This window comes from Nocardioides sp. AE5, assembly GCF_031844485.1.
Lineage (GTDB): Bacteria > Actinomycetota > Actinomycetes > Propionibacteriales > Nocardioidaceae > Nocardioides.
The window spans coordinates 1-225,816 of sequence record NZ_JAUZVI010000006.1; the positions used below are offsets into that span (position 1 = coordinate 1).

The 225,816-nt window shown below is 68.0% G+C and carries 211 protein-coding genes, 6 tRNA genes and 3 pseudogenes; 124 read left to right on the plus strand and 96 right to left on the minus strand.

Translation table 11 applies throughout. The features are described 5' to 3' along the window. Window positions 1–153: 153 nt before the first annotated feature. Complete coding sequence (locus Q9R27_RS10180; RefSeq protein WP_311252269.1) at window positions 154–1,368, minus strand: ATP-binding protein; 1,215 nt, start codon at window positions 1,366–1,368, stop codon at window positions 154–156. Window positions 1,369–1,448: 80 nt separating this feature from the next. Between Q9R27_RS10180 and Q9R27_RS10185 the strand changes: the two genes are divergently transcribed. From Q9R27_RS10185 to Q9R27_RS10200, 4 genes are all read left to right on the plus strand, one after another. Continuing rightward, a complete protein-coding gene (locus tag Q9R27_RS10185) occupies window positions 1,449–2,330 on the plus strand; it encodes a DNA-formamidopyrimidine glycosylase family protein (protein ID WP_311252270.1) in 882 nt (293 codons plus the stop codon). A 10-nt stretch (window positions 2,331–2,340) separates the two neighbouring features. Further along, window positions 2,341–2,673, plus strand: coding sequence for a rhodanese-like domain-containing protein (locus Q9R27_RS10190; protein ID WP_311252271.1), 333 nt, complete (start codon window positions 2,341–2,343; stop codon window positions 2,671–2,673). Between the two features lie 66 nt (window positions 2,674–2,739). Next, entirely contained in the window at window positions 2,740–3,516 is a 777-nt protein-coding gene (locus tag Q9R27_RS10195) for a helix-turn-helix transcriptional regulator (protein ID WP_311252272.1), read from the plus strand. A gap of 148 nt (window positions 3,517–3,664) precedes the next feature. Beyond that, entirely contained in the window at window positions 3,665–4,489 is an 825-nt protein-coding gene (locus Q9R27_RS10200) for a hypothetical protein (protein ID WP_311252273.1), read from the plus strand. Window positions 4,490–4,588: 99 nt separating this feature from the next. Here the strand turns inward: Q9R27_RS10200 and Q9R27_RS10205 are convergent, their stop codons facing one another. The 4 genes from Q9R27_RS10205 to aat form a co-directional block, all read right to left on the minus strand. Then, the gene (locus tag Q9R27_RS10205) at window positions 4,589–5,095 is read right to left on the minus strand and encodes a PT domain-containing protein (RefSeq protein ID WP_311252274.1); all 507 of its coding nucleotides are present in this window, start codon (window positions 5,093–5,095) and stop codon (window positions 4,589–4,591) included. A gap of 231 nt (window positions 5,096–5,326) precedes the next feature. Then, window positions 5,327–5,692, minus strand: a complete 366-nt coding sequence (locus Q9R27_RS10210; RefSeq protein ID WP_311252275.1) for a hypothetical protein — start codon at window positions 5,690–5,692, stop codon at window positions 5,327–5,329. A gap of 217 nt (window positions 5,693–5,909) precedes the next feature. Next, complete coding sequence (locus tag Q9R27_RS10215; RefSeq protein ID WP_311252276.1) at window positions 5,910–6,296, minus strand: hypothetical protein; 387 nt, start codon at window positions 6,294–6,296, stop codon at window positions 5,910–5,912. A gap of 96 nt (window positions 6,297–6,392) precedes the next feature. After that, window positions 6,393–7,058 carry a leucyl/phenylalanyl-tRNA--protein transferase gene (gene aat / locus Q9R27_RS10220; RefSeq protein WP_311252277.1) on the minus strand — a complete coding sequence of 222 codons (666 nt, stop codon included), beginning with the start codon at window positions 7,056–7,058 and terminating at the stop codon, window positions 6,393–6,395. Between the two features lie 69 nt (window positions 7,059–7,127). Between aat and Q9R27_RS10225 the strand changes: the two genes are divergently transcribed. After that, the gene (locus Q9R27_RS10225) at window positions 7,128–7,811 is read left to right on the plus strand and encodes an EcsC family protein (RefSeq protein ID WP_311252278.1); all 684 of its coding nucleotides are present in this window, start codon (window positions 7,128–7,130) and stop codon (window positions 7,809–7,811) included. 48 nt (window positions 7,812–7,859) lie between these two features. On the opposite strand, the gene Q9R27_RS10230 is transcribed toward Q9R27_RS10225, so the two are convergent. From Q9R27_RS10230 to Q9R27_RS10240, 3 genes are read right to left on the minus strand one after another with little or no spacing between them, the layout of a single operon-like run. Beyond that, complete coding sequence (locus tag Q9R27_RS10230) at window positions 7,860–8,780, minus strand: hydroxymethylglutaryl-CoA lyase (protein ID WP_311252279.1); 921 nt, start codon at window positions 8,778–8,780, stop codon at window positions 7,860–7,862. Next, on the minus strand, window positions 8,777–10,723 hold the full coding sequence (locus Q9R27_RS10235) for a biotin carboxylase N-terminal domain-containing protein (RefSeq protein WP_311252280.1): 1,947 nt from the start codon (window positions 10,721–10,723) through the stop codon (window positions 8,777–8,779). Before Q9R27_RS10235 ends, Q9R27_RS10230 begins: the two co-directional genes overlap by 4 nt. A 5-nt stretch (window positions 10,724–10,728) precedes the next feature. Next, the gene (locus Q9R27_RS10240) at window positions 10,729–12,327 is read right to left on the minus strand and encodes a carboxyl transferase domain-containing protein (protein WP_311252281.1); all 1,599 of its coding nucleotides are present in this window, start codon (window positions 12,325–12,327) and stop codon (window positions 10,729–10,731) included. A gap of 78 nt (window positions 12,328–12,405) precedes the next feature. Here Q9R27_RS10240 and Q9R27_RS10245 point away from each other — a divergent pair, with 78 nt between their 5' ends. From Q9R27_RS10245 to Q9R27_RS10275, 7 genes are all read left to right on the plus strand, one after another. Further along, window positions 12,406–12,954: a TetR/AcrR family transcriptional regulator gene (locus Q9R27_RS10245; protein ID WP_311252282.1), complete on the plus strand. Its 549-nt coding sequence runs from the start codon at window positions 12,406–12,408 to the stop codon at window positions 12,952–12,954. A 71-nt stretch (window positions 12,955–13,025) separates the two neighbouring features. Next, complete coding sequence (locus Q9R27_RS10250) at window positions 13,026–13,634, plus strand: class I SAM-dependent methyltransferase (protein ID WP_311252283.1); 609 nt, start codon at window positions 13,026–13,028, stop codon at window positions 13,632–13,634. Window positions 13,635–13,704: 70 nt separating this feature from the next. Further along, the gene (locus Q9R27_RS10255; RefSeq protein WP_311252284.1) at window positions 13,705–15,255 is read left to right on the plus strand and encodes an adenylate/guanylate cyclase domain-containing protein; all 1,551 of its coding nucleotides are present in this window, start codon (window positions 13,705–13,707) and stop codon (window positions 15,253–15,255) included. A gap of 170 nt (window positions 15,256–15,425) precedes the next feature. Continuing rightward, complete coding sequence (locus Q9R27_RS10260; protein ID WP_311252285.1) at window positions 15,426–16,685, plus strand: betaine/proline/choline family ABC transporter ATP-binding protein; 1,260 nt, start codon at window positions 15,426–15,428, stop codon at window positions 16,683–16,685. A 5-nt stretch (window positions 16,686–16,690) separates the two neighbouring features. Next, on the plus strand, window positions 16,691–17,761 hold the full coding sequence (locus Q9R27_RS10265) for a proline/glycine betaine ABC transporter permease (RefSeq protein ID WP_311252474.1): 1,071 nt from the start codon (window positions 16,691–16,693) through the stop codon (window positions 17,759–17,761). 52 nt (window positions 17,762–17,813) lie between these two features. Beyond that, window positions 17,814–18,803 (plus strand): glycine betaine ABC transporter substrate-binding protein, encoded by a 990-nt coding sequence (locus tag Q9R27_RS10270; protein WP_311252286.1) that lies wholly within the window; start codon window positions 17,814–17,816, stop codon window positions 18,801–18,803. 85 nt (window positions 18,804–18,888) lie between these two features. Then, complete coding sequence (locus Q9R27_RS10275; protein ID WP_311252287.1) at window positions 18,889–19,809, plus strand: MBL fold metallo-hydrolase; 921 nt, start codon at window positions 18,889–18,891, stop codon at window positions 19,807–19,809. 16 nt (window positions 19,810–19,825) lie between these two features. On the opposite strand, the gene Q9R27_RS10280 is transcribed toward Q9R27_RS10275, so the two are convergent. From Q9R27_RS10280 to Q9R27_RS10290, 3 genes are all read right to left on the minus strand, one after another. Further along, window positions 19,826–20,509, minus strand: a complete 684-nt coding sequence (locus tag Q9R27_RS10280; RefSeq protein ID WP_311252288.1) for a hypothetical protein — start codon at window positions 20,507–20,509, stop codon at window positions 19,826–19,828. Beyond that, complete coding sequence (locus Q9R27_RS10285) at window positions 20,506–23,304, minus strand: DEAD/DEAH box helicase (protein ID WP_311252289.1); 2,799 nt, start codon at window positions 23,302–23,304, stop codon at window positions 20,506–20,508. Before Q9R27_RS10285 ends, Q9R27_RS10280 begins: the two co-directional genes overlap by 4 nt. A 195-nt stretch (window positions 23,305–23,499) precedes the next feature. Then, window positions 23,500–24,855, minus strand: coding sequence for a thioester domain-containing protein (locus Q9R27_RS10290; RefSeq protein ID WP_311252290.1), 1,356 nt, complete (start codon window positions 24,853–24,855; stop codon window positions 23,500–23,502). A 120-nt stretch (window positions 24,856–24,975) separates the two neighbouring features. Here Q9R27_RS10290 and Q9R27_RS10295 point away from each other — a divergent pair, with 120 nt between their 5' ends. Then, the gene (locus Q9R27_RS10295; protein WP_311252291.1) at window positions 24,976–25,467 is read left to right on the plus strand and encodes a glutathione peroxidase; all 492 of its coding nucleotides are present in this window, start codon (window positions 24,976–24,978) and stop codon (window positions 25,465–25,467) included. Between the two features lie 229 nt (window positions 25,468–25,696). Then, window positions 25,697–27,262 carry a DHA2 family efflux MFS transporter permease subunit gene (locus Q9R27_RS10300; RefSeq protein WP_311252292.1) on the plus strand — a complete coding sequence of 522 codons (1,566 nt, stop codon included), beginning with the start codon at window positions 25,697–25,699 and terminating at the stop codon, window positions 27,260–27,262. 113 nt (window positions 27,263–27,375) lie between these two features. On the opposite strand, the gene Q9R27_RS10305 is transcribed toward Q9R27_RS10300, so the two are convergent. The 8 genes from Q9R27_RS10305 to Q9R27_RS10340 all read right to left on the minus strand — a co-directional run bounded on the left by Q9R27_RS10305 (window position 27,376) and on the right by Q9R27_RS10340 (window position 37,158). Continuing rightward, entirely contained in the window at window positions 27,376–29,466 is a 2,091-nt protein-coding gene (locus Q9R27_RS10305; RefSeq protein WP_311252293.1) for a DEAD/DEAH box helicase, read from the minus strand. A 124-nt stretch (window positions 29,467–29,590) separates the two neighbouring features. Beyond that, complete coding sequence (locus tag Q9R27_RS10310) at window positions 29,591–30,274, minus strand: response regulator transcription factor (protein WP_311252294.1); 684 nt, start codon at window positions 30,272–30,274, stop codon at window positions 29,591–29,593. 61 nt (window positions 30,275–30,335) lie between these two features. Further along, window positions 30,336–32,564 (minus strand): ATP-binding protein, encoded by a 2,229-nt coding sequence (locus Q9R27_RS10315; protein WP_311252295.1) that lies wholly within the window; start codon window positions 32,562–32,564, stop codon window positions 30,336–30,338. A 323-nt stretch (window positions 32,565–32,887) separates the two neighbouring features. Next, window positions 32,888–33,382, minus strand: a complete 495-nt coding sequence (gene tpx / locus Q9R27_RS10320; RefSeq protein WP_311252296.1) for a thiol peroxidase — start codon at window positions 33,380–33,382, stop codon at window positions 32,888–32,890. A gap of 138 nt (window positions 33,383–33,520) precedes the next feature. After that, window positions 33,521–34,342 (minus strand): 2-phosphosulfolactate phosphatase, encoded by an 822-nt coding sequence (locus Q9R27_RS10325; RefSeq protein ID WP_311252297.1) that lies wholly within the window; start codon window positions 34,340–34,342, stop codon window positions 33,521–33,523. 27 nt (window positions 34,343–34,369) lie between these two features. Further along, complete coding sequence (locus tag Q9R27_RS10330) at window positions 34,370–34,672, minus strand: DUF2470 domain-containing protein (protein ID WP_311252298.1); 303 nt, start codon at window positions 34,670–34,672, stop codon at window positions 34,370–34,372. A 10-nt stretch (window positions 34,673–34,682) separates the two neighbouring features. After that, complete coding sequence (locus Q9R27_RS10335) at window positions 34,683–35,045, minus strand: hypothetical protein (protein ID WP_397219668.1); 363 nt, start codon at window positions 35,043–35,045, stop codon at window positions 34,683–34,685. A 169-nt stretch (window positions 35,046–35,214) separates the two neighbouring features. Next, on the minus strand, window positions 35,215–37,158 hold the full coding sequence (locus tag Q9R27_RS10340) for a M13-type metalloendopeptidase (protein ID WP_311252300.1): 1,944 nt from the start codon (window positions 37,156–37,158) through the stop codon (window positions 35,215–35,217). 96 nt (window positions 37,159–37,254) lie between these two features. On the opposite strand from Q9R27_RS10340, the gene ygiD reads away from it, so the two are divergent. Further along, window positions 37,255–38,106: a 4,5-DOPA dioxygenase extradiol gene (gene ygiD / locus Q9R27_RS10345; protein WP_311252301.1), complete on the plus strand. Its 852-nt coding sequence runs from the start codon at window positions 37,255–37,257 to the stop codon at window positions 38,104–38,106. A 27-nt stretch (window positions 38,107–38,133) separates the two neighbouring features. Here the strand turns inward: ygiD and Q9R27_RS10350 are convergent, their stop codons facing one another. After that, window positions 38,134–39,102 carry an NADPH:quinone oxidoreductase family protein gene (locus Q9R27_RS10350; RefSeq protein WP_311252302.1) on the minus strand — a complete coding sequence of 323 codons (969 nt, stop codon included), beginning with the start codon at window positions 39,100–39,102 and terminating at the stop codon, window positions 38,134–38,136. 109 nt (window positions 39,103–39,211) lie between these two features. Between Q9R27_RS10350 and Q9R27_RS10355 the strand changes: the two genes are divergently transcribed. Both Q9R27_RS10355 and Q9R27_RS10360 read left to right on the plus strand, forming a co-directional pair. Further along, window positions 39,212–39,493: a hypothetical protein gene (locus tag Q9R27_RS10355; protein WP_311252303.1), complete on the plus strand. Its 282-nt coding sequence runs from the start codon at window positions 39,212–39,214 to the stop codon at window positions 39,491–39,493. Further along, window positions 39,490–40,356 carry a zeta toxin family protein gene (locus Q9R27_RS10360; protein ID WP_311252304.1) on the plus strand — a complete coding sequence of 289 codons (867 nt, stop codon included), beginning with the start codon at window positions 39,490–39,492 and terminating at the stop codon, window positions 40,354–40,356. The genes Q9R27_RS10355 and Q9R27_RS10360 overlap by 4 nt, the downstream gene beginning before the upstream one ends. An 8-nt stretch (window positions 40,357–40,364) precedes the next feature. On the opposite strand, the gene Q9R27_RS10365 is transcribed toward Q9R27_RS10360, so the two are convergent. The 8 genes from Q9R27_RS10365 to Q9R27_RS10400 form a co-directional block, all read right to left on the minus strand. Further along, a complete protein-coding gene (locus Q9R27_RS10365) occupies window positions 40,365–41,609 on the minus strand; it encodes a M15 family metallopeptidase (RefSeq protein WP_311252305.1) in 1,245 nt (414 codons plus the stop codon). A gap of 16 nt (window positions 41,610–41,625) precedes the next feature. Next, window positions 41,626–42,207 carry a TetR family transcriptional regulator gene (locus tag Q9R27_RS10370; RefSeq protein WP_311252306.1) on the minus strand — a complete coding sequence of 194 codons (582 nt, stop codon included), beginning with the start codon at window positions 42,205–42,207 and terminating at the stop codon, window positions 41,626–41,628. Window positions 42,208–42,276: 69 nt separating this feature from the next. Beyond that, a complete protein-coding gene (locus tag Q9R27_RS10375; RefSeq protein ID WP_311252307.1) occupies window positions 42,277–42,468 on the minus strand; it encodes a 4Fe-4S domain-containing protein in 192 nt (63 codons plus the stop codon). Then, window positions 42,465–43,940: a fatty acid desaturase gene (locus tag Q9R27_RS10380; protein ID WP_311252308.1), complete on the minus strand. Its 1,476-nt coding sequence runs from the start codon at window positions 43,938–43,940 to the stop codon at window positions 42,465–42,467. Before Q9R27_RS10380 ends, Q9R27_RS10375 begins: the two co-directional genes overlap by 4 nt. Window positions 43,941–44,168: 228 nt before the next feature. Next, on the minus strand, window positions 44,169–44,936 hold the full coding sequence (locus Q9R27_RS10385) for an ABC transporter permease (protein WP_311252309.1): 768 nt from the start codon (window positions 44,934–44,936) through the stop codon (window positions 44,169–44,171). Next, on the minus strand, window positions 44,933–45,961 hold the full coding sequence (locus Q9R27_RS10390) for an ATP-binding cassette domain-containing protein (protein WP_311252310.1): 1,029 nt from the start codon (window positions 45,959–45,961) through the stop codon (window positions 44,933–44,935). Before Q9R27_RS10390 ends, Q9R27_RS10385 begins: the two co-directional genes overlap by 4 nt. Window positions 45,962–46,109: 148 nt before the next feature. Beyond that, entirely contained in the window at window positions 46,110–46,856 is a 747-nt protein-coding gene (locus tag Q9R27_RS10395) for a maleylpyruvate isomerase N-terminal domain-containing protein (protein WP_311252311.1), read from the minus strand. 18 nt (window positions 46,857–46,874) lie between these two features. After that, window positions 46,875–47,519, minus strand: coding sequence for a PadR family transcriptional regulator (locus Q9R27_RS10400; RefSeq protein ID WP_311252312.1), 645 nt, complete (start codon window positions 47,517–47,519; stop codon window positions 46,875–46,877). Window positions 47,520–47,570: 51 nt separating this feature from the next. On the opposite strand from Q9R27_RS10400, the gene Q9R27_RS10405 reads away from it, so the two are divergent. Beyond that, the gene (locus Q9R27_RS10405; RefSeq protein ID WP_311252313.1) at window positions 47,571–49,583 is read left to right on the plus strand and encodes an MMPL family transporter; all 2,013 of its coding nucleotides are present in this window, start codon (window positions 47,571–47,573) and stop codon (window positions 49,581–49,583) included. A gap of 95 nt (window positions 49,584–49,678) precedes the next feature. Here the strand turns inward: Q9R27_RS10405 and Q9R27_RS10410 are convergent, their stop codons facing one another. The 3 genes from Q9R27_RS10410 to Q9R27_RS10420 form a co-directional block, all read right to left on the minus strand. After that, a complete protein-coding gene (locus Q9R27_RS10410; RefSeq protein ID WP_311252314.1) occupies window positions 49,679–51,061 on the minus strand; it encodes an NAD-dependent malic enzyme in 1,383 nt (460 codons plus the stop codon). Window positions 51,062–51,123: 62 nt separating this feature from the next. After that, window positions 51,124–51,456, minus strand: a complete 333-nt coding sequence (locus tag Q9R27_RS10415; RefSeq protein WP_311252315.1) for a nuclear transport factor 2 family protein — start codon at window positions 51,454–51,456, stop codon at window positions 51,124–51,126. A gap of 39 nt (window positions 51,457–51,495) precedes the next feature. Next, entirely contained in the window at window positions 51,496–52,251 is a 756-nt protein-coding gene (locus Q9R27_RS10420; protein ID WP_311252316.1) for an SDR family oxidoreductase, read from the minus strand. Window positions 52,252–52,314: 63 nt separating this feature from the next. Between Q9R27_RS10420 and Q9R27_RS10425 the strand changes: the two genes are divergently transcribed. The 6 genes from Q9R27_RS10425 (at window position 52,315) to Q9R27_RS10450 (ending at window position 58,563) form a co-directional block, all read left to right on the plus strand. Continuing rightward, window positions 52,315–53,016, plus strand: coding sequence for a TetR/AcrR family transcriptional regulator (locus tag Q9R27_RS10425; RefSeq protein ID WP_311252317.1), 702 nt, complete (start codon window positions 52,315–52,317; stop codon window positions 53,014–53,016). Between the two features lie 68 nt (window positions 53,017–53,084). Beyond that, window positions 53,085–53,681 (plus strand): TetR family transcriptional regulator, encoded by a 597-nt coding sequence (locus Q9R27_RS10430; RefSeq protein ID WP_311252318.1) that lies wholly within the window; start codon window positions 53,085–53,087, stop codon window positions 53,679–53,681. A 48-nt stretch (window positions 53,682–53,729) separates the two neighbouring features. Continuing rightward, window positions 53,730–56,186, plus strand: a complete 2,457-nt coding sequence (locus tag Q9R27_RS10435) for an MMPL family transporter (RefSeq protein ID WP_311252319.1) — start codon at window positions 53,730–53,732, stop codon at window positions 56,184–56,186. Window positions 56,187–56,387: 201 nt separating this feature from the next. After that, entirely contained in the window at window positions 56,388–57,971 is a 1,584-nt protein-coding gene (locus Q9R27_RS10440) for a sodium-dependent transporter (RefSeq protein WP_311252320.1), read from the plus strand. After that, entirely contained in the window at window positions 57,968–58,081 is a 114-nt protein-coding gene (locus Q9R27_RS10445) for a methionine/alanine import family NSS transporter small subunit (RefSeq protein WP_311252321.1), read from the plus strand. Before Q9R27_RS10440 ends, Q9R27_RS10445 begins: the two co-directional genes overlap by 4 nt. Window positions 58,082–58,092: 11 nt before the next feature. Beyond that, the gene (locus Q9R27_RS10450) at window positions 58,093–58,563 is read left to right on the plus strand and encodes an SRPBCC family protein (protein ID WP_311252322.1); all 471 of its coding nucleotides are present in this window, start codon (window positions 58,093–58,095) and stop codon (window positions 58,561–58,563) included. On the opposite strand, the gene Q9R27_RS10455 is transcribed toward Q9R27_RS10450, so the two are convergent. Beyond that, on the minus strand, window positions 58,553–59,209 hold the full coding sequence (locus Q9R27_RS10455) for a hypothetical protein (protein WP_311252323.1): 657 nt from the start codon (window positions 59,207–59,209) through the stop codon (window positions 58,553–58,555). The genes Q9R27_RS10450 and Q9R27_RS10455 overlap by 11 nt on opposite strands. 19 nt (window positions 59,210–59,228) lie before the next feature. Here Q9R27_RS10455 and Q9R27_RS10460 point away from each other — a divergent pair, with 19 nt between their 5' ends. Both Q9R27_RS10460 and Q9R27_RS10465 read left to right on the plus strand, forming a co-directional pair. After that, the gene (locus Q9R27_RS10460) at window positions 59,229–59,597 is read left to right on the plus strand and encodes a hypothetical protein (RefSeq protein WP_311252324.1); all 369 of its coding nucleotides are present in this window, start codon (window positions 59,229–59,231) and stop codon (window positions 59,595–59,597) included. 4 nt (window positions 59,598–59,601) lie between these two features. Next, window positions 59,602–60,006, plus strand: a complete 405-nt coding sequence (locus tag Q9R27_RS10465) for a hypothetical protein (protein ID WP_311252325.1) — start codon at window positions 59,602–59,604, stop codon at window positions 60,004–60,006. On the opposite strand, the gene Q9R27_RS10470 is transcribed toward Q9R27_RS10465, so the two are convergent. The 4 genes from Q9R27_RS10470 to Q9R27_RS10485 all read right to left on the minus strand — a co-directional run bounded on the left by Q9R27_RS10470 (window position 59,942) and on the right by Q9R27_RS10485 (window position 62,579). After that, window positions 59,942–60,394, minus strand: coding sequence for a VanZ family protein (locus Q9R27_RS10470; protein WP_311252326.1), 453 nt, complete (start codon window positions 60,392–60,394; stop codon window positions 59,942–59,944). The two genes, Q9R27_RS10465 and Q9R27_RS10470, sit on opposite strands and share 65 nt — an antisense overlap. A gap of 84 nt (window positions 60,395–60,478) precedes the next feature. Beyond that, the gene (locus tag Q9R27_RS10475) at window positions 60,479–61,753 is read right to left on the minus strand and encodes a hypothetical protein (RefSeq protein ID WP_311252327.1); all 1,275 of its coding nucleotides are present in this window, start codon (window positions 61,751–61,753) and stop codon (window positions 60,479–60,481) included. Then, complete coding sequence (locus Q9R27_RS10480) at window positions 61,750–62,259, minus strand: SigE family RNA polymerase sigma factor (RefSeq protein WP_311252328.1); 510 nt, start codon at window positions 62,257–62,259, stop codon at window positions 61,750–61,752. The genes Q9R27_RS10475 and Q9R27_RS10480 overlap by 4 nt, the downstream gene beginning before the upstream one ends. Window positions 62,260–62,495: 236 nt before the next feature. Further along, window positions 62,496–62,579, minus strand: a tRNA-Leu gene (locus Q9R27_RS10485). 201 nt (window positions 62,580–62,780) lie between these two features. On the opposite strand from Q9R27_RS10485, the gene Q9R27_RS10490 reads away from it, so the two are divergent. The 6 genes from Q9R27_RS10490 to pknB are packed head-to-tail and all read left to right on the plus strand — an operon-like array spanning window position 62,781 to window position 70,107. Further along, window positions 62,781–63,491, plus strand: a complete 711-nt coding sequence (locus Q9R27_RS10490; protein WP_311252329.1) for a DUF3662 and FHA domain-containing protein — start codon at window positions 62,781–62,783, stop codon at window positions 63,489–63,491. Further along, window positions 63,488–63,958: an FHA domain-containing protein gene (locus Q9R27_RS10495; RefSeq protein WP_311252330.1), complete on the plus strand. Its 471-nt coding sequence runs from the start codon at window positions 63,488–63,490 to the stop codon at window positions 63,956–63,958. Before Q9R27_RS10490 ends, Q9R27_RS10495 begins: the two co-directional genes overlap by 4 nt. A 1-nt stretch (window position 63,959) precedes the next feature. Continuing rightward, window positions 63,960–65,441: a protein phosphatase 2C domain-containing protein gene (locus tag Q9R27_RS10500; protein WP_311252331.1), complete on the plus strand. Its 1,482-nt coding sequence runs from the start codon at window positions 63,960–63,962 to the stop codon at window positions 65,439–65,441. Between the two features lie 10 nt (window positions 65,442–65,451). After that, window positions 65,452–66,834 (plus strand): FtsW/RodA/SpoVE family cell cycle protein, encoded by a 1,383-nt coding sequence (locus Q9R27_RS10505; RefSeq protein WP_311252332.1) that lies wholly within the window; start codon window positions 65,452–65,454, stop codon window positions 66,832–66,834. After that, on the plus strand, window positions 66,831–68,303 hold the full coding sequence (locus tag Q9R27_RS10510) for a penicillin-binding protein 2 (RefSeq protein ID WP_311252333.1): 1,473 nt from the start codon (window positions 66,831–66,833) through the stop codon (window positions 68,301–68,303). The genes Q9R27_RS10505 and Q9R27_RS10510 overlap by 4 nt, the downstream gene beginning before the upstream one ends. A gap of 28 nt (window positions 68,304–68,331) precedes the next feature. Then, a complete protein-coding gene (pknB, locus tag Q9R27_RS10515) occupies window positions 68,332–70,107 on the plus strand; it encodes a Stk1 family PASTA domain-containing Ser/Thr kinase (protein WP_311252334.1) in 1,776 nt (591 codons plus the stop codon). Between the two features lie 256 nt (window positions 70,108–70,363). Here the strand turns inward: pknB and Q9R27_RS10520 are convergent, their stop codons facing one another. Further along, window positions 70,364–71,149: a DUF881 domain-containing protein gene (locus Q9R27_RS10520; protein WP_311252335.1), complete on the minus strand. Its 786-nt coding sequence runs from the start codon at window positions 71,147–71,149 to the stop codon at window positions 70,364–70,366. Window positions 71,150–71,234: 85 nt separating this feature from the next. On the opposite strand from Q9R27_RS10520, the gene Q9R27_RS10525 reads away from it, so the two are divergent. Next, window positions 71,235–71,747 (plus strand): cell division protein CrgA, encoded by a 513-nt coding sequence (locus Q9R27_RS10525; protein ID WP_311252336.1) that lies wholly within the window; start codon window positions 71,235–71,237, stop codon window positions 71,745–71,747. Window positions 71,748–72,137: 390 nt separating this feature from the next. Here the strand turns inward: Q9R27_RS10525 and Q9R27_RS10530 are convergent, their stop codons facing one another. Together Q9R27_RS10530 and Q9R27_RS10535 are read right to left on the minus strand one after the other, a co-directional pair. Continuing rightward, on the minus strand, window positions 72,138–72,956 hold the full coding sequence (locus Q9R27_RS10530; protein ID WP_311252337.1) for a rhomboid family intramembrane serine protease: 819 nt from the start codon (window positions 72,954–72,956) through the stop codon (window positions 72,138–72,140). A gap of 155 nt (window positions 72,957–73,111) precedes the next feature. Next, window positions 73,112–73,627, minus strand: a complete 516-nt coding sequence (locus tag Q9R27_RS10535) for a peptidylprolyl isomerase (protein ID WP_311252338.1) — start codon at window positions 73,625–73,627, stop codon at window positions 73,112–73,114. A 170-nt stretch (window positions 73,628–73,797) separates the two neighbouring features. Between Q9R27_RS10535 and Q9R27_RS10540 the strand changes: the two genes are divergently transcribed. Further along, window positions 73,798–74,757, plus strand: coding sequence for a hypothetical protein (locus Q9R27_RS10540; RefSeq protein ID WP_311252339.1), 960 nt, complete (start codon window positions 73,798–73,800; stop codon window positions 74,755–74,757). Window positions 74,758–74,841: 84 nt separating this feature from the next. Here Q9R27_RS10540 and Q9R27_RS10545 read toward each other — a convergent pair whose 3' ends face one another. From Q9R27_RS10545 to Q9R27_RS10555, 3 genes are all read right to left on the minus strand, one after another. Next, entirely contained in the window at window positions 74,842–75,264 is a 423-nt protein-coding gene (locus Q9R27_RS10545) for a DUF3817 domain-containing protein (protein WP_311252340.1), read from the minus strand. Continuing rightward, window positions 75,261–76,040: an SURF1 family protein gene (locus tag Q9R27_RS10550; RefSeq protein WP_311252341.1), complete on the minus strand. Its 780-nt coding sequence runs from the start codon at window positions 76,038–76,040 to the stop codon at window positions 75,261–75,263. The genes Q9R27_RS10545 and Q9R27_RS10550 overlap by 4 nt, the downstream gene beginning before the upstream one ends. Window positions 76,041–76,140: 100 nt before the next feature. Next, complete coding sequence (locus Q9R27_RS10555) at window positions 76,141–76,758, minus strand: DUF402 domain-containing protein (RefSeq protein ID WP_311252342.1); 618 nt, start codon at window positions 76,756–76,758, stop codon at window positions 76,141–76,143. A 106-nt stretch (window positions 76,759–76,864) separates the two neighbouring features. On the opposite strand from Q9R27_RS10555, the gene Q9R27_RS10560 reads away from it, so the two are divergent. From Q9R27_RS10560 to Q9R27_RS10575, 4 genes are all read left to right on the plus strand, one after another. Continuing rightward, on the plus strand, window positions 76,865–77,383 hold the full coding sequence (locus Q9R27_RS10560) for a hypothetical protein (RefSeq protein ID WP_311252343.1): 519 nt from the start codon (window positions 76,865–76,867) through the stop codon (window positions 77,381–77,383). 117 nt (window positions 77,384–77,500) lie between these two features. Beyond that, window positions 77,501–77,986, plus strand: a complete 486-nt coding sequence (locus Q9R27_RS10565) for a hypothetical protein (RefSeq protein WP_311252344.1) — start codon at window positions 77,501–77,503, stop codon at window positions 77,984–77,986. A gap of 118 nt (window positions 77,987–78,104) precedes the next feature. Beyond that, window positions 78,105–79,751, plus strand: a complete 1,647-nt coding sequence (locus Q9R27_RS10570) for an RNA-binding domain-containing protein (protein WP_311252345.1) — start codon at window positions 78,105–78,107, stop codon at window positions 79,749–79,751. Window positions 79,752–80,165: 414 nt separating this feature from the next. Beyond that, complete coding sequence (locus Q9R27_RS10575) at window positions 80,166–81,776, plus strand: hypothetical protein (RefSeq protein WP_311252346.1); 1,611 nt, start codon at window positions 80,166–80,168, stop codon at window positions 81,774–81,776. 463 nt (window positions 81,777–82,239) lie between these two features. On the opposite strand, the gene Q9R27_RS10580 is transcribed toward Q9R27_RS10575, so the two are convergent. After that, the gene (locus tag Q9R27_RS10580) at window positions 82,240–83,043 is read right to left on the minus strand and encodes a DUF3883 domain-containing protein (protein ID WP_311252347.1); all 804 of its coding nucleotides are present in this window, start codon (window positions 83,041–83,043) and stop codon (window positions 82,240–82,242) included. Window positions 83,044–83,254: 211 nt separating this feature from the next. Here Q9R27_RS10580 and dcm point away from each other — a divergent pair, with 211 nt between their 5' ends. Beyond that, a complete protein-coding gene (gene dcm, locus Q9R27_RS10585) occupies window positions 83,255–84,580 on the plus strand; it encodes a DNA (cytosine-5-)-methyltransferase (RefSeq protein ID WP_311252348.1) in 1,326 nt (441 codons plus the stop codon). Here dcm and Q9R27_RS10590 read toward each other — a convergent pair. From Q9R27_RS10590 to Q9R27_RS10600, 3 genes are read right to left on the minus strand one after another with little or no spacing between them, the layout of a single operon-like run. Then, window positions 84,561–85,595 (minus strand): PD-(D/E)XK motif protein, encoded by a 1,035-nt coding sequence (locus Q9R27_RS10590; RefSeq protein ID WP_311252349.1) that lies wholly within the window; start codon window positions 85,593–85,595, stop codon window positions 84,561–84,563. The two genes, dcm and Q9R27_RS10590, sit on opposite strands and share 20 nt — an antisense overlap. Window positions 85,596–85,600: 5 nt before the next feature. After that, on the minus strand, window positions 85,601–87,739 hold the full coding sequence (locus Q9R27_RS10595) for a Z1 domain-containing protein (protein WP_311252350.1): 2,139 nt from the start codon (window positions 87,737–87,739) through the stop codon (window positions 85,601–85,603). Continuing rightward, window positions 87,736–89,367, minus strand: a complete 1,632-nt coding sequence (locus Q9R27_RS10600; protein ID WP_311252351.1) for an ATP-binding protein — start codon at window positions 89,365–89,367, stop codon at window positions 87,736–87,738. Before Q9R27_RS10600 ends, Q9R27_RS10595 begins: the two co-directional genes overlap by 4 nt. 320 nt (window positions 89,368–89,687) lie before the next feature. On the opposite strand from Q9R27_RS10600, the gene Q9R27_RS10605 reads away from it, so the two are divergent. After that, the gene (locus Q9R27_RS10605; RefSeq protein ID WP_311252352.1) at window positions 89,688–90,527 is read left to right on the plus strand and encodes a hypothetical protein; all 840 of its coding nucleotides are present in this window, start codon (window positions 89,688–89,690) and stop codon (window positions 90,525–90,527) included. 90 nt (window positions 90,528–90,617) lie between these two features. Here Q9R27_RS10605 and Q9R27_RS10610 read toward each other — a convergent pair. The 7 genes from Q9R27_RS10610 to Q9R27_RS10640 all read right to left on the minus strand — a co-directional run bounded on the left by Q9R27_RS10610 (window position 90,618) and on the right by Q9R27_RS10640 (window position 97,777). Continuing rightward, window positions 90,618–90,690 (minus strand) — tRNA-Ala (locus Q9R27_RS10610). 30 nt (window positions 90,691–90,720) lie between these two features. Next, window positions 90,721–90,837 (minus strand): DLW-39 family protein, encoded by a 117-nt coding sequence (locus Q9R27_RS10615; protein WP_311252353.1) that lies wholly within the window; start codon window positions 90,835–90,837, stop codon window positions 90,721–90,723. A gap of 42 nt (window positions 90,838–90,879) precedes the next feature. Then, window positions 90,880–90,953, minus strand: a tRNA-Ile gene (locus Q9R27_RS10620). A gap of 97 nt (window positions 90,954–91,050) precedes the next feature. Continuing rightward, window positions 91,051–91,524, minus strand: coding sequence for a DUF3566 domain-containing protein (locus Q9R27_RS10625; RefSeq protein ID WP_311252354.1), 474 nt, complete (start codon window positions 91,522–91,524; stop codon window positions 91,051–91,053). Window positions 91,525–91,847: 323 nt separating this feature from the next. Then, window positions 91,848–94,616 carry a DNA gyrase subunit A gene (gene gyrA / locus Q9R27_RS10630; protein WP_311252355.1) on the minus strand — a complete coding sequence of 923 codons (2,769 nt, stop codon included), beginning with the start codon at window positions 94,614–94,616 and terminating at the stop codon, window positions 91,848–91,850. A 54-nt stretch (window positions 94,617–94,670) separates the two neighbouring features. Then, window positions 94,671–96,743: a DNA topoisomerase (ATP-hydrolyzing) subunit B gene (gyrB, locus tag Q9R27_RS10635; protein ID WP_311252475.1), complete on the minus strand. Its 2,073-nt coding sequence runs from the start codon at window positions 96,741–96,743 to the stop codon at window positions 94,671–94,673. 461 nt (window positions 96,744–97,204) lie between these two features. Next, a complete protein-coding gene (locus Q9R27_RS10640; protein ID WP_311252356.1) occupies window positions 97,205–97,777 on the minus strand; it encodes a TetR/AcrR family transcriptional regulator in 573 nt (190 codons plus the stop codon). A gap of 110 nt (window positions 97,778–97,887) precedes the next feature. On the opposite strand from Q9R27_RS10640, the gene Q9R27_RS10645 reads away from it, so the two are divergent. Then, on the plus strand, window positions 97,888–99,675 hold the full coding sequence (locus Q9R27_RS10645; RefSeq protein ID WP_311252357.1) for an ABC transporter ATP-binding protein: 1,788 nt from the start codon (window positions 97,888–97,890) through the stop codon (window positions 99,673–99,675). A 132-nt stretch (window positions 99,676–99,807) separates the two neighbouring features. Here the strand turns inward: Q9R27_RS10645 and Q9R27_RS10650 are convergent, their stop codons facing one another. From Q9R27_RS10650 to dnaA, 5 genes are all read right to left on the minus strand, one after another. Then, the gene (locus tag Q9R27_RS10650; protein WP_311252358.1) at window positions 99,808–100,434 is read right to left on the minus strand and encodes a DciA family protein; all 627 of its coding nucleotides are present in this window, start codon (window positions 100,432–100,434) and stop codon (window positions 99,808–99,810) included. Continuing rightward, window positions 100,427–101,584 carry a DNA replication/repair protein RecF gene (gene recF / locus Q9R27_RS10655; RefSeq protein WP_311252359.1) on the minus strand — a complete coding sequence of 386 codons (1,158 nt, stop codon included), beginning with the start codon at window positions 101,582–101,584 and terminating at the stop codon, window positions 100,427–100,429. Before recF ends, Q9R27_RS10650 begins: the two co-directional genes overlap by 8 nt. Before the next feature lie 10 nt (window positions 101,585–101,594). After that, window positions 101,595–102,509 carry a phosphogluconate dehydrogenase (NAD(+)-dependent, decarboxylating) gene (gnd, locus tag Q9R27_RS10660; protein WP_311252360.1) on the minus strand — a complete coding sequence of 305 codons (915 nt, stop codon included), beginning with the start codon at window positions 102,507–102,509 and terminating at the stop codon, window positions 101,595–101,597. A gap of 32 nt (window positions 102,510–102,541) precedes the next feature. Then, window positions 102,542–103,675, minus strand: coding sequence for a DNA polymerase III subunit beta (gene dnaN, locus Q9R27_RS10665; protein ID WP_311252361.1), 1,134 nt, complete (start codon window positions 103,673–103,675; stop codon window positions 102,542–102,544). Between the two features lie 494 nt (window positions 103,676–104,169). Next, entirely contained in the window at window positions 104,170–105,675 is a 1,506-nt protein-coding gene (dnaA, locus tag Q9R27_RS10670; protein WP_397219669.1) for a chromosomal replication initiator protein DnaA, read from the minus strand. Window positions 105,676–106,189: 514 nt separating this feature from the next. On the opposite strand from dnaA, the gene rpmH reads away from it, so the two are divergent. The 8 genes from rpmH (at window position 106,190) to Q9R27_RS10710 (ending at window position 111,389) form a co-directional block, all read left to right on the plus strand. Beyond that, entirely contained in the window at window positions 106,190–106,327 is a 138-nt protein-coding gene (rpmH, locus tag Q9R27_RS10675; RefSeq protein WP_311252362.1) for a 50S ribosomal protein L34, read from the plus strand. A gap of 25 nt (window positions 106,328–106,352) precedes the next feature. Beyond that, window positions 106,353–106,703, plus strand: a complete 351-nt coding sequence (gene rnpA / locus Q9R27_RS10680) for a ribonuclease P protein component (protein ID WP_311252363.1) — start codon at window positions 106,353–106,355, stop codon at window positions 106,701–106,703. After that, on the plus strand, window positions 106,704–106,964 hold the full coding sequence (yidD, locus tag Q9R27_RS10685; protein ID WP_311252364.1) for a membrane protein insertion efficiency factor YidD: 261 nt from the start codon (window positions 106,704–106,706) through the stop codon (window positions 106,962–106,964). After that, window positions 106,965–107,942, plus strand: a complete 978-nt coding sequence (gene yidC / locus Q9R27_RS10690; protein ID WP_311252365.1) for a membrane protein insertase YidC — start codon at window positions 106,965–106,967, stop codon at window positions 107,940–107,942. A 24-nt stretch (window positions 107,943–107,966) separates the two neighbouring features. Further along, window positions 107,967–108,470, plus strand: a complete 504-nt coding sequence (locus Q9R27_RS10695) for a R3H domain-containing nucleic acid-binding protein (protein WP_311252366.1) — start codon at window positions 107,967–107,969, stop codon at window positions 108,468–108,470. Between the two features lie 62 nt (window positions 108,471–108,532). Continuing rightward, complete coding sequence (gene rsmG / locus Q9R27_RS10700; protein ID WP_311252367.1) at window positions 108,533–109,234, plus strand: 16S rRNA (guanine(527)-N(7))-methyltransferase RsmG; 702 nt, start codon at window positions 108,533–108,535, stop codon at window positions 109,232–109,234. A 290-nt stretch (window positions 109,235–109,524) separates the two neighbouring features. Continuing rightward, complete coding sequence (locus tag Q9R27_RS10705) at window positions 109,525–110,316, plus strand: ParA family protein (protein ID WP_311252368.1); 792 nt, start codon at window positions 109,525–109,527, stop codon at window positions 110,314–110,316. Continuing rightward, window positions 110,313–111,389: a ParB/RepB/Spo0J family partition protein gene (locus Q9R27_RS10710; protein ID WP_397219670.1), complete on the plus strand. Its 1,077-nt coding sequence runs from the start codon at window positions 110,313–110,315 to the stop codon at window positions 111,387–111,389. The genes Q9R27_RS10705 and Q9R27_RS10710 overlap by 4 nt, the downstream gene beginning before the upstream one ends. A 561-nt stretch (window positions 111,390–111,950) precedes the next feature. Here the strand turns inward: Q9R27_RS10710 and Q9R27_RS10715 are convergent. Then, window positions 111,951–112,757 (minus strand): lysophospholipid acyltransferase family protein, encoded by an 807-nt coding sequence (locus Q9R27_RS10715; protein WP_311252370.1) that lies wholly within the window; start codon window positions 112,755–112,757, stop codon window positions 111,951–111,953. A gap of 74 nt (window positions 112,758–112,831) precedes the next feature. On the opposite strand from Q9R27_RS10715, the gene Q9R27_RS10720 reads away from it, so the two are divergent. Further along, window positions 112,832–113,476: a GNAT family N-acetyltransferase gene (locus tag Q9R27_RS10720; RefSeq protein WP_311252371.1), complete on the plus strand. Its 645-nt coding sequence runs from the start codon at window positions 112,832–112,834 to the stop codon at window positions 113,474–113,476. Between the two features lie 21 nt (window positions 113,477–113,497). Here Q9R27_RS10720 and trxA read toward each other — a convergent pair whose 3' ends face one another. From trxA to Q9R27_RS10755, 7 genes are all read right to left on the minus strand, one after another. Beyond that, window positions 113,498–113,821 carry a thioredoxin gene (gene trxA, locus Q9R27_RS10725; RefSeq protein ID WP_311252372.1) on the minus strand — a complete coding sequence of 108 codons (324 nt, stop codon included), beginning with the start codon at window positions 113,819–113,821 and terminating at the stop codon, window positions 113,498–113,500. A gap of 153 nt (window positions 113,822–113,974) precedes the next feature. Beyond that, complete coding sequence (gene trxB / locus Q9R27_RS10730; protein ID WP_311252373.1) at window positions 113,975–114,979, minus strand: thioredoxin-disulfide reductase; 1,005 nt, start codon at window positions 114,977–114,979, stop codon at window positions 113,975–113,977. Between the two features lie 68 nt (window positions 114,980–115,047). Continuing rightward, complete coding sequence (locus Q9R27_RS10735; protein ID WP_311252374.1) at window positions 115,048–115,797, minus strand: hypothetical protein; 750 nt, start codon at window positions 115,795–115,797, stop codon at window positions 115,048–115,050. Between the two features lie 72 nt (window positions 115,798–115,869). Further along, window positions 115,870–116,559, minus strand: a complete 690-nt coding sequence (sigM, locus tag Q9R27_RS10740; protein WP_311252375.1) for an RNA polymerase sigma factor SigM — start codon at window positions 116,557–116,559, stop codon at window positions 115,870–115,872. 28 nt (window positions 116,560–116,587) lie between these two features. Continuing rightward, a complete protein-coding gene (locus Q9R27_RS10745; RefSeq protein WP_311252376.1) occupies window positions 116,588–118,579 on the minus strand; it encodes a hypothetical protein in 1,992 nt (663 codons plus the stop codon). 75 nt (window positions 118,580–118,654) lie between these two features. After that, window positions 118,655–120,304 carry a murein biosynthesis integral membrane protein MurJ gene (gene murJ, locus Q9R27_RS10750; RefSeq protein ID WP_311252377.1) on the minus strand — a complete coding sequence of 550 codons (1,650 nt, stop codon included), beginning with the start codon at window positions 120,302–120,304 and terminating at the stop codon, window positions 118,655–118,657. Beyond that, a complete protein-coding gene (locus tag Q9R27_RS10755; protein WP_311252378.1) occupies window positions 120,301–122,586 on the minus strand; it encodes a DUF6049 family protein in 2,286 nt (761 codons plus the stop codon). Before Q9R27_RS10755 ends, murJ begins: the two co-directional genes overlap by 4 nt. A gap of 84 nt (window positions 122,587–122,670) precedes the next feature. Between Q9R27_RS10755 and Q9R27_RS10760 the strand changes: the two genes are divergently transcribed. From Q9R27_RS10760 to rocD, 6 genes are all read left to right on the plus strand, one after another. Then, window positions 122,671–124,110: a CCA tRNA nucleotidyltransferase gene (locus Q9R27_RS10760; protein WP_397219672.1), complete on the plus strand. Its 1,440-nt coding sequence runs from the start codon at window positions 122,671–122,673 to the stop codon at window positions 124,108–124,110. Window positions 124,111–124,179: 69 nt separating this feature from the next. Further along, window positions 124,180–124,602 (plus strand): hypothetical protein, encoded by a 423-nt coding sequence (locus Q9R27_RS10765; protein ID WP_311252379.1) that lies wholly within the window; start codon window positions 124,180–124,182, stop codon window positions 124,600–124,602. Window positions 124,603–124,665: 63 nt separating this feature from the next. Further along, window positions 124,666–125,916 (plus strand): zinc metallochaperone AztD, encoded by a 1,251-nt coding sequence (gene aztD / locus Q9R27_RS10770; protein ID WP_311252380.1) that lies wholly within the window; start codon window positions 124,666–124,668, stop codon window positions 125,914–125,916. A gap of 56 nt (window positions 125,917–125,972) precedes the next feature. After that, on the plus strand, window positions 125,973–126,434 hold the full coding sequence (locus Q9R27_RS10775) for an SRPBCC family protein (RefSeq protein ID WP_311252381.1): 462 nt from the start codon (window positions 125,973–125,975) through the stop codon (window positions 126,432–126,434). 143 nt (window positions 126,435–126,577) lie between these two features. After that, window positions 126,578–127,246, plus strand: a complete 669-nt coding sequence (locus tag Q9R27_RS10780; RefSeq protein WP_311252382.1) for an AIM24 family protein — start codon at window positions 126,578–126,580, stop codon at window positions 127,244–127,246. A gap of 50 nt (window positions 127,247–127,296) precedes the next feature. Further along, complete coding sequence (gene rocD / locus Q9R27_RS10785; RefSeq protein WP_311252383.1) at window positions 127,297–128,535, plus strand: ornithine--oxo-acid transaminase; 1,239 nt, start codon at window positions 127,297–127,299, stop codon at window positions 128,533–128,535. A gap of 522 nt (window positions 128,536–129,057) precedes the next feature. Here the strand turns inward: rocD and Q9R27_RS10790 are convergent. Next, on the minus strand, window positions 129,058–130,140 hold the full coding sequence (locus Q9R27_RS10790) for an inositol-3-phosphate synthase (RefSeq protein ID WP_311252384.1): 1,083 nt from the start codon (window positions 130,138–130,140) through the stop codon (window positions 129,058–129,060). Window positions 130,141–130,157: 17 nt separating this feature from the next. After that, entirely contained in the window at window positions 130,158–130,775 is a 618-nt protein-coding gene (locus Q9R27_RS10795; RefSeq protein WP_311252385.1) for a PadR family transcriptional regulator, read from the minus strand. A gap of 163 nt (window positions 130,776–130,938) precedes the next feature. Here Q9R27_RS10795 and Q9R27_RS10800 point away from each other — a divergent pair, with 163 nt between their 5' ends. Together Q9R27_RS10800 and Q9R27_RS10805 are read left to right on the plus strand one after the other, a co-directional pair. After that, a complete protein-coding gene (locus Q9R27_RS10800; RefSeq protein WP_311252386.1) occupies window positions 130,939–133,197 on the plus strand; it encodes a transglycosylase domain-containing protein in 2,259 nt (752 codons plus the stop codon). Continuing rightward, entirely contained in the window at window positions 133,190–134,632 is a 1,443-nt protein-coding gene (locus tag Q9R27_RS10805) for a glycosyltransferase 87 family protein (RefSeq protein ID WP_311252387.1), read from the plus strand. The genes Q9R27_RS10800 and Q9R27_RS10805 overlap by 8 nt, the downstream gene beginning before the upstream one ends. A gap of 30 nt (window positions 134,633–134,662) precedes the next feature. Here Q9R27_RS10805 and Q9R27_RS10810 read toward each other — a convergent pair whose 3' ends face one another. Beyond that, window positions 134,663–135,721 carry an alanine racemase gene (locus Q9R27_RS10810; RefSeq protein WP_311252388.1) on the minus strand — a complete coding sequence of 353 codons (1,059 nt, stop codon included), beginning with the start codon at window positions 135,719–135,721 and terminating at the stop codon, window positions 134,663–134,665. Window positions 135,722–135,725: 4 nt separating this feature from the next. Further along, a complete protein-coding gene (locus tag Q9R27_RS10815; RefSeq protein WP_397219671.1) occupies window positions 135,726–136,943 on the minus strand; it encodes a lipid II:glycine glycyltransferase FemX in 1,218 nt (405 codons plus the stop codon). Window positions 136,944–137,045: 102 nt separating this feature from the next. Here Q9R27_RS10815 and Q9R27_RS10820 point away from each other — a divergent pair, with 102 nt between their 5' ends. Continuing rightward, on the plus strand, window positions 137,046–138,296 hold the full coding sequence (locus Q9R27_RS10820; protein WP_311252390.1) for a DUF4143 domain-containing protein: 1,251 nt from the start codon (window positions 137,046–137,048) through the stop codon (window positions 138,294–138,296). 1 nt (window position 138,297) lies between these two features. Here the strand turns inward: Q9R27_RS10820 and Q9R27_RS10825 are convergent, their stop codons facing one another. The 3 genes from Q9R27_RS10825 to Q9R27_RS10835 all read right to left on the minus strand — a co-directional run bounded on the left by Q9R27_RS10825 (window position 138,298) and on the right by Q9R27_RS10835 (window position 142,027). Further along, window positions 138,298–139,104 carry a deoxyribonuclease IV gene (locus Q9R27_RS10825; RefSeq protein ID WP_311252391.1) on the minus strand — a complete coding sequence of 269 codons (807 nt, stop codon included), beginning with the start codon at window positions 139,102–139,104 and terminating at the stop codon, window positions 138,298–138,300. Between the two features lie 72 nt (window positions 139,105–139,176). Next, on the minus strand, window positions 139,177–140,586 hold the full coding sequence (locus Q9R27_RS10830) for a threonine dehydratase (protein ID WP_311252392.1): 1,410 nt from the start codon (window positions 140,584–140,586) through the stop codon (window positions 139,177–139,179). 205 nt (window positions 140,587–140,791) lie between these two features. Further along, window positions 140,792–142,027 carry a protein kinase domain-containing protein gene (locus Q9R27_RS10835; protein WP_311252393.1) on the minus strand — a complete coding sequence of 412 codons (1,236 nt, stop codon included), beginning with the start codon at window positions 142,025–142,027 and terminating at the stop codon, window positions 140,792–140,794. Window positions 142,028–142,238: 211 nt separating this feature from the next. On the opposite strand from Q9R27_RS10835, the gene rpsF reads away from it, so the two are divergent. From rpsF to rplI, 4 genes are all read left to right on the plus strand, one after another. Next, window positions 142,239–142,526, plus strand: coding sequence for a 30S ribosomal protein S6 (gene rpsF / locus Q9R27_RS10840; protein WP_311252394.1), 288 nt, complete (start codon window positions 142,239–142,241; stop codon window positions 142,524–142,526). Between the two features lie 145 nt (window positions 142,527–142,671). Next, window positions 142,672–143,253: a single-stranded DNA-binding protein gene (locus Q9R27_RS10845; protein WP_311252395.1), complete on the plus strand. Its 582-nt coding sequence runs from the start codon at window positions 142,672–142,674 to the stop codon at window positions 143,251–143,253. An 89-nt stretch (window positions 143,254–143,342) separates the two neighbouring features. After that, the gene (gene rpsR / locus Q9R27_RS10850; protein ID WP_017933521.1) at window positions 143,343–143,579 is read left to right on the plus strand and encodes a 30S ribosomal protein S18; all 237 of its coding nucleotides are present in this window, start codon (window positions 143,343–143,345) and stop codon (window positions 143,577–143,579) included. Window positions 143,580–143,593: 14 nt separating this feature from the next. Further along, the gene (gene rplI / locus Q9R27_RS10855) at window positions 143,594–144,040 is read left to right on the plus strand and encodes a 50S ribosomal protein L9 (RefSeq protein ID WP_311252396.1); all 447 of its coding nucleotides are present in this window, start codon (window positions 143,594–143,596) and stop codon (window positions 144,038–144,040) included. Between the two features lie 256 nt (window positions 144,041–144,296). On the opposite strand, the gene Q9R27_RS10860 is transcribed toward rplI, so the two are convergent. Then, the gene (locus Q9R27_RS10860) at window positions 144,297–144,878 is read right to left on the minus strand and encodes a hypothetical protein (protein WP_311252397.1); all 582 of its coding nucleotides are present in this window, start codon (window positions 144,876–144,878) and stop codon (window positions 144,297–144,299) included. A gap of 141 nt (window positions 144,879–145,019) precedes the next feature. Next, window positions 145,020–146,339 (minus strand): MATE family efflux transporter, encoded by a 1,320-nt coding sequence (locus Q9R27_RS10865; RefSeq protein WP_311252398.1) that lies wholly within the window; start codon window positions 146,337–146,339, stop codon window positions 145,020–145,022. Window positions 146,340–146,995: 656 nt separating this feature from the next. Here Q9R27_RS10865 and dnaB point away from each other — a divergent pair. The 5 genes and pseudogenes from dnaB to Q9R27_RS18760 form a co-directional block, all read left to right on the plus strand. After that, window positions 146,996–148,675, plus strand: a complete 1,680-nt coding sequence (gene dnaB / locus Q9R27_RS10870) for a replicative DNA helicase (RefSeq protein WP_397219673.1) — start codon at window positions 146,996–146,998, stop codon at window positions 148,673–148,675. Window positions 148,676–148,799: 124 nt separating this feature from the next. Then, window positions 148,800–149,846: an ankyrin repeat domain-containing protein gene (locus Q9R27_RS10875; RefSeq protein ID WP_311252400.1), complete on the plus strand. Its 1,047-nt coding sequence runs from the start codon at window positions 148,800–148,802 to the stop codon at window positions 149,844–149,846. A 25-nt stretch (window positions 149,847–149,871) separates the two neighbouring features. After that, window positions 149,872–150,150 (plus strand): hypothetical protein, encoded by a 279-nt coding sequence (locus tag Q9R27_RS10880; protein WP_311252401.1) that lies wholly within the window; start codon window positions 149,872–149,874, stop codon window positions 150,148–150,150. A gap of 185 nt (window positions 150,151–150,335) precedes the next feature. Continuing rightward, on the plus strand, window positions 150,336–151,289 hold the full coding sequence (locus Q9R27_RS10885) for a hypothetical protein (protein ID WP_311252402.1): 954 nt from the start codon (window positions 150,336–150,338) through the stop codon (window positions 151,287–151,289). Then, window positions 151,282–151,614 (plus strand): annotated as a pseudogene (locus tag Q9R27_RS18760) (PQQ-binding-like beta-propeller repeat protein); the annotation flags it as partial. The gene Q9R27_RS10885 and the pseudogene Q9R27_RS18760, both read left to right, overlap by 8 nt. A 193-nt stretch (window positions 151,615–151,807) precedes the next feature. On the opposite strand, the gene Q9R27_RS10890 reads toward Q9R27_RS18760, so the two are convergent. Next, window positions 151,808–153,130, minus strand: coding sequence for a cytochrome P450 (locus tag Q9R27_RS10890; protein ID WP_311252403.1), 1,323 nt, complete (start codon window positions 153,128–153,130; stop codon window positions 151,808–151,810). After that, window positions 153,127–153,450, minus strand: coding sequence for a hypothetical protein (locus Q9R27_RS10895; protein WP_311252404.1), 324 nt, complete (start codon window positions 153,448–153,450; stop codon window positions 153,127–153,129). Before Q9R27_RS10895 ends, Q9R27_RS10890 begins: the two co-directional genes overlap by 4 nt. A 121-nt stretch (window positions 153,451–153,571) precedes the next feature. Here Q9R27_RS10895 and Q9R27_RS10900 point away from each other — a divergent pair, with 121 nt between their 5' ends. The 5 genes from Q9R27_RS10900 to Q9R27_RS10920 all read left to right on the plus strand — a co-directional run bounded on the left by Q9R27_RS10900 (window position 153,572) and on the right by Q9R27_RS10920 (window position 158,117). Then, the gene (locus Q9R27_RS10900) at window positions 153,572–154,894 is read left to right on the plus strand and encodes a cytochrome P450 (RefSeq protein ID WP_311252405.1); all 1,323 of its coding nucleotides are present in this window, start codon (window positions 153,572–153,574) and stop codon (window positions 154,892–154,894) included. A 90-nt stretch (window positions 154,895–154,984) separates the two neighbouring features. Next, window positions 154,985–155,356 (plus strand): VOC family protein, encoded by a 372-nt coding sequence (locus Q9R27_RS10905; protein WP_311252406.1) that lies wholly within the window; start codon window positions 154,985–154,987, stop codon window positions 155,354–155,356. 61 nt (window positions 155,357–155,417) lie between these two features. After that, complete coding sequence (locus Q9R27_RS10910) at window positions 155,418–155,915, plus strand: TrkA C-terminal domain-containing protein (protein ID WP_311252407.1); 498 nt, start codon at window positions 155,418–155,420, stop codon at window positions 155,913–155,915. Further along, complete coding sequence (locus tag Q9R27_RS10915) at window positions 155,912–157,210, plus strand: ArsB/NhaD family transporter (protein ID WP_311252408.1); 1,299 nt, start codon at window positions 155,912–155,914, stop codon at window positions 157,208–157,210. The genes Q9R27_RS10910 and Q9R27_RS10915 overlap by 4 nt, the downstream gene beginning before the upstream one ends. A 52-nt stretch (window positions 157,211–157,262) precedes the next feature. Further along, a complete protein-coding gene (locus tag Q9R27_RS10920) occupies window positions 157,263–158,117 on the plus strand; it encodes an alpha/beta fold hydrolase (protein WP_311252409.1) in 855 nt (284 codons plus the stop codon). Here the strand turns inward: Q9R27_RS10920 and Q9R27_RS10925 are convergent. Beyond that, window positions 158,096–159,409, minus strand: a complete 1,314-nt coding sequence (locus tag Q9R27_RS10925; RefSeq protein WP_311252410.1) for an oxygenase MpaB family protein — start codon at window positions 159,407–159,409, stop codon at window positions 158,096–158,098. The genes Q9R27_RS10920 and Q9R27_RS10925 overlap by 22 nt on opposite strands. A gap of 61 nt (window positions 159,410–159,470) precedes the next feature. Here Q9R27_RS10925 and Q9R27_RS10930 point away from each other — a divergent pair, with 61 nt between their 5' ends. Continuing rightward, window positions 159,471–160,076, plus strand: a complete 606-nt coding sequence (locus Q9R27_RS10930) for a TetR/AcrR family transcriptional regulator (RefSeq protein WP_311252411.1) — start codon at window positions 159,471–159,473, stop codon at window positions 160,074–160,076. 41 nt (window positions 160,077–160,117) lie between these two features. On the opposite strand, the gene Q9R27_RS10935 is transcribed toward Q9R27_RS10930, so the two are convergent. Continuing rightward, window positions 160,118–160,288, minus strand: coding sequence for a hypothetical protein (locus Q9R27_RS10935; protein ID WP_311252412.1), 171 nt, complete (start codon window positions 160,286–160,288; stop codon window positions 160,118–160,120). A 73-nt stretch (window positions 160,289–160,361) separates the two neighbouring features. Between Q9R27_RS10935 and Q9R27_RS10940 the strand changes: the two genes are divergently transcribed. From Q9R27_RS10940 to Q9R27_RS10950, 3 genes are all read left to right on the plus strand, one after another. Next, on the plus strand, window positions 160,362–160,787 hold the full coding sequence (locus tag Q9R27_RS10940) for an HIT family protein (protein WP_311252413.1): 426 nt from the start codon (window positions 160,362–160,364) through the stop codon (window positions 160,785–160,787). A 3-nt stretch (window positions 160,788–160,790) separates the two neighbouring features. Then, window positions 160,791–161,408 carry an FMN-binding negative transcriptional regulator gene (locus Q9R27_RS10945; RefSeq protein WP_311252414.1) on the plus strand — a complete coding sequence of 206 codons (618 nt, stop codon included), beginning with the start codon at window positions 160,791–160,793 and terminating at the stop codon, window positions 161,406–161,408. A 117-nt stretch (window positions 161,409–161,525) separates the two neighbouring features. Further along, on the plus strand, window positions 161,526–163,091 hold the full coding sequence (locus Q9R27_RS10950) for a peptide chain release factor 3 (protein ID WP_311252415.1): 1,566 nt from the start codon (window positions 161,526–161,528) through the stop codon (window positions 163,089–163,091). Window positions 163,092–163,098: 7 nt separating this feature from the next. On the opposite strand, the gene Q9R27_RS10955 is transcribed toward Q9R27_RS10950, so the two are convergent. Then, entirely contained in the window at window positions 163,099–163,314 is a 216-nt protein-coding gene (locus Q9R27_RS10955; protein WP_311252416.1) for a KTSC domain-containing protein, read from the minus strand. A gap of 216 nt (window positions 163,315–163,530) precedes the next feature. Here Q9R27_RS10955 and Q9R27_RS10960 point away from each other — a divergent pair, with 216 nt between their 5' ends. The 10 genes and pseudogenes from Q9R27_RS10960 to Q9R27_RS11000 all read left to right on the plus strand — a co-directional run bounded on the left by Q9R27_RS10960 (window position 163,531) and on the right by Q9R27_RS11000 (window position 174,360). Then, window positions 163,531–164,646 carry a glutamate cyclase domain-containing protein gene (locus Q9R27_RS10960; RefSeq protein WP_311252417.1) on the plus strand — a complete coding sequence of 372 codons (1,116 nt, stop codon included), beginning with the start codon at window positions 163,531–163,533 and terminating at the stop codon, window positions 164,644–164,646. Then, a complete protein-coding gene (locus tag Q9R27_RS10965; RefSeq protein WP_311252418.1) occupies window positions 164,643–165,755 on the plus strand; it encodes an ABC transporter permease in 1,113 nt (370 codons plus the stop codon). The genes Q9R27_RS10960 and Q9R27_RS10965 overlap by 4 nt, the downstream gene beginning before the upstream one ends. Further along, window positions 165,748–166,587, plus strand: coding sequence for an ABC transporter permease (locus Q9R27_RS10970; RefSeq protein ID WP_311252419.1), 840 nt, complete (start codon window positions 165,748–165,750; stop codon window positions 166,585–166,587). The genes Q9R27_RS10965 and Q9R27_RS10970 overlap by 8 nt, the downstream gene beginning before the upstream one ends. After that, window positions 166,584–167,573, plus strand: a complete 990-nt coding sequence (locus tag Q9R27_RS10975; protein WP_311252420.1) for an ABC transporter ATP-binding protein — start codon at window positions 166,584–166,586, stop codon at window positions 167,571–167,573. Before Q9R27_RS10970 ends, Q9R27_RS10975 begins: the two co-directional genes overlap by 4 nt. 20 nt (window positions 167,574–167,593) lie before the next feature. Further along, complete coding sequence (locus Q9R27_RS10980) at window positions 167,594–168,541, plus strand: ABC transporter ATP-binding protein (RefSeq protein WP_311252421.1); 948 nt, start codon at window positions 167,594–167,596, stop codon at window positions 168,539–168,541. A 147-nt stretch (window positions 168,542–168,688) separates the two neighbouring features. Next, entirely contained in the window at window positions 168,689–170,197 is a 1,509-nt protein-coding gene (locus Q9R27_RS10985; protein WP_311252422.1) for an ABC transporter substrate-binding protein, read from the plus strand. A 161-nt stretch (window positions 170,198–170,358) separates the two neighbouring features. Next, window positions 170,359–171,174, plus strand: a pseudogene (locus Q9R27_RS18765) (thiamine pyrophosphate-binding protein); the annotation flags it as partial. A gap of 18 nt (window positions 171,175–171,192) precedes the next feature. Then, complete coding sequence (locus Q9R27_RS10990; RefSeq protein WP_311252423.1) at window positions 171,193–172,083, plus strand: thiamine pyrophosphate-dependent enzyme; 891 nt, start codon at window positions 171,193–171,195, stop codon at window positions 172,081–172,083. An 18-nt stretch (window positions 172,084–172,101) separates the two neighbouring features. After that, the gene (locus Q9R27_RS10995; RefSeq protein ID WP_311252424.1) at window positions 172,102–173,580 is read left to right on the plus strand and encodes an aldehyde dehydrogenase family protein; all 1,479 of its coding nucleotides are present in this window, start codon (window positions 172,102–172,104) and stop codon (window positions 173,578–173,580) included. A 90-nt stretch (window positions 173,581–173,670) separates the two neighbouring features. Further along, a complete protein-coding gene (locus tag Q9R27_RS11000; protein ID WP_311252425.1) occupies window positions 173,671–174,360 on the plus strand; it encodes a GntR family transcriptional regulator in 690 nt (229 codons plus the stop codon). 145 nt (window positions 174,361–174,505) lie between these two features. Here Q9R27_RS11000 and Q9R27_RS11005 read toward each other — a convergent pair. Further along, window positions 174,506–175,717: pseudogene (locus tag Q9R27_RS11005) on the minus strand (IS1380 family transposase); the annotation flags it as partial. 129 nt (window positions 175,718–175,846) lie between these two features. Between Q9R27_RS11005 and Q9R27_RS11010 the strand changes: the two are divergent. Further along, a complete protein-coding gene (locus Q9R27_RS11010) occupies window positions 175,847–177,157 on the plus strand; it encodes an ISL3 family transposase (RefSeq protein ID WP_311252426.1) in 1,311 nt (436 codons plus the stop codon). Between the two features lie 205 nt (window positions 177,158–177,362). Here the strand turns inward: Q9R27_RS11010 and Q9R27_RS11015 are convergent, their stop codons facing one another. Continuing rightward, entirely contained in the window at window positions 177,363–178,535 is a 1,173-nt protein-coding gene (locus Q9R27_RS11015; protein ID WP_311252427.1) for an amidohydrolase family protein, read from the minus strand. A gap of 66 nt (window positions 178,536–178,601) precedes the next feature. Here Q9R27_RS11015 and Q9R27_RS11020 point away from each other — a divergent pair, with 66 nt between their 5' ends. The 4 genes from Q9R27_RS11020 to Q9R27_RS11035 are packed head-to-tail and all read left to right on the plus strand — an operon-like array spanning window position 178,602 to window position 183,291. Then, a complete protein-coding gene (locus tag Q9R27_RS11020) occupies window positions 178,602–180,026 on the plus strand; it encodes an aldehyde dehydrogenase family protein (RefSeq protein ID WP_311252428.1) in 1,425 nt (474 codons plus the stop codon). Window positions 180,027–180,047: 21 nt separating this feature from the next. After that, complete coding sequence (locus tag Q9R27_RS11025) at window positions 180,048–181,670, plus strand: thiamine pyrophosphate-binding protein (RefSeq protein WP_311252429.1); 1,623 nt, start codon at window positions 180,048–180,050, stop codon at window positions 181,668–181,670. Then, window positions 181,670–182,830 (plus strand): CaiB/BaiF CoA-transferase family protein, encoded by a 1,161-nt coding sequence (locus Q9R27_RS11030; protein WP_311252430.1) that lies wholly within the window; start codon window positions 181,670–181,672, stop codon window positions 182,828–182,830. The genes Q9R27_RS11025 and Q9R27_RS11030 overlap by 1 nt, the downstream gene beginning before the upstream one ends. Then, window positions 182,827–183,291 carry a RidA family protein gene (locus Q9R27_RS11035; RefSeq protein WP_311252431.1) on the plus strand — a complete coding sequence of 155 codons (465 nt, stop codon included), beginning with the start codon at window positions 182,827–182,829 and terminating at the stop codon, window positions 183,289–183,291. The genes Q9R27_RS11030 and Q9R27_RS11035 overlap by 4 nt, the downstream gene beginning before the upstream one ends. 49 nt (window positions 183,292–183,340) lie before the next feature. On the opposite strand, the gene Q9R27_RS11040 is transcribed toward Q9R27_RS11035, so the two are convergent. Next, a complete protein-coding gene (locus Q9R27_RS11040; RefSeq protein ID WP_311252432.1) occupies window positions 183,341–184,510 on the minus strand; it encodes an acyl-CoA dehydrogenase family protein in 1,170 nt (389 codons plus the stop codon). A 79-nt stretch (window positions 184,511–184,589) separates the two neighbouring features. Here Q9R27_RS11040 and Q9R27_RS11045 point away from each other — a divergent pair, with 79 nt between their 5' ends. From Q9R27_RS11045 to Q9R27_RS11080, 8 genes are all read left to right on the plus strand, one after another. Continuing rightward, entirely contained in the window at window positions 184,590–185,579 is a 990-nt protein-coding gene (locus Q9R27_RS11045) for an LLM class flavin-dependent oxidoreductase (RefSeq protein WP_311252478.1), read from the plus strand. Between the two features lie 37 nt (window positions 185,580–185,616). Next, entirely contained in the window at window positions 185,617–186,276 is a 660-nt protein-coding gene (gene npdG / locus Q9R27_RS11050; protein WP_311252433.1) for an NADPH-dependent F420 reductase, read from the plus strand. Between the two features lie 7 nt (window positions 186,277–186,283). Further along, entirely contained in the window at window positions 186,284–187,591 is a 1,308-nt protein-coding gene (gene cofC, locus Q9R27_RS11055; RefSeq protein ID WP_311252434.1) for a 2-phospho-L-lactate guanylyltransferase, read from the plus strand. A gap of 27 nt (window positions 187,592–187,618) precedes the next feature. After that, entirely contained in the window at window positions 187,619–188,458 is an 840-nt protein-coding gene (locus Q9R27_RS11060) for an XdhC family protein (RefSeq protein ID WP_311252435.1), read from the plus strand. Further along, complete coding sequence (locus Q9R27_RS11065; protein ID WP_311252436.1) at window positions 188,452–188,769, plus strand: XdhC family protein; 318 nt, start codon at window positions 188,452–188,454, stop codon at window positions 188,767–188,769. The genes Q9R27_RS11060 and Q9R27_RS11065 overlap by 7 nt, the downstream gene beginning before the upstream one ends. 68 nt (window positions 188,770–188,837) lie before the next feature. Then, a complete protein-coding gene (locus tag Q9R27_RS11070) occupies window positions 188,838–189,320 on the plus strand; it encodes a nitroreductase family deazaflavin-dependent oxidoreductase (protein WP_311252437.1) in 483 nt (160 codons plus the stop codon). An 81-nt stretch (window positions 189,321–189,401) separates the two neighbouring features. After that, window positions 189,402–189,734, plus strand: a complete 333-nt coding sequence (locus Q9R27_RS11075; RefSeq protein WP_311252438.1) for a DUF433 domain-containing protein — start codon at window positions 189,402–189,404, stop codon at window positions 189,732–189,734. Next, window positions 189,731–190,084, plus strand: coding sequence for a DUF5615 family PIN-like protein (locus Q9R27_RS11080; RefSeq protein ID WP_311252439.1), 354 nt, complete (start codon window positions 189,731–189,733; stop codon window positions 190,082–190,084). Before Q9R27_RS11075 ends, Q9R27_RS11080 begins: the two co-directional genes overlap by 4 nt. A gap of 39 nt (window positions 190,085–190,123) precedes the next feature. Here the strand turns inward: Q9R27_RS11080 and Q9R27_RS11085 are convergent, their stop codons facing one another. After that, on the minus strand, window positions 190,124–191,710 hold the full coding sequence (locus Q9R27_RS11085; RefSeq protein WP_311252440.1) for a diacylglycerol kinase family protein: 1,587 nt from the start codon (window positions 191,708–191,710) through the stop codon (window positions 190,124–190,126). 78 nt (window positions 191,711–191,788) lie between these two features. Between Q9R27_RS11085 and serS the strand changes: the two genes are divergently transcribed. The 7 genes from serS to Q9R27_RS11120 all read left to right on the plus strand — a co-directional run bounded on the left by serS (window position 191,789) and on the right by Q9R27_RS11120 (window position 197,053). Then, the gene (gene serS, locus Q9R27_RS11090) at window positions 191,789–193,081 is read left to right on the plus strand and encodes a serine--tRNA ligase (RefSeq protein WP_311252441.1); all 1,293 of its coding nucleotides are present in this window, start codon (window positions 191,789–191,791) and stop codon (window positions 193,079–193,081) included. Then, a complete protein-coding gene (locus Q9R27_RS11095; RefSeq protein ID WP_311252442.1) occupies window positions 193,078–193,914 on the plus strand; it encodes an HAD family hydrolase in 837 nt (278 codons plus the stop codon). The genes serS and Q9R27_RS11095 overlap by 4 nt, the downstream gene beginning before the upstream one ends. After that, window positions 193,914–194,459, plus strand: a complete 546-nt coding sequence (locus Q9R27_RS11100; RefSeq protein ID WP_311252443.1) for a GNAT family N-acetyltransferase — start codon at window positions 193,914–193,916, stop codon at window positions 194,457–194,459. The genes Q9R27_RS11095 and Q9R27_RS11100 overlap by 1 nt, the downstream gene beginning before the upstream one ends. Then, window positions 194,452–195,255: an HAD family hydrolase gene (locus Q9R27_RS11105; RefSeq protein WP_311252444.1), complete on the plus strand. Its 804-nt coding sequence runs from the start codon at window positions 194,452–194,454 to the stop codon at window positions 195,253–195,255. The genes Q9R27_RS11100 and Q9R27_RS11105 overlap by 8 nt, the downstream gene beginning before the upstream one ends. Before the next feature lie 63 nt (window positions 195,256–195,318). Next, on the plus strand, window positions 195,319–195,906 hold the full coding sequence (locus Q9R27_RS11110; RefSeq protein WP_311252445.1) for a hypothetical protein: 588 nt from the start codon (window positions 195,319–195,321) through the stop codon (window positions 195,904–195,906). Between the two features lie 38 nt (window positions 195,907–195,944). Beyond that, window positions 195,945–196,508 (plus strand): helix-turn-helix domain-containing protein, encoded by a 564-nt coding sequence (locus Q9R27_RS11115; RefSeq protein WP_311252446.1) that lies wholly within the window; start codon window positions 195,945–195,947, stop codon window positions 196,506–196,508. Window positions 196,509–196,567: 59 nt separating this feature from the next. Next, window positions 196,568–197,053: a DUF6036 family nucleotidyltransferase gene (locus tag Q9R27_RS11120; RefSeq protein ID WP_311252447.1), complete on the plus strand. Its 486-nt coding sequence runs from the start codon at window positions 196,568–196,570 to the stop codon at window positions 197,051–197,053. A 23-nt stretch (window positions 197,054–197,076) separates the two neighbouring features. On the opposite strand, the gene Q9R27_RS11125 is transcribed toward Q9R27_RS11120, so the two are convergent. From Q9R27_RS11125 to Q9R27_RS11140, 4 genes are all read right to left on the minus strand, one after another. Next, window positions 197,077–197,631: a bacterial proteasome activator family protein gene (locus Q9R27_RS11125; protein WP_311252448.1), complete on the minus strand. Its 555-nt coding sequence runs from the start codon at window positions 197,629–197,631 to the stop codon at window positions 197,077–197,079. Window positions 197,632–197,645: 14 nt separating this feature from the next. After that, window positions 197,646–198,614: an NAD(P)H-quinone oxidoreductase gene (locus Q9R27_RS11130; RefSeq protein WP_311252449.1), complete on the minus strand. Its 969-nt coding sequence runs from the start codon at window positions 198,612–198,614 to the stop codon at window positions 197,646–197,648. 120 nt (window positions 198,615–198,734) lie between these two features. Then, window positions 198,735–199,079, minus strand: a complete 345-nt coding sequence (locus tag Q9R27_RS11135) for a DUF6457 domain-containing protein (protein ID WP_311252450.1) — start codon at window positions 199,077–199,079, stop codon at window positions 198,735–198,737. A gap of 65 nt (window positions 199,080–199,144) precedes the next feature. After that, on the minus strand, window positions 199,145–199,705 hold the full coding sequence (locus tag Q9R27_RS11140; protein ID WP_311252451.1) for an NTP transferase domain-containing protein: 561 nt from the start codon (window positions 199,703–199,705) through the stop codon (window positions 199,145–199,147). Window positions 199,706–199,771: 66 nt separating this feature from the next. Here Q9R27_RS11140 and Q9R27_RS11145 point away from each other — a divergent pair, with 66 nt between their 5' ends. Genes Q9R27_RS11145 through Q9R27_RS11155 form a run of 3 tightly spaced genes read left to right on the plus strand, consistent with a single transcriptional unit; the run spans window position 199,772 to window position 201,915 of the window. Further along, on the plus strand, window positions 199,772–200,563 hold the full coding sequence (locus Q9R27_RS11145; protein WP_311252452.1) for a carbon-nitrogen hydrolase family protein: 792 nt from the start codon (window positions 199,772–199,774) through the stop codon (window positions 200,561–200,563). Window positions 200,564–200,573: 10 nt separating this feature from the next. Then, window positions 200,574–201,638 (plus strand): hypothetical protein, encoded by a 1,065-nt coding sequence (locus tag Q9R27_RS11150; RefSeq protein WP_311252453.1) that lies wholly within the window; start codon window positions 200,574–200,576, stop codon window positions 201,636–201,638. Window positions 201,639–201,684: 46 nt separating this feature from the next. Further along, window positions 201,685–201,915: a biotin/lipoyl-binding carrier protein gene (locus tag Q9R27_RS11155; protein ID WP_311252454.1), complete on the plus strand. Its 231-nt coding sequence runs from the start codon at window positions 201,685–201,687 to the stop codon at window positions 201,913–201,915. A 37-nt stretch (window positions 201,916–201,952) separates the two neighbouring features. On the opposite strand, the gene Q9R27_RS11160 is transcribed toward Q9R27_RS11155, so the two are convergent. After that, a tRNA-Ser gene (locus tag Q9R27_RS11160) sits at window positions 201,953–202,040 on the minus strand. Between the two features lie 86 nt (window positions 202,041–202,126). Further along, on the minus strand, window positions 202,127–202,501 hold the full coding sequence (locus tag Q9R27_RS11165) for a hypothetical protein (RefSeq protein WP_311252455.1): 375 nt from the start codon (window positions 202,499–202,501) through the stop codon (window positions 202,127–202,129). Between the two features lie 105 nt (window positions 202,502–202,606). On the opposite strand from Q9R27_RS11165, the gene Q9R27_RS11170 reads away from it, so the two are divergent. The 3 genes from Q9R27_RS11170 (at window position 202,607) to Q9R27_RS11180 (ending at window position 203,599) form a co-directional block, all read left to right on the plus strand. Further along, window positions 202,607–203,071 carry a hypothetical protein gene (locus Q9R27_RS11170; RefSeq protein WP_311252456.1) on the plus strand — a complete coding sequence of 155 codons (465 nt, stop codon included), beginning with the start codon at window positions 202,607–202,609 and terminating at the stop codon, window positions 203,069–203,071. A 67-nt stretch (window positions 203,072–203,138) separates the two neighbouring features. Beyond that, window positions 203,139–203,229, plus strand: a tRNA-Ser gene (locus Q9R27_RS11175). 223 nt (window positions 203,230–203,452) lie between these two features. Continuing rightward, a complete protein-coding gene (locus tag Q9R27_RS11180; RefSeq protein ID WP_311252457.1) occupies window positions 203,453–203,599 on the plus strand; it encodes a hypothetical protein in 147 nt (48 codons plus the stop codon). A gap of 150 nt (window positions 203,600–203,749) precedes the next feature. Here Q9R27_RS11180 and Q9R27_RS11185 read toward each other — a convergent pair whose 3' ends face one another. After that, a complete protein-coding gene (locus Q9R27_RS11185) occupies window positions 203,750–204,730 on the minus strand; it encodes a LuxR family transcriptional regulator (protein WP_311252458.1) in 981 nt (326 codons plus the stop codon). Window positions 204,731–204,898: 168 nt separating this feature from the next. Next, window positions 204,899–206,737, minus strand: a complete 1,839-nt coding sequence (locus tag Q9R27_RS11190) for a phosphoenolpyruvate carboxykinase (GTP) (RefSeq protein WP_311252459.1) — start codon at window positions 206,735–206,737, stop codon at window positions 204,899–204,901. Window positions 206,738–206,889: 152 nt separating this feature from the next. Here Q9R27_RS11190 and Q9R27_RS11195 point away from each other — a divergent pair, with 152 nt between their 5' ends. Further along, window positions 206,890–207,225, plus strand: a complete 336-nt coding sequence (locus Q9R27_RS11195; protein WP_311252460.1) for a metalloregulator ArsR/SmtB family transcription factor — start codon at window positions 206,890–206,892, stop codon at window positions 207,223–207,225. 55 nt (window positions 207,226–207,280) lie between these two features. Then, window positions 207,281–207,353, plus strand: a tRNA-Arg gene (locus Q9R27_RS11200). 61 nt (window positions 207,354–207,414) lie between these two features. Here Q9R27_RS11200 and Q9R27_RS11205 read toward each other — a convergent pair. The 3 genes from Q9R27_RS11205 to Q9R27_RS11215 form a co-directional block, all read right to left on the minus strand. Further along, window positions 207,415–208,338, minus strand: coding sequence for a hypothetical protein (locus Q9R27_RS11205; RefSeq protein WP_311252461.1), 924 nt, complete (start codon window positions 208,336–208,338; stop codon window positions 207,415–207,417). Between the two features lie 107 nt (window positions 208,339–208,445). Then, window positions 208,446–209,417, minus strand: a complete 972-nt coding sequence (locus Q9R27_RS11210; RefSeq protein ID WP_311252462.1) for a methyl-accepting chemotaxis protein — start codon at window positions 209,415–209,417, stop codon at window positions 208,446–208,448. After that, the gene (locus Q9R27_RS11215; RefSeq protein WP_311252463.1) at window positions 209,414–209,971 is read right to left on the minus strand and encodes a PAS domain-containing protein; all 558 of its coding nucleotides are present in this window, start codon (window positions 209,969–209,971) and stop codon (window positions 209,414–209,416) included. Before Q9R27_RS11215 ends, Q9R27_RS11210 begins: the two co-directional genes overlap by 4 nt. A 139-nt stretch (window positions 209,972–210,110) precedes the next feature. Here Q9R27_RS11215 and Q9R27_RS11220 point away from each other — a divergent pair, with 139 nt between their 5' ends. Next, on the plus strand, window positions 210,111–211,391 hold the full coding sequence (locus Q9R27_RS11220; RefSeq protein WP_311252464.1) for a glycoside hydrolase family 16 protein: 1,281 nt from the start codon (window positions 210,111–210,113) through the stop codon (window positions 211,389–211,391). A 150-nt stretch (window positions 211,392–211,541) separates the two neighbouring features. Here Q9R27_RS11220 and Q9R27_RS11225 read toward each other — a convergent pair whose 3' ends face one another. Then, window positions 211,542–212,900, minus strand: a complete 1,359-nt coding sequence (locus tag Q9R27_RS11225; protein WP_311252465.1) for a TrpB-like pyridoxal phosphate-dependent enzyme — start codon at window positions 212,898–212,900, stop codon at window positions 211,542–211,544. A gap of 116 nt (window positions 212,901–213,016) precedes the next feature. Between Q9R27_RS11225 and recC the strand changes: the two genes are divergently transcribed. The 8 genes from recC (at window position 213,017) to thpR (ending at window position 225,802) form a co-directional block, all read left to right on the plus strand. Then, on the plus strand, window positions 213,017–216,370 hold the full coding sequence (gene recC / locus Q9R27_RS11230; RefSeq protein ID WP_311252466.1) for an exodeoxyribonuclease V subunit gamma: 3,354 nt from the start codon (window positions 213,017–213,019) through the stop codon (window positions 216,368–216,370). Beyond that, complete coding sequence (locus tag Q9R27_RS11235; RefSeq protein WP_311252467.1) at window positions 216,367–219,705, plus strand: UvrD-helicase domain-containing protein; 3,339 nt, start codon at window positions 216,367–216,369, stop codon at window positions 219,703–219,705. The genes recC and Q9R27_RS11235 overlap by 4 nt, the downstream gene beginning before the upstream one ends. Further along, the gene (gene recD, locus Q9R27_RS11240; protein ID WP_311252468.1) at window positions 219,702–221,492 is read left to right on the plus strand and encodes an exodeoxyribonuclease V subunit alpha; all 1,791 of its coding nucleotides are present in this window, start codon (window positions 219,702–219,704) and stop codon (window positions 221,490–221,492) included. The genes Q9R27_RS11235 and recD overlap by 4 nt, the downstream gene beginning before the upstream one ends. A gap of 69 nt (window positions 221,493–221,561) precedes the next feature. After that, window positions 221,562–222,341, plus strand: a complete 780-nt coding sequence (locus Q9R27_RS11245) for a hypothetical protein (RefSeq protein ID WP_311252469.1) — start codon at window positions 221,562–221,564, stop codon at window positions 222,339–222,341. A gap of 80 nt (window positions 222,342–222,421) precedes the next feature. After that, the gene (locus Q9R27_RS11250; protein ID WP_311252470.1) at window positions 222,422–223,144 is read left to right on the plus strand and encodes a hypothetical protein; all 723 of its coding nucleotides are present in this window, start codon (window positions 222,422–222,424) and stop codon (window positions 223,142–223,144) included. A gap of 5 nt (window positions 223,145–223,149) precedes the next feature. Beyond that, the gene (locus Q9R27_RS11255; RefSeq protein ID WP_311252471.1) at window positions 223,150–223,926 is read left to right on the plus strand and encodes a hypothetical protein; all 777 of its coding nucleotides are present in this window, start codon (window positions 223,150–223,152) and stop codon (window positions 223,924–223,926) included. A gap of 30 nt (window positions 223,927–223,956) precedes the next feature. After that, window positions 223,957–225,102: an acyl-CoA dehydrogenase family protein gene (locus tag Q9R27_RS11260; protein WP_311252472.1), complete on the plus strand. Its 1,146-nt coding sequence runs from the start codon at window positions 223,957–223,959 to the stop codon at window positions 225,100–225,102. A 124-nt stretch (window positions 225,103–225,226) separates the two neighbouring features. Beyond that, window positions 225,227–225,802: an RNA 2',3'-cyclic phosphodiesterase gene (gene thpR / locus Q9R27_RS11265; protein ID WP_311252473.1), complete on the plus strand. Its 576-nt coding sequence runs from the start codon at window positions 225,227–225,229 to the stop codon at window positions 225,800–225,802. Window positions 225,803–225,816 lie beyond the last annotated feature (14 nt).

A 225,816-nucleotide genomic window follows, 5' to 3' on the forward strand; every position in this document is an offset into this window, starting at 1 on the left:
TGAAACCACCCGGCAACTGCGTCACCCCAGCGTGATAAATCAACACCAGACCGATCGCAATCGTCCGCATCCCCTCAATGTCCGCACGGAAACCCGCCGGACGACGCACCACTGATGTCACGCTCTTCTTCTCGCCATTCGGGTTCTTGGTCCTCACGCGTGGTCGCGCAGGTAGCGACCGAAGTGTGGCACGGTGAAGGCGATCCGGCCGCGCTCGCCCGAATAGATCAGCCCCTTCTTCAACAGCGCATCGCGCGCCGGCGAGAGCGACTGCGGCTTCTTGCCCAGGACGGTCGCCACGTCCGAGGTGGGCACCGAGCCGATCTCGTCGAGTTCCTCGTCGTCGCGCTCGGCGATCGCCATCGCCGCATCGGCCATCGCGCGCAGGTAGTCGCGCTCGCCGGGGGTGGCCCGCTCGAAGCGGCTGCCGAAGAACCCGACGGCCAGTTCCTCCTCCGCCGCGGGTGCGGCGACCGCGACGTCCTCGTCGGTGATCGGCGAGCGGGGGGCTTGGTCCCAGACCGCCTTGCCGTAGGCCTGGATGAAGTAGGGATAGCCGCCCGTGACGGCGTACATCTGCGCCAGCGCGGCATCGGTCCAGGCGGCGTCCTCGTCCTCGGCCGGCGCCGCCAGGGCACGGTCGGCCGCCTCCCGGGAGAGCCGATCGATGCGCTGGTAGCGGAAGAGGCGCTCGGAATAGGACTTCGACGCCGACAGTACGGCGGGCAGGTGCGGCAATCCGGCGCCCACCACGATCACCGGCAGCCCCGACTGACTGATCTCGTGGCAGGCCGCACAGAGCGCGGAGACGTCATCGGGGCCCAGGTCCTGCATCTCGTCGATGAAGACCGCCACCCCCTTGCCGACGTCGGCCGCGAGCCCGCCGATGTCGGTGAAGAGTTCGACCAGGTCGATCTCGATGTCCCCCGAGTCCGCACGCCCCTTGACCAGCGGCGCGTCGATGCCCGGGTTCCACTGCTCGCGCAACTTGGCGCCCGGGCCGGCGTCGCGTTGCGCGAAGGCGCGGATCACGCCGAGCACGTGGTCCACGTCGTCGGACTGCGGATGGCCCAGTTCGCGGACCGCTTGGTGCAGCGCCGAGGAGAGCGGGCGGCGCAGGCCCTGGTCGGGGCGTGCCTCCAGCTTGCCGGTGCCCCAGCGACGGCGTACGGCGGCGGAGCGGAGCGCGTTGAGCAACACCGTCTTGCCGACGCCGCGCAGGCCGGTCAGCACCAGGGAACGCTCGGGGCGCCCGCGGGCGATCCGCTCGAGGACCACGTCGAAGGTGGCGAGTTGCTCGTCGCGGCCGGCGAGCTCGGGGGGTCGCTGGCCAGCGCCGGGGGCATACGGGTTCCTGATCGGGTCCACGATCGGAGACTATCGACTTGTCTAGCGAACTCGTTAGACATTGCTAGCGAGTCCTCGACACGGATGCGTAGGCTGATGGCATGCCCGAGTTGCCCGAGGTCGAAGCGCTCAGCCGTGACCTCGCCGCGCGTCTGGACGGACGCGCGATCACCGCGGTCCACCTGGCCGCGTTCAGCGCGCTGAAGACGTTCGACCCGCCCCTGTCCGCGGTGGAGGACACCTTCGTCGAGGGCGTGGCTCGGCACGGCAAGTTCCTCGACATCACCGCGGGCGGACTCCACCTGGTGCTCCACCTGGCCCGCGCCGGCTGGATCCGGTGGCGCGACGACGTACCGGCGCTGCCGCCCAGGCCTGGCGGCAAGTCACCGCTGGCGGTGCGGATCGTGCTCGACGAGGACGAGTCCGGCAGCCAGGCCGGCCTGGACATCACCGAGGCCGGCACCAAGAAGAGCCTCGCGCTGTACGTCGTCCGCTCACCGCAGGACGTGCCCGGCGTCGCCCGCCTGGGCCCCGACCCGCTCGACGACGCCTTCACCGTCGAGGTGCTGCAGAAGATCCTCACCGAGGCCGGCCGCAGCCAGATCAAGGGAGTGCTGCGCCACCAGGGCACCATCGCCGGCATCGGCAACGCCTATTCCGACGAACTGCTGCACGCGGCCCGGATGTCGCCGTTCAAGCCGGCCAACTCCCTGGACTCCGACGAGGTGGAGGTGCTGTACGCCGCCATCCGCGACGTACTCTCCGCCGCAGTGGCCCGCGCCGAAGGCGTCGCGATGAGCGAACTGAAGGGCGAGAAGAAGTCGAACCTGGCCGTCCACGGCAAGACCGGCAAGCCGTGCCCGGTCTGCGGTGACGTGGTGCGCGAGGTCTCCTTCGCCGACTCGAGCCTGCAGTATTGCGCCACCTGCCAGACCGACGGGAAACCGCTCGCCGACCGGCGGACCAGCAAGTTCTTGAAGTAGCGTGCCGCCCATGCAGGTTCCCACCGTGAGCATCACCGGCGTCCCCGATCCCCTGCCCGAGGGCCTCCATGTCCTCGACGTGCGTGAGGACGCCGAATGGCAGGCCGGTCACATCGCCGGGGCGGTCCACATCCCGCTGATGGAGTTGCCCGAGCGCCTCGACGAGGTGCCGCTGGAGCAGACGCTGGTCGTGTGCAAGGTGGGTGGGCGCTCGGCCCAGGCCACCGCCTGGCTGGCCCACCAGGGGCGCGACGTGGTCAACCTCGACGGCGGGATGCTCGACTGGGAGGCCGCCGGGCGGCCGATGGTCAGCGAGAACGGCCAAGAGCCCGGCGTCATCTGAGACCTCACCTAGCAACCGATCCCATGTCTGTTGCGTATACGCAACAGACATGCCTATCGTTCTTCCATGGCCAGCCAGTTCGCATCTCGCTTCCGAGCGGGTCGTCAGATCGCCAACCTGACGACCCGTCAGGTTGGGGCGCTCGCAGGCGTATCGGCCTCGACTGTCTCGCGAGTCGAAATGGGGAATCTGAACCCCACCTATGACGTGGCCATGCGCCTGCTGGCCGCAGTCGACCTGGACCCATCATTTCAGCCGGCATCGCAGCCCGGAGCCATCGCAACGGCCCGCTGGCTGCTCGGAGACGGTGAATGCCCGACGGCCCCGGAGGCGTGGTTGGAGCGCTGGCACACGCTCGGGATCATCGACATCCAGGGCGATGCCCAACCTGCCGTGCTCGACACGCGCGCGCTGGCCCTCCGGGCCGGTCGTGCCGCAACGCTCACCCGCCGACCGGGCGCGGCCCTTCTGCGTCAAGACCGGGGGGCCATGGAAGTCAGCGCGGGCCTCAAGGGAGCCGGAATCTCCTACGCTCGTACCGGAGACCGTGCAGCCAATCGACTCGTCTCCGTTGCCACCGACGGCATGCCCGTCTTCTATGTGAACGACGTCGATGACGCCGTCAACGCCCTCGGGCTTGCCTATCGAGGACCACGAGAATGGGGAGCGCCCATCGTCCTCCTGCCCTTCGACGGGTACAGCGAAGCCGGGCGAGTGGGCGTGGACGACGAATGGTTCGCCTCGGATTGGCAAGTAGTCATGGATTGCTATGGCGGCACCGACCGGATGCCGGAGCAGGCCGATCGGGTCCTCGACCACCTTCTGGAGCCTTCCCTTGCCTGATCCTGAACTCGGCGGAAACCGTCGTCAGCAACCAGGGAGGTCTGTGAACTCGTCAGGGACTGGCTCCACGCCTCAGGATCCGGGAGCCCGACAGCAATATCTTGGGCTCGACGCACTCCTGGTCGAGTCACGTCAGGCGCTCTGCGACGTGCTCGACGCCTTGGCGCCACACAAGGACGCCCTGGTGATTGCAGGTGCCCACGCTGTGCGCGAACGCACGACATCCCTGCCCCTCGCTGCCTCGGCAACGAAGGACGGCGACCTGGCCGTCGTCCCTGCCTTGGTCACAGATGAGCCCAACCTTGAGGCCTCGTTGCGAGCCGCCGGATTCAGAACCCTGGCAGAACTCGAGGAACCCCTCCACAAGGCCAATCCATCCCTCCGCAGACGCTATGGGAACCAACCCGGACTCTGGGGTCGGGGACTGGCCGAGGACGGTTCCCCCCTCGGCGAAGTGGACCTCCTCGTTCCGACCTCAATCGCCGGCGGTGGACGCCGCAGTGCCCGTGCGATGGCGCACCACGGCAAGCAGACGACCAGGCACATACCCGGGTTGGAGCTCGCCGTGCTCGACCGGGACCTGTTGACCGTCGAAAACTTTGCCGACGGCAGCAGGCGTGAGGCATGGGTTGCCGGGCACGCGGGCCTGATCTGCGCCAAGGCTCACAAGATCGGGGAACGGATCGCCGACAGGGAGAAGGGCCTAAAGGACCGAGTGCGCGCCAAGGACGGCGCTGACGTCTGGCGCCTGATAGCCACCAGCGACGGCGCTGCTGTCCGCGAAGTCTTCGATGCGCATGAGACCGATCCGATCAGTGGCACCGCGGTCCACCAGGGACGAATCCACACCGAGACGCTCCTCAGGGAAGGGCATTTCGAGATGCTCGCACACCGGGCGCTCAGCGGGCTCGTACCAGAACCAGACATCACACAGGTCATCCAAGAATGGGGCGCGGGATTCCTGGCGGGTTGACCAGGGGCATCGCCCCACAGTGCCGCGGGCACCACAGGACAAGAACGGGTGCCCCGGTCGGTGGACCGGGGCACCCGTTCGTGGTGCTGCTGGTGGTGATCAGCCGGCGTAGGCCTCGCAGGTGGTGCCGACGTACGCCTGGAACGCCGCGAAGACCTTCTGGCCCTCGGTGTCCGCGGCGTACTTCTGCTGCAGCTCCTGCTGGGTGCCGTCAGCGGTGATCAGGTCGTGGTACCACTTGAAGCCCTCGGCCGACTCGGGATCGATGTCGGACGGCGCACCGGCCGCGTAGAACTTCTTCCACTCTTCCTGCGCGGCGGCGAAGTCGTCGCTGACCTCGGCCTGACCGGCCTTGATCGCGTTCTGGCAGAACTCGTCGACGGAGATGCCGTCGCCGTTGTCCGTCGGGTCGTCGGTGGGCTCGTCGGTCGGCTCATCCGTCGGGTCGTCGGTCGGCTCGTCGGTGGGCGCGTCGCTGGACTCGCCACCGGCCGGGGTGCTGGTGGACTCGCCGGCCTTCTCGTCGTCGTTGTCGCCGCAGGCCGCGGTCATGCCGCCGAGCAGCACGAGGCTGGCGGCGATGAGGGAAAGACGCTTGGTGCGCATGTGGTTCACCCTTTCGGGGGCAGTGATGACTGTGGTTTCTGTCCGTCGAACACAGTGCCCCGCGATTCGGCGATCTACACATGTTCGGCGCGAGAATCTTGCAGCATGTGAGCCATCCCACTGCACGTACGGCCCAATTGCGGACACAGCGGGCGCGCGGATCGCGGCCACGAAACGCCGGAGGAGGCGCCCCGCGGCTCGCGCCGCAGGACACCCCCTCCGGACCAGGCCTCAGCAGTAGGTGCTGACCCAGCTCAGGAAGGCACCGACGTTCTCCTGCTCCTCGTCGGTGTAGTCGCTGTCATCGATCTCGTCGTCCTCGTCCTTGAGGTCGCTCACCGCGTCGATCAGGACCTCGAAGCCGTTGCGCGCGTCGTCCGGGATGTCCTCCGGCGTGCCGACGTCCTTGAGGTCGTCGACGGCGTCCCGGCCGTCGTCGAACTCCTCGGCTTCGTTGACGGCCTTGTAGGCCTCGCAGAAGTCTTCCTTCGAGGCGTTCGTCGGGGCGTCGGAGCCGGAGCCACCGCCGCAGGCAGTCATCATTCCGCCGAGCAGCACGAGGCTGGCTCCGGTGAGTGCAAGTCGCTTGGTCCGCATGTCCATTCCTTCCACGGGCCAGGGGCCCGCTGCGTCGTTGGCCCCCCACGAGGTCAGGCCGCGTGGGCACGATTGTGCCTCAACCGTGCGACGTACGTCGGCAAGGTGAGATGGGAGAGATGAAACGCACGTGCGGGGACACATGGGAAGACGCCCCCGGCCAGGCGGCCGGGGGCGTCCCCATCACGCGTGGACGCGCGACGTCACACGAACCAGATCACTCGGTCTCGGTGCCGCTCGGCATCTGGACGCAGGTGGTGCTGGCCCAGGTCAGGAACGCGGTGACGTTCTCCTGCTCGTCGTCGTCCCACGGGGTCTCGGTGTCGCCGTCGTCAGCGTCCTCGAGCGCGTCGACGTAGACCTCGAAGCCCTTGCGCGCCTCGTCGCTGATGCCCTCGGGGGTGCCGATGTCAGCCAGGTCCTTGGCCACGTCCTTGGCGCCGTCGGCGTCAGTGACCTCGGTGATCTTCATGTAGGCCTCGCAGAAGTCGTCCTGCGAAGCGTTCGTCGGAGCGTCGGCGCCGGAGCCACCACCGCAGGCAGCGGTCATGCCGCCAACAAGGGCAAGGCTGGCAACGACGAGGGAAAAACGCTTGGTGCGCATGTGATTTTCACCTTCCAGTGAATGACATTCTGTGGGTTGTCGCAGGGCACCCTGCCCAACCGACTCCTGGGTTACACCACATTTCTCAAGAAATTTTCAGGGACCATCGAATGCGGCCGGCAACGGCAGCGCCAGGGCCTCGCCCAGCAGGGCCAGGTAGTCGACCCGCGGGATCTCCACCACGCCGAGGCTGGCCAGGTGGTCGGTCCGCCACTGCACGTCCAGCAGCCTCCCCTCGCTCCCGTCGTCGAGCAGGTCCACCAGGCCGACCAGGGCCACCTTGGACGCGTCGCGCTGGCGGTGGAACATCGACTCCCCCGCGAAGAGCCCGCCGATGGCCACGCCGTACAGCCCGCCGGCCAGTTCCCCGTCGCGCCACGCCTCCACCGAATGCGCCCAGCCCAGCCGGTGCAACTCGACGTACGCCGCGCGGATGTCCTCGTCGATCCAGGCGCCGTTGCGCCGGCGGTCCGCGCACGCGTCGATCACGCTGGGGAACGCAGTGTTGACCCGGATTTCGAAGCGGCGGCACGACGCCCGCAGCGACCGGGTCACCCGCAACCCGTCCAGCGGCAGTACGCCGCGCACCTGCGGCGACCACCAGCCGATCGACCCGTTCGAGATCGGCATCGGGAAGAGGCCCTTGCGATAGGCGTCCAGCAGCGTGGCCGGCGCCAGGTCCGCCCCGGCGGCGACCAGGTCGTCACCCACGATGTCGGGATCGGGGAACTCCCAGGGAGAGGTTCCTGGCTCAACCGGCATGGTGTGAAGACTAGGCCGTGGTGGCCAACACGGCTTCGGAGGTTGGCCCGGGTGAGGCAGGATGGGGCCATGGGAATCGGAAGCACCGTCGGCAAGCGCCTCGCCCCCAAGATCACCCAGGCGGCGCCTGCCTACACCCACGGATTCGTCCGTGAGGCGCTGAGGCGCGCCATCGAGGGCGTCGGGCCCCTCCCCTCCGCCGAGCAGGCCGCCGCCAAGCGGCTGGAGAGGGCCGGGGGCGAGGTGAAGCAGGCGGTCACCAAGACGGTGCTGGTGCACGTGGAGTACGCCGGAGCGCAGGGCTTCGCGACCAACCTCGGGGGCCTGGTCACCGCGGCCGCCACGGTCCCGGCCAACATCGTCGGCCTGGCACTGATCCAGGCGCGGATGGTGGCCGTGATCGCGGCGCTGCGCGGCCACGACCTGTCCGACCCGCGGGTGCGCACCGCGATCCTGCTCTGCCTGCTCGGCGAGGACGACGTGAAGAAGGCGGTCAAGGAGAAGCGGGTCCCGGCACCGCCGATGGCGCTGGCCACCGCGCCGGTCCACGACCCCGACCTGGACGCCACCATCGCCCAGGTCGTGGCGACCGAACTGATCGCCAGCGCCGCGGGCAAGCGGATGGCCTCGACCGTGGGTCGCCGGGTGCCGGTGATGGGTGGCTTCGTCGGGATGGGCACCGACGCCTGGGCGACGTGGCGGATCGGCCGCTATGCGACCAGGGAACTGCTGCCGCGCGCGAAGCAGTCCTGAGCGCCGCGGCGTCGCCGGGCTGGGGCGAGGTGGGGGCGGGTCCGCTGCTCAGGCGTTGTCGTTCGGCGCCAGCGCGTTGACCACCCGACTCGGGCTCGGGCGCCCCAGGTGCCCGGCCATCCACGTGCTCGTCGCGACCAGGGCCGGCAGGTCGACCCCGTGCGCGATGCCGAGCCCGTCGAGCATCCAGACCAGGTCCTCGGTGGCGAGGTTGCCGGTCGCGCTCTCCGCATAGGGACAGCCACCCAGCCCACCGGCGCTGGCGTCGAAGGTGGTGATGCCCATCTCGAGGGCGGCGTACGCGTTGGCCAGTGCCTGGCCATAGGTGTCGTGGAAGTGGACGGCCAGGTGCCCGGTGCCCAGGCCGGCCGCGGCGAAGGCGCCGATCAGTTCCTTGACGTGCCCGGCCGTGCCGACGCCGATCGTGTCGCCCAGGCTGAGCTGGCTCGCGCCGAGGTCGAAGAGCCGCTTGCCGACGCCGACCACCTGGTCGACGGGCACGTCCCCCTCCCACGGGTCGCCGAAGCACATCGACACATAGGCGCGCACGTCCATCCCGGCGTCGCGGGCGCGGCGTACGGTCGGGGCGAACATCGCGAACTGCTCGTCCAGCCCGCGGTTCAGGTTGCGCTGGGCGAACGTCTCGGTGGCGCTGCCGAAGATCGCGATGTGCTTCAGCCCGAGCTCCAGGGCGCGGTCCAGCCCGCGCTCGTTGGGCACCAGCACCGGGAGTTCCGGGTTGTCCAGCAGCGTCATCAGTTCGGCGGCGTCGGCCAGTTGTGGCACCCACTTCGGGTGGACGAAGCTGGTCGCCTCGACGACCGGCAGGCCGGTGGCGAGCAGGCGGCGTACGAAGTCGGCCTTGGTGGCCACGTTGACGATCGCCTTCTCGTTCTGCAGCCCGTCGCGCGGGCCGACCTCCCAGATGGTGACCTGCTCGGGCAGGCCGCTGATCGGGTGGGCGCTCACTGGTCGCTCACCTCCTCCGGCTCCACCTCGAAGAGTACGTCGCCGAGCGCGACCTGGTCGCCGACCGCGTGGCCTGCGGTGGTCACGACGCCGGCGAAGGGGGCCTTGAGGGCGAGTTCCATCTTCATCGCCTCCACGACGCCGAGCACGTCGTCGGCCTCGACCCGGTCGCCGGTGGCCACCCGGAGGTCAAGGATCGTCCCCGGCATCGGGGCGACCACGGTGCCGTCCCCCAGCGCCGGGCCGGTGTCGCCGAAGACGTCGGGCCGGGCGAAGACGTGGCGCTGTCCGCGGTGCACCACCTCGACCTGGTGGGCGTCCACGGCAGTGGTCGCGCCGTGCCGGACGCCGTCGATGGCCAGCACGGTGCGGGTGCCGAGCAGCCGTCCCTGCTGGTCGCGGTGGGCGTGGGAGTGCGACTCGACCACGGGTACGCCGTCCACGGTGCCACTGCGACCCGGCCCGGTGTGGCTCTGGTCAGCGCTGTGCCGGTCGACTGCGATGTCGCGGTCCAGTTCGACCACGACTGGCGCCGGCCGGGCCCCGTCGCGCCACCCGTCCAGGCGCAGCGGACCGGTGCCGACCTCCGGCGCGGCCGCCCAGGCGGCGAAGAGGCGGGCCACGGCCTCGTCGGGGGCGTCGAGGTGGTTGCGGTCCAGCCAGGCGGTGTCGATGGTCGCGTCGCGGAACTCGTCCGAGGCGGCAAGCGCGCGCAGGAATCCGGTGTTGGTCCGCAACCCGAGGATGGACACCTGGTCCAGGGCGCGGACCAGCGCCGTGCGTGCCGCCTCCCGGTCGGCGCCGTGGACGATCACCTTGCCCAGCATCGGGTCGAAGGCGGTGCTCACCACCTGCCCGGACTCCAGCGCCACGTCGCAGCGGGCGAACGCCGGCCAGTGGACCAGTCCGGCGGTGCCCGCCTGGGGCAGGAAGTCGGCGAACGGGTCCTCGGCATAGATCCGGGCCTCGATGGCGTGGCCGTCGACCCACAGATCGTCCTGGCTGAACGGGAGCGCGGCGCCGGCCGCGATCTGCAATTGCAACTGGACCAGGTCGATCTTCTCGCCGGTCGGGGTGTGGGCGACGACAGCCTCGGTGACCGGGTGCTCGACCTGGAGCCGGGTGTTCATCTCCAGGAAGTAGGCCTCCCCGCTGGCCTCGTCGAGCAGGAACTCCACCGTGCCGGCATTCGTGTAGCCGACCTCGCGGGCCAGGTTGACCGCGGCGTCGAGCACGCGTTGGCGGGCCTGTTCGCTGATGGTCGGCGCGGGCGCTTCCTCCAGCACCTTCTGGTGGCGACGCTGGGTGGAGCAGTCGCGCTCGAAGAGGTGGACCACGGTGCCGTGGTGGTCGGCAAGCACCTGGACCTCGATGTGGCGACCGCGTTCGACGTACTTCTCGACCAGGATGGTGTCGTCACCGAAGGCACTGGCGGCCTCGCGTCGTGCGGCGGCCACCGCCTCGTCGTACTCGTCGGCGCTGCGGACGATCCGCATCCCCTTGCCCCCGCCGCCGGCGGCGGCCTTGACCAGGACCGGGAAGTCGCGGGCGTCGGTGGGCACCACCGGTACGCCGGCCGCGATGGCGATCTCGCGGGCCGCGTCCTTGCGGCCCATCTGCTCCATCACCGCGGCGCTCGGGCCGACCAGGACGATGCCGGCCGCCTCGACCGCGCGGGCGAACTCGGCGCGCTCGGAGAGGAAGCCGTAGCCGGGGTGGATGCTCGCGGCGTCGGCCTCGCGGGCAGCGTCGATGATCGCGTCGATGTCGAGGTAGGAGGAGATGTGGATCGCCTGGTCGGCCTCGCGGGTGTGCGGGGCACCGGCGTCCGGGTCGGTGTAGACCGCGATCGAGCGGATGCCCAGGGACCGCGCTGCGCGGATCACCCGTAGCGCGATCTCGCCGCGGTTGGCGACCAGGACCGAGGAGAGCGTGGTGGTCATCGGGTTCACATCCTGAAGACGCCGTAGCGCGGCTCGGGGATCGGGGACTGGGCGGCGGCCGCCAGGCCCAGGCCCAAGACGCGGCGGGTGTCGACCGGGGCGATCACGCCGTCGTCCCACAGCCGGGCGGTGGAGTAGTAGGGCGAGCCCTGGGCGTCGTACTGCTCCCGGATCGGGTCCTTGAACGCCTCCTCGTCCTCGGCGCTCCACTCCTGGCCGGACTTCTCCAGCCCGTCGCGCTTGACGGTGGCGAGGACGGAGGCGGCCTGTTCGCCGCCCATCACCGAGATCCGGGCGTTGGGCCACATCCACAGGAAGCGCGGGTCGTAGGCGCGCCCGCACATGCCGTAGTTGCCGGCGCCGAAGGAGCCGCCGATCACGACGGTGAACTTGGGCACGACCGAGCAGGCGACTGCGGTGACCAGCTTGGCGCCGTCGCGGGCGATGCCGTTGTTCTCGTATTCGCGCCCAACCATGAAGCCGGAGATGTTCTGCAGGAAGACCAGCGGGATCTTGCGCTGGTTGCACAGCTCGATGAAGTGGGCGCCCTTGAGGCTGGACTCGCTGAAGAGGATGCCGTTGTTGGCCACGATGCCGACCGGGTGGCCCCAGATCCGGGCGAAGCCGGTCACCAGGGTCTCGCCATAGAGTTGCTTGAACTCCTGGAAGCGGGAGCCGTCGACGATGCGGCGGATCACCTCGCGTACGTCGTACGGCGTGCGGGTGTCGGTGGGCACCACGTCGTACAGGCCCTCGGGGTCCTCGACCGGCTCCTCGACCTCGGTGACCTGCCACGGCGCCGGGCCGGGACCGGGGACGGTGGCAAGGATGCCGCGGACGATGGCCAGCGCGTGGGCGTCGTCGCCGGCGAGGTGGTCTACGACGCCGGAGGTGCGGGCGTGAACGTCGCCGCCGCCGAGTTCCTCGGCCGTGACGACCTCGCCGGTGGCGGCCTTCACCAGGGGCGGCCCGCCGAGGAAGATGGTGCCCTGGTCCTTGACGATCACCGTCTCGTCCGACATCGCCGGGACGTAGGCGCCGCCTGCGGTGCACGACCCCATCACGGCGGCGACCTGGGCGATGCCCTCGGCGCTCATGTTGGCCTGGTTGAAGAAGATCCGGCCGAAGTGCTCGCGGTCGGGGAAGACGTCGTCCTGCATCGGCAGGAAGGCGCCGCCGGAGTCGACCAGGCTGATCACCGGGAGCCGGTTGGCGCGGGCGATCTCCTGGGCCCGCAGGTGCTTCTTGACCGTGACTGGGTAATAGGTGCCGCCCTTGACGGTGGCGTCGTTGGCGATCACCACGGCGGTGCGGCCGCTGACCTGGCCCATGCCGGTGACGATCCCGGCGCTGGGGACGGCGTCGCCGCCGGCCTCGCTCGCCTGGTACATCCCGGTCGCGGCGAGCGGGCTGAACTCGAGGAACGGGCTGCCCGGGTCGAGCAGGCGGTCCACGCGGTCGCGGACCAGCAACTTGCCGCGGTCGGTGTGCCGAGTCCGGGACGCTTCGTTGCCGCCGGCGCCGTCGTTGCGTACGGCGGCCAGCCGGCTGCGCAGGTCAGCGACCAGGTCTCGCAGCGTGGGCGGGGCGGGAGATTCCGTCATGTGGTTAATGATCACTAACCGTCCCGTGGATTGCAAGGCCCCCGACGGAGGTGGTGAAGGATCGCTAACCTGAGCGGCATGAACCGCCGGGAGCAGATCCTCGCCACCGCCGCGACACTCTTCGCCGAACACGGCTTCCATGGCGTCTCAGTCGGGGAGATCGGCGCCGCGGTCGGGATCAGCGGACCCGGCCTCTACAAGCACTTCCCGGCCAAGGACGCGATCCTGGCCGAGATGCTGGTCGCGATCAGCGAGGAATTGCTCCGGGTCGGCACTGAACGGGTCGAGGGTGCGGCCGGTGACCCGGCGGCCGCGCTCGAGGCGCTGGTCGCCTGGCACACCGACTTCGCCCTGGGCAACAAGGCACTGATCGTGGTCCAGGACCGGGACTGGGCGGCCCTGCCCGTCGAGGCCCGCGAACGGGTCCGCGGACTGCAGCGAGCGTACGTCGACCTGTGGGCCACCCAGTTGTGTCGCCTCGACCCGGCACTGGACGAGGTGGAGGCTCAGGCGCGGGCGCATGCCACCTTCGGGCTGCTCAACTCCACCCCGCACAGCGCGTTCCTGCCCGAGGACCGGATGCGGGCGCTGCTGCGGGAGATGGCGCTGCGGGCGCTCGGCTTGTGAACGCCGGTCTCGTGAACGCCGGCTCGTGAGCCGCCCTCGTGGTGCCCTGCCAGGGCGGGCATGATGGCCACATGGACGACGTACCCACTGCCGAGGCGAAGCCGACCCGCTGGTTCACCGAGCGCTCCCTGGAGCAGCGCCAGGACTACGCGCAGCGCTTCGTCAGGATCCAGGCCGAGGGCAACGACATCGACGGCGAGGCGCGGCTGATCGACGCGATGGCCACGCCGGGCAGCGCGATCCTCGACGCCGGCTGCGGTGCCGGTCGGATCACCCACGCACTCACCCAGCGGGGCCACCGGGTGATCGGCGTCGACGCCGACCCGCTGCTGATCGAGGCCGGTCGCGAGCAGCACCCGGGCGCGGACCTGCGGGTGCTGAACCTGGTCGACCTCTCCCCCGACCTCGGCGGCCCCTTCGACCTGATCGTGTGCACCGGCAACGTGATGCCCTTCGTGGAGCCCGGCACCGAACCGACGATCGTGGCCGGGATGGCCAGCGTCCTGGCTCCTGGTGGTCGGGTCGTCTTCGGCTTCCACATCGACCGGGCCTATCCGCTCGCCTCCCTCGACGAGCACGCCGCCGCGGTGGGGTGGAGGCTCGAGCACCGGTTCGGCACCTGGAACCTGGACCCGTTCACGTCCGGGAGTGACTGGGCCGTCTCCGTCTTCCGGGGATGAACCGTCCGGTCGGCGACTCCGCGACTCCTGGCCGGTGACCCCGCGCCCACCTGATCGTTGAGCAGTCGCGATGACCACCACCCGACCTGACTCCCGCGCCTTCGGCTCCCTGCTCCTCGGCCCGGCCGACCAGGGACCGCGCCGCCTGCGGGTCAGGATCCAGTTGCTGCTCTCCGTCCTCCTGGTCGGCACCAACGTCATCGGCGCCGGCATCGTGCTGGCCCTGATGCTGGTGATCATCCCCGGCGAGAAGATCGCCCGGGAGTTCGCGATCGCGGTGGCGATCAGCGGGCCCACCTATGTCGGCGTCGCAGTGGTGCTGGGCGCCAGTTATGGCACCGTCACCACGCTTGCCGCGCTCCGCTGGGCGACCCGGGAGGAAGTGCCCACTGCGGCAGAGCGCCGGGCCGCACTGCGCCTGCCCTGGCGCCTGAGCCTGATGCAGGCCCTGCTGTGGGGCGTCGGCGCCGCACTGCACACGCTCCTCGCCGCACTGCTGCAGCCCGCTGCCGTGCTCAGCGTCGCCTTCGCCGTGGTGATCGCCGGCGTCGTGGTCTCCTCGGTCGCCTATCTCTTCGCCGAGTTCGCACTCCGCCCGGTGGCAGCCCGCGCCCTCTCCGACGCCCCCACCGACGTACGCCTCGGGATGCTCGGAGTGCGAGGCCGGCTGGTGGTCTTCTGGTTCCTCGGCACCGCGGCCCCTGTCCTGGGCCTGGTCATCGGCGCGATCGTGGTGCTCTCCACGCCCAACGCCTCCCCGAGGCAGTTCGCCGTGGTGGTCCTCGGCCTCTCCGCCGTGATCCTTTTCTTCGGGCTGCTCGTCACCAGCCTGACCGCCGGTGCCGTCACCGGGCCGATCGCGGCAGTGAGGGGGGCTCTGGAACGGATCCGGGACGGTGAGTTCGGCGTCGAAGTGGTCGTCTATGACGGCACCGAACTGGGAGAACTGCAGTCCGGCTTCAACGCGATGTCGCACGGGCTGGCCGAGCGGGAACGGATCCGCGACCTCTTCGGGCGCCACGTCGGCCACCAGGTCGCCGCGGCCGCTACCTCGACCGACACCCTCGAACTCGGCGGACGCACCCTCGAGGTGTCCACGCTGATGATCGACCTGGTCGGCTCCACCACCTATGCCACCGAACACCCGGCCGACGACGTGGTCTCGATGCTGAACCGGTTCTGTGCCGTCGTGGTCGACGAGGTCGACGCCCAGGGCGGACTGGTCAACAAGTTCATGGGCGACGCCGTTCTCGCCATCTTCGGGGCGCCGGTCGCCCTGGCCGACCACCCCACCGCAGCCCTGGCCGCGGCCCGGGCGATGGCCGACCGACTCCGGGTCGAGGTGCCCGAGATCGGCTTCGGGATCGGGATCTCCACCGGCGAGGTCGTCGCCGGTTACATCGGCGACGAGTCGCGGTTCGAATACACGGTGATCGGCGACGCGGTCAATGCTGCCGCCCGGCTGACCGACCTCGCCAAAGGCGTCGAGGGCGACATCCTGGCCATGGCCGACACCGTGGCCGCGGCCGCCGACGACGAGGGCAACCACTGGGCCGCGGAACCACCCGTCGTACTGCGCGGACGGGCGGAGCCCACGGGAGTCGCCAGCCTCGTTCGCTGACGCCGTCGACCCTCCCGGCACGTTGTCCGTCCTGACAAATGTCGACAATCTCTGTTACGTTCGAGGCGATGGCCATGGCCGGGGGGCCACGACGCGCACAGCGCAACATCGCAAAGTCCGTGCGAGATCGCGCCGCGTCGCCACCACCATCCCAGAGGTGAATTGAACGCGTGTCCCTGATCGAACTGTCAGGAATACACAAGATCTTCGGACGTCGACCCCACCGCGGGCTGGAGCGACTGGCAGCAGGCGAGACCCGTGAGGACCTGCTCGCCGACGGCCTCACCGCCGCGGTGATCGACGCGTCCATCAACGTCGAGCCTGGCGAGATCTTCGTGGTGATGGGGCTGTCCGGATCCGGGAAGTCGACGTTGATCAGGCTGGTCAACCGACTCATCGAGCCCACCTCGGGTTCAGTCGTGATCGATGGCGTGGACCTGTCCGGCCTGGGTTCGAGCAAGTTGCGTGCGATCCGGCGGGAGAAGATCAGCATGGTCTTCCAGCACTTCGCCCTGCTCCCCCACCGGACCGTGGGCGAGAACGCGGCGTACGGATTGAAGGTCCGTGGCATCAACAAGAGTGATCGGTTCGACAGGGCAGAGGAAGCACTCCAGCTCGTCGGCCTCGGCGGCTGGGGCGGCGTCCTGCCCGGAGACCTCTCTGGCGGGATGCGTCAGCGAGTCGGCTTGGCCCGCGCTCTCGCCGCGCAGACCGACATCATGCTGATGGACGAGGCGTTCAGCGCCCTGGACCCGTTGATCCGCCGGGAGATGCAAGACCAGCTCATCGACCTGCAGGACAAGCTGGACAAGACCATCCTCTTCATCACCCACGACCTCAACGAGGCGATGCGGCTGGGTGATCGGATCGCGATGATGCGCGATGGCCGCGTGGTCCAGCAGGGCACCGCCGAGCAGATCCTCAACGACCCCGCCAATGACTACGTGGCCCAGTTCGTCCAGGACGTCGATCGGACCCGAGTGCTCAACGCGGCCTCGGTGATGGAGGCGCCCGTGGCGCTGCTCGGCGCGGACCAGGGGCCGCGAGCGGCTCACAAACTGATCCGGGAGAACCAGCTCTCCGGCCTGATGGTCGTGGACCGGTCACGTCGTCTGCTGGGTGCCGTCACCGAGTCGGCCATCGCCGAGGCCGTGGCGCGCGGTCATGACACCGTCGAGGGGCACATGATCCAGCCGCATGTGGTCACCCCGGACACGCTGATCGCAGAGATGTTCACGGCCTCCGCCGAGAGTCCGGTGCCCCTGGCCGTGGTCAACGCGGAGGGTCGTCTCGAAGGTGTCATCGCCCGCGTGACGCTGCTGAGTGCGCTTGGCACCACCGGACAGCTGAGCGGCAGCGACGGCGATGGAGGCAACCGGGACGGCTCGCCGGCTGAGACCGGCCACGACGTGGAGGAGGCACGAGCGTGAACACCATGCAGATCCTCGACGACTGGTTCGACCTCGACGACAAGGTCGATGGCATCCCTCGCTTCCTGGTGGGCGAACGGATCAACGAGGCCTTCGGCTGGATCAAGGAGCACTGGGGCCAGTTCCTGCGGTCGGTCGGCAACGCGATCACTGATTCGGTCGACTGGATCATCAGCGTGCTCAACGGCCCCGCTCCGATCTTCGTCGCAGTGCTCTTCGCCCTGCTCGCCTGGCTGGCCAAGGACTGGAAGCTGGCTACAGGCACCTTGCTCGGGATGGTCTTCATCATCTCGATGCAGCAATGGCACTACGCCATGGAGACACTCGCCCTGGTCGCCTTCGCGACCGTGGTCGCACTGCTGATCTCCATACCCCTGGGGATCCTGGCCGCCCGTTGGGACTGGTTCAGCCGGCTGGTGCGTCCGGTGATGGACCTGATGCAGACGATGCCGGCCTTCGTCTGGCTCGTGCCCGTGGTGTCCCTCTTCGGCCTGAACGTCGCAGCCGGCGTGGCTGCCACGGTGATCTTCGCGCTGCCGCCCGGCGTGCGACTCACCGAGCTGGGCATCCGGCAGGTCGACCCCGAGGTGATCGAGGCGGGCCATGCCTTCGGGGCCAAGCCGGGCCAGATCCTCCGTGAGACGCAGTTGCCGCTCGCCATGCCCACGGTGATGGCCGGCATCAACCAGGTCATCATGCTCGCCCTCTCGATGGCCGTGATCGCGGGCCTGGTCGGCGCCGAGGGACTGGGCGGGCAGGTCACCAAGTCCATTTCCAGACTGAACATCGGGCTCGGGTTCGAAGCCGGACTGTCGGTGGTCGTGCTCGCCATCTTCCTCGACCGCGTCACCGCCGCGGTCGGCCAGCGCAACCCTGGGCAGGGGCGGTTCTCCGCCCTCGGCGGCTGGCTCTTCGGCCGCCGGCGGGCCGAGGCCGACGATCCCGACAGCGCCGCCACCCACGACCCCACCGACGAACTCACCCCAGCCGGAGTTGGAGGAGGAACAAGGAAGAAGGACACGACAGCAGATCCGTCTCGGGAAACGATGAGTGGGACAGATCCCACAGAGCAGTGAGGAACGACGAATGAAGCGGACGAAGACAGCACACCGAGTCGTAGCTGGACTGATGACCCTGGGAGTCGGGCTGACTCTCGCATCCTGCGGGAGCGATGACGACAACTCGGCGGCGGACTGCGGCTCCAGCCAGGCAGTGGCACAAGCCCTGACCGACAACGAGGCCGACACCATCGCGACCAACACCAGCCAGGCAGTGGCCCGCGTTGCACCCGCCTCGACCACCCAGGCGCGCACCAGGACGGCGCCTGCCCCCGGCGACACCATCACCCTCGGCATCATCCCGAGCTGGAGTGACGGGCTGTCGATGGCCTACCTGTGGCAGAACCTGCTCGAGCAGGACGGTTACAAGGTCGAGATCAAGGAGATCGCGGACGCTGCACCGCTCTACACCGGTGTCGCCCAGGGTGACGTCGACATCTATCCCTCGGCGTGGCCCGAGGTGACCCACGCGTCGTACATGGAGCAGTACGGCGACCAGCTCGAGGACCTCGGCGCCTACTACGACGCCGCCAAGCTCACCATCGCGGTCCCGGAGTACGTCGACATCGACTCGATCGAGGACCTCGTTGGCTGCGCGGACCGCTTCGACGGCCAGATCATCGGCATCGAGCCCGGAGCGGGCCTGACCGAGGTCACCGAGCAGAGCGTGATTCCTGAGTACGGCCTCGAGGACTACGACCTGAAGACCTCCTCGACGAACGGGATGCTCACCGAGCTGCAGACCGCCATCGACAACAAGGAAGACATCGTGGTCACGCTGTGGCGTCCGTTCTGGGCCAACAGCAAGTTCCCGGTGAAGGACCTCGAGGACCCGAAGGGTGCGCTGGGTGAGCCGGAGGGCCTGCACTTCATCGCCACCAAGGGCTTCTCCGACGAATATCCCGACATCGCCCAGAAGATGGGCAACGCCAAGCTGGACGACGAGCAGTACGGATCGCTGGAAGACCTCGTGGTCAACGAGTACGGCGAGGGCAAGGAAGCCGAAGCAGTCGCGGCATGGCTGGAAGCGAACCCTGACTGGGTGGACACCCTGGGCTGATCCATTGGTCCCAGCCACTGGGCATCACTCCTGCGCGGAGTGGTGCCCAGTGGCGTCTGCACACATGACGACCTAGCCTCCTGTCATGCGCATCCGCCTGGGCCGACCCGACCTCGCCGCCTGGGCGGACCACTTCGACGTGCCACCGGCAACCGGCGCCCGATCGGTCACCTTCCTCGGCGTCGCCAGCCTGCTGATCACCGACGGGCGTACGTCGTTGCTCACGGACGGCTTCTTCTCCCGTCCTTCGTTGATCAAGGTCGCGCTGGGCAGGCTCTCCCCTGACCGCGCGCGCATCGACTCCGCGCTGCGTCGCGCCGACATCGAACGACTGGCGGCCGTGCTGCCGGTGCACAGCCACTTCGACCATGTGATGGACTCCGCCGACGTCGCGCGCAGCACCGGCGCGGTCCTGGTCGGTGGCAGGTCGAGTGCGAACGTGGGCCGCGGGCACGGCCTGGCCGAGGAGCAGATCACCGTCGCCACGCCCGGGGAGGCCCTGTATTTCGGCGACTTCACCGTGACCCTGATCGAGGGGGCACACTGCCCACCGGACCGTTACCCGGGGACGATCGAGGCTCCCGTGACCCCGCCAGCGCGGGCCTCGGCGTACCGGTGCGGCGAATCATGGTCGACCCTGATCGCGCACGTCGAGGGCTGGTCGGCCCTGGTCCAGGGCAGTGCCGGGTTCGTCCCGGGCGCCTTGGCCGGGCACCGCGCGGACGTTGTCTATCTCGGGGTGGGTCAGCTCGGGATCCAGTCCGAGGACTACCTCCGCACCTACTGGGCCGAGACCGTGCGGGCCGTCGGAGCTCGCCGTGTCGTGCTGATCCACTGGGACGACTTCTTCCGCGGCCTCGACGAGCCATTGCGAGCCCTGTCCTATGCCGGGGACGACCTCGACCTGACCATGCGGCTGTTCACCTCGTACGCCGAGGCCGACCGGGTGGACCTGCACTTGCCGACCCTGTGGCGACGCGAGGATCCTTGGCGCGGGTTGATCTGATCGGTGTGTTTCGCGCTCAGAGGAGGTGGCCGATCTCGCCGTCGTCGGCGAGCACCTCCAGCATCTTGGTCGCGCGCAGCGCCGCCTCGGCAGCGGTCTCCAGATCCGCGGCGTACGCCGGGTCGTCGGCGTCGGCGCCCACTCCGACGCTGCCGCGCGCAGCGAGGCGGGAGAGCAACTCCTCACGGGCCAGGCCCCGCAGGAGCAGCAACTGCAGCGGGTCCGCGGCGAGCAGCCACCCGACCTGGGTGAGCACCGCGAGTGCGTGCTCGCACGGCTGGGCCCACGCCTGGCAGGCGCATTCCGCAGCCAGTTCAGTGCCGTAGGGCAACAACTCGACGCCTGACTCCTCGGCATCCTCGACCAGTTGGTGGGGCAGGTCGCCGCCGAGCAGCGCCGCGATCCGCCCGGACTCGGAGGCGACCAGTTCTACCAACACAGTGACCCCGTCCCGGTCGAGCACCGGCACCTCGACCTGCACCGTCCAGGCGTCGTCGCCGACCTGGACGGCGGCCAGCAACGAACCGGCGTCGACGGTGATCGCGCCCACCGCCCCGGCACGCGCCAGCGCACGACCGCGACGCAGGTCATCGGTGTGGTACGCCGCCTCCTCCACGCCGCGCATCCATGCCTTGCCCCACCACGACAACGCCCGTGTCCCGCGCCGTGCTGCGAGTCGGGGGTGGGTGACGGCGCTCATCCGGGCCTGCGCAGGGTGACCAGGTCGCGGAGCTCGGCGTCGTCGAGTTCGGTCAGCCCGGCCTCGCCGCGGGCGAGCACCGAGTCCGCGATCGCCCGCTTGCGGGTGAGCAGTTCCGCGATCCGTTCCTCGATGGTGCCCTGGGTGATCAACCGGTGCACCTGGACCGGGCGGGTCTGGCCGATCCGGTAGGCCCGGTCCGTCGCCTGCTCCTCGACCGCCGGGTTCCACCAGCGGTCGAAGTGGATCACGTGGTCGGCAGCGGTCAGGTTGAGGCCGGTGCCGCCAGCCTTCAGTGACAGGATGAAGACCGGCACCCCGCCCTCCGGGCCGGCCTGGAAACGGGCCACCATCGCCTCGCGCTCGCGGACCGGCGTGCCCCCGTGCAGGAACTGGGTGGCGATGCCCAGGTCGGCCAGGTGTTGTTCGATCAGCCGGGCCATCGCGACGTACTGGGTGAAGATGAGCACCGCGCCGTCCTCGGCAAGCACCGTGCCGAGCAGTTCGTCGAGCAGGTCCAGCTTCTCCGAGCGGCCACCGAGACGCCCGCCGGACTGCTTGAGGTAGTGCGCCGGGTGGTTGCAGATCTGCTTCAGCCCGGTCAGCAGCGCCAGCACCAGGCCGCGGCGGGCATGCTCGTCGGCGCGCTCGATCCGCTCCATCGACTCGCGGACCAGCGACTCGTAGAGCACCGCCTGCTCCCGGGTCAGGGCCAGCGGATGGTCGGTCTCTGTCTTGGCGGGCAACTCGGGCGCGATCCCGGGATCCGACTTGCGGCGCCGCAGCAGGAACGGCGCGACGAGTTCGGCGAACTGCTCGGCCTTGGCCGGCCAGTGGCCGGACTCGATCGGCGCTGCCCACGCCTTGCGGAAGGCGTTGCGCGAGCCGAGGAGTCCCGGCACCGCCCAGTCCAGGATCGCCCACAGTTCGGTGAGGTTGTTCTCCACCGGAGTGCCGGTGAGCGCGACCCGCGCCTGGCCGGACAGGGTGCGCAGCGCCTTCGCCGTGGAGGAGGCGGGGTTCTTGATGTGCTGGGCCTCGTCGGCGACCACCAGGTCCCACTCGATGCCGGCCAGCGCCCGCGCTCCCTTCCCGGGACCGTCCTTGCTCGCGGCGCCCTTGCCGGAGGCGTCCGAACGGACGGTGCCATAGGTGGTCAGCACGAAACCGCCATCGTCCTCCTCCCCCAGTCCCGCCAGCGAGCGCTGGGTGCCGTGGAAGCGGCGTACCGGCACGTCGGGGGCGAACCGCCGGATCTCCGCCTCCCAGTTGCCCAGCAGCGACGCCGGGCAGACCACCAGGGTCGGCCGAGGGCCGGCCAGGCCCGCTTCGCGGCGGTGCAGGTGCAGCGCGATCAGGGTGATCGTCTTGCCCAGGCCCATGTCGTCGGCCAGGCAACCACCGAGTCCGAGCCCGGTCATCTCGGCGAGCCAGGTCAGCCCGTGGCGCTGGTAGTCACGCAGGCTCGCCTGCAGTGCCACGGGCGTGGGGATCGGGGTGCGGATGGCGGCGTTGCGGATCTGCTCGCGGACCTTGAGCAGGGTGGCGCCGACGATGACGGTGGTGTCGGTCTCCTCGACGGCGACCACGCCGGTCAGCGTGGCGGCCAGTGCCTGGGCCGGCTTCACGGTCCGGATCAGCCGCTTCTTCGCCTTCTTCGCGGTCGCGGAGTCGATCAGCACCCAGTTGTCGCGCAGCCGGATCACCGGACGGGTGGCGTGGGCGAGCTGGTCCATCTCCTCGGCGGTGAGCGGGTCGCCGTTGATGGCGAGCTGCCAGGAGAAGGAGAAGAGCCCGTCGGTGCCGAAGAGGCCGTCAACCAGCGGCTCCTCCTGCTTGCCCCCGACGCCCTCCTTGTCGGTCACGCTCCCGGCCGACGGCTCCAGGACCGCGTCGCTGGTCAGTGCATTGCGCAGGGTCCGCGGCCAGAGCACGTCGACGCCCCGCTCGCGCAGCGCCTCGACGCCGTCGTCGAGGAGGGAGGCGAGCTCGACGGCGTCCAGGGTGATCTCGTCGGGCACCTCCAGGGCGAGCAGACGCTCCAGGACCGGCCACGCATCGGCGGCCGCGCGGAGCGCACGGGCGGCGTGCAGCCGGGCCCGTTCGCCGAACCCGTGGGAGGCGTCCGGGCCGGTCTCGGCCCAGAGCAGCGCCGCCTCGGCGAAGTGGACGTGGTTGCGCTCGTCGTGGACCTGCAGGACGAGGCGCACGCAGCCGCCGATCAGCTCGCCCTCGTCGGCCTCGACGCGCAGGCTGAGGCTGACCAGGTGGGGGCGCTCGTCGGGCTCGAGATACTTCGCCAGCTTCGACTGCAGGGAGGCCGAGAACGGCCTGCTGGCCAGCCGGGCCTGTGCCTCGCGCCGGACCGGAGCGGCAGGACGACGACGTACGCCGTTGCCGCTGGGGGCCGAGCGGGGCAGGGTGTCGGCGACCGCGTCGAGCACCTGGCGCACCAGCGCCTCCGCGGCCTGCTCCTGGCCCTGGGCGGCGTGGGCCAGGGCGAGCAGCCGCACCCGTTCGGCGTCCTCGCGGCCCAGCTCGGCCAGCCGCCAGCCGACCTCGGCCGGCTCCAGCTTGCCGTCGGCCACGAACTGCATCCCCAGCAGCACCGCCCCGGCGAGCAGCCCGACGCTCTCGTGGACGTCGTCGCGCGCCCGGGCCTTGCCCAGGATCGGCAGTGCCGCGCGCATCGGGAGCGCCACGGTGCGCCGTTCGTCGCTGAACTCGACGACGCCCTCGCCGGCCGGCATACCGGGGCGGAAGGTCGCCGGTCCGCCGAGCGGGATGAAGTTCAAGCCGTTCCTTCCGGGCAGTGCGGGCATCCGATCCCCAAACCGTAGCCCGCACCCCGGCGACAACAGCCTCACCCGACCTCGGCACCTCCTCGGGCCACGCGGGCAACCCGTCGGGCTACGGACCGAGTACGACGGATCAGGTACAACGGGCCACGTCACCCCGTGCTCATTGAGCCGGGGTGACGTGGCCCGGACTCACTGCTCTGCCCAGTTGCGTCGGCGACCCACCAACAGTGCCGCCGCCCCGAGCACGGTCAGGCCGACGCCGAGGCCCAGTCCGAGGCTGTTCGGGCCACCCACGTTGGGCAACGCGGGCTGGTTGGGAGCCGAGGTCGGCTGCGGTGTTCCGGTGGGTTCAGTCGGCCCGGTCGGCGCAGTGGGCTTGCTCGCCGCGGTGAATGCCGCCTCCGCCGCGTCCGAGACCCCGGCCCGCTTCACCTCGTGGAAGGTGGCATAGACCTGGCACGGATCGGCAGTGGCCCCGCTGCTCTGGGACCAGCCAATGTGGCTGGTCGTCGCAGGGCTCGCCGTCATCTCCACCGTCGCGGTGCCCGGCGCGGTCGCCTCGACACAGAGCACCACGTCCTTGGCGCTCAGCGGATCCTCACCCGCCACGGTCAGTTCGTCACCGGAGGCGGAGATCGTGGCGTCGCCCTCACACACGGACCAGACCGGAGCCGCCGTGCCGCCGGTGGTCAGCGCGATCGGTTGGTGGAAAACGTTGGTGCGAAGCCTGAAGCGGGCCGTGTCGCCGACCTCGAGAGCGGTGCTGGCGGCATCCAGGTCCAACACCAACTCGGGATCCATCGGGATCATCCGCAGCAGTCGCTCCTGCTCCGCCGTATCCATGTTGTCCGCGCAAGTCGTGGAGAAGTCACTGCCACCCGGAGCCGGATCGCTGATGCACCAAATCAGCGTCTGCAGGGCGACTCGCTCTCGCGTGCCCGCATCCGCGCGGGCCTCGTCGACTCCGCCCCAGGCCTGGTCACCAGTGCCGTGGTAGGGGTGCCCGTTCTGGATCAAGTAGGCGATCAGACGCTCCTGATCACTGCTCAGTCGCGGGTTCCCCGCCAGGGACGCCATCGGGTTGAGGATCACGCCGTCGCCATCGACGACATTGCCCGCGGCATCGGTGTCGCCGCAGGACTGGGAGGTCCGGTCGGTGCAGAACATCCACTCCGAGACCGGACCGCCGACCGAGGCGACATATCGGGTGCCACAGATCGGCGGATAGGCCTCCTCGTCGCTCACGGTTCCGTCCCCACGCACCAGGACGGTGCCGCCGAAGGCGTCATAGAGCGGGACGATGTGACCGCCGTTGTAGGACGTGACCCGGGCCCCGAAGACCAGCGTCGAGTCCGGCACGGCCTCGGAGTTGACCGTGGGATCGAAATCGGTCTCGCCCACACACTCAGGTGCCTGGAACTCCGCCACTGGGGTGGGTGGCATGTCTGCCTGCGCCAGGCCCTGTCCCCCCAGCACCAGCGCTGCACCCACCAGCGTCGACGACGCCCCGATCCGGACAAGTTGGAAAACATTCGTCTTCTTCATGTGTTCTTCCCATCGTTCAGTGTGCCCCAAGCCCGTGCCGGGGGACTCCGCTCAGACACCTGCTGACAACGAGACGCGCTCGGAGCGGATCCATGACGCAAATCTGCGTAGGCTGTCGCCATGAGCATCCTCGACATCCCGATCGCCCGACTCGACGGCAGCCCGAGCACGCTGGGGGAGATCACCGGCGGCCGACCGGCGCTGCTGGTCAACGTCGCCTCGAAGTGCGGCCTGACGCCGCAATACACCGGTCTGGAGCAGCTCCACGAGCAGTTTGCCGAGCGCGGCTTCACCGTGGTCGGGCTGCCGTGCAACCAGTTCATGGGCCAGGAGCCGGGGACGGCGGAGGAGATCGCCGAGTTCTGCTCCGCGACGTACGGCGTGACATTCCCGATGACGGAGAAGATCGAGGTCAACGGCGACGGGGCACACCCGATCTATGCCGAGCTGACCACTGTGCCCGACCAGGCGGGCGAGGCCGGCGACGTGCAGTGGAACTTCGAGAAGTTCCTGATCGCCGCCGACGGCAGTGTCGTGTCGCGCTTCCGGCCAGCGGTGACCCCGGTGGACGAGGAACTGGTCACCGCGGTGGAGCGCATCGTCGGCACCTGACCGCACCTCCCGACCACACGGGACGGGTTCGTACCGCCGGCCCCCCGACCGGCGGTGCGAACTCACAGCGTTGATCCCCCCGGACCGTCGCTGAACCATCAACGAGACATCGGGTTCCAAGTCACGGAGAAATCTCGCCCGTCCGCACCGTGGCCACGTGTGCCAGAACACAGTGGGCACAGCCAAAAGTAGGGTGCGCCAACTAGTCGGGGTTCTCTACCCTCTTCTGGTGTCCACGATTTCATCCGGCGCGAGCGCCGCGCAACCAGCCACCGACGACGACAAGCTCGACAAGTCCGTCCTGATCATCGCCGGGGTCGTCGTCCTCGGCGGGATCATGTCGATCCTCGACATCACCGTCGTCTCGGTCGCGCTGGAGACCTTCCAGAACGAGTTCCGGGCCACCTCCGCCGAGGTCGCCTGGACGATGACCGGCTACACGCTGGCCCTTGCCTCCGTCATCCCGCTGACCGGTTGGGCGGCCGACCGGTTCGGCACCAAGCGGCTCTACCTGATCGCGGTCGGCCTCTTCACCGCCGGCTCCGTGCTCTGCGCCACGGCAACCGGACTGGACCAACTGGTCCTCTACCGGGTGATCCAGGGCCTGGGCGGCGGCATGCTGATGCCGCTCGGGATGACCATCCTGACCCGCGCCGCCGGCCCGCACCGGGTCGGCCGGGTGATGGCGATCCTCGGCATCCCGATGCTGCTCGGCCCGATCTTCGGCCCGATCATCGGCGGCTGGCTGATCGAAGTTGCCTCGTGGCACTGGATCTTCCTGATCAACCTCCCGATCGGGATCATCGGCTTCATCTACGCCTTCTTGGTGCTGCCCAAGGACCACGTGGAGCCGTCGGAGACGTTCGACTGGCTCGGCATGATCCTGCTCTCCCCGGGCCTGGCGGCCTTCCTGTACGGCGTCTCCTCGATCCCCGAGCACGGCACTGCCTGGCACCGCGAGGTGCTGGCGCCGGCGATCATCGGCATCCTGCTCGTCGCCGCGTTCGTGCCGTGGGCGCTGAACAAGCGGAACAAGCACCCCCTGATCGAGTTGCGCCTCTTCGTCAACCGGAACATGACGGTGGCGGTGATCGCGATGATGCTCTTCGCGATCGCCTTCTTCGGGGCCAGCCTGCTCTTCCCGCTCTACTTCCAGCAGGTGCGTGGCGAGTCCGCCCTCGGTGCCGGGCTGCTGCTCGCGCCGCAGGGAATCGGCGCCATGATCACCATGCCGATCGCCGGGCTGCTCGCCGACAAGAAGGGTCCCGGCAAGGTGGTCGTCGTCGGCATCACCCTGGTCACCATCGGCATGGCCCTCTTCACCCGGGTCGACGAGAGTACGTCGTACGGCTTCATCCTCGGCTCGCTCTTCGTGATGGGCCTGGGCATGGGCGCCACGATGATGCCGATCATGAGCTCGGCACTGGCCACGCTCACCGACCACAACACGGCCCGTGGCTCCACGTTGCTCAACATCTCCCAGCAGGTCGCCGCCTCCATCGGCACCGCGATCTTCTCGGTGGTGCTGACCAACCAGATCAAGCAGAGCGACGAGGCCGGGATGCTGCTGGGCCTGAAGGGCTTGCTGTCGCAGGCCGAGGGCGCCGAGGCCGCCGAGTTGCAGAAGCAGGTCGACGCGCTCTCCCCGGTCGGCCTGCCGCTGCTCGCCGACGCGTTCGCGACGACCTTCGTGGTCGGTGCGGTCCTGGTCGCCTGCGTGCTGGTCCCGGCGTTCCTGCTGCCCCGCAAGCCACCGGCCGAGCCGGTCGACCCCGCGGAACTGATGGCTCACTGAGCCTGCCCCCGCAGCGCCGCACGGTGGGCCCCTGCCGGCACCACTCCTGACCATCAACGGTGTCGTCTGCAGTCATCAGGTGACTGCAGACGACACCGTTGTCATGTCGCGCCTCATCGGGTGCCCAGTGCCAGCGGCAGGACGTCGCTCGCACCGGCGGCGTGCAGGGCCCGCGAGGCCACCGTCATGGTCCACCCGGTCTCGACCAGGTCGTCGAGCAGCAGGACCGATCCGGTGACCTGGTCGCCCTGCAGTTGATGGCGCCGCAGCACTGCGGCGACCCGTTGTGCGGAGTTCGCCTGGCCCTGCCCCGGCTCGACGGAGTGGTCCACGATCGCGAACCGGCCCACCACCGGCACCTGCAGGAAGCGGGAGAGGCCCTCAGCGAAGTCCGCGGTCAGCTGGGGCCGCCGGGCGGACTCCACGAAGACGATGCCGTCCACCCGCGGGCGCCATTCGTCCAGGACCGCGATCACTGCCTTGACCAGCGGCACCGGGACCGGCCCGTCGGGCGTGGTGTCGCGGAAAAGGTCGCGCAGCGCCTGCCCGTGGCCGAGGTCGGTCATCCGGGCCACCGCTCGCCCCTCGGCCGGGGCCTCGGCGATCCGTCCCTTCAGTTCGATGCCCAGGTTGGCCAGGGCGGTGGGCCACATCTTGCGCGGCGCGACCTCGACCCCGGGCCGGGTGAGTTGCTCGTGTGCACCGGCCGCGGCGGCCTCGGAGACCTCGCTGGTGAAGCTGACCCCGCCACAGTTGTCGCAGCGCCCGCAGTCGACTGCCTCGGGGTCGTCGAGTTGCTCGCGCAGGAACCGCATCCGGCAGGTATCGGTGGCGAGGTAGTCGAGCATCGCCTGCTGCTCCCGCTCCCGGGCCTGCGCCACCCGGCGGTATCGCTCCTCGTCATAGCTCCACTCCTGGCCGGTGGCCACCCAGCCGCCCTTGACCCGCTGCACCGCGCCGTCGACGTCGAGCACCTTCAGCATCATCTCCAGGCGGGAACGCCCCAGGTCAACGAAGGTCTCCAGTTCCGGCGTACCCAGGGGCTTGTCTGTCGTCGCGAGCGCCTCCAGCACCTGGCGGACCTGCTGCTCGGGCGGGAAGGCCAGGGAGGCGAAGTATTTCCAGATGTCGCGGTCCTCGATGGCCGGCAGCAGCACCACGTCCGCCCGCTCGGTGCCGCGGCCGGCGCGCCCGACCTGTTGGTAGTAGGCGACCGGCGAGGACGGCGCGCCGACGTTGATCACGAACCCGAGGCTCGCGTCGAAACCCATCCCGAGCGCGCTGGTGGCCACCAGCGCCTTCACCCGCCCGGCAGCAAGATCGGCTTCCAGCGCCTCGCGCTCGGTGGTCTCGGTCTGCCCGGAGTACGCCGCGACGGTGTGGCCACGGCTGCGCAGGAACCCGGCGATCTCCTGGGTCTGTGCCACGGTCAGGCAGTAGATGATCCCCGAGCCGTCCAGTTCACCGAGGTGATCGGCAAGCCACCCGATCCGCTGCTCGGCGGTCTTGAGCCGGACCACGGCCAGGTGCAGGGACTCGCGGTCCAGCGAGCCGCGCTGCACCAGCACGTCGCTGCCCAGTTGCTCGGCGACGTCGCGGGTGACCCGCTCGTTGGCGGTCGCGGTGGTGGCCAGCACCGGGATCCCGGCACGCAGGTCGCCGAGCATGGTCCGGATCCGGCGATAGTCGGGGCGGAAGTCATGGCCCCAGTCGGAGATGCAGTGGGCCTCGTCGACCACCAGCAGGCCAGTGGTCTCGGCGAGGCGGGGCAGCACGTCGTCACGGAAGCCGGGGTTGTTGAGGCGTTCCGGACTGACCAGGAGGACGTCGACCTCGCCGGCGGCGATCTGGTCCTCGATCCGTCCCCAGTCCTCGATGTTGGTCGAGTTGATGGTCACCGCCCTGATCCCGGCCCGCTCGGCGGCCTGGATCTGGTTGCGCATCAGCGCGAGCAGCGGCGAGACGATCACCGTCGGTCCGGCGCCCGCTGCCCGGAGCAGCGCAGTGGCGATGAAGTACACCGCCGACTTGCCCCACCCTGTCCGCTGCACGACCAGGGCGCGGCGCTTGTCGACGGCCAGCGCCTCGATCGCGCTCCACTGGTCCTCGCGCAGGACTGCGTCGTCGCGGCCGACCAGGGCGCGCAGGTGCTCCTCGGCACGGGCGCGTGCGGATCGGCGTACGTCGTCGGTGGCGGTAATCATGGCCGCATGTCTACCAGCGGGGCCCGACACGCACCGAGTGAGCGTTGCGATGTCGGCTGCAGGCACCTGGTGGCAGCAGGCGACACGCTACGGAGCTCAGCCCACCTCCGGCTCACTCCTCGGGTCAGTCCAGATAACCCCGGCCGCGGGCCTGGCGGACCAGGTCGTGTGCGTTGGTGACGGCGATGCCGGCCTGGCGGAACTTCCGGAACGAGCGGCGCATGTGCTCGCGCACCGTCGCCTCGCTGATGAAGAGGGCGGTGGCGATCGCCTCGGCCTTCAGCCCGTCGGAGATCATCTGGATCACCTCGACCTCGCGCGGGGAGAGCTCGACCCCGTCGTCGAGCAGCAGCGCCTGGGCCAGCGGGCCCGAGCAGACCACCTCGCCGCGGCCCACCTGGCGGATCGCTTCGACGACGGCCTCGATCGGGTCGATCTTGAGCAGCACCCCCGAGGCACCCGCCGCGATCGCCCGGCGCAGCGGCACCGGCCGCTCCTCCGAGGTGTAGATCAGCACGTCGATCCCGGCATCACGCAACCGGGCGATGTTGGACTCGGGCGTCGCCGCCGGGTCGGCCAGGTCGAGGTCGAGCAGGACCAGGTCAACCGGCTCGGTGACGGTGGTGAGGAACTCTTCCACGCTGGCGGCTGCCTCGATCAGGCGCAGGCTCGGCGCGATGTCCCCCAACGCCGCGCCGAGCCCACGCAAGACCATCGGGTGGTCATCAATCGCACCGATCGTCAGTCCGTCCGACGCGCCACTCATCGTGTCCCCCAGACCCGATGAGGAGCCATGCCGGGCTTCCATGCGGACATCATTCCTGTTCTCCCGGGCCGGCGACTATCCCCATTTCGGAGGACATACCTGCCTAGACCAGGCCATCCACGGGTACGACGAGGGTGGTTGCCCAGGGCTGGCGCTCCACCGTCCCGCCGCACCCGGTTGCCCACGCAGCCAGGGTCGCGGCGGCGTCCGGGTCGACCTCGCCGGTGACCACGGCCCGGTCGTACGGCGCATCCTCGCGCGCCAGGGAACAGGTCACCGGGTGTGCCCGGTCCACCAGTGCGAGCACCTGGTCGAGCATCTCGTTGACCCGGGCGGTGGCGGCACCGCTGCCGGAGCCCGCGCGGAGGGTGATCCGGGCGCCGGCCCGCCGCAGTTCACGGATCCGGTCCCGGTTCCGCTCCTCGATCACACCGGGCAGGTAGAGGTCGTCGCGTGCCTCGAAGGCGAGCAGGCGAGCCCGTTCCCGTGCCTCGGGGGCACCGGGATGCAGCGCGCCGGTCGCCACCTCGTCGAGGAAGTCCACGAGCGGGGTCAGCAGGGTGGCGAATTGGTCATCGAAGACCTGCTCCCGTGCCGTGCTGAAGGCGACGTCGGCCAGATGGGAGGCCAGCACCTCCTCATCCCTGGCCAGGGCCTCGGCCCCGGCGCCCACGACCACCATCGCCAGCGCCGCCAGGCCGACGTACAGCACCGGTTGCGAGATCGGCGCCAGCGCATGGCTCACCTGCACCTGCGGGTCGAGCAAGACCGCGACCACGACGATGGCGCTGGCCACGCCGGCGAAGCACACCGAGCGCCACCACGGGGCACTGAACGCCAGGAAGACCATCGTGAAGGTGACCAGGCCGACGATCCAGGAGCGGAATCCGAGCAGGGCACCCGGCCCCGCGATCCAGAGCCCGCCGACGAGCGCTGCCCACAGCACCACCTGGATCACCAGGTGCTCGGTGAAGGGCACCAGCCCGCGGCTGACCCGCACCGCGACGAGGAGGTGGAAGGCGGTGATCGCCGCGGTGAGCACCAGGCCGGGCACCAGCATCTCGTCGGTCGCCGGATAGCGCAGCGCCATCCACAACTGGCCACTGCATCCGGCGACGGCCATCCAGAAGATGATCCGCTGCAGGCCCTCGTTGCGGCGCAGCAGCGCTTGCACGCTGGCCGGACGGGAGACGGTGGCCAGGGAACTGGGGGTGCGCTGCCACCGCAGCCGAACCCTGGTGCCGTGGCGGGCACTACTGCTGATCTCGGCCACACCGCCCACCTCCGCCAGGCGCCCCCGCACCGAACTGCGCAGCCCGAACCCCTCGGCCTGCGCGGGGTGGATGCCTACACCGCTGTCGCGGACCTCCACCACCATGGCGTCGCGCTCGTTGCCCGAGATGTGCACCTCGGCGCGGTCGACGCCGGCATGGCGCTCCACGTTGCGCAACGCCTCCGCGCCGGCACTGACCATCGCGGCCAGGACCGCATTCGGGATCCCGGCCGGGTCGAAGTGCGGGTCGACGTGGGTGATGATCTCCAGGCCCGTCGCCGAGTCGAACTCCTGGGCGATCGTGGTCGCCAGGTCCTCGGCCGGGTCGGCCTGCCCCACCTCACCCCGGAGGGCGTCGGCCTGGGAACGACACAACTCGCGTACGTCGTCGGGATCGAGGTGGGCGGAATGCTCGATGGTCGCCAGCACGCTGAGTACGTCGTCGTGGAGGATGCGGCGCCGGTCCTCCAGCGCCCGTTCGCGGGCCGCCCGCTCGACCACCACCTGCTCGGAGTCGCGGGCCGCGGCGCGGGCCGCATCGGCTGCGCGTGCCGCCCGTCGGAAGCCGTCGATCAGCAGGGCCAGCATCACGCAGGCACCGGTGGTCGCGAAGATCTCATCGAGGGTACGGATCAGGCTGGCCCCGGCGAGCACGACCATGCCGAGGGCATAACTGCCGGTGGTGAGGGCCAGGGGAACCATCCGCGCCCGGAGCAGGAAGGCGGTGCCCATCTGGGTGATGGCCAGGATCGGGAACGCCGGGTTGAGGGAACGGTTCGCCGGATCCGGGTCGTGGCTGAGCTGGAGGCAGAGCACGATGGCCAGGACCATCGCCAGGTTGAGGGCTACTCCCTCGATGGTTCCCGCGACACCGGCCAAGGCACGTCCGGCGACAACCGTGACGATGGCGGCGATGGCGACGTTCCACCATCCCTGCTCATGGAAGTTGGGCAACCAGATCGAGATCAGGACCAGCGAGAGCACGCCGAAGACGCGCGACGTGGTGCGGTCGATGGTGGCAGCCCACGACGACGGCGCACGCGCGGTCGCTCCAGCCATTGCGTCCATTCCCCCGTCCGGATTGGTGCCCGTCCAGCGTAGGCGCCTGCGGAGGCCGCGTGCAGTCCTTTCAGGAAATTGCAGCAGGCCCCGACCATGACGGTCGGGGCCTGCGCAGAGTGATCAGCGGTGTCGTTTGCAGGCACCTGGTGACTGCAGGCGACACTACAACTCGTCTTCGGCACGCCAGCCCGGGCACCCACCAGGCAGTGCTAAACCATGTGGACCACGTGGTCCACATGGTTTAGCACTCACGGATGCGGGGTCGGCTGGCGCTGGCTTCAGCCCAGTGCCGCTTCCGGCCGAACCCTGCGGGGCTCGCCTCAGCCAAGTGCCGCGATGACGGCGTCGTAGTCGGGCTCCTGGGTGATCTCGGGGACCAGCTCGGAGTGGATCACCTTGCCGTCGGCGTCGAGGACGACGACCGAGCGGGCGAGCAGGCCGGCCAGCGGGCCGTCGTTCATGGTCACGCCGAAGTCCTCGCCGAAGGAGGAGCGGAAGGCGGAGCCGACCTTGGCGTTCTCGATGCCCTCGGCACCGCAGAAGCGGGCCTGGGCGAACGGGAGGTCCTTGGACACGTTGACGACGGTGGTGTTCTCCAGGCCGGCGGCCAGTTCGTTGAACTTGCGCACGCTCGCGGCGCAGACGCCGGTGTCGACGGACGGGAAGATGTTGAGCACGGTCCGGCCGGAGAGTTCGGCGTTGGTCAGTGCGGAGAGGCCTTCGCCGACGAGGTCGAAGGACGGCGCGGAATCACCCACGGCCGGCAGTTCGCCGACGGTGGTGACGGGGTTTCCCTTGAATGCAGTAGTAGCCATGACTCATTCCTACACGTCCCCGGCAACCAGTGGCCCCCGGGGCCACCCCTCGGTCGCCGGCCGGTGACCGGCACGCCCGGCGGCGCCGTGGTCGGGGCCAGGGTCGGTACCGGGATCAGGGCTGGGCCGGTGCCGACATCAGGGTGCCGCGGCGTCGGTGAACGACTCCCCGACCAGCATCGGCACGACACTGCTGGAGTCGAGTTCCGCGGCGACCGCGACATCGTCGGCGAACCCCTTGTCGGCCAGTTCGCGGCCACTGGCACATGCGTCCAGCCGCTCGGCCAGGTCCGGTTCGACCGCACGGAACGCCGCGACCGCCATCGAGGCCTCGGGCGAGAGGTCGTCCAGGCCGAGGTCGTCCAGGGCCGCGAGCACAGCGCCGGCACCCCACAGGTCCTCGACGGCTGGTCGCAGGGAACCATCGGGCCAGCGCTCGCCTGCCGCGATCACCGCCACGGAGAGCGGTTCCGCCTCATCCCGGCGTACGAACGCCTGGCGCGCCAGCCACTGCGCCACGGCGTACCTGTTGCGCAGGGAGGCAGCCACCACGCCGGGCCCCCGCTCGGCCAGGTCGAAGCAGATCGTGGAGCCGTTCGGGCTGGGCAGCACCAGCCGGGTCAGTTGCCCGGGTTCGGCGGCCACCTGGCGCAGGGACGCCGGGGAGAGGGAGACGTGGCGCCCCTCGCGCCCGAGCGCCTCGAACCGGCCGACGGCCAGGGTGGCGCCGTGGCGCATCGCGTGGGCCGCCGCTCCGGAGTCGCGCCAGCGATAGGGAAAGACCTCGATGCCGTGGTCCAGGGCCACGGTGACGGTGGTGGTGAAGGAGAGCACGTCGACCACCACGGCGTACGTCGATCCCTGCTCGGCCAGCGCTGCCGCCCCGGTCGGTCCCCACTCCAGCCGGACCCGATGATCGGGCTGGCGGTGGGCCCGGGCGAACTCGCCCTCGGTCTCCATCCTCGTCCGCGCTCCGGTCGGCGCCGGCTAGTGCTCGCGCGGTGGCAGGCCCAACGCGGCGGCGGCCGCCTCGAAGACCACGACCACCTCGCGGCGGATCTCCGGGCGCTCGCTGATCGGTCCGCCCGGCCAGGTGATGCGCAGTTCGTGCTCACCGGCCGGGTCGGTGACCGACCACACGCCAGCGTCGCCGTCGAGGCCCGTCATGGTGGCGCTGGTGGCGTCCGGGTGCCCGTTGGCGCGGGCGATGACGAGGTTGTCCTCGGTGTGGTCGCCGTTCATGTGGGCGAGGACGGCGTCGATGACCTGGGGTTCGAAGGTGTGGCTCACGCGTCCAGTTCTACACCGGGCGGCGGAACCGCACCATCAGCCATCCACCGACCAGCAGGAGTACGCCGCCACCCCAGGCCCACGGGGCCGTGATCGGTGCCCCGGTGGGCGGCAACGCGTCGGCCGTCGGCAGGGCGCCGTCGGTCGTGGACTGGCCGCCGGAGGTGCCTCCAGTCTGGTTCCCGGAGCCGTTCTCCTGGTCGTCATCGCCCTGGTCATCTCCGCCCACCGCCCCGGCGACCCGAAGCGTCACCAGGTGCGGTTCGGACGCCAGCGACGCGTTGCGGACCAGGTAACGGAAGGTGACGTCACCGGTGAAGTCCGTGGCCGGCACATAGGTGAAGGAGCCGTCCGGGCGGGGTCGCGGTGTCACCCGAGTCGGTGTCGTCCAGGCCAATGTCGTCGGGATCGATCACCCCGGCCAGCAGGCCGTCCTCGGCGGGCACGTCCAGGGTGCCGTTAGCAAAATCCCCGGAAAGTCCAACCCTCCCGGTCTATCACGCATCGGGGTCGACGCGCGCGGGAACCGCTGGCGGCGCCTGCTACCAGATCCGGACCCGCTGGTCGGGGTCGAGCCAGAGCCCGTCGCCCTCCGCGGTCCCGAACGCGGCATGGAACTCGTCGAGGTTGCGCACGATGTTGGCGCGGAACTCCGGCGGCGAGTGCGGGTCAATGGTCAGGTACTGCTGCTCCTGCTCCAGGCGCCGCTTGGTGCGCCAGCAGTAGGCCCAGTTCATGAAGAGGCGCTGGCTCTCCTCGGCGCTGACCTCACCGCCCTTGAAGATCGAGTACGCCGTGTGGCCGATGGTGAGCCCGCCCAGGTCACCGATGTTCTCGCCGACGGTCAGCGAACCGTTGACCTTCTCCTCGGGCAGGTTGCGCGGCGAGAAGCCGTCGTACTGCTCGATCAGCGCCTTCGACTTCACCTCGAACGCGGCCTTGTCGTCGGCGGTCCACCAGTCGTTGAGGTTGCCGGCGCCGTCGTACTGCGCGCCCTGGTCGTCGAAGCCGTGGCCGATTTCGTGGCCGATCACGGCGCCGATGCCGCCGTAGTTCTCGGCTGGGTCGGCGTCCGGGGAGAAGAACGGCTTCTGCAGGATGCCGGCCGGGAAGCAGATCTCGTTGGTGCCGGGGTTGTAGTAGGCGTTGACCGTCTGCGGCAGCATGAACCACTCGTCGCGGTCCACCGGCGAGCCGATCTTCGCGAGCTGGCGCGCGGTCTCGAACGACGACGCCGCGGCGACGTTGCCCATCAGCTCACCCGCGTCGACCTTGAGCGCGGAATAGTCGCGGAACTCCTCGGGATAGCCGATCTTGGGCCGGAACGTGGCCAGCTTCTCGTAGGCACGCTCCTTGGTCTCGTCGGTCATCCAGTCGAGCTGGCCGATCGACTGGCGATAGGCCTCGAGCAGGTTGGCCACCAGGCCGTCCATCAGCTCCTTCGAGCGCGGCGGGAAGTGGCGGGCGACGTACTGCTCGCCGACCGCCTCGCCCATCGCGCCCTCGACGAAGCTGACCGCGCGCTTCCACCGGGCGCGCAGCTCGGGGGTGCCGTTGAGGGTGCGGCCGTAGAAGTCGAAGTTGGTCTCCACGAAGTCGTCGCTCAGGTAGGGCGCGGCCGAGCGGAGCACCCGGCTCAGCATCCAGTCGCGCCACTGCTCGATCGGCGCCTCGGCGAGCACGTCGGACAGGTGCGCCAGGTACGACGGCTGGCGGATGCAGGTCTCGGCCAGGGTCTCCTCGGTGCCGCCGAGGAAGCGCACGTACGCCGCCCAGTCGAAGTTGGGCGCCAACGCCAGCAACTCGTCGTACGTCGTGAGGTTGTAGGTCTTCTGCACGTCGCGGGTCTCCGCGCGCTCCCAGTGGCCCGCGGCGAGCCGGGTGTCGAGCGCCAGGATGGAGGCGGCCGCGGCGGCCGGGTCCGGGTGGTGGGCCAGGCCGAGGAGGCGCTCGAGGTAGGCGACGTACTTGTCGCGGACCTCGGCGAACTTCTCCTCGCGATAGTAGGACTCGTCCGGCAGGCCCAGTCCACCCTGGCTGATGTGGAAGAGGTAGCGGTCCGAGTTGCGGTCGTCGGTGTCGACGTACGAACCGAAGAGGCCGGCGCCGCCGACCCGCTCGAACTCGCCGATGAAGGCGGCCAGGTCGGCGACGTCCTTGAGTTGGTGCACGCCCTGGATCAGCGGCCGGATCGGGCCGAGGCCACGCTTGCTGACTTCCTCGGTGTCCATGAAGGAGGTGTAGAGCGCGTTGATCTTGGCGCCGTTCTCGCTCAGCGTCTCCGGGTCCGCCGCGGCCAGTTCCTCGATGATCGCCCGGACCTGCTCCTCGGCCACGTCGGCGAGTTGCACGAAGGGGCCCCAACTGGAGCGGTCACTGGGGATCTCGGTCTCGGCCAGCCAGCGTCCGTTGACGTGGCCGAAGAGGTCGTCCTGGGGGCGGATGTCCGGGTCCATGCCCGGACGGGCGTCGTCAAGAATGCTCACGCGCTTGACCCTAACGCGATGATGGTGGTTGAGGGCGAGAACGCGCGCTGCGAGACTTGGGCGCTGGTACGTCGAATCGATGGAGGCGTTGTTGCGATGACCGTCATGCCGGCCGCGTTCCTCGGCCACGGGAACCCGATGAATGCACTCGAGCGGAACCGCTACACCGATGCGTGGCGGCAGTTCGGGGCGGCGGTGCCGCGGCCGAGGGCGATCCTGGTGATCTCGGCGCACTGGTACACCAATGCCACCGCGGTGACCTCGATGGTGCGCCCGCGGACCATCCACGACTTCTACGGCTTCCCCCAGGAACTCTTCGACGTGGAGTACCCCGCGCCCGGCGCCCCTGACGTCGCCGAGGCGGTCGCCGACGTCTGCAAGCCGCGCTGGGTGGGCCAGGACATCGACTCGTGGGGCATCGACCACGGCACCTGGTCGGTGCTGCTGCACGCGTTCCCTGATGCGTCGATCCCGGTGGTGCAGATGTCGCTGAACGCGTTCAAGCCGGCCGAGCAGCACCTCGAGCTCGGGGAGAAGTTGCGGCCGCTGCGCGAGGACGGCGTGCTGATCATCGGCAGCGGCAACATCGTGCACAACCTGCGCGCGGTCGACTTCAAGCAGACCGAGAGCGGCTATGACTGGGCGCACCGGTTCGACGACTCGGCACGGGAGATCCTGACGTCCGCGCCGAGTGAGGTGGCCACCCTGGATGCGCATGCCGACTTCGACAAGTCGGTGCCGACCCCGGACCACTTCCTGCCGCTGCTCTATGTGGCCGGCCTGGCCGGGGACCAGCCGATGGACCTGCTGGTCGACGGGCACGCCGCCGGGTCGATCTCGATGGCGGCGTACACGCTGGGGCTCGATGCGGAGATCACCCCGTTCGACGGTGACGCCGCGGGTGCTGCGCTGCCGGAGAGCTTCCCGGCGCTGGACTCGAACCTCTGACGTACGCCGCCGTACGCCGCGGTGCGGTCAGTCGCGGATCGCGACGACCGACTTGCCCAGGGTCTTGCGCTGGTCCATGTCGACCAGTGCCTGGCCGAACTCCTCGGCGGCGTACACCTTGCCGATCGGCGGCTTGATGGTGCCGTCGGTGAGCATCGGCATCAGGTCGGACCACTGCTGCTGCATGTAGCCGGGCCGCTTCATTGCGTATTCGCCCCAGGCGGCGCCGCGGACGTCGATGTTGTTGAGCAGCAGGCGGTTGACCTTGACCTCGGGGATGCCCTGGCCGGCGGCGAAGCCGACCACCATCAGGCGTCCCTGGGTGCCGAGGCTGCGCAGCGAGTCGAGGAAGATGTCGCCACCGACGACGTCGACGATGATGTCGACGCCCTTGCCGCCGGTCAGTTCCTTGACCTCGTCCTTGAAGGTGGCCACGCGGACCACCTCGTCGGCGCCGGCCTGCCTGGCGATCTCGGCCTTCTCGTCGGTGGAGACCACGGCGATGGTGCGGGCGCCGTACCCCTTGGCGACCTGGATGCTGGCGGTGCCGACACCACCGGCGCCACCGTGCAGCAGGACGGTCTCGCCGGCCTGGATGCCGCCGCGTTCCTTGAGGGTGAAGTGCGCGGTGAGGTAGTTCATCGGCAGCGCCGCGCCCTCGTCGAAGGAGAGCGTGTCCGGCAGCGGGAAGGTGAAGATCGCCGGTGAGGCGACCCGCTCGGCGGCGCCGCCGTGCATCATCACGCCGGCCACCCGCTGGCCCTTGGTGAAGCCGTTGCCGTCCTCGGCGACCACGCCGGCGTAGTCGACACCGAGGGTGAACGGCGGCTCCGGCTTGAGCTGGTATTGCCCGCGGCTGAGCAGCAGGTCGGGGAAGGAGACGCCGACGCGGTGTACGTCGACCAGCACCTCGCCCGGACCGGCCGTCGGCTCGGGTACGTCGTTGATGACCAGGGACTCGGGACCGTCGGTGGTGACCACCTGGATTGCGCGCATGGGCTTGACCCTATCCGGGGCATGTCTGCCCACCCCGGGGCACGCCCCACCGAGATGAGTGGTGACACGTGGCCACCGTGGGACAATGTGCAACGAGGAGAGGACGACCATGACTCGCTTGCATCTTTCGGACAACTACGCCGTCGGGATCGACTTCGAGGTGGTGAGCGAGGCCATCACCAATGAGATTGCGTGGCAGTTTGCTCGTGCCCACGCCCACGGCCTGAGCAGTCCAGCCGCAGCGTCCTACCTCAGCGCGATCGACGAGCTGGAGGCGGCGCGCTCCCTCCTCCGTCCGGACAGCGCCGACAGCATTGCCCTGGCCCATCGTTTCGTCAGGGCACTGCGTGCCATGCATGCGCACGACGCCACGGGCACTGCCGCCTCGTGACAGCGGAGCGCGACCCCGGTCTGCACCTCCTCGACCCGGAGGAGAGTCGCGCGATCTTCGACGTTGCGATTGCCGGTCGACGGTTCGCGCACCTGACCGGGGTCGACGAACCCACGGTGCACTTCTTCGGCGGGCAACCCGGCGCGGGCAAGTCATCGAGTCAACAGAAGGTCATCGACGCCCTCCACCTGCAGAGCGGGGCCGCAACAGTCGCGGTCATCATCGGTGACGAGTTCCGTGGCTACCACCCGCAGTACGCCGAGTTGTTGGCCACGGATGACGCGAACGCCGCCTTCTACACCGACCGGGACAGCGCTCGCTGGGTCGAGATGTCCATCGACCACGCCACGGCCGTCCGCAGCCACATCGTCTTGGAGGGCACGCTCCGCAACCCCGACGTGACGCTGGGGTCGGCACGCGCCGCGATCGCTCAGGGATACTCGGCCGAACTCCACGTCATGGCCGTCCACGAGTTCGTCTCGCGCCAACGGATCCTGCGTCGATATGTGAGCCAGGTTTCCGACAGCGGACACGGGCGGTACACGCTGCGCGAAGCACACGACCGGGCTTATCGCGCCATTCCTGCCTCCGTGCAGGCGATCGCCGAAGCAGATGCACTGAGCGCCATCACCGTCTATGACGCGAATGCCGATGAAGTAGCGCGCGTCGAGGCGCCCACCTCCACGGATCTCGACGACGTCCTGGCCGAACTGGCCCGGCAACGCGACGACGCGTTCCTCGAACCCGAGCCACTGATCGCCGCGCTCGACGAGATGGAACCGACCCTGGTCTCCCTGGGCCGGGCGGTGCCGCTGGAGGACCTGCGCGCACTGCGCCTGGAGATCGCCAGCGCGCTCCGCTGACGCCCGGCTCAGCCGACCTTGACCACCGCGTTCATCTCGAAGTGCATCGGGTCGGTCCAGGCCCAGTCGCCACCCCAGGCAAAGCCCCACTTCTTGAAGATCTCGACCACCGTGCGATCCATCTCGCCGACAGTGCCGCGCTGGTTGCCGGCGACGTTGAGGTCGACCGCGATCCCGAACGAGTGCAGCGAGAGCTGCTGGGTGTTGGCGATGAAGCGCGGGTAGTAGCAGCCGGCGTACTGGTTGCGGTTGATCTTGTCGGCCAGGCCGCGGGTGAGGATCTCGGTCATCGCCGCGCGCAACTGGGGCAGCATCGCCTTGTGGCAGGTGACCCGCCCCAGGATCGGCACCTCCTCGGTGCGGATGTTGGCCTGCACCCACGCCTGGTCGGGCGCGATCCGGCCGCCGTCCAGGACCCGGTAGTTGAACGAGCCGACAGCCTGCGCGACCGAGCCACCGGTGAGGATCGCGGTCTGCTGCGCATCCGGGTCGAGGCCATAGCGGGCGACTGCGTCGAGGTCCTGGATCGAGGATCCCTTGCCGATGATCGCCCTCAACGGTTCCCGCATCGCCTGCGGTGAGGTCATGCCGGTGGAGACCAGCATGGCGTTGTCCTCGACCATGCCCAGTTCCTTGCCCCAGGCGGAGTTGACGACCATGTCCACCCGCGGCACCTGGGCGGCGTACACCCCGATATGGATCCGCGGCGCGTCCTTGTCGTTGCCGAGCTTCACGAAGTCCTCGTCATCGGCGACCGTCGCGGCGGTCTCCGGCGGCAACGCCAGTTCGCCGCCCGCGATGCGGGTCCACACGTCGATCTCCTGGGCGGTGGCGACCGGGTTGAAGTGGCGGTACGTCGTCGGGTTGACCGCCGCGACGGTGAGCACCTGGTTCTCGATCGAGACCTGGGAGAGGGAGAAGACCTCGACCGCATCGACGCCGTCGAGCGCCTTGATCGCGGCCACCTGCTCGGGCGTCAGCGACGTCTGGCCATAGATCATGATGTCGGCGGCCCACAGGCGTCCCTCCAGCGGACCGGGCGGATCGACGGCGCGCTCCGGGTCGGCCACCGGCGCACTCGGCGTGGCCGAGGGCGTTGCGGATCCACCGCTCGGCGCTCCGGACCCACCTGCCTCCGACGGCACGTTGTCACCGCCACCGCATGCGGCCAGGACGACGGCGGCCAAGAGCAGGCTCACGCCGAGGCGCGTCGAGACACGACGCCGCCGCAGCGATCCTCCCCAGGCTCCCATGGAGCCAGATCCTACGTCAGGGACGCAGCACGCGCTGGGCGATCCAGGCGATGTCGTCGGCCGTCTCGACGGGCTGGCCCGACGGCTGCATCACGTGGCTCAGCACCAGTCGGACCACCATGTCGATCACCGCGTCGAGGCGCTCGCCGACGGCGTCGAGTTCATAGCCGGCGAGGCGTTCACTGACCACGATCTTCGCGACGCCCAGGAGCGACTGGGAGTGGGTGGTGAGCAGGGGCAGCAGTTCGGTGTCGGCGCCATGGGTCGCGGAGACCACCGCATGGAGCAGCGGGTTGTCCTCGGCGAACTCGAGCACCTGGGTGGCCGCCTCGCGGAGCGCGTCGACGATGTCGTCGGGATGCTTGTCGAACGCGTTGGTCACCCGCTCCAGGAAGCGGGCGAGTTCCTCGAGGATCATCGCCTCGGCCAGCGCCGACTTGTTGCCGATCTCGTTGTAGACGGTCTGCCGGCTCACCCCGACGTGGTCGGCCAACTTCGACATCGTGACCCAGGCCCACCCGTGGGTGGTGGTCAGCTGGGAGGCGCCGTCGATGATCCGGTCACGCGTGGTGACGGGCAGGTCCTCCCCGGAACTCATGGCCCCATCGTAGGGGTTGGGCCACGAGCCCCGGGGAGACGCCGTCACTGCCACCGGGCCACCACCGGTTCAGCCCTCGAGGCTGAGTGCCAGCACCGGGCACGAATTCACCGCGGCGGTGAGCATCTTGCGGTGCTCCTCGCCGGGGTTCTCGTCGAGGACATGCATCACATCGTCGTCATCGACCTCAAAGAAGTCGTGGGCCATCGACTCGCACATGCCCAAGCCCTCGCAGAGGTCCCGGTCGACCACGATCCTCATGCGGCCACCGGCTTCACCGGGATGAAGTCGACCTTCTCGCGGACCCCGCAGTCGGGGCAGCACCAGTCGTCGGGGATGTCCGCCCAGGCGGTGCCGGCGGCGAAGCCCTCGTGCTCGTCGCCCACGTTGACGTCGTACGTGTAGTCACATCCGGGGCACTGGGCCAGCAGCACCTCGTCGACCTGCGCGGCCGCAGCAGCAGCGGCAGCCGCTGCGGCGTCCTCGGCGGCCTTGCGGTCCTCTGCCTTCTCCTGGGCTTCGCTCATCGCGACGCCGTACTTGGCCAGGATCTTGTCCCGCTTGCGCGGCAAGATGTTGGCCAGGGTCAGGTCGCCGTCGAAGTGGTTGATCACCCGCGGGTCCATCACGCGGCGCCAGATGGGCGGGACGAGGGCCAGCACGATCATCCCGGCGTACCCGGTGGGCAGCACCGGCGACTCCTCGAAGTCGCGCAGCGTCTGGTAGCGCCGGGTCGGGTTGGCGTGGTGGTCGCTGTGGCGCTGCAGGTGGTAGAGCAGCACGTTGGTGGCGATGTTGTTGGAGTTCCAGCTGTGCGAGGGCAGCACGCGCTCGTAGCGCTCCTTGCCGGGCTTGCCGACCTTCTGGCGCAGCATGCCGTAGTGCTCCATGTAGTTGACGATCTCCAGCAGCGAGAAACCGACCACGGCCTGCAGCACCAGGTAGGGCGCGATGCCGATGCCGAGCCAGATGATCAGCGCGCCCCACAGGACGGCGGTCATCAGCCACGCATTGAGTACGTCGTTGCCGAGGCGGAACGGGTGCTTGTCCTTGCGGGCGTAGCGCTTCTTCTCCAGGCTCCAGGCGCTCTTCAGCGAACCCAGCACGGTGCGCGGCCAGAACTGGTAGAAGTTCTCCCCCATCCGGCTGCTGGCCGGGTCCTCCGGGGTGGCGACGCGGACGTGGTGGCCGCGGTTGTGCTCGATGTAGAAGTGGCCGTAGGCGACCTGGGCCAGGGCGATCTTGGAGAGCCAGCGCTCGTTGGCCTCCTTCTTGTGGCCCAGCTCGTGCGCGGTGTTGATGCCGATGCCGCCGATGCAGCCGATGGAGACCGCGATGCCGATCTTCTGCCAGAGCGTCATCGGGTCATCGAGCAGGCCCCACAGGGTGCTGCCGGAGATCAGCATCATCGCGCCCACGAAGCCGACGTACTGGATCGGGAGGAAGAGGTAGGTGATCCAGCGGTAGTACTTGTCGTTCTCCAGCTCCTCGATCACGTCGTCCGGCGGGTTGGAGCGGTCCAGGCCGGTCATCAGGTCGATGGCGGGCACGATCACCAGGATCACGATCGGGCCGAGCCAGAGGATCGGGGTGAACCCGGTGAGCGCGAAGATGCCCACCGCGACCAGCGCCAGCGACGGCACCACCAGACCGATCAGCCACAGATAGCGCTTCTTGTCCTTCCAGACCTCGGTCGAGCCTTCAGGAACCGTTCCTGCTGTCCTGGTCGCCATGGCGAGCCTCCTTCTCAGGCGCGGTGCCGTTTGCTTCGGTCAGGAGTGTGATCGGCTCCGCTTTACAAAACAGCATGAATTGTAAATGTCCGCATGTCAAGGCCCACGAACGCTCACTCGTTGCGTCGCCAACGCTCACTTATTGCGGTCCCAACGCTCACTCGTTGACGGGGCCACCGCAACGAGTGAGCTCTCAAGCATCAACGAGTGAGCGTTCGTGGGAGAGGGTCAGGAGTTCTCTCGACGGAAGACCGCAGTGCCCCACCACAGCGCCAGGACCAACATGCCCACCGCCAGTCCCACACCCAAACCCAGGGCAGAGGTGTCGAAATCGCCCACGAAGGTCCCTCGGACGCCGTCGGTGATCCACCGGAACGGCATGAAGTCGCTGATCCGTTCCAACCACGCCGGTCCCAGCGTCATCGGCAGCATGATCCCCGAGAGCAGCAGCACCGGCATCATCACCATGTTGATCAGGGGCGCCATCACGTCCTCGCTCTTCGTGGTCAGCGCCAACGCATTCGACGCTGCCGCGCAGGCCCCACCAACGCAGAGCGTGATCACCACGCCGGCGACCACGCCACCGAGCGGGGCGCGCATCCCCATCCAGAAGCCGAGCGCGATCAGGATCAAGGCCTGGACCAGCAACTGCAGCAGGTCGCGCAGCAGCCGGCCGACCAGCAACGCAGTCCGGCTCGCCGGGGTGACCCGCTCTGCCTCCACGACTCCCTCACGCCACTCCGCGATCAGGCCGAAGCCCGCGAAGAACGCGCCGAACATGCCGAGCTGCACCAACAGGCCGGGCACCAGGAAGGTGTACGGATTGTCGGTGGGCAGGTCGAACTGACTCACCAGTGGCTTGAGCAGTGGCCCGAAGAGGAGCAGGTAGAGGACCGGCTGCAGGACACCGATCAGCACCCAGGCCGGGTTGCGCAGGTTCATCCGCAGTTGGCGGCGGAACACGATGAAACTCTCTCGCCAGAACAGTGTGGTCATGCCTCGGCTCCTTCGAGTACGTCGTTCCCAGCGGCAGGGCCGGTGGCGTCGGTCGCCTCCGCGGCCGCCTCGGCATCACGCAGGGAGCGTCCGGTCAGGGTCAGGAAGACGTCGTCGAGAGTCGGTCGGAGCACCTCGATCGAGTCCAGGAAGACTCCGTTGGAGTCAAGGTCGCGGAGCAGGCCGGGGACGGCGCGGCCGGCCCGCTGCACCCGGCCCCGGACGTGGCGCCCCTCGACCTCGACGCCACTGGCGATCGAATCCAGTTTCTCCCGGGCCACCTCGACCTGGTCCTCCGCAGCGACCTCGAGGTCGACCAGGTCACCGGAGACCTGTGCCTTGAGGTTGTCGGCCGTGTCGCTGGCCACGATCCGACCCTTGTCGATGATCACGATCCGATCGGCCAGGTGGTCGGCCTCGTCGAGATAATGGGTGGTCAGGAAGACGGTGACACCCTGACGACTGCGCAAACCGGCGATGTGCTCCCACAGGTTGGCCCGCGCCTGCGGATCCAGTCCGGTGGTCGGCTCATCCAGGAAGACCAGGTTCGGCTCGTGGATCAGACCCATGGCGATGTCCAGGCGACGCTTCTGCCCACCGGACATGTTCTTGGGCATCCGGCGCCACAGCCCCGGCAGGTCGAGCTGCTCGAAGAGCTCCTTCCCCTTGCGCTCGGCGTCCCGCCGCGACATGCCGTAGAGCATCCCGTGGTCCATCACCTCGTCGCCGGCGATGGCACTGGAGAAGGTCGACCCGGCCTGGGACACATAGCCGATGCTGCGGCGTACGTCCTGGGCCTGGCTGGCCACGTCGAACCCCGCCACCGTCGCTGTGCCCGCAGTCGGCTTCAGCAGCGTGGTCAGCATCCGCAACGTCGTGGTCTTGCCGGCACCATTGGGGCCGAGGAAGCCGACGACTTCCCCCTCGGCCACGTCGAGGTCCACGCCGGCCACGGCATGGACGGGTGTCTTCTTCTTGCCCTGACCGGTCATGAAGGTTTGCACGAGTCCTCGCGCATGGATCATCCGAAACTCCTTAGATGTTCAACGTTGAACAGGCAGGAGTGTTCAACGTTGAACACTCCTGCGTCAAGTACTTTTCGACCCCGCCTGGAGAACAGACCAGAAGCCACCGACAAACTCATCGGCCGAACTCACGCGGCCGGTTGCATGCTCAGTTCCAGGTGATCGCCGAGTCCGCCCAGGCATCCGGCAGCTTCACCTCGTCCGAACGGTTCCACAACGTCAGATAGAGCGCACCCGGCGAACCGGACAGCAGTACGTCGCCGCGCGGCTCCGGCGTACGCACCGTCACCGGTGGCTCGGCGCTCACGCGCACCTCCCACCCGACAGCGAGTCCGGTCGGCGCTACCGCGATGGTGAGCGACTCCTCACTGCGCAACCGGGACCTGGGCCGGGGCAGGAACCCGGTGAGCAACTCGTCGATCCCATCCAGGGCGACCTCATCGGTGATCCAGGTGTCCGCCGCGCGGGGATAGCGCCCGAGCGCCGCAGCGAGCGCGTCCACCGCGTGGATCGTAGTCTCGTGACACTGCCGCCTGGCCCAGAACCGCTTGGCCGGTGGCGCGTCGGCCAGGAAGACCAGGGCATCGAGGTCGTCGGGTGCGGAGCTGATCGCCGCAGCCAGGTCGACCACGCCGTCGGTCAGCCACTCCAAGGGATCGGGCGAGACCTGTCCCTGGTCCTGGACCGCGTCGGGGTCCACCTGCTGACCGGTGATGATCCCGGCGGCCCAGCGGTGCACCATTCCCTGGTGCGCGACGAGCTTGCGGACCGTCCAGGCCGGCGTTGTCGGCACCATGGCCTTGAGGCCCGCCCGCTCGGCTGCCCGGACGAACCCGAGATGCGCAGTACGGAGCCCCTCGAGGTGTTCGGTGAGCGTCAGTGCGGTGGCGACCATGACACCAAGCCTGACAGGTCAGCGCCCGAGAAGCGCGCGATATTTCTCCCGGTCGATGTTCATCTGCCAGCCCGGATCGTCGGCCGGCGGCTGCCAGCCCCAGTCCTCGAACTGCTCGAACTTCAACGCCCCCGACCCGATGTCGCGCAGGGTCGACTTCAGCCAGGCCAGCTCGGTCGCCACGGCATCGCGCCACAACATCAGGCCACGGAATGCGTGCGGCGGTCCATACTCCGGCCCGGCATCGCGCGGTGAGGGGAACTCGTCCAGGGTCCGCTCCAAGGCCGTACGCCGGACCTCGAGGCTGTGCAGCACCTGCTTGCGATCCAGCAGCGGCAACATCCCGAACGCGGTGTGGAACGCGAGCCGGTTGTAGGGGTCGACCTCCTCCAGCGCCCGGATCATCAGCTGGAAGAGCTCGGCCCGACCCTTGGTGGTCGCCTCGTAGACGGCGACCTCACGGCCGGCGTCGACCAGGTCATGCCGGACCAGGTGCCCCTGCCGGGTCAGCGTGGCCAGCCCGTTGTATATCGACCCCGGATTCAGGTGCGCCCACTTGTCGACCTCCCAGGAGACCAGCTCCCGGCGGATCTGATAGCCGTTGATCGGCTCGAACATGGCCACCGCACCCAGCAGCAGCATGCGTGTCTCCGACCCGGCCATGCGGCGAGGGTACGCCGTCGCGCGGCCGCCGCGGCTCCGTAGGGTGGCGTCATGATCACCAATCCGCGGCGTTCCTGGGCGGTCGTCGTCCTTGCCCTGATCGTTGCCGGCCTCGTGTTCGGCCTGCTCGGCGAGGGCGAGCGCACCCAGGCGCCGACCGACGACCTGCCCCGCGGCGCCGACTCCACGCTCGCCACCGAGCTGCGTGACCAGTTGCCCGAGGACGACTCCACGCTCGCGATCGCCCTCTTCACCGCCGACACCGGCGAGCTGGACGACGCGACGCTCCAGGACCTGGAGGAGGTCACCGCCGACCTGGCCACGGGCGGACCCGGTGGTACGCCGATCCCGTTGCAGGTCGCCGAGGACGGCACGGCCGCCTTCGCCGTGGTGCCGGTGACGGGTGCCTCGGCCACCGACGTGGAGGCCTTCGTCACCGACCTGCGCGAACGACTCGACGAGGCGGCGCCCGACGGCGTCACCGCCCAGGTGACCGGCCCCGCCGCGATCGAGGCCGACCTGGCCCAGGTCTTCTCCGGGGCCAACACCCGACTGCTGCTGGTCACCGCATCCGTGGTTGCCCTGCTGCTGGTGATCACCTATCGCAGCCCGATCCTGTGGCTGGTCCCGCTGGCCGTGGTCGGCACCGCGGACCGCGTCGCGGCCCTGCTCGCCACCCAGGTGCTGGCGGCGCTGGACGTGGCCTGGAACGAGTCAACGATCGGGATCCTCTCGGTGCTCGTCTTCGGTGCCGGCACCAACTATGCGCTGCTGCTGATCAGCCGCTACCGCGACGAACTCCGCACCCACACCGACCGGGGCGAGGCAATGGCGCTCGCACTGCGGCGTACGGCGGAGGCGGTGCTGACCAGTGCCGGCACCGTGATCGCCGGCCTGCTCACCCTGCTCCTCTCGCTCACCCCGACCACCCGCGGGCTGGGCCTGGCCTGCGCCGTGGGGATCGTGGTCGCGGCCGGGTTCGTGCTGCTGGTGCTGCCCGCCGCTCTGGTCCTCTTCGGCCGGTGGATCTTCTGGCCGATCGTGCCGCACACCGGCGACGCCGTACTCTCCGAGACCCGGACCTGGTGGCGCAAGGTCGGCGACACCGTCGCGCGCCGGCCACCCGCGTTCATCGTCGCCACCCTGGTCCTGCTCGCCGCGATGGCCGCGGGCCTGTTCGCAACCGAGACCGGGTTGCGCCAGGCCGACCAGTTCCTCGATGAACCGGAGGCCATCTCGGCCGCCGCCCGACTGGCTGATTCCTTCCCGGCCGGCACCTCCGACCCGATCCAGGTGCTGACCCGCGACGACGCCGACGCCGTGCTGGCAGACGTCGAGGCGACCGATGCCGTTTCCTCCGCGCGCACCACCGCCCAGGGCAACGGCATCACCCAGATCGACGTGGTCCTCGATGCGACACCGTCCAGCGACGAGGCGATCGAGGCCGTCCTCGCGTTGCGCGAGGCACTGGCTCCCCACGAGCAGACCCACGTCGGCGGCACCACCGCTGGCGAGATCGACGCGGAGGCCGGGGCGCAGCGCGACCAGAAGGCGATCCTGCCGCTGATCCTGCTCCTGGTCCTCGGCGTGCTGGTGGTGCTGCTCCGCTCGCTCGTCGCGCCGCTGCTGCTGGTCGCCACCGTGCTCGGCACGTTCGCCGCCGCGATGGGGAGCGCCTGGTGGCTCTTCACCGGACCGCTCGGATTCCCCGCGCTGGACGTCGACGTACCGCTCTTCGCGTTCCTCTTCCTGGTCGCGCTCGGCGTGGACTACAACATCTTCCTGATCACCCGGGCACGCGAGGAGGCCGGCGGGCACGGCACCCGCGAGGGCATGCTGCGCGCGCTCGCCGCAACCGGCGGGGTGATCACCAGCGCCGGCGTCCTGCTCGCCGCGGTCTTCGCGGTGCTCGGCGTACTGCCGCTCGTGGTCCTGGCCCAACTCGGCGTGGTGATCTGCATCGGCGTCCTGCTGGACACGCTGCTGGTGCGGACCGTCCTGGTGCCTGCTTTGGCGCTGGTCCTCGGTGACCGCTTCTGGTGGCCACGAACGCTCAATGCTTGATGTCCGAAAGCTCAATCGTTGCGGTGGACACGTCAACGATTGAGCTTTCGCGCATCAACGAGTGAGCGTTCGTGGGACCCGCGCGCCGATGGGGGTCAGGTGAGGGGCTTGCCGGAGATCGCGGCGGCGACAGCCTTGGGTACGTCGGGGTGGAAGACGCTGGGGATGATGAAGCTGGGGTGCAACTCGTCGTCGGTGACCACATGCGCGATCGCCTCGGCGGCGCGGAGCAGCATCTCGGTGGTGATGTGGCTGGCCCGGGCATCGAGCAGGCCCCGGAAGACACCCGGGAAGGCGAGCACGTTGTTGATCTGGTTGGGATAGTCGGAGCGCCCCGAGGCGACCACGGTGGCGAACCGGGCGGCGACGGCGGGGTCGATCTCCGGGTCCGGGTTGGCCAGCGCGAAGACGATCGGGTCGGCGGCCATCGACCGGATCCATTCCGGGTTGAGTACGCCGGGACCGGAGACGCCGATGAAGACGTCGGCGCCGTCCAGTGCCTGGTGCAGGTCGCCACGGCGCAGGTGCTGGTTGGTCCGCCCGGCCAGGTCCAGCTTGGCGGCGGAGAGTGCGGAGTCGTCGCGACAGAGCACGCCCTCGCGGTCCCAGACCAGCACCTCACCGGCACCGGCAGCCAGGAGCAACGACACGATCGCGGAACCGGCGGCACCAGCTCCGGCGACCACGATCCGGGCCTGCTCGATCTCCTTGCCGACCACGCGCAGGGCGTTGGTCAGGGCGGCCAGGACCACGATCGCGGTGCCGTGCTGGTCGTCGTGGAAGACCGGGATGTCCAGCGACTCGCGCAGCCGGGCCTCGATCTCGAAGCAACGCGGCGCGGCGATGTCCTCCAGGTTGATGCCACCGAACCCGGGCGCGATCATCTCCACCGCCCGGACGATCTCGTCGGTGTCCTGGCTGGCCAGGCAGATCGGCCAGGCGTCGATGTCGGCGAACTTCTTGAAGAGCGCGGCCTTGCCCTCCATCACTGGCAGCGCGGCGCCGGGCCCGATGTTGCCCAGCCCGAGCACCGCGGACCCGTCGGTGACTACGGCCACCGAGTTGCCCTTGACGGTGAGCCGCGGTACGTCGTCGGGATTGGCGTGCAGCGCCATCGAGACGCGGCCGACACCCGGCGTATAGGCCATCGAGAGGTCGTCGCGGGTGCGCAGCGGGACCTTGGAGGAGACCTCGATCTTGCCGCCGAGGTGGATCAGGAAGGTGCGGTCGGAGACCTTGTGCACCTCGACGCCGTCGATGTCGCCGACCACCTCGACCAGTTGCCGCGAGTGCACCTCGTCGGCGGCCGAGCAGGTCACGTCCACCACCAGCCGGTCGTGGCTGGACTCGGCGACGTCGATCGCGGTGACGATCCCGCCGGCGGCCGCGAGACCGGTCGCCACCGTGCCCACCACGCCGTGGTCGGGAGCCGTGTGCAGGCGCATGGTGATCGAGTACGACGAAGCGGTGGCGGCCATGGTGGAAACTCTCCACCTCCCCCGGGGTTACCAGCAAGTCACCCGAAGGAGGTGGAGAGGGCTCAGCCCTCGCGGATCGTCATCAGCGTGACCTTGTCGCCGGCCACCTCGAAGGCGAAGCTGCTCCGTCCGTTGGCGTGGGTGCTGCGCCAGTCGCCGATCACGGTGACCGTGCCGTCGTCACTTGCGTCCACCTGCTCGGGGGTGAGGATTCCGGTGGCGCCGATGAACTCCTTGTCACTCCACGCCTTGATCTCGTTGCGGCCGCGGAAGACCCGGCCCCAGTCGTCGACGGCGCCGTCATCGGTGAAGGCATCGAGGAAGCCGTCCTCGTCGTGACGGTTGACCGCGTCGATGAAGGACGCGACCGGCTCGGGAATGTTGATCTCACTCATCTTCTCTCCTCTGCTCTCTGAAAGGTCGGTCCCAGCACATCACCGGGTGGTGTAGCCACCGTTGGCGAAGATCGTCTGGCCGGTGATCCACCAGCCCTCGGTGGCCAGGAAACTGACGATCGGGGCGATGTCCTCGATCTGGGTCAACTGGTTGCCCATTGCCTGGGACTTGTGGAACGCGACCCGCTCCGGGGTCTCCTGGTCGTAGAAGAACGGCGTGTCCATCGGCCCCGGAGCGACCGCGGTCACCGAGATGCCCCGGTCCGCGAACTCCTTGGCCGCAGCTCGGGTGAAGTGCTCCACCGGCGACTTGCCCCCGGCGTACGTCGCGTAGCCGTCGGTGAAGGCGCCCAGCAGAGAGGTGAGGATCGTGATCACCTTGCCGTGGTCGGCGACCTGCTTTCCGGCCTCCTTGAGGAAGAAGTACGCCGCCTTGGCATTGACATCGAGCATCTCGTCGTACTCGGCCTCGGTGGTCTCGACAATCGGTTTGCGGAGCACCTTGCCGACCGTGTTGACCGCCACGTCGATGGTGCCGATCGCGGCCGCGCCGTCGGTGAAGAGCTGCTCGACCTCGGCAGGGCGGGTGAGGTCGCCGGTGAGCAGGACACCCGTGCGCCCCGCTGCCTCGACGGCAGCCAAGGTTTCCTCGGCCTCTGCCCGGCTGGAGGCCGAGTTGTAGTGGATCGCGACGTCGGCACCGGCAGTGGCGGCCCGACGAGCGATGAGGCCGCCGAGGTTCTTGCCCCCGCCGGCGATGAGGACCTTCTTGCCCTCGAGTGTGCGCGTGGTCATCGTCGCTCCTTTATATCGATGATATGCACTGTCATAGCGATGCTATACCACTACTATAGCGATATGACAGAGGTGCAACATTCGGATACACGAACCCGGCTGATTGACGCCGCTGCGGACCTGGTCGCCGCGGCGCCGGGCGAGGACTTCTCCCTGCGCGCGGTCTGCGACGCGGTGGGCGTGAAAATGCCAACCCTCTATCACTTCTTCGGCAACAAGCAGGGTCTGGTCGACGCCGTGGTGGAGCACGGCTTCGAGATGTACGTCGCGACCAAGACCGTCACGGAGCCCACCGGCGACCCGATCCAGGACCTCCGAACCGGCTGGGACGCCCACGTTGCGTTCGGCCTGGAGAACCCGGGCTTCTACACGCTGATGTATGGCACCGTGCGGCCGGGCCACTCCCCGGCAGCGCAGTCACGGCCGAGCCAGATGCTCCACGACCTGACCCGCCGCGCCCAGGAGCAGGGCCGCCTGGTGGTCCCCGCCGAGCAGGCAGCCGCCCACGTCCTGGCCACCAACGTCGGCGTGACGCTGCATCAGATCATCGCCTCGGTCGAGGACCGGCCACTCTCGATCGCCGTCCGCGAAGGAGTGATCGCCGCGGTCACCGGCACCAGCCCCCGGGCGGGCACGGACGGTGACCTCGGGCACGACCTGGTCGAGCAAGCCGCCGCCCACCCCGGCCTGCTCGGGGCAGCGGAGACCAGGCTGCTGATCGAGTGGGTGCGCCGGCTCCGCGAGGCGACCCAACCCGGGAAGTGACCGCCGTGGGCAGCATCACAGCGCCCTGAGATTGCACTCGATTGGCGCGGAGTGCAAAACTGCACTTCGTGACTGAAAGTGCAAACACGCTGCAGGGGCGGAAGGTGACCACGCGCCACCGGATCACCGTCGCCGCACAGCAGCTGACCGACGCACACGGCTATGACGGGTTCACCATGGATGAGCTCGCCGATGCCGCTGGTGTGTCACGGCGGACCCTGTTCAACTACTTCCCCGGCAAGCTCGACGCGGTCCTCGGCGCCACCTTCGACCTGGCCCCCGAACTGCTCGAGCGGTTCCGGGCAAAGGGCCCCACCGGCATCCTGATCGACGACCTGCTGGTGCTCGTCCAGCACATCGTCAGCATCAAGGAGTTCACCCGCGAGGAGGCCGCAGTGGCCCGGCGGGTGGTCAAGTCCGAGGCGCGGCTGATGGTGGCGGCACACACCCGCGTCGAGGCCTTCCTCGACGAGTTCATCACCCACATCCTCGAGCGCGAGGGCCAGGAGTTCGGCGCCCACCGGGCCAAGCTGCTGGTCACCGTCCTGGCCTGCCTCTATGACGTCGCCCTGCGCGACGTACTCGACGACGATGCCGGCGGCGAGCGCGACCTCGAGGAGTCGTACGCCGACTCCCTGACCACCCTGCGCGAACTGCTCGCCTGAGCACCCCCACGCACCCGAGCAACACCCTCACCCACAGGAGCCACAACCATGGCAACACTGCTCTACCGACTCGGCAAGACCGCCTACCGGCGGTGGCCCGTCTTCCTGGCCGGCTGGCTCGTCGTGATCATCGGCGTCGGCGCCTTCGCGGCCGCCTTCAGCAAGCCGATGTCCGACTCCTTCTCCATCCCGGGCATCCCCTCGGAGAAGGCCGCCGACATGCAGGCCGAACTCTTCCCCGGGTCCCGGGACGCGTTCATGGACTCGACGTTCAACGTCGTCGTGGCCGCGCCCGAGGGGCACACCCTCGACGAGCCGGCCTATTCCAAGGCGGTCGACGCCCTGGTCGTCGACCTGGTCGACACCCCGCAGATCTCCGCTGACACCGTGCCCCTGGTGGTCCAGGACGGCGCCGCGATGGGCGACGCCGAGTACGCCGCCACCAAGGCCGCCATGGTCGAGCAGTTGAAGGCCATCGAGGACGACGCGGAGCAGCCGCCGATGATCGCCAACCCGACGATCCTCGGCCCGGTCCAGGACGACATGCTCGCCTCCGCCGCCGAGGAGTCCGGCCTCTCCGCCGAGCAGGCGCAGGCCAACGCAGCCGCGTTGGCGATCCTCGCCGAGGGCAACCGGGTCGGCCTGATCACCGCCGAGTTCGACGTCGAGAACCCGATGGACATCAAGCCCGCCAGCCAGGACGCCGTCCACGAGACGCTCGACACCGCCCGTGACGCCGGCCTGGTCGTCGAGGTCAACGGATCCGGCATGCAGTCGATGGAGATGCCCGGTGGCGCCGCCGAACTGATCGGCATCGGGATCGCCCTGCTCGTCCTGGTCCTCACCTTCGGCTCACTCGTCGCCGCCGGCCTGCCCATCGTCACCGCCGTCATCGGCGTCGGACTCGGGATGACCGGCATCACCGCGATGACCGCCTTCATGGACATCGGTTCGACCACCCCGATCCTGGCCACCATGCTGGGCCTCGCGGTCGGCATCGACTACGCCCTCTTCATCCTGGCCCGGTTCCGCAACGAACTCGACCACACCGACGACCGCCAGGAGGCCATCGGCATCGCGGTCGGCACCGCCGGCTCCGCGGTGGTCTTCGCCGGTGCGACCGTGCTGATCGCCCTCTCCGCCCTGTCCGTGGTCGGCATCCCGTTCCTCACCTCGATGGGTCTGGCCGCAGCAGCGACCGTGCTGATCGCGGTGCTGGTCGCGCTGACCCTGCTCCCCGCGGTGCTCGGGATGCTGAAGCGGAAGTCCTTCGGTGCCCAGGTCCGCAAGTACCAGCCCACCCGTGACGAGGACGGCAAGATCCTCAACAACGGCGTCCGCTGGGCGACCCTGGTCGGCAAGAAGCCGATCGTCGCCGTGATCGCCGTGGTGATCGCACTGGGCGCCCTGGCGATCCCACTCAAGGACCTGCACCTGGCCTTCCCGACCGACTCCACCGCTGCCGCCGACACCACGCAGCGCAAGGCATCCGACCTGATCGCCGCGGCGTTCGGCCCCGGTCGCGAGGCGCCGATGCTGATGGTGGTCGACGCCACCGGAGTCGCCGAGGACCAGCGCCAGGCGAAGATCGACGAGGTCGCCGCATGGGCCAACAGCCAGGACGGCGTACGCAATGCACAGGTGGCCGGCACCAACGCCGATCCGGGCGACCCGGCCTCCACGCCGACCGGTGCGCTGGTGATGGTCACCCCGGAGACCGGCCCCGATGACGCGGCCACCGAGGACCTGCTGGCCCACTTCCGGGCCGGCCAGGCCGAGGTGGAGGAACTGACCGGCACCGAGACCGGTGTCACCGGCCTGACCGCGATCACCGTCGACGTCTCCGAGCGGCTCGCCGACGCGCTGCCGATCTACCTGTCCGTGGTGATCGGGCTCGCCTTCATCCTGCTGATGCTGGTCTTCCGCTCGATCCTGGTCCCGCTGACCGCCACCCTGGGCTTCCTGCTCTCGGTGCTGGCCACCCTCGGTGCCACGGTCGCGGTCTTCCAGGAGGGCGCGTTCGGCCTGATGGAGGGCCAGCCGATCGTCAGCTTCATGCCGATCTTCCTGATCGGTGTGGTCTTCGGGCTGGCGATGGACTACCAGGTCTTCCTGGTCACCCGGATCCGCGAGGCACACGTCCACGGGGCCTCCCCGCGCGAGTCCGTCATCGATGGGTTCCGCGGCAGCGCCCGGGTGGTCGCCGCAGCGGCCGTGATCATGACCGCGGTCTTCGCCGCCTTCATCCTGATGGACGACCCGATGATCACGATGATGGGCTTCGCGCTCGCCATCGCCATCGTGTTCGACGCCTTCGTGGTGCGGATGACGCTGATCCCGGCGCTGATGTACCTGATGGGCGAGAAAGCATGGTGGCTGCCGAAGTGGCTGGACCGGATCCTGCCGAACGTCGACGTCGAGGGCGAGGCCCTGGAGCGGGTCCACCTGAAGGCCCCCGACGACGCCGGCGAGCTCGACGAGGAGCTGCAGCCCTCGGGCGCCTGACCGGTTCCCACCCCGGCGCCCTGCGTCCCGGTTGCCCTGCGCGACCGGGACGCAGGGCGCTGTGCGTTCCCCACGTCGTACGTCGAGTGGCCCGGATCACACGTTTCCTGCCATGCTGGGCAAGTTGGGCCCGGCCACCATTACCGGGCAGGCATGCCGAACGGCGGCGCAGACCGTGCTTGCCGGGAGAAAGGACGTGACGTGAGCTCGCGCGAAGTGCTGTCGACGGAGCAGCGGCGAGGGGCATTCTCCTCGCGCAAGGTGTTCATCTTCGCCGCGATCGGATCCGCGGTCGGGCTGGGGAACATCTGGCGCTTCCCCTATGTCGCCTATGAGAACGGTGGCGGGGCGTTCATCCTCCCCTACCTGATCGCCCTGCTCACTGCGGGCATCCCGTTCCTGCTCCTCGACTACGCCCTGGGCCACCGCACCCGCGGCTCGGCACCGCTGGCCTTCCGCCGGATGAAGAAGGGCACCGAGTGGCTCGGCTGGTGGCAGGTGGGGATCTGCTTCGTGATCGCCGTCTATTACGCCGCGATCCTGGCCTGGGCCCTGCGCTACACGCTGTTCTCGGTCGACAAGGAGTGGGGCGCCGACCCCAATGCGTTCTTCGGGGAGAAGTTCCTCCAGGGCACCCCGGCCAGCGACGGCATCACGCTTGACTTCATCCCCGGCTTGCTGGTCCCCCTCGGCATCGTCTGGGCGGCAACGCTGCTGGTGATGGCACTCGGCGTCCAGAAGGGCGTCGGCGCCACCTCGGTGGTCTTCATCCCGGTCCTGATCGCGGCGTTCCTGATCCTGGTGGTCACCGCGCTGACCCTCGACGGCGCGATGAGCGGCCTGGACGCACTGTTCACCCCGAACTGGTCAGCGCTGGGCCACACGAGCGTGTGGGCGGCGGCGTACAGCCAGATCTTCTTCTCGCTCTCGATCGGCTTCGGCATCATGATCACCTATTCGTCGTACGTCGGGAAGAAGACCGACATGACCGGCTCCGGGCTGGTCGTCGGATTCGCCAACTCGAGCTTCGAGATCCTCTGCGGGATCGGCGTCTTCTCCGCGCTGGGCTTCATGGCCCAGGCCCAGGGAGTCGCCGTGGACAAGGTCGCCGACGGCGGCATCGGACTGGCCTTCGTCGCCTTCCCCACGATCATCAACGAGGCCCCTGCCGGAGCGCTGATCGGGATCCTCTTCTTCGGGTCCCTGATCCTGGCCGGGTTCACCTCCCTGGTCAGCATCCTGGAGGTGGTGATCTCGGCGATCCGCGACAAGTTCGAGATGACCCGGATCGGCGCCACACTGGCCGTCTGCGCCCCCGCCGCCGTGGTGAGCATCTTCTTCTTCTCCACCAGCAGTGCGCTCCACGTCCTCGACATCGCGGACAACTTCATCAACAAGTTCGGCATCCTCTTCGTTGCCGTCGTCTCCATGGTCGTCCTGGCCTGGGTGGTGCGCGCCCTGCCCGTCTTCACCGAGCACCTGGACCGCTACGGCTCGGTCTCGGTCAAGGGCTGGTGGACGGTGCTGGTCGCCGTGGTCACCCCACTTTCCCTGGGCTTCGTCCTGGTCGATGAGTTCCGGGCCACCATCGACGAGCCCTACGGCGGGCATCCGTCCTGGATGCTGAACACCTTCGGCTGGGGAATCGCCGGCGCGGTGATCGTGCTCGGCGTCCTGGCGTCACTGGTCAAGTGGCGACCGGAGACCAGCATGGAGCTCCCCCCGGCCGCGCCGGATCCCGCATCGAGCACTTCCGCAACTCCGACCGAAGAGGCAAACCGATGAGCGCCGCAGCCGTGGTGATGATGATCGTCGCGATCCTGGTGGCCTGGGGCGGCCTGGCCCTGGCCCTGGTCAACCTGAGCAGGTCAGCTGTCGCCGATGAGGACGACTGAAGGACTCCGGCATGCCGCAGGTCACCGCCCGGGTCGTCGTACCCGTAGATCCCGACACCGCCTTCGCGGTCTCGCAGACCACCGGCGCCCTGCGGATGCGCTGGGACCCGTTCATCCGGAGCCAACACTTCCTCGACGGTGCCACCGCGCCAGCCAAGGGAGTGCGCACCTTCACCCGCGCCCGCGTCGGGCCGAGCATGGTGAGCCGCTACACGTCGTACCGGCCGCCGACGAGTGTCGGGATGACCATGGTCGACGGGCCCTGGTTCTTCGCCACCTTTGGCGGTGGCTGGCGGTTCAACGCCGTCGACGGCGGGACCGAGGCGGTGTGGAAGTACACCTACCGCATCCGGCCCACCTGGCTCCGCTTCATCGCCGAGCCGATCGGGCAGTGGCTGTTGGGTCGGGAGATCCGGGCCCGGGTCGCCGCCTTCGGTCGGGCCTGCGAGGACCCGGTGGTGCTGGCCGGGATCAGCGGCTGACCTTGCGCCCGCGCACCTGCGCAGGCTGCTGGTGACCGACCGGGTTGTGGTGCTCGCCGAGGATCACCTTGACCTGGTCGCTGTTGGCCTGGAGCACGATGTAGTCGTCGTGGATCTCGAGGATGTCGCCGCGGACCAGGAACAGCTCCCCACCCAGTTCGAGCACCGTGTCGTCCGGCTTGCACCGGGTCACGTCCTCGGTCGCCTCCAGCACCAGCATCGCGTGGCGTCGCGACCAGAGCATCAGCACCACCATGACCAGGACCGCCAGGTTCGCCATCCCGGTGAGCCACCAGGGCAGCGAACCGGTCGGCACCTGGGCGAGCGCGCGGTTGGTCCCGGGGTCGTCGGGCAGGTAGACGATGGCGATCGTCTCGTCGCGCTCGGCCCGCTGGAATGCCTCGGGCGTCACCTCGACGGTGTAGGTCTTCTCCTCCGCCCCACCGGCACCCGCCCCGTCGTCGAGGTGGAAGGTGACGAACCGCTTCTCGCCGATCTGCTTCGTGGCGCTCACCTGGCCGACGCCCTCGATGCCGTGCGTGTCCAGCCGGTGGTTGTTCCACGTCATGTGGGCCAGCGGCAGGTTGATCATCACCAGCAGGAACGCCGCGACGACGAACGGCCAGAGGCGGGGCTTGGAGGACACGCGCGATAGTCTGCCCGACGTGTCCTGGCTCTTCACGATCGTCGTCATCACCTTCGCCGGTGTGATCGCCGTGCTGGCCGTGACCGCGGCCAGCTCCGCGGCGATGGCGCCGCTGGAGCCGATCACCCGGCACGGGATGAAGGTCGCCCACGCCGCCGGTGCGGTGATCGCACTGGTCGCCGGGCTCAAGCTGCTCCAGGGCCATCAGCCTGACGAGGTCTGGATCAGCGCCGGCTATGCGATCGCCGTGGTGGGCGTGCCGCTGATCCTGCTCACCCGGGTGCCCGACGAGGACCAGGAGGCGGTCGAGCCACCGAGCCTGTGGGTGGTCGCGATCGCCGCCGTGACGATGGCGGTGCTGCTGCTCCGCCTCCAGCAGACGTGGTGATCCGGTGAGGTCTGTCGGGCGCCAGGTGCTGATCGCCGTGTACGCCGTCTTCGCGGTGGCGGCCGGCGCCCGGTCGGCGGTCCAGTTGGCCACGAAGTACGACGAGGCGCCGGTCGCCTACCTGCTCTCCGCCTTCGCCGCGGTGGTCTACCTGATCGCCACGATCGCCCTGCGCTATCGCGGTCCGCGGGCAACCGCGGTGGCCTGGACCGCGATCTCGATCGAGATGGTCGGCGTGCTCGGGGTGGGGGCGCTGAGCGTGGCCGACCCGGACCTCTTCCCGGACCAGACCGTCTGGTCCGACTTCGGCTCCGGCTATGGATTCGTGCCGCTGGTGCTGCCGGTCATCGGCCTGCTCTGGCTGTGGAAGCAGCCCCGTCCGGCGCCGGCCACCACGACCGCCGACTGAGCCAGGCGCGCAGCCAGATCCCCGGCGCGAGCCCCAGGATCGCCCCGGAGGTGTTCGCAATCAGGTCGCTGACGGTCGCGGAGCGGCCCGGCAGGGCGACGTACTGGGTGGACTCGATGGCCAGCGTCGCCACCATCGCGATCACCACCCACTGCCAGGCGCGCACCTGCGGCCACAGCACCGCACCGAGCACGGTGAGCGGGACGAAGAGGAGCACGTTGAGGGCGATCTCCACCTGGACCGGTCCGAACCCGTCCAGCCCGAGCCACGCGAAGAGGTCGCTAACGCTGGCGACCGCACCGCCGGGGGTGTCGGGTTGCGGCCAGAAGACGAGGTACGCCGCCACGGCAACGTAGACCGCGAAGGCGGCCAGGAGGAAGCGGCGCATGTCGTCCATCCTCCCAGCCGCCCGGTTGCGGTGGTTGCCGTGTCGGTTGCTGTCACCGGGTGACAGTGGACGACACGGCAACCCTCAGGGACGCGGTGCGAAGACCCAGAACGCGCTGCCCACCTCCGAGGCGCGCTCCACGGACCCGTCGGCCGCGAGGCGGAGCAGCACGCCGGGGTGGTCCTCGGCATCGGTGCCAGCCCAGACATAGGTGAAGACCAGGAGGGTGGAGTCGTCCTCCCAGACCACGCCGGTGTCGAACGAATAGCCGACCCCGTGGTCGGTGAGCAGGTCGAACTCCGCGACCACGTCACCGGTCTCCGCATCGAGGATCGCGATCGGGGCCGGGTCGACGTCGCCCTTGAACCCGACCACGTAGCGACCGTCCGGACTGAACGCACCCAGGTGCCAGCCGGGCTTGGACCACAGCGGCTCGTTGCTGGCCAGGTCGATCACGGCGCCCGTGGTGCCCTCACCGGAGCCGAGTTCGCCAGCGACCCGGTTGTTCACGCCGTCGACCCCGGAGGCGCTGACCAGCGTGTTGACCCGGGTCGGCTCGCCCTCGAAGTCGGTGGCCATGACGACCGGTCCTTCGTCGATGGCCGCCATGTAGACGAGTTCTCCGGTGTTGGCGAAGCCGATCGGGGTGACATAGGTGGCGTCACCGGTCTCCTGCACGGCTTCGCCCTCCCCCATGCCGCTGGCGATGCCGGCATGGATCTCGCCGTTGCCGTCGGCATCGGTCTGCCACCAGGCCAGGCGGGTGCCCTCGTTGCTGATCGCGATCCGGGGGTTGCCCTCGACTTGCCAGACCTGGGCGCCGCTGGCGTCGTACTGGCTCAGCGTGGAGCCGGCGATCTCCCCCTCGTTGGTGACCAGGAGCGGTCCGCCGTGATACCAGGCAGCGCCGACGACCTGGGCGTCCGTGCTCGGAAGCGTGAGCGTGGTGCCGTCGGCGTTGTGCCAGGTCCCGTCGACCACGTGGGCGACCTGTGGCCCGTCGCCGAGCGGGAGCTGCTCCAGCGCGGCGGCGACGGCGTTCGGATCGTCGGGCGTCTCGGGGGTCTCGGGCGGGGACGTCTCCGACTCGCTCGGGGTGGTCGGGTCGGCGGGCGACGGACTCGTCGAGGTCGCCGGCGCCGGGGCGCCCTGGTTGCCGAAGTCCTGGCTGATCAGGGTCACCGGGATCGCGATCGCGGCGACCAGTGCGGCCGCACCGAGGCCGGCGCCGATCCGACGGCGGCGCCGGATCGCGTGGGCCTGGTCGTGGACCGCCCCCAGGTCGAGGTGGGCGTCGGCCATCGCGTCGCTGCTGGCCTGCAGTGCGTGGGTGAGCTTGCGCTCGGCAGGGTTGTTCATGCCAGGTCCTCCAGGTCGAAGGCGGATCCCAATCGATCACGCAGGGTGGCCAGCGCGCGGCTGGCCTGGCTCTTGACGGTGCCGGCGGAGACGTCGAGCGTCTCGGCGATCTCCGCCTCGCTCAGGTCCTCGTAATAGCGGAGCACCACCACGGCGCGTTGCCTCGGCGGCAGGGCCCGTACGGCGGTCCACACCGCCGCCACCTCGTCCGGGGCGCGCTGGTGGTCGACGTACCCATGCTCGGGCAGTTCGTCGGCGACGACCTCGCGCTTCTTCCACGGCCGGCGCCACAGCGAGTTGTGCTCGTTGATGATCACCCGGCGGGCGTAGGCGTCCACGTTGCCGCGGGCGCTGATCCGGTCCCAGGCCAAGTAGAGCTTCGCGGCCGCGGTCTGGGCCAGGTCCTCGGCCGTGTGCCGGTCGCCGCAGACCAGGTACGCCGTGCGCAGCAGCGTGCCCTGGCGTGCGGCCAGCCACTCCGCGAATGCGGGATCCTCGGCTGCCATCGAGCCTCCTGCCCTGCTCCCGGCGTGCCCGGGAGTCGATGTGGTCGTGCGATTCATCGTGCACCTCCGTCCCCTGCTACACGCAAGCGAGGCGGATCGGGTTGCACGCGCTCCGCGGCGCTGGCCGGTTGACGTGTCGCCTGCTGTCACCAGGTGACTGCAAACGACATCCCAAGCGTCGGCGTACCCCAAACCGAAATACACAAAGCCCCAAGTCCGAAGACTTGGGGCTGTTGTGCGCGAGGGGGGAGTTGAACCCCCACGTCCTTTCGGACACACGGACCTGAACCGTGCGCGTCTGCCTATTCCGCCACTCGCGCGTGAAGCGGGCCAAGGTTATCCCAGCATCGATCAATCACCCAAACCGCGGTGCCGTTCCGCACCCCGACCACCGGTGGGCGGATACGATCACCGCAGCCGCCAGCATGTGGCGGCGGGGTTTGCCGTGGTCTCCTGCACAGGGTTGGATGCGGTGAGCACTCCGATGAATACGCGCGACGAGCAAGGGAAGGAGACGACGGATGAGTGGACTGCAGCGCTTCGAGAACAAGCTCGAGCAGATGATCTCCGGCGTCTTCGCGCGCGCGTTCCGCAGCGCCGTACAGCCCGTCGAGATCTCCGCCGCCCTGCAGCGCGAGGTCGACAACAACTCCCAGATCCTCAGCCGCGACCGGCGCCTGGTCCCCAACTTCTTCCACGTCGAGCTCAGCCCGACCGACCTGGCCCGCCTCTCCCCCTATGACACCGCCCTCGAGGGTGAGCTGACCAACGCCCTGCGTGAGCACGCCGACGAGCAGAGCTATGTCTTCCCCGGCCCGGTGAAGATCGAGTTCGCCGAGGGCGAGGACCTCACCACCGGGCGCTTCCGGGTCCGCTCCAAGGCCCAGGCCAAGGTGACCACCAACGCCACCGAGACCCAGGTCGGCCGCGCCACCCTGGTCCTGGAGGTCAACGGCGTACGCCACCCGCTCAACCCACCCGGCCTGGTCGTCGGCCGCGGCAACGACGCCGGCCTGCGGATCAATGACCCCGGGATCAGCCGCCGCCATGCCGAGTTCCGGGTCCAGCCCCGCGCCGATGGCACCCCTGACGTCAGCGTCCGCGACCTGGGCTCGACCAACGGGATGCTCGTCGACGGCCACAAGGTCCCCGACTCGCGCCTCTACAACGGCTCGACGGTGAAGATCGGCAACACCACCCTGACCATGCACGTCGTGGAGGCCGACGGATGAGCGAACTGACCCTCTTCCTGATCCGCTTCGCCTATCTGGCGATCCTGTGGATCTTCGTCCTCTCCGCGATCAGCGTGATCCGCACCGACATGTTCGGCGCGCGGATCCCGACCCCGGCGGGCCGGCCCGCCACGCGCGGGCAGAAGCCGGCCAAGCCGCCGACGAAGCGCCGCGGGTCCCCCACCCACGTGCTGGTCACCGAGGGCGCCAATGCCGGCGCCCGGGCGGACCTGGGCGGGGCGCCGATCCTGATCGGGCGCGGCTCGGACGCAGCGATCAAGCTCGATGACGACTACGTCTCCACCCGCCACGCGCGGATCGCGGCCTCGGGCGAGCACTGGTTCGTCGAGGACCTCGGCTCCACCAACGGCACGTACGTCGGCCAGGCCCGGATCACCCAGCCCACCACGATCGCGCTCGGCACCCAGGTGCGGATCGGCAAGACCATCCTCGAGCTGAGGAAGTGACATGACCGACGGCACCCCGGACAACGAGACCACCGCGGACCACGGCCCGCTGCTGCGACTGGACTTCGCGGCACTCTCCGACGTCGGCCGGGTCCGCAAGGACAACCAGGACTCCGGGTACGCCGGCCCGTGGCTGCTCACCGTCTGTGATGGCGTCGGCGGCGCCGCCCGCGGTGACATCGCGTCGGCCACCACCGTCCAGCAGTTGCGTCGCATCGACGCCCGCCCCGGTGACGACACCCTCGGCCTGGTCGCCGGCGCCCTGCACCGCGCCCACGACCGGATCGGGGAACTGGTCGAGGAGGACCCGGGCCTCAACGGGACCAGTACGACGGCAACCGTGGCGCTCTTCGACGGTCGCGAGATCGCGGTCGGCCACGTCGGCGACTCCCGTGCCTACCTCTACCGCGACGGCGAGCTCACCCAGCTGACCAAGGACCACACCTTCGTCCAGTCGCTGGTCGACGAGGGCCGGATCACCGAGGAGGAGTCGCGCACCCACCCACACCGCAACCTGATCCTCAAGGCGGTCGACGGGGTCCACGACACCGAGCCGGACCTCTTCCACGTGGAACTGACCGCCGGCGACCGCCTCTTCCTGTGCAGTGACGGCGCCTGCGGGGTCCTGGACGCCACCCACATCGCCGACATCCTGGCCACCGGCAACCCCGACTTCGCTGCCGTGGAGCTGGTCCGCGCCAGCCTGGAGGCAGGCAGCACCGACAACGTCACCTGCATCGTCGCCGACGTCCTGGCCGAGGACGCCGACGCCCCTGCCAATCCCGCCCCCCTCCTGGTCGGCGCCGCGGCGGACCTGCCCCGCAAGTCCTCGGGCTGGTCGACGATGGGAGGCCGCTTCCGCGGCCACCGCTCCGGCGACACCGGCGAACTGGAGCCGGTCCCGGACGAGATCAATGCCGAGGTCCCGTGGGCGATCCCGACCGACCCGATCGACCCCGAGGTCGCGCGCTATGCGCCCCGCCCCCCCGGCCGCCTGACCTGGCTGCGCCTGCTCGGCTTCTTCCTGCTGCTGATCGGCCTCCTGCTCGGCGTGCTCGGGCTGGGCTATGCCTGGACCCAGCGGCAGTACTACGTCGCCGAGCACGACGGCAAGGTCACCATCTTCCGCGGCATCGACGCCAAGATCCCCGGCATCGAGCTCAGCCGTCCGCACGAAGTCTCGAACGTCCTCCTGGACCGGCTCAGCGACTACGACGCACAGATGGTCCGCGAGGGCATCGACACCGACAGCCTGGAGGATGCGCGGCGTACCGTGCGCAACTATGGCGGCCAGTTGACCGAGTGCGACCCGGTCGAGGAGCCCGGCCCGGACGCCACCGACCCGTCGGACTCCAGCTCCGCCGGCGCGATGGCCGGCGAGAACGATGCTGCCGGTGGCGTCGCGGCCCTGCCCAGCCCGAGCGAGCCCGCCAGCCCCGACGAGCCGACCGAGCCTGCAGACGTCGACCCGGACTGCAGGTGATCCAGCGCCCATGACGCAGTCGAACAGCTTCCTGGGCTTCGTGCACCGGCGTCGCCGGGGCGCGGAGCTGTTCCTCCTGATCCTCGCCCTGGCCGTCGGCATCGGCGCCTACGCCGCGGTGGGCCTGGGAGTCGACGGCGAGGTGCCGACCAACATCATCGGGTACGGCGGCTGGCTGGCCCTGCTGACCATCACCAGCCACGTCGTGGTCCGCTTCTTCGCGCCGTACGCCGATCCGGTGCTGTTGCCGGTCGTGGCCGCGCTCAACGGGCTCGGCCTGGCCGCGATCTACCGCCTCGACCTGGCCGACGGCACCTCCTTCGCCCAGAAGCAGCTGGTCTGGATGTCGGTCGGCGTCGCCCTCTTCATCGGCACCCTGGTCCTGCTCCGCGACCACCGCATCCTGCAGCGATTCACCTACACCTGCGGCCTGGCCGCGATCGTGCTGCTGCTGATGCCGATGATGCCGCTGATCGGCGTGACCAAGAACGGCGCCCGGATCTGGATCAACCTCGGCCCGGTCGGGATGCAGCCCGGCGAGGTCGCCAAGGTTCTCCTGGTCATCGCCTTTGCCGGCTATCTGGTGGTGCACCGCGACGCGCTGGCCCTGGCCGGGCGACGGATCCTCTTCGTCGACCTGCCCCGCGGCCGTGACCTGGGCCCGATCCTGGCGATGTGGCTGCTCAGCCTCGCGATCCTGGTCTTCCAGCGCGACCTGGGCTCATCCCTGCTCTTCTTCGGCATCTTCCTGACCATGCTCTACGTCGCGACCGAGCGGCCCGGCTGGCTCGTGGTCGGCGGATCGCTCTTCGCCGTCGGTGCCCTGCTCGGTTGGCGTGCCTTCTCCCACGTACAGGTCCGCGTCGACGCCTGGCTGGACCCGTTCGACGACTTCTACGGCTCCGGCAACCAGATCGGTGAATCGCTCTTCGGCATGGCGTGGGGCGGCATGCTCGGTCGTGGCCTGGGCCAGGGCAGCCCGTTCCGGATCCCGTTCGCGGAGTCCGACTTCATCGTCGGCGCGCTCGGCGAGGAACTGGGCCTGACCGGGCTGATGGCGGTGATCGTGCTCTATGGCCTGATCGTGGAGCGCGGCCTGCGCACCGCCCTGGTCTGCCGTGACGCCTTCGGCAAACTGGTCGCCTCCGGTCTTGCCGTGGTGCTGGCGCTGCAGGTCTTCGTCGTGATCGGAGGGGTCACCAAGCTGATCCCGCTGACCGGCCTGACCACCCCGTTCCTCTCCTACGGCGGCTCGTCGCTGGTGGCGAACTGGGTGATCATCGCCTTGCTGCTGCGCATCTCCGACCAGGCCCGGCGCCCGGTGCCCGACCTGTCGGCCGACACCGAGGCATCGTCCTCCTCGGAGGACACCCAGGTGGTGAGCCTGCGATGAACAAGCCGATCCGCACCCTGTCGATCTTCTGCCTGCTGCTCTTCCTGGCGCTGCTCGGCAACGTCACCTATGTGCAGTACTTCAAGGCGTCCGACTACAACGATGCCGCACAGTTCCCGGAGAACCGCCGCGTCGTCGAGGCAGCGTTCTCCCGCGAACGCGGCGCCATCCTGGTCGGCCGGACCCCGATCGCCGAGTCGGTGCCCTCCGACGACAAGTACGAGTTCCAGCGCCAGTACGCCGAGCCGTTGATGTATGCGCATCTGACCGGCTACTTCTCGTTCTACAACCAGACCGGGATCGAGCGGACCCAGAACGGCGTGCTCTCCGGGGAGGACGACCGCCTCTTCGTCTCCCGCCTGGTCGACCTGGTCAACAACGCCTCCCCCAAGGGCGGCTCGGTCAAGCTCACCATTGACGAGGACGCCCAGCAGGCGGCGTACCGCGGGCTCTTCGAGAACCCGCAGCTCGGCGACAACGTGCAGGGTGCCGTGGTGGCCATCGAGCCGGACACCGGGAAGATCCTGGCGATGGTCTCCTCGCCGAGCTTCGACCCCAACGAGCTCGCCTCGCACGACCTGGGTGCCGTGGACAAGGTCTCCAAGGCGCTCAGCGACGACCCCGAGCGGCCGCTGGAGAACCGCGCGATCCGCCGCGACCTGCCCCCCGGGTCGGTCTTCAAGCTGGTCACCGCGGCTGCCGCGATCGAGACCGGGAACTATGACTCCGAGGCGCTGGTGCCGGGCGGTTCGTCGTACACCCTGCCGCACACGACCACTTCGATCGGCAACGGCGGGCGCAACTGTGGCAGCGACAAGATCCCGCTCACCCAGGCGATGGAGAACTCCTGCAACACCACCTTCCTGGCGCTGGCCAACGAACTCGGCCAGGACAAGATGCGTGCCCAGGCCGAGGCGTTCGGGTTCAACAGTACGGCGCTGACCGACCTGCCCAACCAGCTGAAGAGCACCTATCCCACCGACCTGGACGATGCCCAGACCGCGATGACCGGGATGGGGCAGTTCGAGGTCCGCTCCACGCCGATCCAGATGGCCATGGTGGTGGCCGGGATCGTCAACAACGGCGTGGTGATGAAGCCGTACGTCGTGGACGAGGTGAACTCGCCCGACCTGGACGTGCTGGACAAGGCCGAGCCCAGGGAGCTCTCCGAGGCGGTCTCCTCCGACACCGCGCGCGAGCTGCGCAAGATGATGGTCAACACCGCCGAGCGCGGCACGGCCAAGGTGGCCCGGATCCCCGGTGTCGAGGTGGGCGCCAAGACCGGCACCGCCGAGGGCTGCGACGCCTGCAACAACTACGCGTGGTTCGTCTCCTATGCCACCATCGACGGCCGCTCCGTGGCCGTTGCGGTGATGCTGGAGAAGGTGAACCTTAGCAACTCCCAGATCGCCGGTGGTGCACTCGCCGGACCGATCGCCAAGGATGTCATGGAAGCAGTGATTGACTGATGCCTGCTGTGGAACGGAAGAGGATCCGATGACGAACGATGAGCCGACGCTGGTCGGTGGGCGCTACCAGCTCGACGAGCTGCTCGGGCGCGGTGGCATGGCGGAAGTCCGCAAGGGCACCGACACCCGCCTCGGTCGAGTGGTGGCGGTGAAGCGCCTGCGCACGGATCTTGCCAGCGACGCCACCTTTCAAGCCCGGTTCCGCCGCGAGGCGCAGTCGTCCGCATCGTTGAACCACCCGGCAATCGTGGCGGTCTACGACACCGGTGAGGAGATGTCGCCCGACGGGGTCGCCCAGCCCTACATCGTGATGGAGTACGTCGCGGGGCGGACGTTGCGTGACATCCTGCGCGAGGGGCGCAAGATCCTCCCCGAGCGTGCCCTGGAGATCACCTCCGGCGTGCTCTCGGCGCTCGACTACTCGCACCGGGCCGGCATCATCCACCGCGACATCAAGCCCGCCAACGTGATGCTCACCCCCGGCGGCGACGTGAAGGTGATGGACTTCGGCATCGCCCGCGCCGTCTCCGACGCCTCCTCGACGATGACCCAGACCGCTGCCGTGGTCGGCACCGCGCAATACCTCTCCCCCGAGCAGGCGCGCGGCGAGACCGTCGACTCCCGCTCGGACGTCTACTCCACCGGGTGCCTGCTCTATGAGTTGCTCACCGGCCGACCGCCCTTCGTGGGTGAGTCCCCGGTCGCGGTGGCCTACCAGCACGTCCGCGAACCCGCCGTACCTCCGTCGTCGATCGACCCGGACCTGCCTCCGGAGGTCGACGCGATCGTGATGAAGTCGCTGGCCAAGCGGCTCGACGAGCGCTACCAGTCGGCGGCCGCAATGCGCTCGGACATCGAGCGCTACCTGCTCGGTCGTCCGGTCCAAGCGCCAGCCGTTGCCGCGACGGCGGCCGCTGCCGACGTGGCGAACCCGACCTCGGTGATCCCGGCAACCGCCAGCCAGCCGGTGGTCCCCGCCGCGACCAGCCACCGCGAGGAGGAGAAGCCCGACCGCACCGGCCTGTGGATCGCCCTGGGCGTGCTGCTGCTCGCCCTGATCGGGGCGGCGATCTGGCTGATCCCCAAGATGGGTGACGATCCCACGCCGCAGAAGGCGGTGCCGTCCGTGGTCGGTGAGACCGAGGAGGACGCGGTGCAGATCCTCCAGGACGAAGGGTTCCAGACCCGGGTAGAGACACAGACGCACGACGAGATCGAGACCGGGCACGTGATCACCACCGACCCGCGGCCCAACGTGCTGGCCGACGAGGGCAGCCTGATCACCATCATCGTCTCCACCGGCAAGCCCGCCGTGGCCATCCCCGACCTGGTCGGCCTGAGTTCGCAGGACGCGCGCGACAAGCTCGTCTCCCTGGGCCTCACGCCCAAGGAAGAACCCGACCCGGACAGTGACGCTCCCAAGGACGAGGTGACCCGGCAGACGCCCGAGTTCGGCTCCGACGACGTAGCCGAGGGCACCACGGTGACCTACTACGTCTCCCAGGGCCCGCAGACGATCCCGGAGAACCTGGTCGGCCGGACCGAGGAAGAGGCGACCAAGATCCTGCGGGACATGGGTTGGGAGGTCAACGTCCTCGAGTCCGACAACACCATCGAGCCGAAGGGCACCGTGATCCAGGTCCCCGAGGCAGGCACCGAGATGGAGCGGGGCCGCACCGTCACCATCGTGGTCTCCACCTATGAGGAGCCCACCGAGGAGCCGACGCCGGATGACCCGCCGACCTCCGACGACCCGCCGCCGGACCCCGAGGACCCGGATCCGCTCGATCCGCTGAACCCGTGACGCTGTACTCGTGACACCGGGTCAGTGACGGCGACCAGGGCCGCAGGGAGTTGCTGACTCCCTGCGGCCCTGTTGCATCTGGCGCCGAGGCAGCACGTGTTGACGCGTGGGAACGTCGAGGCGGCACGTGTTGACGTGATTCTGCGTCGAGGCGGCGTCAATTGACGCCGACTCGGCGATCTCCATGCGCGGCGTCGTACGCCCCGGGTCTGTCTGCGCTTGTGCGCCGGCCCGTAGGTCCCGCGGCGCCGGCGGTTCACTCCAGCGGCTGGGCGTAGTTCAGGTTGCGCAGGCCGGTGTACGCCGGGGCGATGGCGAACTCGTCGACGTCCATCTCCCATCCCATCTGTACGTCGGGGTTGGCGGCGTCGGCGCGGTAGAGGCTGACCGCGAAGTCGTTGTCGATCTCGAGCTGCATCGCCTCCGGGTCGCCGATCGCGGTGATCACGAAGGGCTGCGGATAGGGGATGCCCTGGAGCTCGACGGAGTTGCCGGCGCACTTGATGCCGGTGGTGCTGATGATCCGCTGGCCCTGGATCATGATCGCCTCGGCGCCGCCAGCCCACATCGCATTGACCACGGCCTGGATGTCCTGCTGGTGCACCACGAGCTGGTTGATGTTGGGGTGGCCCTCGCGCAGCTCGGCGGGCGCGTCAGCGAGCACCACGGTGAGCGCCTGCCCGGAGACCTCGCGGAAACCGGCCGGGTCCTCCATCGCGGCCGCCTCCCCACGGGCAGTGCGTACGTCATCGTCATCGATGGAGGCGGAGAGGCGGTCCACTTCCTCGGTCAACTCGTTGGCGCGGGCCTGCTTCTGGGCGACGTGCGCGCTCTCGCTGCGGACCAGGGAGGCGAGGTCGGTGACCTGCCCCGCGCGCAGGCCCTGGTCGGCATCACTGTTGACGGCGCTGACCACGAAGATGCTGCCGGCGAGCAGACCGATGACCGGCGTACCGATCCTCCACTTGAAGCCCGTGCGCGTGCCGGATCCGTCGCCCGGGGACGGCGGATCGGGATGCCGCGCGTGGGAGAGTGGAGCCATGGCGACTACGCTAGCCCGGTGCGGCAAGGGCTCGCACCTTTGGCGCGGCGCGTGAGAGCGCCCCGAGCGCGGCGAATCCGCAGCAGTGACGAAGGAGATCCTGGTGGCCAAGAAGAAGCTGAAGCACGACTTCAAGGACCCCGACGAGGTGACCGGACCGCTCTTCTCGGTCCGCTTCCTCCTGGCCCTGGTCCTGATCGTGGCCGGCATCGCGTGGGTCGTGATCTGGACCCTCTATGTGCGGGACCTGCGCACCTTCGAGACCACCTTCCCGCAGCCTGAGGGCGGCGCCCCGGACACGTTGATCCCCGGGATCGAGAAGTTGAAGTCGTGGAACTGGCTGGTCGGCTTCGGCCTGCTCTTCGTGGGCCTGATGGTCGCCGCGCACCCGGACACTCCGCTCGGCCGCGGCCGCGGCGTGGTCGCCGGGATGCTGGCCTGCTTCCTGATCGGCCTGATCTGGATCGTGCTCTTCTATGTCTTCGCCAACAAGCCCGAGGGCGAGATCTGGCTCCTCGGCGACCTCGGCCAGGTCAACCTGATGGTCGGGATCGGCTTCATGGCGGTCGGCTTCACCTACGCCACCCGCTGGGAGTGACCCGCTGACCTGCGGAAACACACGCGTGTAAGTTCTCCACAGGAGTTATCCACAGTGTGGAGAACTCCGCTGGGGATGCGTGCGCGCGGTGGTGACGGCGTACGGGCGGGTTGCGGCATGCGCACGGGCCCAACCCGCGCAGATGCACCGCAACGGCCCCGCCAGCCGCAATCCAGGGGCCGAACGGGTGCATATGCACCGAAACAAGCGGCGGGCGCGGCGTACGGGCGGGTCTCGGCGTACCCGCCGGCCCAAACCGCGCACATGCACCGCAACGGCCCCGCCAGCCGCAATCCAGGGGCCGATCGGGTGCATATGCACCTGAAGGCGCGGCGGGGCCATCGGGCTGTCGGCGCAGGGCGGGACGCGCGCCGACGACGCGCCGCGCGGTCAGGTCAGCGCGAGCGTGCGCAGCAGGATGATCACGGCGGCCACGACCATCAGCGCACCGAAGCCGGTGGCCTGGATCGCGGTACGCCGTTCCTTGGGCGCGTAGATGATCAGTGCGCCGAGCAGCGCACCGCCGATGAATCCGCCCAGGTGGCCCTGCCAGGAGATCTGCGGGTTCACCAGGGTGATCACGACGTTGATTCCGATCCAGGCGAGCAGCGTCTGGTTGTTGCCGCCGACCTTGTGGCCCAGCACGAGCAGGGCACCCATCAGCCCGAAGACCGCGCCGGAGGCACCGACGGTGTAGCCGTGCGGGTCGGAGAGCCAGTAGACGACCGCCGACCCGAAGAGTCCCGAGCCGAGGTAGACGGCCAGGAAGCGGAGGCGCCCCAGTGCCATCTCCAGCGCGGGGGCCAGAAAGAAGAGCGCCAGCATGTTGAAGGCGATGTGCAGGATGTCCACGTGGGTGAACATGCTGGTCAGCGGCTGCCACCAGGCACCGTCGGCGATGCCCGGCATCCAGGTCGCCGACTGGCTGTTCTGATCGATCAGCGAGCAGACCTGCGCCGAGTCGATCGGGGGGCCACCCTGGCCCTGGGTCAGGATGTGGGCGGGGCTGTCGTTCGGGACGCAGAACCCCTTGCCGATCAGGGCGAGGCCCAAGCGCCACCAACTGCGACTGCCGCCGGTGGCGGTGATCAGCAGCCAGACCGCCAGGTTGATGCCGATCAGCACGTACGTCGTCAGCATCGCGTTGACCGGACGCTTCCCGCCGTACGCCGCACGGCCCTGGCGGGTCTGCTTGGCCCCGATGCTCACGCACTCAGGGCACTGGAAGCCGACCGAGGCCGGCACCATGCAGTCAGGGCAGATGTTCCGCTCGCACCGCTGGCAGAGGATGTAGGCCTCGCGCCCCGGATGCCGATAGCACGTGGGTGCCTCGGATCCGGGGTGCGAGGGCCCGGGTGTGGTGCTCAGGGCCGCGTGATCTCGACGGAGTTGATCACGACGTCCTCGACCGGGCGGTCCATGCGACCGGTCGGGGTGGTGGCGATTGCGTCGACGACGTCGCGCGAGGCCTGGTCGGCAACCTCACCGAAGATGGTGTGGCGGTTGTTCAGGTGCGGGGTGGGGCCGACGGTGATGAAGAACTGCGACCCGTTGGTGCCCGGGCCGGCGTTGGCCATGGCGAGCAGGTAGGGGCGGTCGAACTGCAGCTCGGGGTGGAACTCATCCTTGAACTTGTAGCCCGGCCCACCGATGCCCTGGCCCAGCGGGCAACCGCCCTGGATCATGAAGCCGGAGATGACACGGTGGAAGATCAGGCCGTCATAGAACTTCTCGCCCGAGCGGCCGGCGTCGTCGGTGTAGTCCTTGGTGCCCTCGGCCAGGCCGGTGAAGTTCTCGACCGTCGCGGGCGCGTGGTTTCCGAAGAGGTTGATCGTGATGTCACCCTTGTTGGTCTTCAGGGTGGCCTGCAGGTCAGCCATGGGGCGCCTTTCGTAGGAATTCTCGTACGGCACGATCTTCGCAGGCCACTCCAACGTTTCGCACCCCGGCTCAAGACGCCGGGTGTTGGCTCCCTTGGTCGAGTGGTGTTTGATCGACTCATCGAGTGGTATCCGTTTGCCACGACGCTCACCAACGGGAGGAAGTCACGATGGGCATCCGCAAGAAGAAGACCCTGTCCGATCAGGCCACCGAGTTCGCCGAGGGCATCCTGCCGGCGATCGGGTCCGCGATGGAGACCGCCCGGGAGCACGCCGTGCCGCTGATCGAGGAGGCCCGCGAGAAGGCCGGTCCGATGATTGCCGAGGGTCGCCAGATCGCTGCCGAGAAGGCTGCGGAAGCCCGTGAGAAGGCGGCCCCGATCATCGCCGAGGGCCGCCAGGTCGCCGCGGAGAAGGTCGCCGAGGCCCGCGAGAAGGCAGCGCCGCTCATCGCCGAGGGCCGCCAGGTCGCCGCCGAGAAGGTCGCCGAGGCCCGGGAGAAGGCTGGCCCGATCATCGCCGAGGGCCGCGAACGCGCAGCCGAGGCCGCAGCGGAGGGCAAGGTTGCCGCGGCAGCGAAGCTCAACGAACTGCGCGGCATCGAGCCCGAGCCGGAGAAGAAGGGCGGCAAGCTGAAGAAGTTCCTGCTCATCGGTGCGGTGGCCGGCGTCGCGGGCGTGGTCGTCAAGAAGCTCACCTCCGGTGGCAGCGGCGACAACTGGCAGTCCACCTATGTCCCGGCGCCCCCGCCGGCTCCGCGGGCCGAGGCGACCGAGCGCGCCAACGACGACGCGGCTGCGGCCACCCCGGACGAGGCGCTCGCCGATGCTGCCGAGGCACCGGTCGCCACCACCACGCCGGATGCTCCTGCCGAGGTCGTCCAGCTGGCCGATGGCCAGGACGGCAACGAGGCCGACGCGCCGTACGGTCCCGGCTCGGCCGCTCCGCTGGCCGACGGGTCGGCGCCCGACGCGTCGTACGTCGTGAAGGGCAACGGTGACTCGATGCTCTTCCACACCACTGAGTCGCCGTCGTTCGAGCGGACCAAGGCCGAGGTGTGGTTCACCGACGTCGACGCCGCCCAGGCGGCCGGCTTCAAGCCGTGGAACCACAAGACGCTCAACTCCTGAGCACGCGCCACAGGAGGGTCCCGATCATCCGGTCGGGGCCCTCCTCGCATTTCCGCCCCCCGCGCCGAGGAAGGGCTGCGGAGCTCAGCCCTGGTCGGTCTGGTCCGCCTCGGCGGCCAGTGCGGCAGCGTCCTCGGCGTCCTCGGCCCGGGTACGACGCGTGGCCCGGTGCTCGGCCCAGAAGCTGAGCAGCGGGATGGTGCCGCAGACGAGGGTGACCAGGGTGAACCCGATCTCCCAGCGCTGCCGGCGGGCCAGCAGGAACGCGGTGATCAGGAAGATCATGTAGAGCCAGCCGTGGGCGACCCCGAGGTAGGTGGTGATCGCCTCGCCGACCTTCTGGGCGTCCGATCCGGCGGCCCAGATGTTCGGCGTCGAGTCGAAGATGTGCCACATGCCGGTGCCGTCGAAGTTGGCCAGGGGTACGCCGATCAGGATCAGCACCACCAGCAGGATGCCGACGATCGTGGCCATCACCCGATAGCGGGTCAGAGCGGGGTTCTTCACGGCTTCGAATCTACCCGGCGGGCCTCGTCGAGGGCCCAGCGCCACCAGATGAAGCCGGCGAAGAGGCCGAAGACCCACCACTCCACGGCATAGAAGAAGTTGCGGATCCCGGTGGAGCGGCTCGCCTCGGGCAGGTGGTCGATGCCGACGCTGGCCAAGCCCGCGGTGCCGTCGTTGACCGCCTCCTCGCCGACCGGCCACTCCCCCTCGGCGGTCTCGGTGGCCACCACGGCGTACCCGCCGTAGAGGTCGGTGTCGACGTGCTGGATGGCGTCGGCCAGGCGCAACTGCGGGAGGATGTCGTCGGTGGGGTCGTCGTCGGTGACGCCCAGGGCGCCCTCGGGTGGCTGCAGCAGGCCGATGAAGTGCGCCTTGCCGGTGGGGGGTGCCGGTGCCTCCTCGACACTCGGGCTCCAGCCGCGCACCACCAGCAGCGCCGGGTTGCCGGGCTGGTCGGTCGCCAGCGGGGTGACGACCCAGAAGCCGGTCTGGTCGTCGTACGCACGGTCGCGGATGAAGACGGTGCTCTCCGGCAGCCAGGTGCCCTCGATGACGACCGGGTGGCCGACCGCGGAGGTGGGGAACGGGTCGTCGGATCCGAGTACGTCGTCGAGCGGCTCGGGGGCGACCAGGGTCATGTCGCGCGCCTCGTGGTTGCGGTGCTCCTGCCAGGCGCCGAGCTGCCAGAAGCCGAGGAAGATGGCCACGCCCAGCGCCGCGATCCCGACCACGTGGAATCCCCAGTACCTCGGGTGGAGGAGGTGGGACGCGGCCATGGGTCAACCTTACGGAGCGGCCCCCGTCACACGGGTCGCGGGCTTCACGGACGCGCACCCTTGCTGTCCAGATCCTTGAGTTAACCCTAGGAGCAGAGCCTTAACTCTTGGCTGGGGTTCCCGATCCGGTCATCTCCGCCAGGCGCTGCAGCCACTGCTCCGCGGTCGCCCCGTCGTACGGCGGGTGGCAGCGGCTGACCTGGTCGTGGACCCAGGCGCAGGAGCGTCGTGCCTGGGCGATCAGGTCGGCGGGATAGCCGAGCGTGCACTGGTGCTCGGCGAACTCGTCCTCGTCGTCGATCCAGGTGCGTCCGGCCCGGGCCCGGATGATGTCCAGGTCGAGGTCGACGGCACGTACGCCGCCCGCGGCGGTGACCGGCGCGGTGGTGATGTCGACGTACACCTCGATCAGCTCCGCCACGCCCGGATAGGTCCACGTGCCCTGGTCGGGGTGGAAGGCGGCCAGCCAGCCGCGCTCGGGCAGGTCGGCTGCCGGCACCAGGGTCAGCGAGGCGGCCGGTGCCTCGAACTGCTTGCCGGGCCGGGCGAAATGCGTGCCCGCGGGGAGGCCGATCCAGTCGCCGTGCTCGTCGCTGCCCAGATGGATGCCGGCATAGGACCAGTGCGGTCGGTCGCGCCACTTGGTAGTGGCGACCCTGACCTGTTCGCCGATCTGCATGTGCGCCACCCAATCACAGCCGTCGGCGTCGAGGGGCATGGAATCGAGCAGGTTGGGAAGGCTGGAGCGCGTCCATGGCGGGCAGTCACCCGTCGTACGTCGTGAGTCCCCGGCACTTCGGGGGCCCGGGAGAGGGAGTTGCCCGATGGGGCTGTTCGACAAGATCAAGGGCGCGCTGTCGGCGCCGGACCACACCGAAACGCTGCGGGCCCGCGTCGGAGACGACGGGTTCCAGGGGTACGCCGCGGTGATGGCCTCGGCGACCGAGGACACCGGGCCGAAGAAGTCGGTCAGGGACCTCACCGACCTGGCCCAGAAGGGCGCCCACAAGTTGATCGACGGCGCGGTGCAGAACAGGCACATCGGCGGCGATGAGGGCTCCATCGGGCGCTCGATGCCGCGCACTGCCGAGCCGATGCTGCTCGCCCTCTCCGAGCGGTCGGTGACCCTGTGGCGCTTCCGGTTCGGTGCGAAGAAGACCGACCCCGATCTGGTGGTGCGCATCCCGCGCGAGCAGGTCACCTCGATCGAAGCCACCGGCAAGCGGACCGCCCGCGGCCACGTGCGCCTCTCGTTCGCCGACGGCTCGTTCTTCGACGAGCAACTGCTCTCCGAGCCGGCCGCGGAGTTCTGGGCAGCGGCAGACGGGTCCGCGTCAGCCTGAGCTATCCGCGGTCACCCGAGACTCGAGGCGAAAGCCTCGACGTGCGCATCATCGGATCCGCCCGGCATGGGATCTCTAGAGTGGACGCATGGATACGGCGGCAGAGGGAGCGGCCCGATGAATGATCTCTCGTCACCGCGGCTTCACGTACGAATCGACGGAGTTACGGCACCCGCACGTGTGCTGGCCGAGCTGAAGCAGGTTTCCACACTGGGGCTCGCGGAGGTGCGCTCCCTGATCGCTGCGGGCGTTCCGGTGCTCGACGTCGAGATGTTCACCAACGATTGGTACGACGGCGGCGCCGCGCGTGTGCTCAACCTGCTCTCAGGGTGGGAAGCCCAAGGTGTTGGCTATATCCTCCGTGAAACACTCACGGAACCAGATGCCGGCGAGGCGACGGACGACGCGCCGCAGATGACCCTGGATGAGTTGCGCACCATCATCCGCACCAGTGAGGAAGAGCGTGCACGTGCGGACGAACTCGATGACCTTCGATATGGGGAAGTCATCGTGACCGAGCAAGGAGATGCCTCTGCGACCCTTGCGGCAGTCTCGCCCGGCGTGACGTACGACGCCAGGCGCGACTCGCGGAGGTCGGAGTGAGCAAAGTGTCGGAGCCATGCGGCAGATTCTTGGCAAAGTCGGCCAAGAACCCGGTCGGCAACCACCACCGATTGGTGGTCAGCGACCCACCCGTCCACGCTGCAGGGAGAAGAGTCAGATGAGCCCCGACGAGCTGCGTGACCTCCTAGACGACCTCATCGACGGCTGGGAGAACGAGGTCGTCGAGTTCAAGGAGGCGGCACACCAGTTCTCGGCCGACAAGACCGGCGAGTACGTCTCTGCGCTGAGCAATGAAGCCAATCTCCGCGGCGCCGACTCCGGCTGGCTGGTGTTCGGCGTCTCCAACTCCCGCACGGCCACCGGGACGACGCACCTCGACAACGTCGCGAAGCGGCAGTCGCTCAAACACCACGTCCAGCAGTCGATCGACCAAGGCCTCACCATCCGCGAGATCCACGAGGTCGATGTGGACGGGAAGCGCGTCGTACTCCTTGAGATTCCGGCCGCACCGCAGGGCATCCCGATCTCGTGGAAGGGCGACTACCGCGCCCGTGCCGGTGAGAGCCTCGTGCCGCTGTCGCTCGACAAGCAGGACGAGATCCGCCAGCAGACCATCAATCTGGACTGGAGCGCGGAAATTCTCCCGGATGCCACGCTCGATCATCTGGATCCTGCAGCGATCCTGCGAGCCCGTCAGGGATTCGCCGAGCGCTACCCGCGCTTGGCCGAGCAGATCGAGCACTGGGACGACGTCACCTTCCTCGAGAAGGCGAGGATCACGCTGAACGGCGGCATCACGCGCACGGCGATCCTGCTGCTCGGCAAGTACACCTCATGGCACCTGCTCAGCCCCCACCCGGCAGAGATGACGTGGAAGTTGACCGGACCGGAGTCGGCGTACGAGCACTTTCATACGCCGTTCCTGCTCAACGCGACCGCGCTGGCGAAGCGGATCCGGAACATCCAACTCCGACTGCTCCCGCCCGACGAGTTGATCTACCGCGAGATCAGTAAGTACGACGAACGCAGCCTTCTTGAGGCGATCTACAACTGCGTCGCGCACCAGGACTATCGCCAACGCTCGCGGGTAATCGTCGTCGAGCACGTCGATCGCGTCGAGTTCATCAGCGTCGGCGAGTTCTTCGACCTTTCACCCGAGGACTACATGCTTAGCGAGCGGGTTCCACGGAAGTACCGCAACCCGTTCCTCGTGACGGCGATGACGGAGTTGAACCTGATCGACCACCTGGGCAACGGCATCCATCGCATCGTCGCCGACCAGCGCCGCCGATTCCTGCCGATGCCCGACTACGACCTCAGCGAGCCGACCGAGGTGAAGCTGACCATCCACGGGGCGGTGATCGACGAGGCCTTCAGCCAACAGATGATGGTGCACTCGGACCTGCCTCTCGAGGACGTACTGGCCCTGGACCGGGTCCAGAAGGGTATGCCGATCAGCAAGGAGGCCGTCGCCCGGCTACGGCGCGCGCACCTGATCGAAGGACGAAGCCCTAAGCTGCACGTCTCCTCTGCCGTCGCCGCTGCCGCTGAAGCGGCGGCGTCCTACGTCCGCACACGGGCCCAGTCCGACGAGTTCTACGCCAAGCTCGTGCTGGACTATCTTGCCGTCGCGGGAGAGGCCACCCGGCAGGACATCAACGACCTGCTGTGGGACAAGTTGAGCGATGCACTCGTCGAGAAGCAGAAGCAGAACAAGGTCATGAACCTCCTGACGAAGATGCGTCAGGCCGGCCAGATTCGGAACGCCGGCACCAGGGCTCAGTCACGATGGGTTCTTTCTTAGATTCCACCCGTCGCGGAGATCTAAGCAAGGCACGATGCACCCAACACCAGAGTTTGCGCAGGTCAGAGTCACTTTGCTTTCTTAGATGTAAGCTTGGAGCCAAGAAACAATAGATGGCTTCGACGGCCAAGGTCGTCCCTGCCAAGTCGCTATCGCACGCGACTCGTCCGTAGCGCAGCCGTCTCTACGCGACCTCGTGTCCAGCGGCCGACCGCCCAGCTAAAGCCGGGATTTCCGCGGTGGCTGGGCGGAGATGCAGGGGGCGCCACGACAGCGGCTACTCCTCTCTGTCTTGGTCTCATGATTGTTGGGCCTGGGACGCCACAGATCCAGCGCGAGGGCGTGACGACGCCCCCAAAGGGAGCCGAGCTAACCGAGATCCTCGCCGAGCCACAGTAGGGTGCGGGTCGACACATGACTTCGGAGGGATCGCAGATGGCCGACTCTTTGCTCGAAGACGCTCGGATGACCCGAGCGGTGAGCAGCATCGCCGCTCGCTCCGAGCGTCAGCCTGACGCCGAAGTCCTGAGAGAGACCTACGTTGAGACAGGCGTGATGCCCCAGGTGGCGAACTTCGGCCACCAGATCCTCTACGGCCGCCGGGGCACGGGAAAAACGCATGTACTCCAGGTGCTCGCTGCCGAGATGGAGGAACAGGATAACGTCTTCTCCATATACATGGACATACGGCTGCTCGGTAGCGCCCACATGTTCACGGACCCTACGCAGCCTCTCGCGCCCAGGTGCATCGCCCTCTACAAGGACTTCCTGTCCCTCCTCCAAGGCCGCTTGCTCGACATCGCGACCGATCCTGACCGCAACGGCAGCGGACTGGAAGAGGTTAGCGCGCTCGCACGCTTCATCACTGAGAAGACGGCCGAGGTGACGAGCCGGGACGTGAGGTCGACCCGCGCGACAGGCTCCGCAAGCAGCGCCGGGGCGCAGGCGGGCGTGAAGGCCACGGGGCCGAGCATCAGCCTAACCATCGGTGCCCAGTCACACGACTCGCAGACCGACGAAGTCGCCTTCACCGAGGCACTCCGCGAGACGATCGTCTACAGCGAGATCTACCAGTTTCTCGACACCGCCCTTGCCGCCATGGGCGTGGACCGCCTTCTCCTCCTCATCGACGAGTGGACATCCATCCCAACGGACCTCCAGCCATTCATCGCCGAGTTCCTCAAGAGGTCCGTCCTCCCGTCCAAGCGCATCACTGTGAAAATCGGCTCGCTTGAGTACCGGTCGCGCTTCAACCTTCCACAAGACGAGGGCGGAAATGTCGTCGGCTTCGAGTTGGGCCCGGACATCACCGCGAACCTAGACCTCGACGACTACTACGTATACGAACGGAACCCAGAGCGAGTCGAAGAGATCTTCGCGGCCCTGCTCTATCGCCACGTCGCGTCCGGGATCGAGGCGCAGGCCCTCGAGGAATACGGGGTGCGCGACGCCACCGGCTTCCGGTCCCGCGTCTTCACCGAGCGCGCGACCTTCGTCGAACTTGTCCGCGCCGGAGAGGGTGTGGTGCGCGACTTTCTGGGAATCTTCGGCGCCGCCTTCTTCAAGGCCACAGGAAGCGGGCGCAAGAAGATCGACCTGCACTCAGTCGAGGAGGCCGCCCGCGACTGGTACGAGACTGACAAGTCAGCATCCCTTGCGGACGCACAGCACGCCGCCCTGCAGCGGATCATCAGGGACGTGATCGGGGCACGCCAGACGAAGATGTTCATGCTTTCTCGCGAGCACTCGGACCACCCCATGATCCAGTCCCTATTCGACCTTCGCCTGCTCCACCTCATCGAGCGTGGGTACAGCGACAAGGAGAACCCGGGCCTGCGCTACAACATCTACGCACTCGACTACGGCACTTACGTCGACCTGAAGCGAACCAAGGTAGAGCCCTCGGGCGTCCTCTTCGACGTTCATGAAGCGCCGGACGACGGCAGCGAGCGCTTGGTGCCCCTAGCGGACAAGCGCAGCATTAGGCGGGTCATCCTGCAGCCCACCATCTTTGACGACCTGTAACACTGCTGAGGGACCTGCCTGGGTATCGGGGAGGTATCCCGTCAGTCGGTAGTAGCCAACGGTCCGCAAAGTGAACGCTTCTTGCACAGGATCAGTGATGACGACTCCACGTGTGATGAACTTGTCAATCTAATCATCGATCGGCAGTCACGGCTTAGCGTAGTCCACCGTTTGCACCTCCGAGATAAGAAAATCGGCCCGAGCCGTGAGGCGAGCGGGCCGATCATGACGTAACCGATTTAGCAGCAACCGCCCCACTGCTGGGCAAATCGAACCTGTTGCGTGCCTTCGGTAAGGGAGATCTGCAAGTAGCGGAGCGGTTGACCCGCCCGCGCGACCCGAAACATCACCCCTGGCGCGTCGACCTCGTCAGGCCCGCGCAGGCCAGACGCCTCGACCTGGCAAGGCTGCGAGAATGTGCGACTGAGCATGACGCACGTCACTCAAGTTTCGCCACGCTACATTACTTCGATCCGACTGAAGGCAGACCGCGATAAGTGTCCGGTCTGAGTCGAGCGTGCTGAGTCAGAGGCCCAGGCAGCCGGTAGTACCCGGTGTCCGGCCTGCCGAACCTATACAAGCGCCACAACCGATACGTCGGTCCGAACTCTATGGACGCCTCCACTTCGTTTCCAGAAATGTAGAACGGCACTTCCTTGCCATATCGCGTTGTCTTGACCTCGATGTAGACAGGCTCGTCGGTGCGGCCTTGGAAGGACTGGACGTCGTAGCCAAGACCATCACCTTCAGTCACCGACACATGTCTGACCTCTGCGGCCAGGTCTTCCCGGCCAGCCGAAGTCAGGCGCTCCTTCTCTGCCGCGACGACGGACACTTCGCCGGCGCGCCCAAGCGCTCTGTTCGACGACTCGATCGCCGCAAAGTTGATGCCAAGGACCCCATCGCGCGCTCCTTGGGGAGTCGGCCACTCCACGTTAGGCGGATCGACCTCAACACCGAGCTTGGAGGGTGCGACGTCACCGGCCGCCACCGCCTGGAGCATGAAGGCGCGCAACTCATTGTCCTCCTCAAAGCGCTCGCGAACCACGGTCCGCAACCGATCTTGAACGTTGCGCAGAGGCTTGTAACCAGCGATCCAGACTGCGCCCAACTCGTCGAGCACCGCCGAGACATTATTGAACTTGTACTCAATTGCACCGGAGGAGCGCTCAACCTCACGCTCAACCTCACGGCGGAACTCAGACTTGGTGTAGCTCTCGCCCGCGAGTTCAAGCGTCAGCATCCTGAAATAGACCTCGACGGTCACGCCTATCTCGTCGTCACTCCAAGGTTCACTCGCCATGCCGACTAGATTGCCGTACCAGCCGCCAGACGTCCTGGAAACATGGCAAAAGAACCCCCTGTCGACACGCCGGAACTCACAGGGTCGCAAGCATGAGTCTCCGGTAGATTGGATTATGCGACTTGGTCGCGCGTCCTCCGACAACTTGTCGGGGCTTCGGCGTAAGCTTGCCTTCATGTTCGATTTCGTCGACTACTTCGCGGGCGTCGGCGGGTTTCACGCCGCGCTCGGGGGCCTTGGCGGCAGGGCAGTGCAAGCCTGCGAGATCGACCCAAAACCAGCGGCGATCTATGAGCACAATTGGAACCTGAAGCCCGAAAAGGACATCCGCGAACTCGCGCGCCGTCCGGAGGCGATTCCAGACCACTCCGTTCTCGCGGGCGGCTTCCCTTGTCAGCCCTTTAGCAAGTCCGGACGCCAACTCGGCGTTGCAGAGGACCGCGGCACCCTTTTTGAAGACATCGTGAAGATCCTCGAGGCGAAGCAGCCTCCGGTCGTCATGCTTGAGAACGTCCGAAACCTCGCGGGACCGCGCCAACAGGTTGCCTGGCAGCGTATTGTGCGTGGACTTCGTGAAGCGGGCTACCGAGTCGGAAGCAAGCCCACCGTCTTCTCGCCCCACCTCCTATCGCCTGAATCGGGAGGTGCACCACAGGTCCGCGATCGCGTGTACATCCTTGGCGTCTTGGTCGGGCGAGACCGCGCCATGACAGAGGTCGACCTCGACCCTGTCGTGCCCCATGTGGTCGAAGAGGGTTGGAACGTTGGTAATTGGAGTATCGAGGCCGACGTTCTCCTGCCCGATCCTCCGACGACCGAGATCCAACGCTACAAGTTGAGCGCCGACGAGATCGCCTGGATTGATACCTGGAACGAGCTGCTGGCCTTACTCGGCGACGCCAAGTTGCCGGGTTTCCCTATGTGGGAGTTCGCGTGGCACGAGCGACGTCCAAACGGCTACAGCACAATGCCTGCCTGGAAGCAGAGGTTCATCGAACAGAACCGAAACTTCTACTTGAATCGCAAAGCGGTCATCGACGCGTGGCGGTCCCGGAAACGGGAGATCCCAATCTCGAAGTTCCCAGCGTCGCGTCGAAAACTTGAATGGCAGGCCGGATCAGGTGAGCGGGATCTGTGGAAGCACCTGATGCAACTCAGGCCGTCTGGCATCCGAGTCAAGCAGGCAACCTATGCACCCGCCCTGGTGGCCATGAGCCAGACTCCGATCTTTGGCCCGCGTCGTCGCAGGCTGACACCCCTCGAGACCGCCCGGCTGCAGGGTTTCGATACGACATCATTCTCGTTCAACGATCAACTCGACAGCGCGAGTTACAAGCAGATGGGCAACGCTGTCAATGTGGGGGTCGTACGACACGTCTTCAAGGCTTTCGTTGAGAACAACGCCGATGACATAGCGGCATGCGGAGCGGCCGGCACGTCCATCCTGGAATCGCTGGGGATCGCTGTTCCGCTGGTCACGACTAGCGTCGTGGCCTCGTAGCCCTGTTCGAGCCGCAGTCAATGTCCCCCAACGCGGCGAAGAAGTCATTCGCGGCCTGTGACGGTGCGGCTGAGAAGTCAGATCGAAAGGTCACACCCGAGACGCCAGTCGGCAACGGATAGCCAAGTTCTGGGCGCGGAATGTCCTCCCGTCTGAAGAAAGCCAAACTTTGGTCACTAACGTCGACTACGAACCGCTCGGCCATGAACTCCCCAAAGGAAGCCCCGCACTCCGCCGCCAATGTCGCCCAGAATCGCTCCCGATCCTCAGCCGCACCTAGAGCGTCCGCGATCCCTCGCGCGAAGTCACCGATCGTGGACCCACTGTCGCGCAGTTCGACCCGCACGGATGCGAAGTAGCGACTCCCCAGACTGAATGCCTGATCTGCAGAAATGGTGTGAGTTCGTGTCGACGACCGTGTCGCTTTCACCTCGATCTCGACAGACGGCTCTGTCAGCACGAAGTCAATGGTGCTGGTCGGCACGCTGTGCCACCCTCGAACCCATACGTCGGGGCGCTGCGCTGCTCCGATCACCGTCAGTTCGCCAACGAGACCCACCACGTCAGTGCGTGCCGGAGCCTGAAGCCGCCAAAACAGGCCAAGCCATCGTGCGAGCTCGTCAGCAACGTCGGTCTCAGTCGGGTCCGTCGGAAGTGCTAACAACAACTCGTGTACGAATGAGGCGAACAACGTCCGCACTTCGGGATCGGCAGCCCTGCAGCGGAGCATCGATACTCGAAGCGTTTGCTGCCCAGTTCCGTCATCAAGGCGATACCGAACTCCGAACTCAGCACTGAGTGCAGCCATTCGCACAGGGACCGGCGACGAAGCTCCAATGCGAGCGACGATCGCGACGACGGCCTCGCCGTCGGCGGTGCCACCTGCGTAGGCAAGAACTCGGCCAGATTCCGCTGTAACAGCGTTGACGGCGAGGGTCTGGTCAGGAAGATCCTCTGCAACGGCCCTTTCAGCGCCGGCCGTCATCGCATCACGCAACTCGGCTCGCCGATCCATGGGCACTAGGAGCCAACCTCAATGATCCAGCCACTGGCTGTCGAACTGGGAATGTGCCAAGCGGTGACGAGGTAGCTGCCTAGTGGATCTCCGTCTCGTGACTGCACTGCGATGCGGTGCAGTTGCAGTGAGATGCCGTAGTGTCCTTCGCCGACACTGCGATCGCCCAGGTAGTTCGCTGACCGGCCCTGGAAGATCTGGACTCCGCCTGTCGTCGTCAACTTGCGGTTGGAGACGGCACCAGGCCGTATCCAGTACACAGCGATGCTGTGATCATTTGCAGGGTCGTCGGAAAGACGGGCTAGCGCCATGGCTAACGCTTGGGCCTGCTCTTCGGCGAGCCATGTCAATGGCCCGATGCTCTCAAGTAACTCCAGAGCCACCCGCGGCGACGTGTACCCCTGCTGATGGCCGTGCTCGACTTCGCTCCACGTGGTGTTGGCGAGGATCCGCTCTGCCTTGCCAACCGCGACATCGAGCTGCTCGGCGTCTTCGCGAACGACAACCCGGTCAGTAATCCACTTGTCGGCCAACGACACCCGTGTCATGGGGATTGCCATAACTGACGCTCTCGTCGGCTGCATGCTCGGGTCCAGGTAGAAGCGTCGGCGCCACTGCTTCAGCGTGAGCTGGCCTGATTGGATCTGGCGCAGCGCAGTCAGCATCTCGCGTTCGTGATGCACGTAACTGGAGAAGGCATCGCGAACATCGGCGTCGAGGAACACGCGGCACAAGCCGAGGTAGTGCGACTTGTACCCGAAAAACCGCGCCCGTTGCTGAATGGTGTCCGCAATCGACATACCCGCACCGCGCGGCATATATGTCACTGTCAGACCCTCGACAGTGAAGCCACGGTCGATGGCCTGCCCGCCGATAAGCACGTAGAACTTGGTTCGCGTCCATTGGATGACCGGCGTCTTGCTCAGCCTCGTATTCACTTCAGTTACGTCGAGGTTGTTAAGCACAAATCCAAGTGCGGCCCAGCACTCATCGAAGTTCGCGATCTCTGGGTATGACGACTTTAGGTCCGACCAAGCAGTACGAAACTCCTCTCGCAACTTCACCGGATCGACATCGGACGCGTGCTTCAACCGGTCCTGCCAGTTCTCAGTCATACTTCGAATCCAGGTGGCAAACGTGCCTTGGTCAGCGGTTCCTCTCGACGGATGAACCAGCATCGACCGAGTCTCAGGCCGACCGCCCGCCACCACATGTGCCGCTCCAATTAGGAACAACTGGAATGCGCTTAGCAGACCCCCTGGGGGTGGTCCGCTCGGGTTACCAGCCGCCTCGAGATCGGCTTCCTTAATCGTACGAACGAGGGGCGATGGCTCGGCGCCACCGAAGTACACCTCGCCACCTGTGTAGCCATCACCGGGCTCGAGGACGCGCACGAAGTCGGGTGACAGGGCGTCGTCGATCGAGATCAGGAGCGGCGCCTGCGGCGTCGCTGTGTACTGCAGGTAGTAATGATTCGGAACTGAGGCCCTCAAGACCTTGAGGTTTGTATAGGTCGGCGACTCGGCGCCTCGCCGCCCTTTCGTGTTCAGGCTCGCCTGATCCGCCTCGTCATCGACGACGAGGACCCGGACCCCCGACAAATCTACCCGCTTGATCGCTTCAGCCAAGTCATAGATGCGGTTGTAGTTCTTTAAGACGACGACGACGGCAGTTTCCTTGTAAGCACTCGGCGTCGCTGCATCCATCCAGTTGGCCTTAACTCGGCCCAGTTCCCGCCCGACGTGATCTGGTCCCTGCGAGTTGTCAGCCGGATCAAGGAATGTCCACCCAGACGGAGAGGCATCATTCAGATCCTTCTTCAAGCGTCGCTGGCCTTGGGCAAGCAGGGGATTTGAGATTCCGCTGATCACGATGACCACGGCGAACTCGCTGTCCCTCGCCAGGGAGATGACCCCCTCATAAGAGAGGGTCTTCCCCGATTGAACGCGCCCCACAACCAAACCCGTCGACTGCGGCCCTTGTCCTAGCGCGCCACCAAGGACCGCGAGTGCGCTCTCCCGCACGGAGGCCCTAGCCTCTTCGCGCACCACTTGCTCAAGAAACCCAGTGAACGTATCGCCCTGGACTGGCGGCTGACCGTCATTCGATTCCGAGCCCGCGGGGGACATTGTCAGGCCTGTCACGCGTCGCTCCTGAGCCGTTTCGACAAAGCGCCGCTGAGTAGCGTCTCGACCTGGCGCATGAACGTTCCCGCACTCTCGCCATCGCCTGATGAATTGAGGACGCTTTCCGATACGACCATGGCGACCGCAATCCGGAACACAGCCTCGATCGCGTCGGTGCTACCGAGTGCGAACTGCTTCAGAAACGGGTGAGCAGTGTTGAGAACGACATGTGCGGTGACATCTCCACTCCTCGGCTCCACCTCAACGTGCCGCACAAGCCAGCGGGTCTCCCCTGGCCGGGACGAGGCCGTCATTCGAAGTGTCCACGTACGGCCCTGATGGCCGAACGAGAACTCTCGCTCGACGTCGCCGGTGCTGTCCTCAGGCGTCGTGATATCCGTCGGACCGGGCGACTCCGCCACAGCGCCGATGCCTTCAGCCAACGCGTTGGGCAGTTCCTTCTCTACGACGTCCGCGGTGTTCTCCGTCGCCGTGCGGATTCGCTTCTGCTCCTGCTTGGAGGCTTGTCTCGCGCGGTAGTGCTCGGCCTGCTTCAGCAGTGGCAAGGGCTCGGAATCAAGGGCCGCTCGTAACTTCTCCTCGAACTCCTCCTCATGTCCATGCCACTGGAATCCATCCTTAGTGTGACTGACCGGCAGTCCAGTGATCTCGAGTTCTCCGAACAGCCGCTGTGACCTGTAGGAGTTCCCGCCCCCATAGATGCGAGTGGGGCGGTACGGTGATTCACCACTTCCGACGATGACGCGGCCGCGCCGAAATAAGGAAAGTCCGTTGCCGCTGGTGCGGCCCTCCGCTCTGATGGCACACCACCCTGCGACCCTGATGTCATCGCCGAACACAAAGTCGACCTCTTTGCGCCACTCCTTCGACTCCTTGGAGAGGTCATGGTTGGCCTCGGAGCGGACATCGACTGCGCGGAGAACCTCTGGCTCCTCATACTCCATGTTTTGTCCCGCGACGGTCAGATTCAGACGGCCGTCTCGGAGGAAGCCGCGATAGATCTCTCGTAGGTGGTCCCTCACCTTGCCCATCGTGCGCCCGGGAAGGAACTGGTTGAGGTCCCAAAGCTCGATCCGCGTGTAGTGAGCCTCGGACGGCGCTGGTACCGATGTGACGATCAGATCTTCGACCTGGTCTCGCAGCACCGACTCCATGTTGAACTCGATGAAGTACTCGTTTGGATCGCCAATGCTAGTCGTCACGACGCGCCAGTTCCGCGCGAACCAGATCGAGGCACTCTTCATGCCCATACCGAACTCAGACAGTCCACTTCGGTCGGGCGGTACCTCAGCGGCCTTGAAGGCGCGGGGGAAGTCCTGATGGGCGATCCCGCCGGCGTTGTCCGCGATGACGATGCGGCCACCGTTCTCGCGTTGGTAACTGATGTCAACGCGCAATCGGTACTTCGGTTCGCCGCGAACGATCTGCGCATAGCACTTGGAGGCGCTCTGGATCGCATTGTCAACGTACTCTGCTAACGCGAACCACGGTTCGTAATTGAGGTGCCCCAAGACTCCCAAGATCGACACACCAGGGACAATGCTGACACGCTCGGCCGTCACGCCTGTCGACTGTCGATCCTTGTCTTCGTCCGGACGCTCGACCTCTACTCCACTTCGCTCCACTCCGTTAACCTTAGTAAAGAACCGCCGGGTGCATGTGGCAGATTCAAGTTCTCGTACCAAATGGGCGGAGCAAGGAATCCCCGCCAGTACCCACAGAGTCAAATAGCACCGCCGGGGTTAGGCCCGAGAATGAAAGACGCCGCATGTTGACCTGCGGCTTCTCGTCGTGGACGCAGGTGGGTTTGAACCGAACACTTGGTAGGGGGTCGAGCAGCTCAGTTCCGTAGGCAACAGGCGAAACTCGGGCTCGGCGACGTACGAGAGATTCAGTGTGCGCTGAACGAGCGCATCCAGCATCAGAGGTGCGAGATCATTGATCTATGAACCTTGTCCTTGCCGAGTGGCAGGCACTCGTTGCGGTGGCCATCGCCGTCCTCGGTGTGACTGCGAGTCTCTACACAGCGTTCGGTTCGACGGCACGTCGCCTGCGCAGTGATTTAGCCAGCGACACAAAGCTCGTGGCCGAGCTCACCGGCGACGCCAAGAACGACCTTGCGGAGAGCATCACCGACCGTTCGTACCGCCTCGTCGCAGCCACCCGCTACCCCAGTCTCACCTGGTACGAAGTTGCGCTCGTTCTCCTGCTGTCCCCGGTGTTCTGGTGGCTGCTGAGCGCGCCGAATGACATACGTGCGCTTGCCGCACGAGGCGAGGTCACGTTTGAACTGACGGGCCCCGGGCAATTGTTCGCGCTATTCGTGGCCTTCGTCATTTATGCCACGGTGGTGCGTTCGTGGGCTAGTCGGGCGGCCACACGCGTCGTCTACATTTACCAGCGGCTCGGCGATGACGAAGCTCGCGCCTTGGCTCGACTGCTCGCGTTCCCTGCCTACCTAGTGCCGACGGTCTTCGTTCTCGGACTCGTCGCTGCCGCGATGCTGAACATTATGGCGATCGTCGACGTAGTCCGCTGGCCGACGTGGGTTGGAGTGCTGATAACAGCCGCGGTGCTGCTCATCGCCATCGCGGTGGCGTACCGCATTGCGCGTCGCCAGGCGCTGTTCTGGCACATCAGGTTTTACACCGACATCATGCACATCGGCGCTGGCGTCCCCCGTCTACGTCCGGTCGACCTTGGCCAAACCGAAAAGGACCGGCAGCGCCACGAAGAGGCGGTCGAACGCCTATTCCCTGGGAGACGACGCCGAGCCGAAGAATAATGCGACCATCTGGTCTCCGCCTGAAGCGCCACGATGAAAGACGGCGACAGATATGCGACTAGCTACCCATTGCTGGCGCATCATTCAACGTGGAGCCTAGGGGACTCGAACCCCTAACCCCCTGCTTGCAAAGCAGGTGCGCTACCAATTGCGCCAAGGCCCCGGATGCTCCGGAGACCGGAGCAGGGGTGGATCAGACCTTGTCGGTCGCGGCGGCCCAGAGGGCCTGCTCGTGCTTCGACTCGTCCATCTTCTTCTTGGCGATGACGCCGGCGGCGACCGCCAGCAGGACCAGGATGATCTTCTTCACGGGGTTCCTCCAAGGGCTGGCGTGCCGGACTGGATCAATCTGTGGGCCTAACAGGACTTGAACCTGTGACCTCTTCCTTATCAGGGAAGCGCTCTAACCGTCTGAGCTATAGGCCCGTGCCACCAGCGAGGTGGACCGACGAGGAAGATTACCCCACCGGACGAATCCGCTCCAAAACGGGTCCGCCCACCCCGCCCCACGGCGTACGTCGGGTCAGTTCTCGTCCTCGGCGAGCGTCAACTCCACGCCACCGAGCAGGGCCGCAGCCATGTTGTAGAGGAACGCGCCGAGCGTCGCCATCGCCGTCAGCAGTACGACGTCGAGCACCGCGACCAGCATCGTGAAGCCGAGCACCCGCGACATGCCGAGATAGTTCTCGATGTCGAAGTCGGAGGTCTCATCACCGCCGATGACGTCGTGGACCATCTGGTTCACCGAGTCCCACACGCCAGCCGTGCCGAGCACGCTCCACACGATGGTCACCGCAACCACGGTGACGATGCCGAAGGCGACCGACAACAGGAACGCTGCCTTCATCACCGACCACGGATCCACCCTGGTCAACCGCAGGCGTGCCCGACGCGGCTGGCGACCCGTCGCCTTCGCGGCCCGGTCAGCGGCCTTGCGCGACTCCGGAGCGGCGTTGGCGCGATGCTCGTCCTTGGCGTTCGAGATCGCAGTGCTCAACCGCTCACCCAGGCCCGACGGCTGCTGCTCGCTCGAGGACCGCTGCTGGCCCGCAGGCTGCGCAGTGCCCTGTGCCGCAGGTCGGCTCGGGGGAGTGGCCGGCGACTGGGCAGGGGGTTGTGCCGGGGACTGGGCCACCCGACGCCCACCACCGGACGTGCCAGCGGGACCACCCGATCCGCTCGCGGACGGCGTTCCCTGACCCGACTGCTGGGGGGAGGACGGCGTACCGGATCCGGACGACGACGCCCCAGGCTGCGCACCCGACCCGGAGGCCTGGGGCTTGCCGGGCGGAGTGTGGGGTGAATCAGGGGTCTGCGTCATCAGGCGTCACCGTCCTGGTCGTCGGCCGGAGTTGCGTCACCGGCGACATCATCGCTGCTGGCCTCCCCGGTGGGTGCGTCGATTGTTGCATCCCCGCCAGCACTCGCCGACCCGTCGGCACCTGTGGCTCCGTCGGTTGCCTCGGTCTCCTCGGCTTCCTCCTCGTCCTGGCGCGACTCCACGGAGCGAGCCACGACGATCACCGAGTCGCCCTTCTTCGGGCTGACGAACTTCACGCCCTGGGTGGAACGGCCCGTGGAGCGGAAGTTTTCGTCGATCGGGCTGCGGACCACCTGGCCGGTGGCGGTGATCGACAGGATCTCGTCGCCCTCCTCCACGATGAAGGCACCGACCAGTCCACCGCGCTCGGCGTTGGTCAACTGCATCGCCTTGATGCCCTTGCCGCCGCGCGACTGGAGGCGATATTCGGTGATCCGGGTCCGCTTGGCATAACCGGCGCCGGTCATCGTGAAGACGTACTGCGGGTGGACCCCGAAGTACTGCCCCGGAGCCGCTGCTTCGGCCTCGGCGGCGGCCACGGCCTCGGCCGCGTCGTCACCCTCGGCGTCCATCCCGGCCTCGGACTCCGCGTCCACCTGGGCGGCGCGGATTACCGACATCGAGAGCACCGAGTCGTCACCGGAGAACTTCATCCCGGTCACCCCGGAGGTCGCCCGGCCCATCGGCCGCAACTGCGAGTCGTCGGCGGGGAAGCGGATCGCCTGGCCGTTGCGGGAGACCAGCAGGATGTGGTCCTCGCTGTTGACCAGCTCGGCGCCGATCAGCTCGTCGTCCTCCTCGCGGAAGTTGATCGCGATGACGCCGGCCTGGCGCGGGCTGTTGTAGTCACCCAGCCGGGTCTTCTTGACCAGCCCGTTGCGGGTCGCGAGCACCAGGTAGGGCGCCTGCTCGTAGTCGCGGATCGCCAGCACCTGGGCGATCGACTCGTCCGGCTGGAAGCTGAGCAACCCGGCCACGTGCCCGCCCTTGGCGTCACGCGATGCCTCCGGCAGGTTGTAGGCCTTGGTCCGATAGACCCGACCGGCGGTGGTGAAGAAGAGCAACCAGTGGTGGTTGGTGGTGGAGATGAAGTGGTCCACCACGTCGTCGCCGCGCAGGGTGGCGCCGCGTACGCCCTTGCCGCCACGCTTCTGGGTCCGGTACTGGTCGGCGCGGGTCCGCTTGGCGTAGCCACCGCGGGTGATCGAGACGACCAGGTCCTCGTCGGGGATCAGGTCCTCCATGGAGAGGTCACCGGCCGCGGCGATGATCTGGGAACGGCGGGGGGTGCCGTACTTCTCGACGATCTCGTCGAGCTCCTCGATGATGATCGCGCGCTGGCGTGCCTCGTTGGCGAGGATGTCCTTGAGGTCGGCAATGATCGACTCGAGCTCGGCCAGGCGGTCCATGATCTTCTGCCGCTCCAGGGCGGCCAGGCGACGCAGCTGCATGTCGAGGATGGCCTGGGCCTGCAGCTCGTCGATCTCGAGCAGGTTCATCAGGCCGACCCGCGCCTCGTCCACGTCGGGCGAGCGCCGGATCAGGGCGATGACCTCGTCCAGGGCGTCCAGCGCCTTGACCAGGCCGCGGTAGATGTGGGCGCGCTCCTCGGCCTCACGCAGCCGGTAGCGGGTCCGCCGCTGGATGACTTCGATCTGGTGGTCCACCCAGTTGCTGATGAACTGGTCCACCGTCAGGGTCCGCGGTACGCCGTCGACCAGCGCCAGCATGTTGGCGCTGAAGTTGCTCTGCAGCTCGGTGTGCTTGAGCAGGTTGTTGAGCACCACCCGGGCCACCGCGTCACGGCGCAGCACCACGACCAGCGACTGCCCGGTGCGCGAGGAGGTGTCGTCGCGCACGTCGGAGATGCCCTGCACCTTGCCCGAGTCGGCCAACTCGGCGATCTTCAACGCCAGGTTGTCCGGGTTCACCATGTAGGGCAGTTCCTTGATGATCAGGACGGTGCGACCCTTGTTGTCCTCATCGATCTCGATCACTGCGCGCTGGGTGATCGACCCGCGACCGGTGCGCTGGGCCTGCTCGATGCCCTGGGTGCCGACGATCAGGGCACCGTTGGGGAAGTCAGGCCCCTTGATCCGCTCGACCAGCGCGTCCTGGAGTTCCTCGCGGGTGGCATCCGGGTGCTCGAGCGCCCACTTGGCGCCGTCGGCGACCTCGATCAGGTTGTGCGGCGGGATGTTGGTGGCCATCCCGACCGCGATGCCGGCCGAGCCGTTGACCAGCAGGTTCGGGAAGCGGCTGGGCAGGATGGTCGGCTCCTGCGAGCGACCGTCGTAGTTCGGCTGGAAGTCGACGGTCTCCTCGTCGATGTCGCGGACCATCTCCATGGCCAGCGGCGCCATCTTGCACTCGGTGTAACGCATCGCGGCGGCCGGGTCGTTGCCCGGGGAGCCGAAGTTGCCCTGGCCGAGGATCAGCGGCGCGCGCATCACCCACGGCTGGGCGAGACGGACCAAGGTGTCATAGATCGCGGTGTCGCCGTGGGGGTGGTACTGACCCATCACGTCGCCGACGACGCGCGAGCACTTGGAGAACCCGCGGTCGGGCCGGTAGCCCCCGTCGTACATCGCGTAGAGCACCCGGCGGTGCACCGGCTTGAGTCCATCGCGTACGTCGGGCAGCGCGCGGCCGACGATGACCGCCATCGCGTAGTCGATGTAGGAGCGCTGCATGGAGGTCTGCAGCTCGACCGGCTGGATCCGGCCGCCGTCGTCCCCGCCGCCGCGGATCGTGGGGGTCTCAGTCATGTCACTTCGTCTCTCTGGTCGCTTCTACTCGAATCTAGGGAATGTCTTAGACACCTAGATATCGAGGAATCGGACGTCCTTGGCGTTGCGCTGGATGAACGACCTTCGCTGCTCGACGTCCTCACCCATCAGGATCGAGAAGATCTCGTCCGCCTGCGCGGCATCGTCGAGGGTCACCTGCAGCATCAGCCGCTGATCCGGGTCCATCGTGGTCTCCCACAACTCGTCGGCGTTCATCTCGCCGAGGCCCTTGTAGCGCTGCACCGGGTTCTCCTTGGGCAGCTTCTTGCCTGCCTCGAGCCCGGCCGCCATCAGCGCGTCGCGCTCTGCGTCGGAATAGACGAACTCGTGCTCGGCCGGCTTGTTCCAGCGCAACCGGTAGAGCGGCGGCTGGGCCATGTAGACATAGCCCTGCTCGATCAGCGGCCGCATGAACCGGAAGAGCAGTGTCAGCAGCAGCGTGTTGATGTGGTGGCCGTCGACGTCGGCGTCGGCCATCAGCACGATCTTGTGGTAGCGGAGCTTCTCCAGGTTGAACTCCTCCTGGAGGATGCCGGTGCCCAACGCGGAGATGATCGCCTGGACCTCCTGGTTGGCCAGCACCTTGTCGATGCGGGCCTTCTCCACGTTGAGGATCTTGCCGCGGATCGGCAGGATCGCCTGGATCCGCGGGTCACGGCCCTGCTTGGCCGAACCACCCGCAGAGTCACCCTCGACGATGAAGACCTCGCACTCGGCCGGGTTGGTCGACTGGCAGTCGGCCAGCTTGCCGGGCAGGCCACCGCCGCCGAGCAGGCCCTTGCGGCCGCGGGCCAGGTCGCGCGCCTTGCGGGCCGCGATCCGGGCGGACGCCGCGGCCTGCGCCTTGCGGACGATGTCCTTGCCCTCATTGGGGTTCTGCTCCAGCCAGGCGCCGAGTTCCTCGTTGACGGTGCGCTGCACGAAGCCCTTGGCCTCGGTATTGCCGAGCTTGGTCTTGGTCTGGCCCTCGAACTGGGGCTCGCCGAGCTTGATCGAGATGATCGCAGTCAGGCCCTCACGGATGTCGTCACCGGAGACCCTGTCCTCCTTCTTCTTGATCAGGCCCCACTCCTCGCCCCAGTGGTTGACCAGGCCGGTCAGTGACGCCCGGAAGCCTTCCTCGTGGGTGCCGCCCTCGTGGGTGTTGATGTTGTTGGCGAAGGTGTGCACCGACTCGGTGTAGGAGGTGTTCCACTGCATCGCCAACTCCAGCGACATGTGGGTGCCGTTGCCGTTGCCGTTGGCCTCGCTGTCGGCCTCGAAGGAGATGACGGTCGGGTTGGCCTTGTCCTTGCGGCGGTTCAGGTGCTCGACGTAGTCGACCAGGCCGCGGTCGTACTTGAAGACCTGCTCGGAGCCACCTTCCTCGCCGGGCTTGATCGCGTCGTGGGCGTCCTGGTCGATGCCGTTGTCGACGGTCGGGTCGGTGACCGCCTCGACGATCTCGGCGGCGGAGGGGCGCTCGTCGCGGATCACCATCTCCAGGCCCTTGTTGAGGAAGGCCATCTCGCGGATCCGGTTGGTGATCGTCTCCAGCGAGTGCTCGACGGTCTCGAAGATGTCGGGCGAGGGGTAGTAGGTGACCGACGTACCGGTGCCCTCGTCGGGCTCGAGCTCGCGCACCTCGTGCAGGTCCGCATCCGGTACGCCGAGCTGGAAGGTCTGCTCCCACAGCCGGCCCCGGTTCTTCACATGCAGCACCAGGCGGGTGGAGAGCGCGTTGACCACCGAGACGCCGACGCCGTGCAGACCACCGGAGACCTTGTAGCCGCCACCGCCGAACTTGCCGCCGGCGTGCAACATGGTCAGGGCCATGGTCGCCGCGGGCAGTTCCTGGCCCGGCGCGGTGTCGGTCGGGATGCCACGTCCGTTGTCGTCGACCCGGATGCCGCCGTCGGCCTGCAGGGTCAGCACGATCCGGGTGCAATAGCCGGCCAGCGCCTCGTCGACGGAGTTGTCGACGATCTCCCAGATCAGGTGGTGCAGGCCGCGCTCACCGGTGGAGCCGATGTACATGCCCGGCCGCTTGCGCACGGCCTCCAGACCCTCGAGGACGGTGATCGCCGAGGCGTCGTACGTCGTCCCCTCGTCGGGTGCCGTGTTCACCGAGTCGTGGGAGACCTGGTGGGCCGTGGACTCCTCAGGGGCGGAAGCCCCACCTGTCTCGATGACCTCGTCGTTGTCCGGCACGCCTACCTCTTCTGTTCTTCACAGGAACGTCTCGTCAACCCCCAGGTCGCCGTCGTTGACGACATGGAGCGGGCCGCGGCTCTGGTGGTGCGACGAGCGTGCGACCCAAGAACCCATGTTACCCGTCAGAAGGGCCCAAACCACGTTGTCCACAGGCGGATTGGGGGGATCAATCGAGAAAAGTGGCCTCCAGAGGCCCAAGAAGCCACTTCCGAGCGCCGAACAGGGGGTCAGACATGTCCCGGTATGGCTCTTGGGCCGCCAGATCGGCATTTCGGCGCCCGCTGACCGTCCGTTCCTGCCCGATCGACGTGATACTTCGTGTCGATGGGGCAGTTTCACAGGCTCGCCTGTGAAACCGACCCCGCGGCAAAGCCTCAGCCCGGAGCGACGCCGCCGAAGAAGGTCCGCGAGGAGATCTCTCCGGCCCGGTGCCGGGGGAGCGTGCCCGCGTTGATGCTCTCGGCCCCGACATAGACCAGCGAATAGAAGACGCTGATCACCCAGTCCGGGTCGACATCGGCGGCGATCGCCCCCTCGGCCTGCGCCCGGACCACCAGCTCGCGCATCTCGGTGTGGTCGCTGCCCGGGTCCTCGGCGGCCCACTCGTCGCCGAAGCGGTGCGGATCCGAGTAGAGGTAGATCACCGCGTCGCCGGCGGCGACCGCGTTGCGCAGCAGCGCGTCGAGCTCCTCGCGGGCGGTGCCGCTGCCGGAGGTCGCGTCGCATCCGGCCTCCTCGAACGCCTCCAGGGCCCGCTCCTTGGTGGCCTCGACCAGTGCCTGCCGGTCCGGGAAGTAGCGGTGCAGCGTGCTCCGGCTGACCGCGGCCTGGTCGGCGATGTCGCCGAGCGAGGCGTTCCAGTCGCGGGCCCAGACGGCCAGCGCCGCGTCGAGGATCGCTCGCCGGGTGCGATGTCGTACGCCGGAGTCGGCCTGGGGCGTGCTCATGGCCGCTGACGATACCAATCTGCCCCATGGCGGGATATATCCACTTGATTTTGGGACATAGACGTCCCATCATCGGAGTTGGACGTTTCACTTCTCCCTGGGAGCCCACCATGTCGTACGCCGTCCCCGTCACCCGCCCCGACCCGGGCGCCACCCCGGAGCTCAGCCAGTCGGCGAAGCTGCGGCTGCTCTGGGCCTACATCCGGCCGCACCGGCGGATCCTGGGCGTGGGCATCCTGCTCGGCCTGGTCGGCACCGCCACCGAGCTCGCCACCCCGATGGTCACCAAGCAGGTCCTCGACGGCCTCGCCCTGGACGCCTCCCTGCGCGGTCCGGTGACGATCCTGGCCGTGCTGCTCGTGGCGGGCACCTTCATCGGCCTGGTGCAGACCATCCTGCTCGGCACGCTGGCCGAGCGGATCATCCTGGCCACCCGCACCGGCATGGTCGGCCACCTGCTCCGGGTCCGGGTCCGCGAGCTCGACAACCGCTCCGGCGGCGAGATGGTCGCCCGGGTCACCTCCGACACCCTGCTGATCCGCGAGGCGGCGACCACCAGCGTGGTGTACGGCGTCAACGGCGCGATCAGTCTGGTCGGCAGCCTGGTGCTGATGGCGGTCCTGGACGTGCCCCTGCTGCTGATGACCCTGACCGTCGTCGTGGTGGTCAGCATCGCCGCGGTCGCGCTGATGCCGGCCCTGGCCAAGGCCCAGCAGGAGGCCCAGGCCGAGGTCGGCGAGATGGGCGGCCGACTCGAAGGCGTCCTGCGGGCACGGCGTACCGTCAAGGCCAGCCGCGCCGAGGAGCGCGAGACGATCCGGATCGGCGACCACGCCCGGCGCTCGGCCACCAAGGCGATCCGCGCGGTCCGGCTGGAGGCAGTCGCCTGGACCATCACCGGGGCCGGGATCAACCTTGCCGTACTGCTGGTGCTCGGCTTCGGCGCCTATCGGGTCTCCGCGGGCCTGCTCGAGGTGAGCGCGCTGATCGCGTTCCTGCTCTATCTCTTCGGGATGACCTGGCCGGTGATGATGCTGACCATGAGCCTGACCGCGCTGCAGTCGGGGCTGGCCGCGGCCGCCCGGATCCGCGAGGTCACCTCGATGGAGCTGGAGATCGACGCCCCGAGCGCCGCCCGCACGGCGTACGACGAGAGCTCCGGGCTGGAGCTGCGCGGCGTCCGGTTCAGCTACGACGGCAGCACCCCGGCGCTGGACGGCATCGACCTGGTCGTGCCGCGGCGCGGCCATACCGCCATCGTCGGCCCGTCCGGCGCCGGCAAGACCACGATCTTCTCGCTGCTGCTGCGGTTCCTCGACCCGGACTCCGGCAGCCTGCGCCTCGACGGGATCGGGTACGACGACTGGTCGCTGACCGACCTGCGCAGCCGGATCGCCTACGTGGAGCAGGACACCCCGCTGGTGCCCGGCACGCTGCGGGAGAACCTCACCTATGCCGCGCCCGACGCCGACATCGCCGATGTGTGGGCGGCGCTGGAGGTGGTCCGGATGGCCGACCGGGCGCGGAGCCTGCCCGAGGGGCTGGACACCGAGATCGCCCCGACCACGCTGTCCGGGGGAGAGCGCCAGCGGGTCGCCCTGGCGCGTGCCCTGGTCGCCGGCCCGGAGCTGCTCCTGCTCGACGAGGTCACCGCGCAGCTCGACGGCCTCACCGAGGCCGCGGTCGCCGAGGGGATCCGGGAGCAGGCCCAGCGCGGCGCGGTGATCACCATCGCGCACCGGCTCTCCACGGTGCTGGACGCCGACCAGATCGTGGTGCTCGAGGCCGGCCGGATCCGGGCGATCGGCTCGCATGCCGAGCTGCTGGAGACCGATGCGCTGTACGGCGAGCTGGTCACCGCCCTGCGGATCGCGGACCAGACCGCCGAGGCGATCTGACCTCCGGGTCGGCACTTGACCGTGCGTTCCTGCCCGTTCGACGTGATATTTCGTGTCGATGGGACAGTTTCACAGGCTCGCCTGTGAAACCGACCGGGGGCGAGGGAGGCCCGCCGGAGGTGCGGGCTCGGCTCAGCCGTAGGTGTCGCGGGGGCCCCGGCCGTCGCGACTGCGGAGCCGGCCCTTGCGCCAGCTCGGCAGGTTGGGGCCCTCCACGTCGATCACGGTGACCGACCCGTGGCCCAGTTCCTCGTTGAGCCGGCGGACCAGGGTCGGGGCGAGCAGGCGCAACTGGGTGGCCCAGGCGGTCGAGTCGGTCTGCACGGTGAGCCTGCCGTCGGTGAACGAGATCGGCCGGCAGTGCTGGGCCACCTCGTCGCCGACGATCGCGGGCCAGCGGCCGAAGACGCCGTGGACCTTGAGGTCCAGGGCCCACCCGTGGTCGGAGACCAGGCGCGACAGGGTGGTGTCCAGGGTCTGCGGATCACGCTCGTCAGGGAAGGCACCCGACGCCTTGGGTCGACCTCCCGAGCGCTCCGGACGGCGCCGGGTGGGCCGTTTCTTGCGCCGGGGGGCGTTCATCGAGGCAGCGGCGATCGACTTGGCGATCGAGCGGGCCAGGTCCAGGCCGGCGTCCTGATGAGGCTCCGCCAGGTGCGAATCCTCCCGGGCCACCCCGTCGGCGCCCACCGTGTCGGCGTCGCTGGCCTGGTCGCCCGTCTCGGCGTCGTACCCGGGCTCGTCCGAGGCCTCATCCACGCCGCGTCACCTCGCCCCCACCCACGTCGTACCACGTGCCGGCCAGCGCCTCGGGCACGTCCTCGGCGACCGCGGCGGTGACCAGCACCTGCTCCGCGCCCGCGACCAGGTCGGCCAGTTGCGCACGCCGCTCACTGTCCAGTTCGGCGAAGACGTCATCAAGGATCAGGATCGGCTCGTCGCCGTCGCTGCGCAACAGTTCATAGGAGGCCAGCTTGAGGCCGAGCGCGTACGACCACGATTCGCCGTGGGAGGCGTACCCCTTGACCGGAAGCCGCATCTCCGGGCTGCCCAGGGTCAGCAGCAACTCGTCGCGGTGCGGGCCGACCAGGCTGACGCCGCGGTCCATCTCCTCGCGCCGGCGCCGCTCGAGTTCGGCCAGGATCGCGCCCTGGACCGGGTCGACCTCCATCAACACCTCGGCCAGGTCCAGCGACGGCTTGTATTCCAGGTCCGCGTCGTCACGGCTGGCTCCGCGGGCCACGGTTGCGTACGCCGCACCCAGGTGAGGTCGCAGCGCGTTGACCAGGCGGTGGCGCTCCACGATCAGTTCGGCACCGGTCCGCGACAGGTGCTCGTCCCAGACCGCCAGCGTGGACTGGACCGTGTCGGCGCCCGCCGACCCGCCCCGGAACCGGTCCTTCTGCGCACTCTTGAGCAGCGAGTTGCGCTGCTTGAGCACCCGGTCATAGTCGGCACGTACGCCGGCCAGTCGCGGCGTACGCAGGATCATCAGGTCGTCCAGGAAGCGCCGCCGGTCCGAGGGGTCGCCCTTGACCAGGGTGAGGTCCTCGGGGGAGAAGACGACGGTGCGGACCAGGCCGATCAGGTCGCGGGTGCGCGGCAGGGGAGAGCGGTTGATCCGGGCCCGGTTGGCGCGGCCGGGGTTGAGCGCGACCTCGATGATGGCGCTGCGACCGTCCTTGACCACCGAGGCCCGGACCACCGCCTGGTCGGCGCCAGCGCGGATCAGCGGCGCATCGCTGGCGACCCGGTGACTGGAGAGGCGGGACAGGTAGTCGACGGCCTCGACCAGGTTGGTCTTGCCCTGCCCGTTGCGGCCGACGAAGGCGCAGACGCCCGGTTCCATGGGTACGTCGACACTGGCGTAGGAACGGAAGTCGTGCAGTGACAGGTGCGAGATGTGCACGCCTGCTCCGTCAGGCGTCCCCGCCCGGCTGGGGCGGGGGCGAGGTGCGAAGGGCGTGTCCGCCGAACTGGTTGCGCATCGCGGCGATGGCCTTCATCGCCGGGGCGTCGTCCTGGCGGGAGACGAACCGGGCATAGAGCGCTGCGGTGATCGCCGGGGTGGCGACGGCATGCTCGATGCCGGCCTCCACGGTCCAGCGGCCCTCGCCGGAGTCCTCGGCATAGCCGGCGATCCCGGCCAGGTCCGGTGTCTCGTCCAGGGCGGCCACCAGCAGGTCCAGCAGCCAGGAGCGGATCACGGTGCCCTCGCGCCAGGAGCGGAAGACCTCGGTCACGTTGTCGACCAGGTCGGCTTTCTCCAGCAGTTCCCACCCCTCGGCGTACGCCTGCATGATCGCGTATTCGATGCCGTTGTGGACCATCTTCGAGAAGTGGCCGGCGCCGACCTTGCCTGCGTGGACCGAGCCGAAGTCACCGGCCTCGGACGGCGGAGGCTTGAGCGCGTCGAAGGCTGGTTGCACCTTGGCGACGTCCTCGGCGGATCCGCCGTACATCAGCGCGTAGCCGTTCTCCAGGCCCCAGACACCACCGGAGACGCCACAGTCGACGTACCCGATGTCGCGGGCGGCGAGCAGTTCGGCGTGGGCCAGGTCGTCGGTCCAGCGCGAGTTGCCGCCGTCGACGACCACGTCGCCCGCGGTGAGCAGTTCGGCCAGGCTGGCCACGGTGGAGCGGGTCGGTTCGCCGGCCGGCACCATCACCCAGACGACCTTGGGGGAGGGGAGTGCGTCGACCAGTTCGGTGAGGGAGGCGACGTCGGAGACCTCGGCGTTGTGGTCGAACCCGGTGACCGTGTGGCCTGCGCGGCGCAACCGCTCGCGCATGTTGCCACCCATCTTGCCGAGGCCGACGAGTCCGAGGTGCATCCGTTCTCCTCCGGGGGCTGGGGTGGGACCGCTCAGAGCAGGCGGCGCGGCATCAGCAGGTAGCGGAAGCCGCCGCCCTGCCCATCCTCGTCGACTCCGCGCATCACGACCGGCTTCGAGGCCTGGGTGAAGGCCAGTTCGACGGTCTTGGAGTCGATGGCGCCGAGTCCGTCGAGCAGGAACTGCGGGTTGAAGCCGGTGGTCAGGTGGTCGCCCTCGATGTTGGCGACGATCGACTCGCTGGCCTGGGCCTCGTCGTTGGTGCCGGCGTCCAGGGTGAGTACGCCGTCGGAGAAGGCGAGCTGGACGGCGGTGTTGCGCTCGGCGACCAGGGCGACGCGCTTGACGGCCTCGACCAGTTCCTCGCGGTCCACCGTGGCGGTGGTCAGGTGCTCGTTGGGGAAGAGGCTGCGGACCTTCGGGAACTCGCCGTCGAGCAGGCGGGTGGTGGTGCGACGTACGCCGCCCTCCCCGACGCCCTCGAAACCGATGATGCCGTCACCCGAACCGCTCGCGGAGAGCGCGATGGTGACTTCGCCGCCCGAGGTGAGCGACTTGGCGGTGTCGGCGAGCACCTTGGCCGGGACCAGGGCAGCGACCGACTCGTCCGGCGTACGCGGGTTCCATTCGAGCTCGCGGTGCGAGAGGCGGAAGCGGTCAGTGGCCAGCAGGCTGATCGTGGCGCCCTCGATCTCGACCCGTACGCCGGTGAGCACCGGCAGCATGTCATCACGGCCGGCGGCGGTGACGGCCTGGGTGACCGCGTGGGCGAAGGCCTGGCTGGGCACGACACCGGTGGCGCTGGGCATCTCCGGCAGCGTCGGGTATTCGTCGTCGGGCATCGTCTGCAGGCTGAACCGCGCCGAGCCACAGGTCAACTGGACCCGGTTGCCGTCGATGGTCATCTCGACCGGCTTGTTCGGCAGGCTGCGGCAGATGTCGGCCAGGAGGCGACCGCTGACCAGTGCCTTGCCGTCCTCCTGCACCTCGGCCTTGAGCGTGGCACGCGCCGACGTCTCGTAGTCGAAGGTGGACAGGGTCAGGCCGTCACTGGTGGCCTCGATCAGCAGGCCGGCCAGGACCGGGACGCTCGGACGCACCGGAAGGCTGCGCGCAGCCCAGGCAACGGCATCGGCGAGAGCGCTGCGCTCGACGGAGAACTTCACGTTTCTTCCTGCCTCCGGTTCGGGGTCGGGTCAACCTCGCAGCCGTGCATCGGCGCGAAGTCACAAGTCTTGGACTGTGCATCCTGCCACGAACTGTTCAACGCCGGGGGACCGGGATCACAACTTTGTGTGGTTCATGGCCGACCGAGAGCGCGGTGAGGTCGTGGCAGTTTTCGTGGTTCTCCCCAGCCCGTGGCCCAGGTGAGGGTTGACGGGCAATCGATGCATGGAAAGGTCTCGTCGTAGTCATAGGTTCTGTGCACTCTGTGGAGAAGTCGCATCGTCGCTGCTCAGCGCCACGATTTCTGTGCACAGGGGGTGTGCACAGCTCGGTGGATGGCGTGGGGCCCATGTGTACGGCGCCCGGTCGTCCCCGTGGTCGTGCACGGGTTTCCACAAGTCACTCATTTGTGATTCGCGGGGTGGGGCGGTGCTTCTCCACAGCGCGGATGCTGTCCCTCAGCTGCCTCTGAACTGGTTGAGCGTTGTGGGGCTCAGCCCTGCCTTGCTTGCATCTTGATCCGGTTCGTCAGCTCGGTGACCTGGTTGAAGACGGCGCGGCGCTCGGCGAGCAGCTGGGTCATCTTGCGGTTGGCGTACATCACCGTGGTGTGGTCGCGATTGCCGAACTGGGCGCCGATCTTTGGCAGGGAGAGGTCGGTCAGCTCGCGGCACAGGTACATCGCGATCTGGCGACCGTTGACCAGGTGGCGTCCGCGGCTCGGCCCGGTGAGGTCCTCGATGGAGACCCCGAAGTACGCCGCGGTCTGGGCGATGATCGCGGCCGCGGTGATCTCCGGCTCGCCGCCCTCGGGGATCAGGTCCTTCAGCACGATCTCGGCCAGGGTGATGTCGACTTCCTGGCGGTTGAGGCTGGCGAAGGCGGTGACCCGGATCAGGGCACCCTCGAGTTCGCGGATGTTGGTCTGGATCTTCGAGGCGATGAACTCGAGCACCTCCGGCGGAGCGGTCATCCGCTCGATTGCCGCCTTCTTGCGCAGGATCGCGATCCGGGTCTCGAGGTCCGGCGGTTGTACGTCGGTGATCAGGCCCCACTCGAAGCGGCTGCGCAACCGGTCCTCGAGTGCCTCCAGGCGCTTGGGTGCGCGGTCGGAGGTGAGCACGATCTGCTTGTTGGCGTTGTGCAGCGCGTTAAAGGTGTGGAAGAACTCCTCCTGCGTCTGCGTCTTGCCCTCGAGGAACTGGATGTCGTCGATGAGGAGTACGTCGATGTCGCGATAGCGGCGCTGGAAGACTTCGTTGCGGCCTTCCTTCACCGCGTTGATGAACTCGTTGGTGAACTCTTCCGAGGAGACGTAGCGCACCTGCGCGCCGCGATAGAGCGATCGGACGTAGTGGCCGATGGCGTGCAGCAGGTGGGTCTTGCCGAGTCCGGAGTCCCCATAGATCAGCAGCGGGTTGTAGGCCTTGCCCGGCGCTTCGGAGACGGCGACTGCTGCGGCATGCGGGAAGCGGTTGGATGAGCCGATGACGAACGTCTCGAACGTGTACTTGGGGTTGAGTCGCGTCTCCACCGCCGGCGCTTGTGGTTTTGTCGACAAATCGACAAAACGATCAATTGATTCATCGTTTTGTGTCACGGCGTCTGGCTCGGACTGGAGGGTGATGGACGGATCGGTCTCCAGGCGGGGTGCTGCGGTGAGGCCCGGAGCCTGGTCGGCGCTGGGCTCGGGCAGGGTCGGCTCGGCAAGTTGTGGGTCGACCGTCACGGCGATCCGGACCTGCTGGTCCAGCGCCTCGGTCAGCGAGTCCTCCAGGCGGGTGCGCAGGCGGCCCTCGAGTTGGGAACGGGTGAACTCGTTGGGGACGGCGATGATCGCGGTGTTCTCGTGGAGGGTCACCGGCTGGCTGGTCTCGAGCCAGGCCCTCTGGTTCGGCTGCAGGTCCTCGACGAGGCCGTGCCAGACGTCGCTCAGGCTGCGGGTGGATGAACTGCCCTCGCCGGCTGTCGAACTGGCTGCGTCCTCGTGCTGTGCCACCTGTGCTCCTGTCCCATTCTTTCCACTGCCGGTCGAAGGGTGCCTGGTCACACCCAAAAAGTTGTCCACATGATTGTCCACAGGTTGTGAAGATCGGGAGAATCTTGTGGAGAAGCGTCTGGTGCGCACGTCCACCAGGTCCATGCTCATGCTGTTCCCGCAGGTCAGGAGTCTTTTTCTGTTCTCTATGACCTGCGTCACCCTGTGGTGAAAACTGTGCATGATCAGGCCCCGGAAGGCAGCCAACAGGCCCGAACCTAACCCGCGGAACGGACTCAGATCAACCCGTCATCCACAGGTTGTGGCCTCGAGGGTTTGACCCCCCGATTCCCGCTCGCGTACCGTGTCTTGGTCACCCCGGTGTCGACCGGTGCCGCATGTCCACGCTCAGCCGCTTCATCCTGGCTCGCGCGTGGCTGGGCGGTGCCAGCCGAAGTTGCTGCCCGTCACGTTGGGCATCGGGCCCGACAGACCCAGTTCAATCGCCAAGACAGAAGCTTCAGGGGAGTTTTCCGTGAGCAAGCGTACGTACCAGCCGAACAACCGCCGTCGCCACAAGGTGCACGGCTTCCGCCTGCGGATGCGCACCCGCGCTGGCCGCGCCATCCTCTCCGCCCGTCGCCGCAAGGGTCGCAGCAAGCTCGCTGTCTGACGCGAGCCGCTGAATCCGCGCGGCCTTGCTGTCCCGGGAGCACCGACTCACGACCGGCCAGGACTTCCGTGCAGCGTCCCGCAAGGGGCGCCGCGCTGGTTCCAGGTCGGTCGTCGTGCACCTGTGGGTCCCTGCAGGGGACGCGGGCGAACAGGCCTCGGGGCCGCTCCGCGCCGGATTCGTGGTGAGCAAGGCAGTGGGCAATGCGGTCACGCGCAATCGGGTGAAGCGCCGTCTGCGACACCTGGTCCGGGAGCGGCTCGCGTCACTCCCGGGATCGGGCCTGCTCGTGGTCCGTGCGCTGCCGGCCGCATCCGCCGCGACGTACGGCGAACTCGGTGCCGACCTGGACCGCTGCCTGGAGCGGGTGGCCTGAGTGAAATTCGTGCTGATCGGCCTGCTGAAGGCATACCGCGCGCTGATCAGCCCGCTCTACGGCCAGGTCTGTCGCTACTACCCCACCTGCTCGGCGTACGCGCTCGAGGCGGTCACCGTCCACGGCAGCATCAAGGGCAGTTGGCTCGCCGTACGGCGGATCGTCCGGTGTCACCCCTGGGCAGCGGGAGGCGTTGATCCGGTCCCGCCGCGCACGACCAAGAAACTTCCTGCACGAACCTCCCCTTCACAAGGAGCCTGAGTGTCCTTCTTCGGTGCCATTGGCAGCTTCATCATGCAGCCGCTCTACTACGCGATCTCGGTCGTGCTGGTCGGGTGGCACAAGCTCTTCAGCACGTTCCTGGACCCGGCCTCCGGCGCGTCCTGGGCACTCTCCATCGTCGGACTGACGGTCGTCATCCGTGCCCTGCTGATCCCGCTCTTCGTCAAGCAGATCAAGTCGTCGCGCAACATGCAGTTGCTGCAGCCCAAGGTCAAGGAACTGCAGAAGAAGTACGGCCATGACCGCGAGCGCCTGGCCCAGGAGACCATGGCGCTCTACAAGGAGTCGGGGACGAACCCGTTCGCCTCCTGCCTGCCGATCCTGCTGCAGATGCCGATCTTCCTGGCGCTCTTCCGCCTGCTCGACCAGGCAGCGAAGAAGGGCAAGGCCCATGGTGTGCTCACCAAGGAGCAGGCCGAGCAGTTTGCCCAGTCGGAGCTCTTCGGAGTCAACATCGCCAAGACGTTCATCGGTGCCGACGGCGACCGCGGCGTGCAGATCATGGCGCTCTGCTTCGTGGTGGCCATGCTGGTCACCACCTTCTTCACCCAGCGCCAGCTGATGACGAAGAACATGCCCCCCTCGGCGATGACCGGGCAGTATGCGCAGCAGCAGAAGCTCCTGCTCTATGTGCTCCCGGTGGTCTTTGCTGTCGGTGGTGTCGCGTTCCCGATCGGTGTGCTCATCTACTGGACTGTCTCGAACCTGTGGACGATGGGCCAGCAGTTCTACGTGATCCGCAACAACCCCGTCCCAGGCACTCCTGCGGCGAAGGCGAAGCAGGAGCGCGATGAGGCGAAGGCGCGCCGCAAGGGCATCCTCCCGTCCACGACTGCGGAGGAGGCGGAGGCGACCTCGACGGAGCCCGAGAAGCCGACGCGCGTGCAGCCCAAGAAGCAGTCCCGAAGCCAGCGCTCCGGTGGGAACAAGAAGAACCCGCCGAAGAAGCGTTCCTGACCCATCGAACACAAGGAGTCCCACGTGACTGACACCCAGCAGGAAGCCGCCGCGCCAGCCCGCGGCTCGAAGGTAGAGCGACTCGAGCGTGAGGGCGACATCGCTGCTGACTACCTCGAGGAGTTGCTCGACATCGCCGATCTCGACGGCGACCTCGACATGGACGTCGACGGCGACCGTGCCGCAGTCTCCATCGTCGGTGCTGAGCTGAAGCAACTCGTCGGCAAGGACGGGGAGGTGCTCGACGCCCTCCAGGAGCTGACCCGCCTGGCTGTCTATCGCGAGACCGGTGAGCGGTCCCGCCTGATGCTGGACATCTCGGGTTTCCGCGCCGACCAGAAGCGCGCCCTGGTCGAACTGGCCAAGGAGACCGTGGCCAAGGTCAAGGAGACGGGTGCACCGGTCTCCCTGGACCCGATGTCCCCGTTCCAGCGGAAGGTCGTCCACGACGCGGTGGCTGCAGCTGGTTGCGTCTCGGAGTCCGAGGGTTCGGAGCCGCGCCGGTACGTCGTCGTACTGCCTGGCTGACCCACATGGTTTCACGTGAAACACCCTCCCTGCCCCCGGAGACTCCGGATGTGGCGCGGAGGGTGTTCTCCGTTGACCGTCTCCCCCTGATCGAGGCGTACGCCAGTTCGCTGGCAAGTGACGGGGTGATCCGCGGGCTGATCGGCCCGCGCGAGGTTCCGCGACTCTGGGAGCGCCACCTGCTCAATTGCGCCGTCCTCCAGGAGCCGCTCCCCCACGGGGCGAGTGTCTGCGACGTCGGGAGTGGTGCCGGGTTGCCTGGCATCGTCCTGGCGATTGCGCGGCCCGACCTGGAGCTCACCCTCCTTGAGCCGCTGCTCCGCCGTACGACGTACCTCAGCGAGGTCGTCGAGGAACTGGGCCTGGACAATGTCGAGGTGTTGCGCGGGCGGGCGGAGGAGTTCGCTGGCCGGCGGACCTTTGATGTGGTGACGTCGCGCGCGGTGGCACCACTGGGCAGGCTTGCCGCCTGGTCGATGCCCCTGGTCGCTCCGACCGGTGCCCTGGTCGCCCTCAAGGGGAGGTCGGTCGTCGAGGAGATCGAGGAGACGCGCGACGAACTCCGCGCCCTCGGATGTGCAGACCCGGAGGTGATCGAGCTCGGAGCTGGGTTCCTGGATCCACAGCCGCTCGCCCTCCGGGTGGCATGGCGTGACCCGAGCCGGGTAGTTTTGGGGTCCGCAGCCGGTTCTGCTTCCGGGGGCCGCACCAAGGCCCGGCGCAAGGGCCGCGGGAAAGCAGCCCGCAAGCGTCGCACAGAGTAGTAAGTGCAATTGGTTCCAAGAGTTATCCACCGATGGAAACCCGCTCCCTGAGCGTGGCTATCCACAGGCTCGGGCAGTTTGTCCACAGGAAGAGGCAATCCGTGGTTTCACGTGAAACGTCGTCAGGCGAGGCAGGATTCGTGGTCCGGACCGCGGCTGATCTGGCTGAGCAGTCCAGCAGTTTCCCTGACGACACCACCCCACTTGCTCGAGCTGTGGAGCACTCGGTGCGAGCACGGTCGCAAGCCTTGGATGTCCATGGGCTGCACCGACCCGCACGCACCCGGGTGATGGTGGTTGCGAACCAGAAGGGTGGCGTCGGCAAGACGACGTCGACGGTGAATCTGGCTGCGGCCCTGGGGCAGTTGGGCCAGCGCGTCCTGGTCATTGACCTCGATCCGCAGGGGAACGCATCCACGGCACTCTCGGTCGAGCATCGACGTGGCGTCCCCTCGACGTACGACATCCTGGTCGACGGTGCCGCGTTGGACGAGGTCGCCACCAAGTCGGAGGACCTGGCGAATCTCTGGGTCGTCCCGGCAACGATCGACCTGGCAGGCGCCGAGATCGAACTCGTCTCCGTTGTGGCGCGTGAGAGCCGGCTGCACAAGGCCATCCAGGCGCACCCGCTGGTCGGCACCCTGGCCGAGGTGGGCGAGGAGCGCTTCGACTACGTGCTGATCGACTGCCCGCCCTCGCTCGGCCTGCTCACCCTCAACGCCCTGGTCGCGGGCGACGAGATGCTGATTCCGATCCAGGCGGAGTACTACGCCCTGGAGGGACTGGGACAGCTCCTCGAGACGGTCGACATGGTGAAGAAGCACCTGAACAACAGGCTCTCGGTCTCGACCATCCTGATCACGATGTACGACGCCCGGACCCGCCTGGCGGCCGGTGTGGCCGAGGAGGTCCGGGAGCACTTTGGTGACACCGTCCTGAAGACGGCCATCCCCCGCTCGGTGCGCGTCTCGGAGGCGCCCTCCTATGGGCAGACCGTGATCGCCTACGATCCAGTGTCGCCAGGTGCGTTGAGCTATCTGGAAGCCGCTCGGGAGATCATCAGCAAGGGAGCCAATCAGTGAGCCAGCGCAAGCAGCAGCGTCGGGGTCTCGGACGCGGCCTGGGAGCCCTCATCCCGACGGAGCCGGCTCCGGCACCGACGCCCACCGCGGACCTCGATGCTGGTCGCGGTGCTGACGGCGCCGACGTTTCACGTGAAACGGTTTCACGTGAAACGGGCGCAGGTGGGTCGACCCACAGCGGACAGGCTGCACCGCAGCCAAGCGCAGATCGTGCTGCCCCCGGGGCATCCGGCAACGAACCAGCACTGGTGGCGGGCGCCTACTTCGCGGAACTCACCCCTGCCAGCATCACTCCCAACGCGCGACAGCCCCGCCAGGTCTTCGAAGAGGAGGCCATGGCCGAGCTGGTGCACTCGATCCGTGAGATCGGTCTGCTCCAGCCGGTGGTCGTCCGCCGCGTCGACGACGTCGCCGGAGAGGCCGCCTACGAGCTGATCATGGGTGAGCGGCGTTGGCGTGCCTCCCAGGAGGCCGGTCTCGAGTTGATTCCGGCCATCGTGCGCCAGACCGACGACGATGACATGCTCCGGGACGCGCTCCTGGAGAACCTGCACCGCTCTCAGCTGAACCCGCTGGAAGAAGCTGCGGCGTACTCGCAGATGCTCGAGGACTTCGGCTGCACCCACGAGGAACTCGCCCAGCGGATTGGCCGCTCGCGCCCCCAGATCTCGAACACACTGCGCCTCCTGAAGCTCTCCCCGGCCGTGCAGCGCCGGGTGGCTGCGGGCGTGCTCTCGGCCGGCCACGCGCGCTCCCTGCTTGCCGTCGAGGACGCCGAGGTCCAGGACCGCCTGGCCCAGCGCGTCGTTTCGGAGGGCATCTCCGTGCGTGGCCTGGAGGAGATCGTCGCGGTCGGTGACCACGGATCCAAGCCGCGCAGCCAGCGCCGCCGCATCTCCGCACCGGGGCTGGGCGACCTCGCAGACCGCCTCTCCGACCGGCTCGAGACCAGGGTGAAGGTGGACCTGGGCAAGTCGAAGGGGAAGATCACCGTCGAGTTCGCCTCGATGGAGGATCTGCGGCGGATCGTCGACATCATGGATCCGCGCAACCGCAACGACCGCCCCATCTGATCCCACGTAGCCACCTGCGGCTGGGATCTGGGACCGAAGCGGTGCATATGCACCCGACCAGCCCTTGAACGGCCAATCCCGGGGCCGTTTGGGTGCATATGCGCGATCTGCTCGAGCCGGGCTGCGGGCAGCATCCTCGCTAGGTTCCAAGCGTGTGCCGGCTGCGTAACCGCGGTGCGCACTGGCTGGGTACCCCGAAGCGCGACACGTTCCCGCGACTCCCACTAGTGCACCGGCCGTGTGACCCGGTGACGGGGCCGGGTATGCGATCCGGGTGCACGCCCCACTGCGAGGCCACCTGCCACCGTCGTTCGCGAGTAGGGCTGATAGCACTATATGTCGATAAAACGCTATAGCGCTATATAGGTTTGCAGTTCTGGGAGAGCGATTCTGAGGCGAGTTCGGAAGCCTCCGCCGACGTCGACGATTGCCAACTCGGCTCAGTTCGGCAGTCCGGTTTGCCACAGATTGCAACGATCAGAGGTGGTGACCCGATGAACGGGCTACGAGCACGACAGCCGGAGCGACCAGGTGCTCAAGATGGTTTCACGTGAAACCAGATCACTTCTCCTGTGATCGCTTGGCCGCCCGACGCGCAGCCCGCTCCCTCTTCTCGGCGGCATCCAGTTCCGCAGCCTCCGTGAGTGTCGGCGCCGAACCGCCGTACGCGGCCGGCAGCCACCAGGAGCCCGGTGGCTGCTCCCCACTCGGATAGTTGCGGATGGTCTCGTCGAGGAGGGCCGCCATCCGATCCTTCAACTCTGCGGTCTCGGCGACGGGGTCCTCGCCCGTCGGTGTCATCGCCTCGCCGACGGAGAGGGCAATCGTCTTGCCGCGGGAGAAGTCGCGCGGGTGGTCCTTGGTGATGATCCGGTGAGTGCCCCACATGATCACCGGAAGCACCGGCACCCCCGCCTCGGCCGCGATCCTGACGGCTCCGGTCTTGAACTCCTTCAACTCGAAGGCGCGGGAGATCGTCGCCTCGGGGAAGATCCCGACCGCCTCGCCCTGGCGGAGGTAGCGGACCGCAGTCTCGAACGACTCCAGCCCATCGGCCCGATCGACCTGGATGTGATGCATCGACCGCATCAACTGGCCAGCACCCGGTGTGTCGAAGATTTCGCGCTTGGCCATGAACCGGACGAGTCGGCGCGAAGGATGCGCAGCCAGTCCGCCGAAGATGAAATCGGCGTACCCGATGTGGTTGCAGGCGAGGAGGACTCCGCCCTTGCGTGGGACGTGTTCCGTGCCGGACAACTGGAACCTCAGGCCCAGGGCCTTGAAGGCGACCTTGGCGCTCATGATGATCGGCGGATAAGTGATGTCGAGCAACGTCGTCTCCTCAAGATGGCCGTGGAGTCCTAGCATGGACGATGAACGCCCACCGCACACGGCCAGGGTCCGTCCCGGTGGGACACGACCAGGGAAGGCGGCGGCCCGGAATGTCCCGCAAGACAGTGCGCATCACGCTGGACAACCTGGATGCGCTGCCCGGCACCTGCCGGTCGTGCCTCTTCTGGCAATCCGATCCGGTGCGCCGCAACAGCCTCGACGAGGACGCCTCCCGCGCGGCCAAGGAGGACTGGGTCAGCGAAGTGCTGCGGGAGTGGGGATCATGCGGGCAACTCGTGACCGTTGACGACCAACCCCGCGGCTACGTGCTCTATGCGCCGCCGCGCTTCGTCCCGGGCGCCGACCAGTTCCCGACGTCGCCCCCGGCGCCGGACACGGTGCTGATGACCACGGCGTACGTCGATCCCACGGCGCGTGGCGGCGGGCTTGGCCGCCTGCTGATCCAGGGCATGGCGCGCGACCTGGTACGTCGCCACGGCGGGGTGGCCGTCGAGGCCTTCGGGGATGTCCGGGGGAGGAGTGGGCACTGCGTCGCGCCGGCCGGCTTCCTCTCAGCCGTCGGATTCCGCACCCAACGGGCGCATCCGTCCATGCCGCGGATGAGGATGGAGTTGCGCTCGGCGCTCACCTGGCGCGACGAGTTCGAGCAGGCCCTCGACAAGTTGCTCGGAGCGGTGCGCCCGAAACACGTCGCGCCGGAGGCCATGAGGCCCCCGGCGCGCAATGGACCCTGAACCGGGTCGGCGTTTCCTGGATCAGATGAACTCGGCGAGCTCCTTGAGGAGCGCTGCCTTCGGCTTCGCGCCGACGATCGACTTCACGACCTCGCCACCGGAGTAGACGTTGATCGTCGGGATCCCGGTCACCCGGTAGCTGGCCGGGGTCTGCGGGTTCTCGTCGACGTTCAGCTTGAAGAAGCCGAGCTTGTCGCCGTGCTCGGTCGCGATCTCGTCGAGGATCGGCGCGACCTGGCGGCACGGACCACACCACTCGGCCCAGAAGTCCACGAGGACCGGCTTGTCGGCCTTGAGGACGGATGCCTCGAACTCGGCGTCGGTGACGGCTGCAATGTTGCCCACGGTTGTCCCTTTCTGGCCCGGGGTCGCCGGGTGCGGTTGGCTTCTGGAGGTTCTCGTCAGATTGAACACGACCTGGTCGACGGACATTCCCGAGACCCGGTGATCACTCTGCCCGATCGGACCGAGTGGCGTCGACTCGTGCCGCCTCGGCGGTCAGGCGCCGGCGGCCTGGGCGACCTCGGTCACCGTGGCAGCGGCTGCTGCCGCGGCACCCTGGGCGGCCGCATGGTCGAGTGCGGCGATGTAGCGCTCCGCGTCGAGGGCCGCCGCGCAGCCCGTGCCGGCGGCGGTGATGGCCTGTCGATAGTGGTGGTCAACCAGGTCACCGGCCGCGAAGACACCCTCGACGCTGGTCCGGGTCGACGGGTGCTCGACCAGGACATAGCCGTTCTCGTCGAGGTCGACCTGGCCACCGAGCAATTCCGAGCGTGGGTCGTGGCCCACTGCGATGAAGAGGCCGGTGGCGGCCAGTTCCCGCTCCGCGCCGGTCACCGTGTCGCGCAGGGTCAGTGACTCCAGCGAGTCGGTGCCGTTGATCGAGGCGACCTCGCTGTTCCAGGCGATCTCCAGCTTGGGGTCGGCCAGCGCCCGCTCGGCCATGATCTTCGAGGCGCGCAGTTCGTCGCGGCGGTGGATCAGGGTGACCTTGGAGCCGAAGCGGGTCAGGAAGAGCGCCTCCTCCACGGCGGAGTCGCCACCGCCGACAACGGCAATGCTCTGATCCCGGAAGAAGAAGCCGTCGCACGTGGCACACCAGGAGACACCGCGCCCGGAGAGCTCCTCCTCGTTGGGCAGGCCGAGCTTGCGGTAACCCGAGCCGGTGGCCAGGATCACCGATCGCGCGAAGAACTCGCCGTCGGCGGTCCGCACCACCTTCGGGGAGGCAGCGAGGTCCACCTCGACCACGTCGTCGGCGACCAGCTCGGCGCCGAACCGCTCCGCCTGGGCGCGCATCTCATCCATCAGCGCCGGACCCATGATGCCGTCACGGAAGCCGGGGAAGTTCTCCACCTCGGTGGTGTTCATCAGCGCACCACCAGCGGTCACGGAACCCTCGAAGACCAGCGGCTCCAGGCTCGCGCGAGCGGCGTACACCGCAGCGGTGTAGCCCGAGGGGCCGGAGCCGATGATGATCACGTTGCGGACGTCGGAGCTCATGGTGCGGGGGCCTCCCTGGCCAGGTGGGAACGGTTCGTACGTCGTGTGCAACCGATCCTAGTGGGGGGTCATTCCCCGCCCTCCAGCACGACCGAGGCGACGGGCCCCTCGGCCGCGGCGAAGCCACACTCGAAGACCTCCGCGAGCGTCTGCTCACCCTGCGGGGTGTAGACGACCAGGACGGGGGAGTCCTCGTGCTCGGCGAAGACCAGACGGGCGTCGTCCGGGATCGACCCGGGACCGCAACCGACCCGTTCCGCCTCGTCGCCACTGACCAGGCCTTGCCCCCGGTCACGCACCCGGGTCTCCAGCGCAGCGAGGGAGGTGGCGTCGAGGTCGGTCAGCACCGGCGGCGGAGCGGCCTGCATGGGCGGCTCCTCCTGGGCGCCGTCCGGGGCGTGGTCCTCGGGTGCCTGGGTGGGCGCCTGGCTCGCCCCGGATTCGTTCTCGTCATGCTCGGACGCTGCCCTGCCGGCGTACGAACCGGAGGTCTCGTCGGAGGAGTCGTTGACCACGGCAAAGGTGCCGAAGCCGATCGCAGCGACTGCCGCCGCGGCCAGGAGATAGCGCGGCCAGCGCCGCCGGTGCAGCGGCACCACGTCGTCCGGCAGCGCGGCACCCGGCCCCGTGGAGTCCGGAACGGGCGCGCCCGACGGTGCTGTCGGGGATGCCCCAGCGCGTTCGGCGACCAGCCCGGCCAGCACCTCATCCATCCGTGCCGCGACCTCGGGGGGCATCGGCTCGTCGTGACGCGCCTGGGCCAGGAGACGACGTACCTGCGCGTCCTGGGCATCACTCAGGCCGGAATCGTCCTCCATGCGAGGCACCTCCTCTCGTGGCGTGGGCGGTTGCGGGGCAGTGACCGGGACCCGGGTCGTGGGTGCCGGCGGTCATGGGGTCGGAGCGGACGGGGAGGGTGGACCCCGGTCCGGGTCACTGGATGGGACGCGCGGCGCGGCCACCTGGTTCCGCGGTGTGGGCGGGGTCTCCTCCGGAGCCCGGAGTACGCCGAGCAGTGGCGCCAGCCGGGCCCGTCCGCGGGCACACCGCGACTTCACGGTGCCGACGGCACAGCCGAGGATCTCCGCGGCCTCGGCCACCGGATAGCCCTCCATGTCCACCAGCACGAGTGCCGCGCGCTGGTCCGCCGGCAGCGACTCCAGCGCCTGCACCACCCGCCGGCGTACGTCGTGGGCCTCCGCGGACTCCTCGGGGCCGGGCCCCACCTCGGAGGTGGAGAGCGAGCCGCGGTCCGCGCGGTCGTCGAGGTCGTCGGGCAGAGCGTCGGCGGCGCGGCTCTTCGCGGCGCGGATCCGGTCCAGGCAGGCGTTGACCACCACCCGGTGCAGCCAGGTCGTCACCGCCGATTCGCCACGGAACGAACCCGCCCGCCGGAAGGCCGCGATCATCGCGTCCTGCAGCCCGTCGGCTGCGTCCTCCGGGTTGCCCATCGTGCGCAGCGCCACGGCCCACAGCCGATCCCGGTGCCGGGCGAAGAGTTCCCCGAACGCCTCGGTGTCACCGGCGACGTGGGCGGCGAGGAGTTCGTCGTCGCTGCGGAGTCCTGAGTGCTCCTGCACCCATGGACCCCTCACCCGAGCACCTGCGTCATCCGTAGACCTGGATCTCCGCGATCTCCGCCTTGAGTGCCGAGGGAAGTTCGGTCACCCAGATGATCACCCAGCGCCCCGAGGTCCCGCCGGCCGCCTCGAGGTCGAGCGCCCCGTCGCTGCTGGTGCCCTCGGCGGCAGCCTCGAGGCCGTCGACGGAGGTCGGTGGCTCGTTGCCGGGGACGACGAAGACCGAGACGCCGGTCGGGTCGCCGTTGACCCGCAGGTTGACCCGGCCGATCTCCTTCTCGCCGCCCAGGTCGACGACGATCCCGACGCCCGGCTTGAGGCCGCCGGGGCCGAACTGCTGGCGATAGGTCTGCGTCGGCCACGCCGTGGAGGGGTCGCCGTCGATCGCGAGGTCGACCCGGTCCGGGTTCTCCTCGGGCGGGTTGCCGAACGGATCAAGGTCGCTCGCCCCGTTGATCGGGTACGGCTCGGACGCGGGGTCGTCGCTGCCCGAGGGGGACTGGACGGCGCTGGGTTCGCCCCCGGCCGGACCCTGGTCGCTGCTGGAGCCCTGGTTCAACGCATAGACCAGGACCACGCCCAGCACGAGTACGACGGCCAGGATCCACGCGCTCCGCATCCAGGTGCGACCCGGGACCGGCTCCTCCTCCTCGGCAACGGGCTCGTCGGCCACCGGCGGCGGCGCATCGTTCTCGAAGGGCCAGAACGGGTCGTTGCGGTCGGCCCCGGGCCCGGTCTCGGCAACCTCGTTGCGCACAGCGCGCCCGTTCGGGGGATCGGGGGCGAAGAGCGGCTTGGCCGGGATCTCCTCGAACGGGGGCGGGGGCGGGGCGGCCGGGTGCGACTCCTTGTCCATCCAGCCGACGTCCTCGATCTCGTCATAGAAGACCGGCGTGCCGGCGACGGTCTGTTCGTTGACGGTCGGCGACGTCGGGGGGGCCGGGCGTTCGGTAGCGCTGGGCTCGGTCGCACTGGGTTCGACGGCGCTGTGCTTGCCCGTGGCCCGCGCCGGCTCGGCTTGCCCGGGAGTCTCCGCGTCCGGCGCGTCCGGGACCGCAACGTCCTCCGCGGTCCCGGAGTCCTCGGCTGCAGCGAGCGCGGAGCCCTCGCCGTCCGCCAGATCATCGCCGGGCGTCGCGTCGGACGCGGTGTCCCCCGCTGCCGAAGCGGCCGGGGTCGGGTCCGGGGCGAGCACCAAGGCATCGATGGGTGGCAGGCGCGGGCTGGTGTTGCCGCGGTGCTGGGCGGCCTCGGCCTCGGCCATGGCGGCCGGGTCACCGACGTACTCATGGAGCGCCGCGGCGATGATCGAGGCGGTCGAATAGCCGTGCACGTTGGCTCCGCCGAGCACCTCCTCGCACAGGGTGTCCAGCATCCGCGGTACGCCGGCGCGCACCTGGCGCGGGCGCAGCACCCGTCCGTGCTCGCGGGGAGCACTGGCCACGGTCGAGTTCGACGGGCCGGGCCACTTGCCGGTCAACGCGCAGTAGAGCAGGCCGGCCAGGTCCTGCACGTCCTTGTCGACCGTGCCCTCGGGCAGGCCGTGCAGCGCGGCGTCGACGGCGAAGCCGATCACCTTCGGTGCGCCGGTGTCGTCGATCATCACCATCTCGGGCACCAGGCGCCCGTGGGCCACGTCCTGGGCGTGGGCGCTGGTCAGGAAGCCGGCGATCTCGCCGACGAACCAGGCGGCCCGCCGCGGCGACATCGGCTCGGAGGAGACGAGGTGGTTGAGGGACATGCCCTCGCCCCACTCGCTGACCACGTAGCACCGCTCGTCGACCGTGCCGATGTCGAGCACGCGCAGCAGGCGCGGGTCATGGACCGTGGCGGAACGCTTCGCCGCCGCCCGGAGTTCGTCGGCGCGCGCGTCGTCGTCGGCGATGATGTGCATCGCCACGTGGCGGGCCAGGATGCTGTCCCAGCCGAGCCAGAACCGGGCACCGCGGGCATCGTTGAGGAGGTCGATGAGGCGGTAGCGCTCGACGACGACGTCGCCGGGTCGCATCGCTTCGGGCATTCGTTTCTCACCTCCCCATGGGCTCCGGTTCCTCATCGTAGGCGGAAGCGGGGCGTGATGGTGGCAATGGCCCGATCACTCCTTGATCCGCTCCGCGAATCGGGAGCCTCCGGGCAGGCGACGGGCCACCGTGGCGATCAGCACGGTCACCTCGGTGATCCGCATCAGGCGGGCCAGGAGCAGGAAGAGGACGCCATCGACCACGGCGATGGCGGCCAGGAAGCCCAGTGACTGGACCAGGTTGGGCGTGCTGCCGCCGAGCATCGGGTCCAGCAACCGCGCCACGCCGTACGCCGCGGAAGCCGCCAATCCGCCGGCGAGCGCGGTGCGGACCAGGAAGCGGACGTTGCGCAGCGTGTCGAGCCCGCCCAGCACCCGGCGCAGCACCAGGTACGACGTCGCCGCGCCCACGGCGTACGCACCGCCATAGGAGAGCGCCAGCGCCGGGGAGGTGAACTTCGCACTGGTGAGGCCGACCAGGACGACGGCCAGACCGATGTTGACCACGGCGATCACGCACTGCACCCAGAAGACGGTGCGGGTCCGCTCCAGGGAGTAGAACCCGCGCAGCATCAGGTAGTGGATGGTGAAGAAGAGGATGCCCGGCGCGAAGAGCGCCACGGTCGGTGCGTACGACGTGTAGGTCTCGCTCGCCGCGCCATAGCCCCAGACCACCCGGGCCACGTCTCCGGCCAGCAGTGGCAGCAGCATCACGAACGGCACGATGAAGGCCAGGCAGGCGCGCAGGGTCTCGGCCAGCGACCGGGAGAGGCCGGCCAGGTCGTGGTCCGCGGCGGCCCGGGAGAGCAGCGGCAGCACGGCGGTGGCCAGCGAGACGGTGATGATCCCGTGCGGCACCGTGACCAGCAGGAACGCGCCGGAATAGATCGTGTATCCGGTGCCGTCCCCGGCGTCCGCGGTGCCGGAGGAGGCCAGGCGTACGACGACCGTGTAGGCGACCTGGTTGACCACCACGAAGAGGACCGTCCAGGTGCCCAGCCGCAGCGTGTGGCCGAGCCCGGAGCCGCGGAAGTCGAAGCGCGGGCGATAGGTGAAGCCGGCCGCGCGCAGATAGGGCAGCAGGATCAGGAACTGGGCCGCGATGCCCAGGGTGGAGCCCACGCCGAGGAGCAGTTCCTGGCTGGTCGAGTAGGCGCCGACCGAGGAGGGGCCGAAGACCAGCAGGTAGACGACCAGGACCCCGACCGAGATCACGTTGTTGGCGATCGGGGCCCACATCATCGGCCCGAAGCTGCCGCGGGCGTTGAGGACCTGCCCGATCAGGACGAACATGCCGTAGAAGAAGACCTGCGGCAGGCAGTAGCGGGCGAAGTCGATCACGCTCTGGCGGGCCTCGCCCTGGTGGCCCTGGTCGAGGTAGAGCTCCATCACCCACGGCGCACAGACCACGAGCAGCACCGTGACCACGCCGAGGAAGAGCGCGGCCAGGGTGATGATCCGGTTCGTGTAGGCCTCGCCGCCGTCCGCGTCGTTGCGCATGGCGCGGACCAGTTGCGGCACCAAGACGGCGTTGAAGACGCCGCCGGCGAGCAGGATGTAGAGCATGTTCGGGATCGTGTTGGCGATCGTGAACAGGTCGGCGTGGGCCGCCGTACCCAGGGCGGCGGCGAGCAGGATCGAGCGGATCAGGCCGGAGAAGCGCGAGACGATGGTCCCGGCGGCCATGATCGCGCTGTGGCCCATCACCGACCGCTGGGCGCTCACTGGTCTCCCTCCCCGGCCCGGGCTGGTTCGTCGTCGTGCTGGTCGCCGTCCGGCTCGTTGTCGTCGCGGCCCCGGCCGGTCCCGCGCCCGCCGCGCAGGCGCCGCGCCCAGCGGATGCCGATGGCGACGAAGAGGATGCCGACCCCGACGCCCATGATCACCCAGATGATCCGGCCCACCGAGTTGGAGCGGATGCTCACGGTCGCCTCGGCGCTGAACGCCCGCCCGGTCTGGTCTGCCACCTGCAGTGTCACCGGGTGTACGCCGATCGACCCGGCCCGGGCATTCAGGGTCACCGTGCGGGTGGCACCGGGACCGAGCACGATCTCCTCGGGCGCCTCGATCACCACGTCGTCATCGGCCCGGGCGACGACGGTGACGGTGACCTCGTGGTCGAGCCGGTTGCGGATCTTGATCGCGAAGGCGCCGCTATCGGAGGAGAGGATCACGAACGACGGGGTGTCGATGGTGATCCGGGAGAGTTGCCGCCGACTCCAGGCCCCTGCGGCCTCCAGGGAGGCGAGGCTCGCTGCCTGGTCGGTGCGCGCGTGGCCGGAGACGGCGGAGAGCGCCAGCCGGTCCATCTCGGTGGCCAGCACCTGGTTGGAGCTGAGCACCCGGCCCAGCGAGGCACCCCAGCGCAGCATCTGCTTGACCGCATCGACGGTCTCGGGACTGATCTCGCTCGCCGCCTCGGCGGCCGGATAGGTGAGTTCGGCACGGGGGGGCAGCGGGTGCGAGGTCAGCCCGGCCAGTTCCTGCCACGCCAGGTAGGGCTCGTCCAGGCCGGCCAGGAAGCCGGCGGCATCGGCACCGGGGTCGAAGTCGGGGGCCAGGTTGACCACCATCCCGGACGTCTCGCCCTCCAGGGAACGGATCGCCGCCTCGGCCAGGATCCGCTGTCGCATCACCGTGCCGGTCATCTCGTCACCCGTGTTGACGATGTTGACCGCATCCTCGTGGACCACTGCTGGGGTGTTCCCGAGCAACACCTTCGGGCCCGGCGGTGTCGCACCGGGTTCCAGCGCGGTGGCACCGACGAAGACGGTGGTGACGTCCTCGACCAGGTCGAGCGCAGTGTTCGGCAGCTGGCCCGACAGCGGGGAGAGGGCGGGTGCTCCCTCCAGGTCGAGGCGCTCCAGGGCCTGGGTGGAGAGTTGGCGGGCCAGGCCGTACAGGTCGGGGTCCAACCGGGCAGCGGCCGCCACGTCCAGGTCGCCGTACGGCAGCGCGAGCAGCGACCGGTCCGCGCCCAGCGCGGTGAAGGTGCGCAGCCAGTCGGCGGCGTACCGGGCGGCCGGGTGCTTGGCCGGGTCGACCCTGCTCGTCGCTACGCCGGTGCTGCCGCCCAGGGTGCGTCCCGGATTGCCGCGGGAGAGCAGGCGTGCGGCGTCCAGCACTGCCGGGTCGACCAACCACGTGAGCGGCAGGGTGCGCGGCGTCGCCATCAGCGCGGCCAAGTTGGCCAGCCGACCGCCGGGACGCAGTTCGTCGGCCCACGCCTCCTCGTCGGCGATGGCGCCCTCCCCGGTCAGGTTGACCTGGTGCCGCACGGGCACGACCAGGGCCGCAGGCACCGCGGGACGGTCCTCGCCGAGCAGCGGGATCAGCGTCCGGGCCCGCCCGTTGGCGACGCTCGAGCGGCCCGCGGAGTTGGCGCCCAGCGCCTGTACGCCGACCTGGTAGACGCCCTCGTCGCCACTGATCCGTGAGCGCAGCACCGATCCGGGCACCTCGACCCGCCAGGTCGCCGTCTCCCCGGGAGGCAGGGAGGTGATCGACTCGTCGAAGAGGCCGGCGTCGGTGATCCGGTCGCCGAAGACGATGCGGGCATCGGAGTTGAGCGCGACCAGCAGTTCATCGGCGTTGGTCAGGGCGGTCGGCGAGATCCGCGGATAGACGCGGATGTTGCGCCAGGTCTCGTCGCTGGTGTTGGTGACGGTGCCGGTCATCACCAGGGTGTCCGGGGCCGGCGTGGTCGGGTCGGCGGGATCCTCGTCGGTGCCGGGATCTGCCTGCTCGTCCTGGTCGCCCGAAGTCTGGTCGCCGGTGGCCTGGCGGTCCACGGCCGTCGGGATCGAGGAGGGGGTCATCGAGGTGATCGTCATCTGCAGCGGATCACCGGGCACTGTGGCCGGTCCCGGTTGGGCGCGGACCGCCTGGCCGGGTGCCACCACGAGGATGGCCAGCAGCCCGAGCGCGACCACCAGCAGCCACGGCGTACGTCGGTGTGCGGGCATGCCGAGGGAGGGCACGCGCGACTGCCCCGACGGTCCCTTCACGGCGCCGACTCTATCGCCGGACACGAACCCCGGCCGCGGTGCCGACTACGATGGTCTCCCGTGTCCCGACCCGAGTTCCCCCCGATCCTGATCAGCGACGTCCAGCAGACCCTGACCCGGCAGCTGGAGCGGATCGCGCCGATCATCGACGAGTTGGGCGAGCGGTTCACCGCGGCCGGCCACGAACTCGCCCTGGTCGGCGGACCGGTCCGCGATGCGATGCTCGGCCGGCTCCAGGAGGACCTCGACTTCACCACCTCGGCGCGCCCCGAGCAGACCGAGGCGTTGCTCAAGGGATGGGCGGACGCGATCTGGGACATGGGCCGCGCGTTCGGGACCATCGGCGCCCGCAAGGGCGAGTGGCAGGTTGAGATCACGACGTACCGCTCGGAGACCTATGACCCGGACTCCCGCAAGCCGGACATCGACTACGGCACCTCCCTGGTCGCCGACCTGCAACGCCGCGACTTCAGCGTGAATGCGATGGCGCTGACCGTGCCGGAGCGCGGCTTCGAGGACCCGTTCGGTGGGCTGGTCGACCTGGCGCACCGGACCCTGCGTACGCCGGGACGCCCCGAGGACTCCTTCTCCGACGACCCGCTGCGGATGATGCGCGCCGCCCGGTTCGCTGCCCAGCTGGGCTTCGAGGTGGCCCCCGAGGTGGTCACCGCGATGACCGAGATGGCCGGGCGCATCGAGATCATCTCCGCCGAGCGGATCCGTGACGAACTGGTCAAGCTGGTCTGCGCGCCCTGGCCACGCCTCGGCCTGACGCTGCTGGTGGAGACCGGGCTCGCGGCGTACGTGCTCCCCGAACTGCCGGCGCTCTCCCTCGAGCGCGACGAGCACCACCGCCACAAGGACGTCTATGAGCACACGCTGACCGTGCTGGAGCAGGCGATCGACCAGGAGGACCGCCTGGTCGGGCCCGGCGAGGCGCCGCGCCCCGACTTCGTTTCCCGGTTCGCTGCGCTGATGCACGACGTCGGCAAGCCGAAGACCCGGCGCTTCGAGAGCGGCGGCGCGGTCACCTTCCACCACCACGACGTGGTCGGCGCCAAGCTGACGAAGAAGCGGATGAAGGCACTGCGCTTCTCCAACGACCAGATCGACGCGGTCAGCAAGCTCGTCGAGCTGCACCTGCGCTTCCACGGGTACGGCGACGGTGAGTGGACCGACTCCGCCGTACGCCGTTACGTCCGCGACGCCGGTGACCAGTTGGAGCGGCTGCACATCCTCACCCGGGCCGACTGCACGACCCGCAACCAGCGCAAGGCGAACCGGCTGCGCCGGGCGTACGACGACCTCGAGGCGCGGATCGAGCGGCTCTCGGCCGAGGAGGAACTGGCCGCGATCCGGCCGGACCTGGACGGCACCCAGATCATGGAGATCCTCTCCATCCCGCCGGGTCGCGAGGTCGGGGCGGCGTACAAGTTCCTTCTCGAACTGCGGATGGACGAGGGCCCCAAGACGCCCGAGGAGGCCGAGGCTGCGCTGCGGGAGTGGTGGGCCTCCCGGTCCTGACCGTGCCCCGACGGGTGGTCGGAAGTGTCCGTTTCGGGTAGATGTAGGGGCCCGGACACTGGAGGTGCGATGGATCCCGAAACGCCCGAGACCGCTCCCGAGCCGACGCAGGTGATGGCGGACGGCGCGCCCGTGTCGCCGGTCTCGGCGCCGGCCCCGAGCCGCGGCCAGGTCGTGGCCACGGTGATGGCGGCGGCCTTCGCGCTCTTCCCGGTGGTGATCGGCCGCCTGGGTGAACTCTTCGCCAAGCTGGCCAATCCTGATGCCGTCGACGTCAGCCAGGACCTGGCGTACCTGCGGCCGCTGCTGGTCTTCGGATTCGTCGTGGGCCTGGCCTGGATGGCGATCGTGGTGGCCACGGTGATCCGCCTGCAGCGGCGGGAGGGGCGTGACGCCGCGCGGTTGCCGTGGCTGGTGCTCGGGGTCCAGGTGCTACTGGGTGTGGTGATCCTGGTCCTGCAACTGGTGATCAACGCGATCACGGGCGGGTGACGCGCCGTCATTTGACAATGATTCTCATGTGCCTCAAGAATGACCGTCATGACAAGAACGAGAATGATTCCCATTGCTTTGGCGGCCTTCTTGATGCTCACCGGATGTGGCCAGCACACCGGCGAGGAGGCGGACCCTGGATCTACGGGTGCGCACGCCGACCACGACGACCACGACCATGACGAGGAGGGCCACGCGGACGAAGCGGCCACCGAGACCGACGGTCCCGAGGCACGCCTCGCCCTCACCTATGACGGCGGCGTCCTCGTCCTTCGTGCCGCCGACGGCGAAGTGCTCCTGGACCACGCCGCGGAGGGCTTCATCCGGGTCAACCCCGCCGGTGACGAGCGCCACGTCTTCCTCTCCACCAGCAAGGGCTGGGAGGCACTCGACCTGGGCGCGTGGACCCAGGCCCACGGCGACCACGGCCACTCGTTCGTCGGTGAGCCGCACCTGACCGGCACGGTGATCGAGGGCCAGGAGCCCGGCCACGTGGTCGCCCACGGCGGACGGACCGTGCTCTTCGACGACGGCACGGGTGGCTACACGGTCCTCGACCCGCACGACCTTGCCGAGGAGGACCCGGAGCTCACCGAGCACGCCACCGACGAGGCACACCACGGCGTCGCCGTCGCACTGCCCAACGGCAACCTGCTGCACACAGTCGGCACCAGCGATGCGCGCAACGGCGTACGACTGGTGACCGCAGCGGGCCACGAACTCGCCGCTACCAGTGACTGCCCCGGTGTCCACGGTGAGGCATTTGCCGGTGAGGTGGCCGGCTTCGGGTGCGAGGACGGGGTCGTCCTCGTGGACGGGCGCACCATCACCAAGGCGCAGAGCCCGGATGCCTATGGCCGGATCGGCAACCTGGCCGGGCACGAGGAGTCGCCGGTGCTGCTGGGCGACTACAAGAGCGACCCGGATGCGGAGCTGGAGCGGCCCACCCGGATCGCCCTGATCGACACCCGGACCGCCAGGGTGCAGCTGGTCGACGTCGATGCCAGCTATTCGTTCCGCTCCCTGGGCCGCGGGCCCGGCGGTGAGGCGCTGGTGCTCGGCACCGACGGCAACCTGCGGGTGATCGACCCCGAGTCCGGCCAGGTCACGGTGACGATCCCGGTGACCGCGGAGTGGACCGAACCCGAGCAGTGGCAGCAACCGCGACCGGCCCTGGCCGTCCTGGACGGGACGGCGTACGTCACCGAGCCCGCCACCCGGCAGGTGCACGTGGTCGACCTGGCGGCAGGGAAGGTGACCGGGAGCCACGATCTGCCGCAGGTGCCGAACGAGATCGTCGGTGTCACCGGTTGAGCAAATTGCTTGGACACCCTGTCCGGGGCAGTGTTCTTTCGGCTAGCGTCACGCCCATGAGCGATGTCGAGAAGTTGATCGAAGAGTCCATCGAGGTCAAGGCGGAGCCCGCGAAGGTGTGGTCCCTGGTCACTGACCTGCCCCGGATGGCTTCCTGGAGCCCCCAGGTCGCGAAGACCATCGTGCGCGGTGGCCCGGTGCGGCTGGGCACCCGGGCGATCAACATCAACCGTCGCGGCCCGCTGGTGTGGCCCACCCGGTCGAAGGTGGTCCGCTTCGAGGAGAACAAGGAGTTCGCCTTCCGGATCAAGGACAACGCGACCATCTGGTCGTTCAACCTCGAGCCCACCGAGACGGGCACCCGGATCGTCCAGCGCCGCGAGGCACCCGACGGCGTCTCCGCGATCTCCGACGTACTCACCCGGCGCGTGCTCGGCGGGCAGGCCGGCTTCCAGGCCGAGCTGCGCCGCGGCATGCAGCAGACCCTCGCGCGGATCAAGGCCGACGTCGAGGAGTGAGCCGGAGGTACGCCGCACCGAAGGACATGCAGTTAGGGCCCCCACGACCCTGAATCCACCGAAATCGGTGCTGACTGCATGTCCGTCGGCGCGTTGCGGCCCCGGGGTTTCGTCCTGTCGGCTTCGTGGGCATGCTCGGAACCATGAAGAGCGACCTTTTCGACCAGTCCAACCTCCGCGTCAACAGCCAGGAGCGTTTCGCGCTCCAGAACGACCACATGCTGCGGGTCGGACTAGGCCCGGACGTGCTGGCCACCAAGGGCGCGATGGTGGCTTACACCGGTCAGGTGCAGTTCCACCACGAGAAGTCCGGTTCGATGGCCAAGCTGGCCAAGAAGATCGTCACCAGTGAGGACGTCTCGTTGATGCGGGTCAGCGGGCAGGGCGAGGTCTACTTCGCCAGCGACGCGGGCTATGTCTTCCTGCTCGAACTGGAGAACGAGGGGATCAGCACCAACTTCCGCAACCTGCTCGCCTTCGATGCCTCGCTGACCTGGGACATCAACCGCACCAAGGGTGCCGGGATCATGACCGGCGGGTTCTTCAACACCACCGTGGGAGGCACCGGGACGGTCGCCGTGAGCAGTGTCGGCAAGCCGGTCGTCCTCGACTGCTCCCAGCAGCCGGTGTACGTCGACCCGAACTCGACCGTGTGCTGGTCGGCCAGCCTGAGCCCCGGCGTACACAACTCGATGAACATGAGCTCGATGCTGCGGGGTGGGTCCGGCGAGGCAATCCAGTACGTGTTCCACGGTGCCGGCTTCGTGGTGGTCCAGGCCTATGAGTGGACGCCGGTGAGCACCGGCAGGTGACGGCGCCGGGTGCGCGGAATGGGGTTGACCCATGTGGCATCGTCGGATCCATGACCGACCACGATGAACTCGCCCGCGTCAGCGCAACGCAGCAGGCCGCGATCGCGGTCGTCGAAGCGCATGCCGCGCACAACTACCACCCCCTTCCCGTCGTCGTCGCGGAGGCGAGCGGCGCCTCGGTCATCGACATCGACGGGAAGAGGTACTTGGACTGCCTCGCGGCGTACTCCGCGGTCAACTTCGGGCACTCGAACCCCGACCTGGTCCGGGTCGCCAAGGAGCAGCTCGATCGTGTGACCCTGACCAGCCGTGCTTTCCATTCGGCCGCGTTGGGTCCGTTTGCTGAGGCGCTTGCCCGGCTGGCCGGCAAGGACATGATCCTGCCGATGAACACCGGGGCCGAGGCGGTGGAGTCGGGCATCAAGGTGGCCCGCAAGTGGGGCTACGAGGTGAAGGGTGTGGCCTCGGGCGAGGCGAACATCATCGTTGCCGAGGGGAACTTCCACGGCCGCACCACGACCATCATTTCCTTCAGTGACGACCCGGAGGCCCGCGGCAACTTCGGTCCCTACACGCCCGGGTTCCGGTCGGTTCCCTATGGCGATGCGTCGGCCATCGAGGCCGCGATCGACGAGAACACCGTGGCCGTGCTGCTCGAACCGATCCAGGGGGAGGCCGGGGTCGGGATCCCGCCGGCTGATTACCTGCCCCGGGTGCGTGAGCTCACCCGGCAGCGCAACGTGCTCTTCATCGCCGACGAGATCCAGTCCGGCCTGGGACGCACGGGAGCCACCTTCCAGTGCGACAACGTCGGTGTCGTTCCCGACCTCTACCTTCTCGGCAAGGCGCTGGGCGGTGGGATCGTCCCGGTCTCCGCGGTGGTTGGCAACACGGACGTGCTCGGCGTACTCCAGCCGGGCCAGCACGGCTCGACCTTCGGCGGGAACCCGCTGGCCGCCGCCGTGGGCAAGGCCGTGGTGGAAGTGCTGGAGACCGGCGAGATGCAGGAACGGGCGCGGCGCCTGGGTGCCCGCCTCGATGTCGGTCTGCGTGCCTTCCTCGGCAAGGGCGTGACCGAGGTCCGTTGTGCCGGATTGTGGGCCGGTATCGACATCGACCCCGATGTCGCCACTGCCCGCGAGGTCTGCACCAACCTGCTCCAGCGCGGGATCCTGGCGAAGGACACGCATGGCCAGACCATCCGGCTGGCGCCACCCCTGGTGATCACCGAGGAAGAACTGGAATGGGCGATCGCCCAGTTCGGCGAGGCGCTCGGCGACTTCGTCTGAGCGCGGGCATCGTCGGCGTACGGGGAACCCTCGCCAGAAGGGCCATGCGCACCGGGGTGCCCCTGCCGCGGCCTGAGCGGGCCGGCTCCTTCAGCAGGGTCGTGGCGAGCCACGCGAGCCAGCCGGAAGGTCAGCCCTGACAGGGGTTGCCGGCGTGCTGTGCGGTCGGGCCCAAGTGGACCGAGGTCCGCGGAGGCTCGGTCCACTTGGGCGGAGGTCCGCGGAGGCTCGGCCCGATCGGACCGAGTAACGGCCGAGTTGGTCCACCTGGACCGAGTAGACGGCGAGTTGGCCCACTTGGGCCCACCGCATAGTGCTGTCGCAGGTGGCCTGGCGGTTGGAGGCGGCGCGGAGGTGACCTGGAGGCAGCCGGATGGGGCGACGGAGCAGGTACGGCGTACGGCGTCGCGCATGCGAAACCGCCGCCCGCCCCGAGGGGCGAGCGGCGGTTCGGTACGTCAAGCGTTGAGCTTTCGGACGTCAATCATTGAGCGTTCGCGACGCAATGAGTGAGCGTTCGTGTCACTCTCCGGCGATGAACTTCTCCAGGAGCTCGCGGCCCTCGGAGTCCTCGATCTGGACCGGGGGGGACTTCATCAGGTACGCCGAGGCCGGGATGATCGGGCCACCGACGCCGCGGTCCTTGGCGATCTTCGCGGCGCGGACGGCGTCGATGATGATGCCGGCCGAGTTCGGGGAGTCCCACACCTCGAGCTTGTACTCCAGGTTCAGCGGGACGTCACCGAAGGCACGACCCTCCAGACGCACGTAGGCCCACTTGCGGTCGTCCAGCCAGGCCACGTAGTCCGAGGGGCCGATGTGGACGTTCTTGTCCTCGACCTTGCCCGACAGCGGGCCGCTGAGGTTGGAGGTCACGGCCTGGGTCTTGGAGACCTTCTTGGACTCCAGGCGCTCGCGCTCGAGCATGTTCTTGAAGTCCATGTTGCCGCCGACGTTGAGCTGGTAGGTGCGGTCCAGCACCACGCCGCGGTCCTCGAAGAGGCGGGCCATCACGCGGTGGGTGATGGTGGCGCCGACCTGCGACTTGATGTCGTCGCCGACGATCGGGACACCGGCGTCCTCGAACTTCTTCGCCCACTCCGGGTCGGAAGCGATGAAGACCGGGAGCGCGTTGACGAAGGCCACGCCGGCGTCGATGGCGCACTGGGCGTAGAACTTGTCCGCCTGCTCGGAGCCGACCGGCAGATAGGAGACGAGCACGTCGACCTCGGCGTCCTTGAGCGCCTGGACCACGTCCACCGGCTCGGCGTCGGCCTCCTCGATGGTCTGGAGGTAGTACTTGCCCAGGCCGTCCAGTGTCGGGCCGCGCTGCACGATGACGCCGGTCGGCGGCACGTCGGTGATCTTGATGGTGTTGTTCTCGGAGGCCTGGGTGGCCTCGGCCAGGTCGAAGCCGACCTTCTTGGCGTCCACGTCGAATGCGGCCACGAACTCCACGTCACCGACGTGGTAGTCGCCGAACTTGACGTGCATCAAGCCGGGGACAGTGCTGGCCGGGTCGGCGTCCTTGTAGTACTCGACGCCCTGAATCAACGAAGTGGCGCAGTTGCCCACACCCACGATCGCTACGCGTACCGAACCCATCGGTCTCCTCTTCCTGCTCATCCGTTGCGGCCCTGGGGCCTGGTCTTGGTCGTTGCTGACGGTTCTGCCGGCTCCGGGGCGGTGGGGGCCTGCTGGCTCCGCTCCGCGTTGATCAGGTCCGACAGCCATCGGACCTCCCGTTCGACGGACTCGACGCCGTGGCGCTGCAGCTCCGCGGCGTACTGGTCCATCTCCTTCTGGGTCAGGGACAGTTGCGACTGGACCTTTTCCAGCCGCTCCTGGAGGCGGGTACGCCGCCCCTCGAGGACCCGGAGCCTGATCTCCATGTCGGTGCGCCCGAAGAACGCAAACCGGATGTCGAAGTTGCCGTCCTCCCATGCGGTCGGACCCACCTCCGACATCAACGCGACGAACTGTCGCTCGCCGGTCTCGGTCAGGCGGTAGACGATCCGGGGCCTCCGGCTCGTGATCGCGCCCTGCGTGGCGCTACGGTCCTCGGTGATCCATGAGGCACGCAGCATCTTCTTGAGCGTCGGATACAACGACCCATACGAGAGGAGCCGACCCCATCCGAGCATGAGGTTGAGCCGCTTGCGCAACTCGTATCCGTGCATGGGAGATTCGTGCAGCAGCCCCAGGACCGCCAACTCGATCGTCTCTCCACGTCTTGCCACAGACGTATCGTAACGATATATCCACGCGTTAGGAACTTTGGATGAACGTGGGGTGTCCCACGCTCATCGATCGGGCGTTCTCGGTGCACCCGCGTATCGTGTGGTCCCGGCCCACTGCACAACCGTGCCCCCAGCGGGTACGACGGACCTGACGGAGAGCGCGTTGAGTGGAGGAAAGCGGAAGGCCGACGCCGGCACCCGCAGCAAGCGGACGACCGGCAAGAAGCCGGTCGAGTCGCCGTGGCGTGCCCGGCTGAAGAAGGGCCTGAAGTGGACGGGCATCACCGGCCTGGTGATGGTCCTGATCGGTGCGGCCACCTTCATCTTCCTCTACAACACGATCGACATCCCGGACCCGAACGCCGAGTTCCAGACCGAGACGACGTACGTCTATTACGCCGACGGCAAGACCGAGGTCGGCCGTTACGCCACCCAGAACCGTGACTCGATCCCCTTCGGCGAGATGCCGCAGGCGGTCAAGGACGGCGTGGTCGCCGCGGAGAACCGCTCGTTCTGGACCGACAACGGCATCGACCCCAAGGGCATCCTCCGCTCGGCGTTCTCCAATGCGCAGGGCAACGGCACCCAGGGTGCCTCCACCATCACCCAGCAGTACGTGAAGATCCTCTACCTGAGCTCGGAGCGCACCTACACCCGCAAGATCCGCGAGGCGATCGTGTCGCTGAAGCTGGTACGCCAGCAGAGCAAGGAGCAGATCCTCGAGGGCTACCTGAACACGATCTACTTCGGCCGCGGCGCCTATGGGATCGAGGCGGCAGCCCATGCCTTCTTCGACAAGGACGCCAAGGACCTCACCGTCCCGGAGAGCGCAGTTCTTTCCTCGGTGATCAACAACCCGACTCGCTTCGATCCGGCCAATGGTGAGGACAGCCAGGAGGCGCTCCTGCACCGCTATCGCTACGTCCTGTCGGGGATGGCCCAGATGGGGGCGATCACGGCCGATGAGGCCGACACCTTCTCCGAGGCGCTCCCCGAGTTCCCGGTGATCAAGGGCGAGCAGGCGTACGCCGGCCAGAAGGGCCACTCGCTGGAGCTGGTCCGGCGCGAACTGGTCCGCCTCGGCTTCACCGAGCAGGAGATCAACGGCGGTGGCCTGCGGGTCACCACCACCCTGGACAAGAAGGTCATGGACGCCTCGCTGAAGGCCGTCCAGGAAGAGGGTCCCAAGGGTGAGGACCTCCACGTCGCCACCGCCAGCGTGGAGCCGGGGACCGGTGCGTTGCGTGGCTACTACGGCGGCCAGGACTACCTCGATTCCCAGATCAACTGGGCGGTCTCCGGCGGTGCGCCGGGATCCACGTTCAAGCTGTTCGCGCTGGCAGCCGGGCTCAAGGCGGGCTTCTCGCTCAAGGACACCTTCGACGGGAATTCGCCGTACCGGATCGGTAATGCGAACATCCGCAACCAGGGCAACCGCAGCTATGGGCGGGTCAACCTGATCAAGGCCACCGAGGACTCCATCAACACGGCGTTCATCGAACTGACCGAGGAGCTCCCCAACGGGGCACAGGACGTGGTCGACATGGCCACCGCGATGGGGATCCCGGCCTGGGACAAGAACAACAAGAGCATGGACCGGTTGCGCAATTCGCCCGGCCTGGTCGCGAATGCCCAGGTCGCGCTCGGCTCGGCCACGGTCAGCCCGATCAACATGGCCAACGCCTACGCCACCATCGCGAACCGGGGCAGCGCTGCCGAGGTCTATGTGATCGAGAAGGTCGTCGACTCCAGCGGCGAGACCCGCTACCAGCACAAGAACAGCACCGAGCGGGTGCTGGACCAGGACCTGGCCGACGACGTTTCCTTTGCCCTGGAACAGACCGTCAAGCAGGGCAGCGGCACCAAGGCTCGCGCCCTGGGTCGGCCGGCCGGGGGCAAGACCGGCACCGCCACCAACGCGGACGGCGACGTCTCCTCGTCCTGGTTCGTCGGGTTCACCCCGCAACTGGCCACCGCGGTGATGATCACCAAGGGCACCGGCAACGAGTCCATCGAGGCCGACGTGAAGCCCTTCTTCGGTGGCACCTTCCCGGCGCAGATCTGGACCGAACTGATGAAGCAGGCACTCGACGGCGTCGACGAGGTGGCGCTGCCGAAGCCCAAGTACGTCGACGGCGACGCCCCGGCCGACGGGCACGCGCCGTACACCCCGCCGCCGAGCCCCACCGAGACCGAGTCCGAGTCTGAATCCGAGGACGCGACGGAGACGCCCACCACTTCGGCCCCGCCACCCACGACCAGCGCGCCGTCACCGACGCTGCCGACGATCGACCCGAGCGGACCCTGCACCCTCGAGGGTTGCCCGACGGATCCGGCGCCCACCGACCCGGACCCGACCGGCGGTGGAGACGATGAGGCGGGCGGTGGCGACCTGCTGGACAGGCTCTCCGGCCGTGGCTGACCAGGGCCAGGGAGACGTCGTCGCTCCCAGTCGCGAGGATCCCGTCGCCGCTGCACTGAGCGGGTCTGTCGGCGGCGCCAGCGGTGAGCACGCACGAGGGCACCGGTGGTGGACGCCGCTGCGCGTCGTACTGGCGGTGACGGCGGTGGTCTTCGCTCTCGGCATGCTGCAGAAGGTGCCTTGCTACCAGGACACCTGGAACAACGGCGAGACCCGCTATTCCAAGATGTGCTACTCCGACATGCCCTACCTCTACACCGGGCGCGGGTTCGTCGAGAAGTTGTGGCCCTACACCGACGACGCGGAGACCAACGCCCGCTTCCGGGTGATGGAGTATCCGGTCGGCATCTCCTACTTCGCGTGGGGCGTCTCGTGGGTCACCCACTGGGTGGCGGGGTCGCCGGACATCGAGGACCGGCCTGGTACGCCGCTGGACCAGTTGCGCGGTGAGGCCCAGGTGCAGAAGGAGATCCGCACCTATGTCGCGGTCAGCGCCGTCTTCCTGGGCATCTTCACGCTGATCGCGGCCTGGTTCCTGGTGGGGGTGAATCCACGCCGGCCCTGGGATGCGCTCCTCTTCGCCGCGGCGCCGGTGCTCCTCTTCAATGCCCTGATCAACTGGGACCTGCTCGCGGTCACCTTCGTGGCCGGTGCGCTGTGGGCGTGGGCGCGGGACCGGCCGATCCTGACCGGCGTGATGATCGGGCTGGGCACGGCGGCCAAGCTCTACCCGCTCTTCCTCCTCGGTGGGATCCTCGTCATCTGCATCCGGCGCCGGCAATGGATGCCGATGGCCTGGGCCACCTTCGCGGCGATCACGGCGTGGCTGCTCGCCAACGCTCCGGCGTACCTCACTGGTCCGGAGGCGTGGAAGGTCTTCTGGTCATTCAACTCCGACCGCGGCGCCGACCTGGGCAGCCTGTGGCTGGCCCTGGACCGCGGCGGCCTGGAGCTGAGCAACGGGTTCATCAACAACTTCTCGTGGGCCTTCTTCATCGCCTGGTGCCTGGGCGTGCTGGCGCTGGGGCTGATCGCACCGAAGACGCCCCGGTTCACCCAGCTCGGGTTCCTGATCGTGGCCGGCTTCCTGCTGGTCAACAAGGTGTATTCGCCGCAGTACGTGCTGTGGCTGTTGCCGCTGGCCGTGCTGGCCGTGCCGCGCTGGCGCGACCAGATCATCTGGCAGGCAGGAGAGCTCTTCTACTTCGCCTCGGTGTGGTGGTACCTGGGCGGTCACCTGCGCGCCACCGACGGCGGCACCCCGGTCTACTGGGCCGCGATCGTGCTCCGGATGGCGGTCGAGCTTTACCTCGTGGTGATCGTGGTCCGCGACATCCTGCGTCCGGAGGAGGACCTGGTCGAGCGGGAAGAACCGGTGCCCTGGCGGCGTACGGAGCCGGCAGAAGTCGGAGGAAAACCCGCACCAGGTGCGTGATTTCCTCCGAGTTCGCGCTGGCGGGATGCCTCAGTCCAGGACGACCCGGTCGAACGACGTGGCGGTGTAGCGCACCCGTACGTCGATCTCCTCGCCGATGGCGGGCACAGGCGACCCGGCCGGGACGAAGAGCATCGAGGCCTGCATGTGGGGCGGCTCGGCGAAGAGGCGCTGCTTGCCGCCGATGCTGAACGGGGAGCGGACGAAGCCGGCCGCGTCCATGCCACCCCGGGCAATGGCGCCGGCGCGCGCCTTGATCGTGTTGGCGCCGGTGGGTGCCTCCAGGCCGATGCCGTGCGCGGTGCCGCCGCTGACCACGAGCACGGTGCCGGCCTTGGGCGCACTGCGACCGCGATAGCCGAACGTATCCCCGCGCTCCACCGGGTGGGCGTCCAGCACGGTGGCGCGCACCCGGAAGGCGCCGCGGTCACCGAGCCACAGGCTGGTGCCGACCCGCGGGCGGATCGTGTAGTCGGGCCAGCTCCGTCCCAGGGTGGCCAGTTCGGCGTCGGTGAGGTGGGAGACCCAGACCGTGGTGGGCGGCAGTCCGGAGGCAACCGCGTCGGTCATCAACCGCTGCACCTCGGACAGGTGCGAGGCGCCGGTCATCGGCAGGTGGAAGGCGATGCCCTCGAACGTCCCGGTCGCCCGGCCTGCCGCGTCCGCATCCGCCAGCCAGTCCCCGGCGGCCCGCAGCCCGCGCGCGGAGAAGCCGTGGCGCATCATCGAGGTCATCCGCTCCAGCACGAACCGGGCCCCGGGATCACGCTCGAGCAGGCCGGCCAGGTCCTCGAGCCGACCGATGGTGTGGATCAGGCGGGGGTTGGGGGCCTCGGGCGCCTCGAACGATCGCCATGGAGTGAGCACGAGCACGGATCCGGGGAACTGGTCGGCGACCTCGGGCACCTCGGCGTACGTGCCGACGGCCAGGGTGTCCACGCCGAGGCCGGCAGCCTCCACGGCGAGTCGGGCGTTGCCCAGGCCGTAGCCGTTGCCCTTGGCGACCGGCACCACTTCGGGCGCCAGGGCGAGCACCCGGTGCTGGTTGGCCCGGAAGCGTGCCGTGTCGACGTACAGCGTCACTGCCATCGGGTCACCGCCTCGCCATGTAGAGCTCGAACGCCTTGTAGACCACCCGGTTGATCGGCAGGTCCCACTCGCCGACGTACTCCACGGCCTCGCCGCCGGTGCCGACCTTGAACTGGATCAGCCCGACGTGGGCGTCGTCGGCGTCGAGGGTGTCGGTGATCCCGCGCAGGTCATAGACGTCGGCGCCGGCCGCGAGGGCGTCGCTGATCATCGTCCACTGGGCGGCGTTCGAGCCGCGGACGTCGCGCTTGGCGGTCGAGGAGGCGCCGTAGGAATACCAGGTGTGGGCGCCGACCCGGATCCAGATGGTGGCGGCGACCAGGTCGCCCTCGTGGCGGGCCAGGTAGAGGCGGATCTCGACCGTCGGGTCGCCGCCGCCCGAACCGGCCGCCTCGGCGTTGAGGGCCGCGAACATGGTCTGGAAGTACGAGAGCGGGCGCGGGGTGAACTTGTCGCGCTCGGCAGTGTGCACGTAGAGGTCGTGGAAGGCGGGCAGGTCCTCGGCGGTGCCGCGGGTGACCTCGACGCCGGCCTTGGTGGCCTTCTTGATGTTGCGGCGCCAGAGCTGGTTCATCCCCTTGAGGACCTCGTCCTCGGTGCGGGCCGTCCCGTCCTCGTGGCGCAGCGGGATGACGAAGTTGTACTGCGGCTGGCCCGCGGCGAACCCGCCCTCGACGGCCTGCAGGCGCCATCCGCTGGCAGCCAGGTGGCTGGCCACCCTGGCCCCGGCCGGGCTCCGCTCCAGCGGCGCCACCTCGCCCAGGCGGCGTACGGACTCGTCGGCGATGCCAGCCTTGATGGCGGCGGCGGACCAGCGGCCGGTGACCACCGGCGGCCCCATCCGTACGCCGAACGCCCCGGCCCGCTTCAGGTGCGCGACCATCGGGTCCAGCCACTGCTCGAGCTCGTCGGACTCCCAGTCGATGACCGGGCCCTCGGGGAGGTAGGCCAGGTAGCGCTTCACCTTGGGCAACTGGCGATAGAGCACCAGGGCGACGCCGACCAGTTCGTCGCCCGTCGCGGTGGGCCGGAACCAGCCGATCGACTCGCGGCGCCACTCTGCCTTCACCTGGCCCCAGGCCGGCGTCTGCAGGAAACTCGCCGAGCGCCGGGAGCCGATGAAGTCGAGGTGGTCGTCCGCCGCGATGGTGCGGACGCTCAGGTGCGATGGGGAAGGAGACACGCGGATGAGGCTACCGAAGCGTGGTGACGGGAGGGGCATTGCTGGCGATCACGGCGACGTGGGACGGCGATTGCGGCTAAAGGTAGCGTAGCGATGCGGCTAAAGGTAGCGTAGGGATGCGGCTGAAGGTAGCGTAGAACTATGGATTACGCCTTCCGCACTATCGACCGTGAGTTGGACGAGCTCTTGGCGATGGCGCCGGCAGTCGCTCTCGACGGGCCGAAAGGAGTCGGCAAGACCGCCACCGCGCAGCGACGTGCGGATGCGATCTGGTCACTCGACCGCGCTGCGGACAAGTCGGTACTCGAGGCCGACCCGGACTTGTTCGACCAACCGGGCGGCACCGTGCTCCTTGATGAGTGGCAACGTCTGCCCGCGGTCTGGGACTCCGTCCGGCGCGCCGTTGACGCGGGTGCTCCTCCCGGCCGATTTCTGCTGACCGGTAGTGCCACGCCGGCTGCGGGGGCAGGCACGCACAGCGGAGCGGGCCGCATCCTGTCCTTGCGGATGCGGCCAATGGCCTTCCATGAACGGGGCCTGGAGGAGCCGACCGTCAGCCTCGCCAGTCTGCTCCATGGATCGTCGGCACCGATTGGTGGGACGACCTCCTTGCGGGTTACCGACTACTTCCAGGCGATCGAGTCCAGCGGGTTCCCGGGGATCAAGGACCAGCCGCCCAGGCTACGTCGCGGCCTTCTCGATGCCTATCTCCAGAGGGTCGTCGATCGGGATCTCCCCGAGCAGGGCCTGGCTGTGCGGCGACCCGAGACGCTGCGCCGCTGGTTGGCTGCATACGCCGCCGCTTCATCGACGACCACGGCTTACTCGCGCATCCTGGATGCAACGACGGCAGGCGACGGTTCGCAGCCAGCCAAGTCAACGACAATTTCCTATCGCGATCACCTGACCCAGTTGTGGCTGCTGGACCCGGTGCCAGGCTGGACTCCTGGCCGCAATCCGATGACTCGACTGCAGCAGGCCCCCAAGCACCAGTTGGCAGATCCGGCGCTTGCCATGCGGGCGCTGAATCTCTCAGCCCGTGCGCTTGCCTCAAGTACGGGCAGTCAGATGGCGGGTCCGATGTTCGAGTCCTTGGCGACCCTGGGGATCCGGGTTGCTGCCCAGGCTGCCGAGGCGCGGGTCGGCCATCTGCGTACTCGTAACGGAGACCACGAAGTCGACCTGGTCGTGGAAGGGACAGAGGGACAACTCCTGGGCATCGAAGTGAAGATGTCCGCTGCGATCACGGCCGCTGACGGTCGACACCTGCGGTGGCTAAGGGAGCAAAGACCCGACGACGTGGTTGACCTGCTGGTGGTTTCGACCGGTCAGCAGGCTTACCGACGCCCCGACGGAATCGCCGTCGTGCCGCTGGCCCTGCTGGGGCCGTGACTCACAGCCGCTCGCGCAGCCACCCGAAGTCGGCCGTGTGCTCGGAGGCACCACCCGGGGTCTCGCAGATCACCGGAGCCTTGGCGTCGCGGACCACGGCGGCGAGCAGGTCGGGCTCGATGTGCCCCTGGCCGAAGTTGGTGTGCCGGTCGGCGCCGGAGTCGAAGGCGTCGCGCGAGTCGTTGGCGTGGACCAGGTCGATCCGCCCGGTGATCGCCCGTACGTCGTCGACCACCGTCTCCAGCGCGTTGCCGCCGGCATGGGCGTGGCAGGTGTCCAGGCAGAAGCCGACCATGTCGGCCTGTTCCTCACCGCTGATCGCGTCCCAGACCCCCTTGATCCGGTCCAGGTAGCGCGTCATCGCGTTGTCGCCACCGGCGGTGTTCTCGATCAGCAGCGGGATCTTCAGGTCGGTGGCGGCGATCGCCTTGCGCCAGTTGTCGAAGCCGATGCTCGGGTCCTCGTCGTCCTTGAGGTGCCCGCCGTGCACGATCAGTCCCTTGGCGCCGATCGACGCGGCGGCGTCCATGTGCGACTGGAGCAGCTTGCGGCTGGGGATCCGCAGCCGGTTGTTCGTGGTGGCGACGTTGATCAGGTACGGCGCGTGTACATAGAGGTCGACCCCGGCTGCCTCGGCATCGGCCTTGAGGCCTTCCGCGCCGCCGGCGTACTCGATGACCGGGCCCTTGTAGGACTGCGGGTTGCCGAGGAAGAACTGGACCAGCGTGGTGTCGCGGGCCTGCGCCTCGGCGATCGGGTCGCTCTGGTCGACGTGGGCTCCGATGGAGATCTGGTTGCGCTGGCTCATGCGGCCATCGTAGGAGGCGCAACGATTGAGCTTTCGGACAGCAACGATTGAGCGTTCGTGGGACCGGCCGGATCAGCCGAGTTCTTCGAAGATCCGGGTCAGGGTGGCCAGGTCGGCGTTGCCGCCGGTCAGCACCAGCCCGACCCGCTTGCCGGTGGCCCGGGTCCGGTCGGCGAGCAGGCCCGCGAGCGCCAGTGCCCCGGCGGGCTCGGCGATGTTGTGGGTGGTGCGGTGGACCAAGCCCATCGCCTCGGCCGCCTCGTCCTCCTCGACCCGGACGATCCGGGAGACACCGCGATTGATCACGTCCACCGCGATCGGGTCCGGCGTACGGCAGGCGACGCCGTCGACGAACGTGTCGGCCGCCTCGGTGCTGACCGGGCGGCGCTGCTCGAAGGAGAGTGCGTACGCCGGGGCGCCGGCGGCCACCACGCCGACGATCTCGGTGCGCAGGCCGAGGATGTCGCGGACCAGGATGTGGGCGCAGGCGCCCGACCCCATCCCGATCGGCACATAGATCGTGTCCAGTGACGGCACCTGCTCGTGGAACTCCGCGACGTACGTCGCCACGCCCTCGACCAGCCAGGCGTGGAAGGCAGGGATGTTGAGCAGGCCACGGTCGATCGCCAGCCCCGCGGCGTACTCCCGGGCCTCCTGGAAGTCCTTGCCGTGGACGACCACCTCGGCGCCGAACCCCTCCATGCAGTCGACCTGGTCGGGGTTGTGCTGCTCGGCCACCACGATGGTGACCGGGATGCCGGACTTCGCGCCGGCGAACGCCAGCGACTGGCCGTGGTTGCCGGCAGTGGCCGCGACTAGGCCGGCCGGCATCGGGATGCCGGAGACCCGCATCCGCTCCAGGAAGTTGAGGCCACCGCGCACCTTGAACGCACCGGTGGGGCCGTGGTTCTCGTGCTTGACCCAGGTCTCGGTCTGGGTGAACCGCTCCAGCAGTGGCCAGCGGTACGCCGGGGTGGTGGGCACGTGCCGTCCGACCACCTGGCGGGCGTAGGCCAGCGAGTTCGGTGTGATCGAGGGGCGTTCCCCGGTGGCCGGCGCCAGCAGCGGCTTGCGGCGTACCGTCGATTCCTGGCTGGCGCGCGGGTTGGGTGCCAGCCGTTCGTTGTCCCCGGGCGCTCCCGGACGGGCCTGCGCGGTGAGCTTCGAGGACCGGGCCGGCGTGGTGGAGGCGCGGATCTGGGCCAGGGTCAGGGCGATGTCGTCACTGCTCGCCTGACCGGTGATCAACTGGTCGGCGAACTCCTGCAACTGGACGATGCGACCCATCGCAATGGTGTTGCCGATCCGGACCCGTTCGCCGTTGACCAGCTTGGTCATCATCGGCAGGGAGAGCCCGACGACCTCGGCCAGGTCAGGGAGCGCGACCCCCATCAGCTGGTGTGCCTTCTGGGCGAGTACGTCGATCGAGTCGCCGTACATCTCGGCCTGCTGACTGCGCCGATGCGCCAGTTCCGCGTCCATCGGCACCCCCTTCGTTTCCCTGGTGGGTCGGCGCCGCAGTGGCCCGAGCCACCGCCAACCCTAGGGCATGGCCGCTCTAGACTGTCCCGCATGAGCATCGACCTGATCGTGATGGCGGACCGCCCGTGGGCCCTGGTCTGGACCCTGATCATCGGTGCTGCGGTGCTCGCCCTGGTCGGGTTCGTGCTGCTGCGGCGGAGCTGATTCAGAGCAGGATCAGCAGGATCGCGGAGAGCGCCATCGCGATCGAGACCGCGAAGCAGACCAGCGCCAGGTAGAGCATCGAACTGGAGCCGGGCTGGGCCGGTCCGGACTGCTGATAGGTCTGCGCCCGATAGGTCTGCGGCAGCGTCCCACCCCAGCTTTGCGCCGGGTAGGAGGCACCGCTGCCCTGCGCGGAGGGGGCGAACTGCTGGCCCGAGTGCTGCGGCCCCGAGGGGGAGGGCCCGGCGACCGCATAGCCGGGACTGGCGAAGGTGGAGGAGCCGAACGACCCCGATCCGCCGCTGCTGCCCTGGCTGCCGGGGCCCTGGGAGCCGGCGCTCTGGGGGCCGCCGTGCGAGCCGGGACTGGAGTCGTGCGAGCCGGGACCGGCGTACGACTGTGGCGCTGGCGGGGCGACCTCGGTGAGCTGGTTGAAGACCTCGGGCGGTTCCGCGTCGGCGGTCCACGGCGTACCGGCCGGGACCCCGACCTGGCGCAGCATCTGCAGCGCCAGCGACGCGGTGGCGGGGCGCTTGTCCGGATCCTTGTGGGTGAGCGCGGCCAGGAAGTCGTGGAGGCGTCCCTCCGGTACGCCGCGCTGGTGGCGCGGGCCGAGGCCGGTGAGCATCTGGATGCCGACCACGCCGAGCGCATAGAGGTCCTGGCGCGGGTCGGGCGGTACGCCGTCGTGTTGCTCGGGCGCCATGTAGCCGTCGGTGCCGATCGCGCCGGGGAAGCGGGTCAGCCGCACTTCGTCGATCAGTGCGGCGACACCGAAGTCACCGACCCGCACGTGCGGGCGGCGGGTGCCGGTCGGCTCGAGCAGCAGGTTGGCGGGCTTGATGTCGCGGTGGATCACGCCGGCGCCGTGGATCGCCTCCAGGGCCTGCAGGGTCTGGTCGAGTACGACGGCGGCGTACGACTCCGGGAGCCGGCCGTGGTCGCCGAGCAGTGTCTGGATCGAGCCGCCGCGGACCAGGTCCATCGTGAAGACCACCAGGTTGTCCTCGGCGGCCCAGCCGCTCGGGGCGACCACGTGGGGGTGCTTGATCCGCACCGACTGCTCGCGCACGAAGCGCAGCAGCATGCCGGAGTCGTGCTGGCCGAGCACCTTCGCGGCGACGAAGCGCTGGCGCTTCAGGTCCCACGCACGCCACACCGAGCCCATGCCGCCGGCACCGATCTGGTCGATCAGTTGGTAGCGGCCGGCGAGCGGCGTGTTCGAGGCAAGGTCCATGACGGGGGCAACCCTACCCAGAATCACCGATGGCAACCGCGGGCGTGGTGGCTGCCTGTGGACGGCGGGATTTACCGGGCGGGGCGCGGCGCTGATAGTCTGCGGTGTCCTCTTGCCCCCACCCCGATGGTGGTCCGGCGGGGGACATTCGCACAGCCCTCCTGCCACGGAAAGACCGTGGCCGCCGAGTCCAGAGGAGGTGGAGACCGCTATGCGCGCTTATGAAGTCATGGTCATCCTCGAGCCCAGCCTTGAAGAGCGGACCATCGAGCCGTCCCTCGAGAAGTACCTCGACGTCGTCCGCAAGGACGGCGGAAGCATCGAGACCGTCGACGTCTGGGGACGTCGTCGCCTCGCCTACGAGATCCAGAAGAACGCCGAGGGCATCTACGCCGTCATCTCGCTGCAGGCTGAGCCGGCCACGGTCAAGGAGCTTGACCGCCAGCTGGGCCTCAACGAGTCCGTGCTGCGCACCAAGGTCCTTCGCGCCCAGGCCTGATCGCCTGGTCCGACGGACCCCGGGAATGCCACGCCCTGTGGACGAGGCATTTCCATCGTCGGTGGCTCACGGCACGATGAGTCCCGACACGTCTGGATGAAAAGTCATCCGGACCCAGGGCATGGAATCAACAGGAGGACCTGAGATGGCAGGCGAAACCGAAATCACCGTGGTCGGCAACCTCGTCGACGACCCGGAGCTGCGCTTCACCCCGTCGGGTGCGGCAGTGACCAACTTCCGGATCGCGTCGACGCCCCGCACGTTCGACCGCCAGACCAATGAGTGGAAGGACGGCGAAGCGCTGTTCCTCCAGTGCTCGGTGTGGCGCCAGGCTGCGGAGAACGTTGCCGAGTCCCTGGTGAAGGGAATGCGTGTCATCGTCCAGGGCCGCCTGAAGGCCCGCACGTGGGAGACCCGTGAGGGCGAGAAGCGGACCAGCTTCGAGATCGAGGTCGAAGAGGTTGGTCCGTCCCTGAAGTTCGCGACCGCCAAGGTGGCTCGTGCCCAGCGCTCCGGCGGTGGGGGCGGCGGCTACGGCGGTGGCGGGAACTTCGGTGGGGGCCAGCAGTCCCAGGGGGGTGGCTACCAGGGTGGCCAGTCCCAGGGCCAGTCCGCTCCTGCCGACCCGTGGGCCACGCCGGCCCCGAACCAGGGCGGCGGGCAGTCCGCTCCGGGCAACGACCCATGGGCAACCCCGGGCGTGGGCTCGGACGAGCCGCCCTTCTGATTCCAGCCACACTGCACCACCAGTCAACCAGCCACTACCCATTCCGATCCTGTTGAACGCAGGGCCGGGCTCTGGAAAGGAGCACCACAATGGCAAAGGCAGTGATTCGCAAGCCGAAGAAGAAGGTTTGCCAGTTCTGCAAGGAGAAGGCGACGGGTGTCGACTACAAGGACACCACGTTGCTTCGCAAGTTCATCTCGGACCGCGGCAAGATCCGCGCCCGTCGGGTGACCGGCAACTGCGTGCAGCACCAGCGCGACGTTGCGATCGCGGTCAAGAACGCCCGCGAGGTCGCGCTCCTGCCCTACACGTCCACCGGTCGCTGAGGAGGATCGCCGACATGAAGCTCATCCTGACGCAGGAAGTCGACGGCCTCGGTGCCGCCGGCGACGTGGTCGAGGTCAAGGACGGCTACGGCCGCAACTACCTCATCCCGCGCGGCGACGCGATCCGCTGGACCCGCGGTGGCGAGAAGACCGTGGAGTCCATCAAGGCAGCCCGCGCCTCGCGCGCGGTCCGCGACCAGGACCACGCCGAGGAGGTCAAGACCAAGCTCGAGGCCGCCACGGTGAACGTTGCCGTGCGCGCCGGTGCTGGTGGCCGCCTCTTCGGTTCCGTCACGGTTGCCGAGATCGCCAACGCCCTGTCGGAGACCTCCGGCGAGAAGGTCGACAAGCGGACCATCGTGGTCGGCAACGCGATCAAGTCGCTCGGTGCCCACAAGGTGTCCGTCAAGCTGCACGACGAGGTGTCCGCCACGGTGGCCCTCAACGTCGTCCCCGCCTGACGCATCGCATCCGTTCGGCCCGCCACCCTTCGGGGTGGCGGGCCGAACTGCATTTGCGCGCCCTTCCCCGCCCCTCCCTGCTGTGACGCGCGCCCTCCTTTCCCGCCTGTAACGCGGTGTCCTGGTCGCTTGAGTAGTGCTGTGCGCCCGATTTCCGTCAACAGCACCGCACAAGTCGAGGGATCGGGTCTGGTCAGGGCAGGATCGGAGCCGTGGGGGCGGGTCGCAGGGTGACGTCACGCTGGGGCGCAGGAGGTCACGCCGCGGGACGGGCCGCAGCCCACTTCCGCGCATGCGCGGCGAAGAGGTTCCAGATCAGCCACAGCCAGAGCAGCACGAAGCCGAGTTCGGCGTACTCGAGGAGCGTCTCCGACTCGGCGGCCGATGCGATCGCGGGCAGGGCTGCAATGGCGATCGCGAACCAGAGCGTGAAGCCGAACCGGGCGAAGAACTTGCGGTCCCCGCTGGTGCGGGCCGCTGCCTTGAAGGCGATCGCGGTGGCGATCACGAAGGCGAGGTCGGGCAGGGATGCGGCCCATTTCAGGGAGAGTTCGGCGCCGCGGAGGCGATCCTGCATCGCCGGGAACCAGAAGACCAGGGAGACCACGCCGGCCAGGGCGGCGAGGCCGAGGAGCTGGTTGCGCTGGGGGAGGGTGAGCGAGGCGAGCCCCCAGGCCACCATCGCCCAGCCGATGAAGTCGGGCAGCAGGTCCCATGCGCCGATCCCGTCACCGCCCAGGGTGTCGAGGGCGACGATGACCAGCCCCATCCCCATCTTCTGCAAGGGGGTCATCGGCTTGCGCTCGGGACGCACCCGCTCGGCCGGCTCCTCAGTCACGCCGCCACCCTAGACGGCCGGCCGCCGGGGATGTAACGCGCTGTCCACGGCAGTTTGCACCCCGCCGGCGGGGTGCGGAGTCACCGGAGGGGCGCACCAGTGCGGCGTACTGGCGTGAACTGCGCCGAGACGGGACGGGCCTCAGGCGGAGCCGAGCACCATCCAGCGATCGCCGCGGGCGCGCAGGCCGAGCACCACCGCACGCGTGCCCATGAAGCCGATCCCGAAGGCGATCCAGAGCCAGACCAGGTCGTGGGTGAGCAGGGCCAGGGGTGCATAGACGACCAGCACGGCCAGCCCGCCCCAGGCCAGGTAGGCGCCGTCGCCGGCCCCGATGAGTACGCCGTCGAGGACGAACACATAGCCGGCGACGGGCTGGGCGACGGCGGCGGCAAGCAGGATCGGGGTGAGCGCCTCGACCACCGCTCGGTCGTTGGTGAACAGGTGGCCCAGCACCGGGCTGAGCGCGGCCAGGCCGATGCCGGTGACGATGCCGGACCAGATCCCCCACTGCACCATCCGGCGGGTGATGGTGCGGGTGCCCTCGTGGTCGCTGGCCCCGAGCCTCCGCCCGGTCAGGGCCTGCGCGGCGATGGCGATGGAGTCGAGGACGAAGGCGAGGAAGCCCCAGATGGTCATCGCGACCTGGTGAGCGGCCATCCCGGTGTCGCCGCCCGCGCGGACCGCGGCGTACGTCGTGACCAGCAGCGCGGCGCGCAGGGTCAGGGTGCGTACGACGAGTGCGATCCCGGCATGGGCAGCGGCGAGGATGCCCGGGCCGTCCGGGCGCAGGGAGGCGTCCTGGGCGCGGGCGCCGCGGAGCACCACGACGAGCAGGATCGAAGCCATCAGCACCTGGGCGATCACGGAGCCGACGGCGGCCCCCTCGATGCCGAGGGCGGGGATCGGTCCGAGCCCGAAGACCAGGACCAGGTTGAACCCGATGTTGAGAAGGTTGCCGATGACGGCGGCGACCAACGGCGTACGGGTGTCGAGCATGCCGCGCAGGACGCCGGTAGCGGCCAGCATCACCAGCAGTGGGGTGGTGCCCAGGAACGCGATCTGCAGGTAGTCGACGGCGAAGCCGGAGGTTGCGTCGCTGGCGCCGAAGAGGCTGACCAGCCACGGCGTGGTAGCGATGCCCAAGGCGGTGGCCACGACACCGATCACCACCGCGAGCCAGATCCCGTCGATGCCCATGCTGATGGCACGGCGTACGTCGCCGGCGCCGATCTGGCGCGCGACCGAGGCGGTGGTGCCGTAGGCGAGGAAGACGCAGAGGCCGACGACGGTCTGGATGATGGCGCCGGCGATGCCGAGTCCGGCGAGTTCGCGGGTGCCGAGGTGACCGATGATCGCGGCGTCGGAGAGCAGGAAGAGGGGTTCGGCGACCAGGGCCAGGAAGGCGGGGATCGCGAGGCGGAGGATCTCGCGGTCGGTCTCGCGGCGGTCGACGGTCACCGGGTCACTCTAGTGAGGCGGTCGGTGGCTCGTCCGGGGGTCACTGGACAGGTGTCTGATGGGACCTGTGGGAAACCCTGTGCATACCGGCGGGTCAGATGTCATCTGATCGCCATGTCGACAAAGAAACTCCTGAACGCTAGGTGGATCCCAGATGACGAAATCAGTGGTCGAATACTTTTCCTCCACAGCCGTGTACAACTGTTTCTGCAGGTCAGACCAGGTGTTGTGGCTGATGTGACTCGACAATCCACAGGTGTTTCCCCACCCTGTGCACAGGGTTGTGCGTGTCGTCCACGGCGAGTCGCGAGTTATCCCCAAGGCCTGTGGAGAACGAGGTTGGAGAAGAGGGTTCTCCACACGTACGGTCGCGTCGCGGGCATGGAGATTCGGGCGTGGTCGGGGGCAAGTGTCGGGCCCCCTGCCTAGCCTCGGGCATGCCCGGCGCGGGCAGGCAGGAGCGGAGCAATGACAGGGATGGGATGGCGATGAGCACGACGGAGTTCTCCGGAGATCTGCCCCCGGAACCTGCCTGGGATTCCGCGCCCCAGTGGGGTGACGGCCCCGCGGCGTACGAGCCGGGCGAGGCGCCGCGCGGCCCCAATGACCGTACGCCGCCCCAGGACAACGCTGCGGAGCAGAGCGTGCTCGGCTCGATGCTGCTCTCCAAGGACGCCATCGCCGATGTGGTGGAGGTGCTGCGCGGGGCTGACTACTACCGGCCCGCCCATGAGGTGATCCACGAGGCGATCGTCGACCTCTTCGGTCGTGGGGAGCCGGCCGACCCGATCACGGTAGCCAATGAGTTGCAGCGCCGCGGTGAACTGGACCGCGTCGGCGGGGCGCCGTACCTGCACACCCTGTCGGCCAACGTGCCGATCGCGGCGAACGCTGGTTATTACGCCGAGATCGTGCGCGAGAAGGCGGTGCTGCGGCGGATGGTGAACGCCGGCACCAAGATCGTCCAGCTCGGGTACGCCGGCGAGGGCGACGTCGACATGATCGTCGACGAGGCCCAGGCGGAGGTCTACAAGATCACCGACAAGCGCGCGCAGGAGGACTATGCGCCGCTGGCCGACATCATGGAGGGCGTCCTCGACGAGATCGAGGCGATCGGGAACCGGGAGGAGGGCATCTATGGCGTGCCCACCGGCTTCGCCGACTTCGACGAGCTGACCAACGGCCTGCACAAGGGCCAGATGATCATCATCGCGGCGCGCCCGGCGATGGGTAAGGCGTTGGCCCTCGACACACCCCTGCCCACGCCGTCGGGCTGGACCACGATGGGGGAGGTGCAGGTCGGCGACGAGTTGTACGACGCGAAGGGGCGTCCCACCAAGGTCGTCGCGGCGACTGAGGTCATGCATGGCCGCCCGTGTTTCGAGGTGGAGTTCTCCGATGGCTCACGCATCGTGGCTGATGCGGAGCACCAGTGGTTGACCAGCGCGCAGCTCGGCGAGGGTGGCAGATCCATCCGTACGACGCAGCAACTTGCCGCCTCGTTGGCCGAGCTCCACACGATCAGCATGCCGGACGGCTCGGTGGTCAAGATCGAGGCGATCAGGGCGGTCGCGTCGGTCCCTGTGCGGTGCGTGCAGGTGGACAACGAGGAGCACCTGTACCTGGCCGGCGAGTCGATGATCCCGACACACAACTCGACGCTTGCATTGGATCTGTGCCGTGCGGCGTCGATCCAGAACGGCCTGGCCAGTGTCTTCTTCAGCCTGGAGATGGGTCGCTCGGAGATCACCATGCGCCTGCTGTCGGCGGAGGCGAAGGTGCCGCTGAACCACATCCGCAACGGCAACATGACCGACGACGACTGGGGCAAACTGGCCAAGAAGATGGCCGAGGTCTCGGCGGCGCCGATGTTCATCGACGACAGCCCCAACATGACGATGATGGAAATCCGTTCGAAGGCGCGTCGGCTCAAGCAGAACCATGACCTGCGCCTGATCGTCATCGACTACATGCAGCTGATGACGTCCGGCAAGAAGGTCGAGTCCCGCCAGCTCGAGGTCTCCGAGTTCTCCCGCCAGATCAAGCTCCTGGCCAAGGAGCTCGAGGTGCCGGTGATCGCGCTGAGCCAGCTCAACCGTGGCCCGGAGCAGCGCACGGACAAGCGTCCGATGATGAGTGACCTTCGCGAGTCGGGGTCCCTGGAGCAGGACGCGGACATGGTCATCCTCCTGCATCGCGAGGATGTCTACGAGAAGGAATCCACCCGCCCCGGCGAGGCCGACCTGATCGTGGCCAAGCACCGCAACGGGCAGACCCGCGACATCACCGTGGCCTTCCAGGGCCACTACAGCCGGTTCGTGGACATGGCTCACTGATCACGGCAACGCATGTCGAGATGCAGCGAACTTCTCCAAACGGGACTCACCTACCTTTCAAGACTGGATCACTAGACATTGCCTGAGGTTCGCTGGTGACGAGGCCCGTGCCTAGACTCGCGCCATGGCGAGAAAGCGCAAGACCCTGCCCAAGGATTTCGCCGATCTCCTCAAGGGCGGTGACCTCGACGCATTGAAGGCGGTCTTCGACACGTGTGCGATCGACGCGCGTGGCGGCTATGACAAGGGCACTGCCCTCAGCTTTCCCGACTGCCCGGACGAGCTGGCCCGCTGGCTGGTCGACCAGGGGCTCGACGTGGACGAGCCGAGCCAGGGCAGCCAGCACACCCCGCTGCAGGCCCGGGCCTCGTCCTGGAAGTCAATCGCCGCCCTGATCGAGCTGGGCGCCGACGTCAACCGGACCGACAAGTACGGCAAGACGCCGATGCACCTGGCAGCCAAACGACCCGATCAGCTCAAGCTCCTGATCGAGGCCGGTGCCGAGGTGGACCCGGTCTACAACCGCGGCATCACGCCGCTGCGTTCTGCGCTGATCTCCTGCAGCAACGCGGAGATGCACTACGTCGCGGAGTCGGCGGCCGTGCTGCTCGCCGCCGGGGCCGCGGTGCCGGACAATGCCGAGGAGCTCATCACGCGGATCGGCACCAACTTCGAGTTCCACCGGTCGAACTTCAACTCCGACCTGATCGACGAGACCGAGGCGGGACTGCACCGCCTCTATGACCTCTTCGGCGTGACGCCCGTGGCGCCGCGGGTGGTCCACGACGGTACGTCGCGGATCGAGGTCACCGCGACCGACGTCGCCGGCCAGTACGACGAGTTGTGGACGCTGCTGGTCCCCTCCCAGGGGCCTGCAGGGAACATCCAGGGGGAGGTGCTGCGGCTGGCCGGCAAGCTGGCCCGCGAGATCTCCGGCAACGGTTCGATCAACTGGGACAGCGACTTCCGGACGATGACCGACGTCCTCGGCGCCCACCTCGCCTCCGGCAACCCGGTCGCCAGCACCGACGACCTCGCCCCGGTTCTCAAGCGGATCAAGACTGGCAATGCGCCGGAACGCGACCTGGCCCAGTTGCGGGAGGCGGCCGTGGCCTGGATCCTCGCCAATCCGGACCCGACCCCGTTGCCGCCGCCGGCGTACCAACGCTGATCCCCGGGCCGATCGCGTTGAGTTCATGACCCGCCGCTACCTGAAGTTGGCCTCGAATCGGCTCTTCTGGGAGGTCGGCGACCCGTATGTGTATCCGTGGTCCGTCGACGTCAGTGTCGAGCCCTCGCCGGCGAAGGTGACGGTCGCCGAAGGAGTCACCCACAACGCGGTGGCAGCGATCATCAGCGTGGCGGAGGCGCTCAGCGACGCATGGACCGAGCACTTCGAGCGGGCCGAGGCGAACTGGTTGCGCCCCTATCTGGAACGGATCCTCCAGGGCGATGTCGTCACCGAGGCGGAGTGATCGCGCACTTCGTCCGGCTGCACGGCCGGCAACCGAAGGCGGTGACCTCGCGTTATCTCTGAGCCGGCCGATCGTTCATCAGCGCGCCCTAGAATCCGTTCGATGACGTCACGCGACCACACCGGGCCGGACCAGCTCGGCAACCGCATCATCTTCCACACCCCGCGTCCGGACCAGGAGCCGGCATGACCGAGGGGATCATCGACGCCACCGCCGACCAGGTGATGGAGGTGGTCAAGCAGATGGTCGACCTGCCCCGGCCGGACGGTGACGAGTGGCTCGAATGGGAGATCGACGGGCTCGAGGGGCAGACCAACTATCTCATGCACGTGCTTCCGCTCGCGGCCACCGCGGACGCGTCCGGCCTGTCCACTTGGACCGCAGCCATCGCCGAGCTGGCTGACCGGCGCTGGGGTGCCCGGACCCACTTCGACGCGACCCGCTTCACCGACGACAAGGAGACCGACCCCGCGTCGTACGACCGGCGCAGCGCGCCCGCGAGCATGGTGCGGGCGCTCGACGCCGACGACGCCGTGTGGTGGCCGTTCGGGCACGACGCGGTCATGCTCGTCGACAACTCGGCAGCCGAGCGTTCGACCAGCAAGGCGGCCGTGTTCGTGCTGCCCCGGCAATGGCTCTCCGCCGAAGCACAGGGTGCCAGTCGTCCTGGTGAGGCCCGACCTGCGGACGACGGGTCGCTGCGCGCCGACTTCTTGTCGAAGGACAGCAGTCGGGTCCTGCATGCGGTCTGGGAGGTCTTCAAGACCCGCGACCCGCAGGTGCTGGAGCCCCTGGTGCGGTCGCTGCCGGCGATCGAGCGGGCCACCGAGGAGCTCGACCTCGGTGGCGCCCTGATCTCCAACGGGAGCAATCTGGACCATGCCTTCCACCGGATCCGGCTCTTCGGCGAGAAGAAGTGCCTGTGCGCGGCGTACGCCCATCACGTGCGCTATGAGCCGGCGAAGGAGGAGGCTCTCGGGCACGTGCGGATCACCGCCGAGACCCCGGTCTTCTTCAACGGGCGCCCCGACCGTCCCAAGCGGATGTGTGAGTGCACCGATTGCGGCCGCCGGTTCGAGGTGGAGGAAGGCGAATACCACTACACCTGGTGGAAGTGGAATGGAGTCAGGAATGCGTGAGGTGTGGAGCCACCGCTGTGCCACGCCCCGGGACGAGGCCAGGGCCGGCGCCGCATTCGGCTCGTCGGTCGTCCTCGCGACTCGTCCACAGGGTTCGTACGCCGAGACGGTGACGACCCTGGTCGCCCTCGACGTGACCACCGGTGAACCACGTTGGCAGCGGACCATCCCTCCGATCGGCTCCAACCAGGCGGTCGTCACGGACAGCGACCTGGTGGTCGTGTTGCACCACCACGAGAAGCCGCACGCCTGCGGGTACGACGCGAGCACGGGCGCGGAACTCTGGAACCATCCGTTGACCGGCGAGCCCCGTGGTGTGCTCTTCGTCGACGACGAGATCGTGATCGTCTCGGGATCGACCATCCGCCGGATCGATCGTGGTGGCCGGCTGGTGACCAAGGCGGCGCAGGACTCTCGTGCGACTCGGCGCACCGGGTCTGGTTCGAACTGCACGAGGACCTGCTCGCCACCCTCGGCCGCAGTCGGACCGCGTGATCCCCTGTACGACGTGATGCGGGTCAGTGCCCGGCGGCCTCCGGCACCCCGTGCAGCCGGACCGGGAGCCGGTCGATGCCATAGACGACCGACAGGTCCCGGAAGCCCAGCTCGCCCAGGTCATCGGTGGCCATCGTCAGGTCCGGGAAGCGCTGCGAGAGACGGGTGAGCGCGGTCCGCAGCTCCATCCGAGCCAGCTCCGCGCCGACACAGCGGTGCAACCCGTGCCCGAAGGCGAAGTGCTGGGTGCCGGCATTGCGCAGGTCGAACTGGTCCGGATGCGGCACCGCCCGCGGGTCACGGTTCGCCCCCGACAACGAGACGATCACCACCGACCCTGTGCTGATCTCGTGGCCGAACAGGGTGTGGTCGGCGCGGGCGAACCGCGGGAACGCCACCTGCACGGGACAGAGATAGCGCAACAACTCATCGATGACCTGGTCGACCTCGGCCGGCGTACCCTCGCGCAGCAGCCGGTAGGCCTCCCGGTTCCGGGTCAGCACATAACCACCCATCGACAGCATAGCCGCCGACGTCTCATAGCCGCCGAGGAAGACTCCGTCGGCCAGGCCGCCGAGCTCGACGTCGTCGTACTCGGCGCCCTTGGTGCGGAGGATCTCCCCGATCAGGCCGTCCCCGGGCTCGGCGCGCTGGCGGCGTACGGCGTCGATCAGGAAGGTGCGGGTCTCGGTCGCCGCGCCAAATGCGCCGGCGCCGCCCTCGGATACGTCGAAGCGGGCCACCCCGAGCCGGTGGAACTCCTCGCGCACCTCCTCGGGCATGCCGAGCAGTTCGCAGATCACCCGGAACGGCACCTGGAAGCCGAACATGTCGACCAGGTCGACCACAGGCCCCTGTGCCTCCATCGCGTCGAGGGCGTCGTCGACGATTGCCTCGATCGACTCCTGGAGCCGGCGCAGGCGGCGCATCGTGAACTCCGGCGTGAGCAGGCCACGCAGCCGGGTGTGGTCGGGCGGGTCGGTCATCCCCAGGCCGCCGATCCCCTCGGCGTCCGAGCGGGGGCGTGACCCGAGCAGGTGACGCATGTCGTTGGAATAGGCCTCCCGGTCTGCCAGCACCTCCTTGGCCTCCTCGTGACCGGTCACCAGCCAGATCTGCATCCCGAGTACGTCGCCGAGCAGCGTGACCGGGTCGCTGGCGCGCGCTCGGGCCAGCTCGGGGACGGGATCGATGCCGTCGCGGCGCAGCGGATAGGTGAGGTGCTCGGGCACCTTGCGCAACGTGGTGATGTCGGGCATCCCGGTGGTGTTCTTGCGCATCGCCCAGCGCAGGGCGAGGCGCCGCAGTACGCCGGGGAGCCAGGCCGAGCGGTTCGTCGAACTCATCGGTCCATCCTTGGTCGGGTCCGTCGGTGCAGTGCCCAGCCCAGGAGCAGGACCAGGCCGAGATAAGTGCAATTCTGGGTGATCTCCTCCGCCCATGTCGTCTCCTGGGGGAGCGGCGCGGCACGAAGTCGAGCATCACCATCATCACGAAACCGGCCACGCCACAGGCTGCGACCCGGGGCGCCCGGAAGCGACGGCCGGGATCCTGCCGCGCCGGCAGCGGACGTCCCACCCAGGTCGCCGAGGTAGGCCTGCAACAACTCCGCGGTGATCGGGGCAAGCAGCAACAGGGGGATGATCCCGAGCCATCTGCTGCGCATGGCCCCCACGCTAGGGCTCACTCGGGTCGTCGGGATCCGTCCCGGGTAGCGGCCGGGGCATACCTTGGTCGCACGCCGCCCGACGGTTTCGGTTTCCCGATCCCGCGGCTACCGTGGACTCGTGAGTAACTTTCTCGCCAACGCAGCCAGCAGCACAGTCGCCGGGGCCAAGAGCCGGGCCCACTGGTCGATCGTGCACTGCCTGCCTCGCCTCTTCCTCGGCCGGATGGCCAAGCGGGGTGACCTGCAGGCCCGGATGATCCTCAGCACCTCTCGCGGCGACGGAGCACTGTGGCCGATGATGGAGGAAATGCGCGCCGCCGGCCCGGTCTTCAAGTCCGGCATCGCCTACATCACCACCGACCACGCGGTGGTCCGTGAGGTGCTGACCAGCAACGACTTCCGCACCGGCATCCCGGGTCGCACCGGTCTCCTCGGCACCCTCGGTGAGCGGCTCGCCCCGCACGCGTTGCACCCGGTCGAGCCACCGTCGCTGCTGGTCACCGAACCGCCCGACCACACCCGCTATCGCAAGCTGGTGATGCGGGTCTTCACGATGCGGGCCGTGCAGCGGCTCACCGAGCGGACCCAGCAGATCGCCAACGACCTGCTCGACACCATCGACGCCGCAAGCGAGGTCGACCTCGTCGAGCAGTACTGCGCCCTGCTGCCGGTCACCGTGATCGCCGAGATCCTCGGTGTGCCTGAGGAGGAGCGTGCACGGGTGCTCGACTTCGGCACTGCCGCAGCGCCCAGCCTCGACCTGGGCCTGGACCTGCGGACCTATCGCAGCGTCACCGATGCCCTGATCTCCTTCGACACCTGGCTCGGCCAGCACCTCGACCACCTGCGCCGCAACCCCGGCGACAACCTGCTCAGCGAACTGGTCGCGCTCAAGGACGCCGAGGGCGGCCTCAGTGAGATCGAGCTGAAGTCGACCGCCGGACTCGTCCTGGCTGCCGGTTTCGAGACCACGGTCAACCTGCTCTCCAACGGCATCCAGCTGCTCCACGACCACCCCGAGCAACTGGCCACCCTGAAGGCTGACCCGGACCTGTGGAGCAACGCCGTCGAGGAGGTGCTCCGCCTCGACCCACCAGTGCTGCTGACCGGCCGGGTGGCCCAGGCCGACACCGAGGTCGCCGGCACCAGGATCCGCGAGGGCGCCCTGTTCACCACGATGCTGGCCGGGGCGAACCGCGACCCCAGGGTCTTCACCGACCCCGCCACCTTCGACGTCACCCGGGAGAACGCGCGCGACCACCTCTCCTTCTCGCTCGGCCGCCACCATTGCCTGGGCGCCTCGCTGGCCCGGATGGAGGGCGAGATCGGCCTGCGCACCCTCTTCGAGCGCCACCCGGAGCTCGAGTTGCTGCCCGGAGCCACCCGACGTACGACGCGGATCCTCCGCGGTTTCGAGCGGTTGCCGGCCCGCTTGTCCTGAACCGTCGGCGACGCCGACGGGTGCGACTCCCAACGCAACCGCGCCCGAAACAGGTGGTCAGCGCGGGCAGTCGCTGTCAGGCTGGACCGTATGGGAACGCGCATCGCGAACATCGTCATCAACGCCGTGGACCCAGATGTCGTTGCCGACTTCTGGTGCCAGGTCCTCGACTGGCAACGACTGGAGGTGGAGGACGGGATCGTCTGCATCGGGCCGGCGGACGGTGCACTGCCGGGGATCGATGTCGCGCCACGGGGGAGGCCGAAGGCGACCACGAACCGCCTCCACCTCGACCTGCGTGCCGACGGCACCACGACCGCCGAGGAGCTTGAACGCCTCCTGGCGTTGGGCGCTCGCCGGGTCGACGTGGGCCAGGGACCAGATGTCAGCTGGGTGGTGCTGGCCGACCCCGAGGGCAATGAGTTCTGCCTGCTCTCCGGCACGGTGCAGGAGCTCGGCTGAGCAGAGAAATGGGTGACGGCACCTATTGGGTGGAGGCCCCGTCGCGCTCTTGACTGAGCGGATGGGCTTCGGAGAACTGGAGCTGGCGATCTCGGCCGGCATGATCTGTTCCGCCCTCGGATTCACCGTCGGACTGGTGGTCGGTCGCGGCCGCCAGCCACGCTGGGTGGAGAAGGGCAGTTTCGTCCACAAGGTCTCGATCGGGTTCGCCACCCTGGACCGTCTCGATGCCGTGATGCTCCGCTTCGAGGTCGAACCGGGCTCGAAGCTGGCCGGGGTCGAGGTGGGCGAGTTGCGGCTGCCGTCGGGCGCCGCCGTCGCCCTGATCACCCGCGGGTCACTGGTCCTGGTGCCCACCGACCCGATGGCGCTCAAGGTCGGTGACCAGGTCCTTGTCGTCTCGGCCCTCGGCCAGGTCACCGCGGTCGAGGACCGGCTCCGCCTGGTCAGCCAGCACGGTCGCCTGGCCGGTTGGCACGAATCGGTCGAGCAGTTGCACCCACCCGGGTTCCCCACGCAGGCGGCCCGCACGCTGGGCCCGCGGAGGCAGTCGGCGTGATCGAGACCTCCGCCGCCATCTCCATCTTCATCGTTGCCTATGCCCTGATCGCCACCGAGCGGGTGCACCGGGTCGCGGCCGCCCTCGGCGGCGTCGCCGCGATGACCGTGATTGGCCTGGTCAGCGCCGAGTCGGCCTTCTTCGACCACACCACCGGCATCGACTGGAACGTCATCTTCCTTCTCTTCGGGATGATGGTGATCGTCGGCGTCCTGAAGCAGACGGGGCTCTTCGAGTTCCTCGCGCTCTGGGCGGCGAAGAAGTCCGGTGGCCACCCCTACAAACTGCTCGTGCTGCTGGTGCTGATCAGTGCCGTGGTCGCCCCGATCCTGGACAACGTCACCTGCGTGCTGCTCGTCGCGCCGGTGACCCTGGCGGTCTGCCGGCAACTCGGGCTGCCGTCCGCGCCGTACCTGATCTCGCTGATCCTGGCCTCCAACATCGGCGGCACCGCCACCCTGATCGGGGACCCGCCCAACATCATCATCGGCAGCCGTGCCGGGCTGAGCTTCACCGACTTCCTCGTCCATTCGCTGCCGTTGACCGTGATCCTGCTGATCGGCTTCGTGGTGATGGCGCGCTGGCTCTTCCGCCACGACCTGACCGAGCCCGCCGCCGTGGGACGCGACCAGTTGGCCGACCTGCGCCCGGCCGACGCGATCACCAACCGGCGCCTGCTCAACCGGTGCCTGATTGTGCTGGCGCTCGTCCTGATCGCCTTCGGCCTGCACACCACCCTGCACATCGACCCGTCCGTGGTCGCGATGCTGGGCGCCGGAGCCACTGTGCTGGTCTCGCGCACCGAACCCGAGGAGTTCCTCGAGGAGGTCGAGTGGGGCACCCTCGCCTTCTTCATGGCGCTCTTCGTGTTGGTCGGCTCGCTGGTCCAGGTCGGCATCATCGGAGAGATCGGCGAGTTCGCGGCCGAGGCGATGGGCGACAAGGAACTCCTCGCCTCCACCGTGCTGCTCTTCGGCTCCGGCATCGTCGGCGCGTTCGTCGACAACATCCCCTACACGACCGCGATGGTGCCGATCGTGGAGGACCTGGTCGCCGCCTCCGGAACGAGCGGGGCCGAGAGCCCGCTGTGGTGGGCCTTCGTCTTCGGCGCCGACCTGGGCGGCAACGCGACCGCGGTGGCCGCTGGCGCCAACGTGGTGGTCCTCGGGATCGCGGCCAAGGCCGGTGAACCGATCAGCTTCTGGAAGTTCACCAAGTACGGCCTGGTGGTCACCGTGGCGACCCTGCTGGTGGCCTGGGGCTATGTCTGGTTGCGCTACTTCGCGCTGGCGTGAGCCTCGCATCGGCCCGTTGACCGGCCACCATGTGGTGGGCAGACTGCTGGTCATGGAGACGCACTTCGTGCCCACCGGCGCCGGCCCGGACATTCCGATCCACTGGACCGAGGCAGGGCAGGGCGGCGAACCGCTCTTCGCCGTCCTGGGCGCGCTCGGCACCCCGGCCGCCTTCTATGGACGCCTCGCGTCCGCCCTGGCCGAGCGCGGGTGGTCCAGTGCGGTGGTGGAGCAGCGTGGCCTCGGTGAGAGCGCCGTACGCCCCTCGCGTGAGGCGGACTGGGACTTCACCGATGTGGTCGGCACCGATCTCCCCGCGGCCCTTGCCTGGGTCAGGGAGCGGGCCGGCGGCCGGCCGGTCCACCTGCTGGGCCACAGCCTGGGTGGCCACTATGCGCAGATGGTCGCCGGGCTGCGCCCTGAGATGTTCGACGGGCTGGTCCTGCCGGCCTGCGGCAGCCCGTGGACCGAGGCGTACGACGGCCCCACCCGCGCCCAGATCAGCCAACTGGTCGAGGTGATCCCCGCGTTGAGTGAGCAGCACGGCTATTACCCCGGGTCCCAGGTCGGATTCGGCGGCGACGAGGCGAGCGGCGTCATGGCCGACTGGCGCCACCTGGCCCTGACGAACCGCTACCGCTTCGCCGGGGATGACGCAGCGCTGGTGCCCGCGATCGCGGCGTACGACGGGCCGGTGCTGGCGATCCGGATGGCCGACGACGCGTTCGCCCCCGAGGCGGCGGTGCGTGCCTGCACCGACCGGTTCTCCGCAACCACCCCCGAGGTCCGGGTGCTCACTGCCGAGCAGATCGGCGCCGCAGCCGACCACTTCGGTTGGGCAAAACAGCCCGGAGCCGTGGTCGAAGCGATCGCGACGTGGCTCGGTCAGGGAGCAGCCGAGCGGTAGTGCCGCGCGTCGGTGGTGTATTCGGGCTTCCCGTACGCCACCAGCCTTCGCGCCAGCACCCGCTGTGCATAACGGTCGGCGAGACCACTGAGTCCGGGTTGCCCGCTGGCCACCGTGACCGCTATCAGCCGGCCGAAGACGAGTGGAGCGGTGAGCGCCAGGCGGAGCGCGTCGGTGGGCCCGAAGGGTGCCCCCATCCGTGCCGATGCGGCCCGGTCACCGCCGTTGAAGGCGAGGAAGAAGGCCCGGCTCCAGGTCTTCTCGACTGCAGTGAAGAGACGGTCGAACGGCGCCCGCCCGGGCCGCAGGTACGCCGCCATGGTGGAGGTCACCAACTCTCGACACGTGTCGTCGAAGTCGTCACGCAGCGTTGCTGCGCGGGCATGGAAGAGGTCGATCACGCCGGCAACATCGGTGGGCAGCAGTTCCTCGGGCAACCCGAGCAGGAAGCTGCGATAGCGGGCGAACTCGAGCATTGCCCGCTCCCGCTGGGTGAAGTCGGTGCGGCCGCGGCGTCGTGCAGCCATCGCCAGGAGATACATGATGATCATCCCGGCCGGCATCTGGTCGATCTGCGGGATCGGGACCCCATAGACCTGTGTGTCCCATCGCTGCGACCGGTGCAGGGCGTTGAACCGCACCATGGAATGCATCAGGCGCACCATCGCCGCTGATTCGAATCCCACGCCGTCACGGGCCAGGGCGCCCGGCAGGGTGGTCTCGGCGAAGAAGCAGGCCGTCTCGTTCACCCGCACCGAGGCGCGGCGACCGGAGAGCGCACCGGTGAGGACCATGGGCAATGCTGCATAGGTGTTGAGGAAGGTCGCCAGGAAGGCGCCGCGCGTGATGAACGGCGACAGGAAGGCGGCGCTGACCCGGGCGTGGCGGGCTCCCTCCTCGACCAGGTCCATGTCCAGCCAGTCGGGCCGCTCCTCCAAGGCAGCCAGGAACGTGTGCAGCTCCGGCGGTGCGTCCGGCACGGCATCGACGCCCTCGCGGCAGGCCTGGCGGAGCATGGCGATCAGCTTGGGCAGGCCGAACCTGGGCAGCAGGCTGGCATAGGGATCCGCGACCACATCGCCGAGCATCGTGGTGGTGGTGACCAGCTCGACAAGACGGTCGTCAGCCAGCATCGGTTCGCGCGGCGCGACCCACGCCGGCAAGGAAGCCCTGGTCTCGGGGTCGGTGGTCAGGCGGTGGGGCGGATGGGAGAAGTCGATGTCGCCGTAGAGGGCGGGTTGCATGCGGGCCTGGTCATGCACCCGCTCGAGGAGTTCGGGGTAGTACGTCATCCGTTCCTAACTTTCACTCTGTTAGTTAAATGCTTACAGGCCGTAAGTTAGGGTGTCAAGGGTGAGGACCCACCAGGACGCCCGCAAGCGCACCCGGATGAGTGCGGAGGGTCGTCGTGAGCAGATGCTCGACATCACGCACGCCTTGATCGCCGCCGAAGGCTTCGCTGCAGTGACCCCCAGCCGGGTCGCCGATGCGGCCGGAGTGAGCCGCACGGTGCTCTATCAGCAGTTCGGTGACCTCCCGGGGCTGCTGGTCGCGCTGGTGGAGCGGGAGTCGGAACGAGTCACCCGACAGTTCTGGGAAGCGGTGTCCCTGATCGGCGAGGCCGAGGACCCGTTCCTGGCCACCTTCGAGGGCAGCCTGGCCGCGATCGACGAGAATCCCGCAGCCTGGAGCCTCTTCCTGATCCCCCCGGCCGGAGCCCCGCCGGAGTTGTACGCCCGGCTCGAGGAGTCGCAGAAGAACCTGCTGGGCTACCTCCAGGGCGAACTGGTCCGGCTGTATCCCCACGTGCCGGACCCGGAGTACTCCGCCCGCATCCTGATGGCGGCGGGTGGCGAGTTGCTCCGGCAGCGAGTGCTCGACCCGGCCGGGGCGACCAGCGAACGACTGGTCGAGTTGGCCCGACGACTGCGAGGCTGGATCACGCCACCGCGCGCCTGATCCTGGTGCTGTGCCGCGTGGCCCGCGCCAGCGCGGAGCGACTATGGCCGGGGCATCCCTGTGGCTGTGTCGTAGAGGTCCTCGACCACGCGTATCTCGGGGTCGGGTGTGCCCGGGTCTGCGTTGTACTCGGCGATGATGGCGCGCGCGAGGTCCACCTTTGCGCGTGTCGTCGTCGCCACAGGGTCGACCCACCTGTTGTTCGGGTCCATGGGAGAACGCTACCGGCTTTGAGATGAAGCGGCTCCCTCCTCCACTGTTCGCCCAGCGCCTAGAGTGCAAGGCATGATCCAGGACTGCCTCTTCTGCGGCATCGTTGCCGGCACCGTCCCGAGCGTGAAGGTTGCCGAGGACGACGCGACGTACGCCTTCATGGACATCAACCCCGCCTCGGAGGGCCACCTGCTGGTGGTCCCCAAGCGGCACAGCACCGACCTGCTGGAGATCAGCGCCGACGACCTGGCCGCGGTCACCCTGGCCGGCCAAAGGATCGCGAAGGTCGCCGTACGGGCGCTCGGCGCGGACGGGGTGAACCTGCTGAACTGCTGCGGAGCCGACGCCTGGCAGACGGTCTTCCACTTCCACCTGCACGTGATCCCGCGGTACGTCGACAAGGAGCGCGACCGGCTCGGCATGCCGTGGGTGCCGACGCCCGGTGACCGCGAGGCGATCGCAGCGGCCGGCGCCACGATCGCCGAAGCGCTGGGCTGAGCGGTGTACACCCCGCGCTTCAACCGGATGGACGAGGCCGAACTGCGCCCGTTCGTCGAACAGGTGGGCGCGGCGGAGTTCATCACCGCTGGTGGCGACGGCTATCCGCTGGCCACCCGGCTGCCGATCGTGTGGCACCAGGACCGGCTGATCTTCCACATGGCGCTGGCCAACCCGCACTGGAAGCAGATCGCCGACGGCATGCCCGCCCTCGCGGTGGTCGGCGGACCCGAGGCCTACATCACCCCTGAGTGGTACGCCGGCAAGGCGGAGCACGGACGGGTGGTGCCGACCTGGAACTACAGCGCCGTCCAGTTCCGGGGCCGCGCCACGGTCCGCCGTGACCCGGAGTGGCTGCACCATGCAGTCACCGTGCTGACCGACCTGAACGAGCAGCGCCGCCCGGTGCCGTGGGCCGTCACCGATGCCCCGGAGACCTTCGTCGCCCAGCAGGCGAAGGCGATCGTCGGCATCGACTTCGTGATCGAGGAGGTCGCCGGGAAGGCCAAGCGGAGCCAGAACCGCAGCGACGAGGACCGGCGTAGTGTCATCGCCGGCCTGCGCGAGGGCGACCCGCGGGCGGCGGCCGTGGCCGAGGCGATGGAGCACGACCTGTCCTGACGCCGGGCCGGCGCGTTGTCGTGTCGGCTGCAGTCACCCGGCGACAGCAGACGACACGACAAGACAGGTCACGACTCCGGTGGTCGGCGTATTCGGGGCGCCGGATAGGTTCGTTCGGTGTCCGACCAGCGCCCCCGCCGTACGTTCGCCGTGATCAGCCACCCCGATGCCGGCAAGTCCACCCTGACCGAGGCACTCGCCCTCCATGCGCGAGTGATCACCGAGGCCGGGGCCACGCACGGCAAGGGCAACCGGCGCGCCACCGTCTCGGACTGGATGGAGATGGAGAAGGCGCGCGGCATCTCGATCAGTTCGGCGGCGCTGCAGTTCGTCTACCGCGACCACGTGATCAACCTGGTCGACACCCCGGGCCACTCCGACTTCTCCGAGGACACCTACCGGGTGCTCTCCGCGGTCGACTCCGCGGTGATGCTCGTCGACGCCGGAAAGGGCCTCGAGCCGCAGACCCTGAAGCTCTTCCAGGTCTGCGCGCTGCGCGGCATCCCCGTGGTCACCGTGATCAACAAGTGGGACCGGCCCGGCCTGACCGCCCTGGAACTGATGGACCTGATCGAGCAGAAGATCAAGCTGCGCCCGACTCCGCTGACCTGGCCGGTCGGGGAGGCGGGGGACTTCCGCGGCGTGCTGGACCGGCGTACCGGCGAATTCGTCAAGTACACCCGCACCGCCGGAGGAGCCACGCGGGCTCCGGAGCGCCGGATGTCGGCCGACGAGGTCGAAGACGTGGACGCTGATGTGTGGGCAGACGCGATCGAGGAGCACGAACTGCTCGCCGCGGACGATGCGGACCACGACCAGGAGAAGTTCCTGGCCGGCACCACCACTCCGGTGATGTTCGCCAGCGCGCTGCTGAACTTCGGCGTCGCCCAGTTGCTGGACCTGCTCCTCGAGATCGCCCCGGCGCCCGGGCCGACCGAAGGTGTCGACGGGTCGGTGCGCCGGGTGGGCGACGACTTCAGTGCCTTCGTCTTCAAGGTGCAGTCCGGGATGAACGCCGCGCACCGCGACCGCCTGGCCTATGCCCGCATCGTCTCCGGCGAGTTCGAGCGGGGGATGGTCGTCACCCACGCCACCACCGGGAAGCCGTTCGCCACGAAGTACGCCCAGGCGGTCTTCGGGCGCGACGTCTCCTCCATCGAGCGGGCCTACCCCGGCGACATCATCGGCTTCGTCAACGCGCAGGCGCTGCGGGTCGGCGACACGGTCCATGTGGGCGAGCGGATCGAGTTCCCGCCGGTGCCGAGCTTCGCGCCCGAGCACTTCATGACCGCAACCGCTGTCGACGTGGGTCGCTACAAGCAGTTCCGCCGCGGGATCGAGCAACTCGACCAGGAGGGCGTGGTCCAGGTGCTCCGCTCCGACCTGCGCGGCGACCAGAGCCCCGTGCTCGCCGCGGTCGGACCGATGCAGTTCGAGGTGGTGCAGGACCGGATGACGCACGAGTTCAACGCGCCGATCCGGCTCTCGCGCATCGACTATCAAGTCGCCCGGAGGACGGACGCCGCCGGCGCCGAGGCACTCGCCGGGGCCCGGGGTTGCGAGGTGCTGCAACGCTCCGACGGCACCCATCTGGCCCTCTTCACCGACCCATGGCGGGCAGGTGTCACTGCTCGGGACAATCCCGACATCATGCTCGAGGCGCTGCCGGCTGGTGGCAGTTGATGGCTCTTCAGTCGAGCCGTCGGTAGACATAGGCCGACTTGATGTGGGCCTGCCATTCGGTCCACGGATGCGCCGAGGTGGTCAGGGAGTCGAAGACCTCCTCCGGGACATCCAGATAGTCGTAGAGCCCACCGTGCCGGAATTGCAGGCGGAGGGTGCGCGTGCGCGGCTCGTAGCCTGCCGCCTGCAGGGTCTTGGAACGACGCATGGGCTTGAGTTCCACGGATCCTGCCTAGCACGGGCTTGACCGATGTCGGATGCAAACCGATCATGTCCAGATCGCATCCCAGCGCATACCCGCTCATACCCCGGCTTCGCAGTGACCGTCCTGGCTCACATTTGCTCCTATCGCTCTCTTAGGTCCAAGACTCTTGACAAAGACGACTGGCTATTGGATACAGTATGAGAACTACTCATCGAAGGGTCCAAACTGATGCAAATGAACCCGAACGACGAACTGGGATTGCTGGTAGGGGAGGTCGTTGACCAACTCACGACGGTGCAGTTTTACATGGGCGGTGGCGCCGCGGCTTACTCCAAGCCGGCGGTGCGTCAGTTGTACGAGGCCGCCCGGCGGGAGGATCCCGAGCCATTGTCCTATCAAGCCGCGAGGGCCCTTGTTGATGCGATCTCTGAGGGCGACAACGTACTTATTTTGACCGGGCTGTTGTCACCGCCTGTTCTAGTGCCGGAGACGGATGGGCCCATCGGAGCGCTGACCTTGGCGCGATCTCTGGCGCTTGGTCTCGGCGCAAAGGTGACTGTCCTAATTGAGGATGGGTTTGAGCATTCCTTGACGCGCTTGGCACCCTCAAGTGGCCTAACTCCCGCGCCAAGTTCTGGGGCTATCAGGCCTCAACAGATCGCAGTCGCTGGCTTTCCTCTCGATGAGAAGGCTGCCTCCAGTGAAGCAGAGCGTCTCATTGAGAAGATGCAACCGAAGGCGGTCATTGCAATAGAGAAGCTGGACTGCAATACCAATGGTGTCTTCCACAATGGTGGCGGTATCGACATGGGTGCGGTGACTGCGCCGATGAATCGGATCGTGGATCGCGCGCGCACGGCAGGTGTCCTCACGATCGGCATCGGGGATGGCGGCAACGAAATCGGCCTGGGCAATATCGAGACATCGGTTCGACAAATCCTAGCAATGGGAATGAATTGTGGTTGTCCATGTGGCGGAGGAATCGCTGCCTCGACCCCGACCGATCTGACCATTGTTGCCGCCGTTGCCAACTGGGGCGCCTACGCAATTGAGACAGTGATGGCCGCGTTGTTAGGGAGACCCGAACTCCTGCACAGCGAAGCGATCTCTCGTCGGTTACATGATGAAGCCGCTAGGTGTGGATATATCGACCCAGCATCGTGCCAGTCGGACGGCTTTGTTGATGGCCTTCCACCGGAGATGAGCACCTTGCTGGTCAAACAACTACACATCATGTTGGCTGCCCAGATGAACCCGAACGGGCGGCGAGAGATCTTTCGTTCTTTGATGGCCGATCGAGCAACTGTGCAGGCGCAAGTCGACAGTTGGCCAGAGACGAGACACCAATGAGCACGCAGCAGGATGCGATTCCGGTCTCCGCCGCACCTGCCCGGTCAGGCCCCGAATCAGAACAGCCCCGAGTTCGCAAATCTGGTCGCGGTTCGCGAAAGAGAATCCTGTGGCTCTTGGGCCGGTTGGCGGCCATTCCAATTTCCCTGTTCTTTGTGGTGACAATCTCCTTTGCGGTGACCAATATGGCGCCTGGGGATCCAGCGCAGGTGGTGGCCGGACCGGTGGCCTCACCCGAGCAGGTCGAGGCCGTGCGGCACGAACTCGGTCTCGACCGCAGTTTGATGGACCGCTATAAGAGCTATGTGCTTGACCTACGTCACGGCGATCTAGGAAATTCTTACTACAGCAAGCGACCCGTCATCGAAGAATTGAGACGGGCCCTTCCGAACACAATCGAATTGGTGTTGCCTGCCCTCGTGGTCTCAGTGGTCTTGGGGTTGGCCATGGGAGGTGTCGCGGGCTACTACAGGTCGCGAGCAATAGACCGCGGTAGCCGGGCATTGATTAGCTTCACTCAGTCCATACCCGATTTTTTGGCAGGGTTGCTCATGATCTATGTCTTCTTTGCTGTCCTGAACATCGTGCCATCACCGGTCGGTCGCCTGGGCATCACGGAGGCGCCTACCGCAACCCGGACGAACTTCCAGTACGTTGACTCGATTCTTAACGGGGATTGGGTCACCCTCAATAGTCTCATCGCGCACGGGTTAGTGCCTACGTTGGCTCTCGGGATCGTCTACTCGGCCTACTTCGCGAAGACCACTCGGTCGGTGCTGCGAAAGGAGTTGGATTCAAAATATGTCGAGTTTGCGCGTTCCTGCGGCATTCCAGAGCGACAAGTCTTTGGCTATGCACTGAGGGTCGGCCGCACCCAGTTACTGACCTACGCAGCTATCTTGTTCGGCGGCCTTGTCGGCGGCACGGCGATCATTGAAATCGTCTTCTCATGGCGAGGAGTTGGGGCTTGGGGACTCGATGGCATCATGCGCCTCGATCTGCCCGTCGTCCAAGCGTTTATCCTATTCTCCGGCTTGGTGACCTTAGCCACCTATCTAACTCTAGATATCGTGACCGGCATCTTGGATCCGAGGATTTCCCGTGGCTGAGACGACCGTACGAGCACCCCTAAAATGGGAGAGCCGAGGAGTCAAGGCAGTGTGGGTGCCGGTTGGACTCCTGATCTTGCTCTTCGTCGCTTCGATCTTCTTGCCTCTGCCCTATGATCCACTCCGCGCCAATGTGGGTGATCCGCTCCAGGCTCCCAGTGGCGAACATTGGTTTGGCACTGATATCTCGGGGTTCGACGTCTTCTCGCGCACTGTTCGGGCTGGTCGGCTCGATCTCTCACTAGCATTTGCTGGCGCGTTGGTTTCTGCGTTCATCGGCGTGAGTGCTGGTCTTTACGTCAGCAAACCGAGCCGGACCAGCGACATAATCATGAGGTTCTTGGACGCATTCCAGGCATTTCCTTTGCTGTTTCTAGGAGTCGCCGTCGTTACATTGGGTGGCGCTGGACTTGAGTGGGTCGTAGTTGCGATCGCGCTGCAGAATGTTCCACGTTTCATGAGAGTGATCAGGGCTGAGGCGCAAGTGATACGAAGCAAGCGCTATTTCGAGGCGGCCCAAGCGATGGGCGCCACGAACTGGCATCTCATGTGGCGCCACCTGCTGCCCAATGTCAAGTCGCCCGCACTAATTCAACTCTCCCTAACCACGGCCAATGCCTTGGTAATCATTGCCGCCTTGAGCTTTCTGGGCGTCGGTATCACTGCGCCCGCGGCGAGTTGGGGAACTATGATCCAGTCTGGTTCGCAGAGTATCGCCACGGGTGAATGGTGGCCAATCCTCTTTCCAGCACTTGGAATTCTTACCGTGGTGATGAGTCTCAATTGGCTTGCCGACGAGATCGAAAGAACTAAGGCGGGAGGCGTGTCATGAATTCCTTATTGGCCGTCGATGGCTTGACGACCGAGTTCGCGACGCCCTTGGGGCCGGTGTTTGGGACGCTAAATGTCTCATTCGCGTTGGACCGCGGCACTCGAGTGGGCATTGTTGGCGAGAGCGGTTGCGGTAAGTCGACGACGATTCGAGCGCTGCTCGGTCTTCTTCCAGCCAATGGTCGTGTCAGACAAGGAAGCGCCAACTACGACGGAACTGACCTGGTAACCGTGTCCGGTAAGCGGAGGCGGTCGATTCTCGCCAGCCAGATTGGCTTTATTCCCCAGAATCCATGGGGATCCCTGCATCCGACCCTGCGAATTGATCGACAGTTCCGGAACATCTTCCGAGCTACCGATGGGCGGTCAAACGGTGACGGCCGAGATCTCGCCAAGGAATGGTTAAGACGCGTCCAATTGCCCGATCCGGACCGAGTCCTAAACTCTTTTGCCCATCAGCTCAGCGGTGGGATGGCGCAGCGGGTAATCATCGCGATGACCATGATGCGGGATCCAACTCTGATCTTGGCCGATGAGCCGACAACGGCCCTGGACAGCACCGTCGCCCGGGAGATCCTCGAAATCCTGACCGCTTTGGTCGCCGACAGCGGGAAGACCTTGGTTGTGGTGACACACGATCTCGCTGTGGTCCGCAACTATTGCGAACGTGTGATGGTGATGTACGGGGGCCGGATCGTCGAAGATGGCGCCGTTGGCGATGTGTTGAGGCAACCTGCCCATCCCTACACCCGAGCGTTGTTGTTAGCGCTGCCTAGCACTGTGGCACGTGGATCTGAATTGCAGGAGATCTCCGGGACTCCACCGGTCGTTACAAGCGATGGTGGCGGGTGCGGATTTGCTCCTCGGTGTCCCATTGTGGCAAATATGTGCCTGGAAACGGCCCCCACCTTGGAAGCGATCAGTTCTGGAGCACGGATAAGACACCTCTCAAGATGTCATTTCGCGGATCGGGTGGTGGGATCTTGAATATTCTAGAGGCACGCCGTGTGACTGTTTCCTATCGGCGACCAGATGGCGAGCAATTCAAGGCCGTGGACGATGTTTCGTTCGACCTGCCGCCAAATCAAGCAGTGGGGCTGATCGGGGAAAGCGGCTCTGGGAAGTCAACCGTCGCCCGATTACTTCTAGGACTGGTGGCCGCAGATTCTGGCCAGGTGATATTTCGGGGGAAGGATGTGCGTTTCGCTGGTCGCGACTTGGCTCGGTATCGTAGGCAGGTCGGCGTTGTGTTCCAAGAGCCTTTCGAATCTTTGAATCCGGCGATGACGGTGCGTGAGCTCGTGGGGGAACCCCTAAAGGTGCAGCGCTCGGGGCGCGGAACCGCTGGAAGTCCGTCAAGTATCTCAGACGTGCTTTCTTTGGTTGGTATCCCGGCGGCGCTTTCGGACCGCTATCCGGGAGATCTGAGCGGAGGTCAGCAGCAACGTGTCGGGATTGCCCGGGCGATTGTCAATGACCCGGCGTTACTCGTGTTGGACGAGCCGACGTCATCTTTGGACGTGTCCACCCGCGCTCAGATCCTGAATCTATTGCAGAGGATCAAAGAGACATTATCCATCTCGTACTTGTTCATCTCTCATGACATGGAAACGGTTGCGCATCTCTGCGACCAGATCTACGTAATGTATCGAGGTCGGGTAGTCGAACACGGCAGGGTCTCTGACGTCTTGGACAATCCCCTGCATCCCTATACGCAGGCCCTTATCGCCGCGCGCGATCCGCATGGTGCAGGCGTCGGGACTCGACTTCTTCCCGACTTGGTGGGCTCCGGGGTGACGGCGCCCGCGGGTTGCGTGCTCGAGCCACGGTGTCCGTATCGGGAGGAATCCTGCAGGAATGGCGTCGTGAACTTGTCCGACGCGGGACTGGAACATCAGGTTGCATGTATCAAATTTCGGGAGATTGCTGAGGTGCGAAACCGATCCAGTCTGTGACCGTGCTCGATCAGCTATTCGTTTACGAAGGAGAAAGTGATGAGGAGTAAGAGAGTTCTCCACGGCCTATTAGCTCTAGTGCTGTCTGCGGTCGTGCTTTCGGCGTGCGGGTCGTCTGGCGATTCGTCCGCAAATGGCAGGGTTTTTGTGGCGGTTTATCCGGCGGTTTCCACAACCATCGACCCCGATGTGTACGAAGGTGACCCGAGCCGCTGGTTCGGTTTCGAGCGAGGCGGCATGCTGTTCGTGTACGGCGACGCAGCGGATGCTCGCAGCACCGATTGTGGTCAGCTCGCGGATCAGTCAACGATTGCCGGGGAACTGGCGGAATCGTGGTACTTCGACTCAGCCCGGAATGGGTACGAGATTGTCCTGCGCGATATGAAGAGCGAACACGGCAATCAGTTGACCACCGCAGATATCGAGTACACCTTTGATCGGATTGAGGCACTGAAGGGAAATCCTGCCTCCAACTTGGCCAGCGTAGGCCTGCCAGCTAATCCCATCGAGGTGATCGACGAGCGGACATTTTTGTTCAAAGTTGATGAACGGAGCGTGATCGATCTTGCTCCGTTGACATGGGAGTCCTTCGCCATTCTCGATAGCGTCGAGGTGAAGAAGCACGCGAGCTCCAGTGATCCGTGGTCCGAAGAATGGTTGTCCAAGAACACTGCTGGGTTCGGTCCTTGGAGTGTCACCGAAGAGGATATTGACCCCGGCGTCCAGATTAAGTTCAACAAGAATCCCAATTACACCTTGCCGCGCGGGAACGTGGAAGCCGTGATATTCAAGGCCGTGTCGGATCCTGGAACTCGCTTGCAGTTGGTGGAACGTGGTGAAGCGCACTATGCGGCTCGCCTATCCTATGACCAGATGAGTCGCTTGGCCGATTCTCAAGAGGTCGAGGTTAGCGCGTGTGCCGCCGCGGACCGAGATGTGCTTGGACTGAACGGTGACGATCCAGCGCTCTCGGACCCGAGGGTGCGGCGCGCGATCTCCGCAGCTATCGATCGCGAGACTATTGTCGGTGCGTCGGGGCCCTATCGTGGCCTGGTCGAGCCAGCTGTGAACGGAGTATCTTCGGTCTTCGGGGTCAATGATGCGACTTCACGCTACGAATTTGACCTGGATCAGGCACGCGATTTGCTGGAACAAGCTGGTTATGGGTCCGGGTTCGACCTAGAGATCGCGTTCTCTCCGGCTCGACCGGGACCGGAATCGGAGCAGATCGCACTCATGTTGAAGAATCAGTTGGAGGAGATCGGCATCCGTGTCACCCTTCGATCGATCGCTGCTTCGGCCGAATTCCAGGCGGCTCAGGTCGACGGGACGATCCAGGCGTGGGTTAACGTGCTCCCCCCGGCGCAGCCTGATGTCGCTTTTGATGGCGGTCTTTATTATCGGACTAATGGAGTCCAAAATTTCTTCCGGTTTGGTGAGGAGCCGATTGATTCCATGCTTGACGATATCCTTGTGACCGACCCCGGCCCGGAGCGACAACGTCTTGTGGGTGAATTGTCCGACGCGTTGACCGAATATGTTCCGTACGCACCGATCGCGGAAAAGCAATTTTTCCGTGTTGTCAGTTCGCATGTTTCAGATCTGATCAGCCGCCCAAACGGTGAGATCTATGCAAGCAATCTGAACCTGAAGTAGCCCTCGTCGAATTCTGGGTGCCGGGTCGAACTGACCCGGCACCCATCCATGAGTCGAAGAAGATCGTCGGAACGAACGGACACCCAGTGTGTCGGGAATGAGTGCAAGTGACTCCTCCGGTTGGCGGGAATGTCAGTGAAGCAAAATGGGGCAGCGATTTTATGGCTGCGTGTGTCAGCGATTTGGGTTTCGAATATATTGCTTTGAACCCGGGTGCTAGTTATCGAGGATTTCACGACAGTCTCGTAAATCATCTAGGGAACAAGAACCCCCGGATGATCACGTGCCTGCATGAGGAACACGCGGTCGCGATCGCTCATGGCTACGCAAAGGCGGCGGGGAGGCCGATGTTGGTTGCCCTCCATACGAACGTCGGTCTAATGCACGCCAGCATGGCGATCTTCAATGCTTGGTGCGACCGCGCTCCCGTGGTCATTTTGGGCTCCAATGGGCCCGGTGATGCCGAGCGCCGTCGGCCCTGGATCGACTGGTTGCACTCCAGTGCGGACCACGGCGCTCTCGTTCGCCCATTTATAAAATGGGATGACGAGCCGCGCTCGGTTGAGGCGTTTATCGAGAGCGCCATAAGAGGCACCTCGTTGGCTTGCCAGAAGCCCGAAGGGCCTGTCTATATTGTCATGGACACCGGACTCCAGGAGGCCCGGCTGTCAACAGCCGCTCAGCCGCAGGAGGTTGAACGGACGGGTCATTATGATCCGGTCCCGCCCGAGGGACAGTTGGACGACTTGCTGTCTAGTCTCGCGTCGGCTCGATCCCCGATCATGCTGCTAGGGCATGGATCATCATCAGTTGAAGCCTGGGACGCTCGTGTCGCCTTGGCCGAGCGGTTCGGAATGGCGGTTGTCACGGACCTCAGGGCGAGAGCGACATTTCCGACGAGACACCCGCTACACCTCGGACCTCCTGGCTTGACTCTCAGCGAGGCAGCATGCGAGCGCCTTCGGCAAGCCGACCTGATCTTTGCCCTGGATTGTGTGGATCTTGAGGGCTGGCTTGGCGAGGCGGGCGTGACTGATCGCAGCAATCGACGAATCTTGTCCGTCTCCTTGGATACCTACCGCCATAACGGCTGGTCAAAGGATCATCAAGCTTGGCCACGCTCCACCACTCTGCTGATCGGCGACCCCGATCGAACGGCAATTCAACTAGCCGCGAAAGCGAGGCAGAGCGGACCCAAGGAGTTTCGCCCGACGGCAGGGTCGGCCGTGCATGACCGGCGCAAAGTGTCAGACGAGCCGATCGGTTTCGCAGGCAATGCGTCGACTGCGATGTCTGTTGACAAGCTTGGAGCCATCGTGCGGACAGTGTTCAAGGATATTTCGACGACGTTCGTGCGTTTTCCGATCGGCTGGCACGGCGGTGCCGTCGACTTCGACCATCCAATGGATTTCCTTGGGTCAGACGGGGGGGCAGGAGTTGGGTCCGGGCCGGGTCTCGCGGTCGGAGCCGCGTTGGCACTGCGCGACTCGGATCGACTCCCCGTCGCGATCTTGGGCGACGGGGACTTTCTGATGGGTTGCACTGCGCTTTGGTCTGCGTGTCAGCAGGGCTTGGGCTTACTCGTAGTGGTATCCAACAATCGGTCGTACTTCAACGACGAACTACATCAGGAGCGCACGGCGCGCGTGCGTGGGCGGCCGGTGGAGAACAGATGGGTGGGTCAGAGACTGGATGATCCGCCCGTCGACATCGCGGGGCTGGCCCGAGCTCAGGGGGCACAGGCCTTCGGTCCGCTCAGCGAGCCATTACAGGTAGAGAAGGCGCTCCTTGATGCGATCGCGTTGGTACGACAGAGACACGTGGTCGTGCTCGATGTCCTGGTCGCTGCGGGTTACAACGCCGCGGCCGCAGCCACCGTTGAATGATTGGGTCAGGAGAAGGAAATGACTGCATCGCTGGCGACTCCCGCTGAGGTCCGGAGATGGATCGGAGCGAAGGAGTGGGGAATGATTGTCAATGGCCACTGCGTCTCAGCGCGCTCCGAGAAGTCCTATCAAACGGACGATCCGGCCACGGGCTTGCTTTCGGCGAGGGTGCCTGACGGCGATTCCGATGATGTTGCGAGCGCTGTCCAGGCTGGATTGGACGCCTACCCTGGATGGGCTGCGTTGGGGTTTGAGTCCAGGGCGGCGGTGATTCGCGGAATGGTGGATCTGCTGGAGACCCACCGGAACGAACTGGCCGCGCTCGATAGTGTGGACAGCGGGAACCCTCTGGCCGCCAGTCAGCTGGACATCGACCTATCCATCCGCTCCCTTCATATGCAGGCGGCCGAAGCGCTCGCATTGCGTGGTACTTCGCTTGTTCGGGGTGAAGGAATGCACTACACCGCTCACGAGCCCTACGGCGTGGTTGGACGGATCGTGGCCTATAACCACCCTCTCCTGTATGCGGTGGCTCGGGTAGCACCGGCCCTGCTAGCCGGAAACGCGATCGTGCTCAAACCGGCTCCACAGACCCCGCTCAGTGCCCTTCGCTGGGCAGAGCTGGCCCAATCCCTCCTGCCATCCGGAGTGTTCAATGTGGTTACCGGTGCCACTTCAGATGTGGGTGAGGCGTTGGTGGCACATCCTGACGTGAAGCGCCTGTCTTTCATCGGCAGTGCGCAGGTGGGGCGCTCAATCCAGGAAGGGGCGGCGCGGAGCGGCGTCAAGAACGTGTCCTTGGAACTGGGTGGAAAGAACGCGATCTTGGTCTTCCCTGACAGTGACCTTGACGAGGCAGCGAACGCTGCCTACCGAGGGATGAATTTTGATTCAACCGGCGGGCAATCTTGCGGTTCGACGAGTCGAGTTCTCGTGCACTCAAGCATGAAGGAGCCCTTCACGTGGCGCTTAGCCGACCTCATGGCGGGCCTGCAGTTGGGGGATCCCTTGGAACCGGACACGATGATGGGGCCGATGATCTCCGCGGCCCACCAAGCGCGGGTGCAGTCTTGGGTGCAACGTGGCCTGGCAGATGGGGCGCGGCTTGAGTTTGAGAATGCTGGTGCGACTCCTGCGCATGGGTATTTCGTTCCCCCGGTGATTCTGGGGGCGGTACGAGGCGACATGTCCGTCGCTCAGGAGGAGATCTTTGGACCGGTAGTTACCGTGATGGAGTTCGAGGACGAGGATGAGGCAGTTGCGTTGGCGAACAACACCCGCTATGGCTTGACCGCCAGTGTTTGGACCAAAGACTTGAGGCGAGCGCATCGCGTGGCTGGGCGACTTCAAGCGGGGTACGTCTGGGTGAATGATGTCGCCCGGCACTACCCGGGACTGCCGTTTGGCGGCATGAAAGACTCCGGGGTGGGGCGAGAAGAATCCGCCGAAGAGTTGCTGTCTTACACGGAGACCAAGTCGGTCCATGTGAGCTTCTGAGGGTTCGACCGCAAGGGCACAGTCGTAGCCGCCGGTTCGTTGCGATTATGATCGGATAGTGTACTTTGGATCCAATTGCAGGGAGCGGACATGACGAGCGAACAAAAGACATCGGGATTCGAGCGGCCGAAGACGGCGCAGGTTGCCGTCGCTGAAGAGCTCAGGCGTGCCATTGCTTCTGGCGAACTTCCTCCAGGGACGCAGATCCTACAGGAACGAGTGGCCGAGCAACTCGGTGTGAGTCGCGTGCCGGTGCGCGAAGCGCTAAAACGCTTGGAGGGCGAAGGGCGAATCTCTTACACACCACATCAGGGATATTTCGTATCGAAACTAGATATCTCGGAACTTCTCGAAGTTTATATGATTCGTAACTTGCTTGAGGCGGAGGCCGTGCGCCGATCGTTGCCTCACCTCACTGAGGATGACCACGTCGAATTGCAGGAGGGGATTCTCGCTGTCGAAGAGGCGAACCGCAAGGACGACCTCACAGAACTCACTGCAGCCAATCGTCGGTTTCACTTCGCGTTGATTGAACCATGTGGAATGCCACGTCTCATTCGAATCATCAAGGGATTGTGGGACACGACCGATCCATACCGATCTCTGTACTTTACTGACGCGCGGTCGCGTGACGCGGTTGATAGCGAGCACCGTCAGATCCTGAAGGCTATCTTGTCAGGCGATACCGATCAGGTGATCTCGCTATTGGCTGAGCACCGTCAGGGAACGATCGGCAGTTTGACCAATCTGCTGGATGGGAACACCAGCACGGCGTCTTAGCCTCATTCCACCGATGGGCGTGGTGAGTTTCCGGTGGTCGTGCTCGACGTGGGTTGAGCGGTTGAGGGCGTGCGGGGCTGCCGGACCTCGCTGTCCGGGTGTCCACTGGGTGTCCTCGGGTTGCGCAGCGTCGGCTGCTTGATGTTCAGGCCGCGAGGAGTTTGGGCGGGTCGTTGACGCGGTCGAACAGCGCCGGTCCAGGCGTTCTCCCAAGGCCATGCGACGGGTAGGTGGAGGGTGATCCTGCGGGCTGAGGACGCGATCCGGGCGGGCACGTTGATCAGCTTGCGGCGCAGGGTCGCGGTCCTCGCTCGTGCGAGCTCGGGTGCTGCCACGTTCCGGCAGCACGGGTGAGGTTGAACGCGATCACCGCCAGCACCAGCCAGGCAGCGTTCGCGGTGAACACCCCCGAAGGAAGATGAGCCAGGGCCGAGCTCTTCAGATCAGCATGGACCTGCTCGATGACCGCGTGGTGGCGGTGCGTCTTGTCGGCTGCGACGGTGTCGAGGACCTGAGGGTCAGTGGTGGTGAAGAAGGCATGGAAGCGCCACACATCGAAGAGCGTGTCCTGGCCGGCTGCTCTGTTCTTGTCGGCGTTGAAGTCGGGGATCCGCCGCACGATCAGTCTTCCGGGAACGTGGTCGGACTTCCTCTGGGCAGCGAAGGCAGTGAAGTCGATCTCGGCGACCTCTGCTCGTGAGATCCACGTGCTGGTGGCTTCGTCGAAGACTGCATCGGTGTACTCGATCGTGGTCCACGCGTCTTCTTCGATGGCGGCGATGGCTCTCTTGACCGCCGGGTCCATCCGAACGGTGACTGATACCGCGGCACCGCCGGCGAGGGCTGCATGGACTGGGTTGCGGCCATAGAACGCGGCGTCCATCCGCACCAACACCCGGTGTGTGTTGCCGAGCAGACGGCGGGTGGTCCTCACTGCATCAGCAATCAGGCGTTTCGCGCCGCGCGGCGACCCGGTCGAGCCTTTGCGCAGGCGTTGGGCCACGATCACCGGCGCCGCACCGGCAACGGTGAGGGTCGCCAGCAGCGCGTTGAGGCCACGGACACCGGAGTACCCGAACCCGACTCCCTGTTTGGTGTGGCCGTGGACCTCGATGATGGTGTCGTCGACATCGACCAGCGCGTACCCCGCGCCACCCTCGGTGGGGGTCGTGGTCGAGGGCAGCAACCGGGTCAACCCGGCCAGCGCGACCAGGAACCGTGAGGCGATCGCGTCGAGCTGGCGCACGTGTCCGAAGGTGAAGGACCGCAGGAACGACCCGAGGGTCGAAGGGGCGTAGGCCCGGGTGAAGATCCGGTTCATCCCGCCGTGACGTAGCAGCGCCATGTCGTCGATCGAAGCGTATGAGAGAGTTTCAGGCTCATCACAGATGAGGGTGTGCTGGCGGTGGTGAGGGCGGCGGTCGGGTAGGCGTCGAGGTCCCCTGATGATGGGAGTTCCTACGCTGCCCATCCAGAGAACCTCGACGTGCCTGACGCTACCTTCGCTTGCCCTGACCTGACCAAGTTCGCCCGGCTCGACGAGCTTGGCCTCGTCGTTACCGGACAACGTCTCGCCCCAGATCGTGCGGTGCTGGCGTGCCGCGTCGTCGCCCCTGACCGGTGGTGCCGCCGGTGTGGTTGCGAGGGCGGTGTGCGCGACACCGTCACCCGGCGGCTTGCGCACGAGCCACTGGGTTGGCGTCCCACCACGCTGGTGGTGACGATCCGTCGCTACAGATGCACCGGCTGCGGGCATGTATGGCGCCAAGACACCACCGCTGCGGCCGAACCGCGCGCCAGGTTGTCCCGTCGCGGGCTGCGGTGGGCACTCGAAGCGATCGTGGTGCAGCACCTCACCGTCGCGAGGGTGGCCGACGGCCTCGGGGTCGCGTGGAACACCGCCAACGATGCTGTCCTGGCCGAAGGCAAGCGAGTGCTGATCGACGACCCGGCTCGGTTCGACGGTGTGAGCGCGATAGGCGTCGACGAGCATGTCTGGCGCCACACCAGGCGTGGCGACAAGTACGTCACCGTGATCATCGATCTCACCCCGATTCGTGACGGCACCGGCCCAGCACGCCTGTTAGACATGGTCGAAGGCCGCTCGAAGCAGGCGTTCAAGGCCTGGCTGGCTGAGCGTCCCCAAGCTTGGCGTGACGGTGTTGATGTGGTCGCTATGGACGGGTTCACCGGCTTCAAGACCGCCGCAGCCGAAGAGATCCCCGACGCAGTCGCAGTGATGGATCCGTTTCATGTCGTGAGGTTGGCTGGCGACGCTTTGGATCGCTGCCGTCGCCGTGTCCAACAGGACCTGCATGGTCACCGTGGCCGCAAGGATGATCCGCTGTACAAGTCGCGACGCACCCTGCACACCGGCTCCGATCTGCTCACCGAGAAGCAGAAGGCCCGCCTGGCTGAACTGTTCGACGGTGATGACCACGTCGAGGTCGAGATCACGTGGTGTGTCTACCAGCGGATGGTCGCTGCCTACCGCGAACCCGACCGCGCCAAGGGCAGAGCCCTGATGGAGAAGCTCATCGACTCCCTCAGCAGCGGTGTCCCGAAGACACTGGTCGAGCTCGTCACCCTCGGTCGGACACTGAAGAAGCGCCTCGAGGACGTGCTCGCCTACTTCGAGCGTCCCGGCACATCCAACGGACCAACGGAGGCCATCAACGGACGCCTCGAGCATCTACGCGGATCCGCCCTCGGGTTCCGCAACCTCACCAACTACATCGCCCGCTCATTGCTCGAGACCGGCGGCTTCAGACCCAGACTCCTACACCCTCAATTGTGAAGAGCCGAGTTTCATCCCAGAGGTGCCCTTGCTCGTGGTGTGAATCTTTGCCTGAAGAACTCAGATTCTCCCGCCCAGCAAGGGCATTCTCGTTCTACGCCACGCTCAACCCACGACGCTCATCGGTGTTTCGAGGCTTAGTCGCTTTCGACTCGTCTGTCTGACCTCGCTCTGAGACATCGTGGGGTCGCGATCGGTGTCTTCTTCAGCGACGCACGGTCGCGGTGATCTTGGGCGGCGGCGTCTGTTCGCTGCGACCCTCGACGAGCACCTCTCCGTCGACCATCACCAGGGTGATTCCGGGAAGATCTCCGAGGGAGAAGCATTCCAGCACGTCCTGGGCGCGAGAGCCCATGATCGGGCCGAGGATCAGCAGGTCCGCTGGTTGACCCGCGGCGAGCACGCCGCCCGGTATTCGGTGGCGTCGAGCGACGTTGCCGGTCGCCGCCGCGACGGCCAACTCCGGGGACAGGCCGCACACGCTGGCCAGATAGCAGATGTTGCGAAGCATCCCCCGAGGAATCACTCCGGTGCCGCCGGGGGTGTCGGTGCCCAAGGTGAGGCGATGCAGCTGGGTCGACGCGACCAGTTCGTCGATGGTGACCTGGGTTGCGCGGTAGTTCATCGAGCTGCAGACCTCGACCGTTGCCTGAGGGAGGTCCCGGATCGTCGCAACAATCTCCTCGTCGGGCATCGGGATCGGTCCACCCGAGATGTGTGCGATGACGTCGGGCGCCACCGCGGTGACCAACTCGTGCCCCGCGACCCGGCTCGATCCCGAGCGGGAGACGCCGCCGGAGTGCATCTTCACGGTCATTCCGCGCTCATGGGCCCAGGAAACATACTGCTGGGCTTCGCCGTCCTCCAGGCGCGACCAGTCATAGAAGATGAACTTCAGTTGACTGATTCCCTCCTCGGCCAGGTGGTCGAAGTCGCCCGCGGTCAGGCCGGGCACCAGCAGCAGCGTGCCGGCGTGGACCTTGACTCCGGAAGGTCGGTATTCACCGATGGTCCGGCGCGCCAGAGTCGCCAATCCGGTGACCAGTCGCGGTGTCAGGTCCTCGAACGGAAGGCCCGGGATGTGGAGCTCGCCTGCCGAGACCATCGAGGTGGTGCCGCCGTGCAGATAGTTGCGGACCCATCCCGTGGAGTTCTGCGCCGGCGTCCACTCTCCCACCGTGGGGTGCACGTGGCCGTCGATCAGGCCGGGCATGACGCTCTGGCCACCGGCGTCGATGATGCGGTCGGCGGAGGACTGTTCCGTGCCGACCTCGATGATCTGCCGGTCCTCGATCAAGAGGGCGGTGTCCCTGAGGGGGGCGATGTCGGGATCCCCGGACACCAGGAGGCCGATGTTCGTTATCAGTGTGCTGGTCATCAGTATCTCATCCCTTGCCGTGAGCGATGTGGACTGTATACTTAATCCAACCATGGAAGGATGCGGATGACCAGACGAATCCAACTCTTCGTTGCCGGTGAGTGGCGCGAGGGCAACGGTGTTCCCATCGACTCCAGGAACCCGGCCAAGCTCGATGAGGTGCTCGGTGCAGGCGCGGCTGCGCTCCCCGAGGACGTCGACGCGGCAGTCGCGAGTGCCCGCTCGGCGAGCGAGACGTGGCGACGTACGCCGATGCACGAGCGGGCCTCGATCCTGTTGCGCGCTGCCGTGCTCCTGGAGGAGCGGGCCGAGCAGTACGGCCGGGAGCTGACGCTGGAGGAGGGCAAGACACTCCCTGAGGGAGTGGGCGAGGTGCGTCGTGCCGCCGAGATCTTCCGGTTCAACGCCGGACAGGCCGACCGAGAGGTCGGTGAGATCTTCTCCTCGCCGCGCGCCGCGGAGCGGATCCTGGTCGTGCGCAAGCCGGTTGGAGTGATTGGCGTGATCACGCCATGGAACTTTCCGATCGCGATCCCGGCCTGGAAGATCGCGCCGGCCCTGGTCCATGGGAACACGATTGTCTGGAAGCCGGCGAGTGTCGTTCCGCTCCTGGCCATGCGCTTGACCGAGGTGCTTGCCGAGGCAGGGTTGCCAGCGGGAGTGCTCTCGTTGTTGATCGGGCCGGGGGTGCTCGGCTCGCGGATCGCCGGGTCCCCGGACGTCGACGCGGTGACGTTCACGGGATCCACGTCGGTCGGCACCGGTCTCCTGGAGCTGTGCGCGCCTCTGCGCCGCCCGGTGCAGGCGGAGATGGGTGGCAAGAACGCCGCGTTGGTCTTCGCCGATGCCGATCTCGACCTGGCAGCGGAGCAGATCGTCCAGGGCGCCATGCGCTCGACCGGGCAGAAGTGCACGGCGACCTCTCGGCTCGTGGTTGATGCAGAGGTCGCCGACGAGCTGGTGGAGCGGGTGGCGACCCGGGTGCGTGAGCTCGTCGTGGCCGATGGTCTGCAGCCGGGTGTCGACGTGGGACCGGCGGTCTCGACCGAGGCGCGGGCCGAGATCGAGAGCGCGATCCGTGATGCCGTGGCTGTGGGCGGGCGGGTGATTGCCCAGGCCGACGCTCCGGATGCCGACTGCTTCGTGCGCCCGACGGTCCTGGAGACCGATGTCTCCGACCCGATCTGGCGCGACGAGGTCTTCGGCCCGGTCCTGTCCGTGGCTCGGTTCCACGACGAGGATCAGGCCATCAAGATGGCCAACGACGGTCCATTCGGCCTCAGCTCGGCTGTCTTCACCCGGGATCTCGCTCGCAGTCTGCGCATCCTCGACCATCTGGACGTGGGCGTCGTACACGTCAACTCCGAGTCGGCCGGTGCGGACCCGCACGTGCCGTTCGGGGGCGCCAAGGCGAGCGGCATCGGCCCCAAGGAGCAGGGGCGCGCCTCTCGTGAGTTCTTCACCTCCACGACCACCGCTTATCTGCGGTGAAGACCGAAAGGCAGGATGGCGATGAGTGAATCAGCCACCGTGGCACGCCGTTGCCTGGAACTGATCACCGAGGCTGGCGTTCCGCGCCTCTTCGGGATCCCGGGTGTGCACAATCTGGCGTTCTGGCGGGACTGGTCAGACGAGATGCCGCCCATCGTGGGGGTCCGTCACGAACAGACGACGGTCTACGCCGCCGACGGTCTCGCCCGAGCCACCGGTGGCCTGGGCGTGGCACTGACCACCACCGGGCCCGGGGCAGCGAATGCTGCCGGGGCCTTTGGCGAGGCGGCGGCGGCCAAGTCCCCGGTGGTGCTGATCGCCAGCGAGGTGGCGACGCGATTCACCACCGACACCCGGATGAAGGGCGTGTTGCATCAGTCGCGGGACCAGGCAGGGATCTTCGAGCCGTTGGCCAAGGCTGTCTTCCGGCCGCGAACGGCCCAGGACGCCGTGTCCGCGGTGAGAGAGGCGATCGCTTGCGCGCTCAGCGCACCTCGCGGCCCGGTCTATGTGGACATTCCCACCGATGTGCTGTCGCTTCCGGCCGAAGCCTTGGACCCGCCTGCGCCCGAGCCGCGTCTCACTGCCCGCGCCGACCAGATCGAGGCCGCCCAGCGGCTGCTCGGGCAAAGTGAGCGGGCCGTGATCTGGTGCGGAGGCGGGGTGGTGCAATCAGGCGCAGAGGAGGAGTTGGTCCGACTCGCGGAGGTGCTCGACGCCCCGGTGGTGACCACCTACGCGGCACGTGGGGTCGTGCCGCCTGAGCACCCGTCTCATGTGGCCCTGCCGCCACACGAGCCGGAGATTGCCGGTCTGGTCGGGGCTGCGGATCTCCTGTTCGCGATCGGCACCGACTTCGACGGCATGATGACGCGCAACTGGAGCATGCCCATGCCGCCCGGGCTGATCACCGTGAACTGTGACGCCGATGACCTGACCAAGAACTACGCCCCCGACGTCGCGGTCCAGGGTGATGCGCGAGAAGTCCTGCGTGCCCTGCTCGAAGGCCTAGAAGCGGCGGAAGGCGGCGCCTCGCACGTTGCCGGCGTCGAGGCGGGGTGGGCGCGCCTGCGCACCGACGCCACCGAACGCCCGGGGATCGAGTTCGTGGCCTCCATCGACTCGGCAATCGAGCCCGAGCACGTCGTGGTGTGTGACATGGCGGTGGCTGGCTATTGGTACGGCGGCTACGGCCGCGTGCTCCGGGCCCGTCAACTGCAGTATCCGGTCGGCTGGGGGACGCTCGGATTCGCGCTCCCGGCGGCGATCGGCCCCGCTTCCGTCGGCACGCCGACGCTGGCGATCTGCGGTGACGGGGGCGTGATGTTCGCGCTCTCCGAGTTGGCCACGGTGGCACAGGAGAGTCTGCCGGTGACCCTGCTCGTCGTTGACGACGGCGCCTACGGGATGCTCGCCTATGACCAGGAGGTGGCCGGGGATCCGCGGGCCGGAGTCGATCTCGTCAGCCCGGACTGGGAGGCGCTGGGCCAAGCCTTCGGGATCCCGACCACGATGACCTCGCCGGCCGGGCAGGACCTGGGCGAGAGTGTCCGGGCCGCACTGGCCACCCGGAAACCAGCGCTTGTGGTGCACAAGGCGTCGTTCGTCCCACCGCGGACCACCTCGGCACGGTGGGCGGAGTGATGCACAGTCTCTCCGGAGTCGTGGTCGCCGACTTCTCACGCGTGCTCTCCGGTCCCACAGCGACGATGTTCCTGGCCGATCTGGGTGCCGATGTCATCAAGATCGAGCGACCCGGGGTCGGTGACGACACCCGAGCCTGGGGTCCGCCGTTCCTGGGTGAGGACAGCACCTACTTCCTCTCCACGAATCGCAACAAGCGCAGTGCGGAACTCGATCTCACCGATGCCGAGGGCATCGAGGCGGCCCGCGAACTGGTGCGGCGCGCCGATGTGCTGGTGGAGAACTTTCGTCCCGGGACCATGGACCGGCTCGGCTTGGGATATCAGGATGCCCGGCGGCTCAACCCGAGGCTCGTCTATTGCTCCATCTCGGGCTTCGGCAGCGGCGCGGGCGCCTCGCGCCCCGGCTATGACTTCGTGGTCCAGGCCATGGGTGGGCTGATGAGCGTCACGGGGGAGCCCGACGGCGACCCGATGAAGGTCGGCGTGGCCCTGGTCGACATGTTGGCCGGACTGCATGCGACGATCGGCATCCTGGCCAGCCTGAGGGAACGGGACCAGACCGGCAAGGGTCGGCACGTGGAGGTCAACCTGCTCTCCTCCTTGATCAGCAGTCTGGCCAATCAGGGCAGTGCATTCGCCGCCGCTGGGGTCGTGCCGCAGCGCTTGGGCAATGCACATCCCAGCATCGCGCCGTACGAACTCTTCGAGACGGCGGACGGTCAGGTGGCCGTCGCCTGCGGCACGGATCGGCAGTTCGTCCAGCTGTGCCGCGCGGTGGATCAGTCGGCCATTGCCGAGGATCCGCGCTTCATCACCAACCGGGACCGGGTGGAGCATCGCACCGAGCTCCGGGAGATGCTCACGGCGGCCTTCTCGCGGTTCTCCACTGCCCAGCTGCTGTCCTGCCTGGAGGAGACCGGAGTTCCGGTCGGTCCGGTCAACGACCTTGCGGAGGCCTTCAACCTTGCGACGGCCCTCGGCCTGGAGCCCATCCAGTATGTCAAGGGTGCCAACGGTCCGGTGGCACAGCTCTCCTCGCCGCTCCGCTTCGACGGAGAGGTGCCCGCGGTGCAGGAGTTGCCGCCCCGCCTGGGCGAGCACACCGAGGAGGTGCTGCGCTGGCTGGGGCAGAGCCAGGCGGTGGAGGCGAACCGATGACGCGACCCGGCAACGCCCTGACGCTGCTGGCAGAGGCGGGAATCAGCCTGCCTGCCGCGCCGCCGCCGGTGGGCCACTATGCCCGGGCCCACCGGGTGGGCGACCTGCTGTGGGTTGCCGGACACACCGCGCGGGCCGCCGACCGGCCACCTGTGTGTGGCGTCGTGGGAGAGGACGTCGACGTGGAGACCGCGGTCGCCGATGCTCGCCGTGCCGCCGTCAACCTGCTCGCAGCCGCGCACCAGACCGTGGGACTGGAGCGGTTGAGCGGGGTGGTGCACCTGCGCGGCTACGTCCGTACAGCATCGGACTTCACCGCGCATCCCGCGGTCATCGACGGTGCCTCGACCCTGCTGAGCAGCGTATTCCCCGACGCCCCGGCGCACTCCCGCGCTGCGATCGGCGTTGCGTCACTCCCCGGAGGAGCCTGCGTCGAGCTCGAGGCCGTCTTCGCGTTGTGAGACTGCCCGGACGGGCCACCGATCGGCGACCCGTCCGGTGCCTCTCGGCTCAGTTGAACGCGGCCAGACCGGTCAGTGCCTGACCGACCACCAGCGTGTGGATCTCGTTGGTCCCCTCATAGGTGTAGACCGACTCCAGGTTGTTCGCGTGCCGCATCACCGGGTATTCCAGGGTGATGCCGTTCGCGCCGAGGATGCCGCGCGCCTCGCGCGCGATCGCCAGGGCCTCCCGGACATTGTTCAGCTTGCCGAGGGAGACCTGTTGCGCGCTCACCCGGCCCTCGTCCTTGAGGCGCCCCAACTGCAGTGCGAGCAGGTTGCCCTTGGTCAGCTCCAGATACATGTCCGCGAGCTTCTTCTGAGTCAATTGGAAACCCGCGATGGGACGCCCGAACTGCTCGCGAGACAGGGCGTAGTCGCGTGCTGACTCGAAGCAGGCACGTGCGGCACCCATGGCCCCCCAGACGATCCCATAGCGCGCCTCGTCGAGACAGGACAGCGGTCCACGCAGCCCGGTGGCGCCCTCGAGGACGGCGTCCGCAGGCAGCCGGCAGTCGTCCAGGATCAACTCCGAGGTCACCGACGCGCGCAAGGAGACCTTGCGGGTGATGTCCTGGGTCGAGAAGCCGGGGGTCTCACGCGGGACCAGGAAACCGCGGATCCCGTCCTCGGTCTGGGCCCACACCACCGCGACACCGGCGATCCCGCCATTGGTGATCCACATCTTGGTGCCGTTCAGCACCCAGTCGGTGCCGTCGCGTCGGGCATGCGTGCGCAGATTGGCCGGATCACTCCCGTGATCGGGCTCGGTCAGCCCAAAGCAGCCGATCACCTCACCGCGGGCCATCGGTGGCAGCCATTGCTGCTTCTGTTCCTCCGATCCCCACTTGTGGATCGCGGTCATCGCCAACGAGCCCTGCACCGAGACCAAGGACCGCAGACCGCTGTCGATCGCCTCCAGTTCCAGACAGGCAAGTCCGTACTCAACGGCGGACATCCCCGCGCAGCCGTAGCCGTTCAGGTGCATGCCGAAGAGACCCATTCCGCCCAACAGATCGGCGACCTCTCGAGGCAGGACTCCTTGCTCGAACCATGTGCTGACCTCGGGGAGCAGCTTTTCGCGACCGAGTTTCCGGACGGTGTCCCGGACGGCTAGCTCGTCCTTGGTGAGCAAGAGGTCAAGATCGAGAACGCCAGTGAGCGATCGGGGAGTCTCCATGGAACGCTTCCTTCCGGGTGAGTGCTGGTGTACCATATCGTATATTGTACGCAACATACACGGAGGTGGCATGTTCAGCATGGGTGTGGGGCTCTTCCCCACCGAACCAGTCGCAACAATGAGGGAATACACCCAGTTGGCAGAGTCCCTGGGATACGCCAATGTCTGGTTCGGGGACTCGCAGAACATCTGGCGGGAGTCCTCGGTGACCATGGGTGCCAGTGCGGTCGGCACCGAGAAGATCGTCTTCGGCACGGGCGTGACGAATGCGGTCACCCGGCACCGGTCCCTGTTGGCTTCGACCTGGGCGACGTTGTCCGAGTTCACGGGTGGGCGGGTGGCCCTGGGGATCGGCACGGGAGACTCGTCACTGCGGACCATGGGGCTCAAGCCGCTGAAGCTGGCCGAACTCGAGGAGGCCGTCGGTGAGCTGCGCACCCTCTTTGCGGGGGATGCGGTTGCCGAGACCAGCAGCGGTGCGGACTTCCACCTGAACTACGTCACCGAGCCGATGGACATCCCGATCTACGTCGCCGCGTCGGCGCCGAAGATCTTGGAGCTGTCGGGCAAGATCGCCGATGGTGTGATCATCCTGGTGGGAACCTCTCCGGTCTTCATCGAAGCTGCCCTGGAGACCATCGAGAAGGGCGCCCGGGCATCAGGGCGCACGCTCGATGACCTGCACCTGGTCCTGTGGACTCCGACGGCCATTGCGGATGACCCGGTGAAGGCACGGGACCTCGCCCGGGCACATGTCGCTCGGGTCTGCATCCGGCCGCTGCCCGCCAAGGTCGACCCCTCGCTGGAGGCAGCGATCACGAAGATCCGCGACTCCTACGACTACTACCACCACATGGACACGGAGGCGAACCACGCCGACATAGTTCCCGACGAACTCGTCGATCTCTTCGCCCTCGCGGGCACGCCGGACGAGTGTCGAGCCAGGTTGACGGAGATCAGCGCGTTGCCCATCGACCAGGTGTCGATCATCCCCTTCGTCCGGCCCGGGGAGAGTCGCGCCGAGACCATGAAAACGTTCGCCCAGCTGGTGTCCGAGATCGGTGACTAGCAAGGACGGGCCCGGTTCCCTCGGCGCGGGCACAGCGGTGTCCGTCATCGGGGGGACCGGACCCCAGGGCAGCGGACTGGGGTATCGGCTCGCGCGGGCGGGCCATCGAATCATCCTGGGTTCACGGGATCCGCAGCGCGCCGCGACGGTGGCCCGTCAGTTGACCGATCGACTCGGCCGCCGAGCAGGCTCCGTGAGCGGGGCGAGCAACCGGGCTGCCGTCGAGGCCTCCGACATGGCGATCGTGGCTGTGCCGTATGCGGCACAGCGGCTCACCATCGAGGAGATCGCTCCTGCGCTGACCGGCAAGGTGCTCATCAGCTGCGTCAACCCGCTCGGCTTCGATGCAGTGGGACCACACGGGCTCGACCTCCCGGACGGATCCGCCGCAGAGGAGTTGCAGCGATGCGTTCGCCACGCCACCGTGGTGGCGGCGTTCCATCACCTGTCCGCATCGACCCTGTTGGGTGAGGCGCCGCTGATCGACGAAGATGTCCTGGTCTGTGGTGACGACCCCGAGGCAGTGGCTGCGGTATGTGAGTTGGCGAGGGCGATCAGTGGTCGCCCGGGGGTCGCTGGCGGCGCACTCCGTCTGGCGCGTCAGCTGGAGCCGCTCACCGCCGTGCTCATCTCGATCAACAAGGCCTATCGAGCTCACTCGGGACTGCGGATCACGGGCCTGCCCAGCGGCAGGTGAGATCGCGATGCCCACGTCCCTGGCGCCGATCAGTTGGACGGTCCTGGTGCCGCTCAAGTCCTTGGCCCGGGCGAAGTCGCGGCTCCTGGTTCCCGCACCGCAGCGACGGGCTCTCGCCGCAGCCATGGCTGCGGACACCGTTGCGGCTTGTCGGCGTACGCCGCGGGTCCAGCGTGTGGTCCTGGTCTGCGAGTCCGAGTCGGACGCTGCGACAGTTGCTGCGCTGAGCAGCGAGCCGTTCGACGTCCTCGTCGCCCCGGGGCTGGAGCACAACCATGCGCTGGTCCATGCCGAGCAGAAGCTTCGATCCCTCTCGACGGCGCAGGTCGGGATGGCGACGCTGCCCGGTGACCTCCCTTTCCTGCAGCCGGCAGAACTCGCACCGTTGCTCAGCTGGGCGGCCCTTCATCCGCGAAGTCACGTCCCCGATCGCGCCGGGCGTGGGACCACTCTGCTGACTGCAACGCCGGGTTCCGGCCTTGCGCCCGCCTATGGGCAGGGCTCGGCGCGCAAGCACCACGGGTCCGGAGCGGTGAGGCTGTGGGCCCGTCCCACCTCCGGTGCGAGATGGGACGTCGATGTCCTCGACTCGCTCCGGGACCCCCGGGCCCGCGACGCCCTCGGAGAGGCGACGGCCCAGGCATGCAGGGAGATCCCCGGTCTTGGGGTCGTCGGTGCGGATCGCCCGTCGCGTGGCACCGCAGCGCGTCCTGGTCGAGGCCGTACTAACCTCGTGGGCATGAGTGCCCATGGCCTCCTCCTGGCGGCCGGAGCCGGTCGCCGCATGGGCATGCCGAAGGCGCTCGTCGATGATTGGCTGCCCCGCTCGATCCGCGCGATGCAGCAGGGTGGTTGCGCGGAGGTGCTGGTCGTCCTTGGTGCGGGAGCGGCCGAGGCTCGGTCCCGGATCGACGGACTTGCGTGCGTCGACGTGATGGAGGCCAAGGACTGGTCGGAGGGCATGGGTGCCTCGTTGCGGGCCGGACTCCGGCGTATCGGTCGCTCCACTCATGAGCTCGCTCTGGTGAGTCTCGTCGATCTTCCGGACGTGGACGAGCGGGTCGTGGGCCGCTTGCTCGATTCCGCGTTCGGGGACGGGGAAGTGCAGCGAAGCCTGTCACCGAGGAGACTGCTTGCCCGTGCGGCGTACCACGGGGAGCCCGGACACCCCGTGATGATCGGCAGGGCACACTGGTCCGGGGTCATCGACTCGGCCTGGGGCGACCGCGGCGCGCGTGACTACCTTGCCGCGCGGCAGGTGCGCCTGATCGAGTGCGGTGACTTGGCAACGGGCCGGGACGTGGACCGTCGATGAAGATCCCCTGGAGTCGGGAGTTGGACGATGCGTGAGGTTCTCCCCCAGCTGTTGGCCTGGTGGCGCGCCGGCGAGACGGTCGGCATGGGGACGGTGGTGGCCACCTTCCGTTCTGCGCCCCGCCTGCCTGGCGCCTCCCTGCTCCACGGCCCGGCAGGCGAGGCCGTGGGGTCGGTCTCCGGTGGTTGCGTCGAAGGAGCCGTCCACCAGTTGGCCGGCGAGGTGGGGGACGGCAGGACTCCGGCGCTCCAGCGATATGGGGTGAGCGATGACGATGCGTTCGCTGTCGGTCTGACCTGCGGCGGCATTCTGGACATCTACGTCGAGGCCGTCGACCAGGTGTCCTTCCCCGAACTGGGGGAGGTCGCGGCCGCGGTGGAGGACGGGCGGCCGGTGGCGGTGGCGACGGTGATCGAGCACCCGGAGGCCGACATGGTGGGTCGACGGATGATCATCTGGGCGGACCGTGACCATTCTGGACCCGACTGCCAGGGGAGTCTGGGGAGCACTCGCATCGACCAGGCGGTCCGTGACGATGCCTTGGGTCTCCTCGCGGCGGGCCATGACGGCGTACTCAACTATGGACCGCGTGGTGAGCGGCGTGGTGAGGGCATGCGGGTCTTCACCTGGGCGTGGGCGCCGAAGCCACGGATGATCGTCTTCGGTGCCATCGACTTCGCGGCGGCGGTGGCCCGCGTGGGCACGTTCCTCGGATATCGCGTGACCGTGTGTGACGCCCGACCCGTCTTTGCCACGAGGAGCCGATTCCCGGACAGCGACGAGGTGGTCGTCGCCTGGCCACATCGCTATCTCAAGCTGAGCAGGAGAGCGGGAGGATCGACCGCAGGACCGTGTTGTGTGTGCTGACCCATGATCCCAAGTTCGACGTCCCCCTGCTCGAGATCGCATTGCGTCTGCCGGAGGTCGGCTATGTGGGTGCGATGGGGTCGCGCCGAACGCACCAGGATCGGTTCGAGAGACTGCGGGCAGCCGGAATCGGCCAAGAGGAGCTGGCCCGGCTCTCGAGCCCGATCGGGCTCGACCTCGGCGCTCGGACCCCGGAGGAGACCGCCATCAGCATTGCCGCCGAGATCGTCGCCGCCCGGTGGGGAGGCACGGGAAGACGTCTGGGCGAGACGACGGGGTCCATCCATCGGGGGTCGATCACGCAGTCCTGACCGTTGCCACCCAGCGGCGGGGAGCTTGTAGTCCTGGCCAAGCCCGTTGCAGCGCTACGCTTCGCGCCATGTACGAGCTCTATGCCCGCTTGGTGCGGCCTCTTGCGATTCTTCTCGGGGGCCAGGCGTGGCTTCCCAGGCTGAATCGGCAGATCGTCGCGATGGACCGGGTCGTCCAGAAGTTCAGCCGGGGCCGGATCGGCTTCGTCCGGATCGCTGGACTGCCCGGCCTGACGTTGACGGTTGCGGGGCGGAAGTCCGGCGTACCCCGGAGCACGCCGCTGCTCTGCGTGCCCCACGGCGACGGCTGGCTGGTCGCGGGCTCCAACTGGGGCGCCCCCAAGCCGCCCGTCTGGGTGGCCAACCTGTCCGCCGCCACCAGCGCCCGAGTCAACTTCGAGGGCCGTTCGTACGACGTGGTCCCCAGCGAGGCCGTCGGGGAGGAACGCGACCGCCTCTTCGCGGTGATGAACCAGACCTGGCCCAACTATCGCAAGTACGAGAAGCGCACCGAGCGGACGATCCGGGTCTTCGAGCTGCGCCGCGCCTGACGAACTCTTGGCGGACCGCAGTCGAGACGATGCAAGTGCCGTCCGTGCCCGGTATCCTGAACCGACAGGAGGTGTTAGCCGATGACCGCCATCGCGATCGAGCCGGAGCCGGTGCCGCTGGTCCGTGACGCCGCCGGCCGCCTCATGGTCCCCGGGACTCGCATCTCGCTCGATGTCCTCGTCGCAGCGTTCAAGCGCGGCAAGACACCGGAAGCGATCCACGACGGCTACCGAACGGTCTCACTGGCCGATGTTTACGCGATCTTCGCCTACTATCTTCGGCACCGCGCCGAGGTGGAGGATTACCTTGCCGAGCAGCAACGTCGCGGCGACGAGGTGCGGGCACGGGTCGAGGCGATCCACCCGCCGGAGGAAGGCTTGCGAGCGAGACTGCTAGCCCGACTCGACTCGTGACCCCGCGCTTCCTGGCAGACGAGAACATCGATCCCGACCTTGTGCTTGGTCTCGGCCGTGCGCACGCGGATATTGATGTCGTCCGCGTCCAAGACGTTGACCTTCGCACCGAGGACGACCCGACGATCTTGGAGTGGGCGGCGAGCGAAGGTCGGATCCTCTTGACCCACGACATCTCGACGGTGCCGGATTTCGCTTACGCGCGGGTGACGCGAGGCCTGCCTATGCCGGGTGTCTTCATCATCAATACGGCGTTGCCGATGGCGCTCGTGATTGAGGAGATTGCGCTCGCCGCAGCGGTCAGTAACGCAGACGAATGGCGGGACCGGGTCGTTTACCTGCCCTTCTGAGCACCTGCAGATCAGCGCCGTCAGCCTGCTCAAAGAACTTCAGCGCGGGGCGCGCACCAACAGTCGCCCGTGGATGCACTCCATCACCAACTCCTTGCCGGGGCCGATCGCGTCGCCGTCGAGCTGGCGCGGGGTGTCGGAGGCGGCCCGGATGACGACCTTGCGGCCGGTGAACCGCTCGATCGTCTCGTCGGTCTTCGAAGCCTTGGTCAACACCCGGAACGCCAGCGGGAACCACGACAGGAAGCGCTTGGGGTGCAGCAGCACCACGTCCAGGACGCCGTCGTCGATCGCTGCGTCCGGCAACAACGGCATGCCCGCCTGCAGATAGCCGACGTTGCCGACCACGATGGTCCGCGCCCGGTGCGTGGTGGGCGGCTCGTCGTCGACGGTGATCTCCACCTTGACCGCCGGGAACATCAGTGACTTCAGCGCCGACCAGACATAGGCCAGCCAGCCGACCCGCTTCTTGATGTCCTCGTTGACGCCCTCCATGATCGCGGCGTCGAAGCCCATCCCGGCCATCACCATGAAGTGGGTGTCGGCCACCCCGCCATCGCCGGAGACGCGGACCATGTCGATGGCCCGGTCCTGTCCGTTCAGGGCCACGTCGATGGCGGAGCGGAGGTAGAGCGGGATGTCGAGATTGCGGGCGAGCAGGTTGCCGGTGCCGGCGGGGATGATCCCGACCGGGATGCCGGTGCCGGCCAGTTCGGCACAGACCTCGCGGACAGTCCCGTCGCCGCCGCAGACGATGACCAGGTCGGCACCCGCCACGGACGCGCTGGCGGCCATCCCGGTGCCCGGGTCCTCGACGCTGGTCAGGTGCCAGACCGGCTCGTTCCAGCCGGACTCGGCGGCCAACTCGGCGACGGTGGCCTTGAACTGTCCGACGTCCTCGACCTTGATCGGGTTGAGCACGACGTGCAGGTCACGGGTGGTTGCCGGCACGGACGTGACCAGCGGGGCGGCGGTGAGCGCGGTGCTGCGCGGTTGCGGGCTGAACAGCGCCAGCACCAGCAGGACCAGGCCGGAGCCGAGCAGCAGGCCACCGATCACATCACTCGGGTAGTGGCGTGCCAGCAGCAGCCGGTCCATGCAGACGGCCACGACCAGGGCCAGCAGGAGTACGTCGAGCAGCCGGCGCACCCCGGCCCGGCGCGCCAGCATGTGGGTCACCACGATGAGTACGCCGGCCAGCGCCGCAATATTGGAGGCGTGCCCGGAGGGATAGGACCCGTTGCTCAACTCGTCGAAAGCGGCCTGGATCTCCGGCCGGTCGCGGCCGAGGAGCATCTTGAAAAGGTGGGTGGTGGCGAAGGTGGTGACGATCACGATCGCGACGTACGCCGCCGCGCGGCGATGGGCGTTCAGCGCGAGGGCGGCGACCAGCGCCACCAGGTAGACCGTCCCGGCGATGGTGCCGGTGACATGCTCCAGCCAGCGCAGGAAGTCCTCGAGCCAGCTGCCGTCCGCCGGCCACGTGCGGGTCTCGGCGACGACCGAGTGGTCGAGGTCGACCAGCGGGCTCCACGAGGTGGCGACCAGCAAGGTCAGGACGGCGAAGGCGCCGAGCAGGACGGTGGCCCAGACGAGGCGGATCGTGGTGGCGGAGCGGTCGGTCACGACCTGAAGTATGCCGCCACCGGGCGGCTGCCGGTATTCCCCGCGACCGGGGTCGGGGGCGGCAGATAGCCTTGCGCCATGATCGATCCCCGCATCCTGAGAGACGAACCCGACCGCGTCCGCGCCGCCCTCGCCAAGCGTGGCCTCTCCGGTGAAGCGGTGGACCGGGCACTGGCCGCCGACGCGACGCGGCGCAAGGCGATCGTCGACTTCGAGGAGAAGCGGGCCGAGCAGAAGCAGCTCGGCAAACTCATCCCCAAGGCATCGCCCGACGAGAAGGCCGATCTCCTGGCGCGGACCAAGGCACTGGCCGCTGAGGTGAAGGCGGCCGAGGCGGCCCAGGGTGAGGCGGAGGTGGCGTGGAAGGCGGCCCTGGCCAGCATCCCGAACCTCGCCTCCGAGCACACCCCCGCCGGCGGCGAGGAGGATTTCGTCGTCCTGGAGGAGGTCGGGACGCCGCGGGATTTCTCCGCCGAGGGATTCGAGCCGCGCGACCACGTCGAGCTCGGGAAACTGCTCGGCGCCATCGACCTGGAGCGGGGCGCCAAGGTCAGCGGCAGCCGCTTCTACTTCCTCACCGGGGTGGGCGCCCAGCTCGAGCGTGCCCTGGTCAACCTGGCCATGGACCAAGCGCGTGAGGCCGGCTTCACCGAGGTGATCGCGCCGTCCCTGGTCAAGCCCCGCGCGATGGAGGGCACCGGCTTCCTGGACCAGGCCGCCGACGACGTCTACCGGATCGAGGGCGAGGACCTCTTCCTGGTCGGCACCAGCGAGGTGCCGATGGCGGCGTACCACTCCGACGAGATCCTGGACGCCGAGACGTTGCCACTGCGTTACGCCGCGTTCAGCCCCTGCTTCCGCAGGGAGGCAGGCTCGCACGGCAAGGACACCCGCGGCATCATCCGGGTGCACTGGTTCGACAAGGTGGAGATGTTCGTCTACACGACCCTGGACCAGGCGGAGGCCGAGCACCAGCGCCTCCTGGCCTGGGAGAAGGCATTCCTGGAGAAGCTCGAGCTTGCCTACCGGGTGATCGATGTCGCCGCCGGCGACCTCGGGCCCAGCGCCAACGCGAAGTATGACTGCGAGGCGTGGATCCCCACCCAGGGCAAGTACCGCGAGCTCACCTCGACCTCGAACTGCACGGACTTCCAGACTCGCCGCCTGGACATCCGGGCGCGGTTCAGCGACGGCGAGCAGCAGCGCACCGGTCCGATCGCCACCCTCAACGGCACCCTGTGCGCGATGACGCGCACCATCGTCGCCATCCTCGAGACCCACCAGCAGGCCGACGGGTCGGTCCGGGTGCCGGCAGCGCTGCAGCCGTATCTCGGCGGCCGCGAGGTGCTCGAGCCGATTGTGAAGCCGTGAAGGAAGCGTTGCCGGGCTGGCGCCCCGAGCTGGTTGCCCTCGACATCGACGGCACCCTGCTGCGCTGGGTCGAGGGCTCCGGGACGGTCCACGGGGAGGTGCCGCCGGCGGTGCGTGACGCCGTACGCCGGGCCTATGACGCCGGCGCCCACATCGTCCTGGCCAGTGGTCGCTCGCTGCACGCGATGACGCCGATCGCCGACCAGTTGGGCCTGCCCGACGAGGGCGCCGAGCGGCTGTGGATCGTGGCTTCGAACGGAGCGGTGGTGTTGCGCTACCCACCGATCGAGGTGGTCCACGAGGAGACCTTCGACGCCAGCGTCGCCGTACGCGAGGTGCTCAAGCACCACCCCTCCGCCCTGGTCGGGGTGGAGGAGCGCGGCATCGGCTATCGGGTCAACCGGCACTTCCCTCCCGGTGAGCTCTCCGGGGAGATGATCCTGACCGACGTGGAGGAGATGGTCGCCGGGCCCGTCAGCCGCGTCATCATCCGCGACCCCGACGCCACGGTGGAGGACTTCCACCACCTGGCCACCAAGCTCGGGCTGCACGGCACCGACTACGTGATCGGGTGGACCGCCTGGATGGACCTGGCCCCGGTCGGCATCTCGAAGGCCTCCGGCCTCGCCCACGTCGCCGCGGAGCTCGGCGTCGAGGCCGCTGACGCACTGGCCATCGGTGACGGTCTCAACGACCTGGAGATGTTCGCCTGGGCCGGCCGTGCGGTGGCGATGGGGCAGGCAGTGGAGAAGGTGCGGGACGCCGCCGACCACGTCACCGAACCGGTCGACGAGGACGGCGCCGCCATCGAGGTCTCCCGCTGGTTCCCCTGATGGACCTGCCCCCGATGGTCACCACCGAGCGGCTCCGGTTGCCGCTGTGGACCGGCGCGGACTCCGAGGCGATCCGGGCCGGCCGCGGGCGCGAGGGTTATCACCGCGACTACCCGCGACCCGACGACGTCGATGCGGCCGCGCTGTGGCGTGCCGATGACCCGTGGGCGCCGCGCCACATCGTCCGCGGCGTCACCGCACTGGGCTCGATCGGTTTCTTCGGTCCGCCCGAGCCCGCCGCCGACGGTACGCCGGAGGTGGAGGTCGGCTATGGCCTGGTCGCGGAGGCGCACGGCCACGGCTTCGCCACCGAGGCGCTGACGGGCCTGCTCGGCCTCACCGACGCTCTGGGCGTCCGAGTCCGGGCCAGGGTCGAGCCGACCAACCGGGCCGGGCTCCGGGTGCTGGCGACCTGCGGCTTCACCGAACTGCGCGGTGGCGACGAGGACGGCCACCTGGTGATGGCGCGCCCGCTGCCGCATCCCCGGGGCAACGAGCCACAGGGCGACGGGCCCAACGGCGTACCCGACGGCACCGATGCCTGAGCAGGCCGCACCCAGACTGGTCGCCACCGACCTGGACGGCACGCTCCTCGACGACCACGGCCAGGTCAGCCCCCGCACCCGCGAGGTGCTCGGCGAACTGGACCGGCGCGGCATCCCGGTGGTCTTCGTGACCGGGCGCCCGATCCGGTGGATGGAGTCGCTGTGGAGCGATGTCGGCGGGCACGGCCTGGCGATCTGCTCCAACGGGGGCATCGTGTACGACGTACCCGGTCACGCGGTGCGCAATGCATTGACCATCGAGCCGGAGGTGGTGCTGGCCGCGGCGCAGCGACTGCGCCGCAGGATCCCCGGGACCAGTTTTGCGCTGGAGAAGACCGGCGGCTTCGCCCGGGAGCCGGGTTATCAGCCGAGGGTGCGGCAGCCCCTTGAGATCCCGATCGGTTCGCTTCCCGAGATCGTCGACAGCACCGTGGTCAAGGTGCTCGCCCGGCATGACGACATCGCGCCGGAGCCGTTCTGGGGACAGGTCGAGGAAGCGATCGGTGACCTGGTCACCACCACGTGGTCCTCGGTCGACGCACTGGTCGAGATGTCCGCGCGCGGTGTCACCAAGGCCACCACCCTGGAGCGGATCGTTGCCGAGCTGGGCGTGTTGCCCGGTGAGGTGGTCGCCTTCGGGGACATGCCCAACGACATCCCGATGCTGCGCTGGGCCGGCCACTCCTATGCGATGGCCAACGCACACCCGAGCGCGCGGGCCGCTGCACGAGGCGTCGCACCGGCCAACACGGACGATGGCGTGGCGTCGGTGCTCACCGGACTTTTCGGCCTGTGACACCCTGAACCGGGCCGATTGTCTAGGCTGGACCATCCAGCCCTGCCCGACCACGAACCGGAGGTGACGATGCGCCGCGTGCTGGTGCTGCTGATGCTGGGCCTTCCGATGGTGGCCCTCGGGTCGTCACCTGCCTATGCGTGTGACGAGCCGGTGCTGCCGTTCAACCGGCAGGTCAGCCATGCCGTGCACATCTTCACCGGCACTGTGACCGAGCAGCGCGTGGACCCGGCCCAGGACGGGAACCGGCGGATCTACGACGTACAGGTCACCGACGAACTCAAGGGCAGCGGACTCGACCCGCTGGTCCGGGTGGCCTCCTCGACCGACCCGGAGCAGTGCGGCATCGGTGAGATCCAGACCGGCGACGAACTGATCTTCTTCGTCGGCGAGGTCCAGGGTGCCAACTACTTCGAGGCAGTGAGCACCGAGGGCACCCGGGCCGCCTCGCCCATGGTCCTGGCCCAGGTGCAGGAGGAACTCGCCCCCGAGCCCGAGCCCGAGCCGCTGGACGTGGAACTGACCAGCGTCGAGGACGGTGCTCCGCCGAGCATCACCAAGGCGATCGCGCCGGGCCTGATCGTGGCGATGGTCGGCGTGGTCGCACTCGTCATCGGCACCCTCTTCGGGCGCTCCCGCAAGGGCGCCTGACCCCGCGCCGAAGGCCCGCCGCCCTGGGGCTGCGCCTCGTGCGGAGGCACCTGAATGGCGTTGTGTTTTTGGTGTTTGCCCGCCAAGATGGTCCCATGGCTGTGGACCGTGACCTCCTGAGCACCGGCGAGACCGCGACTCGCCTCGGTGTCTCACGCCAGCAGGTGGTGAACCTTTGTGACCGGGGAGAGTTGGAGCACGTCATGGTCGGCAAGCACCGCCGCATCCCCGTGCGTGAGGTCAACCGTCTTCTTCGACCTTCCCTGACCCGGGAGCAGGAGAAGTCACTGTGGTTGCATCGCGCGCTGATGACGCCACTGCTGACGGCTCCCCAGGAGGTCATCGATCACGCCTTCGAGAACATCACCCGATGGAAGGGCGCGCACCGTCCTGACGGTGTGACGGTGCGTCACCTCGGCCGCTGGGAGCAGATCCTGGAGCAGGGCCTTGATGCGGTGATGGAGACCATCGTCTCGCCGAGCCCGGAAGCGTGCGAACTGCGGCAGAACACCCCGTTCGCTGGCATCCTCGACGACATGACCCGGGCGCAGGTTCTGCGGAACTTCAATGACCACTGGAACCGTGAGCACCAGTCCGCGTGAATCGTCAACAACTTGCACACCTCCTGCGAGCGGCCTGTCGGGTCGTCGACAGTGCAGAAGTGCTCGTCCTCGGGTCCCAATCGATCCTGGGTTCCTTCGACGAAGACGAACTACCACCTGAGGCAACCGCCTCGATGGAAGCCGACATCGCGTTCCTTGACGACCCCGACCGCTCCAAGGCCGACCTTGTCGAGGCGGCCATCGGCGAGATGTCGACGTTTCACCGGATGAACGGTGTGTACGCCGAGGGCATCTCGACCGAGACGGCGGTCCTTCCCAGGGGATGGCGTGACCGGCTCCATACGTGGGGCCTGGTCTCCTCCGAGCCAGCTCGCCCCTTGTTCCTGGAGCCCCATGACCTGGCAATTGCCAAACTGGCCCGCCTGGCACCAAAGGACCGCGACTTTGTCGACGCGCTCGTCCGGGCAGGCATGCTCGATGTGGTCACCCTGCGGGAACGAGCAGAGGAAATCGCCGAGGACCAGAAGCCGGTACGCCTAGGCCGCATTCATAGCTATCTCGACGCGTTCACTGGCGGGGATTGATCAATCAGACGTACGCCGGACCACTAGAGGTACATCCCCGAGCTGGGGCCGCCGTGCGGCTGCCCCTCCGGGGCCTCGCCCTCTGCTCCGGGTGCGCCCGGCTGCTGCCCCGCCTGCTGGATGAGCCCGGCAGGCAGTGCCCGGCGGATCTGCTCGAACTGCGCGCGTGAGGCCACCTGCTGGGCATAGATCGCGGTCTGGATGCCGTGGAAGAGCCCTTCCAGCCAGCCCACCAGCTGCGCCTGGGCGATGCGCAGTTCGCTCTCGCTCGGCGTACCTTCGGTGAACGGCAGAGAGATCCGCTCGAGCTCCTCGATCAGCTCCGGCGCCAGACCGGCCTCGAGCTCCTTGATGGACGACTCGTGGATCTCCTTGAGCCGGTTGCGGCTGGCCTCGTCGAGCGGGGCGGACTTCACCTCGTCCAGGAGCTGGCGGATCATGGTGCCGATCCGCATCACCTTCGCCGGCTGCTCGACGAGGTCGGTCACGTTGCGCTCTTCGTCGCCGCCACCGTCGTTGCCCTCGCCGTCCTGGGGACCGAGGATCAGGATCTGCTCTTCGGGCTGGTTCTCACTCATGGACCCAAGGGTAGTCACACGGTCAGCACGATCTTCCCGATGTGCCCGCTCTCCTCCATCAGCTGGTGCGCCCGGGCGGCCTCGGCCAGCGGCATCGTCGTGTGTACGACGGGACGCACCCGCCCCTCGGCGACCAACGGCCACACCTGCTCGACCACCTCGGCACAGATCGCTGCCTTCTCCTCGAGCGGCCGCGCCCGCAGCGAGGTGGCGTGCACGGAGCCGCGCTTGGCCAGGAGGGCACCGAGGTTGAGTTCGCCCTTCACCCCACCCTGCATGCCGATCACCACGAGCCGGCCACCGGTGCGCAGCGCCGCGACGTTCAGGCCGAGGTACTTGGCGCCCATGTTGTCCAGGATGACGTCCGCGCCACCGCCCTCGCGGACCACCTCGGTCCAGTCCTGCTCGCGGTAGTTGATCGCGACCTCCGCGCCGAGTTCGCGGCAGGTGGCCAGCTTCTCCTCCGACCCGGCAGTGGTGAGGACCCGGGCACCGCGCGCAGCGGCGAGTTGGATCGCGAAGGTGCCGATCCCGCCGGCTCCGCCGTGGACCAGGAACGACTCGCCCTCGCCGAGTCCGGCGAGCATGAAGACGTTGGACCAGACGGTGGCCGCCACCTCGGGCAGGGCGGCAGCCTCGGTGAGGTCCAGTGGCGCGGGGACCGGCATCAACTGGCCGACCGGGACGGCCACCAGTTCGGCGTACCCACCGCCGGCGAGCAGCGCGCACGCCTGGTCGCCGACCTGCCACCCGGTGGTGCCCTCGCCGAGGGCCTCGACGGTGCCGCTGCACTCCAGGCCGATGATCTCCGAGGCCCCGGGCGGTGGCGGGTAGAAGCCCTGGCGCTGCAGGGTGTCGGCCCGGTTGACCGCCGTGGCGTGCACCCGCAGGAGCACTTCGCCCGGTCCGGCGACGGCATCGGGCACTTCGGCGACGGAGAGTACGTCGGGACCACCGGTCCCGTTGGCGACGACGGCACGCATGCCGCCACCCTAACCGGATCCCACGAACGCTCAGTGCTTGATGTCCGAACGCTCAATCGTTGATGCCCAGAGCGCAACGATTGAGCTTTCGGACATCAACGAGTGAGCGTTCGTGGGCCGTCAGGAGTTGTGGTCGAGGCCTTCGAGGTCCTTCAGGTCGCCGGCATGGTCGACCCCGGCGTCATCGGGGATCGGGTCGGCGATGTCGTCCGGGTCCGGTGCCCCGGCCGGTTGCTCCCAGTGCTCGGCCAGGCGCAGCGCGGCTGCGGCCAGGGCCTCGGTCCGCTCCGGGTCGGCCCCGTGTACGCCGGCGGCGTACCCGAGCAGGAACGTGGTGATCGGCGCGGCCGGGCGTACGACGTTGTGCGCGGCCTCGCGCGCCACGTCGAGCACGAGCGCCTCATCGATTTCGACATCGATGTCCAGGGCGTCGCACAACTCGTCGATCCAGTCGTGGAGGTTCACGACTCCAGCGTGATCGTTGCCGGCGCGCTCTGCAACCCCCTGGGCCCGGTTTGGCCAGTCCGGGATCAGGCCAGGTCGCGCAGGTCGGCCCACCCGTCGATGTCACGGTGCTCGTCGTCGATCGAGGAGACCTCGACCAGGTCCAGGTCGGCCAGGAGGCGGCGTACGGGCAGCCCGAACTCCTCCTCGCGCGGCGGGCGGACCCGCTCCAGGGCGGTGGTCTCCACGACCAGCGCGAGTTGCCGCCGCCCGTCCGGACCGCACAGGACGGCGCCGTCATGGCCGCGGGCCGCTTCGCGGAGCCGCGCGAAGGTGCCCATCGAGACCCTGGGCATGTCCACGGCCAGCACCAGCAGTTGCTCCGGACGGCGGGCGAACGAGTCGAGGCCGTGCAGCAGCCCGGCGGCCGGACCACCGAGGTGCGGGTCCTCACGGGTGAAGGTGACCGGTCGCTCGGTGTGCACCCAGTCGCCGAGTACGACGACCTCCCCGGCGTCGATCACTGCGTCCAGCGCCCAGGCGAGCAGGGTGCGCCCGTGCAACTCGATCGATGCCTTGTCCGCGCCGCCCATCCGGGCAGCGGTGCCGCCGGCGAGGATCACGGCTCCGAGGGCTTGGCGGTTCATGGGGGCAGTCTGGCAGAGCCGAACGGGGACCGCGGAGCCACGGCGCCGCAGTGGCAGGATGGACGGATGGACGAACTCGACGTGGCCCTGGTCCAGGCAGCCTCCTCCCTCGACCCAGCGGAGAACCGCGCCGCGATGGCTGCCGCCGTTGACGGGCTGGACGCGGACCTGGTGGTGCTGCCCGAGGCGTTCGCCCGCGACTTCGGCAGCCCCGGCGACGACGTCTCCGCCTTCGCCGAACCGGTCGACGGGCCGTTCGGCCAGGCACTCGGGGCCCTGGCCGGCCCGCAGCGCACCGTCGTGGCCGGCATGTTCGAGCGCTCCGCGGACCCGGCCCGCCCGTGGAACACCCTGCTGCTGCGCGGCGCCGCCACCGCGAACTACCGCAAGATCCACCTCTATGACTCGTTCGGCTACAAGGAGTCCGACCGCCTGGTGGCCGGGGAGTGGGAGCCGGTCGTGGTCGACGTCGGCGGGTTCCGGGTCGGGCTGATGACCTGTTATGACCTGCGCTTCCCGGAACTGGCCCGCGACCTGGTCGAGGCAGGTGCCGAGGTGCTCCTCGTCCCGGCGGCCTGGGTGCACGGGCGCACCGAGGCCGAGCACGCCACCAAGGTCACCCACTGGAGGACGCTGGTGCGGGCCCGGGCGATCGAGAACACGGCGTACGTCGTGGCCGTCGGGCAACCGGAGCCCCGCTACACCGGACGCTCCCTGGTCGTCGACCCGATGGGCGAGGTGGTCGCCGAGGCCGGGGAAGGGCCGCAGGTCCTGCACGCCACGTTGCGGCGTGACGCGATCAACAGTGCGCGGAGCGCGAACCCGGCTCTGGCGAACCGGCGGCACCGTTCCCGATAGCCTGTCCGGCGTGTCCCGCTCGCAACGCTCCGCTGGCCGACGGAAGGCCGAGCGCCCGCCGTCGCGAGCGGGCGTGCTGCTGGAGCGACTCCGCACCGGCCGCGGCAAGATCCTGGCCGTCGGCTGGACCCTGTGGGGCACGGTGGTGGTCGGCGCCGTCGTCCTGGCCGGCCTGAATGTGGTCGGGATCGGGCCCGCCTGGCTCGACCAGGCGGCTGCGGTCACCATCTCGACCTGCTTCGCCGCCTTCCTGTCACTGCGCACCGGCGGCCGGGCCCTGGTCTTCGGATGCGTTGCGCTCGCCCTCGGACTGCTGGCGGTGGTCTCGGGGGCGGAACTGTTGCGCACCGGGGCTGCGGTGATGACCTCCGTGGTCGCCGGTGTCCTGGCGGTGATGGCGACGGTGCCCGCGGTCCGGTTCCGGCATGCGGTGCGCGAAGCGGCAGTGGCCATCGCGATCTCGGCGGTCGGTGCACTCGGCGTGGTGGGCTATCGCCCGGTGGTCGACCTGGGCCTCTTCGACTACACCGCCCTCACCCTGGCGTTCGTGCTGGCCCTAGCCCTGGTCTACAGCCTGGGCGCCGGACTGCACGGCCTCGGCAGGCGCGGCGCGATCGCGGTGCTGGTCGGGACCCTGGCCATGGTCGCCATCCTCGCCTACACCGAACTGCTGCGCCGCTACGGCGCCGAGGGGTTCGTGGAGAATGTCCTCCAGGTGGTCCGCTGGATGCGCGAGCACCTCGGTGCGGCACCCCGCCCGGTGCAGGCGATGCTCGGCGTACCGGCCCTGGTCTGGGGCTGTCACGTGCGCGCCCGCCGCCGCCAGGGCTGGTGGCTCTGCGTCTTCGGTGTCGCCCTGACCACCTCGGTCGCCGGCCTCCTGGTCAACCCGGCCACCGGCTGGCTCGAAGCGGTGCTGATCGTGGGCTACTCGTTCGTCGCCGGCATCGTCATCGGCTACGGGATCATCCGGATCGACCTCGCCCTGACCGGACAGCACGGCCGTCGGGCACGCCGGGCCGAGGAGCAGACGGCGATGCGTCCGGAGCCGGCGCGCTTCTCGCCCCTGATGTGAGGCCGCCGGATCGGCGTACCTGTCGGTAACGGCTAGGTTCGATCCCATGAGCAGGGAACGAAGCACGGACGTCGTCGCCGAGATGGTGGCCAACGTGATCGAGGTGTCCGTTGCCGTCGGTGACCGGGTGGAGGTCGGCGACCAGGTGCTGATGCTCGAGTCGATGAAGATGGAGATCCCGGTGCTGGCCGAGCAGGCAGGCACCATCGACAAGGTCCGCGTCGACGTCGGCGATGTGGTCCAGGAGGGCGACGTCCTCCTCACCGTGCGCCACTGATCCTTGGCGCGCTGCGGCTCCGCGCTGGCGGGCCGCCTGGCGGAGGAGGCGGGATTCGAACCCGCGGTGGGTCTCCCCACGACCGCTTTCAAGGCGGTTCCGATAGGCCACTCCGGCACCCCTCCGTGCCGACGTACGACGACACGTGGTCGCCCGGCGCCAGCGTGGACAGTCTACGGGTGGGGCACCGTGGTGGTGCCAGTGGTCGCGGCTACTCGGATCCGCCGAGTTCGATCTCGACGTCGTCATAGGCGATGTCACGCAGGCGCTGCTGGTGGCGGTCGACGTCGGCGATGATCCGCTTGAGCTCGCCCCGGACCCGGTTGATGTCGGCGTCCTGCAGCACGGCCGGTCCCAGCGCTCCGAGCCGGGTCATCAGGGCGGTGCGCTCGCGCAGCACCGTGCTCTCGCGGGCGACCAGCCATCCGTCGTTGGCGATCGCGGTCTCGTTGGCCAGTCCCTCACGTACGGCGGCCAGGCGCTGGCGCACCGTCCACCGCCAGTTGCCCAGCGCGGTCCCCTCGGGCACGCGTACGTCGACGAGTTGGGCCAGGGCGGCCAGGCTCTGCTGGACGGGATCCCTCATCGCGCCTCCTGGTGTCGCCGGACAGTCCATCGAGTGTGACCTGCATCACGCATCGGTGCAAGGGGCCGTGCCCGGGCCCCGGTGGCGGTGCGGGAGAATCGGGGGGTGTCGACCGATTACCGCCTTGCCCCGCATCTGACCGCCCGCTTGTTCGGCCTGGTCCTCCTGCTGCTCGGGGGCCTGGTCTTCCTCGCCACCGTCCTGGTTCTCGTCCTCGACGCGCCCGTCCTGGTGCTCACGGCCGCGGTGGTGCTGACCCTGGTCGGAGTCTGCGGCGTCGGCTTCTGGCTCGGCAGGGCGGCGTACGTCGTCCGCACCACGGCAGACGGCTACCGGGTGCGGTTCGTGCGGGGCGCTGGCGTCCGGCAAGCCCGCTGGGCCGACGTCGAGGAGGCGGTCACCGACACCATCGCCGGGGCGCCCTGCCTGGTGCTGAGGCTGCGCGACGGCGGGAGCACCACCATCCCGGTGGAGATCCTGGCCGCCGATCGCGAGGCGTTCGTCCGCGACATCCAGGCCCGCCTGGCCGAGCGCGGTTTCAAGCGGCCACAGAAGCGTCGGCGCACCTGACGCGCACCGCCGGGACCACCCGATTCTGCGCCCGCGCGGATCTGCAGGTAACCTAGGCGCGCGTTGGGGAGGCGTCGCCTAGTCTGGTCTATGGCGCCCGCCTGCTAAGCGGGTTTGGGGCTACAACCCCATCGAGGGTTCAAATCCCTCCGCCTCCGCGCATGGGATGTCCCGCGAAACCACTCCGGGGTCGCGGGACATCCGCGATTTCAAGAGTGGAAAAAAGATTGGTGGATCGTGCATGAACCCGTCGCAGAGTGGGTAAAGACTTCTGCGAATCCTTGCAATGCAGATTCTTGCAACCGGATTCATGGGCAAGTTCCAGCAAAATGGCGCACACTGTAGACGGGTAAAAAGAATGACTTCTGTGGGGAGAACAGCATGAGGAAGCTCAGCAAGCGGGTTGCCGCGATTGTGCTCACGGCTGGCATCAGTGCCGGTCTCCTCGGCGCCACCGCCGTCTCCGCACAGGCCATAGACAGCAGTTGGGGCCGCGGCGAGATCATCTCGACCGTCCTCCTCGACTGAGAAAGACCTGGGACGAAGGACCCTTCAACCCCCCACATGTTCGGTCCCTGAGCCATCCCCCCGGCCCGTCCCAGACACCGCGAGGGCAGCGACTCCGAGTCGCTGCCCTCGCTCCTATTTCAGGACGCCTTGTGCGGGCGGATCCACCGGTCAGGCGTCCGGGGTGCCCGTCGTTCCCTTGAGGCCCATCCGATAGCCCAGCTGGAATCGCGTCTGGGCGTCGAACTCGTTCTTCAGGTCAGCCACATAGGCGGCATAGGTCCGCGGGCTGACTCCGAGCCGCTTCGCGCAGGTCGCATCGGAGTGGCCCTCGATCAGCATCCGGATCGCCATCGCGCGCTGCTCTGCGGCAATGCTGGCCAGGGTGCTGGACTCCTGGCTCTCGAACGGCCGGCCGCGCTCCCAGAAGCGCTCGAAGATGTCGACCAGATAGGCGACCAGGTCGACATCGCGGATCGCGAGGGCGACGTTGAGGTCGTCACCGGAGGGGATCAGGGCAACGGCCCGGTCCACCACGATCAGGCGGTTGAAGAACTCGTCCAGGGTGCGCACCTCGGCGCCTTCCTTGACCACCCTGGCGACGTACGCACGGGTGGGCCGGGAGCGGCGGGCGGCGTGCTGGTAGATCGTGCGCACCGAAACCCCGCGGCGCAGCGCCTCCACGTCGCGGGCGCCGGCCTCCTTGAGGTCGGAGCCGCCGCGGTCACCCTCGGGTTGAGCGGTGAGCATCTCGGTCTTGGCGCTGGGCACCAGTTCGGCCAGGAAGCGGTCGATCTGTGCCCCGCGCAGGCGGGTGACCGGGCCATCCTCGGTGGAGGGTGAACGACGGTAGACCTGGCTGAGGTCGGACAGGGTCTGGGCCCACTGGCTCGACTCGGCGATCAGTTGGGCGCCCTGCTGGCCCAGGGGGGAGACGATGCCGGACTGGACGGAGTTGGGGTCCACCACGGCATAGCGGTCGTTCTCGAGGTGGAGCAGGCCGAGTTCGAGGAGCAGCGCCACCGCCTGGGGCTGGTCGCGCACCAGTGGGTCATCGGCCGGCACCCCGCTGGCCGCAGCGATCGCCTCATAGACCCCCATGCCAGCCGATTCCAGCAGTGCACGCTGGTGCGGACTGGTTGAACCGTCCACGGACAACCCCTTCCTCGCCGCTCGCCCCCGGTGGGCAGCACAGTGCGGCCCCCTGCGGGGAGATTATGCCTGAAATGGCCGGAGGGCCGTCCGTGAATCACGGACGGCCCTCCGGGCCCTGGCTTCGGCACGCCTCGTTCCTCGGCGTACCTCCGCCTCACTCCTCGCTCAGGCCTGGTCCAGGGCGGCGGCCACGCGGCGGTGGGCCTCCCAGATCTCCTCGGGCAGGTTCTCGAACTGCTTGAGGTGCTCCTCGCGGTAGCCCATCTCCTGCTTCCAGCGGTCCACGTCGATCGACAGGATCGTCTCGAGGTCCTGCTCCGGGATGTCGAGGCCCTCAAGGTTGAGCTCCTCGACGGTCGGGAGGATGCCGACCGGCGTCTCGCGACCGGAGACCTCACCGTTGCGGAGCTGGATCAGCCACAGCAGCGGACGCAGGTTCTCGCGGTATCCGGGCCACAGGAAGTGGCCGTCCTCGGGGTCGCGCTGGAACCAGTTCACGTGGGCGAAGATCGGCTGGTCCTTGGCAGCACCGACGATGTCGAGGTAGTGGCGCGCGTAGTCGCCCTCACCGTAGGCCATGAACGGCCGGTTCGACATCGGGTCGTAGCGGAGCACGCCCTCCTTGCCCTCGGCCGCCGAGGTGGCCTCGGCGCCCAGGGTGAGGCCGTCGTACACGCCCTCGGCGAGGTCGTGAATCGCGCGGATCAGCGGCTCACGGTCGCGGGTGCGGCCACCGAAGATGATCGCGTCGATCGGCACGCCAGCCGCGGCGTTGTAGTCCTTGGCGATGTTGGGCACGTTGTCCAGCGTGGTGGTGAACCGGCTGTTCGGGTGGGCCCACGGGGCGTCCTTCTCGTCCTCGGAGCGCTCCGAGATCGGGTTGCCCTTCCAGTCCAGCCACCCGGTGGTGTCGGCCGGCGGCTCGGGGGTGCGACCCTCCCACCAGACCTCCTTGGTGTCCGGGTTGTAGGCGATGTTGGTGAAGATCGCCTGGGTGCCCGGGTCCACCGAGTGGAGAGCGGTTGGGTTGGTCAGCTCATTGGTGTCCTTGGCGACGCCGAAGACGCCGTACTCCGGGTTCATCCCGTAGAGGCGGCCGTCCTCCTCGTTGACCCACAGCCACGCGATGTCGTCGCCGTAGAAGGAGACGTGGTAGCGGTCGCCGAGGGCGTCGGGCGCCAGCATCATCGCCAGGTTGGTCTTGCCGGAGGCGCTCGGGAAGCCACCACAGATGTGGTAGTCCTTGCCGGTCTCCTTGTCGTGGATCCCGATCAGCATGTACTGCTCACCGAGGAACTTCTTGCTCGCCCAGCCGTCGTACGCCGCCTGGCGCAGGCCGTGGGCGATCTTGCCGAGCAGCGCGTTGCCGCCGTACGACGAACCGAAGTGGAGGATGGTGCGCTCGTCGGCGACGGTCACGAAGTAGCGCTGGTCCTCGGGCGTGCCCTGGCCGAGGTTCTCCAGGTCGCCGGTCACGTGGACCGCGCGGACGAAAAGGTTCGGGTCCTCGAGGTCCTCGACGAACTCCACGCCGACGCGCGACATCCGGATCATGTGCAGCACGACCGGGCGGGCGTCGGTCAGCTCGACACCGACGGCCCACGGCGCCAGCTCGTTGCCGGGGGGCGACATCAGGTAGGGGATGACGTACATCGTCTTGCCCTTGGACGCGCCACGCATGCGGTCCTCGAGCAGCGGCTTCATCTCCGAGGCCGGCTTCCAGTTGTTGTAGACGCCCTTGTCCTTGGGGTCGTTGGTGGCCACGACGGTGCGCTCCTCGGAGCGCGCGGTGTCCTTGTGGAAGCTGCGCGAGTAGTAGAGCCCGTCGCCGGCGGGGGAGAGCTCGCCGGCCTCCAGCGCTTCCTGGATCAGGCGGGAGTCGTCAGCGGCACTGACCACCTCGACGCGTTCTGCTCCGGTGAGCTCGGCGTAGTAGCGCACGTATTCACGCACGTGCGGATTCTTGAGCCCGGCTGCATCCAGTGCTGCCTCAACGTCTGCCATCGTTTGCCTTGACCCTCTCGTGGAAGTGTCGCTCTGCCTTGCTGGTGACACGCTGCTCGCCACCCTATGGGAATGCAGGCTGACATTACTTGAAGAACTTTGCAAGTAATGTAATCTGCATCCTCAGTCACACCGGACCCGGGAGGGGAGCAATGACGACCAGTATCCCCATCTACCAGGCCAAGGCGGAGCTCTTCCGCACCTTGGGACACCCGGTGAGGATCCGCGTCCTGGAGCTCCTCCAGGAGGAACCGATGCCGGTGCGTGACCTCCTGGCCGACCTGCGCATCGAGTCGTCCAGCCTCTCGCAGCAGCTAGCGGTGCTGCGCCGTTCCGGCCTGGTCACCTCGACGCGCGAGGGCACGACGGTCATCTATGCCCTCAGTACGCCGGAGATCGCCAACCTGCTCGCGGCCGGCCGGGGGATCCTCGCCTCGGTGTGGGGCGACGCCGAGGACATGCTCGCCAGCCTGCGCGAGTCCACCTGATTTCGCCGAACGGCCGCAGGTCGGCTATCCTCGTGCAGTCCTCTTGCGAGGGCATGCGCCTGTAGCTCAACGGATAGAGCATCTGACTACGGATCAGAAGGTTTGGGGTTCGAATCCCTACAGGCGCGCAGGACGAGGAGGCCCCGGGAGACCGGGGCTTCCTCGCATTTCGGGACCGTCGTACGCCGTTCAGAACTCGATGTCGGCGTAGTGCATGTCGTAGTCGACGTCGTACGTCTCGACGCTGATCGTGCCGCCCTCGACCTGGGTCGGGTCGACGTCGAAGAGTGCCTGCCCACGTGCCTTCCCGCCGGTGCGCACCGTCGTGGTCCAGTCCGCGGCCTCGGCAGGCGTGGTCTGGCTGGCCTCGTCCAGCACTTCGGCGCTGGGGGTGACGAAGGTCCAGGTCAGGTCCGAGGCCGCATCCGCCGTCCGCTCCGCGCCGTTGTAGACCGCCTCATAGGTGACCAGGACGTACTGCCCCCGCGGCTCATCGTTGTACTCGTTGGCCGTGGCGAGGGCATCGTCGGCGTTCGCCACGACCTCGGTCACGGTGACGGTCCAGTCGCCGAGCTCGATGGCATCGCCGACCGCCGACGGAGCGACGTCGGGGGACTCGCTCGCGCTCGGTTCCGTCCCGGACTCCTCGTCGAGCCCGGACTCCTCGTCGGTGTCGGAGTCGATCAGCCACCTGCCGTCGACGTGGACGAGTCCGAACCCTGCGGTGTCACCGTCCCCATAGTCGACCGTCACGGTGGCACTCTCGCCGTCGACGGTGGCCTCGATCTCCTCGATGACCAGCAGGTCCTCGCCCTCCTCGACGTCAAGGAAGGCGCGCATGATCAGGTCGGTCTGCGTCAGCAACTGCTTGCAGGTCTTGACCCCGGCGCCGAAGCCGTCCTCGTTCCACTCCGCGATGCTGGCCTCTTCGTACTCCTCAGTCCAGCGGTCGCAGGCATCCCGGTAGTCGCCGTCGTTGAAGGAGTCGATGAAGTCGCGCACCGCGGCCTCTGCTCCCGCGGCATCCATGGGCTCGTCGCCGTCACCGCATGCGGTGAGGACGAGGCCCAGGGCCAGGACGGGAAAGAGGTAGGACCGGGGACGTGCATGCATGGGGGACTCGCTTCTGATGGTGGTGATCGAAGGCCATGGTGGACCAGGCAGGACCAGCCTGTTCGGCGAATCACCGAACTGACCGCGAGAGCGCCACGCGTGCGCCGTCAGCGGCGCATCACCTGCAGGAAGTCACTGACCTGGGCGCGCAGGTTCACCGTCGCCCCGCTCAGGCCCTCCTGTTCGGCGCCGCCCTCGACAGCTGCTGCCATCTCGGTGACCATCGTGTTCATCTGCTGCACGGTCGCCCCGGCGCTGGCCATCACGCTCACCGCGTCCGAGGTGACGTTCTGGATCATCGCCACGTGCTCACCGACCTTCTGGGTCGCGGTCTGGGTCTCGTTGGCCAGTTCCTTGACCTCGGAGGCGACCACGGCGAAGCCCTTGCCGGCCTCGCCGACCCGGGCGGCCTCGATGGTGGCGTTCAGCGCCAGCAACCTGGTCTGGGCAGCGATGGCGTCGATCATCTTCACCACCTGCTGGATCTCCTGCGACGAGGTGGAGAGTTCCTCGACCGTGGTCCGGGCCTGCTCCATCTCGGCGCCGGCGCCCTCGGCCGAGCGGGTCAGGTCCGTGGTCGCAGTCGAGATCTGGCGCGACGAGTCGACGACGTGCTCGGTCAACGAGACCACCACCGACTCGAACTGGTTGGCGAGTTCCTGGCGCTCGGCGGTGGCTCCCTGCACCTGGTCGGCGGCCTGCTCCATCTGGGCCTGGCCGGCGTTGATCGAGGCGACGCCCACCCGGAAGTGTCCCGGCATGCCGCGCTCGAGGACGCGCCGGTGGTAGCGCCCCTCGCCGGCAGCGGTGAGGGCGGCGCCAGCTTCGCGGATGAACGCATCGGAGAGGTCGAGGACCCGGTTCACCGCGTGGCGCAGTTCGACCAGGTCGGCGTACGCATCGGTCTCCGGCACCCGGTGCACCCGGGCCTCGAGGTCGCCACGGCCGGCCGCGCGCAGCGTGTCCAGCATCCGTGCGGAGAGGGCCCGGTACGCCGTGAGTTCAGCGCGCTCGTCCTCGGTGAGGGCCGTCGGCGCAGCGGCAGGCGCCGGGGCCTCGGCAATGTGCAGGCTGTTCACGGCTGGTCCTCCAGGTTGATCAGGTGCCAGACGAACTCGTCGTACGTCTGGCCACGGTCGGCCAGGACTTGCTCCAGCGCACGTGCACCAGCCTCGGTGGCGGCCCGGGCGTTGGGCTGGGCGTCCTCGATGGCGCGCACGCGCTGATAGATCGGGACCACCTGGCTGATCGCCGCGGTCGACGGCGCCCGGCGGTTGGAGTGGAAGCCGATGGTCTGGCCGGTCTCGTCGCGCGACGGCGTGACGTGGGCCAGCACCCAGTAGTGCGAACCGTCGGCCGACAGGTTGACGATGTAGGCGAAGAGTTCGTCCTGGTTGGCCAGGGTGTCCCAGAGCAGCTTGAAGACCGCCCGTGGCATGTCCGGGTGCCGGATCACGTTGTGCGGCCGCCCGATCAGATCGGCCTCCTCATAGGCACTGATCTCCAGGAAGGTGTCGTTGACATAGGTCAACAGGCCCTTGGGGTCCGTCTTGGAGACGATGATCGCCTCCGGGGCGAGCTTCCGCTCGACTCCACTCGGCACCACCGCGGCCTCGCGCACCAGCGTTGTCATCTGCTCACTTCCCTTCCGGTTCGCGACATCTGATCGGCAAGCCGGGGCGCTTCTGTAGGAAGAATGAGTCGAGGATCACGACACCCGGAACCCGGGACCGGTTTCGTATGTCCGATTTGTTCACCTAGGGTGGTCGCTCGTGACTTTCTCGAGCAGGACCTTCGCCGTTGCCCTCGCCTTGATCGTGGCCTTGCTCGGCCTGGCCGCACCGGCGTCGTCGTCGGCGCCGTTGCGGGTCGCCCTCGCCGGTCCGGCCGACGTGGCTCCGGGCGAGTCGGCGACACTGACGGCCACCATCACTGGAGCGGCCCTGCCCGCCGGCAGCCGGGTCACCCTCGAGCACAAGGCCTATGGCCTGCTCTGGACGCGGGCAGCCACCGGCACCCTCGACGACGCGGGCCAGGCCCAGTTCACGGTGAGCCAGCGGACCGAGGGCACCTATGCCTATCGCGTCGCGATCACCAACGGCCTGCGGAGCACCCGTTCGGCGACCTACACGCTGGTGGTCGCCACGCCGGTGCAGCCGGCACCTGCGCCCGCGCCCAGCGGTTCGACCCCCACCCCGTCCAGCCCGTCCACCCCGTCCAACGCCGGCCAGCAGGGCGGCATCGCGGACAAGCCGTGCGCCGGGCAGGCGCCACGCAAGGCCGACGGCAGTGCCTGGACGTGCACCTACAGCGACGAGTTCGACGGGACCGAACTGGATCGCGACGCCTGGTATCCCCAGGTCACCGCGACCTCGGGTGTCACCAACGGGACGAAGACGCTCTACACCTGTTACGACGACCGCGACGACGTGATCGCCGTCCGTGACGGCCACCTAGAGCTCTCGATGGTCCGCCTGCCCAACACGGTCGACTGCGGCAAGGGCAAGGCCTCGCAGTACGTCGCCGGGCAGGTCTCGCACTTCGGCACCCACTCCCAGACCTACGGCAAGTACGAGATCCGCGCGAGGTTCCCCGACGTACGCCGCCCGGGTCTTCAGTCGGCGATCTGGCTGTGGCCGGTGGACCAGTCGCGATACGGTGCATGGCCGCTGTCGGGCGAGATCGACATCGTGGAGCACTACTCGTCCCACCCCGACGACGCTATTCCGCGCATGCACTACCTGGCCGGCATGACGAACAAGGCGAAGAACCGGAACGTCGTCACCGGCATCTGTGCGGTCAATCCCGGCGAGTTCAACACCTATGGACTGGAGTGGGAGCCCCGCCGGTTGCGGATCTTCGTCAACGGGGATCTGTGCATCGAGAACAACTACTCCTCGCCGGTGGGCCTGCTCAACGCGAACGCCCCGTTCGATCACCCGTTCTTCCTGGCCCTGACCCAGATGATGGGCACCACCGGCAACGAGTACGACCCTGCCGTGATGCCCGCCCGGGTCACCACCCAGGTCGACTACGTGCGCATCTGGCAGTGACCTGCCCGCCGGCACCCGTGACGAGGCTGCCGCCGCCCCTCCCGCTGTAACGCGGGGTCCTCGTCGCTTGAGTAGGGCTGTGACGCGCGATTTCGTCAACAGCACCGCACAAGTGGGGGCGGCGGCGTACCTCCGCGCTCACTCCTCGCCTCAGCCGGTGATCTCCGGTACGGCGGCGAGGGCTGCGGTGAGTGCCTCGTCGGAGAGGGCGTCGTCGGTCAGCGCGTCGGCCAGGAACTGCTCGTAGGCACCCAGTTCCAGCAGGCCGTGGCCCGACAACTGGATCACGATCACCTTCTCCTCGCCGGACTCCTTCGCGGCAAGCGCCTCGCGCCGGGCCTGGGCCAGGGCATGCGCCGACTCCGGGGCGGGCACGATCCCCTCGGTCCGGGCGAACTCGATCCCGGCCTCGAAGCACTCGCGTTGGTGCAGCGCGGTGGCCTCGATCAGCCCCTCGTGCACGCAGTGCGAGACCAGCGGCGCCATGCCGTGGTAGCGCAGCCCGCCGGCGTGGATCGGTGAGGGCACGAAGTCGTGGCCCAGGGTGTACATCTTCATCAGCGGCGTCAGCCCGGCCGTGTCACCGAAGTCGTAGCGGTATTCACCGCGGGTCAGGGTCGGGCACGAGGTCGGCTCGACGGCCAGGATGCGCGGCGACTGGTTGCCGGCCAGTTTTTCGCGCAGGAACGGGAACGCGAGCCCGGCGAAGTTGGAGCCGCCGCCGGCGCAACCGATGACCAGGTCCGCGCCGTCCTCGCCGGCCATCGCCAACTGCTTCAACGTCTCCTCACCGGAGATCGTCTGGTGCAGCAGCACGTGGTTGAGCACCGACCCGAGCGCATACTTCGCGCCCGGGTCCTGGGCAGCCAGTTCGACGGCCTCGGAGATCGCGATGCCCAGCGAACCCGGGTGGTCCTCGGCGAACGCGCGGCCGGACTCGGTCATCCGCGACGGCGAACGGTGCACCTTCCCGCCGAAGACCTCGATCAGCGTGCGGCGCTGCGGCTTCCCGTCGTACGACGCACCGACCTGCCACACCTCGCACTCCAGGCCGAACAGCGAGCAGGCATAGGCCAGGGCGGTGCCCCACTGCCCGGCGCCGGTCTCGGTGGTGAGGCGGGTGATTCCGTTGACCTTGTTGTAGTAGACCTGCGGCACGGAGGTGTTCACCTTGTGCGAGCCGGCCGGGGAGACGCCCTCGTACTTGTAGTAGATCCGGGCCGGGGTGGCCAGGGCCTGCTCCAGCCGGTGCGCGCGATAGAGCGGCGCGGGGCGGTACTGCCGGTAGACCTCGCGGACCGGCTCCGGGATCTCGATGAACCGCTCACCCGAGACCTCCTGGGCGATCAACTCCGGCGGGAAGAGCGCCTCCAGGTCCTCGGGCCCGACCGGCTGGTGGGTGCCCGGGTGCAGCGGCGGCGGAGGCGGAGTGGGCAGGTCGGCGACGATGTTGTACCAGTGCGTCGGGAGTTCGGACTCGTCGAGGAGGAACTTGCGGGGCTCGGTCATGGCGCCATCCAACACCAGCCTCCAGCGGGTGCGGAAGCGAGTCCGCCCGACTGTCTCAGGACGCGGTCCGGCGGTGGGCGCCAGCAAGTGTCGTGGCCCCGTGCGAAGGTGTCCCCGTGACCTGGACGATCCATCGGGCCGAGCGCACCGACACGCTCGCCGAGGGCCTGGCCGAGCTCCTGGCCTCTCCCTCGGACGACCCGTTCGCCACGGAGCTGGTGGTCGTGCCTGCCCGCGGCGTCGAGCGCTGGCTCTCCCAGCGCCTCGCCCACCGGTTGGGCACCGCCGACCCGGCGGGCTCCCGCGGTGACGGCGTCTGCGCGGGGGTCGCCTTCCGGTCCCCCCACTCCCTGGTCGCCGAGGTGCTGGGCACCACCGACGAGGACCCGTGGGCCCCCGACGGGTTGGTCTGGCCGCTCCTCGAGTGCATGGACGAGGCGATGGACGAGCCGTGGTTCGCCACCGTCGCCACCCACTTGGGCCACTTCGACACCGGCACCGAGGCCGAACTGCGGCGCGGACGCCGCCATGCCGTGGCCTCACGGATCGCCCGCCTCTTCGCCGGGTACGCCGTGCAACGGCCACAACTGGTCACCGACTGGTCCGATGCCGCCCCGGGCGCTCCGGGTGGGGATTCCGACGGCCGCGGTGGTCGCCTGGACGACGACCTCGCCTGGCAGCCTGAGTTGTGGCGCCGCCTGGTCGAACGCGTCGACGCGCCACCCCCGCAGGCGCGGCTGGCCGCGACGATCGAACGCCTCCACGACTACCCGGAGTCGTTCGACCTGCCGCCCCGCCTCTCCCTCTTCGGGCACACCCGGATCCCGGAGAGCGAGGTCGCCCTGCTCGGTGCTCTGGCCGGGCACCGCGACGTACACCTGTGGTTGCCGCACCCGAGCCCGCAACTGTGGCAGGCGCTGTCCGGTGAACCGGCAGGTGCGGTGGAGCGCGCCCTGGACGACTCGCACCTCCGGGTGACCCACCCGCTGCTGACCACGCTGGGACGCGACGTACGCGAACTGCAACGGCTGCTCGGCGACACCGCCACGACTGAACACCTGGCGCCCACCGGGCCCGATCCGGCCGAGGACGGCGACAACCTGCTCCGCTGGCTCCAGGCAGACCTGCGCGACGACGTCGTCCGCCCCGCCGGGCGCACCCTGGCGCGTGACGACCGGAGCATCCAGGTCCACGCCTGCCACGGCCCGGCCCGCCAGGTCGACGTGCTCCGCGAGAGCCTGCTCGCCCTGCTCGAGGACGACCCGAGCCTCGAACCGCGCGACATCCTGGTGATGTGTCCCGACATCGAGACCTACGCCCCGTTGATCACGGCCGCCTTCGGGCTCGGCGACGTCGACGCCAGCCATCCCGCCCACACCCTCCGGGTCCGCCTGGCCGACCGGGCACTGACCCAGACCAACGGGCTGCTCGCGGTCGCGGCCCGCCTCCTGGACCTGGCCGGTGGCCGCACCACCGCCAGCGACGTGCTCGACCTCGCCCAGGCCGAACCGGTCCGCTCCCGCTTCGGCTTCACCGACGACGACCTGGCCACGATCACCGACTGGGTCTCCGAGGCAGGGATCCGCTGGGGCTTCGACGCCGAACACCGGGAAGTCTTCGGCCTGGACGGGTTCGTGCAGAACACCTGGCAGTTCGGCATCGACCGGATCCTCACCGGTGTCGCCGTCTCCGCAGACGCGCAGGCCTGGTTCGGCCCGACCCTGCCGCTGGACGACGTCAGCAGCAACGGGGTGGGCCTGGCCGGACGCCTCGCCGAGTATGTCGCCCGCCTGCGCGCCGCCGTGGATGGTCTGGTCGGGGTCAAGACGCTCACGGAGTGGATCGAGGCACTCCTGGCCGGCACCGCGTCGCTGACTCGGGTCGGCCGTGACGACGCCTGGCAGGGCGGCCAGATGCAGCGTGAACTCACCGCAGTGCTCCGCGACGCCGGCGAGCGCGGTACGACGCGGATGCGGCTGCCCGACGTACGTTCGCTGCTGGGACGCCACCTGGCCGGGCGCCCCACCCGCGCCAACTTCCGCACCGGCACCCTCACCGTGTGCACCATGGTCCCGATGCGCTCGGTGCCGCACCGCGTGGTCTGCCTGCTCGGCCTCGACGACGGGGTCTTCCCCCGGTTCGGCCTGGCCGACGGTGACGACGTTCTGGCCCGGCGCCGCTTCACCGGGGAGCGCGACGTACGCAGCGAGGACCGGCAACTCCTCCTCGACGCCGTGCTCGCCGCCACCGAGCACCTGGTGATCACCTATACCGGCGCCGATGAGCACACCGGCCAGCCGCGGCCACCCGCGGTGCCGCTGGGGGAACTGCTGGACGCACTCGACCGCACCGTCGAACAGGTCGCCGTGCCGCCGAGCAGCGATCCGGACGAGGTGGTCCTCGCCCGCTCCCGCATCGTCGTCGAGCACCCGCTGCAGCCGTTCGACTCCCGCAACCTGGTGCCGGGACAACTCGGCGGCGGCCCACATCCGTTCACCTTTGACCGGACCGCCCTGGTCGCGGCCCGTGCCGCCGAGGGAGTCCGGCCCGAGTTGCCCGGGTTCCTGGACCAGCCGCTGCGGGTGCCGCTGGACGACGACGTCGGGCTCGACGACCTGCTCCGCTTCGCCCGCCACCCGGTCAAGGGGTTCTTCCAGGCCCTCGACGTCACCCTGCCCTGGGAGGCGGACCCGGTCGCGGACGCGATGCCGGTGGACATCGACGCACTGGAGTCGTGGGCCGTCGGTGACCGGATGTTGCGCGACATGATGGCCGGCATCCATCCCGACCAGGCCCGCCAACTCGAATGGCGACGCGGCACCCTGCCGCCGGGCCACCTCGGCTGGAAGGTGGCCAGCGAGATCAGGGAACAGGCGATGGGCCTGGCGATCGAGGCGCTGACCCACAGCCAGATCCCGGCACGGAGCATCGACATCGACGTGGAACTCCCCGGCGGACGGCACCTCGGCGGCACGGTGCCGCGCGTGCACGGGGACCGGCTGGTCTCGGTCGGCTATTCCCGGATGGGGCCCAAGCAGATGCTCCAGGCCTGGATTCAGTTGCTTGCCCTGAGCGCCGCGGACCCGGACCGCAACTGGACCGCGCTGGTGATCGCCCGCAGGGCGACGGGGAAGCGGCCCCAGACGATGCTGCTCGGCCCGCTCGACGAGCGCGCGCCCGCGCTCCTGGCCGACCTGGTCGACCTGCGTGACGAGGGGCGCCGACGCCCGCTCCCGCTGCCGTTGAAGGCGTCGTACGCCTGGGCCGCTGCCTCCCGCACCGGCGGTGACCCCTGGCGCGAGGCGACCTTCAAGTGGAAGTCGGGCAAGTACGACGGTGAGGACGCAGACCCTGCCCACCAGCGGGTCTGGGGCGCCCATGCGCCGCTGGAGGCACTCCTGCCGGAGCTCGGGGAGCTCGCGACGCGGCTGTGGCATCCGATGCTCGACTCGGAGAAGGCGGGCCAATGACCCAGATGGAACCCTTCGACCTGCTCGGCGACCTGCCCCGGGGCACCACGGTGCTCGAGGCCAGTGCCGGCACCGGCAAGACCTACACCCTCGCGGCACTGGTCACCCGTTACGTCGCCGAGGGCGAGGCCACCCTCGACGAGATGCTGCTGATCACCTTCGGCCGCGCGGCCAGCCGCGAACTGCGCGAACGGGTCCGCGAACAGCTCGTCGCCGCCGAACGTGCCCTGGCCCAACGGATCGACGACCCCACGGCGTACGCCGACGACGCGGGCCTGCTCGGACACCTCATCGCCGGCACCGACGAGGAGGTGGCGCTCCGCCGGCGAAGGCTGCGGGTCGCCCTGGCCGGCTTCGACGCGGCCACCATCGCCACCACCCACCAGTTCTGCCAGTTGGTGCTCCGCTCGCTCGGGGTGGCCGGTGACACCGACGCGGGCGTCACCCTGGTGGATGACCTGGACGACCTGGTCACCGAGGTCGTCGACGACCTCTACCTGGGTCGCCACGGCAAGTCGCCCGAGGATCCGCCACTGTCGCGGGCCGAGGCCCTGGCGATCGTCCGGGCCGCCGCGGCCAACCCCCACACCGCACTGGTGCCGGACGACGCGCCCCCGGGGTCCGTCGCCAGCGCCCGGGTGGAGTTCGCCCGGGCGGCACTGGCCGAACTCGAGACGCGGAAGCGGCGGCTCGGCGTCCTGGGCTACGACGACCTGCTCACCCGCCTCGCACGTGCGCTCGAACCGGAGGATGCGCCCGCCCGTCGCCGGATGGCCGAGCGCTGGCGGATCGTGATGGTCGACGAGTTCCAGGACACCGACCCGGTCCAGTGGCAGGTGCTGGAGCGGGCGTTCGGGGGCCGCTCCACCCTGATCCTGATCGGCGACCCCAAGCAGGCGATCTACGCCTTCCGCGGCGGTGACATCGAGACCTACCTGCAGGCAGCCGCGACCACCACCGACCGGCGCACCCTGGGCACCAACTGGCGCAGTGACAAGGCCCTGGTCGACACCCTGCAGGTGGTCCTCGGCGGCGCCGCGCTCGGCAACGACGAGATCCTGGTCCGCCCCGTCGAAGCCCGCCACACCAAACGCCGCGTGGAGCGCGACACCCACACCGACCCGTTCCGGTTGCGGGTCGCCGGCCGGGCCCGCTTCGGCATCACCGGGACCAAGACGATCCCGATCGGCACGCTGCGGCCCTACATCGCGGCCGACATGGCCGCAGACATCGGCGCCCTGCTCGCCGACCCCAGCGCCCTGTGGTGCAAGCGCCGGGTCCGGGCAGGAGACGTCGCGGTGATCGTGGAGAACCACACCGATGCACGGGTCTGCCGCGAGGCCCTGGCCGCCGCAGGCATCCCGGCGGTCTACACCGGCGACGCAGACATCTTCGCCTCGGAAGCAGCACAGGACTGGCTGGCCCTGCTGCGGGCGATGGACCAACCGCACCGCTCCGGCCTGGTCCGCGCCGCCGCCACGACCATGTTCTTCGGGGAGGACGCCGAGAGCCTGCACACCGGAGGTGACGCCCTCACCGAACGGATCGGGGCCACCCTGCGCACCTGGGCGGACCACCTCCGTGAGCACGGGGCCGCCGCGGTCTTCGAAGCCGCCCAGGCCAACGGCATGGCGCAGCGGGTGCTCGGCTGGCAGGGCGGGGAACGGCGGATGACCGACCTGCGGCACCTGGCCGAGATCCTGCACGAGCGTGCCCACGCGGAGCGGATGGGACTCCCGGGGCTACTGGAGTGGGTGACCCGCGAGTGCAATGGTGACCGCCGCACCGCAGAGCGGAGCCGACGCCTGGACAGTGACGCTGCCGCGGTCCAGATCATGACCGTGTGGGTGAGCAAGGGCCTGCAATATCCCTTCGTCTACCTACCGTTCGGGTTCAACCGCAACGTGCGCGACCCAGACCTGGTCCTCTTCCACCGTGACGGCGTCCGCAGCCTCGACATCGGCGGCAAGCACCACGCAGGATTCAAGGCGAACGCCCTTGCCGGACGCGCCGAGATGGCCGGCGACGACATCCGCCTCACCTACGTCGCCCTGACCAGGGCGCAGGGCCAGGTGGTGGCCTGGTGGGCACCGAGCTGGGACGAGCCCAACGGCGGCATCTCCCGCCTGTTGCGTGGCCGGGCGCCCGGGCAGCAGCGGGTCCCGGACCGGGTGGAGGAGCGCCACGACGAGGCGCAGGTGAAGGCGATCTTCGACGCCTGGGCGGCACGCGGCGGCCCGGTGGTGGAGGTCGCGGAGCCTCCGCGAGCACCGGACCCGGTGTCCGCGGAACCGGCCGGCCCGTTGGGCGTGCGGGCGTTCACCCGCACGGTCGATGCCGAGTGGCGGCGTACGTCGTACTCCGGGCTGGTCCGGGCCTCCGAGCGCCACGGCGCCGGCGTGGCCAGCGAACCCGCCGTCGAGGGCAAGGACGACGAACCCGAGACCGATCCGGCACAACCGGCCGGTGGGCCGCCCGGTGACGAGCCGGACGACGTGATCGCCTCGCCGATGGCCCACCTGCCCGGCGGCGCAGCCTTCGGTTCGCTGGTGCACGCCGTCCTTGAGCATGCCGACCCGGAGGCACCCGACCTGGGCGAGGAACTGATGCGCCACGTGCGCGCCGAGGCCTCCTACTGGCCCGTCCAGGTCGGGGTCGAGGAACTAGCCGAGGGGCTGGTCCCGCTCCACGACACCCCGCTGGGTCCGCTCGCTGATGGGTTGACGCTGCGCCAGGTGCCGCTGCGCGACCGGCTGCGCGAACTCGACTTCGAGATCCCCCTGGCCGGGGGCGACCTGGCCCGGTCCGATCGACCCGTGGTGCTCGCCGAGATGGCTCCACTGCTGGAGGAACACCTGGCCGCCGATGACCCGATGCGCGCCTATGCCGACCGGCTGCGCGACCCGGCCCTGGGCGGTCAGACGCTCCGCGGCTACCTGGCCGGATCGATCGACGTGGTGCTGCGGATCCCCGGCGAGGACGGGTCGCGGTTCGTGGTGGTCGACTACAAGACGAACCGGCTCGGTGTCCCGGAGGTGGACCGGGGGGTCGCCGACTACCTTCCCGACCAGCTCGCCGAGGCGATGCTGCATTCGGACTATCCCCTCCAGGCACTGGTCTACAGCGTGGTCCTCCACCGCTACCTGCGCTGGCGCCTGGCCGGCTATGACCCGCGCCGCCACCTGGGCGGGGTGCTCTACCTCTACCTGCGCGGCATGGCAGGAGCACGGACGCCGGAGGTGGACGGCGTACCGGCGGGGGTCTTCAGCTGGGCCGTGCCGCCGGCACTGGTGGAGGCACTCTCCGACCTGTTCGACGCGAGGAGGCCGCGATGACCGCGATCCCGGCGGAGGTGCCCGACGAGTACGCCGTCGACCAGGTGCTGGGCGCCACCGGCTTGCTCGCCCGGCTCAACCGGGCCGGCGTGGTGGAGGCCGCGGATGTCCACGTGGCGTTGCGTGCCGGCGCCTTGTGCGAGGAGGCTGATGACCACGTGTTGCTCGCGCTGGCCCTGACCGTGCGCGCCCTGCGTGCCGGGTCCACCTGCCTGGACCTCGGCGAGGCGACCGCGGAGCTGGCCGAACTCGAGGCAGACGGGCCCGAGGTGGACCTCGCGGCGTGGCGCGAGCGGATCGCGGCGAGCCCGCTGGCCGGCGAGCCGGCGGTGATCCACGTGGAGGGGGACCTGGTCTTCCTCGACCGCTACTGGCGCGAAGAGGTCCAGGTCTGCCGCGACCTCCTTGCCAGGATGGCCCTGCCCGACGACCCGGTCGACCCCGAGCGCCTGCAGGCTGGCCTGGACCGGCTCTTCCCGACAACCGGGTGGGAGGAACAACGCGCGGCCACCGCGATCGCGGTCAACCAGCGCACCACCGTGCTCACCGGGGGTCCGGGGACCGGGAAGACGTCCTCGGTCGCTGCCGTCCTGGCGGTGCTCGCGGAGCATGTCGCGGCCCAGTCCGGCCGGCCGTTGCGCGCGGCGTTGGCCGCGCCCACCGGCAAGGCAGCAGCCCGGCTCAGCGAATCCGTCTCCGCGACGATGGGCCACTGGCCCGAGGGTGCCGCCGCGGACCGGGAGCGACTTGCCGGGCTGGAGCCGATGACGTTGCACCGGCTGCTGGGCAGCCGCCCCGACACCAGGGCCCGGTTCCGCCACGACCGGAACAACCGGCTCGCGTACGACGTCGTCGTGGTGGACGAGTCGTCGATGCTGTCGCTGACGATGATGGCGCGGCTGCTCGAGGCGCTGCGGCCCGAGACCCGGCTGCTGCTCGTGGGCGATCCGTCCCAACTTGCCTCGATCGATGCCGGTGCGGTGCTCTCCGACCTGGTCGCGGGGCTGGCCGACCGCGACGACGTCGAGATCGCCGCGCTGGAGACCTCCCACCGGTTCGGTCCGCGGATCGGTGCGCTGGCCGAGTCGATCCGTGTCGGGGATTCTGACGCCTGCCTGGCGGCGCTGCGCAGTGGCGCCGATGAGGTCGACTTCGTCGAGGACGACGATGTCGAGGCCGCGCTGCGCGAGCACTTGCTCGAGGGCGCGCTGTCCCTGCGGGCCGCGGCCGCGGTCGGCGACGGGGAGCGGGCCCTGGCCCTCCTCGAGCGGCACCGACTGCTCTGCGCCCACCGCGACGGCAGCCGCGGTGTTGCCTGGTGGAATCGCCTGGTGGAGCGGTGGATCGGTGAGGCGACCGGTGAGCCGATCTGGGACGAGTGGTACGTCGGACGCCCCGTCCTGGTCACCGCGAACGACTATGGCCTCGGCGTCTTCAACGGTGACACCGGAGTGACGGTGCGCCGCGGGGGCGAGTTGCGGGTGCTGATCAGGGCTGCCGGAGCAGGCGGCGCAGTCCGCGACCTGGCGCCGTCGCGACTGACCGACGTCCAGACCATGCACGCGATGACCATCCACAAGTCCCAGGGCAGCCAGGCGCGTGAGGTGACGGTGCTGATGCCGGACGAGGAGTCGCGCCTGCTCACCCGCGAACTCTTCTACACCGCCGTGACCCGCGCCGAGCAGACCGTGCGAGTGGTCGGCAGTGAGGCGGTGCTCCGGGAGGCCCTGGCCCGCAACGTCCGTCGGGCCTCAGGGCTGCGCGAGCGGCTGCGGCGGGTGGTGTGAGGGAACCGATTGCTGGGTAGCCTCGTCGAAGCAATCACGCCCCGATCCTCCCGTGAGAAAGAGCATCCCGTGACCCGTCGCCCCTTGGCCTCCCTCGCCGTCGCTGCCGTGACCCTGCTGGCACTCACCGGGTGCGGCGACAACGGAGGTGCCGTCGCCGGCAAGCCCGCCACCGGGACCGGCAGCACCAGCGGGACCACGACCAACGGCGAGAACCCGTTCGAGGGCAAGTCGGACCGCGAGATCCAGCAGTTGATCCTGGACGGCATGGCCGACGTCGACTCGCTGCGCCTGAGCGGCAACATCGTCGACGAGAGCGGGGACAACGTGGCCATGGTCTTCGTCCTCGACCGGGGCGGGAACTGCGACGGCAGCATGACGCTGGGTGGCGCGCGGGCCGACATCAAGAGCGATGGCAGCTTCTCCTACATGCGTGGGGACCGGGCCTTCTGGCTCTCCATCGCCGGCGACCAGCAGGCGGCGGACGCCGTGCTCGCCGCACTCCAGGACCGCTGGGTCCGGATGCCGGCGGACAGCGAGGACGGCTTCAACGACATCTGCGACCTGGACCTCTTCCTGGAGGAGTTCGCGGCGATCGAGGGCTCCTCGCACCTCGAACCCGGTGAGGTGAAGCAGGTGGACGGCCACGAGGCGATCGAACTGGTGGAGGACAACGGTGGCGGGGAGACCACCACGTTGTGGGTCACCGTCGAGGCGCCGCACCGGATCGTCCGGATGAGTTCCCAGGGCGGCGACGAGCCGGGGGAGTTCCAGTTGTCGAAGTACAACGAACCCGTCAACGTCCAGGTGCCCGGTCCGGGTGAGTACGTCGACCAGGATGATCTGTGACCCGGTTCCGAACCGTGGCACGCCGTGTCCCAGCCCGCGATAGGGTGACGTGCACACCGCCGACTGTTGAAAGAGCCACCATGATGCGTCGTACCCTGGCCACCCTTGCCGTCACCGCCCTGCCACTCGGCCTCCTCGCCGGATGTGGCGACGACAGCGCCGACGACCCGTTCGAGGGCAAGTCGCCCGAAGAGGTACAGGCCCTGGTGATCGAGGCGATGCAGGACGTCGAGTCGGTTCGCATGTCGGCGCGGATGACTTCCGACGGTGAGGCACTCTCGCTGGTCGTGGTGCTCGACCGGGATGCCAACTGCGATGGCAGCATCGCAGTGGACGGCGCCAAGGCCGACATCAAGAGCGACGGAGAATGGGCCTACCTCCGCGGGGACGAGGCCTTCTGGGCGGTGTCGACCGGCAGTGAGGCGGCGGCCACCCAATTGATGGCCATGATCGGTGACAAGTGGGTCCGGGGCCCCGCCGCGGACTTCAACGACTTCTGCGACCTGGATGGCTTCCTTGAAGAGTTCAACGAGGACCCGAATGAGGAGGGCGGGTTCGAGATCGGCGACGTCGAGAAGGTCGAGGGCGTCGATGTCGTGAAGTTGACCAAGGACGAGCCCGACGAGGAGACCGGCGACATCACGACCATGTGGGTCGCGGCTGAGGCGCCGCACCGTGTCGTCAAGCTGGTCGCCGAGGGCGGCGACGAACCGGGTGAGGCCACCTTCTCCAAGTACAACGAGGACGTGGACCTTGATCTGCCGGCCGACGACGAGTGGATCGACCTGAACACCCTCGGCTGAAGCTGATGCGCTCCGTGGTGGGCGCGGCAGCGGCGGCGCTGCTGCTCTCCGGCTGCGCCACTTGGTCGGCGTACGACGGGCTCGACCCGCGGGAGCCGGAGCCTCGCGATCCGGGGTCGCGCGAGGAGCTGGTGAAGTTGCCTGCGGACGACATCCTGGACCTGCTCGAGGGGGGCCTCGATGCACTGGAATCGGTCACGATGACGATGACCACGAACGAGGCCGGCGAGGAAGTCCCCGAGAGCATCACCTACGAACTCGCCGCTGACGGGCGTTGCCGGAGCGTGTTGGCCTACCCGGACTTCACGGCCACGACGGTGCTCGATGGCGCGCTGGTATGGATCGCGGCGCCGGAGGAGTTCTACACCCTGGTCGGTTACCCGGACCAGGAGGTGGACCTGATCGTGGAGATGCTCGGCGACCACGAATGGCTGCTCATGGATCGCTCGGCGGTTGCGCCCGAAGACCTCCTCGGACCATGCCCGGGACTCGATGACATCCGCGCGATCATGCTCGAAGACATCGACTTCCTCCGGTCCGAGATCGTCTGGTCACCACGTTTCACGAAGGTGGCAGGGCAAACCGTCCTGCAAATCAGGGCAGCTGATTGGTCGACCGATCTGGAGGTGTATGTCGAACCGGATCCGCCGTACCGGCTCCTGGAGTCACACCAATACGGGGATGAGGAGTTCCACATCGTGTATTCCGACTTCGACGTGGATTTCGAGTGGGAACCTCCCGCCGAGGGTGACTACGCGGACTTCACCGCTCCTCCGATCTGAGCGCACTCGACGGGCGGTTACCCTGTGGCCATGAAGCGCACCATCTTTGACGCAGACCACGAGTCCTTCCGCGCCTCGGTGCGCGAGTTCCTCGAGCGCGAGGTGATCCCCAACGTGGAATCACACGCCGAGAACAAGGCCCTGCCCCGCGAGTTCTGGCTCGCCGCAGGCAAGCAGGGCTTCCTCGGCCTCGAGATCCCCGAGGAGTACGGCGGCTCCGGTGCGGGTGACTACCGGTTCAACACCGTCCTGTTCGAGGAACTCAGCAAGGTCAACGCTGCGCTCGGTTCGTGCGCCGGCATCCACGCCGACATCACCGCGCCGTACCTCGTCGAACTGGGCACCGAGGAGCAGAAGAAGAAGTGGCTCCCCGGCGTCGCCGCCGGCGAGATCCTGCTCGCGATCGGGATGACCGAGCCGTCCGGCGGCTCCGACCTGGCCGCGTTGAAGACCACCGCTGTGCGCGACGGTGACCAGTGGGTGATCAACGGATCCAAGACCTTCATCACCAACGGCTATTCCGCTGACCTGGTGATCACCGCGGTCCGGACCAGCCCGGAGAAGAAGGCGCGCGGCATCACCCTCTTCGCGATTCCCGCCGACGCCCCGGGGTTCAGCCGCGGCCGGAAGCTGGACAAGGTCGGCCAGGACGAGTCCGACACCGCCGAACTCTTCTTCGAGAACGTCCGCCTCGGCGACGACCACATCATCGGCGAACTGGACGGCGGCTTCATCCACATGATGCAGAAGCTGCCGCAGGAGCGGCTGGGCTGCGCCATCTCCAACGTGGCCCACGCCAAGCAGATCCTGATAGAGACGCTGCAATACACCAAGGACCGCCAGGCGTTCGGCCAGTCGATCGGCCAGTTCCAGCACAACAAGTTCCTCCTCGCGGAGCTGTTCACCCAGATCGAGGTCACCGAGGCGTTCATCGACCAGTGCGTCGTCGCCCACGACAAGAGTGAGCTCTCCTCGGTCGACGCGGCCAAGGCGAAGTGGTGGAGCTCGCAGGTGCAGAACGACGTGCTCGACCACTGCGTCCAGCTCCACGGCGGCTATGGCTTCATGAACGAATACCGCGTGGCCCGCGCCTGGCGTGACGCCCGCGTGTCGAAGATCTGGGCGGGCTCGAACGAGATCATGAAGGAGCTCATCGGCCGCGACCTGGGGCTGTGACCCGGTGCCCTTCCCCAGCTGTAACGCGGTGTCCTGGTCGCTTGAGTAGTGCTGTGCGCCCGATTTCCGTCAACAGCACCGCACAAGTGCGCGGGCACGGGTCGCCGATCGGCGGGTGGTGGCGATGAGGGTCTTCGCGGCGATCATTCCGCCCGTCGAGGTGGTGGAGCACCTGGACGTGTTCCTGGAACCCCGACGGGCAGCCGGCCTGGCCCCGTTCCGCTGGTCGGCGCCTGAGCAGTGGCACATCACCTGTGCCTTCATGGCGGAGGTGGAGGAGTGGCGGATCGAGGACCTGCTGGCCCGGCTCGGCGAGGTGGCGTCACGACGTACGCCGTTCGGGTTGGGGTTGGCGGGCGGCGGCGCCTTCCCCGATGCCGACCGGGCGAAGGTCCTCTGGGGCGGGGTCACCGGGGAGACCGAGGCGCTCCAGTCGCTGGCCACCTCGACGCGCAGCGCGGCCAATGCGGCCGGTGCAGCGCCGGACGGAGGCAGGTTCCGCGCCCACCTCACCCTGGGCCGCCTCTCCCGACCTGGGCAGGTGACCAACTGGGTCCGCCTGCTCGATGCGTACGCCGGCCCCACCTGGTCGGCGGAGTCGCTCACCGTGGTTGCCTCCCACCTGGGCGAGGGCCCACGCGGGCGGCCCCGGCACGAGGTGCTGGCCGAACTCCCGCTGCTCGGCGAAACCGGGGCGTAACAGCCGCCGACTAG

Bases quoted from the DNA above. Each gene is read 5' to 3' on its own strand.
- Q9R27_RS10185 (WP_311252270.1), top strand. From the start codon at position 1,449: ATGCCCGAGTTGCCCGAGGTCGAAGCGCTCAGCCGTGACCTCGCCGCG.
- Q9R27_RS10190 (WP_311252271.1), top strand. From the start codon at position 2,341: ATGCAGGTTCCCACCGTGAGCATCACCGGCGTCCCCGATCCCCTGCCC.
- Q9R27_RS10195 (WP_311252272.1), top strand. From the start codon at position 2,740: ATGGCCAGCCAGTTCGCATCTCGCTTCCGAGCGGGTCGTCAGATCGCC.
- Q9R27_RS10205 (WP_311252274.1), bottom strand. From the start codon at position 5,095: ATGCGCACCAAGCGTCTTTCCCTCATCGCCGCCAGCCTCGTGCTGCTC.
- Q9R27_RS10210 (WP_311252275.1), bottom strand. From the start codon at position 5,692: ATGCGGACCAAGCGACTTGCACTCACCGGAGCCAGCCTCGTGCTGCTC.
- Q9R27_RS10215 (WP_311252276.1), bottom strand. From the start codon at position 6,296: ATGCGCACCAAGCGTTTTTCCCTCGTCGTTGCCAGCCTTGCCCTTGTT.
- aat (WP_311252277.1), bottom strand. From the start codon at position 7,058: ATGCCGGTTGAGCCAGGAACCTCTCCCTGGGAGTTCCCCGATCCCGAC.
- Q9R27_RS10225 (WP_311252278.1), top strand. From the start codon at position 7,128: ATGGGAATCGGAAGCACCGTCGGCAAGCGCCTCGCCCCCAAGATCACC.
- Q9R27_RS10235 (WP_311252280.1), bottom strand. From the start codon at position 10,723: ATGACCACCACGCTCTCCTCGGTCCTGGTCGCCAACCGCGGCGAGATC.
- Q9R27_RS10240 (WP_311252281.1), bottom strand. From the start codon at position 12,327: ATGACGGAATCTCCCGCCCCGCCCACGCTGCGAGACCTGGTCGCTGAC.
- Q9R27_RS10245 (WP_311252282.1), top strand. From the start codon at position 12,406: ATGAACCGCCGGGAGCAGATCCTCGCCACCGCCGCGACACTCTTCGCC.
- Q9R27_RS10250 (WP_311252283.1), top strand. From the start codon at position 13,026: ATGGACGACGTACCCACTGCCGAGGCGAAGCCGACCCGCTGGTTCACC.
- Q9R27_RS10255 (WP_311252284.1), top strand. From the start codon at position 13,705: ATGACCACCACCCGACCTGACTCCCGCGCCTTCGGCTCCCTGCTCCTC.
- Q9R27_RS10265 (WP_311252474.1), top strand. From the start codon at position 16,691: ATGCAGATCCTCGACGACTGGTTCGACCTCGACGACAAGGTCGATGGC.
- Q9R27_RS10270 (WP_311252286.1), top strand. From the start codon at position 17,814: ATGACCCTGGGAGTCGGGCTGACTCTCGCATCCTGCGGGAGCGATGAC.
- Q9R27_RS10275 (WP_311252287.1), top strand. From the start codon at position 18,889: ATGCGCATCCGCCTGGGCCGACCCGACCTCGCCGCCTGGGCGGACCAC.
- Q9R27_RS10280 (WP_311252288.1), bottom strand. From the start codon at position 20,509: ATGAGCGCCGTCACCCACCCCCGACTCGCAGCACGGCGCGGGACACGG.
- Q9R27_RS10290 (WP_311252290.1), bottom strand. From the start codon at position 24,855: ATGAAGAAGACGAATGTTTTCCAACTTGTCCGGATCGGGGCGTCGTCG.
- Q9R27_RS10295 (WP_311252291.1), top strand. From the start codon at position 24,976: ATGAGCATCCTCGACATCCCGATCGCCCGACTCGACGGCAGCCCGAGC.
- Q9R27_RS10305 (WP_311252293.1), bottom strand. From the start codon at position 29,466: ATGATTACCGCCACCGACGACGTACGCCGATCCGCACGCGCCCGTGCC.
- Q9R27_RS10310 (WP_311252294.1), bottom strand. From the start codon at position 30,274: ATGGAAGCCCGGCATGGCTCCTCATCGGGTCTGGGGGACACGATGAGT.
- Q9R27_RS10315 (WP_311252295.1), bottom strand. From the start codon at position 32,564: ATGGCTGGAGCGACCGCGCGTGCGCCGTCGTCGTGGGCTGCCACCATC.
- tpx (WP_311252296.1), bottom strand. From the start codon at position 33,382: ATGGCTACTACTGCATTCAAGGGAAACCCCGTCACCACCGTCGGCGAA.
- Q9R27_RS10325 (WP_311252297.1), bottom strand. From the start codon at position 34,342: ATGGAGACCGAGGGCGAGTTCGCCCGGGCCCACCGCCAGCCCGATCAT.
- ygiD (WP_311252301.1), top strand. From the start codon at position 37,255: ATGACCGTCATGCCGGCCGCGTTCCTCGGCCACGGGAACCCGATGAAT.
- Q9R27_RS10350 (WP_311252302.1), bottom strand. From the start codon at position 39,102: ATGCGCGCAATCCAGGTGGTCACCACCGACGGTCCCGAGTCCCTGGTC.
- Q9R27_RS10355 (WP_311252303.1), top strand. From the start codon at position 39,212: ATGACTCGCTTGCATCTTTCGGACAACTACGCCGTCGGGATCGACTTC.
- Q9R27_RS10365 (WP_311252305.1), bottom strand. From the start codon at position 41,609: ATGGGAGCCTGGGGAGGATCGCTGCGGCGGCGTCGTGTCTCGACGCGC.
- Q9R27_RS10370 (WP_311252306.1), bottom strand. From the start codon at position 42,207: ATGAGTTCCGGGGAGGACCTGCCCGTCACCACGCGTGACCGGATCATC.
- Q9R27_RS10375 (WP_311252307.1), bottom strand. From the start codon at position 42,468: ATGAGGATCGTGGTCGACCGGGACCTCTGCGAGGGCTTGGGCATGTGC.
- Q9R27_RS10380 (WP_311252308.1), bottom strand. From the start codon at position 43,940: ATGGCGACCAGGACAGCAGGAACGGTTCCTGAAGGCTCGACCGAGGTC.
- Q9R27_RS10385 (WP_311252309.1), bottom strand. From the start codon at position 44,936: ATGACCACACTGTTCTGGCGAGAGAGTTTCATCGTGTTCCGCCGCCAA.
- Q9R27_RS10390 (WP_311252310.1), bottom strand. From the start codon at position 45,961: ATGATCCATGCGCGAGGACTCGTGCAAACCTTCATGACCGGTCAGGGC.
- Q9R27_RS10395 (WP_311252311.1), bottom strand. From the start codon at position 46,856: ATGGTCGCCACCGCACTGACGCTCACCGAACACCTCGAGGGGCTCCGT.
- Q9R27_RS10400 (WP_311252312.1), bottom strand. From the start codon at position 47,519: ATGGCCGGGTCGGAGACACGCATGCTGCTGCTGGGTGCGGTGGCCATG.
- Q9R27_RS10405 (WP_311252313.1), top strand. From the start codon at position 47,571: ATGATCACCAATCCGCGGCGTTCCTGGGCGGTCGTCGTCCTTGCCCTG.
- Q9R27_RS10410 (WP_311252314.1), bottom strand. From the start codon at position 51,061: ATGGCCGCCACCGCTTCGTCGTACTCGATCACCATGCGCCTGCACACG.
- Q9R27_RS10415 (WP_311252315.1), bottom strand. From the start codon at position 51,456: ATGAGTGAGATCAACATTCCCGAGCCGGTCGCGTCCTTCATCGACGCG.
- Q9R27_RS10420 (WP_311252316.1), bottom strand. From the start codon at position 52,251: ATGACCACGCGCACACTCGAGGGCAAGAAGGTCCTCATCGCCGGCGGG.
- Q9R27_RS10425 (WP_311252317.1), top strand. From the start codon at position 52,315: ATGACAGAGGTGCAACATTCGGATACACGAACCCGGCTGATTGACGCC.
- Q9R27_RS10435 (WP_311252319.1), top strand. From the start codon at position 53,730: ATGGCAACACTGCTCTACCGACTCGGCAAGACCGCCTACCGGCGGTGG.
- Q9R27_RS10445 (WP_311252321.1), top strand. From the start codon at position 57,968: ATGAGCGCCGCAGCCGTGGTGATGATGATCGTCGCGATCCTGGTGGCC.
- Q9R27_RS10450 (WP_311252322.1), top strand. From the start codon at position 58,093: ATGCCGCAGGTCACCGCCCGGGTCGTCGTACCCGTAGATCCCGACACC.
- Q9R27_RS10470 (WP_311252326.1), bottom strand. From the start codon at position 60,394: ATGCGCCGCTTCCTCCTGGCCGCCTTCGCGGTCTACGTTGCCGTGGCG.
- Q9R27_RS10475 (WP_311252327.1), bottom strand. From the start codon at position 61,753: ATGAACAACCCTGCCGAGCGCAAGCTCACCCACGCACTGCAGGCCAGC.
- Q9R27_RS10480 (WP_311252328.1), bottom strand. From the start codon at position 62,259: ATGGCAGCCGAGGATCCCGCATTCGCGGAGTGGCTGGCCGCACGCCAG.
- Q9R27_RS10490 (WP_311252329.1), top strand. From the start codon at position 62,781: ATGAGTGGACTGCAGCGCTTCGAGAACAAGCTCGAGCAGATGATCTCC.
- Q9R27_RS10495 (WP_311252330.1), top strand. From the start codon at position 63,488: ATGAGCGAACTGACCCTCTTCCTGATCCGCTTCGCCTATCTGGCGATC.
- Q9R27_RS10500 (WP_311252331.1), top strand. From the start codon at position 63,960: ATGACCGACGGCACCCCGGACAACGAGACCACCGCGGACCACGGCCCG.
- Q9R27_RS10505 (WP_311252332.1), top strand. From the start codon at position 65,452: ATGACGCAGTCGAACAGCTTCCTGGGCTTCGTGCACCGGCGTCGCCGG.
- Q9R27_RS10510 (WP_311252333.1), top strand. From the start codon at position 66,831: ATGAACAAGCCGATCCGCACCCTGTCGATCTTCTGCCTGCTGCTCTTC.
- pknB (WP_311252334.1), top strand. From the start codon at position 68,332: ATGACGAACGATGAGCCGACGCTGGTCGGTGGGCGCTACCAGCTCGAC.
- Q9R27_RS10520 (WP_311252335.1), bottom strand. From the start codon at position 71,149: ATGGCTCCACTCTCCCACGCGCGGCATCCCGATCCGCCGTCCCCGGGC.
- Q9R27_RS10535 (WP_311252338.1), bottom strand. From the start codon at position 73,627: ATGGCTGACCTGCAGGCCACCCTGAAGACCAACAAGGGTGACATCACG.
- Q9R27_RS10540 (WP_311252339.1), top strand. From the start codon at position 73,798: ATGGGCATCCGCAAGAAGAAGACCCTGTCCGATCAGGCCACCGAGTTC.
- Q9R27_RS10550 (WP_311252341.1), bottom strand. From the start codon at position 76,040: ATGGCCGCGTCCCACCTCCTCCACCCGAGGTACTGGGGATTCCACGTG.
- Q9R27_RS10555 (WP_311252342.1), bottom strand. From the start codon at position 76,758: ATGCCCCTCGACGCCGACGGCTGTGATTGGGTGGCGCACATGCAGATC.
- Q9R27_RS10560 (WP_311252343.1), top strand. From the start codon at position 76,865: ATGGGGCTGTTCGACAAGATCAAGGGCGCGCTGTCGGCGCCGGACCAC.
- Q9R27_RS10565 (WP_311252344.1), top strand. From the start codon at position 77,501: ATGAATGATCTCTCGTCACCGCGGCTTCACGTACGAATCGACGGAGTT.
- Q9R27_RS10570 (WP_311252345.1), top strand. From the start codon at position 78,105: ATGAGCCCCGACGAGCTGCGTGACCTCCTAGACGACCTCATCGACGGC.
- Q9R27_RS10575 (WP_311252346.1), top strand. From the start codon at position 80,166: ATGACTTCGGAGGGATCGCAGATGGCCGACTCTTTGCTCGAAGACGCT.
- dcm (WP_311252348.1), top strand. From the start codon at position 83,255: ATGTTCGATTTCGTCGACTACTTCGCGGGCGTCGGCGGGTTTCACGCC.
- Q9R27_RS10590 (WP_311252349.1), bottom strand. From the start codon at position 85,595: ATGGATCGGCGAGCCGAGTTGCGTGATGCGATGACGGCCGGCGCTGAA.
- Q9R27_RS10605 (WP_311252352.1), top strand. From the start codon at position 89,688: ATGAACCTTGTCCTTGCCGAGTGGCAGGCACTCGTTGCGGTGGCCATC.
- gyrA (WP_311252355.1), bottom strand. From the start codon at position 94,616: ATGACTGAGACCCCCACGATCCGCGGCGGCGGGGACGACGGCGGCCGG.
- Q9R27_RS10640 (WP_311252356.1), bottom strand. From the start codon at position 97,777: ATGAGCACGCCCCAGGCCGACTCCGGCGTACGACATCGCACCCGGCGA.
- Q9R27_RS10645 (WP_311252357.1), top strand. From the start codon at position 97,888: ATGTCGTACGCCGTCCCCGTCACCCGCCCCGACCCGGGCGCCACCCCG.
- gnd (WP_311252360.1), bottom strand. From the start codon at position 102,509: ATGCACCTCGGACTCGTCGGCCTCGGCAAGATGGGTGGCAACATGCGC.
- Q9R27_RS10705 (WP_311252368.1), top strand. From the start codon at position 109,525: ATGGTGGTTGCGAACCAGAAGGGTGGCGTCGGCAAGACGACGTCGACG.
- Q9R27_RS10715 (WP_311252370.1), bottom strand. From the start codon at position 112,757: ATGCTAGGACTCCACGGCCATCTTGAGGAGACGACGTTGCTCGACATC.
- Q9R27_RS10720 (WP_311252371.1), top strand. From the start codon at position 112,832: ATGTCCCGCAAGACAGTGCGCATCACGCTGGACAACCTGGATGCGCTG.
- trxB (WP_311252373.1), bottom strand. From the start codon at position 114,979: ATGAGCTCCGACGTCCGCAACGTGATCATCATCGGCTCCGGCCCCTCG.
- Q9R27_RS10735 (WP_311252374.1), bottom strand. From the start codon at position 115,797: ATGGAGGACGATTCCGGCCTGAGTGATGCCCAGGACGCGCAGGTACGT.
- Q9R27_RS10745 (WP_311252376.1), bottom strand. From the start codon at position 118,579: ATGCCCGAAGCGATGCGACCCGGCGACGTCGTCGTCGAGCGCTACCGC.
- Q9R27_RS10765 (WP_311252379.1), top strand. From the start codon at position 124,180: ATGGATCCCGAAACGCCCGAGACCGCTCCCGAGCCGACGCAGGTGATG.
- aztD (WP_311252380.1), top strand. From the start codon at position 124,666: ATGATTCCCATTGCTTTGGCGGCCTTCTTGATGCTCACCGGATGTGGC.
- Q9R27_RS10775 (WP_311252381.1), top strand. From the start codon at position 125,973: ATGAGCGATGTCGAGAAGTTGATCGAAGAGTCCATCGAGGTCAAGGCG.
- Q9R27_RS10780 (WP_311252382.1), top strand. From the start codon at position 126,578: ATGAAGAGCGACCTTTTCGACCAGTCCAACCTCCGCGTCAACAGCCAG.
- rocD (WP_311252383.1), top strand. From the start codon at position 127,297: ATGACCGACCACGATGAACTCGCCCGCGTCAGCGCAACGCAGCAGGCC.
- Q9R27_RS10790 (WP_311252384.1), bottom strand. From the start codon at position 130,140: ATGGGTTCGGTACGCGTAGCGATCGTGGGTGTGGGCAACTGCGCCACT.
- Q9R27_RS10810 (WP_311252388.1), bottom strand. From the start codon at position 135,721: ATGGCAGTGACGCTGTACGTCGACACGGCACGCTTCCGGGCCAACCAG.
- Q9R27_RS10815 (WP_397219671.1), bottom strand. From the start codon at position 136,943: ATGCCCCTCCCGTCACCACGCTTCGGTAGCCTCATCCGCGTGTCTCCT.
- Q9R27_RS10820 (WP_311252390.1), top strand. From the start codon at position 137,046: ATGGATTACGCCTTCCGCACTATCGACCGTGAGTTGGACGAGCTCTTG.
- Q9R27_RS10825 (WP_311252391.1), bottom strand. From the start codon at position 139,104: ATGAGCCAGCGCAACCAGATCTCCATCGGAGCCCACGTCGACCAGAGC.
- Q9R27_RS10830 (WP_311252392.1), bottom strand. From the start codon at position 140,586: ATGGACGCGGAACTGGCGCATCGGCGCAGTCAGCAGGCCGAGATGTAC.
- Q9R27_RS10835 (WP_311252393.1), bottom strand. From the start codon at position 142,027: ATGGACCTTGCCTCGAACACGCCGCTCGCCGGCCGCTACCAACTGATC.
- rpsF (WP_311252394.1), top strand. From the start codon at position 142,239: ATGCGCGCTTATGAAGTCATGGTCATCCTCGAGCCCAGCCTTGAAGAG.
- Q9R27_RS10845 (WP_311252395.1), top strand. From the start codon at position 142,672: ATGGCAGGCGAAACCGAAATCACCGTGGTCGGCAACCTCGTCGACGAC.
- rpsR (WP_017933521.1), top strand. From the start codon at position 143,343: ATGGCAAAGGCAGTGATTCGCAAGCCGAAGAAGAAGGTTTGCCAGTTC.
- rplI (WP_311252396.1), top strand. From the start codon at position 143,594: ATGAAGCTCATCCTGACGCAGGAAGTCGACGGCCTCGGTGCCGCCGGC.
- dnaB (WP_397219673.1), top strand. From the start codon at position 146,996: ATGCTGCTCTCCAAGGACGCCATCGCCGATGTGGTGGAGGTGCTGCGC.
- Q9R27_RS10875 (WP_311252400.1), top strand. From the start codon at position 148,800: ATGGCGAGAAAGCGCAAGACCCTGCCCAAGGATTTCGCCGATCTCCTC.
- Q9R27_RS10880 (WP_311252401.1), top strand. From the start codon at position 149,872: ATGACCCGCCGCTACCTGAAGTTGGCCTCGAATCGGCTCTTCTGGGAG.
- Q9R27_RS10885 (WP_311252402.1), top strand. From the start codon at position 150,336: ATGACCGAGGGGATCATCGACGCCACCGCCGACCAGGTGATGGAGGTG.
- Q9R27_RS10890 (WP_311252403.1), bottom strand. From the start codon at position 153,130: ATGAGTTCGACGAACCGCTCGGCCTGGCTCCCCGGCGTACTGCGGCGC.
- Q9R27_RS10895 (WP_311252404.1), bottom strand. From the start codon at position 153,450: ATGCGCAGCAGATGGCTCGGGATCATCCCCCTGTTGCTGCTTGCCCCG.
- Q9R27_RS10905 (WP_311252406.1), top strand. From the start codon at position 154,985: ATGGGAACGCGCATCGCGAACATCGTCATCAACGCCGTGGACCCAGAT.
- Q9R27_RS10910 (WP_311252407.1), top strand. From the start codon at position 155,418: ATGGGCTTCGGAGAACTGGAGCTGGCGATCTCGGCCGGCATGATCTGT.
- Q9R27_RS10920 (WP_311252409.1), top strand. From the start codon at position 157,263: ATGGAGACGCACTTCGTGCCCACCGGCGCCGGCCCGGACATTCCGATC.
- Q9R27_RS10925 (WP_311252410.1), bottom strand. From the start codon at position 159,409: ATGACGTACTACCCCGAACTCCTCGAGCGGGTGCATGACCAGGCCCGC.
- Q9R27_RS10935 (WP_311252412.1), bottom strand. From the start codon at position 160,288: ATGGACCCGAACAACAGGTGGGTCGACCCTGTGGCGACGACGACACGC.
- Q9R27_RS10940 (WP_311252413.1), top strand. From the start codon at position 160,362: ATGATCCAGGACTGCCTCTTCTGCGGCATCGTTGCCGGCACCGTCCCG.
- Q9R27_RS10960 (WP_311252417.1), top strand. From the start codon at position 163,531: ATGAACCCGAACGACGAACTGGGATTGCTGGTAGGGGAGGTCGTTGAC.
- Q9R27_RS10965 (WP_311252418.1), top strand. From the start codon at position 164,643: ATGAGCACGCAGCAGGATGCGATTCCGGTCTCCGCCGCACCTGCCCGG.
- Q9R27_RS10975 (WP_311252420.1), top strand. From the start codon at position 166,584: ATGAATTCCTTATTGGCCGTCGATGGCTTGACGACCGAGTTCGCGACG.
- Q9R27_RS10995 (WP_311252424.1), top strand. From the start codon at position 172,102: ATGACTGCATCGCTGGCGACTCCCGCTGAGGTCCGGAGATGGATCGGA.
- Q9R27_RS11000 (WP_311252425.1), top strand. From the start codon at position 173,671: ATGACGAGCGAACAAAAGACATCGGGATTCGAGCGGCCGAAGACGGCG.
- Q9R27_RS11015 (WP_311252427.1), bottom strand. From the start codon at position 178,535: ATGACCAGCACACTGATAACGAACATCGGCCTCCTGGTGTCCGGGGAT.
- Q9R27_RS11020 (WP_311252428.1), top strand. From the start codon at position 178,602: ATGACCAGACGAATCCAACTCTTCGTTGCCGGTGAGTGGCGCGAGGGC.
- Q9R27_RS11025 (WP_311252429.1), top strand. From the start codon at position 180,048: ATGAGTGAATCAGCCACCGTGGCACGCCGTTGCCTGGAACTGATCACC.
- Q9R27_RS11030 (WP_311252430.1), top strand. From the start codon at position 181,670: ATGCACAGTCTCTCCGGAGTCGTGGTCGCCGACTTCTCACGCGTGCTC.
- Q9R27_RS11035 (WP_311252431.1), top strand. From the start codon at position 182,827: ATGACGCGACCCGGCAACGCCCTGACGCTGCTGGCAGAGGCGGGAATC.
- Q9R27_RS11040 (WP_311252432.1), bottom strand. From the start codon at position 184,510: ATGGAGACTCCCCGATCGCTCACTGGCGTTCTCGATCTTGACCTCTTG.
- Q9R27_RS11045 (WP_311252478.1), top strand. From the start codon at position 184,590: ATGGGTGTGGGGCTCTTCCCCACCGAACCAGTCGCAACAATGAGGGAA.
- cofC (WP_311252434.1), top strand. From the start codon at position 186,284: ATGCCCACGTCCCTGGCGCCGATCAGTTGGACGGTCCTGGTGCCGCTC.
- Q9R27_RS11060 (WP_311252435.1), top strand. From the start codon at position 187,619: ATGCGTGAGGTTCTCCCCCAGCTGTTGGCCTGGTGGCGCGCCGGCGAG.
- Q9R27_RS11070 (WP_311252437.1), top strand. From the start codon at position 188,838: ATGTACGAGCTCTATGCCCGCTTGGTGCGGCCTCTTGCGATTCTTCTC.
- Q9R27_RS11075 (WP_311252438.1), top strand. From the start codon at position 189,402: ATGACCGCCATCGCGATCGAGCCGGAGCCGGTGCCGCTGGTCCGTGAC.
- serS (WP_311252441.1), top strand. From the start codon at position 191,789: ATGATCGATCCCCGCATCCTGAGAGACGAACCCGACCGCGTCCGCGCC.
- Q9R27_RS11100 (WP_311252443.1), top strand. From the start codon at position 193,914: ATGGACCTGCCCCCGATGGTCACCACCGAGCGGCTCCGGTTGCCGCTG.
- Q9R27_RS11105 (WP_311252444.1), top strand. From the start codon at position 194,452: ATGCCTGAGCAGGCCGCACCCAGACTGGTCGCCACCGACCTGGACGGC.
- Q9R27_RS11125 (WP_311252448.1), bottom strand. From the start codon at position 197,631: ATGAGTGAGAACCAGCCCGAAGAGCAGATCCTGATCCTCGGTCCCCAG.
- Q9R27_RS11130 (WP_311252449.1), bottom strand. From the start codon at position 198,614: ATGCGTGCCGTCGTCGCCAACGGGACCGGTGGTCCCGACGTACTCTCC.
- Q9R27_RS11140 (WP_311252451.1), bottom strand. From the start codon at position 199,705: ATGAACCGCCAAGCCCTCGGAGCCGTGATCCTCGCCGGCGGCACCGCT.
- Q9R27_RS11145 (WP_311252452.1), top strand. From the start codon at position 199,772: ATGGACGAACTCGACGTGGCCCTGGTCCAGGCAGCCTCCTCCCTCGAC.
- Q9R27_RS11155 (WP_311252454.1), top strand. From the start codon at position 201,685: ATGAGCAGGGAACGAAGCACGGACGTCGTCGCCGAGATGGTGGCCAAC.
- Q9R27_RS11165 (WP_311252455.1), bottom strand. From the start codon at position 202,501: ATGAGGGATCCCGTCCAGCAGAGCCTGGCCGCCCTGGCCCAACTCGTC.
- Q9R27_RS11180 (WP_311252457.1), top strand. From the start codon at position 203,453: ATGAGGAAGCTCAGCAAGCGGGTTGCCGCGATTGTGCTCACGGCTGGC.
- Q9R27_RS11190 (WP_311252459.1), bottom strand. From the start codon at position 206,737: ATGGCAGACGTTGAGGCAGCACTGGATGCAGCCGGGCTCAAGAATCCG.
- Q9R27_RS11195 (WP_311252460.1), top strand. From the start codon at position 206,890: ATGACGACCAGTATCCCCATCTACCAGGCCAAGGCGGAGCTCTTCCGC.
- Q9R27_RS11205 (WP_311252461.1), bottom strand. From the start codon at position 208,338: ATGCATGCACGTCCCCGGTCCTACCTCTTTCCCGTCCTGGCCCTGGGC.
- Q9R27_RS11215 (WP_311252463.1), bottom strand. From the start codon at position 209,971: ATGACAACGCTGGTGCGCGAGGCCGCGGTGGTGCCGAGTGGAGTCGAG.
- Q9R27_RS11225 (WP_311252465.1), bottom strand. From the start codon at position 212,900: ATGACCGAGCCCCGCAAGTTCCTCCTCGACGAGTCCGAACTCCCGACG.
- Q9R27_RS11235 (WP_311252467.1), top strand. From the start codon at position 216,367: ATGACCCAGATGGAACCCTTCGACCTGCTCGGCGACCTGCCCCGGGGC.
- recD (WP_311252468.1), top strand. From the start codon at position 219,702: ATGACCGCGATCCCGGCGGAGGTGCCCGACGAGTACGCCGTCGACCAG.
- Q9R27_RS11250 (WP_311252470.1), top strand. From the start codon at position 222,422: ATGATGCGTCGTACCCTGGCCACCCTTGCCGTCACCGCCCTGCCACTC.
- Q9R27_RS11255 (WP_311252471.1), top strand. From the start codon at position 223,150: ATGCGCTCCGTGGTGGGCGCGGCAGCGGCGGCGCTGCTGCTCTCCGGC.
- Q9R27_RS11260 (WP_311252472.1), top strand. From the start codon at position 223,957: ATGAAGCGCACCATCTTTGACGCAGACCACGAGTCCTTCCGCGCCTCG.
- thpR (WP_311252473.1), top strand. From the start codon at position 225,227: ATGAGGGTCTTCGCGGCGATCATTCCGCCCGTCGAGGTGGTGGAGCAC.